Consider the following 228276-nt stretch of genomic DNA (forward strand, 5'->3'; position numbering starts at 1 on the left):
CTGGTGGTGGCGGTGGGCCGCCCGGGCATCGTGCCGGGCGAGTGGGTGAAGCCGGGCGCGGTGGTGATCGACGTCGGCATCAACCGGTTGGACGACGGCCGCCTGGTGGGCGACGTCGGGTTTGAGGCGGCCGCCCAGCGGGCGAGCTGGATCACCCCGGTGCCGGGCGGCGTGGGCCCGATGACTGTGGCCACGCTGATGCAGAACACCCTGGAAGCGGCGGAAGCGCTGAGCTGACCATTTTGGGTGGGTGCCGACCGTTGACCCGCTCCTGGTAGGTGCCAACCTTGGTTGGCACACATTCATCGGGGCCATCGGCCCATCTGGGGTGCCGGTGCCGGACGGATCGTGCCAACCAAGGTTGGCACCTACCAAAGGCGGTTCCGTGGGGGTTCCCAAGCGGCGCGTGGCCCCGGTCCGTCGCGCTGAACCGATCGCCGCCGGCGCGACACTGCGTCGCATCTACCCCCTGCCACGCGACGCGAAAACAGGGTAAAATGTCGCGCTTCCCCACATCTCGGGTATGCCGATGCTGCGCATCCAGGCTGAAGCACTCACTTACGACGACGTCTCGCTCGTCCCCGCCCACTCGACCATCCTGCCCAAGGACGTCAACCTCGAAACGCGGTTGACCCGAGACCTGAAGCTGAAGCTTCCGATCCTGTCCGCCGCGATGGACACCGTCACCGAAGCCCGCCTGGCCATCGCCATGGCCCAGCTCGGCGGCATGGGCATCATCCACAAGAATCTCAGCCTGGAACAGCAGGCCGCGGAAGTGGCCAAGGTCAAGAAGTTCGAGGCAGGTGTCATCCGCGACCCGATCACCGTCGGCCCGGAAACCACCATCCGCGACGTGCTGGCCCTGACCCAGGCGCACAACATCTCCGGCGTGCCGGTGGTGGGCAGCGACGGCCAGCTGGCCGGCATCGTGACCCACCGCGACATGCGCTTCGAGACCGAGCTGGACGATCCGGTCCGCCACATCATGACCAAGAAGGATCGCCTGATCACGGTCAAGGAAGGCGCCGCGTCTGACGAAGTGCTGCAGCTGCTGCACCGCAACCGCATCGAAAAGGTGCTGGTGGTCAATGACTCGTTCGAACTGCGTGGCCTGATCACCGTCAAGGACATCCAGAAGAACACCGACTTCCCGAACGCTGCCAAGGATCTGTCGACCCGCCTGCTGGTCGGCGCTGCCGTCGGCGTGGGTGGCGATACCGATCGCCGCGTGGAAGCGCTGGTCGCCGCCGGCGTGGACGTGATCGTGGTCGATACCGCGCACGGCCACTCGCAGGGCGTGCTGGACCGCGTCAGCTGGGTCAAGAAGAACTTCCCGAACGTGCAGGTCATCGGTGGCAACATCTGCACCGGCGAAGCCGCACTGGCGCTGCTGGACAGCGGCGCGGACGCAGTGAAGGTCGGCATCGGCCCGGGCTCGATCTGCACCACCCGCGTCGTCGCCGGCGTCGGCGTGCCGCAGGTCACCGCCATTGATCTGGTGGCCGAAGCGCTGCAGGACCGCATCCCGCTGATCGCCGACGGTGGCATCCGCTACTCGGGCGACATCGGCAAGGCGCTGGCCGCCGGTGCCTCGACCATCATGGTCGGCGGCCTGCTGGCCGGTACCGAGGAATCGCCGGGCGAGACCGAGCTGTACCAGGGCCGTTCGTACAAGAGCTACCGCGGCATGGGTTCGCTGGCTGCCATGGAGAAGGGGTCGAAGGACCGCTACTTCCAGGACGCCGCCACCGCCGACAAGCTGGTGCCGGAAGGCATCGAAGGCCGCGTGCCTTACCGCGGCCCGGTGGGCGGCATCATCCACCAGCTGATGGGCGGCCTGCGCGCCACCATGGGCTACGTGGGCTGCGCCACCATCGAAGACATGCGCAGCAAGCCCAAGTTCGTGAAGATCAGCGGCGCCGGCCAGCGTGAGAGCCACGTCCACGACGTGACCATCACCAAAGAGCCGCCGAACTACCGCGCCTGATGCGCTTGCGAACTGCTCTTGCGATTACGGGCAGCCTGCTGATGGCAGGCTGTTCGTTGTCCGAACCGCCGCCGCGCTCCGGGTCTCCGGGCGCGGCGGTTTCGCAATTGCAGGACGTACAGGCGTGCCAGAACGCGTTCTCGCTGCCGAAGGGCTGGCAGGTGCAGGCCGCTGGCGAACAGCGTTGGCTGCTGAAGGGCACCGGCGAGCGCCCGCTGCAGGTCACGCTGCAGTGCATTACCGAGCTGTGGGCTGGCCCGGAAGATCCGGTGACCGATTCGGTGCTGGGGCCGTTGGAGCCGAAGCGGATGAGCGCCGCGATGGCCGATTGGGGTACTGCGAAAGCATCTGGCTACCCGATGCGCGCCTTTCAACGGCGCATCGTACCCGGCACCGAAGTGCAGGAAATCGCCGAGCTGCCGCGCGCTGACCGCGCCAACCCCAACGCACCGCATGGCCTGCTGATGCTGCGCTGGGACGAGGAAGACCCCTCACATATTCAACAACGCGAGGCGTTCATCGCCACGCTGACGCAGAGCCTTGAAGCGCCGGGCGCTGCGAAAAACACCACTGGAACGGCACCATGACCAACATCCATAACGACAAGATCCTCATCCTCGATTTCGGCGCGCAGTACACGCAGCTGATCGCCCGCCGCATCCGCGAGCTGGGCGTCTACTGCGAAATCTGGGCATGGGACCACAACCCGGCCGAGATCGCCGCGTTTGGCGCCAAGGGCATCATCCTGTCCGGTGGCCCGGAATCGACCACGCTGCCGGGCGCCCCGGCCGCGCCGCAGGAAGTGTTCGACAGCGGCCTGCCGATCTTCGGCATCTGCTACGGCATGCAGACCCTGGCCGCGCAGCTGGGCGGTGCCACCGAAGCCGCTGACCAGCGCGAATTCGGCCACGCCGAAGTGAACGTGATCAACCCGGATGCACTGTTCAAGGGCCTGAGCGACCACGGCGGCGAGCCGAAGTTGAATGTCTGGATGAGCCACGGCGACCATGTCTCCGTTGCACCGCCGGGCTTCACCATCACCGCCACCACCGACCGCATTCCGGTGGCCGCCATGGCCAACGAAGAAAAGCGCTGGTACGGCGTGCAGTTCCACCCGGAAGTGACCCACACCCTGCAGGGCCAGGCGCTGCTGCGCCGCTTCGTGGTGGACGTGTGCGGCTGCCAGACCCTGTGGACCGCCGCCAACATCATCGACGACCAGATCGCCCGTGTGCGCGAACAGGTGGGCGATGACGAAGTGATCCTGGGCCTGTCCGGCGGTGTCGATTCGTCCGTGGTGGCTGCGCTGCTGCACAAGGCCATCGGCGAGAAGCTGACCTGCGTCTTCGTGGATACCGGCCTGCTGCGCTGGCAGGAAGGCGACCAGGTGATGGCGATGTTTGCCGAGCACATGGGCGTAAAGGTGGTGCGCGTGAATGCCGCCGACCGTTACTTCGCCGCGCTGGAAGGCGTGAGCGACCCGGAAGCCAAGCGCAAGATCATCGGCAACCTGTTCGTTGAGATCTTCGACGAAGAGTCGAACAAGCTGAAGAACGCCAAGTGGCTGGCGCAGGGCACCATCTACCCGGACGTGATCGAGTCGGCCGGCAGCAAGACCGGCAAGGCGCACGTGATCAAGAGCCACCACAACGTGGGCGGCCTGCCGGAGCACATGAAGCTGGGCCTGGTGGAGCCGCTGCGCGAGCTGTTCAAGGACGAAGTGCGCCGCCTGGGCGTTGAGCTGGGCTTGCCGCGCACCATGGTCTACCGCCATCCGTTCCCGGGCCCGGGCCTGGGCGTGCGTATCCTGGGCGAAGTGAAGCGCGAATACGCCGAACTGCTGGCCAAGGCCGATGCCATCTTCATTGATGAGCTGCGTAAGGCCGACCTGTACGACAAGACCAGCCAGGCGTTTGCCGTGTTCCTGCCGGTGAAGTCGGTGGGCGTGGTGGGTGATGCGCGCGCTTATGAGTGGGTGATTGCGCTGCGGGCCGTGGAGACGATTGACTTCATGACGGCGCATTGGGCGCATCTGCCGTATGAGTTCCTGGGAACGGTTAGCAACCGGATCATCAATGAGTTGCGGGGGGTTTCAAGGGTTGTCTATGACATCTCTGGGAAGCCGCCGGCGACTATTGAGTGGGAATAACTGCTGTGCCATAAATAGCCGGAGCCCACTCCGGCTATTTTTCCTCATTCAATGGCTTTGTCCGTCTTGGGCTTGAAGCCGATCGCGAATTAAATGGCTCTCAAGAAATCAGAACTCTATTCCTCGCTTTGGCAAAGCTGCGACGCGCTGCGCGGCGGCATGGATGCCAGCCAGTACAAGGATTATGTACTGGTGCTGCTGTTCATCAAATACGTCAGCGACAAGTACGCTGGCAAGCCCTATCAGCCACTCACCATTCCGCGCGGCGCCAGCTTCGCCGACATGGTGGCGCTGAAGGGGAAGAGCGACATCGGCGACCAGATCAACAAGAAGATCATCGCGCCACTAGTCGACAAGAACCCTCAGCTTTCGCTCTCCGACTTCCCCGACTTCAATGACGCGGCCAAGCTTGGTACCGGCAAGGAGATGGTGGAGCGGCTTACCGACCTGGTGGCGATCTTCGAGAACAAGGCGCTCGATTTCTCGAAGAACCGTGCCGAGGGCGATGACATCCTGGGCGACGCCTACGAATACCTAATGCAGCACTTCGCCACCGAAAGTGGCAAAAGCAAGGGCCAGTTCTATACGCCAGCCGAAGTGAGCCGCGTAATTGCCGCGACGCTGGGTATCGCCACCGCGCCGACCACGCATCAGACCACGGTATACGATCCAACCTGCGGCTCGGGCTCGCTGTTGCTGAAGGTGGCTGACGCGGCGCCGACCAAGGTGGCGTTGTACGGTCAGGAAAAGGACGCCGCCACCAGCGGCTTGGCGCGGATGAATATGATACTGCATGACCAGCCCACGGCTGAGATCACGCAGGGCAACACGCTGGCTGATCCGAAGTTTCGGGATGGCAAGAAGGGTAATGAAAGCCTCAAGGTCTTCGACTACGTTGTGGCCAATCCGCCTTTCTCCGACAAACGCTGGAGTACTGGCATCGACCCGCTGCACGATCCGTGGGAGCGCTTCAAAGGCTTCGGCGTGCCGCCGGCCAAACAGGGCGATTACGCCTACCTGCTGCACATCGTGCGCTCGCTCAAGAGCACCGGACGCGCGGCCTGCATCCTGCCGCACGGCGTGCTGTTCCGCGGCAATGCCGAAGCCGATATACGCCGCGCGCTGATCCGCAAGGGCTACATCGAGGCCATTATCGGCCTGCCGGCCAACCTGTTCTACGGCACGGGCATTCCAGCCTGCATCATCGTCATCGACAAATCGCGCGCGGCCGAGCGTGTGGCCGACGGCACCGGCATCTTCATGATCGATGCCAGTCAGGCCTTCATGAAGGACGGCCCCAAGAATCGCCTGCGCGAGCGCGACATTCATCACATCGTCGACACCTTCCGGCGTCGGCAGGACGTGCGGCGCTATGCCCGGCAGGCGAGCCTGCATGACATCGAGAAGAACGAGTACAACCTCAACCTGCCGCGCTACATCGACAGCCAGCTGCCCGAAGATCGGCAGGACATCGAAGGCCACCTGCGGGGCAGCATCCCCGAAGCTGACGTCAAGGCGGCCGACAGCCTGGTCAGTCGCTACTGGGCCGTGTGCCCGGAGCTCGAGCGTGCGCTGTTCCGATCCAACCGCACCGGTTACGTCGATCTGGCTGTCGACAAGGCGACGATCAAGTCCACCATCCACGACCATCCCGAGTTTGTCGGCTTCATTGCACGCATGAACGCGCATTTCGCCGCGTGGCGCGACGCGCAGGCCCAGGCGCTGAAGGCGCTGCGCCCCAACACGCCTGAAGCCAAGCCCCAGCGCGTGATCGCCGAACTCTCCGAAGTCCTGCTCGCCCACTACCTCGGCCAGCCACTGATCGACGCCTACGCCGTTTACCAGCATCTGATGGATTACTGGACGCAGACCATGCAGGACGATTGCTACGCAATAGCCGCCGACGGCTGGAAGGCACAGACCTACCGCGTGATCGAGACCGATAAGAAAGGCAAGCGGAAGGACAAGGGCTGGGCCTGCGACCTGGTGCCTAAGCCGCTGGTCGTCGCGCGCTACTTCGCCAAGGAGCAGGCCTCGCTACAGGCGCTGCAGGGCGAGCTGGAAGGCGTGAGCGCAAGGCTCGCCGAGTTGGAGGAGGAGCACAGCGGCGACGACGCAGCCTTCGTCGGTTTCGACAAGATCAACGTCGCGGCGGTGAAGGACCGACTTCGCGAGATCGAAGGCGAGGTAAAGGCCGAGATCAAGGCGGCCAAGAGGGGCAAGTCAGACAGGTCACGCAAGGCGCTGGCGGCTACCGGTAGCGATGCGGAAGAGCCTGTCGCCGAAGAACTGCGTGTTCTGCTGGATTGGTTGAAGCTCGCGGCCGAAGAATCGGCGCTGAAGAAGAGCGTGAAGGAGGCCGACGCGGCGTTGGATGCAGCGGCCTATGCGAAGTACACGGAACTCACTGAGGCCGAAGTGCAGGTGCTGGTGGTGGACGACAAATGGCTGGCCGCGCTGGAAGTGGCGGTACATGGCGAGATGGATCGGCTGAGCCAGCAACTGACGGCGCGGGTGAAGGAGCTGGCGGAGCGCTACGAGGCACCGCTACCGCAGTTGAGCAAGCGCGTGGCAGAACTTGAGACGCGGGTGAGCCGGCATTTGGAGAGAATGGGGTTCTCATGGCGATGAAGGAAGCCACTGCCCGATATCGCCTTTTGAGTAACGGCGAGAAATGGCAGCACACTGAAATCGGCCCGTTGCCTATCGACTGGCAAGTGCGACGCCTTAACGAGCTGGCGAGCATTAGAACCGGTATTGCGAAGAACGGCGGCGCGGCAATCGACAACCCTGTTCTCGTACACTACCTGCGCGTCGCGAACGTACAGGATGGCTACCTGGACCTGTCGGAGATGAGCCAGCTCAAGGTCCGCGCCGAAGACGTCAAGCGATATGCCGTTCTGCCTGGCGATATGCTGATGAACGAAGGTGGGGACCTCGACAAACTCGGGCGTGGGACTTTGTGGAACGGGGCGTTCGAACCGTGCGTTCATCAGAATCACGTCTTCGTCGTTCGTTGCGGATCCCGGCTTCTTCCTGAGTTGTTGAGCGCATGGACCGGCTCGGTGCAGGCGCGTCGCTTCTTTATGCTGGCGGGACGGCAAACAACAAACCTTGCTTCGATCAATAAGACGTCGCTAGGACAATTTCCTATTCCGTTGCCGCCTACAAAGGGTGAACAGCAAGCCATCGCCGAAGCGCTCTCCGATGCGGATGCCCTAATCAAATCGCTGTCGCTGTTGCTGGCCAAGAAGCGCCAGATCAAACAAGGCGCCATGCAGGAACTGCTCACCGGCAAGAAGCGGCTGCCGGGGTTCGACGCGGAGTGGGTCACACGGCGCCTTGATCAGCTTGCCGACATCAGGAGTGGAGGCACCCCGAGCACTGCACAGGATCAATTTTGGAACGGCGATGTCTTGTGGTGTACGCCGACGGACATTACGGCACTGGATGGGCACAAGTACCTCAGCGACACCGCCCGCAAGTTGACACTGTTTGGTATGCGCGCAAGCGCGGCAGAGTTCATTCCCGCCAATTCGATCGTCATGACATCGCGCGCGACGATCGGTGAGTGCGCTATCAATGTGGAGCCTGTGACGACAAATCAGGGCGTCAAGAGTTTCGTTCCCTTCGAGGGTGTCGACATAGACTTTCTGTACTACCTCCTGTTGGTACAACGCTCTGCTTTCATCAATCTGTGCAGTGGCAGCACGTTTCTCGAGATAGGAAAGACACAGCTTTCGTCGTACGAAGTGGTGGTCCCTGCAGAAAAGGGCGAGCAAACAGCCATCGCACAGGTACTTTCAGAAATGGACGAAGAAATCGTCGCATTGCAACGCAGGCTGACGAAGGTGAGAGATCTCAAGCAAGGCATGCTGCAGGCGCTACTCACGGGCAGTATTCGCTTGGTGCAGCCTGCGTCCAATGTCATCCCTCTACCCACCGAATTCGCGGCGGCTAAATTGCCCGCCACTCAGCCCAACCACAACTGGCAAATCAACGAAGCCGTCGTCATCGGCGTGCTCGCTCAGCGATTCGGCAGCGAGAAGATGCCGTTGGGCCGCATGCGTCGCGTGAAGCTCACGTACCTGCTGCACCGCCATGCCGAAGGCCGGGCCGAGGGCTGCCTGAACAAGGCCGCCGGCCCATACAATCCGGACACCAAGTACAAGGGTCCGGAGCAGGTCGCGCTGAAGAACGGCTACGTGCGGGCGCTGCGCAATGAGAAATACGAAGGTCTCGTCGCCGGCAAGGAGATCGAGCAGGCGCAGCGCTACTTCGAGCAGTGGTACGGCGAGGCCGCGCTGGCGTGGCTGGAGCGCTTCCACTATCGCAAGACTGAGGAACTGGAACTGCTGGCGACCGTGGACATGGCGATGGTGGATCTGGCCGCCAGTGGAGAGCTGGCCGACGTGGTCAGCGTCAAACGCATCATCGCCGCGCATGCGGAATGCTTGCCCAAGCTGTCGCGCGAGTTGTTTTCGGACGAGCGCATCGCCGCCACCATCGCCGAGTGCCAGACACTGTTCGGCGTCTGACCACCCCATATCCCTAGGAGCTGCCTCATGTCCCCGATCGGACAACCAGAACGCGCCACGCAAGATCGCGTAGTCGCACTCTTCCGCGACGAATTGGGCTGGCGCTACGCGGGTGACTGGTCGGACCGCGAGGGTAACGCCAACATTGAAGAGAGCGAGCTCACGGCTTGGCTATCAAAGCGAGGCTCTACGCCTGCGCAGATCAGCGCCGCATTACTGCGCCTGCGCAGCGAGGCAGGTAACCACCATCGCGCGCTCTATGGGAACAACAAGGCCGTGTACGGCATGCTGCGCTATGGTGTGCAGGTATTGACCGCCGCAGGGGCCAAGACGCAAACCGTCGAGCTGATCGACTGGCGGCATCCGGAGGCCAACGACTTCGCCATTGCGGAGGAGGTGACGCTCAAGGGCGACCGCACGCGGCGGCCTGATCTGGTGCTGTACGTCAACGGCATCGCCATCGGCGTGATCGAGCTGAAGAATAGCCGGGTATCGGTGGGTGATGGCATCCGTCAGTGCCTGTCAAACCAGCTTCCGATGTTCCACGAGGCGTTCTTCAGCACGGTACAGTTTGTCTTCGCGGGCAACGATTCCGAGGGATTGCGCTACGGAACGGTTGGAACGCCCGAGAAGATGTTTCTGAAGTGGAAGGAAGATGAAGCCGACGACAGCCGCTTCAAGCTCGACAAGTACTTGCTGAAAATCTGCGACAAGGCTCGGCTTATCGAGCTGATGCGCGACTTCGTGCTATTCGACGGAGGAGTGAAGAAGTTGCCCCGCGTGCACCAGTATTTTGGCATACAGGCGGCGCAGGCGCATGTACAGCAGCGCAAGGGGGGCGTCCTGTGGCATACGCAGGGTAGCGGCAAGAGCATCGTGATGGTATTGCTGGCTCGTTGGATCCTCGAGAGCCGGCCGCAGGCGCGAGTGGTGATCGTGACTGACCGCGACGAGCTGGACAAGCAGATCCAGCGCGTGTTCATCGATGCTGGCGAGAAGCTGCACCGCAGCCGCAGCGGGCGCGATCTGATGACACAACTGGCGCAACCAGCGCCTAGGCTGCTGTGCTCTTTGGTGCACAAGTTTGGTGTGGAGGCGCGTGGCCGCGACAACAAGGAGTTTGAGGCCTTCCTGGAGGAGCTCCAGACGCAGTCGCCAACGGCGGTGGGTGAGCTGTTCGTCTTCGTTGACGAATGCCACCGCACGCAAAGCGGTCGGCTGCATTGGTTGATGAAGGCATTGCTGCCCCAGGCGGTGTTCATCGGCTTCACCGGCACGCCACTGCTAAAGGCTGACAAGCAGTCCAGCCTGGAGGTGTTCGGGGGCTACATCCACACCTACAAGTTTGGAGAGGCGGTGGAAGATGAGGTGGTACTGGACCTTGTGTACGAGGCTCGTGATATCGACCAGCGGTTGGGCTCGTCGGCGAAGATCGATGCCTGGTTTGAGGCCAAGACGCGCGGCCTAAATGCTTGGCAGAAGCAGGAGCTGAAAGCCAAGTGGGGCACCATGCAGCAAGTGCTGAGCTCTCGTTCGCGCATGGAGCGCGTAGTTGCTGACATCGTGTTCGATTTCAGCGTGAAGCCGCGGCTATCGACCGAGCGGGGTAACGCAATCCTGGTCGCCTCTAGCATCTTTGATGCCTGCAAGTACTTCGCGCTGCTGCAGAAGACGCCGTTCAAGGGACGGTGCGCCGTCGTTACCTCGTACAGCCCGCAGGCCAAAGATGTGACGACCGAGGAGGTCGGCGCCAATACAGAGAGCGACAAGCAGTTCATTTTCAATACCTACACCGAGCTGCTCAATAGCGTGCAAGCCAAGCCGGGGATGAGCCCTACCGAGACCTACGAGGAGTGGGCCAAGGCTCTGTTTGCTACCGAGCCTGCGAACATGAAACTGTTGGTGGTGGTGGACAAGCTCCTGACCGGTTTCGACGCGCCGCCGTGCACCTACTTGTATATCGACAAGTCGATGCAAGACCATGGCCTTTTCCAGGCGATATGCCGCACTAACCGCTTGGACGGCGATGACAAGGACTTCGGTTACATTGTCGACTACAAGGATTTGTTCAAGAAGGTGGAGAAGGCAATTGCCGTCTACACCTCGGAGCTGGACCACAGCGCGGGCGACACTGACCCAGAAGTGCTGATGCAGAACCGCTTGGAGATCGGCCGCAAGCGCCTGGATGATGCGGTGGAAGCGTTGGCGTTGCTGTGCGAGCCAGTAGCGGAGCCGCGTGGTGAACTGGAGCACATCCGCTACTTCTGCGGAAATACCGAGATCGCCAGCGATCTGACTGCCCATGAACCGCAGCGTGTGATGCTCTACAAGGGCGTTGTCGCACTGTTGCGCGCGTGGGCAAACGTGGCCGACGAATTGGGTGCCGCTGGCTATTCCGCGGCAGACGATGTGCGCCTGCGAGGGCTGCTCGACCGCTATGTGAAACTGCGCGAGATCGTGCGTAAGGCAAGCGGCGAGATGCTGGACTTGAAGCCTTACGAGGCGGATATGCGGCACCTGATAGACACCTACATCGAGGCCGAGGAGCCGCGTGAAATCTCACCGTTTGAGGGTGTCGGCCTGCTTGAGCTGATAGTGAAGACTGGCATCGCCGATGCTATCTCTGCGAAGCTCGGCGAGTTCAAAGGCAACCGCGATGCGATCGCCGAGACGATCGAGAACAACGTGCGCAGTAGAATCGTCAAGGAGCACCTGAACGATCCTGCCTTCTACGAGCGCATGTCGGCATTACTGGACGGCATTATCAAGCTACGCAAGGAGAAGGCGGAAGAGTACGAGCAGTACTTGCTACACATTGCGCAGTTGGTGAGGCAGGTCGATGCAGGTCGTGCGGAAGGTGCGCCGATCGAATTAACCACGCCGGGACGTCGCGCGCTCTACCATAACCTGCAGCCTTGGCTTGCGGAGCGACCGGGAGGCCACGTTACTGAGTCGATGCTGCTCTATGGTGACGGAGATGTTCGGAATGCGGCACTTGAATTGGCGCTGCGCATCGATCAAACGGTAAAGGAGATAAGGCCGGACAGCTGGCGAGGCAATCCGGCAAAAGAGAACACCATCAAGGCAGCGCTGTTTGCATTGCTGCAGAGTGCAGAGCAGGTAGAGCGTGTCTTTTTGATTCTCAAGGCCCAAGGCGAGTACTGATGCCGACTCGCATCGCGCTTGGTGGCATCGAGGCGGAAGTGGTTTTCAAAGACATCCGCAACGTCCACCTGACTGTGCTTCCGCCAAATGGGCGCGTGCGCATTTCCGCTCCGGCGCATATGGCTCTCGACACGGTTCGTGTGTTCGCTTTGTCCAAACTAGCTTGGATCAAAAGCCAGCGCGAAAGTATGGGTGAGCAGGAGCGTGAGCCGTCACGTGAATACTTGGAGCGTGAGAGTCATTACGTTTGGGGGCGGCGCTATCTGCTGAAACTTGTGGAGACCGACGGCGCGCAAATGGTGTCGCTCCGACATCGCACTCTGGTGTTAGCAATAAAGAGCGGTGCCGACCAGGCGGCTAGGAGGGCGGTGCTTTCGCGTTGGTATCGAGATCAGTTGCGCGAGCGTGCCAGTTCATTGGTTGCGGACTGGAGTCGTAGGCTCGGTTTGGATGCTCCGCGGCTTTACGTCCAGCACATGAAGACCAAATGGGGAAGCTGCTCGCCGATTCGGCGCTCGATCCGTCTCAACACTGAGTTGGCCAAGAAGCCTCCGGGTTGCTTGGAGTACATAGTCGTGCATGAGCTGGTTCATCTAATTGAGCCCACGCACAACGAGCGCTTCAAAATACTGATGCGGACAATCCTGCCTGATTGGGAGGATCGTCGGCGTGCATTGAACGCGTTGCCGGTCAGGCACGAGAACTGGGACTATTGATCCGCTGAGTTGGTTTGATGATAGATGTGATGATGGCGTGCGACGGAGTAGCTTTGAATAGGTTGGCGTTAGTCAAGAAGTAATAGGGTTATTCGGTATTTTGGCTTGCATATCTAGCGGAAGGGGTGGAAGGGATGACGCTTTCAATGGCATGGATTAGGAGCGCGGGAGCGCAGCAGGAATTAGTTTTTTGTTCTGATAGCCGTCTGAGATGGGCTGGTGCTTGGGACGCCTGCCAGAAGATATTTCCACTTTCCCGCGGCGACTGCGCCATTTCATTTGCAGGTGATACAAAATTTGCATACCCGTTTATTCATGCGGCAATAAATGCAATTGAACTGCATCGCGGCTCTTCACGTCGGCAGATTGATCTTTTTGAGGCAAAGTCTGTACTTCTCAATGCCATCAACGCGATGTTGTCAGAGCTGCGAGAATTTTGTGCTGGCCAGGATAGGTTTGAGGAGCCTGATCTGCGCTTGATTTTTGGTGGTTTGAATCGCCCAGGGTTCCGTAGACACCTCGCAGCCATAAACTATGGCTTAGGCGGAGGTGGTTATGAGCACGAAGCGGTACACCGATGAGTTCAAGATCGAGGCGGTCCGACAGATCGTTGAGTACGGCCGTCCGGTAGCGGAGGTTGCCGAGCGACTGGGCGTGTCGATCCATAGTCTTTACGGCTGGAAGCGGCAACAAGGCAAAGGCGATGTTGGCCGGCGTGTCGAGCAGGACCAGAACGCGGAAGTGCGCCGCCTCAAGGCTGAGCTACGCAGGGTCACTGAAGAGCGAGACATCCTAAAAAAAGCCGCCGCGTACTTTGCAAAGGGGTAAGAGCAAAGTACGCCTTCATGAAGCAACACGCAGATGAGTTCGGCCTCGCGGCGATGTGTCGGATGCTTGGCGTCCATCGCAGTGGCTACTACGCCTGGCTAAAAGAGCCGGCAAGCGCTCGCGACAAGGACGATCAGCGGTTGCTCGGCCTAATCAAGCACAGCTGGCTGGAAAGCGGCTCTGTGTATGGCCACCGCAAAGTGACCACAGATCTGCGCGAGCTTGGCGAGACGTGTAGTCGTCATCGCGTGGCACGCTTGATGAAGAGCGAGGGGCTGCGGGCAATGGTCGGCTACGGTCGGCGACCACGCCCATTGAGCGGCCCTGTTGGATCAGTCGCCAAGAACGTTCTGGCTCGCGGCTTCAAAGTCAGTGAGCCAAATCGCGCGTGGGTCACGGACATCACCTACATCCGCACGTACGACGGCTTCCTGTACTTGGCGGTAGTGCTTGATCTGTTTTCGCGTCAGGTCGTTGGATGGGCAACCCGACCAACTCAACATACGGACCTGGTTTTGCAGGCGCTATTGGCTGCAGTGTGGCGGCGCAAGCCAAGCCCCGGGCTTCTGCTTCACTCCGACCAGGGAACCCAGTTCACCAGCGAAGACTGGCAGAGCTTCCTGCGCGAGCACGACATCGTGTGCAGCATGAGTCGACGAGGAAACTGCCATGACAACGCAGCGATGGAGAGCTTCTTCCAGCTACTGAAGCGGGAGCGTATTAAGCGGAGGATCTACAGCAATCACGACGAGGCACGGGCCGACGTCTTCCAGTACATCGAGATGTTCTACAACCCAAAACGGCGGCACAGTTCCAACGACGGGCTGTCCCCGGTAGAGTTCGAGAAGCAGTACGCACTAAACGGCTGACGACTGTCTAGAAAACCCTGGGCGATTCAGTTACTCGTGGAAGAAGAAGCGATTCGCGCTATGGAAATTTCACTTCAACAATGGTGAGAGGGAATTTAGGAGCGCGGAAATATCTGGCTGGGATGGCCTGGGTAAGAATAGGACAATTGTCGTGCTCGGGGACCCGAACGCATCGCCATCCACTATGAGGCGCGCGGCACGGACAAATGAAAGTGCTGTGGAACCCCATGAGGACATTGAAGCGATTGCAAAGCGTTCGCTAGTCGATATTCTGGATTCCCGAGGCTTAAGAGATGCATCTGGATTGAATTTGGAGCCGCTTGAAGTTCTAAGAAACCTCATACGCTCTAATTCTTCGCCGTACATCGGTGGAGCGCCACAGGTTGTTAAAGTTTATCAGCACATGAATGTTCAGCCATTCGGGATTAAGTGGCCAGATGCGTCCGGGCGTGTCGCTGTGCTTGGCAGGATATTGCCAGTCGGTGAGAAACTCCATGTTCCTGTGCTGGATCCGGAAACACTTAAGACGCAGCGCCAGGATGGAGTGTTGTTCGCAGAGCCGCAATCTGAGGAATGCAATATTGCAGAAGGTTGAGGGATCAGTCCAGTAGGGGCGTCACTTCCGTGTGATCACTGTGCTTCTCGATGTCCCCTCGTGATCGGAAGCGAATAACACGCAGGATTTCAGGTCTGTTCGATTTACATCGGCAGGCGCGCCGATCATCACTCCGGCCTAACCTCCCGACAGGCCCACTCAACCAGTCCCCGGCAAGCCAGAAACAACCCATCAACTACCCCCTCATCCAAATGCCGCTCCGGGTCCGCCGCTACCCTGCAGCGGTCTGCCGCGTGCAGCAGCTCCAGAACCGTCAGCGCTCCCACCATCGCGCGCTCACTCCTGGCCAGACTCACGCGACGGCCGGGTGACACATCGGTTTCTGGCCAAGGGTGCCCATCAGCTCCCTCGCAGCCGCGCATGCGCTTGAGGATGCCGAGCAGGGAGTTCAGGTCGGGCAGGGGAGTGTCGTCGTTGATGGGCTCAACAACGGTGTACGAGGAGAAGGTGTCGGATTCGTTCATGGCGTCGGCTTCCGTGGCTGTGCTTAACAGCGCCACCGTGTAGAAGGGTGGCGGACGATGCGTGGCTGCAAACCGGACGATAGTTGTCAGTACCCGGCGGGTCCGAAGACCCCCACGCACCGCCCGCCAGAAAGGCCGACGGATTACCCGCCGGCACCGGTTGAGGACGGTGCCGACGGGTAAGCGTAAACAACTAACAGTTCGGGTTTGCAGGCCCGGCCACCCGTTGTCGGTGGCACGTCATGGTGTTTATGCCGTAGCTCTGAATGCCAATAGAAATTCGCGAAGGAATCGTGGAATCCGAGAGCGAAGAACTATTGTTGCACGCACCACGCGTGCAGCACGCGACACCGCCGGACGCATTCGCGCAGCTGCTCTGCTGATGGCGAGTCAAAGTGGCGCAATCGCCCATGCCACAAGCGAATAGCGCGACAGCCTTCTTTGCAACAGTTCTTAGTCCGCCTCGCCAAGCAGCGGCACGCGATCAGCCGCACATCCCGAAAAGCGGTTCAAACCCGACACCGCCAACGAGCCTCCCAACTTCAACCAACGCGATCCTCAGCCGCATTCCCCACCAACAACTCAATCATCGCCCGCGCCGCCGCCGACTGCCGCCGATGCGGTGCATAGATCACCGAGAACGGCCTTGACCGCCCTCGCAGCTGCGGCAGCACTTCCACCAGCTGCCCGCGCTGCAGTCGCTCGCGCACGATGAACTCATAGCTCTGGCAGATGCCAATACCCTGTTCGGCCAGCGACACCACGCCCAGCACATCGTCGGAGGTCTCGATGGACGAACGCGGCAGCCAGTCCACGTCGCGCCCGTCGTCGCGGAAGATCCACGGCGCCAGCCGCCCGGTGCGCGGCATCACGAACGGAAGGCACAGGTGCTGCTGCAGATCGTCCAGCGTCTGCGGCGTCCCCCGGCGTCGCAGGTACTCCGGCAAAGCCACCAGCACCAAAGGCGCATCTTCCAACTTGCGCCCCACCAGCCCGCTGTCCGGCAGCTGGCCCAGCCGGATGGCCAGGTCGAAGCCTTCGGCCACCAGGTCCACGTTGCGGTTGGTGATGTTCAGTTCCACCTGCACCTGCGGGTACTGCAGCGCAAAGCGCGCCAGCACGGGCGGCAGCCGGTAGTGGCCATAGGTGGTGGGCACGCTCAGGCGCACGCGGCCGGCCAGCGCTCCGTCCTGGGCCAGTACGTCGCGCTCGGCGTCGTCCAGCAGGCCGAAGGCGGTGCGCACCTGGTCCAGATAGAGCCGCCCGGCGTCGGTCAGGCCCACGCGGCGGGTGGTCCGCTGCAGCAGCTGGCGGCCCAGCCGCGCTTCCAGGCGGGTGACCGCGCGGCTCAGCACCGAGGGCGTGGTGGACAGCGCCACCGCGCCGGCCGTGAACGAGCCGTGCTCGACCACCGCCAAGAACACTTCCACATCGCCCAGGTAGTCGAACTTGCGGCTCATTTGGCTCTCCGGGGAACAGATGTTTTGCGATGGGGCCAATTTATCGCCGCTGGGGCGATGAATAAAGTGGCGGCCATTCCCCGATAGGAGCTACCCCATGAACCTGATGACCCGGCTGGCCGCAGCGCTGGCCCTGACCCTGGCCGCCACCGGCGCGCATGCCGCCAACGTGCTGGTGGTGCTGTCCGACGAAAACCACCTGGACCTGAAGGACGGCAAGGTGCTGTCCACCGGCTTCTATCTCAACGAGCTGATGCAGCCGGTCAAGCTGCTGCTGGACGCGGGCCACGAGGTGACCTTCGCCACGCCGCAGGGGCGGGCGCCGACGGTGGATGCGTCCTCGGTGACGCCGGCGTACTTCGGCAACGACGCCGCGCAGCTGACGCTGCACAAGGACCTGCTGGAGAAGCTGGCGCTGACCTCGCCAACGGCCTCGCCGGTGGTCAGCCTGTCGCGCATCGAGCAGCAGGGGTATGCGCGTTTCGATGCGGTCTACATTCCCGGTGGCCACGCGCCAATGCAGGACCTGCTGAAGAGCCCGGCGCTGGGCCGGTTGCTGGCCGACTTCCACCAGCGCAACAAGACCACCGCGCTGGTCTGCCACGGGTCGATCGCGCTGCTGTCCACGCTGCCGGATGCGGCGGGTTTCGTGGCGAAGCTGGACGCGGGTGCGATGCCGGCCACGCCGAAGTGGATTTACAGCGGCTACCGGATGACGGTGATCAGCAACCAGGAAGAAGCGCAGGCCAAGCCGCTGCTGGGCGGCGGTGAGATGAAGTTCTACCCGCAGACCGCGCTGCAGCGGGCGGGTGCGACGTTCAGCAGCAATGCCACGCCGTGGACCGGGCATGTGGTGGTGGACCGCGAGCTGATTACCGGGCAGAACCCGGCTTCTGCGCTGGGGGTGGGGCAGCGGTTGGTGGAGCGGTTGAAGTAGGGCGGTTTCTGCATCGCATGCGGTGCCGTGGCACCATGATGGGCTGGCCTCGCCCTTCCGGGCGGGGCCGTTTTCCCAGGGAAGCCCTCGAACACGACATGCGAACGTCTTTTTTCATTCTCTCCGCCCTGTGCCTTGGCTTGCTGTCCGGCTGTGCCAGTGGCCCGGAGGAGCACGCCTCAAGCCGCGAGATCACCAGTGCGTTCGTGGCCGACGACGGCCAGCTGTACCTGTTGCCGCACTATGACGAGCCGATGCGCTTCAATGCCGCGCCGTTCCGCGAGTACCGCGCGCTGATGGACAGCCCGCTGCGCGAGGCGGTGGCCTGCGCGCAGATGTACTTCCATGAAGACTGGCGCGACCCGGCGAACAAGGCCAAGGTGCACGGCAGCTATGCGCTGCTGCTGCGGCCGGAGCAGGTGACGGCGCAACAGGCCGCGCAGTTCAAGCTGGAGCGGATTGAGGTCGCCCCGCGTGAGGCCAAGGCCGTGGAGGAGCGGGCGCGCTACTACCTGCCGATGGACCGGACCCGTTACGCGCTGGCGTTTGATCGCGCCTGCAATCTTTCAAGGAAGGGCGGCAGCTATTACAGCGCGCTGTTCGAGGGCGACGGCGAACGGGTGCAGTTGCCGGATGCTGCGGCACTGGCTGAGAAGGGGAAGCTGGCACAGCCGATCAATGCGCGTGCGCAGCGGATCCTGCCGGAGAGGGAGGACAAGCCGGGTGCGGGTTCGGCGGCGGGCAAGGTGCTCGGCGCGGCGCTGATCCCTGTGGCGGTTCCGGTGTTTGTGTTGAGCCTGCCGTTCCTGGGGCCGGATCATTGGAAGTGAAAAGGCGTTGAAGCCAGAGCATCCACGCGTGGCGTGGATCTTATCTCTTGCCGATCTGGCACCTTGGGTGCCGAGAGCCCGGCGTGGGCGACCGTGTGGATCCAGGTCTTGCGACCGAGAAGTAGCTTGGGTCCCCACGCCGGATTCTCCCTGAACCGCCCGAACAGTTGGTTGAGTTGGCGCTCGAACTGATAAGACTGGGCAAGCGGGGAGAGCTCTCGACCCTGTCAGCCTAGCGGAGTTCTGTCATGTTTGGGATCGGGATCGATGTGAGCAAAGCCACGCTGGATGTGGCCGTCCATGGAGAGCAGTTTCGCCAATTCAGCAACGACAAGCGCGGCTTTGTGCGCTTGATTCGGTGGCTGAAGACGTGGCCGATCAAGCAGGTCGTTCTTGAGGCAAGCGGGGGCTACGAGCGTGCTGCTCTGGATGTATTGCACGCCGCCGGCCTGCCGATGGTGCGAATCAATCCGGCGCGTGCACGGCGATTTGCCCAAGGCACGGGCCGTGCCGCCAAGACCGATCGGCTCGATGCGACAGTGCTGGCGCAGATGGCCCATTTGTTACCGCTGACCCGCTACGTACCGCCTGCCCCTTGGCAGCAGCGTCTGGCTGAATTTGCGCAATGCCGCAGGCATCTGGTGCAGATGCGGGTCAGTGAGATGCAGCGCTTGCGGCGATTGGTCGATCCGGATCTGATTGCGATGAAGCAACGCCATATAGCCCAGCTATCTGACGACCTGAAGCAACTGGATAAAGCTATTGCCGAGCAGCTTGAGGGACAGCCTGGCTGGAAGAATATCGGCGCGCTCAAAGGCGTCGGCCCCATCCTGATCAGCACACTGGCCTGCGAGCTGCCCGAACTGGGCAGCTTGGGAAGCAAAGCCATAGCATCGCTGGTGGGGTTGGCCCCGATGAACCGCGAAAGTGGCACCTGGCAGGGCCAACGGCGGATCAGTGGTGGGCGCGCAGTGGTACGCGAAGCCCTTTACATGGCGGCCCTGACGGCCATCCGGTACGAGCCAAGACTGCGCGCGTTTTACGCTGGCCTGAAGGCCAAGGGCAAAGCGAGCAAGGTGGCGCTCGTGGCGGTCATGCGCAAAATGCTGGTGATCCTCAACGCCCGTAAGCGGGACGCCGAGGTGGCCCTCGGCTGCCCCTGACAAGACAGTTGCTACCCGGGCCTCGTCAGTGCCTGAACATTTATCCTGGAGATCTGTGTGCCAAGCACGCTAGAAACTGTTCTGAAGACCGTAGGCTTCATTGTCCTCGCGGCACTTCCCTTGGTGATCCTTTGGTTCATCCTTCGGCGAATGTCAGCGACCGCACGTTCTGCATTGGGATCAGGGCTGCGTTTGAATCCCCCTCGCCGGATTTCCGGTAAGTCCATGACCCTGGTGATGGTGGATGGAAAAGAGGATCGGGAGCACTACTTCTTTGATGCGGCGTCCTTTTACCTGCGACGTGGGCCGGTGCCTACGGCGGTTCCGCTCTCGCAGATCACCTCAGTCACACGAACGTCCGACAAGATCTACGGGCGCTATTTCTGGCGGGTGTGCTTCAGCAAAGCATCGGGCAGAAAGTGCGTGACGTTCACCAACAACCTGACGCTGTTCAATCGCGATTTCCTGCTCTTCCTGGAGGCGGTGCGGAAGGCCAATCCACTGGCGACTGTGGATCAGGCGGGTCTGTTCTTCTGATTGCGCGGGGACATCAGCGGCGCTGATTGGCAAATGGAGGGGCCAGGGGGCGGGTTGCCTTGGACACGGTGCTGGGCGATTCAGTTGTGCGGGCGTTGAGGGAGTGAATCCACGCATGGCGTGGATCTACTGGCACCTCTGCCTGCCGCCAGCCACACAGCTTGCCCGCCAGTGCTCCCAAGTCTTGCCATCGATGCCGGCCTTCAGCGCAATGCCCTGCAGCTCGGCCCAGTTCCTCGGCGACGGCGCGGCCAGCAGCCCGCGCATGAAGGCCTGCATCTTCGCTTCGCCCACCTGTTTCTCCAGCGAGAGCAACAGCAAGGGGGCATAGACGTAGCGATACATCTCGCCCAGATCGGAGTTGCCGTCGATGGCATCGAATGCTGGCAGCTGCTTGTCCTGCGTGTCGATGGCCGATTGCAGTCGCGCAATATAGCGATCGGCCGCGGCATCGCCACTGATCTCGCGCAGCGCCTTGATCGACAGGAACTCGGCGCTGGACTCCAGCAGCACCCAGAAATACGGCCCCTGCGGATGGTTCAGTGTGCCGAAATAGTAATGGCCCATTTCGTGTGCGATGTACTGCACGCGCCGTTCGGCCTTTTCTCCACCGGCCAGCAGCGAGTCGGCCACGTTGCCGATGCTGCCGCTCATGGCGATGGTCGGCCAGGTGGCAAAGCCCCACTCGCTGCCTTCGCGGTCGCGCTCGATCTGGTTGAGCGTGACCATGCGCAGGAAGGTGGGGCGGTCGGCCAGCGGCACTCCCATGTAGCGTGCATGCACGTTGGCCACCTGCTGCACCGTGCTGGACAATGCATCAACCTTGGCCGTGGGCAGGGTCTCGTTGAGGATCGTGACCTGTGCGGTGCGGGTGATCGGGCCGCCGCCGCCGAACAGGAGGATCGGCCGCGCGGTGTCGCTGTGGAATCGGCCCTGCGCGCCTTCGATGGCCGGGCTGCCGTTGAGATACAGGAAGCGGCAGCCGCTGCAATTTACCCGCAGGTCGTAGCGGCTCTCGCTGCTGCGCAGGCGGGCCTTGGGGTCGAATGCCTGCGGCAACCATGCGGACTGTTCGCTGAAGCGGGCGCTGTCGCCGTTGAAGGCCATCATGCCCTTGAAGTCGCCCATGGCATCGTGCTTCGGGTAGAGCGGGAACGCGCCCACGTACTGCACACAGAGCGTGGCGGCGGGCTCGGCCAGGGAGTAAACGCGCGCTTCGCCATCGACGCCCGGGCCGTACCAGCCATCGAACCCGATCGATCTACCCTCACCATCGGTGACCCGCGCGACGTTCAGGCCGGCGTTGAGCACGAACGCGCCCCTTGATTCGGCTGGGAGGTTGGACATGCAGACCTCGCCCTCGACACGGCCGCTGGCAATATCCAGCCGCACGCTGCCGGTGGTGAGCGGTGTGGCCGGTTGTGCGGCCGGTGCGGCCACGCTGGTAGTGGGAGCGAGCAGCGCGATCAGGGCGGCAGGCAGTAGGGCGTTGCAGGGGGTCATCGGGCCATCCTTGGGTGGATGGCGTTGACTATAGGGCCAACATCGATGGACGCAGAGAGTCTTCTGGTCACTCGGTCTTGTGGGGCTGGCGCAATGCCCTGGCCTGGTGCAGGCATACTGTCAGCCGGGCGAACGGATGCCCGCAAACAGGAAGGAAGCCTGTGCCATGACGAACATGCCAACCCAACTCACGACCGACTTCGATGCGGTGCTCGACCATGGTGACATTGCCGAGGCGCGACGGCTGTTGGCCCCGCAGCTTGCACGCGGCTGTGCCGAAGCGTTGTTCCTCTCTTCTTCGATGCCTGTGGGGGAGGACCACGCACATGCCGAGGCGGACAGCTTCGCGACCCTCAAGCAGGCCGCAGAGAAGGGCTATATCCCGGCAATCCATGCGGTAGGGCTGTGCCTGCTGACCGGTGACCGCGTCGAGCAGGACGTCATGCGGGCGGCCGCGCATTTTGAGCGGGCATCGGAGGCCGGCCATCCGTCGGCCATGTACGAGTTTGGCCTGGCGCTGTTCCATGGCAAGGGTGTCCCCAGCGACGTGCCACGTGCGGTGTACCTGATCCGCGCTTCGGCGCAGGCTGGGAATGAGTACGCCAGGGAGTTCCTGCTGGCGTACTCGTTGGACGTGGGCACATAGGAGGAGGGTGCGGAGGCCGATAACGCTACACTGGCGTCCTACCCCCGATGGAAGCTCACCCATGTTCAGTGGCAAGGTTGCGGTGGTCACCGGCTCCACCAGCGGTATCGGTCTTGGCATTGCCACCGCGCTGGCCCGGCAAGGCGCCGATATCGTGCTGAACGGCTTCGGCGATGCGGCGGAAATCGAACGCATCCGTTCCAAACTGGAAGCCGAGTTCGGCGTGCGCGTGGCGCATGACGGCGCCGATCTTTCCCGTGGCGAGGCAGTGCGCGGCATGATCGACCACGCCGTCGCGACGATGGGCCGCATCGACATCCTGGTAAACAACGCGGGCATCCAGCACACCGCGTCGATCGAGGAATTCCCGGCCGAAAAGTGGGATGCGATTCTGGCGCTGAATCTCTCGGCGGTGTTCCATGCAACGGCGGCGGCCTTGCCCCACATGAAGCAGCAGGGCGCCGGCCGCATCATCAACATTGCGTCGGTGCACGGGTTGGTGGGCTCGGTGAACAAGTCGGCCTACGTGGCGGCCAAGCATGGCGTGGTGGGCTTCACCAAGGTGACCGCGCTGGAGAATGCGGGCACGGGCATCACCGCCAATGCGATCTGCCCGGGCTGGGTGCGGACGGCGCTGGTCGAGCAGCAGATCACCGCGTTGGCCGAGCGCGAAGGCACGGATCAGGAGACCGCCGCGCGTGAGCTGCTGGCTGAGAAGCAGCCGTCGTTGCAGTTTGTGACGCCCGAGCAGCTGGGCGGGATGGTGGTGTTCCTGGCCTCGGACGCGGCGGCGCAGATCACCGGAACGGCGCTGCCGGTGGATGGGGGCTGGACGGCGCGCTAGCTGGCTGGCTGCGCCTTGCGCTGCAGCATCGGCAGTGCCACCAGTGTGGCGAGCAGGGTGAACAGCACCAGCGACGAACCTACGGTGCCGAAGCCCAAGCCACCCTTTTCCAGTGGCTTGGTGAGCAGGTCGCCGAAGGTGGCGCCGAACGGGCGGGTGAGCACGAAGGCGATCCAGAACAGGATGACCCGGTTGATGCCCTTGATGCGGCTGGCCAGCGCAGTGAGCGCGATGAGGCTGCCGATCAGCAGTGCGCCGCCGGTGAAGCCCAGCCCGGAATCGTCGGCGAGGAAATCACCCAGCGCGGTGCCGAGCGTGTTGGAGAACAGCACGGCGGTCCAGTAGAAGCCTTCGGCGCGGCGCGATGCGATGTTGTTGACCGAGATCGACTTTTCCGATACCCGCCAAGCCAGCAGCACCAGCGCCAGGCAGCCGGCCAGCAGACTGGCGCCGGTGGCGTAGCCCAGGCCGAGCGTGCGGTCGATCAGGTCGGACAGGGTGGTGCCGGCGGTGCTGGTCGCCAGCACCACCGACCAGAACAGCACCGGATGGAAGCGCCGCGCGGACAGTTGCAGGCCCAGCAGGCCGGCGAAGATCGCCAGCAGGATGGCCGAGCTGGCCACGTAGCCCAGGTTGAGCGTCATCGACAGCAGATCGCCCGCAGTCTCGCCGAGGGTGGTGGCGGCGATCTTCATCACCCAGAAACCGAGGGTGACCGCCGCCACTTTGCTGTGCAGGGAATCTGCGTCTGAAGCGCGCATCGAACGTCGCCTGGGGAGCCCGCGGGTGATGCTGTGGCGGGCGGCGTCGGAGTGCAGTCGGAACCAGGTTTGGCGAGGGTGAGCGTGGGGGCGGCGTTCAGCCGGCGCTGGCGGGGGCCGAAAGGCGCGCCAGCAGGGCGCCCCAGTCGGCCACGAAGCAGCCGTCGCGGCCGCGGTTGCATTCGGTGATCCACGCGTCCAGCGATTCGCTTTGTGCGCGGTGGGCGCTGACGGCGCCCAGGACGGCGAAGCGCAGGCGGTAGTTCACCAGCATCTGCAGCCATTGCCCGGCCATGCCGGAGCGCAGCTCGAAGAAGTCCGCCGGAAGGCGCTGCACAGGCACGGCGATCCACTCGGCCTGGTGCCCAAGGGCATCGCCGACCAGGTCGCGTAGGGCGCTGGCATCGAGCATCGGGCCCTGCGGGTCGACGCGCAGGATGCGGGTGGTGCCGATGTGTTCCAAGTGTGGGTGCATGACGCTCTGAAGTCCGTATCGTCCTTCCAGTATGGCCGTGGAAGGGGAGCGACGGCGAGCGGTTGCAGCATGAATCTGGCGAACGAACGCGCTAGGCTGCGCCGGGCGCCCGCACGAGGCGGGTTCACGATACCGGGGAAGGGCATGGCAGGGTGGAGGAGTCGTTCGTTGTTGAGCGCGGTGCTGGTGTGTTCGGGGCTGCCGATTGCAGCCGCCGAGCTGTGCACGGTCAGTGCCTACGGTGACGGGCAAGGCAACATCGTGGTGCTGGGCGCACCCGCTGCGGCGCCGGCCACAGGCCAGCGCTATCTGATGCTGGACGGGCGACGTGGCGCCACCGGTGATGCCAACGCGCCGGTGAGCTGCAGCGACGATGTGGTCAGCTTCAGGTCGCCTGCGGGAGCGACGCAGCGCTGGCAGCGACTGCCGACCCGCGATACCGAGACGACGTTCAGCAGTGCCGGAACAAAACTGGTCGGGCAGCTGATCGAACCAGCCGGTCCGGCCGACCCCAAACGGCCGTTGGTGGTGCTGGTGCACGGCTCGGAACGCACGATGGCAGTGGCGGCGATCTACCAGCGCATGCTGGTGGCGCAGGGTATTTCGGTGTTCGCCTACCAGAAGCGTGGCACCGGCGATTCGGAAGGCGAGTACACGCAGAACTTCGAGCTGCTTGCCGACGACGCAGCGGCTGCGCTTGCCAAGGCGCGCGAACCGGCGAGAGGCCGGTTCGGCCGCGCCGGCTACTTCGGTGGCAGCCAGGGCGGGTGGATCGCACCGCTTGCGGCGACGCGCTCGCAGGCGGATTTCGTGGCGATCGGTTTCGGGCTGGTGGTGTCGCCGATCGAGGAGGACCGCGAGCAGCTGTTCGACGAGGCACGCCGCATGCAGCTGGATGCAACGGCGATGAAGCAGGTCGGCCAGCTTTCAGACGCGACCGCGCAGTTGATGCGCACGCATTTCAATGAAGGGTTCGAGGCGCTGGCGAAGGTGCGTACGCAGATCGGTGCCGCACCGTGGGCAAAGAACATCAGCGGCGAATACAGCGGCGACATGCTGCGCATGAGTGATGCCGACCTGCGCCGGATCGGCCGAGCGCGCTTCGACAACCTGGAACTGATCTGGGACTACGACGCCGAGGCCGCGCTGCGCCGCCTGAAGGTGCCGTTGCTGTGGGTGCTGGCCGAGCAGGACCGGGCCGCGCCGATTGCAGCCACCCGCAGCATCCTGGGGCGCCTGCGCGTATCGGGGCAACCGATCGACACCTACCTGTTCCCGGATACCGACCACGGCATGGTCGAGTTCCGCACCGATGCCGAGGGCAACCGGGTGTCGACACGGATCACCGACGGCTACCTGCGCCTGCTGGCCGATTGGATCAAGCAGGATGTGCATGGCAGTTATGGACGTTCGCGCAGATTGAGCGATTGACCGGATGGGGAGCGCTGGCGGCGGATGGCGCTCCGCCGCCGATTGCGGCACGACTCAGTTCGGCTTCGCAAACACATCCAGCCCCTTGCCCGTCTCCAGCAGCGACTTCAGGCTGGACAGCACGATCGGCCAGCCCTGGCGGATGCCGGTATCCATGCCGCTGCCGGGTTCCAGTTCCTCATGGGTAACCGTCAGCCGCACCATGTCCTGGTAGGGCACGATGTCGAAGGTGACGCGGCTGTAGGCAGCGGGATTGTCGGCCTGCGAGGCGGCTGCCCAGGTGATGACCAGGCGCGAGGGCGGGGTGCTTTCCACCACTTCGCCGACCAGCTCGACCGAGCGCGTTTCATTTGCACGCACGTGCTGCCAGCGCGAGCCCGGTCTCCAGTCCGAGACGTTCTCGTGGCCCCAGTAGCGACTGGCGATCTCGGGGCGGGTGATGGCCTCGAACACCTTCTGTGGCGTGGACGCGATGTAGATCACGTGGATGAAGCGGGTTGACTCTGCGGACATCGTCATTCTCCTTCCAGCTCTCGTTTCAGGTCATGCAGCAGGCTCAGGCGCTGCTGCTCGAACTTGCGTACCCAGCGTTCGTAGACTTCATGCAGGGGCACCGGGTTGATGAAGTGCAGCTTCTCGCGGCCACGGCGCACGGTGCTGATCAGGTTGGCGTCTTCCAGCAGGCCCAGGTGCTGGGTGACCGATTGCCGGGCCATGTCCAGGTGTTCGCACAGCTGGCCCAGCGTCTGCCCGTTGTCCTTGCAGAGCAGATCCAGCAGCGTCCGGCGCGTGGGATCGGCCAGTGCCTTGAACACCTTGTCTGCGTCGCGCAGGTGGTCTACCGCCATGGGGAGGTCTTCAATTCCAGTTGTCGATCCTGACGTCGTGTGGGTTGGGCTGGCCCTTGCCGGTTTCCAGCAGTGCCTTCAGGCTCATCAGGAACACCGCCCACTTGGTGCTGCAGTGGGAGGTGAACTCGACACGCTCCTTCCAGCCTTCGTGCGTGAACAGCACGATGCAGTAGTCGCCTTCCTGCTTCAGCGCGAAGCGCGCGTGGGTGCCGATCCATTCGGCGGGGCCGGCGAGGAACCGCCACAGCACGAGCTCGCCTGGAACAAGCTGCTCAAGCTTCATCTCCATGGCGCCGATTTCCTGGCCGTTGTTGGTGAAACGGACCTTGACCGTGCCGCCGGCTTCGCGGTCGCCGTGCGCGTCTTCGGCCCACCAGGCGGCCACGCCTTCGGGGGTGGCCAGCGCCTGGTACACCTGGCTTGCGGGGGCCTTGATGCCGACCCTGTGTGCGATATCCACCATTGCAGGTTCCTCGCGATGGGCCGGCAGGCGCCGCCCTCGAGTGGACTATATGCAGGTAAATGCCTGCATGTCAAACCCCGCCACGAACGCCCGGGCGTGGTAGTGCCGGCCGCTGGCCGGCATCCCGGTGGCGTTGGGTGACTGCAGTTGCCGGCCAGCGGCCGGCACTACCGGGGGCGATGCTTCAGTTCTCGCCGTCCTGAAGGGCGGCATGCAGTTTGTCGGTGATCCGCTGCAGTGCGGCACGATCATCCGCGGAGAGATGGTCGAGAAAATACCGGCGGACACCGGCGGCGTGTACCGGCCGTGCCGCGCGCAGCTGCGCGTGCCCTTCTGTGGTCATGCGGATCACTACGACGTTTTCGCTGTCGGTATCGCGTTCGATCAGGCCACGGCCCGCCATGCGGGTCAGCTGGTGCGAGAGGCGCGTCTTGTCCCATTCCAGGTAGTCCAGCAGTTCGCGCTGGCGGCGGCAGCGATCCTTGGACTGGTTCAGCTCCATCAGCACGATGAAGTCGGCCCTTGAGAGCCCGGTGCTGCGGGTGATGTCCTGGACGATGCGGCCGGAGGTGATTTCTGCCATGCGCCGGAAGCCGCGCCAGGTGGCCCGTTCGTCGGGTGTGATGCTGGGGGAGGTCATGGCCGAACGTTGCCGGGCAATGGTTGACATGTCAACCCTTGCGGCATACGGTTGACGTATCAACTAACCAGGATCGCGCCATGCAGCACCCTCCCCGCATCGCCGTCATCGGCGCAGGCCCCGCTGGCCTCACCGCTGCGCTCATCCTGCATCGGGGCGGTCACCGCGTGAGCGTGTACGAGGGCGAAGCATCCGGGCAGCAGCGCACACAAGGCGGCACGCTGGATCTGCACGACGATTCCGGGCAGGTGGCGCTGCAGCGCGCGGGCCTGCTGGAGGCCTTCCGTGCGGTCGCACGGCATGAGGGGCAGGAGGCGCGGATGGGCGATCCGTGGTCCGGGGAGATCACCACCGGCGGGTTCGGGCCGGAAGGGAGCAAGGACAAGCCGGAGATCGACCGCGGCGACCTGCGCCAGCTGCTGCTGGACGCGCTGCCGGCGGACACGGTGCAGTGGGGCCACAGCCTGGCCGCGCTGGTATCTGCACAGGCGAACGGCCACGGCCTGCGATTCGCCAACGGCGTGCAGCGCGAGGCGGACATCGTGATCGGTGCCGATGGTGCGTGGTCGAAAGTGCGCGCGGCCTTGAGTACGTGCCAGCCGCTGCCCACCGGCATTACCTTCTTCGAAGGTTGGATTGCACAGCCTGCTGCGGACATCGCAGCGATGGTCGGGCAGGGCAGCCTGTTCTGCTTTGGCGGCGAGGAGGCCCTGTTCGTGCAACGCAACAGCCGCGATCGGCTCTGCGTGTATGCGGCGCTGAAGCGCTCTTCCGAATGGCTTGATGCACAGATCGCGCAGCACGGCATACGGACGCTGGTGACAGGCTGCTATACCAGGTGGGCCACGAACCTTCGGCGCCTGCTGGAGGCCTGCACGGACTTCGTGCGGCGGCCGATCTACAGCCTGCCAGCGGATTTTTGCTGGGCCCCGCGCGATGGCGTGACCTTGATCGGCGATGCGGCGCATCTGATGCCGCCGGTGGGCGTGGGCGTGAACCTGGCGATGCTGGACGCGTCGGATGTGGCGATGGCGTTGTGCGCGCGGCCGGATGCGATCAGCGCGATGCGCGACGCCGAAGTGCTGGTGCGTGAACGCGCCCGCGCCCTGATGCCGGATGCGATCGAGGGGTTCCAGCGCTGGTTCACTACCGGAGGGGATGCTCCACGCGGTTGATGAAGCGTCGAGTCTGTACGCACCTGCGACACTGGGAACAGCAGCAGATTCCTGGCGGCGCGCTGGAAGTCACATGGACTTCCGACTGCTTTGGTCCGGTACAGGTGGCCACGCTGGGGTACGCGCTAGACTGGTTGAACCGGCCGATGCTCCCCCTGTTTTCCAGGGTTGGGGAGCGTGGTATGACAGGAGCGGAACGCATGACTGAAACCGGAAAGGACGCCTTGAACATCCGCCGCGCCAGCGCGGCCGATGCCCCCGCAGTGTTGGGGCTCTTTGACGAGGTGATCGAGTGGTTCGTGTCGATCGGCAATGTGCAGCAATGGGGCAGCGAACCGTGGTCGATGATGCCGCGCCGGATTGCCCAGGTCACCGAGGCGTGTGCACTGCCAGGCGCATGGGTGGCGCAGAACGAGCAGGGCGACGTGCGGGCGTTCCTTGCACTGGGCGAGTCGATGCCCTATGTGCCGGCGCCCACCGGGCCGGAGCTGTATGTGCGGGTTCTGGTGGCCTCGCGTGATGTGCGCGTGCGTGGCATCGGCCGCCGCCTGATGGCGTTTGCCGACGAGCAGGCGCGCGCTGCCGGTGTCGACCATCTGCGTGTGGACTGCTACGCCGGAGGCAGCGGCGACCTGGTGCGCTTCTATGAATCCTGCGGGTATACGCGCATCGCGCCGTTCAACGTGGACGGCTGGCCAGGCATGCTGCTGGGAAGGACGCTCTGACACGGCTGCGTCATTCCGTCGCAGCCTGCGTGCAGGAAACGATACACCGGTTCGGCGCTAGAGTAGGGTCATGACCTGCATCGGATGGCTGTGTCATTCCGCTGCCGGTTCCTGATGACCCCCTCCAGGAAGGTGCAACGCATGTATTACAGCAGTGGCAACTACGAAGCTTTCGCGCGCCCGCGCAAGCCGGCCGGTGTGGATGGCAAGCGCGCCTGGTTTGTGGGCTCGGGCCTGGCCTCGCTGGCCGGCGCCGCGTTCCTGGTGCGCGACGGCCGCATGGCCGGTGAACGCATCACCATCCTTGAACAGCAGCAGATTCCTGGCGGCGCGCTGGATGGCCTGAAGGTGCCGGAGAAGGGCTTCGTGATCCGCGGCGGCCGCGAGATGGAAGACCACTTCGAGTGCCTGTGGGATCTGTTCCGCTCAATTCCGTCGCTGGAGACTGAAGATGCCAGCGTGCTGGACGAGTTCTACTGGTTGAACAAGGACGACCCGAACTATTCGCTGCAGCGTGCCACCATCAATCGCGGCGAAGATGCGCACACCGATGGCCTGTTCACGCTGACCGAGCAGGCCCAGAAGGACATCATCGCGCTGTTCCTGGCCACCCGGAAGGAGATGGAGAACAAGCGCATCGACGAGGTGCTGGGCCGCGACTTCCTGGACAGCAACTTCTGGCTGTACTGGCGCACCATGTTCGCGTTCGAGGAGTGGCACTCAGCGCTGGAGATGAAGCTGTACCTGCATCGCTTCATCCACCACATTGGCGGCCTGCCGGATTTCTCGGCGTTGAAGTTCACCAAGTACAACCAGTACGAATCGCTGGTGTTGCCGCTGGTGAAGTGGTTGCAGGAGCAGGGTGTGGTGTTCCAGTACGGCACCGAGGTGACCGACGTCGACTTCGATCTGCAGCCGGGCCGCAAGCAGGCCACGCGTATCCACTGGATGCGTGATGGTGTAGCCGATGGCGTGGATCTGGGCGCGGATGATCTTGTTTTCATGACGATCGGTTCGCTGACCGAGAACTCGGATAATGGCGATCACCACACCGCGGCGCGTTTGAACGAAGGACCGGCGCCGGCCTGGGACCTGTGGCGCCGCATCGCCGCGAAGGACGAGGCCTTTGGCCGCCCGGACGTGTTCGGCGCGCATATCCCGCAGACCAAGTGGGAATCGGCGACAGTGACGACGCTGGATGCGCGCATTCCGGCCTACATCCAGAAGATCGCCAAGCGCGACCCGTTCAGTGGCAAGGTAGTGACCGGCGGCATCGTCAGCGTGCGCGACTCGCGCTGGCTGATGAGCTGGACGGTGAACCGCCAGCCGCATTTCAAGAACCAGCCCAGGGACCAGATCGTGGTCTGGGTGTACTCGCTGTTTGTGGATACGCCGGGCGACTACGTGAAAAAGCCGATGCAGGAGTGCACCGGCGAGGAGATCACCCGCGAGTGGCTGTACCACCTGGGCGTGCCGGTGGAAGAGATTGATGCGCTGGCCGCGACCGGTGCGAAGACGGTGCCGGTGATGATGCCGTACATCACGGCGTTCTTCATGCCACGCCAGGCCGGTGACCGCCCGGACGTGGTGCCGGACGGTGCGGTGAACTTCGCCTTCATCGGCCAGTTTGCCGAATCGAAGCAGCGCGACTGCATCTTCACCACCGAGTATTCGGTGCGCACGCCGATGGAAGCGGTGTACACCCTGCTGGGGATCGAGCGCGGCGTGCCGGAGGTGTTCAATTCCACGTATGACGTGCGCTCGCTGCTGGCCGCCACCGGTCGCCTGCGCGATGGCAAGGAACTGGATGTTCCCGGGCCTGCGTTCCTGCGCCATCTGCTGATGAACAAGCTGGACAAGACCCAGATCGGTGGCCTGCTACGCGAGTTCAAGCTGGTGCAGGAAGACTGAGCAGGCAGGGGGAGGCCGCCGGTGAGGGCATCGGCGGCCTCAAGATCTCACGCTACGCCGTCGGTCGAACGGCTCAGCTGTTCCCACGCGTCGATGCTACCGGCCATCGATGCCAGCTTTGCCCTCACCAGCTGCAGTGCATCACTGCCCAGCAGCAAGTGGCGGGGAGGAGCGTCGCTGTCGATGACCTGCAGCATGGCCTGCGCAGCCTTCACTGGATCACCGGGCTGGTGGCCACTCTTCGCCTCACGCGCGCTGCGGATGGGATCGAACAATGCGTCGTAGTCGTCAATGCTGCGCGGTGCCCGCACCATCGAGCGGCCTGCCCAGTCGGTGCGGAAGGAACCCGGCGCGACGGCCGTGACGTGGATACCAAACGGCGCGACTTCCTTGCCAAGCACTTCACTGATGCCCTCCAGCGCGAACTTGCTGCCGCAGTACCACGCGATGCCCGGCATCGTGATGAAACCGCCCATGGAGGTGATGTTGAGGATATGGCCGCGGCGCCGGGCGCGCATGTGCGGCAGCACGGCCTTGATCAGCGCGGCCGGAGCGAACACGTTCACCTCGAATTGCTGCCGCAGCTCGGCGAGCGTGGATTCTTCGAGGATGCCTTCGTGGCCGTAGCCAGCGTTGTTGACCAGCACGTCGATGCTTCCGATGTTGGTTTCGATATCGGCGACGAGCGCATTGATGGCGGCGGTATCGGTTACGTCCAGCAGGCGACCGAATGCGCGGCCGGGAGCGAGCGCTTCGAGTACCTGGCGGTCGGTTTCGTTGCGCACGGTGCCGACCACGCGGTGGCCGGCCAGCAGGGCCTGCTGGGCAAGGGCGCGGCCGAATCCACTGCTGACACCGGTGATGAGGAGAAAGCGGGAAGGGGGCATGAGGGGGCGTTCGTGGTGGGCAGGGCTTGCACGTTAGTTCTTGAACGACCGGGGTCACAGGCCTAGGATTCGGCCATTCTTGCCTATTCCTCTGGAGTGCCTGTGCCTGTGGTCGATTCCCTGCAACGGCAGGTGCAGGCGCGCATGGTCGGCCTGCTGAAGACGCTGGCGGTGGAGGAGGGCTATACGCTCACGCGCCTGCCGGGGGTGCGGTTGCTGCGATCGGACCGGCCACTGGCGCGCACGCCGGTGTTGTACGACCCCGGCATCGTGATCGTCTGCCAGGGGGTGAAGCGTGGCTATCTGGGCGGGCAGGTCTACCAGTACGACGCCCAGCACTACCTGGCAGTGTCGGTGCCGGTGCCGTTCACGATGGAAACCGATGCGTCGGCCCAGGCGCCGCTGCTGGCGATCTACTTGCATCTGGATCTGCAGCTGGCGGCGGATCTGCTGATCGAACTGGGTGAACAGGAGGGCACCCCGGCGACACCGGCGCAGGGCATGATGTCCAGCCCGATGCAGGCGCCGATGCAGGCCACGGTGCTGCGCCTGCTGGAGGCACTGGCTGAACCGTTGGAGGCTGCCGTGCTCGGCCCTGCGTTGGTGCGTGAGGTGTACTTCCGCGTGCTGACGGGTGCACAGGGCGGCGCAATGCGCGAGGCGCTGGCCATGCGCGGGCGCTTCGGCAGCATCGGCAGAGTGCTGCGGACGATCCATGCCGGATATGCCACCGCCCTGGACGTGGGGCAACTGGCCACCGAAGCGGGCATGAGTGTGGCGACCTTCCACGACCACTTCCGCGCGATTACCGGCACGTCGCCGATGCAGTACGTGAAGTCGACCCGCCTGCACCAGGCACGGTTGCTGATGCTGCGGCAGGGGATGACTGCCGAAGCGGCATCGCTGGCGGTGGGGTATGCCAGCCCGTCGCAGTTCAACCGTGAGTTCAAGCGCCTGTTCGCGTTGCCGCCGGCGGCCGAGGTCGCGCGGATGCGGCGCAGTTTCGCGCTGCCACCTCCGCCAGCCGATGCGGTGTACGTGTCTTCGCATTGAGGGGCAATCGAAGGTCACGTTGCCAGCAAGCCGGCCAGCGGCCGGCTCTGCCGGGAATGATGCCTGGCGGGTGCAGCAGAGAGGGGTTGACAGGCCGTCTACCTACTAGTAGGTTTATTGCCATGAAAGAGTCGCTCTCGCCCAAGGCACAGGAAATCCTGGCGCATGCCCGTGCGCTGCTGGAAGCCGGTGGCTACAACGGCTTCAGCTACGCCGACGTGTCGGCGCGGGTGAACATCAGCAAGGCCAGCATCCATCACCACTTCCCCAGCAAGGCGGATCTGGTGCGCACGGTGGTCGAGCTGTACCGGGCCGAAGCGCGCGAAGGCCTGGCGCTGCTGGACCGGCAGTTGGCCGACCCGCTGCAGGAGCTCAACGCCTATGTGGAGTACTGGTCCAGCTGCATTGCAGGGGGTACGTCCTCGTTCTGCATCTGCGCGATGCTGGCCGCCGAAGCGCCGATGATTCCGGCAGAGATCGCTGAGGAAGTGCGCGGCCATTTCGAGGACCTGAGCGGCTGGCTGGCAGTGACGCTGGAGAAGGGCGTTTCGATGGGCCAACTGCAGTTGCAGGGCTCGGCGGCCGATGAGGCCAAGGCGTTCATGTCATCGGTGCACGGCGCGATGCTGGCCGCGCGCGGTTTCGGTGATGCGGCGACCTTCGCGGCACTGGCGCGGTTGGCGATTGCGCGGGTGAGCGCGGCGTCCTGAGAGATGTGTGGTGGGCCTGCGGCGACGCGGGCCTTCTTTTTGAGTCCAATGCCTACCTACTAGTAGGTTCCTTCTGTCCCTGGAGATGTCCCATGTCCCACCCTCTGTCCACACTTGGCGTGATCCATACCGCTGTCAGCCTGATCCCGGTGTTGAGTGGCCTGTATGCCTTCATTCGCCACCGCGCAATCGATCCCGCCACGCGCGCGGGCAAGCTGTACCTGGTGGGGCTGGTGCTGTCGGTGGCCACCTCGTTCACCGTGTCCAGCACGGGCGGGATCAACCCCGGCCACGCATTCGGGGTGATCGTGCTGCTGGTGGCATTCGGCGGCGTGCTGGCCGCGCGGCTGCGCTGGCTGGGGCGCGCCGCGCGTTACCTGTCGACCTTCGCACTGTCGTTCAGCTTCCTGCTCTCGTTGGTGCCCGGCGTCAACGAAACGCTGACCCGCTTGCCGGCGGCGCATCCGATTGCTGCGGCACCGATGGCCCCGGTGGTGCTGCACACGCTGCTGGCCTGCCTGGTGGTGTTCATGATCGGCTTTGCCGCGCAGTGCTGGAGGCTGCGAAACCGTGCCTTTGCAGGACGATCCTGAGACGCCGCCGGTCACCCCGGCGCGGCAAGTGCGCCCAGCAGTGCCGCCGGTTCGATCAGTGCAGCCGAGCGCGCCGGATCGAGTTGAATGTGCCGGCTGCAGCAGAACGATTGGCCCGCTGCAGGCTCGGGGGTGTTCGCGCTCGCGTCCGGCGTCTCGATCTCCAGCACTTCGTCCACGGCCAGCGCCAGGGTTGCGGTGCCGGCGTTGATCAGCAGCATGGCCGGGCTGCCACCCTCGAATGCCGGTTGGCCGCTCATGCGGCGCAGGTCGACGACGGGTAACGGTTGCCCACGGACCTCCAGGGTCGGCCTGCCGTTGCGGTCTGCAGGGCCGAATGCCTCCGGACCGCGGATTTCGACCGCCGCCTGGATGTCGATGGCGAACAGGACGGTGCCTGCACGCATGACGACGATCTCGAACAGGTCGGCAGGCGATGCGCGTGTTTCCGTTACAGGGTGGGCGGGTACGGGCATGCGATGGGCGTGGCGAAGACGATGGGAAAGGAGATCTGGATGATGACGCCTGGACGCAACGCGCGGCCACGTCGGCGTGCGCGTGCAAGGCGATGGTTCAGTGTCTATCAGGCGGCTGCGCGTGGCGCGCCGACGCTGCCGACGCGTGGAAAATGCGGACGCAGCAGGCCGACGAGCTGGTCCATGCCCGGAATGGAGTGGCCGAACTCGTCCCAGCGCGCATTCACCAGGCCGGACACCACGATCTGCCCGGTCTCGATGTGGGTCATTGCCCAGTACGGAACGGCACGCGCGCTGATGGCCATGTCCAGTACCGGCACGACGGCAGCATGCGAGCGGCTGTCATGGATGCGGCGCTTGACCGCTTCCAGGGCGTCGGGCGGGCCTTCGATGTACTGGAAAAACCGCTGCCCGTCGACGATCAGCGCACCGGTAACGTCCACCCGGCGATTGAACGTGGCAGATTGCGAGACGATCTGGTGGAGGGCTTGATTGGACAGCCCAGCCGACATGCGGCTGGAGTAAGCAAATGCATGGAGCATGGAAGGGGCTTCTTGTGACGCACGTCACTATACGCACGCAAGCCCGGACCGTCGTGAGGCTTTGCTCACGCCACGCCTGGCTCCGCGCACTGGATCAACAGCCCACCAACCGGTCGGCACCGAGACCGCCGCGATGCTGGCTGCGGTACTCGGTAGGGCTCGCGTCAACCTGACCGCGGAAGTGCCGACGGAACGATTCCTGCGAACCAAAGCCGGCCTGTTCTGCAATCCACTGCAGCGGCCGGTCGGCGGTTTCCAGCAGCTCGCGCGCGAAAGCCACGCGTTCGCGGATCAGCCAGTCGATCGGCGACAGGCCGGTGGCCTCCAGGAACTGCCGCTGCAGCGTGCGTTGGCTGAGCGCGGCCTGCTCGGCGAGGCTGCCCAGTGAGTGGGGCTCGCGCAGGTTGCGGCGCATCCATTCCATCAGCTTTGCCAAGCGGGTGGGCTCGCCGTGGGGAATGGCGCGGCTGACGCGCTGGCTGCGCCCGGCATCACGCCACGGTGCCAGGACCAGCCGTTCGGCCACCAGGTTGGCCACGCGCGCGCCGTAATCCTTGCGCACCATGTGCAGCATCATGTCCATGCCGGTGGCCGAGCCGGCCGAAGTGATGATGCTGCCGGTATCCACGTACAGCGCATCCTCGCGCACATCGATGCGTGGGAACTCGCGTGCCAGCGCTTCGGTGAGGCGCCAGTGGGTGGTGGCCTGGCGGCCATCGAGCAGCCCGGCCCAGGCCAGCACGAAGGCACCGGAGCAGATCGAGGCGATGCGCGCGCCACGTGCGTGGGCACGGATCAGTGCATCGAGCAGTGCCTGCGGTGGGCGCTCGCTGGGTTCGCGCCAACCGGGGATGACGATGATGTCGGCGTCATCAACCGCGCTGAGATCGTAGGGAAGCTGCACCTGCGCATTGCCGAGCATGCGCAGCGCACCGGGTTCGCCCGCGCACAGCTGGGTGCGGTACCAGGCCACGCCGAGTTCCGGCCGCACCGGCGCGAACAGGCCGACCGCGCAGCCGAATTCGAACAGCCCCTGGCCGTGGCAGGCGACGATGGCAACGAGCGGCGCGGTGGGATCGGCGGGTGGGCTGGGCATGGCCTGATGCTACGGGTGGCGGTGCGTGGCGTTGCGTGATGCGCGGGCATGAGGTGATGCCGGGCGGGCATATGGGAACCGGGGTCGGATCCCTTCCGCAGGAAGGGCTCTGACCCCGTGGTGGGGAGGCGTGCGTGGGGGCAGAGCCCTTTCCTATGGAAAGGGATCCGACTCCGTGGGGGACCCCGTGCGTGTGCGCCGCCTAACGTCATTACCAGCGGTCATGTGGGTGGCCGGATGTTACGGCTGGGTGACGCGATCGCGCCTGTCGCACCAGGTGAACAGGCCCTTGAATGGAAGCGTGTTTCCGGCCCACCCACGAGCCCCCATGCCTGCCGCCCACGCCCCTGTCCTGAGCACTCTCGCTGTTCTGATCACAGCCATCCTTGCCACCTCGCCCAGCCATGCGGCTGAAGCAGACGCAGATCCTGCTGCCACCGCCGCGACGGCCAACGTGGCCGCGTCCACGCTGGATGCGGTGGTGGTGACCGGTTCGCGTACCAGCACGCGCACGGTGAAGAACAGTTCCACGCCCATCGATGTGATCTCTGCAGAGGACCTCGCCGCGACCGGGCAGGGCAACCTGCTGGAAGCGCTGCAGCGCAGCCTGCCGTCGCTGAGCCAGATCGGCGGCTACCAGAGCGACCAGGAGAGCCTGATCCGTGGCTACCAGCTGCGCAACCTGTCACCGGGCTACACGCTGGTGCTGGTGAACGGCAAGCGCCGCAATGCCAGCGCTTACGTGAGTGGCGCAAACGGTGGTGGCTTTCCGGGCCACGCCTGGGCCGACCTGGCGTTGATTCCGGTCTCGGCCATCGACCACGTGGAGGTGCTGCGCGATGGTGCGTCGGCCATCTATGGCTCGGACGCGATCACCGGCGTGGTCAACGTGATCCTGAAATCGCAGGCGCACGGTGGCGATGTGTCGGTGGAGAGCGGGCAGAGCATCGATGGCGATGGTTCGCGTACCAGCGTGCGCGCCAATGTCGGGCTGCCGTGGGGCCAGGATGGCTTCGTCAACCTGTCCGGCGAGAACACGCGGCAGCACCACGCGATCCGCACCCGTCGCTACATCGATGGCTACCTGAGCTATCCGGCAGTAGATGCCAACGGCAACCGGGTCGCACTGCGCCCGAACAATCGCTTGCCGACGGGTGCATCGCCGAACCCGGCCGAGGCCAACCGCGATGCCGAGGCCAACACCATCCTCAGTTCGCCGTCGTACGCGTTGAAGGCTTTCGCAGTGAATGCAGGCCATGGCCTGGGCGAGAGCGCGCAGTTCTACGCCAACGCCACGGCCAGTGACCGCACCGCGCAGGCGATCCAGAACTTCCGCCTGCCGGCGACCATCTTCACCACCTACAAGGCACCCGGCGTGCTGAGCGTGTTTCCCGATGGCTTCCTGCCGGTGCTGGAGACCAAGGAAAAGCAGTACACCGGCACTGCGGGCGTGAAGGGGCAGATCGCGGGCTGGGATTACGACGCCAGCCTGACCGGCAACCGCAGCACGGTGCGCACCTATACCCGCAATTCGGTGAACTACTCGCTGCCGTATCCCGGTTCGCCCACTGACTTCTATGACGGCAAGCTGGACTACCAGCAGGGGATCGCCAACCTCGACCTGCGCCGTGGCTTCGAGGTGGCGGCCTTTGCGTCGCCACTGGAAGTGAGCGCAGGCGCCGAGTACCAGCACGAACAGTACGAACGCGGGGCCGGGCAGTGGGAGTCGTACACCGGCTTCGGTGCAGCCGCGTTCGTGGGCTACTCCACCGCCGATGCGGTGAAGGCGACGCGCAACAGCAAGGCGGTCTATGTGGGCGCGGCCAGCAACATCACCTCGCGCTGGTATCTGGATGCAGCGGCGCGCTGGGAAGATCATTCCGACTTCGGCAGTGTCTCCACTGGCCGCCTGACCACGCGCTTCGACTTCACCGACGCGTTGGGTGTACGCGCGACGGTCAGCAACGGCTTCCATGCGCCCAGCCTGGGCGCACAGTTCTACCAGGCCACGGGCAGCTGCCCGTGCGGGACCACGCTGGTGGCGCAGGTGTCTTCACCGGCGGCGGTTGCGCTGGGTGCTGCGCCGCTGAAGCCCGAGAAAGCCACCAACTACAGCCTGGGCGTGACCTGGGACCCGAGCCCCGCATTCCATCTGGCCGTGGATGCGTACCAGATCGACATCCGTGGCCAGCTGGGCCAGTCCAGCCAGATCGGCTACAACGCGCAGGATCCGGCGCGCATCACCGACAACAGCGGTACGGTGCTGAGCGCGGCGCAGAAGAACACCATCGATGCGCTGCTGGGTTCCGCCGGCATCAGCATCCTGCCGGGTGATGCGTTCTACGCCAGCTACTTCACCAATGTGGGCAATACCCGCACGCGCGGTGTCGAGCTGACCCTGGAAGCCAACCAGGACACTGCGTGGGGCAAGCTGCGCTGGAGCTACGCGGCCAACGTCGGCCGTACCACCATCCAGAAGGTGAGCGACATTCCGGCGGCGCTGCAGGGGCTGCCGAACATCAACCTGCTGACCAAGAGCAGCGAATACGCGCTGCGCTTCCGCACGCCCAGCTACACCCAGGTAGCCGGGCTGGGCTGGCAGAACGGGCGCTGGCGTTCGAACCTGGATTTCACCTACTACGGACCGATCAAGCGCCTGAACAACGGCGTGGAGTACAAGCAGCCGCCGGTGCTGGTGACCAACCTGTCCGGCGGCGTGGAGCTGGGGGCGGGCTGGAGCGCGGCGCTGGGGATCAACAATGTGTTCGACAAGCGCACGCGCAAGGTGCCGGAGTACGCGCGCAGTGCTACCGATGTGGCCAGCATCGAGACGACCTGGGACAACGGCGACGTGTTGGGCAACGTCGGGGCGTATTGGTATGGGCGGATCAGTTACCGGTTCTGATCTGGGGCAGCCGAGCATGGCTCGGCTCTACAAAGGCGGGAAGCAGCCGAGCATGGCTCGGCTCTACAAAAGACGAAGGGCGGCCGGAGGTAGTTCGGCATTATCGAGGAGCAGTTCATGTCTTCTGCATTGAAGGTGGTTGCATTGGTGGGGTCGCCGACCAGTTCGGCGGCATCGCGCACGTTGCTGCTGGTGCGGCATATGCTGGCGTCGCTGCAGCAACGCGTGCATGCCAGCGTGGAGCTGGTGGAGCTGGCGCCGATCGCGCGCTCGCTGGGCCAGTCGTTATCGCGCGATGAGGCGGGGCCGGAGGTGGAACAGGCGCTGCAGAGCATCGAGGCCGCAGAGCTGCTGGTGGTGGCCGCGCCGGTCTATCGCGGCTCGTATCCCGGGTTGTTCAAGCACCTGGTCGACTTCGTCGGGCTGGAGGCGCTGGTGGATACGCCGGTGCTGCTGGCGGCGACCGGTGGCAGCGAGCGCCATGCGCTGGTGATCGACCACCAGTTGCGGCCGTTGTTCAGTTTCCTGCAGGCGCACACGCTGCCGATCGGGGTGTATGCCACGCCTGCCGACTTCGACGGCGAGCACATCAACAGTGCTGCCTTGCAGGCACGCATCGCGCTGGCAGCCGAGCGTGCGGCCGGCCACCTGGCGACGCAGGCGCTGACGGTAGCGGCGCCGCTGCGACGCATCGCCTGACGCCATAACCGGCGGCGCTTTGCTTATGGCCACGCCGCATCTGCATGGCCGGATCTGACCGCCGATTGTCGCCAGGCGTCGCTGCCGCAGCCGCCGGCATCTCTAGCATCGATATCGAAGCGGCATCGCATTGCCGGCCCAGATGAGGACCCCCCCAGTGACGCTCGACGCAGCAAGCAAACCCATCCTGTTCCTGCTCGATCGCGAGTTCGAGGACGGCCAGATTCCCGGCCAGCGCTTCTTCTGCCGGCACAGCCTGTTGCTGGAAGGTGCACTGTCGAGCATCGACGGCCTTGATGCGCAGCTGGACGTACGTCGCATCGGCTTCGCGCGGCCGCGCCGCGAGGTGATCGCCGAGATCGGCGAGCAGGACCAGTCGTTGCCCAAGCTGGTGCTGCCGCAGGGCGTACGCAGCGACCTGGCCAGTGGCGCGCACCAGGACCGGCAGTACATCTCCGGTGCCGAACCGATCCTGGCCGCACTGAACGGATTGCTCGGCATTCCCGTGGCCCACCCCTGAGCGAGGACGCGACCGTGAGCTATCAGATCAGCGTGCTGGACAAGAGCCCGGTAGCCGAGGGCGCTTCGCCGGAGCAGGCGCTGCGCAACAGCCTGCAGCTGGCGCAGCGCGCCGAACAGCTGGGCTATCACCGCTACTGGTTTGCCGAGCACCATGCCGCACCGACGTTGGCCAGCCCTGCACCGGAAGTGCTGGCGGCCTGGGTGCTGGCGCAGACCCGGCGCATCCGCATCGGCAGTGGCGGGGTGATGCTGCGCCACTACGCGCCGTACAAGGTGGCGGAGAACTTCAACCTGCTGGCGGCGCTGGCGCCGGGGCGCGTCGATCTGGGCGTGGGCAAGGCCCCCGGCGGCCTGCCGGCCTCGACTGCCGCGCTGGCAGCCGGGCGTCCGCCGTTCGCCGACTTCGACCAGCAACTGCGCGACCTGGAGGGTTATCTGGCCGGCGCCGAAAGCGAGGCGCTGGCGCGGCCGGTTCCGCAGCAGGCGCCGGAGCGTTTCCTGCTCGGCGCAAGTCCACAGAGCGCAAAGCAGGCGGCCGAACTGGGCTGGCGCTTCGTCTACGCCGCGCACTTCGATGGTGACCCGAAGCACATCGAGGCCGCGTTCGACGCCTATCGCAGCGTCGCCTCGCAGCCACCGCTGCTGGCCACGGTGGCCTTCGCCGCACCGACTGCTGAAGCCGCAGCGCGTCACATCGGTGCGCTGCGGGTCTACAAGCTGCACCTCGGTCCCGGGCAGGCGGTGAACCTGCCCAGCCCGGAGGCGGCTGTCGAGTACGCGCGCCAGGTGGGCGTACTCGACAGCCGCATCGAGGAAACACGCCCCAGCGTGCTGTCCGGCGATGCGCAGCACGTGCGCGGCGAACTGGATGCGCTGCACCGGCGTTTCGGCGTGGACGAGTTCATCCTCGATGCGCCGGTGGCCGACCTCGACGCACGCCTGACATCCCTTGAACTGCTGTCGCCCGCGCCGCGCGCGGCGGTGGCCTGACCTGCAGGAGCGTTTCCCATGAGCACGACCCCGCGCCACATTCCGTTCGGCATCATGCTGCAGGGCCCCGGCAGCCACATGCATGCCTGGAAGCACCCGTCCAACCCGGCCGATGCCAGCGTCAACCTGCAGTTCTACATCGACATCGCGCGCACCGCCGAAGACAACGGCATCGCCTTCGGCTTCGTGGCCGACGGGTTGTATATCAACGAGAAGTCGATCCCGCATTTCCTCAACCGTTTCGAGCCGATCTCGCTGCTGTCGGCGCTGGCCACGGCCACGAAGAAGATCGGCCTGGCCGGCACGCTGTCGACGTCCTACAGCGATCCGTTCACCGTCGCCCGTCAATTCGCCTCGCTGGATCTGCTCAGCGGCGGCCGCGCCGGCTGGAACGTGGTGACGTCGCCGTTGGAGGGCTCGGGTCGCAATTATGGCCGCCCACATCCCGAGCATGCACTGCGCTACCAGATCGCCGACGAGTACCTGGAGGTGGTGCAGGGGCTGTGGGATTCCTGGGATGACGATGCCTTCGTGCGCGAGCGCGACAGCGGTACGTTCTTCGCGCCGGAAAAGTTCCGCCGCCTCGACCACAAGGGCCGCTTCTTCCAGGTGGAAGGCCCGCTCAACATCCAGCGTTCGCCACAGGGCCAGCCGGTGATCTTCCAGGCCGGTTCGTCCGACGATGGCATCGCGCTGGCCGGCAAGTACGCCGATGCGGTGTTCACCCATTCGCCGTCGCTGGAAGAAACCCGCGCGTTCACCCAGAAGGTGAAGAACTCGGCGATCGCGCATGGCCGCAGCGGCAACGACGTGAAGATCTTCCCGGGCATCGGCCCCATCGTCGGCCGTACTGTCGAAGAGGCCGAAGCCAAGTACCAGGCGATCGCCGCACTGGCCACGCTGGAGGATGCACTGGCCTACCTGGGACGCTTCTTCGACCACCACGATTTCAGCCAGTACGATCCGGATGCTCCCTTCCCGGACCTGGGTGAGATCGGCAGCAACTCGTTCCGTTCCACCACCGACCGCATCAAGCAGGATGCGCGGGAGAAGGGGCTGAGCCTGCGCCAGGTGGCATTGGAAGCCGTGAGCCCACGACCGAACTTCATCGGTACGCCGGAGCGCGTGGCCGATGAGCTGATCCGCTGGTTCGATGCCGGTGCCAGCGACGGCTTCATCCTCGGTTTTGCGGCACAGCGCGAAGGCCTGGACGATTTCGTGACCCAAGTGCTGCCGATCCTGCAGGCGCGCGGCTACCACCAGCGCGAGCTGGAGGGGCAGACCCTGCGCGAACATCTGGGCCTGCCGTACAAGGCCAGCCGTCATTCGACCGATGCCGAGCCGGCGCGGAAGGCGGGGTAGGGCAATGAGCGGAGAAACTGCGGCAGCACCGGGCCATGCCCGGCGGGATTCCCAAACGACGGGCGTATTGCCCGAGATCGCGGCACGCGCCGAGGCCACCATCGCGATCCGCCATGACCTGCACCGCCACCCGGAGCTGGCCTTCGAGGAGCACCGCACCAGCGCCCGTGTGGCCGAGTTGCTGCAGCAGTGGGGCTATGAGGTGACCACCGGTCTTGGCGGCACCGGCGTGGTCGGCACATTGCAGCGTGGGCAGGGCGGCCGTCGGCTGGGGCTGCGTGCGGACATCGATGCCTTGCCGATCCACGAAGACTCGGGGCTGGCCTACGCCAGCCAGACCGACGGCCTGATGCATGCCTGCGGCCATGATGGTCACACCGCCATCCTGTTGTCCGCCGCGCATTACCTGGCCCATCACGGCACTATCGACGGCACCTTGCAGCTGGTGTTCCAGCCAGCCGAGGAAACCGGCTCGGGTGCATCGAAGATGATCGCCGACGGCCTGTTCGAGCGCTTCCCGGTGGATGCGATCTATGGGCTGCACAACTGGCCCGGCGTACCGGTCGGCCACTTCGGCTTCGTCGACGGCCCGGCGATGGCGTCGGTCGACTGGGCGCGGCTGAAGGTGATCGGCAAGGGCGGCCACGGTGCCGAGCCGCAGGGCAGCGTGGATCCGATCCTGGTCGCCGCGCACATCATCACTGCATTGCAGAGTGTGGTGTCGCGCAATGTCGACCCGCGGCAGATGGGCGTGGTCACCGTCGGTTCGATCCACGGTGGGCAGGCCGCCAATGTGATTCCGGACGTGGTCGAGCTGAAGCTGACCGTGCGCGCCTACCTGCCCGAGGTGCGCGACACGCTGCGCCGCCGGGTGACCGGGATTGCCGAGCAGACCGCTGCCGCTTTCGGGGCACGCGCCGAAATCGAGTTCCCGCGTGGCTTCCCCAGCGTGATCAACCACCCGCAGCAGACCGCCTACATCCGCGACGTGGCCATACAGGGCTTCGGCCACGAACAGGTGGTGCCGGAGTTCGCGCCGCGCACCGCCAGCGAGGACTTCGCTTTCCTGTTGCAGGCACGGCCCGGGAGTTTCGTGTTCGTCGGCAACGGCGACAGCGCACCGTTGCACAGCCCGCGCTATGTGTTCAACGACGCCGCCATTGCACCCGCTGCCAGCCTGTGGGCTCGGCTGGCCGAAGACTATCTGGTGAAGGACGTGGCATGAGCAGCAACGAACGCTTCCTCTATACGTCGGTGGATGATCCGCTGGCGCGGCCGCTGTTCGATGGCCTGGAGCAGGAGTACGACAGCCGTTACGCCGACGTGCGCCGACGCATCGGCGGCAGCGCCCGCGAGGAGCTGCAACGCTATCCGGCGCAGGCCTTCGCGGCGCCGGTAGGCGCGTTCGTGCTGCTGCTGCGCGATGGTGTGGCGATCTCTGGCGGCGCCTTCATGCCGCACCGCGATCCGGACACCGCCGAATTCAAACGCATCTGGACGCTGCCCGGGCTGCGCCGGCAGGGCATCGCGCGTCGCGTGCTTCAGGAACTGGAAGACCAGGCGGCGCGGCAAGGGTACCGGCGGGTGTTCCTGACCACCGGCTTCCGCCAGCCTGAAGCCGTCGGCCTGTACCTCAGCCACGGCTACACCGCGCTGTTCGACCTGCAGGCCGACCCGGAAACCATCGCGCATCTGCCGTTCGAGAAGCACCTGAGCGTATCGGCGCCGGTCGTTGTGCCATCACAGGCCATGCTGCACGGAGCCCACGCATGAGCACGCCTTCGACTGCGCTGGATGGCATTGCCGCACCCCCCGCGCCAGCACCGGCGCTGAAGATCGTGCCGGCCCGGCATCCGCTGCAGGTCTTCGGCACGGTGCTGGCACTGGCGCTGATCCTGATCGGGCTGCAATCCGTGCTGGGCAATCCGCGCTGGGGCTGGGGCACGTTCGCCGAGTGGTTCTTCGCGCGCCCGGTGCTGGAAGGCCTGGGTCGCACGCTGCTGCTGACCGCACTCGGTACTGGTCTCGGTTTCGCGCTGGGCACCATGCTGGCGTTGGCCCGGGTGTCCGGCTCGCCGCTGCTCTCGGCGGTGTCGTGGGGCTATGTATGGCTGTTCCGTTCGATCCCGCTGCTGGTGCTGTTGCTGCTGCTGAACAACCTGGGCTACCTGTACAGCACCATCGAACTGGGCGTGCCGTTCACCGGCATCAGCCTGTTCTCGTACCCGACCACGCAGCTGATCGGCGTGTTCACCGCCGCAGTGCTGGGCCTCACCTTGAATCAGGCCGCGTTCTCGGCCGAAGTGATCCGCGGTGGCATCCTCTCGGTCGACCATGGCCAGTACGAGGCGGCAGCGGCACTTGGCCTGCCGCGTGGCCGCCAGGTGCGCCGCATCATCCTGCCGCAGGCGATGCGTTCGATCCTGCCGGCCGCGTTCAACGATGTGATCGGCCTGGCCAAGAGCACCTCGGTGGTCTACGTGCTGGCGCTGCCGGAGCTGTTCTACACCGTGCAGGTGATCTACCGCCGCAATCTGGAAGTGGTGCCGCTGCTGATGGTGGCCACGGTCTGGTACCTGGTGATACTTACCGTGCTGTCGCTGTTGCAGCGGCGCGTGGAGCAACGCTTCGCGCGCGGCCAGCTGCAGCGCGAGCGCTCGGTGTCGCGGGTGTCATCGCCCCCGCGTGTGCAGAGCGAAGCCGCACCGCGCGTAGCAAGCCGCCCGCGTATCGCCCCCCCAGGTTGAAGCGGGCGAGGGCGCGGCGGTGTCGCTGCATGGCGTAGGCAAGGTGTTTGGCGACCAGCCGGTGCTGGAAGACGTGAACCTGGACCTGCGCGCCGGCAGCGTGACCGTGCTGATCGGCCCTTCGGGCGCCGGCAAGTCCACGCTGCTGCGGCTGATCAACCACCTGGAACGCGCCGACGGCGGTTACGTGACTGTCGGCGGCCAGCTGATCGGCTACCGCCGCGAGGGCGACACCCTGTACGAGCTGCCCGAGCGCGAGATCCGACGCCGCCGTGCGGAAGTGGGCATGGTGTTCCAGGGCTTCAACCTGTTCCCGCACCTGACCGCGCTGGAGAACATCATCGAGGCACCGATCGCGGTGCGTGGCGTGCCGCGCGCGCAGGCTGAGCAGCAGGCGCGCACGCTGCTGGAACGGGTCGGCCTGGCCGACAAGGCCGATGCCTTCCCACGCCAGCTGTCCGGTGGCCAGCAGCAGCGCATCGCAATTGCCCGCGCGCTGGCCCTGCAGCCGAAGGTGCTGCTGTTCGACGAACCGACGTCGGCGCTGGACCCGGAACTGGTGGCCGAGGTGCTGAGCGTGATCGAGGAGCTGGCCCGCTCCGGCACCACGCTGGTGATCGTCACCCATGAGCTGAGCTTCGCCCGCCGCGTGGCCGACCACGTGGTGATGATGGACCAGGGCCGGGTGATCGAGCAGGGCACGCCCGAGGTGCTGTTCGAACGCCCGCGCCAGCAGCGCACCGCCGATTTCCTGGCCAAGACCCTGTAACCGAGAAAGGAACACCATGAGCCCTGCAGCACCGCGTCGTCCCTCACGCAGCACCCTGTTGATCGTGGGCGTGCTGGTCATCGGCATCACCGGTATCGTCTATTCGCGCGTGCGGCAGGCACCGGATGCCGGCACCGTGGCCGCGACCAGCCTGGCCGGTGCGAACACGGCGGTGTTGAAAGGCACGTTCGATCCAGAGGCGCAGTCATTGATCCCCAAGGGGTATCGCTTCGTCACGCCCGGGTCCTTCACCGTGGCCACCCATCCAGGGCAGCTGCCGCTGGCCGACTACGGGGCCGACAGCAAGGACGTTGTGGGCATCGAGCCCGACATCGCGCGCCTGATCGCCGATGCGCTGGGCCTGAAGCTGGTGATCGTGCCGGTGGCCTGGGCCGACTGGCCGCTGGGTCTGGAATCAGGCAAGTACGATGCGGTGCTGTCGAACGTGACGGTTACCGAAGAGCGCAAGAAGAAGTTCGATTTCTCCAGCTACCGTTTCGACCTGCTGGGCATCTACACGCGCACTGATGGGCCGATCCAGAAGATCGAGAAGCCGGCCGATGTGGCCGGGCTGAAGGTGGTGGTGGGTGCCAGCACCAACCAGGACCAGATCCTGCGGCAGTGGGACCAGCAGAACATCGCGGCGGGATTGAAACCGGTGGAGTACCAGTACTTCGATGACGCCGTGGTCGGGCGGCTGGCGGTGATCACCGGCCGTGCCGATGTGTCGTTCGAGCCCAACGCCACCGGCGCCTATTCCGCACGCGACGGTAAGGTGCGGCGCGTCGGCCTGTTCCCCGGTGGCTGGCCGAACGCTGCGGCGATCTCGGTGACCACGCGCAAGGGCAGCGGCCTGGCTGATGCAGTGACGCAGGCGCTGAACACCCAGATCGCCAGTGGCACCTACGCGCAGGCGCTGAAACGGTGGAACGTGGCCGAGGAAGCCGTGCCGCAGTCGCAGACCAACCCGCCGGGATTGCCGACGTTGCAATGACACCGGGCGTGGCCCGGCGCGACCTCCGCTTTTGTAGAGCCGAGCCATGCTCGGCTGCTTTACCAACGCGCCTCCAGCGTTCTGAACGGTTTCGCCAGGCGCACGCCCTCGGCGTCGAAGTCGGAAACGCTGCGTCCGTCCACACGCACCGTCTTCGGCATCGTGCGCGCCGGCCACCAGACCTTCACCGCCGTTCCGCCGCGCAGCCCTTTGCCAAGCCCCACCCTCAGCACTCCGTCGCGCTGCCGCGCCTGCATCTGCAACGTGCCATACGCCGTCGGCAGGCGTTCCACCGCCAATCCATTCCCCGCCACCCACGAGGGCGGTGTGCCCGGCAGCAGCGAGAGCGCATCATCGTCTTCGCGCATCAGCATGCCGAACAGGGTGCGGCCGTATTCGGCGCCGATCCAGGTATGCGGCATGTCGCCGAGGTAGCGCGGGAAGCGCAGCCGTGAATGCACTACTTCGGCCAGTACCTGCCATTCAAGCGGGCGCCGGTCATGAAGCAGGCCCTGCAGCAGCTCGTCAGCCACGTCTGGCTGGCCCAGGTGCACATAGCTCAGCACGTTGCGGATCTCGTACGGCGTGTAGGCATACAGCGCACCGGGCTGGCTGCGCTTGCGCACGTCTTCCAGGTAGCGGGCGAAGGTGGTCCGCAACGCATCTGCCGGCAACACGCTCTGCGCGCCGGTCGGGTCCAGGGCGATCGACACGCCCGTGGGGTCACCATCGCCAAGATCGGCCGATGACGGAATGAAGTCGATGCCCTTCCACGCCATCGTTGCGCGGATCGAGGCACGCAATGCGTCGTACAGCGCTTTGTACTGCTCGCGCGCCCAACGGGCGGTTTCGTGGTCGCCCAGCGCCTCGGCCAGCCACGCGCCGTCGTGCCACCCCTTCAGGCCCCAGTAGTCATCCCAATAGCTGTGGGTGGGTGATGGATAGCCCTCATGGCTGATCGATGGTGCAAGGATGCCCGCAAAGCGTTCCGGGGCAGGCTGGTCAGCCTTGTAACCGGGCACCAGCGTGCGCTCGCGCAGTTCCTGCAGGAAGTGCAGCGCGGCCTTCACCTTCGGCAGGTAGTCACGCACCGACTCGGGTCCGCCATCCAGCCGTGCAACGTCGGCGACCAGCGCCACGTACTGGCCCTGGCTGTCGTACTCGATGTCCGAACCGAAGCCGGTGTTGACGCTGCCATCGTCATTGAGGATCGGCGAGACCAGGCCGTTGGCATGTACGCCGTGTTCGCTGTACCAGGCCAGGTAGTCGCGCGCGACCTTGGCCTCGCCCATGCGCAGCAGCACGGCCGAGGTGGCCATGCCGTCGCGGATGAAGGAGCGGTTGTAGTTGCGCGGGCCGGGCTGCATCGCCGGGCCGGTCTGGTTGATCAGCATGTAGGCGGCCTGCGCGCGCAGCATGTCCACCAGTGATGGGTCGGGCAGGCGCAGGCCGACCTGGCCCAGCCGTGCCTGCCAGTCCGCGGACGCCTGCGTGGCCAGTGAATCGAACGCCGCATTGGCATCGCGAAGCGTGGCCAGATACAGCGCAGGCGCTTCGGGCAGCACGCCATTGGCATCCGCGGCGGCGGTGCCCAACGGGAACGCGACCACGATGGCATCGCTGGTTCCCGGCGCCAACGAGACGCGGTAGTCCAACGCAGCCGAGGCAAGACCCTGGTCATCATGCGCCTGTTGCGCGGAAGGCAGTTGGCCGGCAGCGATGTCCGCGGTGATTTCCGTGGCGCCATCCCTGCCGAACGGCGCCGCGCCGGACGCAGCCACTGGCGTGAGCGACTGCAGCAGCGTGCGGCCATTGATGCGCACGGATTGCCTGTCGATGGCCACATCGCGGATCGGCGACAGCCCGCCGTTCTGCCATGGCGGGTTCATCTGCATCGGGCGCACGACCAAGCTGAGCGTGCCGTCGATCCGGGTTTTTCCGGTGTTGTGCAGGCGATGACGCAGGAACGTTACCGGCTGGCCGTTGCGCTCGATGGCGAATACCTCGCTGCGCAACTCCAGCCCGGGCTGCGGTGACCACGTAGCGGAGGGCATCGGCTTCCAGCCATCCCGCAGCGCGTGCTGTATCGGCTGTCCTGCCGCGCCAGCGGCGCGGCCGTCAGCACTTCGCCAGATCGGCTGCACCAGTGGCGCGCCCTTGAAGGCTTCCAGATTGCCGTATTCGTCGAAGATCGACTTCTGCCGGCCCGCATGCACGCCCACTGCGGTCCAATAGGTCTGCTGCATCTGCAACGACGCCGGGAACAACGCGCGCTGCGCGCCGCTGGCAGCGATCTGGTAGCGCTTCATCGGCGTCATCACGGCTTTCGGGCCGAGCAGGCGCAGGCGCGCGATCTGCGGTGCAGCGCCGTCCACGCTCAGGCGGAATGTACGTAAGGGTTGTGCTGCAGTGGCGGCCAGCCAGCTTTGTCGATGATTGGCCGCTTGTGCATCGTGTGCGAGGTCCTGCCAACGGCCCTGTGCATCCTGCACCTGCAGTCGCGCGGCGCCGCGCGCGCCATCGGCCCAGTCGACGACCAGGCCAGCCGTTGATTGGGCCCGCGGCAGCGTGATCTCGAACGTATGGGATCCATTTGCCCCGGCCGGCATCGCGACGGTGCCGCCGCCTTGCCAGAGCGCCGCTGCCTGCGTTGCATCGATACCGCTGATGCGTGCGCTGAGCGTGCTGTCCAGTGGCTCCATCTCGAAGATCGACACGCCCCAATCGGAGGTGCGCTGCGGGCTGGCCAGCCGCAGGTAGCGTGCCTGCCGCGGCGCGAAGTACAGCGTTTCCACGTCGCCCAGCGAATCGGCCATCGTGTACGCGGCCTGCCACTGCGTGCCGTCCAGCGAGGTCTGCAGTGAATAGCCTTCCGGGTTGGAGACATCCCAGGTAAGGCGCGCACCGGCCAGCAGGGTGGGCGCGCCCAGATCGATCTGGAACCAGTGGCCCGGACTGAAGGCGCCGCCGGTGACGGTCTTCGGGTCGCCGTCGATCAGGTGGCCGATCGCCATCGCCGGTACCTGCTGCGAGGAACTGCTGGCCTGCCATTGGTTGCGCGGGGGGAGGGTCTGTGCCTGTGCGTTGGAGGCCAGGGCGGCCAACAGCAGGGCGGCGGCAGATCGCCATGGGATAGCTGAGCGGGAGACCTTGGAGCGTTCGGCGCGCAACGTCATTACAGACAGCCTCGCAGGTTCGACCGGAGTCGGGCGAGCGCTACGCTAGCAAGGGATGTAATCGGTTACATGACGCACTGCAGCGCCGCAGGCCGCTTCCGTGGTTGACGCAGCCGAGCATGGCTCGGCTCTACATGGCTTCCGGCAGGTCAAACGGCATCCCCCGCTAAAGCTCCACCGTCTCCCACCATCGCGTACCCGCCTGCGGCGCCTGCATGTCCAGTGCTTCGCCCATCATCGGCGTGGCCACCGGCACGTTCTTTGCGGCCGCCAATGCCGTGATGCGCTCGAACGGCTGCTGCCATGCGTGCAGGGCCAGGTCGAAGGTGCCGTTGTGGATCGGCAGCAGCCACTTTCCGCGCAGGTCCAGGTGCGCCTGCAGGGTCTGTTCCGGCTGCATGTGCACGAACGCCCAGCGCGGATCGTAGGCGCCGGTCTCGATCATGGTCAGGTCGAACGGTCCGTACTTCTCGCCGATGGCCTTGAAGCCATCGAAGTAGCCGGTGTCGCCGCTGAAGAAGATGCGGAAGTCGCCGTCCTGGATCACCCATGACGCCCACAGGCTGCGGTCGCTGTCACCCAGCCCGCGGCCGGAGAAGTGCTGGCCCGGGGTCGCGGTCAAGCGCAGGCCACTGGCTTCAGTCGACTGCCACCAGTCCAGCTGTTCCACCTTGCTGGCGTCCACACCCCATGCAATCAGCTGGTCGCCGACGCCGAGCGGTGCGATGAAGCGCGCGGTCTTGCCGGCCAGCTGCATTACCGCGGCATGGTCGAGATGGTCATAGTGGTTGTGCGAGAGGATCACGCCGGCGATGGGCGGCAGTTCGTCGATGCTGATCGGCGGTGCGTGGAAGCGCGCCGGCCCCATCCACTGCACTGGTGAGGCGCGCTCGGAGAACACCGGGTCGGTCAGCCAGTACTGGCCACGCAGCTTCAGCAGGATCGTGGAGTGCCCAAGCCGGAACAGGCTGCGATCCGGCGCAGCATCCAGGGAGGCGCGATCCAGCGGCTGCACCGGAATCGGGTGGGCGGGCACGGTCCCCTTGGGCTTGTTGAACAGGAACGTCCACCAGATCTCCGCCCCGTCGCGCAGGCCCATCGCCGGACGGGGCAGGGCATTGCGGAACTTGCCGTCGCGGTACTGCGGCGAATCGGGGAAGTCGGGGAGGGACCAGGACTTGCAGAAGGTGTAGGCGGTCACGGCGAGGATTCCAAGCAGGAGGACAAGGAGCAGGCGCTTCATGGGTGACGTCCGCTGGGTACACTGCACAGTGTAGTTTCGCATTTTTCAAAAGTACACTACTGGGTGTAAAATGGTGGCGTCCGTTCAGCTATCCGGTCTCCGCCATGCCCCGTGCCCCACAACGCCTGACCGACCGCAAACGCGAGGACATCGTGCGCGCGGCGGTGGAGGAGTTCCGTGCATCGGGCTACGAGGCGACCAGCATGGACCGCATCGCCGAGGTGGCCGGGGTCTCCAAGCGCACCGTCTACAACCACTTCCCGAGCAAGGAAGCGCTGTTTTCGATGATCCTGGAGGAGCTGTGGGAACGCAGCGTGGCCAGCGACGCACTGCCGTATCGCGCGGACCAGCCGTTGCAGGCGCAGCTGCTGCAGTTGCTGGGCCAGAAGCTGGAACTGCTCAGCGATGCCAACTTCATCGACCTGGCACGGGTGGCGCTGGCCGAGGTCATCCACTCACCGGAGCGGGCGCAGGCCATCGTCTGCCGCATGGGCGAGAAGGAAAGTGGCGAGAGTGCGTGGATCCGCGCAGCGATCGCCGATGGCCGGTTGCGAGAGGTTGATCCGGAATTCGCCGGCCACCAGCTGCATGGGCTGGTGAAGAGCTTTGCGTTCTGGCCGCAGGTGACGATGGGGCAGGCACCGTTGAGCGCACAGGAGCGTGCACGCGTGGCCGAATCGGCGGTGGCCATGTTCCTGGGTTTCTACGCGGTCTAGCTGGCGGCGAAGCGGCGGAACTCGTCGGCCGGCAGCGCCGCCGAGTACAGATAGCCCTGGCCGACATCCACGCCCAGCGCGCGCAGGTGCTGTTCCTGCGCCAGGGTTTCGGTCCCCTCGGCCACCACGATCGCGCCGCAGCGGTGCGCGACTTCGACGATGAAGCGAACGATCGACTGCGACTTGGCGTCGGACAGCGTGGCGATCAACGCCTGCTCGATCTTGACCTCGGCGATGGCCAGCTGCGAAAGCAGGATCAGGGTCGAATAGCCCGCGCCGAAATCATCCAGCGACAGGGTGACTCCGGCGGCCATCAGCTGTGCGATGTTGGCATCGACCACATCGCGCTCGACGATTTCGGTCCACTCGACGATTTCCAGGCGCAGCATCGCGCCGGGGATGTCGCGCAGCTGCAGCAGTTCCTGCAGGCGCAGGCCGAAGTCGGGCAGGCGCAGGGATTCGGCTGACACATTGACTGCGATGGTCAGCGCCGCGCCGTCCTGCCGGCAGTGCTGCAGGAAGTGCACCGCCGACTGCAGCGTGGCCCATTCCAGGTCTGCCAGCCGGCCCTGCCGGCGCAGCAGCGAGATCACCCGCATCGGTGCAATCGGCCGGCCTTCGCCATCGCGCATGCGCAGCAGCGCTTCGGCGCCCACCAGCTGGCGGTCCTGCAGGCGATGCTTGGGCTGGTAGCACAGCGGTGCGTCGCCCTGCTGCAGCCAGCGTTCGAGGGCGACTTCGATCAGGGCGTCGATCTCGCCGTCGCGCTGGATCGGGTCGTCGAAGAACACGACGCCGGATTCGATCGCGCTCAGTGCCACGGTGATCGCGCGGAACGGAAGATGTCCTTCGTCGGCATCAACGGGGGGCTTCAATTCAACCACCGCACAGCGGAACAGTGGCCGGAAGCCAGGCCAATCGCGGCCGACCCGATCGGCCAGGTTGCTGGCCAGCTCGGTGATCTGCGGTTGTATGCGCAGTTCGGACAAGGTCATGCCGCGCACCAGGATCGCCAGCGCGGCATCACCGAACTGGTAGACCTCCACGTCGTCCACTGCCAGCGATGGCAGCAACCGGTGGACGTCGGCCGGTGTATCGCGCTGCCACAGGCCGTTGTCCTGCAATGGCCCGTAGCGCAGGCGCAGATCGCGCAGGTTGCCCATCTCGGCCACGATCAGGCAGGCCTTGCCGATGCCGTCGTTGTCGCGCCAGTACCGCTGCAGGCGTTCACCGAGCGCACGCATGTTGGGCAGGCCGCTGATCGGATCGATGCGCAGCCACGCCTGTTCGCGCTGGCGCTGCGCATCGATCTGGGCATCGTTGTAGACCAGTGCGAACACTGCGCCGAGTACGAGCAGCGAGACCGGCAGTGCCAGCACACGCTGGATCGCCAGTTCGGCCACCGGTAATTGATCGGCCCCAATGATCGCCACACCCAGCGCCAGGCCCAGGGCGGTCATCCCGATACGCACGGACCACGCCTGCAGGATCATGCGTGGTGAGAGTTCGTTGAGCATGCGCGGGTGCAGGCGCCTGCGCAGCCAGACGCCGGCCACCATCTGCAACACGGCCTCGAGGCTGGCAGGCAGGAAGAACTGGGTGCCGACGAACTGGTAGCGGGCGAGCAGGGCGGCGGCCAGGCAGGCCAAGCCGCCGCGCCAGCCACCGAGCAGGCCACTGACCAGCAGGATGTCGAAGCCGAGGTGCAGCTTGACCACACCCTGGGTGTAACGGGCCACGAACCAGGAATTGAACAGGTAGATCAGGCCCAGCGCTATGCCGACATACAGGCGCCGTCCTTCAATGGCGTGCCCGGCGCGACGGGTGGCGATCAGCAGCACGCCGATCATGCCGATCACCGCCGTGGCCTGCAGCAGGTACAGCGGCAGGCTGGGCAGGGCGCTGTCCAGGACCTGGGCCGAGACCCGTGAAAGCGCATCCATAGCAGGTTCCCGCCTGTGACCGACGGCCAGTGACGAGCAGGGTAAACCACAGGCGCCTGTGCGGCCACCAAGGGGCAGGCCAAGGTCCCTGCGGTCAGTAGCGCGGGTCGGCGATGGCGGGCAGCACCAGTTCGCGCACGAAGGAGGACGGTGACAGCTGCAGCAGGGCGCGTACGATCGCCACGACATCATGGACCGGCACCAGTGCGCCGTCGCCGCGCGCTGCGGCGTCCGCTACCGGCACTGACAGTGCATCGTCGGTGTTGAGGTAGCCCAGCTGCAGACTGGTTACCGCCAGGCGCCGATCCCGGAAGCCTTCGCGCAGCGCATCGGCGATGCCGTTGAGCGCGAACTTGGATGCGCCGAACGCCACTTCCGGGCGGCCGCTGCGCGGCAGCGCCGAGGTCGAGCCGGTCAGCACCAGCTGTGGACGTGCTGCGCCCAGTACCCTCGGCAGCAGGCGCCGCAGCAGCACCAGGGTGGCGGTGATGTTGACGTCGACCAGCTGGGCAAGCGCGGCATCGCTTTCGTCGAGGAAGGCGTACCCGTCGCTGAAGGCCGTCTCTTCCCAGATGCCCAGGTTGTGGATGAGCACATCCAGATCGGCCGGCGCCTGCGCTGCGATGTGATTGGCAGCAAGGGTGGGCTGGGACAGATCCGCTTCGATCCACTGCAGGGTGACGCCCTCGGGGCATTCGAGGTCGTGCGGGCGGCTGCGCGAAACGCCGATGACGGTGTCGCCCGCACTGCACAGGCCTTCGACGAACGCTCGACCGAGGCCCCTGCTGGCGCCGATGACCATCAATTTCATGTGGCTTCCTTGTTGTGCTGCGGCGGCCTCAGTCGGCCGCCAGAATGGTGTCCCAATCGGCGAACGCGCGCAGGCCGCTGCGTCCGGCGGTGATGATCGAGGCGGTGTTGTCGAGCTGGCAACGGTATTGCGGCTGCAGCCCGGACGCCCGCGCGGACACGGCCATGGCGTGTACCAGCTGTCGCGCGTGACCGCGACCGCGGGCCTCGGGCAGGGTCAGTACGCCCATATCGGCGAAGGCTGGATCCAGGCTCCAGGGGTACATGCTTCCCGCAGCGACCAGGCGCTCGCCGTCGAAGGCACCGAACACCTGCCAGTGATCCAGCTCGACCCATGCGGCATCGAGATCGTCCTCGCTGGCGGTGGCCTGGAACGCGTTGAACGCTGCCGCGTCGGTCGCGCCGAGGCGGCGGATATGTGGTGGGGCAGGGTGTTCGGCGAGGGCGGCGAGTGTTGCGGTGGGGAAGTAGAAGACACGATCCGCGCCGTGCGTATGCTGGCCGAGCTGCTGCAAGCGCTGTTGCAGCTGCGCCAGTGTCCAGTGCGGTTGCGCACGCAGTTGCAGGCGAGCGGCCAGGGCAGGACGCAACAGCGCTCGGGCGGGGCCCGCGACCGGCTGTAACAGCATGCCGTCCTCACCCTCATCGACATCATCGCTGCACGCCAGGTGCAGCTGCGGCCCCTGCTGCAACGTGCGCTGGCCGGCGAACACGCGCTGCCAGGCAGCATCGATCAACGGGGAAATCGCATCATCCATGACAAACGGTTCGCTCAGTGTCGGGGCAGTTCAACCTGCAGGCCTGCGGCCTTCCATTCGGGATAGCCGGCGGCCAGTCGCTGCGCGCTGAGGCCGGCTTCGCGCAGCATCATCACTGCATCGTTGGACAGCACGCAGTAGGGCCCGCGGCAGTACGCGACAATGTGGACGGCGCGCGGCAGTTCGTCCATCCGCGCGTGCAGTTCCGTAGCGGGAATGTTCAGCGCGCCGGGCAGGTGGCCCAGATCGAATTCCTCGCGCGGCCGCACGTCCAGCAGTACCACGCTGTCGCGTTGCTCCAGCAGCTGCTCGACGGTCAGCCCTTCCAGTGCATCGCGGCGCAGCAGGCTGTCGGTGAGGACGCCCTGCATTTCGCTGCGCTGGTGGTCGGCATAGTCGCGCAGCGCGGCCAGCAGGTTGGCTAGTGGGCCGTCAGCGCTGCGGTAGAGGATGCGCTTGCCGTCACGGCGGGTCTGCACCAGGCCGGCACGACGCAGCTGCTGCAGGTGCTGGGACGTATTGGCCACCGACAGGCCGCTCAGTTCGGCCAGGCGCTCGACCGCACGCTCGCCCTGGGCGATGTGCTCCAGCAGGGCCAGGCGGTGCGGGTGGCCCAGGGTGCGGGCGATCTCGGCCAGCGCTTCCAGCGCGGACGGTGGCAGCTCGGTTGCAGCGTTCATGCCGGGCACGCTAGCATCGCTCTATCATTCAAGCAAATAATTGAAGGTAAGCGGAATGAGTGGCTGGGCGACGACATTGGTGATCGATGCGGTAGTGATCGGCGTCGGCGCGACCGCGCTGATGGATCTGTGGGCGTTGCTGCAGCGCAGGCTGCTCGGCATTCCGTCGCTGGATTTTGCGATGGTCGGCCGCTGGCTCGGCCACCTGCGGCCTGGGCGCTTCCGCCATGAGGGCATTGGTCGTTCGCTGCCGGTGGCCGGCGAACGCGCGCTGGGCTGGACCGCGCATTACGTGATCGGTGTGGTCTTCGCCGCGGTGTTGCTGGCCGTGGTCGGGAACGGTTGGGTGCAGGCACCGACCCTGCGGCCGGCGCTGGCCTTCGGCGTTCTCAGCGTTGCCGCGCCGTTCTTCATCCTGCAGCCGGGCATGGGCGCCGGCATTGCCGCTTCGAAGACCCCGGCGCCTGGCAAGGCGCGGCTGCGCAGCCTGGTGGCACACAGCGTGTTCGGCGCAGGCATGTACCTTTCCGCGCTGCTGTTGGCCGGGGTCCGTGCAGGATGAGCGAGAATCCGTGGGGTCACCGGCAACAGGAACATCCCCGCATGGAAGTACCCGATCCTTTCACTGATGGCATGCCGCTGCCGTGGGCGTGGCGGGAAACATTGGCCGATGCGCGCATCGAGCGACAGTCGATCGGCGTATCGCGCGCAGACGTCGCCCGTGTGCATCGCCCGGGACAGGCTGATGCCTTCCTGAAATCGGAAGTGATCGATGCCTTCAGTGAGCTGGGCGATGAGATCGCGCGCCTGCGCTGGCTGCAGGCGCAGGGCCAGCCGGCACCAACGGTAACTGCCACCGCCGAAGAAGCGGGCCGGCGCTGGTTGCTGATGAGCGCGCTGCCCGGCCGCGACCTGGCCTCGTCGCCTGAGCTTCCGCCCCAGCGCCTGGTGGAACTGCTGGCCGATGCGCTGCGGGGCCTGCATGCCATACCGGTGGCGGCCTGTCCGTTCGACCAGCGGCTGGCCTCGCGCCTGCAGGCCGCGCAGGCACGGGTCGAGGCGGGCCTGGTCGACGCCGATGACTTCGATGACGAGCGCCTGGGGCAGAGCGCACAGCAGGTGTTCGCCGAACTGCGCGCTACCCGGCCCGATCACGAGGATCTGGTGGTCAGCCACGGCGACGCCTGCCTGCCGAACCTTTTGGCAGCCGAAGGCCGTTTCAGCGGCTTCATCGACTGTGGCCGGCTGGGTGTGGCCGATCGCTACCAGGATCTGGCGCTCGCCGCGCGCAGCCTGGTCCACAACTTCGGCGACACGCGCTGGGTCGCGCCGCTGTTCCGGCGCTATGGCGTTGTGCCCGACGAACGGCGGCTGGCGTTCTACCGTCTTCTCGACGAGTTCTTCTGAAACCGCACAGGGCAGCGTAGGGCAGGGCTGAACGGTGCCCTGCCAGCGGATGCGTGCGCCCTTAAAAATGGACGAACGTTCGTTCACTATATGTGGCATGAACCGAACCGACCGCAACGAGCAACGCATCGCGCAGATCCTGCAGGCCGCCCTGCAGTGTTTCCTCGTGAAGGGCTTCCACCAGACCAGCATGCGTGACATCGCGCAGGCGGCCGGCGTCAGCCTCGGCAATCTCTACAACCACTTCCCGGGCAAGGAGGCGATCATCCTTGCGGTGGCCGTGGCCGAAGGCGAGGAACTGGCACCGTTGCTGCAGCGACTGGCCGCGTCCGATGGCGAGCGCGCACGGGTGCTGGTTTTCCTTCAGGACTTCCACGCACTGTGCCGGCAACCGGAGTGGGCAACGCTCGCCGTCGAAGTGCTGGCCGAGAGCGCACGCAATCCGGCCGTGGCCGAGGCATTTGCGGCCAATCGCAGGCAATTGCAGGCGACGCTGGCCGAAGCCCTGCAGCAGGTGGCACGGCGCGAACGTCGGCGCCCCGTGCTGGCCCCGGCACTGCAGGCACAGGTGCTGCTGGATGCCATCGAAAGCGATGCCCTGCGCCGAGGGCTGGGCGAAGCCGGGGGCACCGATCAGGCATCGCTGGATCTCGGCCTGCTTGCGCTGCTGCTGGGCGCACGCGCATGAGCGCCGTCGACCGGCGACTGCACGGCGTTGATCTGGCGCGTTACCTGGCCTTGGCCGGCATGGTGCTGGTCAACTTCCGCCTGGCGATGGCCGTGCCGGCAGAGGGCGCCGGATGGTTGGCAGGCGTCTTCCACTTTCTGGAAGGCAAGGCTTCGGCGACGTTCGTTACGCTGGCCGGGTTGGGCCTGGTACTGGGCACGCATCGGCAGGGTTGGTGGCCGGCCAGTGTGCAGACCTGGCGGCGCGCACTGTTCCTGCTGGTGCTGGGCCTGCTCAACCTGACCCTGTTCCCGGCCGATATCCTGCATTACTACGCGGTGTATTTCGCGCTGGCCGTGCTGTGGCTGCGGGCCTCGCCGCGGGTGTTGCTGGCCAGCATCGTGGGGATCGCGGCCTGTTCGTTCTGGGCGTTGCTGCACTGGGACTACAGCCAGGGATGGAACTGGCAGACGCTGGAATACGCCGGTCTGTGGCAATGGCCGGGCGCGGCCCGCAACCTGCTGTTCAACGGGTTCCATCCGCTGCTGCCGTGGCTGTGCTTCTTCCTGCTGGGCATGCTGCTGGCGCGGCTGCAACTGTCGCAACCGCGGGTCCAGCGCGCGCTGCTGGTGCTGGGCCTGATGCTGATCGTGGCTGGACATGGCGTGCAGCAGCTTGCGCAGGGAACGCCCTGGCAGGCGTGGCTGGGAACGCAGCCGATGCCACCGGGACCGGCCTACGTACTCACAGGCGCGGGCGCGGCCTGCAGTGTCATTGCAGCCTGCCTGTGGCTGACGCGTGTACGACCGGGTGACTGGCTGGAACCGTTCACCGCGGCCGGGCGCATGACCCTGACCCTGTACGTCGGCCATATCCTGCTGGGCATGGGCACGCTGGAAGGCCTGGGCCTGCTTGATGGCAGCGCGTCGCTCGCGTCGGTGCTGCTGTGGGCATTATTGTTCCTGATGCTGGCCACGGGCGCAGCGTGGCTGTGGTCCTGGCGGTTCGCGCGGGGCCCATTGGAAGCGGTGATGCGACGCGTCGCCGGCTAGCACTTTGGTCGCGCAGGCACGATGTTGTGACGGACATGTCTGTGTCGCGGCCCGCGCATCTGCGATAGTGGCGGCAGGTAATACTCTCCGCTTGCATCCATGTCATTCGCTTCGGCGCAGCATCTCGGCGAAGTCCTTCAGCAGTCCTATGGCATCACCGCCAATGCCGTGGTGCCACGCCCGGTTGGCGCCGATGCCAACGCCAGTGTGTATCGCATCGATGCACGGCGCGGGCAATGGTGGTTGAAGTGCCGCAGTTACCAGGTTGCCCCTGCCGTCTGGGACACCCTGCATTGGCTGCGCGGCACGCTGGGCATCGAGGAAATCGTCGCGCCCTGGCCGGCCCTGACCGGTGGAGCGTCAGTGCAGCGCTGGGGCCTGCAGTTCACCCTGTTCCCGTATGTGGAAGGCCAGTCCGGCTTCGAGGCGGCGTTGAGCCGCACGCAGTGGCAACGATTGGGCGAGGTGCTGCGGCGCCTGCACGAGGCGTGCCCGCCACCGGCGCTGCAGGAGGCGCTGCCGAGCCTGCGGATGGAAACCGCGGCGCTTGATACGGTCGGGCAATGGCTGGCCGGCGAGGGCCTGGCGGCCGCCAGGGATGGGCTGGGCCGCGCCTTCGTATCCGTCTGGGACCAGCAGCATGCGCGCATCGCGGCGCTGCATGCGCAGGCACTGCAGCTGCACGCGGCGTTGCAGGATGTCCCGGTGCGGCTGCACCTGTGCCACACCGACCTGCATGCCGGCAATCTGCTGATGGGCAATGACGGCAGCCTGCACCTGATCGATTGGGATGGCCTGTCGCTGGCCCCGCGCGAGCGCGACCTGATGTTCATCGGTGGCGCGGTCGGTGGGCGCTGGGGGCGCGAGAACCCGTTGGGATTCGAGGAAGGCTATGGCAGTGACCGCGGCGATCCACGCTGGACCGCCTGGTACCGGCACTGGCGCATCCTGCAGGACCTGATCGAGTTCCAGCAGGTCCTGCTGGGCAGTGATGGAGAGGACCGTTCGCCGCAGCTGCGCCGGCAGTCGCTGCATTTCCTCAGCGAACAGTTCGCACCGGGCAATGTATTCGACGCGGCAGAGCGGGTGTATCGCGCGCTGTAGATCCACGCCATGCGTGGATGGCATTTCCACGATGAACCCTCACGCTGCGCGATGAGTCGAGCATGGCTCGGCTCTACAGGGGGCCGCGGTGTCTGCGCGGGGTGTGGATCTACTCTGCGGGCTTGGCCGCTGCAGAGGCCGCCGCGCTTGCAGCGCGGCGTGACAGCACGGCTTCGCGGTGGGCGATGTAGGCGTTGGCGGCGAGGATGATGCCGGCACCGATGATCGTCCAGCGGTCCACCGTTTCGTTGAACAGCAGCCAGCCGAACAGCGTTACCAGTGGCAGCTGCAGGAAGCTGATCGGGGTCAGGGCGGAGACTTCGCCCAGCCGTAGCGCGCGGGTCCACAACAGCTGGCCGACGGTGCCGAGCACGCCGGTGGCCAGCAGCCACAGCCAGGCCGACCCGGTTGGCCAGGCCCAGACGAACAGCGCCGGCACCAGCGACAGCGGCACCCAGAACACGTAGGTATAGAGCACCACGGTATCGGCACTGTCGACGCGGGTCAGCTGCTTGATCTGGATCGCCACCAGCGAGCTGAGTACCGCCGCACCCACCGCGACCAGGCTGCCGGCGGTGAAGCCGGCGGTGCCGGGACGCACGATCACCAGCACGCCGATGAAGCCGACCACGACCGCGGCCCAGCGGCGCACGCGCACGGTTTCACCCAGCCACAGCACGGCGGCAATGGTGACGAACAGCGGCGTGGAATAGGAGAGCGAAACCGCCTGCGCCAACGGCAGGTGACCCAGCGCCCAGAATGCGCACAGCATCGAGCCCAGGCCGATTGCACTGCGCACGAAATAGCGTGGCAGCTGCTGCGTCTTCAAGGGCGCACGGCCGGGCCGCAGCAGCATCGGCAGCAGCGCAAGCAGGCCGAAGGCGTTGCGGAAGAACGCCACTTCCTGGGTGGGCACGTAGCGCGTGGCATAGCGGATCGCCACCGCCATCAGGCCGAACGCCATCGTGCTGCCGAGCATCAGCAGCGCCGCCCGCATCGGGGTGGCGCTGGGGGAAAGGGTGGGGCTGTTCACCACTGTGCGCCGAGCAGGCGGGGCTCCGGTTCGATCGGCACGCCGAACTTCTCCAGCACCGAGGCCGAGATGCGGCGCGCCAGCGCCAGCAGTTCAGCGCCGCTGGCATTGCCGTGGTTGACCAGCACCAGCGCGTGGCTGGGAGCCACGCCGGCATCGCCGTCGCGGAAGCCCTTCCAGCCGCAGGATTCGATCATCCAGGCCGCCGAGACCTTGCGCTTGTCGTCCTGCTCGGCCGGGAACACCGGCAGGTCGGGGAAGTGCTGCAGCAGCACGTCGACCTGCTCCAGCGGCAGCACCGGGTTCTTGAAGAAGCTGCCGGCATTGCCGAGTACCTCCGGGTCGGGCAGCTTGCGGCGGCGGATCGCGATCACCGCATTGGCCACGTCCACCGCGCCCGGCAGCACCACGCCCTGCGCCTGCAGCTCTTCGCGGATGCCGGCGTAGTCCATGCGCAGATCGTGCAGCAGTGGCAGTTTCAGTTCGATGGCAGTGATCAGGTAGCGATCGGGCTGTTGCTTGAACACGCTGTCGCGGTAGGCGAAACCACACTGTTCGTTATCCAGGCGCACCCAGGCCTGTTCCTGGCAGTCCCAGGCTTCGACCGCCTGGATGAACTCGCCGACCTGCGCGCCATAGGCGCCGATGTTCTGGATCGGTGCGGCACCGGCGGTGCCGGGAATCAGCGCCAGGTTTTCCAGGCCCGACAGGCCTTCCTGCAGCGACCACATCACCAGGCCATGCCAGGGCACGCCGGCGCCGGCGCGGATCACGGCATGGTCGGCGCGGTGTTCAAGGAAACTGATGTCGCGGTTGCCGAACACCAGCACGGTACCGGGCAGATCCTCGGCGATCAGCACGTTGCTGCCGGCACCCAGCACCAGCAGTGGGCCGTTGGCCACCTCGGGCAGTGCCAGCACCTCCGGCAGCAGCGCGGCATCGTGCAGTTCCAGCAGCTGTGCGGCGCTGGCCTGCACGTGGAAGGTGTTCAGTGCCCGCAGCGGCGCATTGCGGGTGAGTGTCCAGCGCAGCGGCGCGTTGCCGTCGATGGTGTCCATGGGCGCGCTCACAGTGGGGCCACCGCGCCGCGGCTGGGCGCTTCGCGGCGGCGACGGATCGCCTCCACGCATTCGGAAACCAGCGCCGGTCCACGGAAGATCAGGCCGCTGTAGCACTGCACCAGCGCGGCACCGGCCGCCATCTTGGCCACGGCATCGGCACCGGACAGGATGCCGCCGACGCCGACCAAGGGCACCGACTCGGGCAGGCGCGAGCGCAGGCGGCGCAGCACCAGCGTGGACTGCTCCAGCACCGGCGCACCGGACAGGCCACCGGCCTCGTTGGCCAGCGGATCGCCGGCCACCTTGCTGTGGTCGATGGTGGTGTTGGTGGCGATCACGCCGTCCACCTGCAGCTCGCCCAGCACGCGGGCGGCGGCATCGATGTCGCGCTCGCTGAGGTCCGGTGCCACCTTCACCAGCATCGGCACGCGGCGGCCGTGGCGAGCCGCGAGCTCTTCCTGGCGGTCACGCAGTTGGCTGACCAGCTGGCGCAGCGCGGTTTCTTCCTGCAGCTCACGCAGGCCGGCGGTGTTGGGCGAGGAAATGTTGACAGTGATGTAGTCGGCCAGCGCGTACACCTTGTCCAGGCAGGCGATGTAATCGTCCACGGCCTGTTCGTTGGGGGTGTCCTTGTTCTTGCCGATGTTGATGCCGAGCAGGCCGCGGCGGTTGCGCGCGCGCTCGACGTTGCGCACCAGTGCGTCCACGCCTGCATTGTTGAAGCCCATGCGGTTGATGATCGCGTTGTGTTCCGGCAGGCGGAACAGGCGCGGCTGCGGATTGCCGGCCTGCGGGCGCGGGGTGATCGTGCCGATTTCGACGAAGCCGAAGCCGAGCGCGAACAATGCATCGATGTGCTCCCCGTTCTTGTCCAGGCCGGCGGCCAGGCCGACCGGGTTGGGGAACGTCAGCCCGAACACCGTGCTGGGCATCGGCGCGATGCGTGCGGCCAGCAGCGGCGTGGTGCCGGTGCGATAGGCCAGGTCCAGTGCGGACAGGCCGAGGCCGTGGGCGCGCTCGGCGTCGAGCGAGAACAGGAAGGGGCGGGCAAGCGAATACATGCGTCGGTTCAGTCCAGCGTGCCGAGGAAGGCTCGGGTTCGATATTCAAAAGCGACCTGGCCGTCGACCGCGTGGGTGGCGAACAGGTGCTGCAGAGCGTCGATCATCGGTGCGTGGCGCGGATGACCGGGTTGAGGGGCGTAGGAGGAGGACAGCAGGCGCCCGCGCAGGGCGTCGAAGTCCAGGTGCTGCACGTTCGGCAGCTCCACCCTGCCGCGCAGGCCAGCGCCGAACCAGGCCTGCATGGTCGCGTCGTCCTGGTAGCGCTCGGCCACGGCGGTGTAGTCGGTGCCGTAGTCCAGCAGCAGCTGTTCGTAGCCGATCAGGAACGGACTGGCATCGAGCAGGCGAGAATTCCAGTAGATGAGGGCCTGGCCGCCGGGGCGCAGGATGCGCTGCCACTCGGCGCGTACCGCCACGGTGTCGAACCAATGGAAGGCCTGCGCGACGCTGACCAGATCGATGCTGGCATCGTCCAGCGCGGTGGCCTCGGCGCGGCCGTCCACCGCACGGAACTGCGGGTACTGCGGTGCCAGCCATTCTTCGGCCGCGCCCCGCATGGCCGCATTGGGCTCAACCGCGACAACAGGATGGCCGCTGGCCAGGAACAGGCGGCTGGAAATGCCGGTACCGGCGCCGATGTCAGCCACACGCGCCTGCTGGCTGACACCCATCGGGCCATGCAGCCACTCCAGCAGCGCGGGTGGGTAGTCGGGCCGGTAGCGGACGTAGTCGGCGACGCGGCTGCTGAAGCGTTCGGTGCTGTCGGAGGCGGTCATGGCGTCAGTTCGACACCGCCGCCAGCCACGCCAGGCCGCCGAAGAACAGGATGAAGACCACGATGGCGGCAAGTGCCGCGCCGACCATGACCCAGCCCAGCACCAGGCCGGTGACGGCCAGGCCATCGCCTTCCAGTTCGCGCGGGCGGCGGCGGATTTCGGCGCGGGCCATGTGGCCGGTGATGATGGCGACGATGCTGGCCACGAAGGGCAGGACGGTCCAGCTGGCGATGCCCATGACCAGGCTGACCACGGCCAGGGCGCTTGTCTGTCGGGGTGCCACGCTCATCGGGGTCCTCCTTGGCAGTGTGCACATGATAGTGCCTCTGCCCCGGCAATCCCATGCCCGGCGGATGCGATGGCAGGCGTCGCCCCTGGCCGACGAATGGGATTTCGGCCCTGGTAGGCGTCGACCTTGGTCGACGAAAGGCATGCCAACCAGGCTTGGCGGCTACCGAAGTGCCGGTATCAGCCCAGCAACACCTGGCCGCCATCCACATTGAGCACGCTACCGGTGACCCAGCGCGCCAGCGGCGAGCACAGGAACAGGGCGGCGTCGGCGATCTCGCGCGGGTGGCCGAAGCGGCCGAACGGAATCTTCGCCAGGGTGCCGTGGTACAGCGCAGGGTCCTCGACGCGGCGACGGTCCCAGAGGCCGTCATCGAACTCGATCGAGCCCGGGGCGATGGCATTGACCCGGATCCGGTCCTTGGCCAGCGCCAGCGCCTGTGACGTGGTGTAGTGCGAAAGCGCCGCTTTGGCCGCAGCATACGGCGCGCCACCGGGGCGCGGCTGCTGCGCGGCAATCGACGACAGATTCAGGATGCAGGCGTCGCTGGAGGCACGCAGCCATGGCAGTGCCAGGCGCGAGGCACGCACGGCCGCCATCAGGTCGATCTGCAGGCTGGCGGCCCAGCCGTCCTCGTCGTCGGCCATGCCGTAGCCGGTGGCATTGTTGACCAGTACATCGATACCGCCGAGGGCATCGGCGGCGGCCTGCAGCCAGGCCTGGATCTGGCCGGGATCGGCCAGATCGGTGGAAAACGCGTGCAGTTCGAAGCCCTGCGCCCGTGCATCGGCACGCAGGGCATCCAGGCCGGCCTGGCCGCGGGCGCAGACCGAGACCTGTGCGCCGGCGCCGGCAAACGCCAGCGCCATTTCACGGCCAATGCCCTTGCTGCCGCCGGCGATGAGCACGCGGCGGCCGCTGAAATCGAGGGTCGGAGCCCCTGCGGGGATCCGACCCCTCGCTGGGGCCAGGTCCCCGGAGGGGCTCTGGCCCACGGACGTGTCCGCGTCGTTTGCCATCACAGGTCGAACTTGATGCCCTGGGCCAGCGGCAGCGAATCCGAATAGTTGATGGTGTTGGTCTGGCGGCGCATGTAGACCTTCCACGCATCCGAACCGGACTCGCGGCCACCGCCGGTGTCCTTCTCGCCACCGAAGGCGCCGCCGATCTCCGCACCGGACGTGCCGATGTTGATGTTGGCGATGCCGCAGTCGCTGCCGGCGGCCGACAGGAACTTCTCGGCAGTCTTCAGGTTCTGGGTGAAGATCGAGGACGACAGGCCCTGCGGCACGCCGTTCTGCATGTCGATGGCTTCATCGAGGGTGTCGTACGGCATCACGTACAGGATCGGCGCGAAGGTCTCGTGCTGGACCACGGCGTCGCTGTTCTTCAGGCCGGAGACGATGGCCGGCAACACGAAGTTGCCCGGGCGGTCGATGCGGCTGCCACCGGTTTCGATGGTGCCGCCGGCCGCCTTGGCCTGGGCGATCGCATCGAGGAACTGCTGCACGGCGCCTTCGCTGTTCAGCGGGCCCATCAGGTTGGCCGCATCGGTCGGGTCGCCGATCTTGCCTTCCACCTGCTTGTAGGCCTTGACCAGGGTGGCCAGCACGTCGGCGTAGATCGAGCGGTGCACGATCAGGCGGCGGGTGGTGGTGCAGCGCTGGCCGGCGGTGCCGACGGCGCCGAACACGATGCCCGGCACGGCCAGCTTCAGGTCGGCGGTTTCGTCCAGGATGATGGCGTTGTTGCCGCCGAGTTCCAGCAGGCAGCGGCCGAGGCGGCGCGCGACCTTCTCGTTGACGGTGCGACCGACCTGGGTCGAGCCGGTGAAGCTGATCAGCGGCACGCGTCGGTCATCGACCATCTTTTCCGACAGCGCGTTGCCGGCATCGTTGATCAGGAAGAAGATGTCCGGGAAGCCGGCTTCGCGCAGCGCGTCGTTGCAGATCTTCAGCGAGGCGATGGCGGTCAGCGGCGTCTTGTTGGACGGCTTCCAGATGCACACGTCGCCACAGATGGCGGCCAGGAACGAGTTCCAGCTCCACACCGCGACCGGGAAGTTGAAGGCCGAGATGATGCCGACCAGGCCCAGCGGGTGGTACTGCTCGTACATGCGGTGGCCGGGGCGCTCGGAATGCATGGTGTAGCCGTACAGCATGCGGCTCTGGCCCACGGCGAAATCGGCGATGTCGATCATCTCCTGCACTTCGCCGTCGCCTTCCGGCTTGCTCTTGCCCATTTCCAGCGCAACCAGCGAACCCAGGGCGTCCTTGTGCCTGCGCAGTGCTTCACCGCACAGGCGCACGGCTTCACCGCGGCGCGGGGCCGGCGTGGTACGCCAGACCTTGAAGGCTTCCTGGGCGCGGGCCACGACGGTCTCGTACTCGGCCTCGGTGGTCGCGCGGACCTGCGCGATCGGCTCGCCGGTGGTCGGGTTGACCGGGGTGATCAGCTCACCGCTGGTCGCGCTCGACCACTCCCCGTTGCCCAGGTACGTGCCAGCGTTGATCGCGTCCAGGCCAAGGGACTTGAGCAGCTCGGAAGACATGCAGACTCCTGTATTTCGTTACGTTGTTTGGCGCCATCGCGGGCAGGTGGGGGACGCGATGAACTGAATCGCCGATGGTAGCAGAGCGCCCCGGCCAGCCATGGTGCAACGCGCCAGCCAGGCCCGGCCGAACATGAATGCTTGGAGGGCAGGGCACGTTGCCTGTAAACTTCCCGGCTGCATGGCCCCGTAGCTCAGCTGGATAGAGCGTCCCCCTCCTAAGGGGAAGGTCGCCCGTTCGAATCGGGCCGGGGTCACCAGAATCAATGGAACAGGGCGAGCGGCGTCGTCGGGCTTGAATGGGTCTACTTCGGACGGACCGGGATGATGGGTTTCACCGTGACAACCCCGCTGCCACCTCCTCCGCAACTTCCATAGCAGCCTCCGCCAGGGTTAAATCCGCCGGTTCCACCAGCACCTCCGCCGCTGCCACCGCCGGCACCTCCACCGCCACGGCTGGGCGGCTGCTGAGTTCCCGGCAGGGGCTGGACGCAAGGGCTTCCAGTGAGGCAAGTAACAGCGGCTTCTTCGACGGACCCGTCACCCCAGGTCACCTTGATCCTGCTGCCGACAGGCAAAGACGCAATGCCATGCGTGATTCGGTACATGCCCGCCAAACCGACAAGGCCGGCGCGTCGCAGCTCCACCATTTCGTAGGCGGACAAATTCTGCGCAACTGCAACCTGGTTATACGGATACGAACTGGCGTTGATCGATACTGTTGCAGCAACGGCGGCAAAGGCCGTGAAAACCAGCCCGGCGATACTCCACTTCGTTCTTCCGGAGATTCGATTCACTGCGGCGTCCTTTTCAAGATGGCTTCTTCCCAACTGCTCTGTTTACTTCTCCTATTGCTCTATCAAGCGACTCTTGCTGTCCAGCAGGAACCACCCTGCTCCTGATGGCGTCTTCAAAATTCTCTGATCCGCACACGCCCGAATTGACACATAGTGAATCCATGCGGAATGAGCCGGCTCCGCAATCTGCCCCCATTCGGCAGGCGACGATGCCCCAGGCATAGTTGGCGTATGGGCCCGTAGCGCTTGCATTGAAGGCACCGAGATCGGTTCCCTCTGGCGCGAGCGCTAGGAGATCTCCCAGTGCAAAAATTGCCTCCGGGTCTGCAGAATTGACCGCATCGCGTGCCAGTAGCTGATAGTCATCAGGTTTGAGGCTGGTCCACTTGCTGGAGGCCATGTAAATCCTGGCGTAAGGATCGCCGTGGTTTGCCGCGCGTTCAAACCACTTTGTATAGTGCTCTTCGAGTATCACGTCGCCGCCGTCAACGACCGAGCAGGTCGCTGCGAAGCGCTTCTTGATGTCATCGTATGCGCCTTGCGTTTTCCCGCTGAGGCGCGCGTATGCGTCCAACGTCGCATACATGTTCGAATGGGAAATGCTGAAAACGGAGCAATGCTGGTAAATCTGCCCCAGTTTGCGCTGTGCTACTACGTCCCCGGCTTCTGCACGTGAACGAAGTTCAAGAAATCCGGCTGCTGCATCCTGTGTGTTGGAACTCAACTCAGGACCTGTGAGGGATGAGGCGGTATCGCTAGAGTTGGCCTGATCCTTGGAGTTTGGCGGATTGGTTTGAGAATCAGGTTTGCGCTGTTGTGTGTCCGCTTTGGTTGGGACATACCAAAAACTGACTCCCGCCAAGACGATCAGTATCAATGCAGAGAAGCTCAGGACTTTGACTCGTGGAGACATGGCGTTCCTTCATGACCGATCGGCGCGGTACGCGTGCAGGGATTGTCATGGTGCCCAATCAGGGGCTGGGCTCCGACCGCCGCGCACTTTGGCAGGTCCCATGCCTACAAAACGGGATGGGGCGACGCTCCCCCCATCAGGCCATAGGTCTAGTTCAGTATTTGTTTATGTACTGGACGCTGAGTGGAAGCCTGGACACGCCTAATCCTGGTTCAGGCCGAGCCCCACCTTCGCTGGGGTGGATCTTTGACGATAGAGGGCACTTGTTCGAATCGGGCCGGGGGCGCTATTGCATGCACCGCGCGTGATGCCCCTTCGCGCAGGCTACAGAGCAACTCCAGGCCTCGCAGCACCTCCGCCACGTGCGCCTGCTCTTCGCCTCGCAACCCAAGCAGCGGCCGCGGCAGGCAGTCGTAACTGCACAGGCCCATCAGTGCCGCCGCGCATGCCATGACGCGGACGCCGCCGAAGCGGTTGTACAGCGCCCAGAGCGGCGCCGCCGGATCCCGAGGGCAGAAGGAAAAGAGGGGTCGTCAGGTGTGGCGGCGGTGGACGATCGGCATTGCTTATTGCCCTGGTACAAAATTCAAGCGCTGCCGTGCAACGTGATCCGGCCGCCGGGATCGCGCACCATGGCGGCCATCCTTCCTTGCGCGCACGCCATGAGTGAGTACCTTCGCCCCGTGCAGCCTCCGCACTTCGCCGCCATCGGCGCGTGGCTGGATTCGGCCAGCGCAACCCGGCGCTGGGCCGGTCCCGGCGTGGCGTATCCGCTCGTGCCGGACGCATTCGCGCACGCACTGCAACTGGAGCAGCGCCCGGGTTGGGTGCTGCTGGATGCGCATGGCCACTGCCTTGGTTTCGGCCAGTACTGGCCAACGACCTCCGGCACGCTGCACCTGGGCCGCATCATCGTTTCGCCGCGGGCACGCGGGCGTGGACTGGGACGTGTACTGATGCAGGCGCTGATGGCGCAGGCGTTGCAGTCGCCCGGGGCGGAGCGGCTGACCTTGCGTGTCTATCGTGACAACGTCGCGGCGGCGACCCTGTACCGCGACCTGGGCTTTCAGCCGATGGAAGACGCTTCGACGCCGGAACTGCTGTTCATGCAGCACCGTGCCGGCTGAGTGGTGATCACGCGCGCAGCACGGAAGCCTGTTGCGCCTGCCATTGCTCGCGGGTGATGCGGCTGATGTGTTCGGTGCGGTAGTCGCCGAGGAAGCTGTTGAACTTGTTCACTTCGGTATGGTGATGCTGGAAACCGCATTTGCTCTGTACGCTCAGGGACTGCAGGTTGTCGGTGAAGTAGCCGCACCACAGTGCGTCCAGGCGCAGGCCGAGGAAGGCGTGCCGCATCACTTCGCGCACTGCTTCGGGCACCAGGCCGCGCCCCCAGTACGGTACGCCGATCCAGTAGGCGATCTCGCCTTCGCGTTCGCCGATCTCGAAGTTGCTGTCGGCACCGATCAGGATGCCGACGCAGCCGATGGCGCGGCCATCTTCGCGGCTCTGCAGGGCATAGACCTCCGGCCGGTTGAACACGGTGCGGATGATCTCGGTACTTTCCTCGACGCTGGTGTGGGCTGGCCATCCGGCGATGGGCCCGACGCGCAGGTCGCGGGCGTATTCGTACAGGTCGGCGGCGTCGGTGTCGCGCCAGGGGCGCAGGATCAAGCGTTCGGTATGCAGCGGCATGGCCGTTCCAGGGGCAGGGAGAGAGCGCACAGGCTAGGCCGCGTCGGGCGGAGGGCACAGGGCGGGACCTTGATGGTTTCGGTACTTTTCACAACTCCCCGGCGTTGCCCGGTATGCTGTGCCGCGGAATGCAGCCGGATCGGCCAATGGACCGCATACCCCAGCTTCTGGATCAGGACGAATCGATGCGCCTGGAGGTCAGTACGCTGGCCGAGGGGCAGGGGGTTCCGCTGTCGTTCGGGCACGCGTATCTGGCGGTACTGGTGTGCGTGTCCGGGCGTGCGCGCTTCGCACTGAACTTCCGTGAGGTGGCGGTGCAGCGGCACGACGTGCTGGTGCTGGCCGAGGACACGCTGGCGCTGCTGCGGAAGCGATCGCGTGGCTTCCTGGCGGTGGTCTGCCTGATGCCGAAGGCGCTGGCGTCGGAGGTGGCCTACGTACTGCCCAACGCGCTGTTCAAGTTCCTGCATGAGCATCCCCATTGCGTGCCGTCGCCGCTGGAGGTGCCGCTCCTGCAGGGCTGGCTGCAGCAGCTGATGGACGCGCAACATACTGGGGGCCGCTATCGGCACGTGATGCTGCGCAATCTACTGCAGACCTTTTTCCTGAAATTCGCCACGCTGTTGCCGGCACAGAAGGGGGCCGCAGCGTCGGTCAGCCGGCGCGAGCGCCTGGCCTGGAATTTCTGGGAACTGGTCGGCCAGCGCAGTACCCGCCAGCGCGACGTGCAGTCTTATGCCGATGCGTTGTGCATCACGCCGTTCTATCTTTCACAGCTGACCCGCGAGTGCTTCGATGAAACACCCAAGGCGTTGATCGACCGCCAGGTGGTGCTGGAGATCAAGGCGCTGCTGAGCTACAGCGAGCTGCCGATCGGGCGCATCGCCGAGCGATTGTGCTTCGAGGATGCGTCCTACCTGTGCCGCTACTTCCGGCGGCACACCGGGCAGTCGCTGACCGGCTACCGCCGTGCGGGGCAGGGCGGCGCTAGTGGGATGCGAACAGCGGTGCCGGCACTTCGGGCAGCAGATCCTCGGTAACCCCGCCGAGCACGCGTTCGACCACGCAGTCGCGGCGGTAGGGCCCCGGCACCCGCAGATCGGCTTCGCCAGGCCTGGCGAAAGGTCAATCCTGCTTCAACAGCTCGACCAGCTGGCGCAGGCGATAGGGCTTGGGCAGGAACTCCACCTGCTCCGGCAGCGGCGGCAGCTGCGAGCGCGCATAGCCGGAGGACAGGATCATGCGTGCCTGCGGCTGTTCGCGGGCGACGTGCTCGCTCAGTTCGATGCCGGACATGCCGTTGGGCATGCTGACATCGCTGAACACCACGTCAAAACGCGCCTCGCCCTTGAGCAGCTCCGCCGCCTCGTGGCCATCGGCGGTGGTGGCGACCTCGATGCCGAAATCGCGCAGGGCCAGGCCGATCATCTCGCGCAGATCGTTCTGGTCCTCCACCATCAGTACGCGGATCGGTTCATCGGTCATGGGGTGCTTCCTCTGATGCGGGTAACAGCAGGCTTACCGTCGTGCCGACACCGGGCGTGGTGGACACATCGACGAAGCCGCCGCTCTGGGTAGTGAATCCGAACACCTGGCTCAGGCCCAGGCCGCTGCCCTTGCCGATGTCCTTGGTGGTGAAGAAGGGCTCGCTGGCGCGCTCGGCGATGTCAGCCGCCATGCCATGGCCTTCGTCACAGACGCTGAGGGTGACATAGCCGCGTTGCAGCGTAGTGTCCGCATCCGGGTCGAGCCGATGTTCCAGCGCGGTGCCGATCAGGATGCGCCCTCCATCGATGGTGGCCTCCACGGCATTTGCCACCAGGTTGGCCAGGGCAGCCTGCAGCTGCATCGCGTCGGTGCACACCTGCGGCAGGCCCGGCGTGAGGCAGGCGTCCAGCGTCACCGTGGGTGGGCAGGCGCGCTGCAGGCCCGGCAGCCATTGCTGTACCAGCGTGTTGATGTCCAGCGGTTCGCGGATCAGGGTCTGGCCCGTGCTGAAGGCCAGCAGCTGGCGGGTCAGCAGGGCGCCGCGGTCGGTGGCCGCCTGCGCAGCGTCCAGCAGCTCAGCGGCGCGTGCATCGTCACCGCGGACGCGTAGCGACAGCAGGTCCAGTGCGTTGCCGATGGTGGTCAGCAGGTTGTTGAACTCGTGCGACAGGCCGCGGCTGAGCCGGCCGACCGTCTCGAACTGCTGGGTGTTGCGCAGCGCACGCTGGGCATCGCGCAGCAGTCGCTGTGCCTGCCATTGCTCGGTGATGTCACGGGTGATCTTGACGAAGCCAAGCAGTTCGCCCGCTTCGACGACCGGCTCGATGACCACGCTGGCGCGGAACGAGGAGCCATCGCGGCGTACCCGCCAGCCCTCGCTGGCAACATGGCCCTGCTGCGCCGCGAGGCGGAGCAGGCGCTGCGGTTCGCCGGCCTCGCGCTCGGTGGCCAGGTAGAAACGACCGAAGTGCGTACCCACCACTTCATCGGCTGAATAGCCCTTGATGCGCTCGGCGCCCGGGTTCCAGCTGCAGACGATGCCTTCAGGATCAAGCAGGTACAGCGCATGGTCGCGCACGCTGTCGATCAGCAATCGCAGTTGTCGGGAAGGGTCCGTCAGCACGGACGTCGTAGAGGCGGCTGCGTCCACGTGTAGATAAGTGTTACCCCTGTGAGGGACGTGAAGCTAGGCATTCAAGTGTGAAGGATGCGTGCACACCTGACACGTGCCATTTGTCCTGTGCGGCTGAATGCGACACGGAGTACCATCTTCCACCCTTCGCCTTCTGGAACCGACCTGCATGCGTCCTGGTGCGACTACGCGTGACCGCTGGATCTGGATGACCTCTGCCGTATTGCTGGCGGCGACCATCGCGCTGGAACTGGTGGTACCGCTGGGATACGCGGTCTGGCTGGCCTATTTCCTGGCCGTGGGCGTCACGGTGTTCCAGCGCAGTGCGCGCGCGCCGTTCGTGGTCGCGATGATCGCCTGTATCCTGCTGGTGATCGGCTTCAACGTGGCGCCCGCCAGCAACAACTCGTCGTTCTCGTTCGTCAACCGCACCATCGGTGGCTGCGCCTTCCTGATGATCGCGCTGATCGTCTCGCGCGCCATCCAGGCCCGCCGCCAGGCCATGCGCGCGCTCTGGCTGCAGGAGGCCGAGAACGCGGTGGCGTCGAGCCTGCGCGGTGACCTGGGGCCGGAGCAGATCGCCGAGGCGGCTGCGACGAGCCTGGCCGGGCAGCTGGACGCGGAGGTCGGTGCGGTCTATCGGCTGGAAGGCGGACGGCTGCAGCTGACCGGTGGCATGGCGCTGCCTTCGGGCGCGCCGGCCTCGCTGGCCCTGCACGAAGGGCTGGCCGGGCAGGTCGCTCGTGATGAACGGATCCGCCACCTGCATGGCGACGATGCCGCCGTGCTTGAACTGCAGACCAGTCTGGGCCGGCTGCCGGTGCGCGAGCGCATCCTGGCGCCGCTCAGCAGCGATGGTGCCGTGGTCGGCATCATCGAACTGGGCCGCGCCCGGGTCGGTGAACAGCGTGATCTGGATCGCGAGCTGCTGGAGCGCTGTGCCGAGACCATCGGCCTGGCGCTGCGCGCATCGCTGTTGCGTGCGCAACTGGTGGTGCTGCTGGAAGAGTCGCAGCGCCAGGGCGAGGAGCTGCAGGCCCAGCAGGAAGAGCTGCGCGTGGCCAACGAGGAGCTGGAAGAGCAGAGCCGCAGCCTGCTGCAGTCGCAGAGCCACCTGGAAGAACAGCAGGCCGAGCTGGAACAGAGCAACGTGCAGCTGGAAGAGCGCACCCACGAGCTGGAGGCGCAGAAGCAGGCGCTGCTGGTCGCGCAGAGCCAGCTGGTGCGCAACAGCAACGAACTGGCCGCGACATCGCGCTACAAGTCCGAGTTCCTGGCCAACATGTCGCACGAACTGCGCACGCCGCTGAACAGCTCGCTGATCCTGGCCAAGCTGCTGGCCGACAACAAGGACGGCACGCTCACCGAAGAACAGGTGAAGTACGCCCGTGCGATCCTCTCGTCCAACAACGATCTGTTGGCACTGATCAACGACATCCTCGACCTGTCGCGCATCGAGGCCGGCCATGTCGAACTGTCCGATGAAGTGGTGGTGGTCGACAGCGCGCTGCAGCGCCTGCGCGAGACCTTCGAGCCGATCGCGCGGCAGAAGGGCCTGGCCCTGCAGATCGAAGCCGATGCGCTGGCACCGAGCCAGCTGGTGGTCGACAGCCAGCGGCTGCAGCAGATCCTGAAGAACCTGCTGGCCAACGCGGTGAAGTTCACCGAGCACGGAAAGGTCAGCCTGCACGTGCGTGCGGCCGGCAATGGCCGCATCCGGTTCGAGGTCTGCGACACCGGCATCGGCATCGCCCGCGAGCAGCTGGACGTCATCTTTGAAGCCTTCCGCCAGGCCGACGGCAGCACCCGCCGTCGCTACGGCGGTACCGGCCTGGGCCTGTCGATCTCGCGCGATCTGGCCGAGCGCATGGGCGGCCAGATCCAGGTCGACAGCGAGCCCGGGCGCGGCAGCTGCTTCATCCTGGAGCTGCCATTGCAGGGCGCCCCCGCGGCGAGCGCAGCCGAGGCTGCCGAGGCCCCCGTGGCAGTGCCGGCGCCGGCACGGACACCGGCCGTGCTGCCGCCCGCGCCGGTGCGCGCTGCCACTGCGTCGGCGCCGGCCACTGCGTCGGCCGGCGTGGCCGACGACCGCGGCCGCCGCCAGCGCGCCGGGCGCCTGATCCTGGCGGTCGAGGACGATGCCACGTTCGCCGAGGCACTGGTGGCCCTGGCCCATGAACTGGACTTCGACTGCGTGGTGGCGGGTACGGCGGAAGAAGCGCTGACGCTCGCCAGTGAGCTGCGTCCGAACGGCATCCTGCTTGATATCGGCCTGCCGGACGTGTCGGGCCTGAGCGTGCTGGAGCGCCTGAAGCGCAACCCCGAAACCCGGCACATCCCGGTGCATGTGGTCTCGGCAACGGACCGCAGCCAGGTGGCGCGCGAGCTGGGCGCGATCGGCTTCGCGATCAAGCCGACCACGCGCGAGCGGCTGGTGACGGCCATCGAGCAGCTGGAACAGACCAGCCAGCGCGACGTGCGGCGCCTGCTGATCGTCGAGGACGACAGCGAGCTGCGCAGCAACCTGGAACTGCTGCTGGGCCGCGACCAGCTGCAGATCGTCGCGGTGGGCACCCTGGCCGATGCACTGGAACAGCTCAGCACGGTCACGTTCGACTGCATGGTGATGGACCTGTCGCTGCCCGACGGCAGCGGCTACGACCTGCTTGAACACATGGCCGGCAACGATGAGGTCGGTTTCCCGCCGGTGATCGTCTACACCGGCCGCGCGCTCAGCCGCGAGGAAGAGCAGCGCCTGCGCCGCTATTCCAAGAGCATCATCATCAAGGGTGCGCGTTCGCCGGAACGCCTGCTGGATGAAGTGACCCTGTTCCTGCACAGCGTCGAGGCCAGCCTGCCGACCGACCAGCAGCGCCTGCTGCGCGAAGCGCGCCGTCGCGACACCGTGCTCGATGGCCGTACCGTGCTGCTGGCCGAAGACGATGTCCGCAACATCTTCGCGCTGTCCAGCGTGCTCGAACCGCTCGGCGTCACGCTGGAGATCGCGCGCAATGGCCAGGAAGCGGTGGATCGCCTGGCCGAGCGCGAGGTCGATCTGGTGCTGATGGACATCATGATGCCGGAGAAGGATGGGCTGGCCGCGATGCGCGAGATCCGCGCGCAGCGCCACCTGCAGGACCTGCCGATCATCGCGCTGACCGCCAAGGCCATGCCGGACGACCGTGAGCGATGCCTGCAGGCCGGTGCCAACGATTACATCGCCAAGCCCATCGATGTCGACAAGCTGGTCTCGCTGTGCCGTGTCTGGTGCTCGCGGCAATGAACGAGCAGGCGCTGTTCGACCTGGAACTGAAGGTGCTGCTGGAAGCGCTGTACCAGCGCTACCACTACGACTTCCGCAGCTACGCGGTATCGTCGCTGCGGCGGCGCATCCGCCAGGCCATGCAGCGCTACGAGTGCGAGCGGCTGGCCGACCTGCAGCACCGCCTGCTGCACGAGCCGGACCTGTTCGCGCAGGCGATGCAGTTCTTCACAGTGCAGGTGTCGGAGATGTTCCGTGACCCGGCCTATTTCCGTGAGCTGCGCGAGCAGGTGGTGCCGGTGCTGCGCACCTATCCCTCGGTGAAGCTGTGGGTGGCTGGCTGCAGTACGGGCGAGGAAGTGTGGTCACTGGCGATCCTGCTGCACGAGGAAGACCTGCTCGAGCGCAGCATCGTTTACGCCACCGACATCAATCCGGCAGCGCTGGTCACCGCCGAAGCCGGCGCCTATGGCATCGACCGCATGGCCCAGTTCAGCCGCAACTACCTGGCGGCCGGCGGCACCGCTTCGCTCTCCGACTACTACGCCACGGCCTACGATGGCGCGGTGTTCAATCGCCAGCTGCGCCGCAACGTGGTGTTCGCCGACCACAGCCTGGCCACCGACACCGTGTTCTCCGAAGTGCACCTGGTGTCGTGCCGCAACGTGCTGATCTATTTCAACCGCGACCTGCAGGATCGCGCGGTGGGCCTGTTCCGTGATGCGCTGGTGCATCGCGGCTTCCTTGGCCTGGGCAGCAAGGAGTCGCTGCAGTTCGGGCGCCACCAGGGTGTGTTCGAGGTCTGCTCGCGCGAGCATCGCCTGTACCGGAAAGTCGCCTGATGAGCCTGCCGATACGACCGGCCGTGCTGGTGATCGGGGCCTCTGCGGGTGGGGTCGCAGCGCTGCAGACGGTGCTTGGCGCGCTGCCTGCGGCACTGCCGGCGCCGGTGCTGGCAGTGCTGCACCTGCCACGCGATCGCAGCAGCCGCATCGCCGAAGTGCTGGCGCCGTACTGCGCGCTGCCGGTGCGCGAGGCCGAAGACAAGCAGCCGCTGCAGCCTGGTACGGTGACCTTTGCGCCACCGGACTATCACCTGCTGGTGGAAGACGCCGGTTCGCTGGCGCTGTCGGTGGACGCCCCGGTGCTGTTTTCTCGCCCGGCCATCGATCCGCTGTTCGAGTCGGCGGCAGCGGTGTTCGGCGCGCAGGTGCTGGCCTTGCTGCTGACCAGTGCCAGCAGTGATGGCAGCGAAGGCGTGGCCGCCGTGCGCGCCGCTGGTGGCCGCGCCTGGCTGCAATGTCCCGAGGAGGCCGAGGCATCGATGATGCCGGCCTCCGCCCTGCAGCACGCTGGCGCCGATGCCGTGCTGCCCCTTGAACTGATGTGCCGTCGCCTGAAGGAGTTGTTTGCATGAACCTGTTGCCACCGGACCCTGCGCAGTCGCAGACCCCGGTCAACCTGCTGATCGTCGATGACGTGCCGCAGAACCTGGTAGCCATGCAGGCGCTGCTGCAGCGCGAGGGCGTGAACCTGCTGCTTGCGGGCTCGGGTGCGCAGGCGCTGGAGCTGCTGCTGGAGCACGAGGTGGCGCTGGCATTGCTGGATGTGCACATGCCGGAGATCGATGGTTTCACCCTGGCCGAGCTGATGCGCGGTTCGCACCGCAGCCGCGATGTGCCGATCATCTTCCTGACCGCCTCGCCGGATGACCCGGTGCGTGCCTTCAAGGGCTACGAAACCGGTGCGGTCGATTTCCTGCACAAGCCGGTCGCACCGCAGGTGATCCTGAGCAAGGTCAACGTCTTCATCGAGCTCTACCAGCAGCGCCAGCTGCTGAAGGCGCGCAACGAGGCGCTGGAACGTTCGCTCAAGCTCAACGAGACGATGGCGGCCGTGCTCACCCATGACCTGCGCACGCCGCTGTCGGCGATCCTGCTGTGTGCCGACAAGCTGGCGCTGGAGCTTCCAGAGGACAATGCCGGTGCGCAGCAGACCCTGAAGCACCTGGAAGCCAGCACCCTGCGCATGGCGCGGATGGTCGAGCAGCTGCTGGACTTTTCGCGGATCCGCAGCGGCGGCCTGCGCCTGCAGGCAAGTGCCTGCGATCTTGCGGAAGTGACGCGTGCCGTGGTGGCCGAAGCGGGCAGCGCCCACGGCCACGCACGGGTGCATCTCGACATGCAGGGCGATACCCGCCTGCAGGGTGATCTGGATCGGCTTGGCCAGGTCGCCGCGAACCTGGTCGGCAACGCGCTTACCCATGGCAGCGAGGCGAGGGTGGAGGTGGACGGCCGCGATCCGCGCAGCGTGCTGCTGCGGGTAAGCAACGCCGGGCGGATCGACGACGCGCTGCTGCCGCGATTGTTCGAGCCGTTCAAGGCCAGTTTCCACCCCAGCAATGGCCTGGGGCTGGGCCTGTACATCGTTGATCAGTTCGTCCGCGCGCACGGCGGCCACATCGGCGCGCGCAACGAGGCGGGGCAGGTGGTGTTCGAGGCGACGCTGCCACGGCGCTCTGAAAGCCCGGCAACGGCGGCCAGCTGAATCCTTCAGCAAGCGACGCGTGGATCTGAGACGGGCTCGTCCGCAACTGCTACCGTGGCGGCAGATATTGCCAAGGAAGCACCATGCCACTGCGTGCGATCGCCTATGTCAGCCGGGCGCTGCCGGATCTCTCCGCTCGACGGCTGCAGGCGCTGGTCGACGATGCGGCCCGCTTCAACAAGATGGCCGGCGTGACCGGCGTGCTGCTGCACGACGGCGGGCGTTTCCTGCAGTACATCGAAGGGCCGCCGGATGGCATCGGTTCGGTCTACGAACGCATCCTGCAGGCCGGCAGCCATATCGACATCATTGAACTGGCGCGCGGCCGCCTGGGCCAGCGCCAGTTTCCGTACTGGTCGATGCGCGCGCTGCCGGTGGAGGAGGCGCTGTTGCGCCAGCTGTCATCCAGTGACTGGTCGGGCTTTACCCGTACGCTGCAGGGTGATCGCTCCGCGCCGACGCCGGTGGACCTGCTCGACAACGTTGTGCAGCCAGCACTGCACGCCGGCTGAGCGTCAGCCCGAGGTGCCGCCGCCGCAATAGGCGGCATGCAGCGCCTGCAGCACGCCCAATGCGGGCCCTTCCTGCATGCGGTAGTGGATGGCCTGTGCTTCGCGCCGGGTCGCCACGATGTCCATATCGCGCAGCACAGCCAGGTGCTGCGACAGCGCGGACGCACTCAATCCGGTCAGCGCCTGCAGCTCCGGTACCGGCGCTTCGCCTTCGACCAGGCGGCACAGCACGCGCAAGCGGGCAGGATGGGCCAGGCGCTTGAGCAGGGCAGCGGCCTGCGCGGCGTGCTTGGCCATCGCGGCACTGTCGAGCGGGGTGCTGGGCATGGTTGACCTTTTTGTTTAGACGTGTCTAATTTAGATAAATCTAAATAAAAGGGCAATCCCATGAAGGGCGTGAATGAGGGCAGGGCATGAACCTGCCGTGGACTGCGGTGGCCGGCGGTGGGTTGATCGGCGCCGCCGCAGTGCTGTTGCTCGCCACCCTCGGGCGTGTGGCCGGTATCAGCGGGATCGCCGCAGGCAGTCTGCGCGCAGCGGAAGGCGAGCGCGGATGGCGCTGGGCCTTCCTGTCTGGCCTGCTCGCGGCGGCCGGGCTGGTGCTGTGGTGGCAGTCGCTGCCCGACGCGTCGCCGCGGGTTCAGTTGCGCGATGCCTTGCCTGCCTGGCAGTTGATCGGCGCCGGCCTGCTGGTGGGCTTCGGCACCCGCTTGGGCAGTGGCTGTACCAGCGGTCACGGCGTCTGTGGCATGGCTCGCGGCTCGAAGCGCTCGCTGCTGGCGGTGCTGGTGTTCATGGCCTGCGCGATGCTGACGACGTTCCTCATCCGCCACGGCGGAGGCCCGGCATGAGCCGCGCGACAGGGGCCGCGGCAGCGGCGGGTGCGCTGTTCGGTGCGGGGCTGGCGCTTTCGGGGATGACCGACGCGCGCCGTGTGCTCGGCTTCCTCGACATTGCGGGTGATTTCGATCCCACCCTGGTGTGGGTGCTGGGCTCGGCGCTGCTGGTCAGTGCGGTCGGCCAGCGCTGGGTGCTGCGCCGCGCGCAGCCGTGGTTCGCGTTGCGCTTCCAGCTGCCCAGTGCGCGTGATGTCGATGCGCGCCTGCTGCTGGGCGCCGCACTGTTCGGTATCGGCTGGGGATGGGCTGGCTATTGCCCGGGACCGGCCATCGCCGGGCTGGCAGTCGCATCGCGTGAAGGGCTGTGGTTCGTGCCTGCGATGCTTGCAGGTTTCTGGCTGCACGATCGGGTCGTACGCTGAGGCTTCACCCCTGTGTCACCCTGCGTGCGGTCAGATCCGGGGTTCACGGGGAAAGGAGCACAACGACATGGTACGGATGAAGTGGACGGGCAGGGCAATGCTGGCGGTCGCACTGGCCGCTGCGGTGGCACCGGCGCTGGCCTGCACGCGCGCGGTGTACCTGGGTGACAACGGTGATGTGATCACCGCACGCTCGATGGACTGGAAGGTCGACGTGGCCACCAATCTCTACGTGCTACCGCGCGGCATCGCGCGCACCGGCCAGGCCGGACCGAAGTCGCTGGCCTGGACAGCGCGCTATGGTTCGGTGGTGGCCACCGGCTACGACGTGTCGACCACCGATGGCATGAACGAGAAGGGCCTGGTGGCCAACCTGCTGTGGCTGGTCGAATCGGAGTATCCGCAGCAGCGCGGCAACAAGCCGGGACTGGCGATTTCGCTGTGGGCGCAGTATGTGCTGGACAATTTCGCGACCGTGGACGAGGCGGTGGCGGCGCTGAAGCGTGAGCCGTACTCGATCGTCACCGACAAGGTGCCGGGCGAGGACCGCCAGGCAACGCTGCATCTGTCGCTGTCCGACGCGAGCGGCGACAGTGCCATCGTCGAGTACATCGGGGGGCGCCAGGTGATCCACCATGACCGGCGCTACCAGGTGATGACCAACTCGCCGATCTTCGAGCAGCAGCTGGCACTCAACAGCTACTGGCAGCAGATCGGTGGCACGGTGATGCTGCCAGGTACCAACCGCTCGTCCGACCGCTTCGCGCGTGCGTCGTTCTACATCAATGCCATTCCCAAGGCCGAGGACCCGGTGGAAGCGCTGGCCAGCGTGTTCAGCGTGATCCGCAATGCGTCGGTGCCGTATGGCATCACCACGCCGGGCGAGCCGAACATCTCATCGACGCGCTGGCGCACGGTGGCCGACCACAAGCGGCGGTTATACTTCTTCGAATCGGCGCTGACCCCCAACACCTTCTGGATCGATCTGAACAAGGTCGATTTCGGCGGCCAGGTGCTCAAGCTCGACCTTGGCAAGGACCAGCGCAACACGTTCGCCGGCGATGCATTGGGTCACTTCGTACCCAGTGCACCGTTCGCCTTCCTCGGCGTGGACGGCTAGCGCGAGGCCTGGTCCGGCGCGTCCTTCGGATAGACCGCCAGCACGCTGCAGCCCGGGCGGGCGAAGCGCGGCGTGCTGGCGCGCATGTCGCCGGGGATTCCGGACGGCGTCTCCACGATGCGATCGCCCGGATTGCCACAGATCAGGCCGTTCTGGAAACCGGACTGGAATTCCACCGAGGTCGCCCCGGCCAGGATCGAGCAGCTGCCGGCCAGTTCGACGCGGTAGTAGCGATTGCCGCCATTGCGGCGCGGATTGGTCTCCACCACCACGCCTTGCGGATCCTCGTTCCAGCTGCGCACATGGCGGGTGGCGAAGCAGAACGCTGGCGAGGCCTGGAAGGTATGGCGCGGGCTGCTGCCGCCACGGCTGGGCTTGCCTGTGGCGGTCACGTTCACCGGCGGCAGGGTGGCCGCGTACAGGCGGCTGCTCTGGCGAGCGGTGCTGGCGAATTCCCGGTTGTCGATCGGGGTGACACTGCCGACGCCGCAGCGGCGGCCATCCACCATCACCTGTTCACTGGGGCGGCCGCAGGCCCAGCCCGAAGGCGCCTCCAGCCGCAGTGCGCTGGCTTCGTTGACACCCGGGCAGGCTGCGCTGAAGTCGATGCGGAAGGACTGGCCCCTGCCATCACGGACCGCGATGGCGGTCGGTGTCTCCTGCTCGACCTGGCGTACGTCACGTGCGTCCAGGCAGTGCGGTGCAGGTGCGATGCGCTCGGCGGCCGATGGCGCGGATGGCGCCTGGGCCAGGGCGGCCAGGGGTAAGGCGCTGGCCAGTGCCAGCGGAAGCAATCGGATCATGCTGTTCATCCTGCCATCCCTGCGTCTGTAACTGGCTGGAACATAGCATGGCCGGTGCCGGGGCCGCGTTGCAGGGAAATGCCAGCACGCGCACACTCGTCATATGGGCGCGATCTTCCACCTGCGGCACTACGGCCAGGCCACCGGCCTGGACCGTCATGACTACGCGCAGTGGGTGCTGCCGCTGCAGGGCGAACTGCAGTTCGAGATGCAAGGCCGCGGTGGTCGCCTGGACCTGCTGCAGGGGGCCTTCGTCGCGGCTGGCGAAGCACACGACCAGATGGCCGATGGCCCGAATGCTTTCGTGATCGTCGACTGCCCCCCGGGTGTGCTCGATGACGGTACCCAGGAACACCTGTGCCGCCAGCGCTGGCTGCATCTGCCACTGGCGCTGCGACAGCGCCTGGCGCAGGTGTGTGAGGGCCAGGCACTGCCGGCCCTGTTGCCGCAGCTGCTCCAGGTGTTCGCACCGGCGGGCAGTGGTGCGCGCCTGCAGGGCCTGTGCGCGGCGGTGCAGGTTGATCCGGGCCAGGCGTGGCCGGTAGCACGCATGGCCGCCTTCGTCGGTGTCAGCGAAAGCCGGTTGCATGCGCTGTTCCAGCGGGAGTTCGGGCTGAGCCCGCAGGCCTGGCTCAGTGCAAGCCGGTTGCGTTGGGCCAAGCACCAACTGCGTACCAGTGCGGCGCCGATCAGCGATATCGCGCTGGCGGCAGGCTATTCCGAGCAGAGTGCACTGACCCGTGCGCTGCGTCGTGAGTGCGGACAGACGCCGGCCGCCTGGCGCAGGGGCGCCATATGACCTGTAGAGCCGAGCCCACGCTCGGCTGCCCTTATCTGCACAGCGGCCAATCGCAGCCGAGCATTGGCTCGGCTCTACAGAGATGACACGGCAATAGCCTCGGTCAAGAGCGCCCGCTGGCCAGCGCTTACACTGCGCGGCCCGTTCTCTTCCCCCGAAGAACCCGAATGCGCAACAACCCGATGGCCCTGGGCATCGCCAATGGCGTTGCCGCTGGCGCGCTGTGGGGCGTGGTCTTTCTCGCCCCCGCCGTGCTGCAGTCGTTCAATGCCCTGCAACTGTCCGCCGGTCGCTACCTGGTCTATGGCCTGATTGCCATCGCTCTGCTGCTGCCGCGCTGGAAGCGGCTGGCACCGCGGCTGGGCCGCGCCGAATGGTTCGGGCTGCTGTGGCTGAGCCTGGCTGGCAACCTAGTGTACTTCCTGCTGCTGGCCACGGCGGTGCAGTGGGCCGGTGGCGCGGCGGCGTCATTGATTGTCGGCCTGATTCCGGTGGTGGTCACTGTGGTTGGCGTGCGCGAGCAGGGCGCGGTGCCGTTGAAGCAGCTGCTGCCGGCGCTGGGCCTGTGCGTGCTCGGCGTGGCGCTGGTGGGCTGGGAAGCATTGATGTCCGAACACCTCGCAACACCGTGGCGGCAGCGCCTGATCGGCCTGCTCTGTGCGTTCGGCGCGCTGTTCTCGTGGGCGCTGTACTCGATCGGCAACAGTCGTTGGCTGGCACGCCGGCCGGACCTGTCCAGCCACGACTGGTCGTTGCTGACCGGCGTCACCACTGGCGGCCTGGCCCTGCTGCTGGTGCCGATGGCCTTCATCGGCCACAGCGGTACCCACACCGCGGCGCAGTGGAGTGGCTTCTGGGCGATCAGCGCCGGCGTGGCAGTGGTGGCCTCGATCCTCGGCAACGCGTTCTGGAACCGTGCCAGCCGCCTGCTGCCATTGACCCTGACCGGGCAGATGATCGTGTTCGAGACGCTGTTCGCGCTGGCGTATGCCTTCGCCTGGCAGCAGCGCTGGCCCTCGCTGCTGGAGGCGCTGGCGATCGTGTTCCTGGTGGCCGGCGTGATGCTGTGCGCGCATGCCCATCGCTCGCCACGGGCGATCGCCGAACATGCAGGCTGAATGTGGGCGTCAAGCGTGCTGATGCCGGCTTGGTCTCAGATGCAACCAAATGCCGGCACGTTGGCCGATGATCGCCGCAATGATTTTTTGCATCGCAGCACTTGACAGCGGACCGGCGCACAGTGTTTTCTGTGCGTCATGGTCCTTGATGCCGCCCACGCCAGCCTGATCGCCCCCGCCATTGCGGGCCGTCCGACTGCGCCGGTCGCCACCACCACCATTACCACCACCACCGTCACCACTGCCCTGGTGCGGCCCGTCGTCTTCGTGTAACTCCCGAAAACCACGGCCCCGCACCATCCAGGTGGCGGGGAAACTCGACACCTGCATGCGACGGGGCCTCCTACCGAGGTCTGCATGTCTTCCCACGCCCCCGCCCATCCCGTTGCCCCGGCCGATCTGGCTGCACCGTCCACTGTCGTGCACAAGTTCGGCGGCACCTCGGTGGCCGATGCCGAACGCTATCGCCATGTTGCCGGCCTGCTGCTGGCCCGTCCTGAGTCGCTGCAGGTCACTGTCGTCTCGGCGATGAAGGGGGTCACCGACGCGCTGATCGATCTGGCGCAGCTGGCGGCAAAGGGTGACCAGGGTTGGCGCGAGGCCTGGCATGCCCTGCGCGCGCGCCACCGTGGCGCCGCCGTGGCGCTGCTGGGCGAGCAGGTCGGCGAGACGGTCGAATGGATCGACGCCCGCTTCGATCAGCTGGCCGAAGTGCTGGCGGCGCTGGCAGTGATCGGCGAGCTGCCGCGCGAGGTGCTGGACCGCGTGCAGGGCCTGGGCGAAGTGTTCTCCGCGCAGTTGCTTGGCACCCACCTGCGTGCCTTGGGCGAAGACTGTGCGGTGCTCGATGCGCGCGATGTGCTGGTGGTCGGGCATGGCGAGCTGGGCGTCGATGTCGACTGGGAAGCCAGCGCCGACCGCCTCGCGCAATGGCGCCTTCAACATCCTCAGCCGCGCCTGGTCGCCACCGGTTTCGTCGCGCGTGACCGTGATGACCGCATCACCACCCTGGGCCGCAACGGCAGTGACTACTCCGGCGCGATCTTCGCCGCGCTGTTCAATGCCGATGAACTGCACATCTGGACCGACGTCGACGGCGTGCTGTCAGCCGACCCGCGCCTGGTACCCGAAGCCGTGCAGCTCGAATCGCTCAGCTACGACGAGGCCTGCGAACTGGCTTACTTCGGCGCCAAAGTGGTGCACCCGCAGACGATGTCGCCGGCGATCCGCCTGGGCCTGCCGATCTTCATCCGCAATACGTTCCAACCGGCGCATCCGGGTACGCGCATCAGTGCCGAGCGCTCGCCGCGTGGGCCGGTAAAGGGCCTGACCCTGAGCCCGGGCCTGGCCCTGTTGAACCTGGAAGGCACCGGCCTGATCGGCGTGCCAGGCACTGCAGAGCGCGTATTCGCTGCCCTGCGCCAGGCGCAGGTGTCGGTGGTGATGATCTCGCAGGGTTCGTCGGAACATTCGATCTGCTGCGTGGTGCGCGCCGCCGAAGCTGCACGTGGCCGCGAGGCGCTGCTGCATGCGTTTGCGCATGAGCTGTCGGTGGGCCAGGTGCAGCGCGTGCAGGTCAGCGAGGGCGTCAGCGTTCTGGCGGCAGTGGGCGACGGCATGGCCGGTCAACCCGGCGTGGCGGCACGCCTGTTCGAGGCGCTGGGCCGCGCACAGGTGAACATCCTGGCAATCGCGCAGGGCTCGTCCGAGCGCAACATTTCGGTGGCGGTGGACAGTGCCGATGCCACCCGCGCCCTGCGCGCCGCGCATGCCGGCTTCTGGCTGTCGCCGCAGACCTTCGCGGTGGGCGTGATCGGGCCTGGCAACGTCGGTGCCGCGCTGCTGGACCAGCTGCTGGCCGCGCGCCCGCAGTTGCTGGCCAAGGCCAATGTCGATCTGCGCCTGCGCGCACTGGCCTCGCGTTCGCGCATGCGGCTGGAAGCGGATGGGCTGCATGCCGACTGGCGCGAAGCCCTTCAGCAGGCGGGTGAGCCCAGCGATCTGGATCGCTTCACCGAACACCTGCTGGCCGCGCACCTGCCGCATGCGGTGGTGATCGACTGCAGTGGCAGTGCCGAGGTGGCCGAGCGCTATGAGGGCTGGCTGGCAGCCGGCGTCCACGTGGTCACCCCGAACAAACAGGCCGGCGCCGGGCCGCTGCCGCGCTACCAGCGCATCCGCGCCGCGGCGGCGGCCAGTGGTGCGCGTTTCCGCTACGAGGCCACGGTGGGCGCGGGCCTGCCGGTGATCACCACGTTGCGTGACCTGGTCGATACCGGTGACGAGGTGCTGGCCATCGAAGGCATCTTCTCCGGCACGCTGGCCTGGCTGTTCAACCGCTTCGATGGCAGCCAGCCATTCTCGCAGCTGGTCGCGCAGGCGCGGTCGATGGGCTACACCGAGCCGGACCCGCGTGACGATCTTTCGGGCGTGGACGTGGCGCGCAAGCTGGTGATCCTGGCCCGCGAAGCCGGCCACGCGCTCAGTCTTGAGCAGGTGGAAGTGGAAAGCCTGGTGCCGGCGCTGCTGCGCGAGGGCAGCGTGGATGACTTCATGGCGCGGCTGGGCGAGTCCGACGCCAGCCTGCTGCAACGCCTGCAGGATGCGCGGGCGCGTGGTGCGGTGCTGCGCTATGTGGCACGGCTGGGTGCCGACGGCGCCTCGGTGGGGCTGCAGGAACTGCCGGCCGATCATGCCTTCGCCAACCTGCGGCTGACCGACAACGTGGTGCAGTTCCGCACCCGTCGCTACTGCGACAACCCGTTGGTGGTGCAGGGGCCGGGTGCGGGTCCGGAGGTGACGGCAGCGGGTGTGTTCGCGGACCTGCTGCGGGTCGCCGCCGGTGAAGGAGCGCGGCTGTGATCGCACGTGCGTTCGCGCCTGCCTCGGTGGCCAACGTGGCAGTGGGCTTCGACATTCTCGGCCATGCCATTGCCGGTATCGGCGATACCGTGAGCGTGCGCCGCATCGACGAGCCGGTGGTGCGGATCGATGCGATCCGTGGCAGTGCCGTCGCGCTGCCACTGGACGCCGCCGGCAACACCGCCGGGGCTGCGCTGATGTCGCTGCGCGAAGGCCTGGGCCTGGATTTCGGTTTCGCGGTCGAGATCGACAAGGGCATCCCGTTCGGTTCCGGCATGGGCGGTTCGGCAGCGTCGAGTGTCGCGGCGCTGGTCGCCGCCAATGCGCTGCTGCAGGCCCCGTTGCCGCGCGAAGCGCTGTACCCCTACGCGCTGGACGGTGAGGCGGTGGCCAGTGGTGGCCGTCACGGTGACAACGTCGGCCCGCTGCTGCTGGGTGGCCTGGCGCTGTGCACGGCCGATCGCCTGTTGCCGGTCCCGGTGCCTGCCAGCTGGCACAGCCTGCTGGTGCATCCGCACGCGGTGCTGGAAACGCGCCGTGCCCGCCAGGCCCTGCAGGGCAGCTATGCGCTGGGCGAGTTCGTGGCCCAGAGCGCGAACCTCGCGCTGGTGCTCAGTGGTTGTCATCGCAGTGATGCGACGCTGGTACGCGCGGGACTGCGCGACGTGCTGGTCGAACCGCGACGGGCCGGATTGATTGCCGGCTTCGAGGCCGCCCGTGATGCAGCGCTGTCGGCCCATGCAATGGGTGCGGGCATCTCCGGTGCCGGACCCAGTGTGTTCGCCTGGTTCGAGGATGCCGACCAGGCCCGCGCCGCCGTGGCGCCGGTGCAGGCAGCGTTCGCTGCGGCCGGCTTCGACAGTGACGCCTGGGTATCGCCGCTGGATGCGCCGGGAGCCCGGCTGTGCTGAATCCTTCCCCTTCTCTGGAAACCGATCCCATGCAATTTGTTTCGACCCGCGGGCAGTCTCCCGCCGTTGGCCTCAGCGCGGCGATCGCCGCCGGATTGGCGCCCGATGGCGGGCTGTATGTTCCCGCGCATCTGCCGGCCGCGCGCGAGCTGCAGGCCGGGGCGACCCTGGCCGATACCGCCGCCGATCTGCTGGCACCGTTCTTTGCGGGCGATGCACTTGAGACTGCGCTTCCGGCGATCTGCCGCGAAGCGTTCGACTTCCCGGTGCCGCTGCGTGCACTCGGCGAGGGTGACCACGTGCTGGAGCTGTTCCATGGGCCGACGGCGGCATTCAAGGATATCGGCGCGCGCTTCCTGGCCGGTACGCTGTCGCGCCTGCAGGGCGGCGAGGATCGCGATCTGACGATCGTCGTCGCCACGTCCGGCGATACGGGTGCCGCCGTTGCGGCGGCCTTCCATCGCCAGCCGGGCGTGCGCGTGGTGGTGCTGTATCCGGAGGGTCGCGTGTCTCCGCGCCAGGCGCATCAGCTCGGTTGTTTCGGCGACAACATCCAGGCCCTGCGCGTGACGGGCGCATTCGACGATTGCCAGGCGATGGTCAAGCAGGCGCTGGCCGACCGCGAACTGCAGGCGCAGGTGCCGGTGAGCTCGGCTAACAGCATCAGCCTGGGCCGACTGCTGCCGCAGATGAGCTACTACGCGCATGCAGCGTTGACCCACTACGCCGCGCATCGTCGCCGGCTCAACCTGGTGGTGCCGACCGGCAATCTGGGCAACGCGATGGCAGCCGTGCTGGCGCGCGCGCTGGGCGTGCCGATCGGCCAGGTCGTGCTGGCCACCAATGCCAATGCCGTGCTGCCGGCGTACTTCAATGGTGGCGACTACCAGCCGCAGGCCAGTGTGGCGACGGTGGCCAATGCAATGGACGTGGGTGCGCCGAGCAACTTCGAGCGACTGCGCTGGCTCTACCACGGCGACGACGCAGAGCTGCGTGCAGCTTTCCGCGCGTTCGCGGTGGATGACGTGACCATCCGCGCGACGATTGCCGCAGCGCATGCCAGCCGCGGCGAGCTGTTCTGCCCGCACACGGCGACGGCGGTGAAGGTGCTGCAGGATCTGCGCGCGCGCGGTGCCAAGGGCGACTGGGCGGCGGTGGCTACGGCGCATCCAGCCAAGTTCGAGGCTGTGGTCGAGCCGCTGATCGGCGAAACGGTGGCGGTGCCACCTGCGCTGGATGCCTTGCTGCAGCGACCGGCGCACGCCGAACCATTGGCGGCAGATTACGCGGCCTTGCGCGAGGTGTTGCTGCGTTGATCGCAGATGGAGGCGGTTGCCGGCCAGCGGCCGGCACTACCCGTGTTGCATCCTTCCGGTAGTGCCGGCCGCTGGCCGGCAACCCAACCAACCGCGATGCGGTCAGATCAACCCTTCACCGGCCAGCGTGCGCAGCCCATCCTCGTCGAGGATCTCCACCACGTTCAGGTGGGGCAGGGCGATCAGCCCCTGCTGGCGCAGCTTGGTGAAGGTGCGGCTGACCGTTTCCATGGTCAGGCCCAGATGGTCGGCGATATCGCCGCGGCCCATCGGCAGCGACACGCGCAGGCCGTCGCCCCCCAGCTTGGCCTCGCGCGCGGCCAGGCGCAGCAGGAAATCGGCCAGCTTCTCGGCCGGCTGCAGGCGTGCCAGCGCCAGCGCAGCATCCTGTGCGGCATCCAGTTCCTGGCAGGCGCGCTGCAGCAGCTTGCGCTCCAGGTGCGGGAAGCGGCTGCGCAGGGCCTTCATCTGTGGCAGCGCGACACGGCACACGCGGCTGTCGGCGATGGCCTCGATGTCGTAGCGATGGTGGTCGCTGCCGCTCAGGCCCAGGTAGTCGCCGGGCAGCACGAAACCGTTGATCTGGCGCCGGCCGTCGGCCAGGGTGCGCACCAGGCGCAGTGCGCCGGCGGTCAATGTATAGACATGGTCGCGCTCTTCGCCGGTGCGTGCCAGCGTGCTGCCCATGCTGACCTGCTGCGAGACGGTGACCTGTTCCAGCGCCTGCACTTCGTCTGGCGACAGCGCCGAGCACACCGCAAGGTGCCGAACCGAGCAGTGCAGGCAGTCCAGCGTGGTGCAGGACGGCGAGGCGGGATCGTTGGTGGCGGGCGGAGCGCCGGAAGGCCGTGACATGTTGCGGGGGGCGTATCGCGGGCGGGGAGGGCCTTATGATACTTCAAGCGGCCGTTCGACCCTGCCGGAGGCGGGGGCGCTAGAATGTTGCCCCCTCCCACGTCCCGTTCCAGCAGGAGTTCCGCCCGTGATCAAGCCCCGTACCCCGCCCGGCACCCTTGAGCTGCTGCCGCGCGAGCAGATTGCGTTCCAGCGCATGCTGGACGTCATCCGCCGCAACTACGAGCGCTTCGGGTTCCTGCCGGTGGAGACGCCGGTGTTCGAGCTGTCCGACGTGCTGCTGACCAAGTCCGGTGGTGAGACCGAGCGCCAGGTGTATTTCGTGCAGTCCACCGGCGCGCTGGCCAACGCTGCCGAGTCGGGCGACCGTTCGCTGCCGGAAATGGCGCTGCGCTTCGACCTGACCGTGCCGCTGGCACGCTACGTGGCCGAGCACGAACACGAACTGACCTTCCCGTTCCGCCGTTACCAGATGCAGCGCGTGTACCGCGGCGAGCGTGCCCAGCGCGGTCGTTTCCGCGAGTTCTACCAGTGCGACATCGACGTGATCGGCAAGGACAGCCTGAGCGTGCGGTACGACGCTGAAGTGCTGGCGGTCATCCATGCGGTGTTCTCGGAACTGCGCATCGGTGACTTCAGCATCCAGCTGAACAACCGCAAGCTGATGCGCGGCTTCTTCGAGAGCCTGGGCGTGGCTGAAGGCGAGCGCCAGCTGGCGGTGCTGCGCGAAGTGGACAAGCTGGACAAGCGTGGCGCCGATTACGTCCGCGAGACGCTGGTGGGCGAGGGCTTCAACATCCCGGCAGAACAGGTCGAGAAGATCCTGGCCTTCGTCGCTGTGCGTTCGCAGGGCCATGCCGATGCGCTGGCGCAGCTGGCCACGCTGGAAGCCGACGCCGGTTCTTCGGAGATCCTGCGTACCGGCGTCGCCGAACTGCGCGAAGTGCTGCAGCTGGTGCAGGCGCTGGGCGTGCCGGAAACCGCATACTGCCTGAACTTCTCCATTGCGCGCGGCCTGGACTATTACACCGGCACCGTCTACGAGACCACGCTGACCGACCACCCGCAGATCGGCTCGATCTGTTCGGGCGGCCGTTACGAAGACCTGGCCAGCCACTACAGCAAGTCGAAGCTGCCGGGCGTGGGTATCTCCATCGGCCTGTCGCGCCTGTTCTGGCAGCTGCGCGAGGCGGGCCTGATCGACGGCATCGAAGCCAGCAGCGTGCAGGCGCTGGTGGCGCTGATGGACGAGCAGGGCATGCCGCAGTCGCTGGACATCGCGCGCCGCCTGCGCGCCGGTGGCATCAATACCGAAGTGCAGATGGAGCCGAAGAAGATCGGCAAGCAGTTCCAGTACGCGGCCAAGGCCGGCATCCGCTTCGTGGTGCTGGCCGGTGAAGACGAGCTCGCGCGCGGCGTGGTGGCGGTGAAGGACCTGCTGCGTGAACAGCAGTTCGAAGTGTCGCGCGACGAGCTGGCCAGCACCCTGCTGGTGGAGCTGGAACAGTCCAGGGCGATGATGTGAAGCCGGCCGTCGCAGGGGTACTCACCGTGCTCCTGTTGGCGGGCTGCCAGAGTGACCTAGTGCTGCGCAGTGATCGGCTGGGCCCGGCGCAGTACCGGCTGCAGGTTGATCGCTGTCACGTGATCGACCGCGCGCAGCTTGAGGGCGACCTGCGGGCCCTGGCCTCGCGGACGTGCCCGGCGGGTGCAGGGGCGTTGCAGAACATCCAGTCCCTGCCGAGCCGGCAGGGCAGCCTGTTCGGGGAGTGCCTGCGGCGCGGGACGCTGCAGGCGGAGGTGCGTTGCCTGCCCTGAGTCGAGCCAGGTTGTTGATTTGAAAGCAGAACGCCCGCCCTTTGGTGGGCGTTCTGCATTTCCGGCATCCGGTCCAGGGGTCAGATCCGTTTTCCTTTGGAAAACGGATCTGACCCCATGAGGCTCCGATTTGACGCACTGCGCAAGAATGCGCTAATGTACTAACGCGCTATTACATTGATGCATGGACCCGACTCCGTGAAAGCCCGCCCCGAGATTGCCGCCAAAGACCCGAAGGCCGACCTGGAAGCCCTGGCCCGGGCCTTTGCCGCGCTGCGCGAGCCGGAGCAGGTCGAGGCATTCCTGCGCGACCTGTGCACCCCGGCCGAGCTGGAGGCCATGGCCGACCGCTGGAAGGTGGTGCCGCTGCTGCAGCAGGGCGTGCCGTACCGCGAGATCCACGAGCGCACCGGCGTCAGCGTGACCACCACCGGACGGGTGGCACGCACGCTCGAGCATGGCCATCGAGGCTATGCCGCCGCCATCGACCGCCTTGCTTCGCGCTGATCCGCGCCCCGTTCCGAACTTCGAGACCTCCCCCATGAGTGCAACCCAGGCAGCGCCGGCACGAGACCGGCTGCGTATCGCCATCCAGAAGAGTGGCCGGCTGGCCGAGCCCGCCCGCAACCTGCTCAGCGCCTGTGGCCTGAGCTGGCGCGAAAGCCGCGACAAGCTGTTCTGCTACGGCGAATCGCTGCCGGTGGACCTGTTGCTGGTGCGCGACGACGACATCCCCGGCCTGATCGCCGATGGCGTCTGCGACCTTGGCATCGTCGGTCGCAATGAACTGGACGAGCAGGCCGCGGCACGCCGCCAGATCGGCCTGCCGGACGCCTACCAGGCGCTGCGCGGGCTGGGCTTCGGCCAGTGCCGGCTGATGCTGGCGGTGCCCGAGGAATGGCAGTGGCAGGGTCCGGCGCAGCTGGCCGGCACCCGCATCGCCACCAGCTACCCGGCCATCCTCAAGCAGTGGCTGGCGGAGCAGGGCGTGGACGCGCAGGTGGTCGAGCTGTCCGGGTCGGTGGAAATCGCCCCGCGCCTGGGTACCGCCGACCTGATCTGCGATCTGGTCTCCAGCGGCGCCACGCTGCGTGCCAACCAGTTGACCCCGGTACACAACCTGCTCGACAGCGAGGCGGTGCTGGCTGGTGCGATGCGCGTGCCGGATGACGCACGTGCATCGCTGCGCGCGATGCTGCTGCGCCGCCTCGACGGCGTGGTGCAGCGCCAGGACCGCAAGCTGCTGATGTTCCGTGCCAGCGAAGATCGCGTCGACGCGCTGGCGCAGCTGCTGGCCGATGCCGAGCCGCTGGTGCGGCTGCCGGCCGATGGTGGCGCGCTGCGCCTGCAGACCATGTGCCCCGGCCCGCTGAGCTGGCAGCGCATGGAAGAACTCGAGCGCGCGGGCGCGCAGGGCCTGATGGTACTGAGCGTGGAGCGATCGCTGGCATGAACCGTCTGATCTGGTCCCGACTTGATGAGGCCGCGCGCAGCGCGGCATTGACCCGCCCGGTGCAGGCAGTGGCGCAGCAGACCCGCGATGCCGTAGCGGCCCTGATCGCGCAGGTGCGTGCACAGGGCGACGATGCGCTGCGTGCGATTACGGCGCGTTTCGATGGCGTCGAGCTGGCCTCGTTTGAAGTTTCCGAAGCCGAATTCGCCGCTGCCGAAGCCGCCGTGCCCGCCGAACTGCGACAGGCGATGGTGGACGCCGCCGAACGCATTGCGCGCTTCCACGCCGCTGGCATGGGCAAAGGCTATGCAGTTGAAACCGCGCCGGGCGTGGTCTGCGAACGCATGCTGCGCCCGATCGGCCGGGTGGGCCTGTACGTACCGGCTGGCAGCGCGCCGTTGCCGTCCACCGCGTTGATGCTGGGCGTTCCGGCGCAGCTGGCCGGTTGCCCGCAGGTGGTGCTGTGCACCCCGCCGCGCGCCGACGGCAGTGCCGATCCGGCAGTGCTGGTAGCCGCCCGCCTGACCGGCGTGCAGCGCGTGTTCAAGCTGGGCGGCGCGCAGGCGATCGCGGCGATGGCCTATGGCACGGCCAGCATTCCGGCCTGCGACAAGCTGTTCGGGCCGGGCAACAGCTTCGTTACCGAAGCCAAGCAGCAGGTCGCACAGGACGGCGCCGCCGCCATCGACATGCCTGCCGGTCCTTCGGAGGTGCTGGTGATTGCCGATGCTGGCGCCAATCCGGCGTTCGTCGCCGCCGACCTGCTGTCGCAGGCCGAGCACGGTCCGGATTCGCAGGTGCTGCTGCTGACCGACGACGCCGTGATGCTGGCGGCGGTCGAAGCCGAGGTTGAGCGCCAGGTGGCCCTGCTGCCGCGCCAGCAGATCGCGCGGCAGGCACTGTCGGCATCGCGGCTGGTGCAGGTTGATTCGTTGGACGAGGCGTTCGCGATCAGCAACCGCTATGCACCAGAACACCTGATCCTGGCCCTGCGTGATCCGCGCGCATGGCTGGACAAGGTGCAGGCGGCCGGCTCGGTGTTCCTGGGCGATTACACCCCCGAAGCACTGGGTGACTACTGCAGCGGCACCAACCACGTATTGCCCACCGCCGGTGCCGCGCGTGCCTACAGCGGCGTGAGCGTTGCCAGCTTCCAGAACCTGATCAGCGTGCAGAGCGCCAGCGCCGCCGGCCTGGCCGCGATCGGCGGCTGCGCGCGCATCATCGCCCGTGCCGAAGGCCTGGATGCGCACGAGCGTGCCGTTGCGTTGCGCATGGAGGTGGCGGCATGAGCGCGGCGATCGATGAGGTGCTGGCACTGGTGCGCCCGGACCTGCAGGCCTTCGCCGGCTACAGCTCGGCACGCAGCGCGGCGGTGCAGGGCGAGGTCTGGTTGAATGCCAATGAGTCGGCCTGGGCCAATGCGGCCGATACCGCAGGCAGCAGCCGGCGCTATCCGGAGCCGCAGCCGCTCGCGCTGCGCGAGGGACTGGCGGCGCTGTACGGCGTGACGCCACAGCAGCTGCTGATCGGTCGCGGCAGCGACGAAGCCATTGATCTGCTGGTGCGCGCGCTGTGCGTGCCGGGTCGCGATGGCGTGCTGGTCACGCCGCCGGTGTTTGGCATGTACGCCGTCTGCGTACGCCTGCAGGGTGCCGCCTTGATTGAAGTGCCGCTGGTGGACAGCGAGGATGGACTGCGCACCGATCTGGATGCGGTGATCGACGCGGCCAAGGCGCAGGGTGCCAAGCTGGTGTTCCTGTGTGCGCCGTCGAACCCGGCCGGCAGTGACATCGCCCTGGATGAGGTCGAGCGCGTGGCGGTTGCGCTGCGCGGGCAGGCGCTGGTCGTGGTGGACGAGGCCTATGTCGAGTATGCACAACGGCCGTCGGCGACCACGTTGCTGGCCGCGCACGCCAATCTGGCGGTGCTGCGCACGCTGTCGAAGGCGCACGCGCTCGCGGCCGCCCGCGTTGGCACGCTGATCGCTGCCCCGGAGCTGATTGCCCTGCTGCGTCGCTGCCAGGCGCCGTACCCGGTGCCGACGCCGTGCGCGGAACTGGCCGTGCAGGCACTGCAGCCGGCCGCGCTGGCGCGCACCGCCGAGCGCGTGACCACGGTGATCGCCGAGCGCGAGCGCCTGCGTGCAGCCCTCGCCGGCCTGCCCGGCGTGTGCCGGGTGTATGCCTCGGCCGGCAACTACCTGCTGGTCCGTTTCGCCGATCCCCAGTCCGCGTTCGATACGCTGCTGGCTGCGGGCGTGGTGGTGCGCGACCAGCGCGCTGCGCCGCAGCTGGGTGATGCGCTGCGCATCAGCATCGGCAGCCCCGAAGAGAATGACCGCGTGCTTGCGGCCCTGTCGGCGCGGAGGGCCGCAGCATGACCCCGATCCTGTTCATTGACCGCGACGGTACCCTCATCGAGGAGCCGTCCGACTTCCAGATCGACGCCTACGAAAAGCTGCGCTTCGTGCCGCAGGTGATCCCGGCGCTGCTGAAGCTGCGTGATGCCGGCTACCAGTTCGTGATCGTCACCAACCAGGACGGCCTCGGCAGCGACAGCTACCCGCGCGCCAGCTTCGATGGCCCCAACGACCTGATGCTGCAGATCTTCGAGAGCCAGGGCATCACCTTCCGTGACGTGCTGATCGATTCCAGCTGGCCGCAGGACAATGCGCCGACCCGCAAGCCGGGCATCGGCCTGATGACCGCCTACCTGCAGGACCGCAGCATCGACTGGGCACGCTCGGGCATGGTCGGTGACCGGATCACCGACCTGCAGTTTGCCGCCAACCTCAACATCCGTGGTTTCCAGCTGCGCACCGCGCAGTTTGGTGGGGAGTGGGACTGGCCGGGCATCGCCCATGCGCTGGCCGACGCGCCGCGCACCGCCGTTGTCCAGCGCAACACCAAAGAAACGAAGATCCGCGTTGAGCTGGACCTGGACCGCGCGGGCGATGCACGCATTGCCACCGGCCTGCCGTTCTTCGACCACATGCTGGAGCAGATCGGCAAGCACGGCGGCTTCGCGCTGGACATCCAGGCCGAGGGTGACCTGCACATCGACGAGCACCACACCATCGAGGACACCGGGCTGGCCCTGGGCCAGGCCCTGCGCGAGGCGTTGGGCGACAAGCGCGGCATTGGCCGTTACGGCTTCACCCTGCCCATGGACGAGACCCTGGCCAGCGCTGCGCTGGACTTCAGCGGCCGTCCCTATTTCGTGTTCGAGGGCGAGTTCAAGCGCGAGCGCGTGGGCGATATGCCGACCGAGCTGGTGCCGCACTTCTTCCGTTCGCTGTGCGATGCCAGCGGTTTGAACCTCAACCTGCAGGTGCGCGGCGACAATGATCACCACAAGGTGGAGGCCTGCTTCAAGGCGCTGGCGCGTGCGCTGCGTCCGGCGCTGGCCCGGCAGGGCACGGCACTGCCGAGTACCAAGGGGGCGCTGTGAGCGATGTTGCGCTGATCGATGCCGGTGGCGCCAACCTGGGCTCGGTGCGCTACGCACTGGAGCGCCTGGGCGCGACGGTGCGGCTGGTGCGCGATGCGGACGGCCTGGTTGGTGCGCGGCGGGTGATCCTGCCCGGCGTCGGCGCCGCCGGTCCCGGCATGCAGCGCCTGCACGCTCAGGGCCTGGTGGAACCGCTGCAGCGACTGGAGGTGCCGTTGATGGGCATCTGCCTGGGCATGCAGCTGCTGTTCGAACGCTCCGAGGAAGCGGGCGTAGAGACACTGGGACTGATTCCGGGCGTGGTACGCAAGCTGGTGCCGGCCTGTGGCATCCGCGTGCCGCACATGGGCTGGAACCGCCTGCTGCCGCTGCGCGAATCGCTGTTGCTGCAGGGCGTGCCGGAACGCGCCAGCGCCTACTTCGTGCACAGCTATGCGGCGCCGCTCAATACCCACACCGTCGCTGCCTGCGACCACGGTGGCCTGTTCACCGCCGTGGTGGAGCAGGGGCGCTACTACGGCGCACAGTTCCATCCCGAGCGCTCCGGCGAGACCGGCTCGCTGATGCTGCGCAACTTCCTCGAGGGCACTGCTGCATGAGTTTCATCGTCTACCCCGCGCTGGATATCCGCGACGGCCGCGTGGTGCGGCTGCGCCAGGGCGACTACGCGCAGGAAACCTCCTATGGGGATGACCCTCTGCCGCGCGCGCAGGCCTTCGCCGCGCAGGGCGCGCAGTGGATGCATCTGGTCGACCTGGATGCCGCACGGGCCGGTGGCTACACGCTGGCGCCGCTGTTGGCATCCATTCGTGCGCAGACCCCGCTGCAGGTGCAGACCGGCGGTGGCGTGCGCGGCCGCGATGATGTGGCGCGCATCCTCGACGCTGGCGCCGGCCGCGTGGTGGTGGGTTCGCTGGCGGTGCGTCGTCCCGATGAAGTGGTCGGCTGGCTGGAGGAATTCGGCGCCGATCGCATCACGATTGCGCTGGACGCGCGCCAGGACGCACAGGGGCAGTGGCAGCTGCCGGTGCACGGATGGACCGAGAACGCCGGGGTGACCCTGGATGACCTGGCCCGGCGCTACGCGCGCGCCGGCATGCGCCATCTGCTGTGCACCGACATCGCCCGCGACGGCATGCTGGCCGGGCCCAACATCAGCCTCTACCAGCACCTGTCGGCGCTGTTGCCGGGTGTGGCGGTGCAGGCGTCCGGTGGCATCCGTGACGTGGCCGATGTGGCCGAGGCGCGTGCCGCCGGCTGCGGAGGTGCCATCCTCGGCAAGGCACTGCTGGAGCAGCGCATGGACCTGAGCGAGGCGTTGGCATGTTGAGCCGCCGCATCATTCCGTGCCTGGACGTGCGCGATGGCCGCGTGGTCAAGGGCGTGCGCTTCCGCGATCACGTCGACATGGGCGACATCGCCGAGTTGGCACAGCGCTATCGCGACCAGGGCGCGGACGAGCTGGTGTTCTATGACATCGGCGCCAGCCCCGAGGCACGGTCGGTTGACGTCGCCTGGATCGAGCGCATCGCGCGCCTGATCGACATTCCGTTCTGTGTGGCCGGTGGCATCGACAGCGTGGAAACCGCGCGCCGCGTGCTGTTCGCCGGTGCCGACAAGGTGTCGATCAATTCGCCGGCGCTGGGCCGGCCGGAGCTGATCACCGAGCTGGCGGACGAGTTCGGCGTGCAGTGCGTTGTGGTGGGGGTCGATTCGGTGCGCGAGGCCGACGGACAATGGCGGGTGCGTCGTTTCAGCGGCGATCCGGACAAGACCCAGGCGGTGCCGCTGCGCACGCTCGACTGGATCGTCGAAGCGCAACGGCGTGGAGCCGGTGAGATCGTGCTGAACTGCATGGACAGCGACGGTGTGCGCCGTGGCTACGATGTCGTGCAGCTGCAGCAGGCGCGGGCGCTGTGCCAGGTGCCGCTGATTGCCTCCGGTGGTGCCGGAGCGATGGAGCACTTCGCCGACGCCTTCGACCAGGCCGACGTCGACGGTGCGTTGGCGGCCAGTGTGTTCCACAGCGGCGCCATCGCCATTCCAGAATTGAAGCGCTACCTGCGCGGACAGCAGATCGAGGTGCGGGATGTCTATTGAAGTGAGGCCATCGCTGGATGCGCTGCAGGCGCTGGACTGGGGCAAGGGCGACGGCCTGCTGCCGGCCGTGGTGCAGGATGCCGATACCCTGCAGGTGCTGATGCTGGGCTATGTCAGCGCCGAATCGCTGGCGGCTACGCTGGCCATCGGCCACATGACCTTTTTCAGCCGCAGCAAGCAGCGGTTGTGGACCAAGGGCGAGCAGTCCGGCAACGTGCTGGTGGTGCAGTCGATCCGTGTCGACTGCGACGCCGATACGCTGCTGGTGATGGCGCGCCCGGCCGGGCCGACCTGCCACACCGGTGCCGAGAGCTGTTTCGACCAGGCGCCGAAGGATTTCCTGGGTGGGCTGGGCCAGCTGGTGGCCATGCGTGACGCGCAGCGCCCTCCCGGCAGCTACACCACCAGCCTGTTTGAAGGCGGCATCCGCCGCATCGCGCAGAAGGTGGGTGAGGAGGGCGTGGAGACCGCATTGGCCGCCGTGGCGCAGGATGATGAGGCATTGCTGGGCGAGGCGTCGGACCTGCTGTACCACCTGCTGGTGCTGCTGCGCGCGCGCGGGCTGTCGCTGGATGATGCGCGCGCGGTGCTGGAAAAACGCCATCGTTGAGGAAGGCGTACGGACCAACGGTCCGCACCCACCTCTGCAATGCAGCCGAGCATGGCTCGGCTCTACAATAGGTGGTCTTCTTCTTTCCCGGACCGCCCATGAAACTGCCTGCCGCCTGGCTGTGCTGCCTGTTGCTGACCTCGCCGGCCTGGGCCGCGGACACCGTGGTCAGCGGCAAGGTCTATCTGGAGCGTGACGGCAAGCCCGGCCGCGGTGCGACCGATCCGGGCCTGGCCGGGGTGCAGGTTTCCAACGGCGAGACCATCGTCAAGACTGCCGCTGACGGCAGCTACAGCCTGCCGGTGCGCGACGGCCAGACCGTATTCGTGATCAAGCCCGATGCCTACGCCTTCCCGAAGGCGGCGGACGGCCTGCCTTCGTTCTGGCGCCACTACCGCCCGAACGGCTCGCCGGCGCTGAAGTACGGCGGCATCGCCGCGACCAGCGACGTCACCCGCAACTGGGACTTCGCCCTGCAGTCGGATCGGCATAACAGCCGTCGTGGTTTCCAGATGCTGGTATTCACCGATTCGCAGACCGCCAGCCTGAAGGACATCGGCTACTACCAGCAGTCGATCGTGGCGCCACTGGTCGGCCAGACCAGGGCACGCATGGGCACCACCCTGGGCGACATCGTCAACGACGACCTGACCCTGTACCCGGCGATCAACAAGGTCACCACCGAACTCGGCGTGCCGTGGTTCCACGTGCCGGGCAACCATGACCTCGACTTCGATGCGGCCAGCGACGAACACTCACTGGACAGCTGGCGCAACATCTACGGCCCGGACACCTACGCGGTGGAAGAGGGCGGCGCCAGTTTCGTGTTCCTGGACGACGTGGTGTACGACCCCAAGGCCAGGCCGAAGTACGTCGGCGGCCTGCGCGAAGACCAGTTCGCCTTCCTCGCCAGCTACCTGAAGGGCCTGCACAAGGACCGCCTGCTGGTGCTGGGCATGCACATCCCGCTGTTCGACGCGGCGCCGGGGCGCGAGACCTTCCGCCATGCTGACCGCCAGCGCCTGTTCGACCTGCTGAAGGACTTCCGCAACGTACTGGTGCTCAGCGGCCACAGCCACACCCAGCAGCACGTCTACCACGGCAAGGCCGAGGGCTGGAACGGCGACAAGCCGCTGCACGAATACAACGTCGGTGCCAACTGCGGTGCGTTCTGGTCGGGCGTGAAGAATGCCGCTGGCGTGCCGGACAGCACCATGAGCGACGGCACGCCGAAGGGCTATGCATTGCTCGACGTGGCCGGCAACGGCAGCTATCGCCTGCAGTACCGCGTGGCCGGCAGGCCGGCCAGCGAGCAGATCGGCCTGCACGCGCCGAAGGTGCTGCGCCAGGGGGCCTACCCGGCGTGGGGTGTCTACGCCAACGTCTACATGGGCGAGGATCGGAGCGTGGTCGAGTACCGTGTCGATGGCGGCGCCTGGCAGCCGATGAAGCAGGTCAGCCAGCCCGACCCGCGCCTGATGGTGGAGAACGTGGCCGATGATCTGGCCAGCAGCCTGCGCGGCTACGACCGTTCGCCCGAGGCCACTGCGTCGCCGCACCTGTGGCGCGGCGCGCTGCCGACCGATCTTGCAGTGGGCAGCCATAAGGTCGAAGTACGCTCCACCCAGCCTGATGGCGCAGTGTTCACCGCCACCACCAGCTACAGCCTGCAGACTGCCCAGCCCTGACCCCCACGCACCAGCGCTCCAGCGAAAGGATCCCGCATGGATATCCGCTTCATGGCCGGCACCACGCCGGTGACCCTCAGCCGCCACTGGTTCACCGGCGCGATGCTGCTGCAGAGCGCCACCGAGAAGGTCTGGGTGCAGCACCCGCTGCATCCGGGCACCCACTTCTCGTTCTCGCTGGTACAGTCGTGGCTGCGCCACATCGCCGGCCACGAAGTGCTGGTCGAGCGCACCCGGCCGCTGTTGTTCGCCGGCTTCCGCCCGCAGCGCCTGCGCGTGCTGGTGGATGGGGTGCAGGTGGCCGAAGAGGAAGGCATGTAGGTTCACCTGAACCACCGGCGCGCTAGGCAAAGCCGTCCCGATGCCTGAGAATCGGGGCGATTCAATCGATCCAAGCAGGCCAGCGTGACCATCGCAGCAGCGTCAACGGTTTCCTCCGACTCCGCCCGCGGCGGTCTTCCGCGCCGTCTGGTCGTCGCCGATGTCGGCGGCACCTTTGCCCGGCTCGCGCTGGCAGAAACCCGACCCGGCCAGACGCCGCTGCTGGGCAGCCACCGTACCTATGCCTGTGCCGAGCATTCCAGCCTGGCCGCGATCCTGGCCGATTTCACCGCCGGCCTCGGCCAACCGGTGCAGACCGCGGTGGTCGCCATCGCTGGCCTGCTGGATGGCGATGTGCTGATCAACTCGAACCTGCCGTGGACGGTCTCGCTGTCGGCCACCCGCGCGCAGTCCGGGCTGCACGAACTGCAGCTGATCAATGATTTCGAAGCGGTGGCGCTGGCCATCCCCTACCTGCAGCCGGAAACCCTGGTGCCACTGAACGGCGACGCCGATCCGGCGCAGGCCTTCCCGGCGCTGGTACTGGGCGCGGGTACCGGGCTGGGCGCCGCGCTGCGTTTCGCTGATGGCGAGCGTCCGGTGCTGGCCAGCGAGATCGGTCATGCCGCGCTGGGCGCCGGCAACGCGCTGGAACTGCAGGTGCTGGGCCGTCTGCTGCAGCGTTGGCCGCACGTGGACAACGAGCGCGTGCTGTCCGGCAGCGGCCTGATGAACCTGTATCCGTGCCTGTGCGAACTGCGCGGCGTCACCCCGGTGTGGACCAGTACGGAGGCGCTGATCGGCGCCGCGCGTGGCGGTGAGGATGCACTGGCGGTGGAAACGTTGCAGGTCTTCTGTGCGTGGCTGGGCAGCCTGGCCGGCGACGCGGCGATCGCCGTCGGCGCGCGCTCGGTGTACCTGGCCGGTGGCATTTCCGCGCATGTGCAGGATTTCCTGGCCGATGGCCGCTTCCGTGAGCGCTTCCTCAACAAGGGCGTGCTGACCGAGGTGCTGCGCCAGGTGCCGGTGTGGCGCGTGGAGCATGGCCAGCTGGGCGTGCTCGGCGCAGCGGTCTGGCACGCCGCACGGCAGCCCACGCACGACTGATCGGCAGGGTTGGCATCGGGCCGGCCGTGCATTGCAGACTGGGAGGGGAAAATGGTGGATCGCAGGCAGTTCCTGCAGGCCGGTGCACTGGCCGCAGGCATGGCGGCATTGCCGGGCGTGCAGGCGCGCACGCAGGGTGGGGCCCGGGTGGTCTCCACCTGGGACTTCGGCGTACCGGCCAACCAGGCCGCGTGGAAGGTGCTGGCGCAGGGTGGCAGCGCGCTGGATGCGGTGGAGGCGGGCGCACGCTGGGCCGAGAGCGAGCTGTGCAACCCTACCGTTGGCCATTGCGGCAATCCGGATCGCGACGGCGTGCTGAGCCTGGATGCGAGCATCATGGACGGCGATGGCCGTTGTGGTGCAGTGGCCGCGCTGGTGGACATCCTGCATCCGGTGTCGGTGGCCCGCAAAGTGATGGAGAACAGCCCGCATGTGCTGCTGGTCGGCGAGGGCGCGCAGCAGTTCGCGGTGCAGCAGGGGTTCGAGCGCAAGCATCTGCTGACGCCGCAGGCCGAAGCGGCCTGGCGCGAGTGGCTGAAGACCGAGAAGTACCAGCCGCAGATCAATGCCGAGCGCCGTGGCATTCCCGGCAACAGCGACAACCACGACACCATCGGCATGCTGGCACTGGATGCCAAGGGCCAGCTGGCCGGTGCCTGCACCACCAGCGGCATGGCGTGGAAACTGCACGGTCGCGTTGGCGACAGTCCGATCATCGGCGCCGGCCTGTACGTCGACAACGACGTCGGCGCGGCCACTGCTTCGGGGGTGGGTGAAGAGATGATCCGCAACGCGGCTTCGTTTCTGGTGGTCGAGCTGATGCGCCAGGGGCGTTCACCGGCGCAGGCCTGCCGTGAAGCCATCGACCGCGTGGTGCGCAAGCGCCCGGAAGCGAGCAGAACGTTGCAGGTGTGCTTCCTGGCCATGAACAAGCAGGGCGAGGTCGGTGCCTACGCGCTGCATCGTGGCTTCGTCTATGCGGTGTGCGATGCGCAGCGCCAGGATGACCTGCGTGACTCGCCGTCGATCTACACGAGCACCCAGGCGTGAGTACGCGGCTGACCCTGGAGATCGCCAGCAACTCGCTGGCCTCGGCGCTGGCCGCGCAGGCCGGCGGCGCCGACCGCATCGAACTGTTCGACAACCTGGCCGAGGGCGGCACCACGCCGTCGTTCGCCAGCATCGCGATGGCCCGCGAGCGCCTGTCGATTCCGCTGTTCGTGCTGGTGCGGCCACGCCCGGGCGACTTCCACTACGACGCGCTGGAAACCGAACTGATGCTGCGTGACATCGCGCAGTGCCGCGCGCTGGGTTGCGATGGCGTGGTGATCGGCGCGCTGGACGTGCAGGGCGGCATCGACCTGGCGCTGTGCCGGGAACTGGTGCAGGCCGCCGGGCCGTTGCAGGTGACCTTCCATCGCGCCTTCGACGCCGCCCGCGATCTGCCGGCGGCGCTGGAGCAGGTGATCAGGCTGGGCTGCCAGCGCGTGCTGACCTCGGGCGGGCAGGCCAGCGCCGAGGCCGGTGCCGATGTGCTGGCGGGCCTGGTCACCCAGGCGGCGGGGCGCATCACGGTGATGGCTGGCGCCGGATTGGCCCCGGGCAACATCGCAACCGTCGCGCGGCAGACCGGCTGTACCGAACTGCACGCCTCCGCAAAAGGCCTGCGCCGCTCGGCGATGCAGTTCCAGAACCCGGCGCTGCGCGGTCTGGACCCGGACTGGAGCCAGACCGCCGCCGCTACCGTGGCCGCGCTGCGGCAGGCGCTGGACTGATCGAATCCGTCGGGCATGGCCCGGGGTCAGATCCCTTCTGCGAAGGGATCTGACCCCTGTCGCAACCCCGGCCGCAGGCACGCGACGGACAAAACCGTTCCGCGCGCGATTGTCGTGATCATGTCACTACTTCGTGCGCCGTTCTGTCAGCGATGCGTCGCAACTCTTTGATTGTTCTGGACACCGGCAGCCGATAGCGGCAATCCGCCGGCTGTTGCTGCGTTGCCGCATGCCGGGCGTGGTTCAGCTGTGCTTTAGTTTCGATCGATCCACAGGGGAGGTGCCATATCGGTCGTGAACCGATCCAAGCGCCTGGATCCGTCGTAGTGCCGCGCCACCGTCCGCCCGTGCGTCCACATCTTCGAAGAGCAACCACCCATGGCTCAGATCGTCCACAAGCGTCGCCACCTGCTGTCCCAGGCCCTGATCCTGGCCCTGTTGCCGCTGGCGGCCAGCGCGCAGGAAGCTGCCAGTTCGTCCACCAAGGATCTGGACGCGGTCACCGTCACCGGCTCGCGCATCAAGCGCGCCAGCGTCGAGGGCCCGGCGCCGGTCAACGTGATCACCGCCGCGCAGATCCAGAAGGAAGGCTTTGTCAGCGTGTACGACGCGCTGAAGACCCTCACCGAGGCCACAGGCACCGTTGAAGCCGCATCGCAATGGGGCTCGCATACGCCCAATGCCAGCGGCCTGAACCTGCGCGGGATGGGCCCGAACCGCTCGCTGCTGCTGGTCAATGGCCGTCGTGTAGCGGATTACCCGCTGCCCTACGGTGGCGAAACCAACTTCTCCAACTACGGCAACATTCCGGCCGCGGCGGTGGAGCGCATTGAAGTGCTGACCGGTGGCGCCTCGGCCATCTACGGTTCGGATGCGATCGCCGGCGTGGTCAACGTCATCCTCAAAACCAATTACGACGGCGACGAAGTGCGCGTGCGCGGCGGCACTTCCAGCGAAGGCGGACGTGATACCTGGGATCTGTCCTGGGCCGGTGGCAAGACCGGCGACAACTGGAGCGTGACCTACGCGCTGCAGTACACCAAGCGCGACCCGCTGTTCGGGCGTGATCGCCCGCAGATGGACGATGCCGACGATGCGCCGTACCCGTCCTGGAACATGGAACAACGCAAGGTCGGCTTCCGTCCCACCGCCGGTCTGGCGCTGATCGATCCGACCACGGGCCAGCGCCTGGCGCCGCCCACCGGCACCTGCGAAAAATTCGACGGCGAGTATTACACCGCCGATCGATTGGTCTACAACTACGCCGCCAACCGCATCACCAACACCGGCCGCCTGTGCGGCATGAGCGCCGACTACGCCAACTGGCTGCTTACCGGCGGCGCCGAGAACGTGTCCGGAAACCTGTACGCCACCTTCGATTTCAGCAATGACCTGCAGGCCTGGACCAACCTGGCGGTGTATCGCTCCGAAGCGATCTGGGGCACCAATCCGCCCGGCGTGTCGCTGATCGACGATGACAACGGCTATTACTGGGATGCCAACCGCAACCGGCCGATCCTGGGCGTGCGCCAGTTCACCCCGAACGAAGTCGGGGGCCTGGATACGCTGCGCAACACCAACCGCGAACTGTCCTGGGACTGGAGCGCGGGCCTGCGCGGGCGTCTGGCCGACCGTTTTGACTGGAGTGCCACGGTGGGGCGTTCCTATTACCGCGTGGAAGAACGGCAGAACGTGGTCGACAAGCAGAAGTCGTATGACTACTTCCTTGGCCCGCGCCTGGGCACCACCGCCGATGGCGAGGCGATCTATGCGTTGAACGAATCGCGCTGGTGGAACCCGCTGACGCCGGACCAGTACTGGCAGATGGGGACCGTGGCGAAGAACCGCGCGGCGTCATGGGTCAACCAGGCGTCGGCGGATATCACCGGCGAGCTGTTCCAGGGCTGGGCCGGCCCGATTTCGTTTGCGGCGGTGGCTGAAGTCGCGCAGCAGGGCTATCACCTCAGTCCGGACCCGCGCGCTGGCATCGACTTCGACCTGCAGAATGTCGATCGCGGCGGCGGCGAGCGTACCCGCTACTCGGCCGGCGTCGAGTTCAAGATCCCGCTGCTGGACAGCGTGACCGCCACTGCGGCCGCGCGCTACGACCGCTATGGCAACTACAAGGCCGACGACAGCAGCGAAGCGCTGGACATCGGCAGCCAGAAGGAAACCACCTGGAACGTCGGCCTGGAATGGCGCCCGGTCGAATCGCTGCTGGTGCGTGGCTCGTACGCCACCAGCTTCCATGCGCCGGACATGCATTACCTGCTGGGCCAGCCGAGCAGTTCGGAAGTGCAGACCTATGACCGCCTGCGCTGCATCCAGAGCGGCGCGTACCTGGTCAACAACTGTGGCGTGGGCAACACCGACGTCTGGTACACGTTCGACGTGAACCGGCGTGGGACGCCGCTGCTGCGCTCGGAGACCGGTGATTCGTGGACGGTCGGCTTCGTCTGGGACGTGCTGCCGAACCTGTCGGTCAGTGCCGACTACTGGGCGATCAAGCTGGAAGACATGATCGTCGACGTCGGCGCCGATGAGGTGCTGGCCAGCGAGGCCGGCTGCCTGACCGGCAAGAACATGGACGGTACGCCATGGGCCAACCCGGCCGGTGGCGAGTACTGCGCCGGCATCCTGGCCCGCGTGAACCGTGACAGCAACGGTCGCCTGGTATCGATCGAGCGCGGCCCGTTCAACCTGGCCAGCCGCGAGGTGCGCGGCATCGACCTGACCGCGCGCTATCGCCTGGAAACCGCGCAGTGGGGCAGCTTCCAGCTGGGCGTGAACTACACCAACCAGATCTCGACCAAGGAGCAACGCTACGCCGCCGACCCGAATCCGGAACGCCGCGATCGCGACCTGCGCAGCAAGCTGCGCGCGAGCCTGGCCTGGCAGCGCGGCAACTGGAACGCCAATGTCTATGCCGACCGCATCGGTTCGGTGCCGGGCGTGCGCTACCACTGGGGTACCGACCGCCTGGACAACCCTGGTGGCTGCCTGCCGTTCGCCGATGGCTACGTGCCCAGTGACAGCCCGTCGCTGAACTGCCTGGAGCCGGCACGGCTGCCGGATGGTTCGGTGAACCCGAACCCCAACGCCGGGCAGCAGACGGCGCGCTACTACGGTCGAGTGGGGCCGTTCATCACCTGGAACTTCAACGTGGGCTACCAGCTGACCGAACACGCGAAGGTAAACGTGTACGTCAACAACGCCTTCAACGCCGCCAGCTGGAACCACAAGGACCCGTACAAGCTGGATTACGACTTCGCTCCGACCCGCCTGCTGGGCGCGGTCGGCCGCGAGTTCGCGTTGGAGTATGTGTTCACCTTCTGAGGTGACCTGCCTCCGCCGGTAGGTCCACGCCATGCGTGGATATGGACACCCGGGTGCCCATTCAGGAACTGCGGACAGGCTGGATTTGACCTTCCCACGATGGCAAGGTTTAGCCTGTCCGCATCCAGAAGGAGCCCCGGGAATCCGATCATGAGCACGCCCCGCGCCACTGCAGCCCCCGCAAGCCCTGCCACCATCAGCCTGCCCATCGAGGGCATGACCTGTGCCAGCTGTGTCGGCCGGGTCGAGGCGGCGCTGTCCAGGGTCGAAGGCGTGGGCAGTGTTTCGGTCAATCTGGCCACCGAGCGCGCGGATATCCGCCCGTCCGGTCCGGTCGATCGGGCCGCGTTGATCCAGGCGGTGGAGCGGGTGGGCTACGACGTGCCCGCTGCCACCACCGAGCTGTCGGTCGAGGGCATGACCTGTGCGTCCTGCGTGGGCCGAGTCGAACGTGCGCTGTTGGCCGTGCCCGGCGTCAGCCAGGCCAGCGTGAACCTGGCCACGGAGCGCGCCACGGTGCGTGGCGTGGCGGAAGTTGCAGCGCTGGTCGCCGCGATCGACAAGGCCGGCTATGACGCACGCGTGATTGAAGCCGGCGTGCAGTCCGATGACGAGGCCGCGGAAAAAAAGGATGCCGAGCGCGCCGAGCTGAAGCGCGACCTGATCGTGGCTACCGCGCTGGCACTGCCGGTGTTCGTGCTGGAGATGGGCTCGCACCTGATTCCCGGCATGCACGAATGGGTGATGTCCACCCTCGGCATGCAGGCCAGCTGGTACCTGCAGTTCGTGCTGACCGCGCTGGTGCTCGCCATCCCGGGCCGCCGCTTCTACCACAAGGGCATCCCCGCGCTGCTGCGGCTGGCGCCGGACATGAATTCGCTGGTGGCGGTGAGCACTGCCGCAGCGTTTGGCTACTCGGTGGTGGCCACGTTCCTGCCGACGCTGTTGCCGGCGGGCACGGTGAACGTCTACTACGAAGCAGCGGCGGTGATCGTTGCGCTGATCCTGCTCGGCCGCTTCCTTGAGGCCCGGGCCAAGGGCCGCACCTCCGAGGCGATCAAGCGACTGGTCAATCTGCAGGCGAAGGTTGCCCACGTGGTCCGTGACGGCCGGACGGTGGATGTCCCGGTCAATGAAGTGCTGAGCGGCGACGTGGTGGAAGTGCGCCCGGGCGAGCGCGTGCCGGTCGACGGCGAGGTGGTCGAGGGCCGCAGCTACATCGACGAGTCGATGATCAGCGGCGAGCCGATCCCGGTCGAGAAGCAGCCGGGCAGCAGCGTGGTGGGCGGTACGGTCAACCAGAAGGGCGCACTGACGGTACGTGCCACGGCGGTGGGGGCGCAGACCATGCTGGCGCAGATCATCCGCATGGTCGAACAGGCGCAGGGCTCGAAACTGCCGATCCAGGCGGTGGTCGACAAGGTCACCCTGTGGTTCGTGCCGGCGGTGATGCTTGCTGCATTGGCGACCTTCGCCGTCTGGTTGATCTTCGGGCCTTCGCCGGCGCTGAGCTTTGCGCTGGTCAATGCGGTGGCGGTGCTGATCATTGCCTGCCCATGCGCGATGGGCCTGGCCACGCCGACCTCGATCATGGTCGGTACCGGTCGCGGCGCGGAGATGGGTGTGCTGTTCCGCAAGGGCGAGGCGCTCCAGTTGTTGAAGGACGCGCAGGTGGTGGCGGTGGACAAGACCGGCACGCTGACCGAAGGGCGCCCGCGCCTGACCGATCTGGAGATTGCTGCCGGCTTCGATCGCAACGCGGTGCTGGCGGCAGTTGCCGCGGTGGAGTCGCGCTCGGAGCATCCCATCGCCCGCGCGATTGTTGATGCGGCGACCGGGCAGGGCATCGCGTTGCCGGCCATGGTCGACTTCGAATCGGTCACCGGCATGGGCGTGCGCGCCGGTGTCGAGGGTGCACGCGTGGAGGTCGGTGCCGATCGCTTCATGCGCGATCTGGGCGTGGACATCACTGCATTCGCAGCATTGGCGGCGGAACTTGGCACGCAGGGCAAATCGCCGATGTACGCGGCCATCGATGGACGCCTGGCCGCGATCATCGCGGTGTCCGATCCGATCAAGCCGAGCACGCCGGCGGCGATCGCCGCACTGCATCAGCTGGGCCTGAAGGTGGCGATGATCACCGGTGACAATGCCGGCACCGCGCAGGCGATCGCACGCCAGCTCGGCATCGATGAAGTCGTGGCCGAGGTGCTGCCGGAAGGCAAGGTCGAAGCGGTGCGCCGGCTGAAGGCCACGCATGGCCACGTTGCCTTCGTCGGCGATGGCATCAACGATGCGCCGGCGCTGGCCGAGGCCGATGTCGGCCTGGCCATTGGTACCGGCACCGATATCGCGGTGGAGTCGGCCGATGTGGTGCTGATGTCGGGCAACCTGCAGGGCGTGCCGAATGCCATCGCGCTGTCGAAGGCAACGCTGGGCAACATCCGGCAGAACCTGTTCTGGGCCTTCGCCTACAACACCGCGTTGATTCCGGTAGCGGCCGGCGTGCTGTACCCGGCCTGGAGCGTGCTGCTGTCGCCGGTATTCGCTGCCGGTGCGATGGCGCTGTCCAGCGTGTTCGTGCTGGGCAACGCGCTGCGCCTGCGCCGCTTCCAGCCGCCGATGGCGGAAGCCCCCGCCGCGACCCATTGAAGGAGAACCGCATGAACATCGGTGAAGCCGCCAAGGCCTCCAGCGTGTCGGCGAAAATGATCCGCTACTACGAACAGATCGGCCTGATTCCTGCGGCTGATCGCACCGAGTCGGGCTACCGGGCGTACTCGCAGGCGGACATCCACCGCCTGCGCTTCATCCGCCGCGCGCGCGATCTCGGCTTCCAGGTGGCCGAGATCGGCGACCTGCTGGGCCTGTGGAACGACACCTCGCGGCACAGCGCCGACGTCAAGCACCTGGCCGAACAGCACATTGCCGACCTGGAACAGCGCATCGAGCACATGCGGCAGATGGCCGACACGCTGAAATCGTTGATCAGTTGTTGTGCGGGCGACGAGCGCCCGGAATGCCCGATCCTGGAGCGGTTGGGCGAAGACCATGATGCCCCGGTGCCGGTCGTCGCCGCCAAGACCGGCGCGGTGCGGCGACGCGCACAGAAGTATTGAATCGATATCGCGTGCACTGAAAAGCCCGCCCTGTGACAGTGCACGGGGCGGCCTTGGTTCTGGATGCAGTGCAGGGAATCAGGCAGTGCGAGGCGGGAAGCCGGCATCGTTCACCGCGGCGAACACCTGTTCCTGCGACGCGGTGGTCTGCACCTTGACCAGCCCGGTCGGCGGATCGGCCACCACGCTGGCGTTCGGATCGATCTGCTGGATCGCACGGGTCACGCTGCGCGCACAGCCGCCGCAGGTCATGCCGTCGACATGGAATTCCATCTGTAGTTCCTTCGCTGCTCTTGGGATGGGACCAGTGTGCACCTTCCAACGATGGCAGGGTCAAGCGTCGGGCTGAACGACGAACAAGGCGCGGACAAAAAAAACGGCAGCCACCTGTACCAGCGCGGCTGCCGTGGAGGAACGTCCCCGCCAGGTCAGGGCATGGGTTGCACCGGGGCGCGCCCGGGCAACCCGGTGTTGCCTTAGAACTTCCAGGTAGCGCCGAAGTACAGCTGGCGGCCTGCATAGGTATTGGAGATCAGGCGTGCCTTGGTGTCGCTTCCCAGGTGCACGCGCTGCTCCGACTTGGTGGCATTGATCACCGATGCGGTCAGGGTCCAGTCCGGGGTCAGGTTGTAGGCCACGTTCAGGTCCAGCTGGTCATACGGCTCGGTGTAGACGGTGAGGCCATTGTTGAGCCCACCGACCACCTGGCCGCGACGGTTGAACGAGGCGCGCGCGAGGAACTTCTCGTTCTCGTAGAAGACCGTCACGTTGGCCTGGTTCTTGGCGCTGCCGACCAGCGGCGAGGAGCCGATTTCCTGCCCGTCCAGAACAATGGAAGCCAGGTTGGTGTCGTTGTAGGTGTAGTTGGCCTGCACGCCGAAGCCGAAATCGAAGGTGTACTGGCCATACAGCTCGACGCCCTGCGACACACCATCACGGCCATTGGCCTGGGTCTCGTAGCGCTGCACATTCACCGCTTCACCGTTGATGACCATGGGCGTGTCGCGCACCACCGGCAGGGTGAAGTTGTCCACGTTCTTGCGGAACAGGCTGACGCCGGCGACCGCGCCCGGCTGGAAGTACCACTCCAGGCCCAGGTCGAACTGGGTGGCCTTGAACGGCTCCAGCTGCTTGTTGCTGCCCTGGCCGACCCAGCCTGCGGTCGATGCGCCACCGGCAACGCGGCGATCATTGACGTACTCCTCGCTGTAGTAGCTCAGTGCGCCCGGTGCTGCGATGTCGGTGTAGCCAGGGCGGGCGATCACCTTCGATGCGGCACCACGCAGCACCAGCGTGTCGGTGATGTCCCATGCAATGTTGAAACTCGGCAGCACGTCGGTGTAGGTGCGGTCCACGCCGATCAGGCTGTAGGTCTTGCTCTGCGCCAGGTCATGCGGCAGGCGCACGAAGCCGCTCTCGCAGCTGTAGGTCGGGTAGGCCGCAGCGGCGGGGTCGGTGCACGCCATCGGCGCGCCGGACGCGTTGTCCAGGAAGTAGTCGTTGAACTTCTCGATCGAGTCGGAAGACTGCGCGAACTGCTTGGTGCGCACCACACGCACGCCGACATTGCCGCGCAGGCGCTCGGTGCGGAAGTTGGCCTGGAAGTAGCCGGAGTAGATCTTCTCGTTGACGTTGTAGACGAAGTCTTCCTCGGTACGGTTGTGCGAACCACCGTAGGTCTTGTTCAGATAGTCGATGTACGCCGGGTAGTTGATGCCCGGGAACACGTTGGCATTGAAGCCACCGGCAATGTTGCTGATCGGGTTCGACAGGAAGAAGCCGGGCTGCGCATCGCCGGCAGTCGGATCGCAGCCACTCTGGTAGCGGCTGTTGTCATAGTCGGCCGGGTCACGGCCCGGGCATACCCAGTAGGTGTTGCCGGTGTTGCGGTGGACCTTGCCATCACGGTATTTGGCACCGAACTGGATCGAATCCAGCCAGCCGGACTCGAACAGCTTGGTCACGTCGGCCTGGAAGTAGTTCTGCTTGACCTCGGTGCGCTTCCACGACGAATCGGTCGAGCCGGTGTCGACTTCGGCGATGCCGTTCATCAATTGCTGCTGCAGGTCGGGCGAGAAGGTGGCAGACGGCGTGCCGGTCAGGTCCCATGCGCTGTACTGGTTACCGGACAGGTAGTCGTTGCCGACCTTGCGGCGCGGCTTGGCCGACATGCGGAAGTTCATCGACGGACCACCTTCGGACCAGGTGCGGCCACCGGTGAACGAGGCCTTCCACAGCGGGCTGATGTCCCAGTCGATGGTCAGGTCGGCGGTCTGCGACAGCGCCTTTTCCTTGCTGTAGCCACCGGTCAGCTGCGGTGTCGGAATCGTGCAGTCGTCCGGGCCCCAGCCGCCGGGCTTGAGGCCGGCGGCCTTGGCCTGGTCTTCGCTGCAGTAGTAGGTCTTTCCAGCCAGCTTTTCGAATTGGGCACCCGTGACGGTGTTGCCGCTGGCATCGAAGTCCAGGCCATTGAGAAGGCGGCCTCCGGCCCAGTTGCCGTCCTGGTTGTAGCGCGCCATGCTCCATTCCGGAATCTTCAGCATGTTCTGGGTGTAGTCACCCTGCAGCTCGAAGCGGAAGTAGTTGGCGGTCATCGTGACGTTGTCGACCGGCTTGAACTGGAAGGTCAGCTGGCCGCCCTTGCGCTCGCGCTTTTCTTCCTTCACCGCGAAGTTCACCGAGGTCGGCATGAAGAAGTCGCTGTAGTTGCCGCCGGTCTGGTTGTTGAAACCGGACTTGCCCCACCAGTAGTGGATGCCATCCTGCTGCTGCACGTTGCCATAGGCGTCGCGTGCCTTGCCGGCGCCGTACCACTGGTAGTCCTCGGTGCTGGCCTCCATGGTGCGGGTGGTGCGCTTCTGCTGGGTGACGCCGACCAGCACGCCGAAACGCTCATCCTTGCTGTGCCACGAATACAGGGCCGAGGCCTGCGGGTCGATATCGTGGTGGGTATCGGAGGAGGTGCCCTCAAGCGTGACGAAGCCCGAGTTGGACTCCATGTCCAGCGGACGGCGCGTGTGCAGGATGACCGTGCCGCCGATGCCGCCTTCGTCGATGCGGGCTTCCGGCGACTTGAACAGCTCGGCGCTGGACAGCATGTTCGACGGCAGCAGGGTGTAGTTGAACGAACGGGTGGCTTCGTCGTTGGTTTCCGACGTGGCCACGTAGTTGCCATTCAACTGGGTCAGGGTCAGGTCCGGCGCAAGGCCGCGCACGCTGACACTCTTGCCTTCACCACCGCTGCGGGTGATGACCACGCCGGGCACGCGCTGCAGTGCGTCGGCCACGTTCTTGTCGGGGAACTTGCCGACGTCTTCGGCGGTGATCACTTCGACCACGGCGTTGGCATCGCGCTTCTGCTCAAGGCTCTTTTCAATGGCATAGCGGTAGCCGGTGACCTGGACGCTGTCCAGAGTCGTGGCGTCCTGCGAGCCGGTGGTCGTGGCCTGCTGCGCGGCGGCGCCTGCCGGAATGACGGCGGCAGCCAGGGCCAGCGCGATGGCCAGCGACAATGCGTCCTGGCCGTGCGTACGTGTTGAATGCTTCATTCCCATCTCTCCCTCTCTCCTGGATTGATCCGGTGACGTGGCACGGACAACTTGAATCGATCTAATTTGAAGTGAATTTGTCGCTGTCGCCATGCAGTGGCAGTAGCACCGCACGCGTGGCCTGGTGTACGTCCTGTTGCTGCTCCCCCAACTCCCGGCCATCGCAGCGTCGTCTTGGATCGATCTAAGCGATGGGCGGGCGATTTTTAGCATGGGTCGTCCTTGGGCGCATGCTGCTCCGCAATATGGTACTGGCGTGGCGTAGGGATGACGGTTTGCTGAAATCAGTGAAATCGTTTTCGTGCGCAGGGGAGGGTGGGTCGGCAGGGCTGCGCCCTGCACCCGCGGTGTGCCGGCCGCTGGCCGGCAACAACCCAAAGCCAAAGCCAAAGCGGCTCTGGTTTTCTGCTGGTTTGGCGGGGCGGTGTGGGCTGGCAGGACACGCCGTAAACCCGTCCTTGGGGGCTCGATGGCGCCATCCATGGCGCCAACGGTCCTGCCAGCCCACACCGCCCCACCTTTGACAGTTTCCCGGTGACGGTTGGACTGATCCTGGAACGACATGGGGTCCTGGGGCCAGATCCGTTTTCCTTTGGAAAACGGATCTGACCCCAATCGATTTCGTTATCTGACAGAGATTCATCCACGCATGGCGTGGATCTACAGATCGCGGGACTCTGTCGAAGGCGGGGTGGGTCCGGTTGCGGGGGCGTGAGCCGCATGGATGCGGCGACCGAGCTTACATGGACGTACTTGCAGCGTCCCCCGCAACCGGACCCACCCCGCCATCCCACGCACAGCCGGCTTTTGCTGTTGCTGTTGCTCCAGTTCGAAGCAGGTGCAGGGCGCAGCCCTGCCGAATACCCCTCATGCTGCGCCGCAGAATGCATTCGGCTGAACCTGCATGCTCTACTTGAATCGATCTAAATCCACGGTCACGTGGGTCGGGCGTCATTCCAGGGGGAGTCTTCTGCCGGTCCAGGCAGAGCTCAGCGGAACGGTGCCGGAAGGCCCGGGCCGTCTGTCTCTGCGTCATCGACTACAGGAACCCGACATGCGTCCAGTGCCGTCCGCTCCCGCCGTCCCATCATCCTCGCGCCCGCTGGTGCGCCTGGCCTGCCTGCTTGCGCTGTCGGCGGCGCCGATGCTGCTGCAGGCCGCGCCGGCAGCGCTGGAGCGCGAGGTCAACACCTTCATCGGCAGCAAGGACGACGGCAACACGTTCCCGGGTGCGTCGGCACCGTTCGGCCTGATCCAGGTCAGCCCGATCGGCAGCCACTATTCGGGTTGGCGCTATGACGACGAGAAGATCCGTGGCTTCGGCCACTCCTTCATCTCCGGTGCCGGCTGCTGGGAACAGGGCGGCCAGGTGTCGGTGCTGCCGGTCACGGGCTCGATCGGTCCGGGCGGCGATTTCGATACCGGCAACGCCAGGCAGTTCGACCACAAGGCCTACGCCGCGTCCTACACCCACGATGGCGAGGTCGGCCAGGCCGGCTACTACAAGGTGCGGCTGACCAGCTACGGCGGCATCGATGCCGAGGCGACCGCGCGTACCCGTGCTGCGGCCGAGCGCTACACCTTCAGCCAGCGCAGTGGCGATGGCCACGTGCTGGTCAATGTCGGCCAGGCCAACGAGCGCCATTCGGTGATCGGCAGCGTGGTCGATGTGGTCGGCGACCGCGTGGTCGAGGGCAAGCTGGTCACCAAGAGTTTCTGCGGCGGCCATCAGTACACCACCTGGTTCCGCATCGAGTTCGACCGTCCGTTCAAGGCGCATGGCACCTGGGGTGAGGGCGGCGGCCTGCCGGGCGCGCGCCACAGCATGGAAGGCGAGCAGAAGCCGAACGGTGCCTGGCTCAGCTTCGACCTGGCCAAGGGCCAGTCGGTGACGGCGGTCAGCGCGATCTCGCACGTGGATGCCGAAGGCGCGCGCACCAACCTGCGTGCCGAGGGCATGCAGGGTGGGTCGCTGCTCGGTTTCGACCGCATGCGCGCGCTGTCGCAGCTGGCCTGGCGTGAGCAGCTGGGCCGTGTACGCGTGCAGGGCGGCACCGCCGATGACCGCACCGTGTTCTACAGCGCGGTCTACCACGCGCTGCTGCAGCCGATGACCGGCAACGATGCCGATGGCCGCTACCGCGGCTATGACGATGGCATCCACCGTGCCGATGGCTGGACCTATTACGAGTACTTCTCGCTGTGGGATACCTACCGCGCGCAGAACCAGTGGCTGGCACTGACCCGCCCGGACGTGGCGCGCGACATCGGCCGCACCCTGCTGGCGATCGATGAGCAGGGCGGTTGGCTGCCGCGCTGGGGCTATGCCAACTTCGAAACCAACATCATGACCGGCGATCCGGTCACCCCGTTCATGGTCGACCTGTGGCGCTTCGGTGCACTCAAGGGCCGTGAATCGCAGGCGTGGGATGCGCTGCGCCGCAATGCCTTCGGCACGCCGCCGCTGAACTCGCGCATGGCCGGCCGCTCCGGCAACCCGACTTACCTGGACAAGGGCTACGTGGCCTATGACCGCGCGTTCCCGTCCAAGGGCATGGACGTCGATCCGCACCACGGTGGTTCGGCCACGCTGGAGTACGCGCTGGCCGACTGCGCGCTCTCGCAGATGGCCGACGGCCTGGGCCATGCCCAGGATGCGGCGACGCTGCGCGAGCGCGGCCGCAACTGGCGCAAGGTGTGGGACCCGCTGGTGCGCGACGCCGAGACCGGCTTCACCGGGTTCCCGCGCCCGCGTACCGAGGACGGCCAGTGGTACACCCCGTCCGACGGCCATTACAGCCCGCGTTCGCACCACGGTTTCCACGAGGGCACGGCGTGGCAGTACCAGTGGCTGGCGCAGCAGGACGTGCCGGGCCTGGTCGAAGCGATGGACGGCCGCGAGCAGGCGGGCCGCCGCCTCGATGCGTTCTTCGCGATGGACGCGCTGCAGGCCGATCCGCTCAATGCCGCCCGCAAGGCGTGGGTGGTCGGGCCGTACAGCTACTACAACCAGTTCCGCTACAACCCGAACAACGAGCCGGACCTGCACTCGCCGTGGCTGTACACGCTGATCGGCCAGCCGTGGAAGACCGCGGCCGTGGTGCGTGCGGCGCAGCAGCTGTTCACCAATGCCCCCAACGGTGTGACCGGCAACGATGACCTCGGCACGATGTCGGCCTGGTACCTGTTCAGTGCCATCGGCGTGTACCCGGCGGTGCCGGGCAGCGGCCAGTTCCTGCTGCACACCCCGCGCTTCAGCAAGGTGGAAGTGGACATGGGCAATGGCCGCACCCTGCGCATCGACGCGCCGGGCGCCGATGGCCGCCGCCTGCAGTATGTGCAGGGCGTGCAGGTCGATGGCCAGGCGCATGCACCGGTGTGGCTGGACTGGAACCGCCTGCAGCAGGGCCCGCGCGTGCGCTTTGCGCTGGATGCGAAGGTGCCGGAGCAGGGCTGGGGCACGGCGGTGAAGGACCTGCCGGTATCCTGGTGCGCGGCACCGGGCAGCCAGCTGCGTTGAGCCGGACTGTGCCGTTCGCGGTGACCCAGCGAACGGCACGGCACGACACGGCCCTGATCCATTAGGCTTGAGCTTCCAGCGGAGTCCGGGAAGACGATGAACGACAACGGCAGCAGTCCCAGCAAGCGCGCCGGCAAGGCGGTGACGGTGACCGACATCGCGCGTGCGATCGGCGTGTCACGGGCAACCGTGTCGCTGGTGCTGCGCGGCAGCCCGCTGGTCAATGTCGATACCCGCGCCAAGGTCGAGGCCGAGCTGCGCCGCCAGCGCTATGTCTACAACCGCGCGGCGGCCAACCTGCGCCGGCGCACCTCGTCGAGCATCGCGCTGGTGATCAACGACCTGTCCAACCCGTTCTTCGCCGAATTCGCGTCAGGCGTGGACGAGGCGCTGGGCGGGCGCGGTTACGTGACGTTGCTGGGCAGCACCGGGGAATCGCCAGAGCGCCAGCAGGCCGTGCTGTCCACGCTGATGGAGCACACCCCGGCCGGCCTGATCCTGTCGCCGGCCGAGGGCAGCGACACCGCGCAGTTGCGGCAGGCGCTGGGCGCCAATGCCAACGTGCTGCTGTTCAACCGCGAACTGGCCGGGGCTGACTGGGACTTCCTGACCCTGGACAACCAGCACGGCGCCTATCTGGCCACGCGCCACCTGATCGAGCGCGGCCATCGCCAGATCGCCTTCTTCGGCGGCCACGCCGCATCCAGTTCCTGCCACCAGCGCCGCGCCGGTTTCCAGCAGGCGCTGGCCGAGGCCGGGCTGTCGCTGCCGCCGGGTTGGATGATCGAGTCGGCGCCGAACCGCCTGGAAGCAGCAGCGCGCACCGATGAACTGTTTGCCGATGGCCATCGTCCGAGTGCGGCGGTCTGCTACAACGACACCGTCGCGCTGGGCCTGATGCTGGGCTTGAACTCGCGTGGCATCCGTCCCGGTGGCGACTTTGCCGTTACTGGTTTCGACGACATTTCCGAGGCTGCGGTGGCGGTGCCACCGTTGACCACGCTCACTGCCGACCCGCGCGAGCGTGGCCGGCAAGCGGCCGCGCTGCTGCTGCAACGGCTGGACGAACCGGATGCGCCGCCACGGCGCACGGTCGCGCCGGTGCAGCTGCGCATCCGCGAAAGCAGTGCTGCGCGACCGAACTGATTCCTTTCATACACCCCTTCCACGCAACAACGACCTTCCGCGCATCGAGGCGCGTACCGCATGCCGATCTCCGCAACGCCCCGTCCATCGGGTTCCTCGGGCAACGCACCCGCCGTCACCAACGGCAAGGCGTTGGCTGTCGTCACCACGATCTTCTTCATGTGGGGCTTCCTGACCTGCCTCAATGACATCCTGATCCCGCACCTGAAGGCGGTGTTCGAACTGAACTACGCCAAGGCGATGCTGGTGCAGTTCACCTTCTTCGGCACCTATTTCCTGATGTCGCTGCCGGCGGGGCGGCTGGTGGCGGCGCTGGGCTACAAGAAAGGCATCGTCGCCGGCCTGGTGATCGCCGGCATCGGCGCGCTGGGCTTCTGGCCGGCGGCCGAACTGCGCGTCTATGGCGCCTTCCTCGGCGCACTGTTCGTGCTGGCCACCGGCATTACCGTGCTGCAGGTGGCCGCCAACCCCTATGTCGCGCTGCTGGGCCCGGAGCAGACCAGCTCCAGCCGCCTGACCCTGGCGCAGGCGCTGAACTCGCTGGGCACGGCCATCGCCCCGATCTTCGGCGGCATGCTGATCCTGTCCAACACGGTCAAGAGCGCTGACGACATCGCGGCGCTGCCGGCCGCCGAGCAGCTGGCCTACCGTGCCGCCGAGGCGCAGGCTGTGCAGGGTCCGTACGTGGGCCTGGCGGTGGCGCTGGTGCTGCTGGCGCTGTTCGTATTCCTGTTCCGCCTGCCGGCGCTGAGCGACGCCACCGAGCAGGCCGACCAGGGCCACCACCACAGCTACCTGGATGCGCTGCGCAAGCGCCACCTGCTGCTGGGCGTGCTGGGCATCTTCTTCTACGTCGGCGCCGAAGTGTCGATTGGCAGCTTCCTGGTCAACTACCTGTCGATGCCGAACATCGGTGGCTTCAGCGAGCAGCAGGCCACGCATTACGTGTCTGCCTACTGGACGATGGCGATGATCGGCCGCTTCGCCGGTTCGGCGCTGCTGGCGCGCTTCTCGCCCAGCCGTCTGCTGGCGATCTTCGCGCTGGTCAACGTGGCGCTGCTGGTCACCACCATGCTGAGCTCCGGCAACGTCGCGCTGTACTCGGTGGTGGCCATCGGCCTGTTCAACTCGATCATGTTCCCGACCATCTTCGCGCTGAGCATCGAGCGCCTCGGCCCGCTGACCAACAAGGGGTCCAGCCTGCTGATCATGGCCATCGTCGGCGGTGCCGTGGTGCCATACCTGCAGGGCGTGCTGGCCGACCACATCGGTGTGCAGGCCAGCTTCATCCTGCCGCTGCTGTGCTACGGCTACATCATTTTCTACGGACTGGTCGGCGCGCGTACGCCGGCCTCCGCAACGCAGGGAGGCTGAGTCCGGAATGGGTGCCATCGTTTGCTTCGGCGAAATTTTGATCGATCTACTAGCACAGCCGCCGGCCTCGGCCGACACCCCGCGTGCGTTCCTGCAGTACGCCGGTGGGGCGCCGGCCAACGTCGCGGTGGCGGCTGCGCGGCTGGGTGCGAAGACCCAGTTCGTCGGCATGCTGGGCCGTGACATGTTCGGCGACTTCCTGGCCGACAGCCTGGTCGAGCACGGCGTGGGTACCGATTACATCGTGCGCACCGACGCGGCCAAGACGGCACTGGCCTTCGTGGCCCTGGATGCCAATGGCGAGCGCAGCTTCAGTTTCTACCGCCCGCCGGCGGCTGACCTGCTGTTCCGTGACAGCGACTTCCAGGCGGCGTGCCTCGACAGCGCGCAATGCTTCCACGTCTGTTCCAACAGCCTGACCGAGCCGGCCATCGCCGAGGCGACCTTTGCCGGCATGGACCGTGCCCGCGCTGCTGGTGCGGTGGTCAGCCTGGACCTCAACCTGCGTCCTGCCCTGTGGCCGGCGAACGAGGACCCGGCGCCGCGCCTGTGGCAGGCGCTGGAACGCGCCGACCTGGTCAAGCTGTCGCGCGAGGAGCTGGACTACCTGGCCGCGCCGCTTGGCGCCGATGGCGAGGCGGCGGTGCTGCGGCGCCTGCTGGCCGCGCGGGCGCGCTGGGTGATCGTCACCGATGGTGCAGCCACGCTGCACTGGTACACCCGCGACAACCACGGCACGGTCACCAGCTTCCGCGTGGCCACGGTCGACACCACGGCGGCCGGTGATGCCTTCGTCGGCGGCGTGCTGGTCGGCCTGCTGGAGCGCGGCGGGGCCGGTGCCGGTTTTACCGCCTTCTGCCAGGACCCGGAGGCGATCACCGCCACGCTGCGCTTCGGCGCTGCGGTCGGCGCGCTGGCTGTTACCCGCAAGGGCGCGTTCGCCGCGATGCCCTCGCTCGATGAAGTGCAGCAGCTGCTGCAGGCACAGGACATTACTGCATGAGCACCTCGCCCGATTTCCGTTCGCCCGCGTTCCTGCGCGCGCACATCGCCGATACCATGGCGTTCTACCACCCGCGCTGCATCGATCCCAATGGTGGCTTTTTCCACTACTTCCGTGATGACGGCAGCATCTACGATGCCAGCCATCGCCACCTGGTGAGCAGCACCCGTTTCGTCTTCAACTACGCGATGGCCTACCGCGAGTTCGGCAATGCCGAGTACCGCGACGCGGTCGAGCACGGCGTGCGCTACCTGCGCGAGGTGCACCGCAACCCCGCCACCGGCGGCTACGCCTGGACCCTGCGTGATGGCAAGGTCGAGGACGACATGAACCACTGCTACGGCGTGGCCTTCGTGCTGCTGGCCTACAGCTGCGCGCTGAAGGCAGGTATCGAGCAGGCGCGCGCGTGGATGGACGAGACCTGGCAGCTGCTGGAAGCGCGCTTCTGGGAGCCGCAGCACGGGCTCTACAAGGATGAAGCGGACGGCCAGTGGAACTTCACCGGCTACCGTGGACAGAACGCCAACATGCACATGTGCGAGGCGATGCTGGCCGCGTTCGAGGCGAGTGGCGAGCAGCGCTATGTGGAGCGCGCGCTGCAGCTGGCCGACAACATGACCCGCCGCCAGGCGGCCAAGGCCGGCGGGCTGGTCTGGGAACACTACGATGAGAACTGGGAGATCGACTGGGACTACAACCTGGACGACCCCAAGCACCTGTTCCGCCCGTGGGGCTTCCAACCGGGGCACCAGACCGAGTGGGCCAAGCTGCTGCTGATCCTCGATCGCCACGTGCAGGCCGACTGGCTGGTGCCGACCGCGCAGCACCTGTTCGACGTGGCCGTGGCGCGCAGCTGGGACGAAGCGCGAGGTGGCCTGTACTACGGCTTCGCACCGGAATCGCGCCGGCAGCCGGGCATGGATGGCGCGCCGATCGGTGGCGACAGCTTCGTCTGCGACGACGACAAGTACTTCTGGGTGCAGGCCGAAACGCTGGCTACTGCCGCACTGATGGCCAAGCGCACCGGCGATGACCGCTACTGGCAGTGGTACGAACGCATCTGGGCGTATTCGTGGGAACACTTCGTCGACCATCAGTTCGGCGCCTGGTTCCGCATCCTCGATGCCGACAACCGCAAGTACAGCGACGAGAAGAGCCCGGCCGGCAAGGTGGATTACCACACCATGGGCGCGTGCTACGAAGTGTTGAACGTGGTGCGTTGAGGCGCGTGTCGCCATACGCATGATGAATCGGAATCAGTAGCGCCGGGCCACGCCCGGCGGAAAAACAGGAGCTCCGCGTGCATCGTCTTTCCCTCGTTGTCCGTCTGCTCCTGCTGCTGGTCGCAACGTCGGCCTTCCCGGCAATTGCAGCGCCTCTGCAGGCACAGTGGGAGTTCCGCATGCTGCCCGGCGACGCGCAGGGCGCCGCCCACCCAGGCCTGCAGCAATGGCGTGCGGCAACGGTGCCGGGCAGCGTGCACACCGACCTGCTGGCGCATGCGCTGATCCGCGACCCGTACGTGGGTGCGCCCGAAGCGGAGCTGCAATGGATCGGCCTGGCGGCCTGGGAGTACCGCGCGCGCTTCGACGTGGACGCGGCGATGCTGGCCAAGCCCCATGCCGAACTGCGCTTCGACGGGCTGGACACTTATGCCGAAGTAAGCCTCAACGGCAAGCCGCTGCTGCGCGCGGACAACGCGCACCGGACCTGGCGCGCGCGCGTTGAAGGGCATCTGCGCGCCAGGGGCAATGAACTGCAGATCGTGTTCCGCTCACCGATCCGCACGCTGCTTCCGGGCGTACAGGCGATGCCACACAGGATCGCTGGCAACTACCCGTCGCCGTATGGCGATGAGCCGAAGGACGCGATGGTCGGAAACTTCGCGCGCAAGCCGGCCTACCACTTCGGTTGGGACCGGGGCCCGCGTTATGTCACCGCCGGGGTCTGGCGCGGGGTCGACCTGCAGGCCTGGGATACGCACCGCCTGACCAGTCTTGCCGTGCGCACCGATGCATTGAGCGCGGAGCAGGCGAAGCTGGCGGTGCTGCTGCAGGTGGAGCAGGGCAGCGCCACCGGTTCTGCGGTCGTCAATGTGGAAGTCCTCGATCCGCAGGGTCGCAGCGTGGCCCAGCAGCAGCGCACCGTACTGCTGAAGCCCGGGCAGAACAGTGTTGAACTACCGATTGAACTGGCGGAACCGAAGCGGTGGTGGCCGGTCGGCCATGGTGCGCAGGATCGCTATACCGTGCAGGCGCGCCTGGATGGCGGTGCCGACGCAACGCTGGTGCGCGAGCAGCGCATCGGCCTGCGCACGGTCGAACTGCGCCGCGAAGAGGACGGCAAGGGCGGGCAGGGCTTCGCCTTCGTCATCAACGGCGTGCCGATCTTCGCCAAGGGCGCCAACGTCATTCCGTTCGATGCCTTCCCCGCCCGCGTCGACGCAGCACGCCTGCGCCAGGTGCTGACCGCCGCGCGCGACGCCAACATGAACATGCTGCGCAACTGGGGCGGTGGCTACTACGAGGACGACGCGTTCTTCGACATCGCCGATGAGCTGGGCCTGCTGGTCTGGCAGGACTTCATGTTCGGCGGCGGCATGCAGCCGGGCTACGATCCGGCCTTCCGTGCCAGCGTGGTGGCCGAGGCGCGCGACAACGTGCGCAGGCTGCGCCATCACCCCAGCATCGTGCTGTGGTGTGGCAACAACGAGGAAGAAACCGCCTGGAAGGACTGGGGTCACGGCCGCGACCTGAAGGCGGCCGACCCGGCATTTGCGGCGAAGGTCTGGCAGGGCTATGTCGACCTGTTCGGCAACGACCTGCGCCAGGTGGTGGGCGAGGAAGGACTGGGCGTACCGTACTGGTCCAGTTCGCCCAGCAACGATCTGGACGAGAAGGCCAACGATTCCACCCGCGGCGACAAGCACTACTGGCAGGTCTGGGGCAATCCGGCGCTGCCGGTGCAGGCCTACCTGCGTGAGACGCCGCGCTTCATGTCCGAGTACGGGCTGCAGGCGTGGCCGTCGGTGGCGACGGTGGACCAGATCGCCACCCGCGCCGAACAGCGCATCGACAGCCCGGTGATCCGCGCGCACCAGAAATTCATGGCCGGCGAGGGCAACAGCCGCCTGCTGCACTACATCGAACAGGGCTATGGCACGCCGAAGGACTTCGAGGACTTCGTCTACCTCAGCCAGGTCATGCAGGCCGATGGCATTGCACTGGCGGCGCTGCATCATCGCGCCTCCCGGCCATACACGATGGGTTCGCTGTACTGGCAGCTCAACGATGTCTGGCCAGGCGCCTCGTGGTCCAGCGTGGATTACTTCGGCCGCTGGAAGGCGCTGCACTTCGCCGCGCGGCGCTTCTTCGCGCCGGTCACGGTAGCCGCGCTGCGCGATGAGGGCAGCACGCGGGTACGCCTGATCAATGACGGTGCGGCGCTGGATGCACGTTGGCGGCTGCGGGTGATGGACGTGGAAGGGAAGGTGCTGCGCCGTCGCGAGGATGCGGTGACGCTGGCGGCGTCGGGCGTCACCTCGATCGGTGATTTTCGCGATGCCGAGTTGCTGGCCGGTGCCGATCCGAAGCGCACGGTGGCGGTGTTTGAGCTGCTGCAGAACGGGGCGGTGAGCGCACGGCAGGTGGTCGGATTCGTCGAAGCCAAGGACCAGGTATTGCCGCGGCAGAAGCTCAAGGCCACCTTGTCCATCGAAGGCGACCACTATCGACTGCGGCTGGAAAGCGCGGCGTACGTGCGCGCGGCGTGGATCGACTTCGGCGCGCTGGACGTGCAGGTCGAAGAAAACCTGCTGGATCTGCTGCCGGGCGAAACCCGCGATAGCGCGGTGCGCGGCCCGGTGGATCTGGTTACCCTGCGCGAGGCGCTGAGGGTGAAGACCCTCAACGACCGTTGAGCAAAAAAGGGGACGGAGGGGATTAAGTCGTTTGTGGCACACATGGGCCACAAACGACTTAATCCCCTCCGTCCCCTTTTTCCTGCTTACAGCTGGATCTGCTGGAAGTTCTCGACCCGCTCGTGGCCGTTGGCGGACTGGCCGGTACGCGGCATCGGGTAGTCATCCAGGCGGTCGATCAGCCGGGTCTGCAGGCCGGCTTCGCGGGCAGCATCCAGTTCTTCGACCACATCGGACAGGAACAGGATCTCGCCGGCCGGCACGCCAATGGCCTGCACGATGCGGCGGTAGCTGTCGGCCTCACGCTTGCCACCCATCTCGGTATCGAACCAGCCCGACACCAGCGGGCTGAGGTCACCGGCATCGCTGAAGCCGAAGAACAGCTTCTGTGCCGGCACCGAGCCGGAGGAGTACACGTACAGCGGCAGGCCGGAGGCATGCCAGCCCTTCAGCACCGGTGCCACTTCCGGGTAGAAGTGCGCGGTGTAGTCGCCGCGACGGTAGCCCTCATCCCAGATCAGGCCCTGCAGCGCCTTCAGTGCGGTGTGCTTGCGGTCCTGGTCAATCCAGCCCTGCAGCGTCTCGGCCACCAGGCTGTCCTGGCAGGCGCCGCCGATCTCGGTAGCCACCGCGTCCAGCCAGCGGCGGACCTCCGGCTGCTGGCCATGTTCGGCGACGAACGCGGGCAAGGCCTTGCGGGCATAGGGGAACAGCACGTTCTTGACGAACGAGATGCTGCTGGTGGTGCCTTCGATGTCGGTCAGGATGACGCGGGGCTGCATGGATCAGGACGCCTGGGTAGGTACGTAACGGGGGAACTTCTGCGCGATGTCGGTGCCGGTGAAATGACCCACCCAGCCGTCCGGTTCGGTGAAGAAGCGGATCGCCACGAAGCTCGGTTCATCGCCCATGTCGAACCAGTGGGTGGTGCCATCGGGCACGGCGATCAGGTCGTCCTTCACGCACTCGATCTCATAGACCTTGTCACCCACGTGCAGGGTGAACAGGCCCGAGCCTGCGACGAAGAAGCGCACCTCGTCTTCCTTGTGGAAGTGCTCGTCGAGGAACTTCTTGCGCAGCTCGGCGCGGTTCGGGTTGTCCGGGGCGATCGAGGCCACGTCCACGCTCTTGAAGCCGCGCTCGGCGACCAGGCGGTCGATGTCCGCACGGTAGGCGGCGAACACTTCCTCCTGGCTGGCGCCCGGCGCGACTGGCGCGGTGGCCTGCCAGCGCTCGAAGGTGACGCCGATCTTCTGCAGCTCGGCAGCGATGACCGCGCCGTCTTGGGTGTCCAGCAGCGGCGATTCGGGGCGGGTGTCGTCGTAGATGCGCAGTCGGCTCATGGCGGCAGCTTGAACGTCTCGGGGGGAAGACAGGGTAGCAGGGTGGGGGCGAGGCGCAGATTCCGGATCGGCATCTGCACCTGCGCGCAGGCTCAGCCGCGCAGCTTGCGCAGCTCGAGCTCGCAGTGGAACAGGAATTCGAAGGCTTCCAGGTGGCGGCGCGCCTCGGCCACGTCACGGCCCCAGGCATACAGGCCGTGGCCGTCGATCAGGTAACCCCACAGGTTCTGCCGGTCGAGCAGGTCGTCGACCTGCGCCGAGAGCACGTTCATGTCCTGGGTGTTGGCGAACACCGGTACGTCGATGGCCATTTCATGGGTGCTGTTGCCGGCGAAGGCCTTCAGCAGCTCGTAGCCTTCCAGGCGGATATGACCCTGCGGCGCGTACAGGCGCGAAGCGATGGTCTGCACCGGCGAATGCGTATGCAGCACACAGCCGATTTCCGGGAAGCGGCGGTACAGCTGGGTGTGCAGCAGGGTCTCGGCGGACGGGCGCAGCGGGCGACCGACGGCCAGGCCGTCGAAGTCCACCACCATGATGTCGTCCTCGATCAGCCGGCCCTTGTCCTTGCCGGACACGGTGATCGCGGCGTGGCGGTCATCCAGGCGGTGGGAGAAATTGCTGCTGGTGGCCGGGGTCCAGCCGGCGTGCGCCAGTTCGCGGACGTTGTCGATCAGCAGCTGGGCCAGTTCGCTCAGGCGCGCGGTGTCGTACGGGAAGGTGGGGGCGTTCATGCCGGCGATTTTACTGGATTCGGCCAACGGCTGAGCCCCTCGTGGCGGGTCGTGTAGAGCGGTTCATGGGCGGGCGGGGCGGGTGGGCCGTGCAGGGGACGCTGCAAGTACGTCCCTGTAAGCTCGATGGCGCCATACATGGCGCCAACGCCCCTGCACGGCCCACCCACCCGCCTCGGACAGGTTCCGGCGTGCGGCCAGCCACGGAGTGAAGAAGGAAAAGCGAAAAGCGGGTCGCGGCGCCGGGCTTGCTCGGAGCCGAGCATGGCTCGGCTCTACAGGGGATTCATCGACCGGAGAGAATTCATCTCTCAGACGCAATTCATCCACGCATGGCGTGGATCTACCGGACGTGCCAGGAGACTGTCGGAGGCGGGGAGGGGGGAGGTTGCGGGGGCGTGAGCCGCATGGATGCGGCGACCGAGCTTACAGGGATGTACTTGCAGCGTCCCCCGCAATCTCCCCCCTTCCCGCCAAACCCTCAGCCCAGCTCTTGCCGTCGCTCCGGCTTCAAAGGCGGGTGCAGGGCCGCAGGCCCTGCAATACAAAAACCCCTTACTGACCCCGCAGGCGGCTGTGCCGGAACCCGTAGCAGAAATAGATCACGAAACCGACGACCGTCCACACCCCCATCAGCATCCAGTTGTGCATCGTCATCGCCGACAGCAGCGCCAGGCAGCTCAGCACGCCCAGGCCGCAGATCAGCCACGCCATCGGCATGCGGAACGGGCGCGGCAGGTCCGGCTGGGTGCGGCGCAGGATCAGCACGCCGGCACAGACTGCGGCGAACGCGATCAGCGTGCCCATCGAGGTCAGCTCGCCGAGGATGTCCAGCGGGAACAGCGCCGCCAGCAGCGCGACGCCGATGCCGGTGATCACGGTGTTGATGTGCGGGGTGCGGTACTTCGGGTGGATCCTGGTGAACACCGGTGGCAGCAGGCCGTCGCGGCCCATGATCATGAAGATGCGCGGCTGGCCGATGATCATCACCAGCACCACCGAAGACAGGCCGACCAGCGCACCGACCTCGACCACCCAGCGCAGCCAGCCCAGCTGTGGGTGCGCGGCCACGGCAGTCACCACCGGCTCGTCGGTGCCCAGCAGCTGGAACGGCACCAGGCCAGTCATCACTGCGGCCATTGCGATATACAACACGGTGCAGATCACCAGCGACAGCATCATGCCGATCGGCATGTCACGCTGCGGGTTCTTCGATTCCTGCGCCGCCACCGATACCGCCTCGAAACCGATGTAGGCGAAGAACACCATCGCCGCGCCACGCAGCACGCCTTCCATGCCGTACTTGCCCGGGCCTTCATTGGCCGGAATGAACGGGGTCCAGTTGCTGGTGTCCACGTATTTCCAGCCGACCACGATGACCAGCACGATCAGGCCGGTCTTGAGCACGACCATCGCCATGTTCATCGCCGAGGACTTGCTGATGCCGACGTAGCACAGCCAGGTCAGCAGCAGCACCAGTGCGGCGGCGGGCAGGTTGGCGATCGCGCCGGTGGGGCGCAGTTGCGCGTCCAGTGGCGCGCTGACCAGTGCCGCCGGTAGATGGATGTCGAACTGGCTGAGCAGGCTGAGGAAATAACCGGTCCAGCTGACCGCCACCGCCGAGGCGGAGACGCCGTACTCGAGCACCAGCATCCAGCCGATGAACCAGGCCGAGAGCTCGCCGAAGGTGGCGTAGGTGTAGGTGTAGGCGCTGCCGGAGACCGGCACCATCGAGGCGAATTCGGCATAGGCCAGCGCGCAGAAGGCGCAGCAGATGGCGGCCAGCACGAAGGACAGCATGATCGCCGGGCCGGCGTGGTTGGCGGCGGCCTGGCCGGTGATGACGAAGATGCCGCCGCCGATCACCGCGCCGATGCCCAGGGCGGTCAGCCCCCAGGGGCCAAGGTGGCGACGCAGGCTCAGGCCGTTGGCGTCTTCATGGGCGGCATGCGGATGCTTGGTGGCCCACAGTTGCTTGAACATGTGTGGTGGTCTTGTCGAAGCGCGCCATGGGCGGCGCGCGGGAAAACGGACGGGCCGGCGCGAGGCCGGCCCGAAGGCGGATCAGGGCGACTTGGCGAGCTTGCTGTTGCGGATGCCGTAGCCCAGGTAAATCAGCAGGCCGAGCAGCGTCCAGCCAACGAACAGGTGCCAATGCACCACGAACGCCTGCCAGAACAGGAACAGGCAGGTGGCCGCGCCGAGCGGGCAGATGATCCAGACCATCGGCACGCGGAACGGGCGGTGCAGGTCCGGCTTGGAATAGCGCAGCACCAGCACGCCGATGCAGACCGTGGCAAAGGCCAGCAGGGTGCCCATCGAGACCAGCTCGCCCAGCACGTTCAGCGGCACCAGGCCGGCCAGCGCGGCGGCGATCACGCCGACCACGATGGTGGCCACGTACGGGGTGCGGAATCGGGCATGGACCTTGCCGAAGAACTTCGGCAGCAGGCCGTCGCGGGAGATGGTGTAGGCGATGCGGGTCTGGCCCATCATCATCACCAGCACCACCGAGGACAGGCCGGCGATGGCGCCGACTTCCACGAACGTCTTCAGCCAGGACAGGGTCGGGTAGGGCTCCAGCGCGGTCGCCACCGGCTTGTCGGTGCCCAGCAGGTGGTACGGCATCATGCCGGTCAGCACCGCACAGACGATGATGTAGACGATCGTGCACACGGCCAGCGAGCCGAGCAGGCCGATCGGCATGTTGCGTTGCGGGTCCTTGGTTTCACCGGCAGCGGTGGAGACCGCATCGAAGCCGATGTACGCGAAGAACACGATGGTGGCGGCGCGGAAGATGCCGCTCCAGCCGAACTCACCCGGCACGCCGGTGTTTTCCGGAATGAACGGGTGCCAGTTGGCCGGGTCGATGTGGGCCGCGCCGATGCCGATGAACAGGCAGATGACAGTGACCTTGATCGCCACGATGATCGCGTTGACGAACGCCGACTGGGTCACGCCCACGTACAGCAGGCCGGACACCGCCGCCACGATCAGCACCGCCGGCAGGTTGAACAGCTTGCCGGAGGAGACGAACTCGCTGCCGGTCCAGGCGATGGGCGCGGCGCTGAGCATGTCCGGGAAGGGCATGTGCAGCGTGGTGGTGATGAAGCTGATCAGGTAGGCCGACCAGCCCACCGCGACCGAGGCTGAGGCGAACAGGTACTCCAGCACCAGACACCAGCCGATGAACCAGGCCATGCCTTCGCCGAGGGTGGCGTAGGAATAGGAGTAGGCACTGCCGGAGACCGGCATCATCGCCGCGAACTCGGCATAGCACAGGCCTGCCAGCGCACAGGCGAAACCGGCCAGCACGAACGACAGCATGACCGCCGGGCCCGCGTGGTTGGCTGCGGCCTGGCCGGTCAGCACGAAGATGCCTGCGCCGATCACCGCACCCACGCCCAGCAGGATGAGGTGTTTAGCCGTGAGGGTCCGTTTCAACGTGGCTTCGCCGTCCAGGCTGCCTTCGATGGGTTCGCCGGCATCGACGTGCCCGGCCGGCTCGACCGGCTTGACCCTCAACAGAGCTTTCAGCATGCAGTACTTCCTAGTGATCGGATGGGGTGGGCGGCCGATACGTTGCCGGCTGCCTTGAATGGTGAAGGCCGTGCGAACGGCCCGCTGTACCTTAGCCAAAGCTGAAGCCAACGCACAAGCGCAATCGCAACAATGAACGGCGATAATGAGCAGTATTTTTCCGAACCGCCCCCATTCATGAGCCAGACCGCCGAAACCCTTGCCGCGCTTGACGATCGCCTGCGCGGCCTGCTCCGGGACTACGCGCGCCGCGAACCCGCCCACGACGCCCTGGCTGCCGAATTCGGCACATTGCTGGATGATCCGGAAGATCCGTTCCGCCGCGAGCGCCTGGCCGGCCACTTCACCGCCAGCTGCTGGCTGGTCAGCGCCGATGGCCAGCGCCTGCTGCTCACCCACCACCGCAAGCTGCAGCGCTGGCTGCAGCTGGGCGGCCACGCCGACGGCGACCGTGACCTGGCCCGGGTGGCGCTGAAGGAAGCCGAGGAGGAGTCGGGCCTGAGCGGCCTGGTACTGGAAGACCCGGCCATCTTCGATCTGGACAAGCACTGGATTCCGGAGCGCAAGGACGTGCCGGGGCACTGGCATTACGACGTGCGTTTCGTGATACGGGCGCTGGGGGGCGAGGCCTTCGTGCTCAGCGAGGAATCGCTCGACCTGGCCTGGCGGCCGGTGACCGAGGTCGCGTCCGATCCGGAATCGGATGAATCCATGCAGCGCATGGCACACCGCTGGCTGGCGCGTTGAAAAAAGGGGACGGAGGGGATTAAGTCGTTAATGCATAAACGACTTAATCCCCTCCGTCCCCTTTTTACCTAGTACAGGATGCGCGTCCGCAGCGTGCCCGGAATCGCGGCCAGTTCGTCGCGGACGGCGGCGGCCTGCGCCTCGCTGGCGGTGATGTCAATCACCACGTAGCCCACCTTCGGGTCGGTGCGCAGGAACTGGCCGTCGATGTTGACGTTGTGGCGCGAGAAGATCTCGTTGACCCTGGACAGCACGCCCGGCACGTTCTGGTGGATGTGCAGCAGGCGCAGGCTGTCTTCGTGTTCGGGCAGGGTCACTTCCGGGAAATTGACCGCCGACAGGGTGCTGCCGTTGTCGCTGTAGCGCACCAGCTTGGCCGCCACCTCCACGCCGATGTTGTCCTGCGCTTCCAGCGTGCTGCCGCCCACGTGCGGGGTCAGGATCACGTTGTCGTGGCGGGTCAGCGGCGATTCGAAGATATCGCCATTGCCCTTCGGTTCGACCGGGAACACGTCCAGCGCGGCACCGCCGACGTGGCCGCTGGCCAGCGCAGCGTCCAGCGCATCGATGTCGACCACGGTGCCGCGCGCGGCGTTGATCAGGTGCGCGCCCTTGCGCATCTTCGCCAGCTCGGTGCTGCCGATCATCCACTGCGTGGCCGGGGTCTCCGGCACGTGCAGGGTGACGATGTCGGCGCGGGCCAGCAGGTCGTCCAGGCTCGCCGCGGCACGCGCATTGCCCAGCGCCAGCTTGGTTTCCACGTCGTGGAAGATCACCTGCATGCCCAGCGATTCGGCCAGCACGCCGACCTGGGTGCCGATGTGGCCATAGCCGATGATGCCCAGGGTCTTGCCACGCACCTCATGGCTGCCGCTGGCCGATTTCGACCAGCCGCCGCGATGGCACTCGGCGTTCTTCTGCGGAATGCCACGGGTCAGCATGATCGCCTCGGCGATCACCAGCTCGGCCACGCTGCGGGTGTTGGAGTAGGGCGCATTGAACACCGGGATGCCGGCCAGCTCGGCCGCGTCCAGGTCGACCTGGTTGGTGCCGATGCAGAAGCAGCCCACCGCGATCAGGCGCTTGGCCTCGGCCAGCACCTCGGCGCTGAGCTGGGTGCGCGAACGGATGCCGACAATGTGCGCCTCGGCGATGCGCGCCTTCAGTTCGTCCTCGGGCAGTGCCTTGGTGTGCGCCTCGATCTGGCTGTAGCCGGCGGCGCTGAACACCTCCACGGCGGTCTGGCTGACCCCCTCCAGCAACAGCACGCGGATATCCTGCTTGGGGAACGAGGTCTTCTTCGGCGACATGGGGCAACACGGCCAGTGGGACAGGGGCTGACCACTATGCCAGATCGGAACGCCCATGGTGCAGTGCGCAATTGGTTGCATCCGTAGCTATCTTTACGGCTGCGGGGCTGGACGCTGGCGCGTGCCGCTGGCACGCTTGCCCGTTCTTCACGCACCGCGCTGGACCGTCATGACCGATTCCCGCATTGCCTCGCTGCAGCAGGCCTGTCCCGGCCTGAAGCTGAAGACCAACCCGGCCGACCTGGAGCATTACGGGCGTGACTGGACCCGGCGCTGGACGCCGGCGCCGCTGGCGATCGCACTGCCGGCCACGGTCGAGGAAGTGCAGGCGGTGATGCGCTGGAGTGCGGGCGAGGGCGTGGCCGTGGTGCCGTCCGGCGGACGTACCGGCCTTTCCGGTGGCGCGGTGGCCGCCAACGGCGAGCTGGTGCTCAGCCTGGAACGGATGAACAAGGCACTGGCCTACGACGCGGTCGATCGCACCCTGGTGGTGCAGGCCGGCATGCCGCTGGAGGCCGTGCACAACGCCGCGCTGGACCACGGCCTGATCTACCCGGTGGACTTCGCTGCGCGCGGGTCGTGCACGATCGGCGGCAACATCGCCACCAATGCCGGCGGCATCCGCGTGATCCGCTATGGCAATACCCGCGAGTGGATCGCCGGGCTGAAGGTGGTTACCGGCAGCGGCGAACTGCTGGAACTCAACAAGGGCCTGATCAAGAACTCCAGCGGCTATGACTTCCGCCAGCTGCTGATCGGTTCGGAAGGCACGTTGGGCGTGATCGTCGAGGCGACAGTGAAACTCACCGATCCGCCGCCGGCCAGCAACGTGATGCTGCTGGCAGTACCCAGCTTCGAGGTGCTGATGCAGGTGTTCGCCGCGTTCCGCGCGCGCCTGCAGCTGCAGGCCTTCGAATTCTTCACCGACCGGGCGCTGGAGCACGTGCTGGCGCATGGCGCGCAGGCACCGTTCGACGAGGTGCATCCGTACTACGTCGTCACCGAGTTCGCGGCCAACGACGAGGCACAGGAAGCCGCGGCGATGGCGGCCTTCGAGGACTGCATGGGCAACGGCTGGGTCAGCGACGGTGTGATCAGTGCCAGCGATGCCCAGGCCGCCCAGCTGTGGCGCCTGCGCGAAGGCATCACCGAATCGCTGGCGCGCTACAAGCCCTACAAGAATGACGTCTCGGTGCGGATCTCGGCGATGCCGGCGTTCCTGGCCGAGACCCAGGCACTGATCGGGCAGGCCTACCCGCACTTCGACGTGGTCTGGTTCGGCCATATCGGCGATGGCAACCTGCACATCAACGTGCTCAAGCCGGACGACACCAGCGACGCCGACTTCGTGGCGCAGTGCGAGCACGTGACGAAGCTGCTGGCGCAGGTGCTGGCCCGCTTCGATGGCAGCATCTCGGCCGAGCACGGCATCGGACTGGTCAAGAAGGGCTACCTGGACAGCACCCGCGGCCCCGCCGAGATCGCGCTCATGAAGGCGGTCAAACGCGCGTTCGATCCCCAAGCGCGGCTGAATCCCGGCAAGCTGTTCGACGCCTGAGCCGGGCAAATCCTTCACGTACCCGTTACGCTCCACGCACCTTCACAACCGGCTTCGAACCGATGACCCGTCCGCTTCTGCTGCTCGCCCTGCTGTCCCTGCCGATGGCCGGCTTCGCTTCCAGCTTCGCTGGCACCTCGGCCGGTTCGGCGACCGGTGCCTCCTCCGGTTCCTCGGGCAGCAGCTCGGGCGACGACAAGGTGGTGCGGGCCGCGCGCGACGATGCCGCTGCGTTCGTCGCCAGCGACGGCCAGATCCGTGGCGCCCGCCTGCAGGCCGCGCTGGTCCACCTGCGTGAGCAGAGCGCTGCCGCACAGCAACAGAGCGACCTGGAACTGGCCCGCGCGCTGCTGGCGCGTTGATGCGGGCTGCATGACCTCGGCGTCATCGCTTTCTGCAGAGCCGAGCCATGCCCGGCTGGATGCCCGGCGCACCCGGATCGCAACAGCAGCCGAGCATGGCTCGGCTCTACGGAAGCACAGCGGGCGGTGCGGGTGGATGGCCGCATTGGCATGGCTGCTCAGCCCTTCCGCCCATGCGGCTGATCGGCTGCAGCTCGATCCCTCCGGTCTCGATCCGGCGCAGCAGCAGCTCGCCAGCCAGACCCTGGCCGACGTGCAGTCCCTGCTGCCGGAAGGCCTGCTGCGCGCTTTGCCGGCTCAGGTGCAGGTGCGCTGGAGTGATGACCTTCCCGCCGAGGTGCACGGGCGCGCTTTCGCCGGCCGCATCACATTGCGCCGCACCCTGCTGGATGACGGCATGCCCGGCAACCGCCGTGCGCGCCGCAGTGCGCTGGTGCATGAACTGACCCACGTCGCCGACCGTGGCGGTGCGAACTGGTCGCAGAGCGTGCGATGGCGTGACCTTGCGGGCTGGCAGCGCAGGCCCTGGCACCTCGGCCGGGGCGACAACGATTTCCGTGATCGCAGCCCGGATGTCTATGAACTGACGAACCCGGCCGAGTACCTGGCCGTGAATGCCGAGCATTTCGTGCTCGACGGCGAGTTCGCCTGCCGGCGGCCCGCGTTGGCGCAGTGGTACCAGGCGCATTTCGGAACACCACCGTCGCTGCCACGGCCGCGGTGCGCCACGACGCTGCCCCTGCTGCAGGCCGAATCGGAGGAGGGCGCTGCATCGCTGCTGCAGCTCGACCCGGCGCGCGTCTACGCGGTGGACTACCTGTTCGCCGAAGGCAGTGCGCAGCCGATGAGTCGCTGGGGCCACAGCATGCTGCGGCTGGTGGTCTGCAAGCCGGGCCGCGTACCTGGGCCGGACTGCCGCCTGGACCTGGAGTACCACCGCGTGCTGTCGTTCCGCGCGTTCGTGGGCGACGTGCAGATATCCAACTGGCGTGGCCTGACCGGCGGCTATCCGTCGCGGCTGTTCGTGCTGCCCCTGCAGCAGGTGGTGGACGAGTACACCAAGGTCGAGCTGCGCGGGCTGCAGTCGCTGCCGCTGCAGCTGGGCCGCAGCGAAATCGCCAGCCTGCTCGAGCGCACCGCGCAGGTGCACTGGAGCTATGACGGGCGCTATTACTTCGTCAGCAACAACTGCGCGGTGGAAACCGCCAAGCTGCTGCAGGCCGGGGTGCCGCGCCTTGGCGAGGCGGGCCTGGCCCAACTGAGCCCGCGCGGCCTGAAGCGGCGACTGGTGCGGCTGGACGTGCTCGACGAGAGGGTACTGGCGGACCGCACTGCAGCGCAGGCGCAGGGCTACTACTTCGCCTCGGCGCGCGACCATTACCAGCAGTTGTTCGCAGTGGCCGCGGCCCAGCTGGCCTTGCCCGCTCGTGATGTGCGCGGCTGGTTGAAGCTGCCTGCACAGCAACGCGCACCGTGGCTGCTGCAGGGTGACCTGCGTGCCAGCGCCGGCCTGTTGCTGCTGGAACAGGCCGCGCAGCGGCGCGCCGAGCTGCGCGCACGCGATGTGCTCAAGCGGCAGCTGCTGGCCGCACCGGACAGCGCTGAAACGCGCAGCCTGCGCGGGTTGCTGGAGCAGAGCGGGCAGTGGCTGCGCCCGGGGACGCTGCTGCAGGATGACGGCTATGGATTGCCGCTGGGCGACGAGCAGGCGCTGCTGTCCGCGGCCGTGGCCACTGCCAGTGCGCAGGCGGTCCCGGCGTGGCAGGCATTGCGTGGCCAGCTGCGCCAGCAGCTGCCGATCCGCCAGCGCGAGGAAATGGATGCGATCGACGCCAATCTGGCCGCACTCGGTGCACACCTGCGTACGCAGGCAGCCCGCCCGGCTACTGGCGCGGCAGTTCGATGACGAAGCGGCTGCCGCCGGCGCTGCCCGGGATGCAGTAGACGCGGCCACCGTGCGCGTCGGCGATGGCCTTGACCACCGCCAGGCCGAGCCCGCTGCCGCCGCCCTGTCGCGAACGCGAACCGTCGCCACGCATGAACGGGGTGAAGATATCCGCGTGCAGTTCCGGGTCGATGCCCGGACCCTCGTCTTCGATCGCCACCTGCACGTGGCCGGGCGTGTCATGCACTGCAATCCGCACCTTGCCCGGGCTGGCATAGCGCCGCGCGTTCTCCAGCAGCGCCAGCAATGCCTGGCGCAGGCGGGTCGGGTCGCAGTGCGCGTTGTGTTCCTCGCGGCTGGTTTCCAGCTCCAGCACGAAGCCGGCGGCGCGGAACTGTGGATCGACCAGGGTCATCACCGAATGCACCTCGGCCACCACGTCGGTGCGCGCGCGACGCACGTCCAGCCGCGCGTTGTCGGACAGGCTCAGCACGCGCAGGTCCTCGATCAGCCGTGACAGCCCTTCGACCTGGGCCAGCAGGCTGCGGAACTGCGACTCGTCTGGCTGGAACACACCCTCTGCCAGCCCCTGCAGGCGGCCACGCAGGATCGTCACCGGCGTGCGCAGCTCATGGGCGATGGCCGCGTGCCACATCGCGCGCTCGCTCTCCATGTGCTGCAGGCGGCGCGCCATCGCATTGAAGTCCTCGACCAGGGTCGCCACTTCGCCCGGCGAATTTTCCTCGACGCTGGCGCGTGCACCCAGGTCGCCGCCCGCGAGCGCACGCACGCTGTCCACCAGCGAATTCAGCGGCGACAGGATGCGGTGGGCGAGGCGGAACGAGGCGGCGATGGCCAGCGCCAGCCCGGTCAGGATCACGCCCACCATCCATGCCAGTTCCGGGCCGGTCGGCAGCCAGCTTTCCGGCTCCTCGGCACTGCCGGGGAAGAACTCGACCAGCACCGCGTACAGCAGCCACGATGACAGGATCATCATCACGATGACGCCGATCACCATCAGCGACATCGAAACGATGATGTGGCGGCTCAGCCCGGAGCGGCGCAGGGAGGGCATCAGCGATCGGCCATCAGCCGGTAGCCGACGCCACGCACGCTGGCTGGGACGTTGACCATGCCCACTTCATCCAGCTTGCGGCGCAGCTTGCTGACATGGCTGTCGACGGTGCGCTCCAGTGCTTCGCTTTCCGGCAGGCATTCGTGCATCAGCTCGCTGCGGCTGAAGATGCGCGTCGGCGCCAGCGCCATGCAGTGCAGCAGCTTGAACTCGGTGAGGGTGAGCAGCACTTCGTGGCTGTAGCCTTCGCCCTCCACGTGCACCGCGTGGGTGGCCGAGTCGATCAGCAGCGGGCCGACGCGCAACGCGGTGGGTGCGTCCACGCGCGCGGCGCGCAGCGTGCGCCGCAGTACGGCGCGCACGCGCGCGGCCACCTCGGCCGGGTTGAAGGGCTTGACCACGTAGTCATCAGCGCCCATCCGCAGCGCGGTCAGCTTGTCCAGGTCCTGGTCCAGTGCGGTCAGCATGATTACCGGCGTCTCGCCGCGCTGGCGCAGCTGGGTCAGCACGCTCCAGCCGTCCAGGCGCGGCAGCTGCACATCGAGCAGGACCAGGTCGGGCCGGGCGCTGCGGTGCAGGTCCAGTGCGCTGTGGCCATCGGCGGCGCGCAGCGTGCGCAGTCCTTCGCGTTCCAGGTAGGCGCAGAGAATGTCAGCGATCTCGGCCTCATCCTCGACGATCAGGACGAGGGCGGCGAGGGCAGGGGAGGCATGCATGCAGGGGCGGGGCCGTAAGGTGCTTGCCTCCATCGTATCTCCACAGTTCCTCCATCGAAACCCCATCATCGCCACGCAGACTGCGCGCTTCAGAACCTATCCGCCGCCTGCGCGGCATTGTGCACAGCAATGAGAACCTTCAGGACTCCGGTCGCGTTGATCGCGGCCCTCGCCTTGGCCATGACGGCCTGCTCCACTCCCGAAGCCACCCCCGAGGCGGCGCCGCGCGTCAGCGTGATCAGCGTCGGCCCGCAGGTGGTGCAACGTGACGACGAACTGCCAGGCCGCGTCGCGGCGGTGCGCACCGCGCAGATCCGCGCACAGGTGGGCGGCATCGTGCAGCGGCGCCTGTTCGACCAGGGGGCGGAAGTCAGTGCCGGCCAGGCCTTGTTCCAGATTGACCCGGCAGCGTTCCGGGCCGACGTCGATTCGGCGCTGGCCGCACTGCAGCGCAGTGAGGCGGCGTTGGGCCGCAGTCGCGTGCAGTCGCAGCGCCTGCACGCCCTGGCTGCCGCGCAGGCGGTCAGCCAGCAGCATCGGGACGACGCCAGCGCCGAGTACGAGCAGGCACGCGCGGCAGTGAATGAAGCGCGCGCGATCCTGTCCCGTCGCCAGCTCGACCTGCGCTATGCCACGGTCAGCGCACCGATTGCTGGTCGTATCGATCAGGCATTGGTGACCGAAGGTGCGCTGGTCGGCGTGGCCGATGCCGAGCCGATGGCCGTGGTACAGCAGATCGACCAGGTCTACGTGGATGTGCGCCAGCCGGCGGCGCAGCTGGAGTCGCTGCAGCGCAGTGCGGCCGGCGGCGACAAGCTGCCGGTGACCATCATCGGTGCCGCCGGCAAGCCGCTGCCCGAGCGTGGCCAGCTGCTGTTCTCCGGTATCAATGTCGATGCACGGACGGGTGATGTGATCCTGCGCATCCTGGTGGACAACCCGCGGCGGCAGCTGCTGCCCGGCATGTATGTGCGCGCGAGGGTGCCGCGGGGTGCCCCGGCCAGCGCGTTGACCGTGCCACAGCAGGCCGTGCTGCGCAGCGCCGGTGGCCAGGCCTATGCCTGGGTGATAGGCGCCGACGGTAGGGCGGTGATCCGCACGCTGGAGGTGGACGGCAGCGTCGATCGCCAGTGGCTGGTGCGCGCGGGCCTGAAGGCCGGCGAGAAAGTGGTGGTCGAGGGCCAGGAGCGCCTGCAGGAAGGCGTGGTGGTCGATGCGCGCGACTGGCAGAAGCCGGTCGCCAGCGCCGGTGCGGTGCAGGCCGGCAGCAAGGGCTGAGCCTTTCCCGGGACAGCCCCTCCAGGAAAATCCAACATGGCACGTTTCTTCATTGATCGCCCGGTGTTCGCCTGGGTGCTGGCGATCTTCATCATCCTGGCCGGCGCGCTGGCGATTCCGCGCCTGGCCGTGGAGCGCTATCCGGCGGTCGCGCCGCCCAGCGTCAGCATCTATGCCAGCTACCCGGGTGCGAGCCCGCAGACGTTGAACGATGCGGTGGTCGGCCTGATCGAGCGCGAGCTGTCCAGCGTCAAGCATCTGCTGTACTTCGAATCGTCGGTGGACACCTCCGGCGAAGCCTCGATCACCGCCACCTTCAAGCCCGGCACCAATCCGGAACTGGCGCAGGTGGACGTGCAGAACCGGATCAAGGCGATCGAGCCGCGCCTGCCGCGCAGCGTGCGGCAGAACGGCCTGTTCGTGGAGGCCGCCGAATCCGGCTTCCTGATGCTGGTCGGCCTGCGTTCGCCGGATGCCAGCGTCAGCGAGGCCGCGCTGGGCGATTTCATGGCGCGCAACATCATCGAAGAGCTGCGCCGCATCGATGGCGTCGGTCGCGTGCAGTTGTTCGGTGCCGAGCAGGCGATGCGCGTGTGGCTGGACCCGACCCGGTTGACCGGCTACGGCCTGACCATGGGCGATGTGGCCACTGCCATCGAGCAGCAGAACCTGGAGATCTCGCCGGGGCGCATCGGTGATTCGCCGGGTGTTCCGGGCCAGCGCATCACCGTGCCGCTCAGCGCCGACGGCCAGTTGTCCACGCCGGAACAGTTCGCGGCGATCGTACTGCGCGCCGGGGCCGACGGTTCACGGGTGGTGCTGGGTGATGTCGCCCGCGTCGAACTGGGCGCGCAGAGCTATGCCTGGGGCACCCGCGAGGACGGCCATCCGGCCACCGCCGCCGGGGTGCAGCTGCGGCCGGGCGCGAATGCGGTGCGCACGGCGTCGGCGGTCCGTGAGCGCATGGCCGAGCTGGCGCCGCTGTTGCCGCGCGGCGTGGAGGCGAGCATCCCGTTCGACACCGCGCCGTTCGTCAAGATCTCGATCCAGAAGGTGGTGCAGACGCTGCTGGAGGCGATGCTGCTGGTGTTCGCGGTGATGTACCTGTTCCTGCAGAACTGGCGCTACACGCTGATTCCGGCGCTGGTTGCACCGATCGCGCTGCTCGGTACCTTCGCGGTGATGCTGGCACTGGGCTTCTCGATCAACGTGCTGACCATGTTCGGCATGGTGCTGGCGATCGGCATCATCGTCGACGACGCGATCGTGGTGGTCGAGGGCGTGGAGCGGATCATGGCCGAGGAGGGCCTGCCGCCGCGCGAGGCGACCATCAAGGCGATGCGCGAGCTGACCGGCGCGGTGATCGGCATCACCCTGGTGCTGACCGCGGTGTTCATTCCGATGGCCTTGGCCAGCGGCTCGGTGGGCGCGATCTACCGCCAGTTCACCGTGGCGATGGCGGTGTCGATCCTGTTCTCGGCGCTGCTGGCACTGAGCCTGACACCGGCGCTGTGCGCGACCCTGCTGCGCCCGAACACCCACGGCCATCATGGTCGTGGCGGGCTGTTCGGCGCCTTCAATCGTGGCTTCGAGGCGTTGACCGGGCGCTACCAGCGTGGCGTGGCCTCCGTGCTGCAGCGAAGCGGCCGGGTGATGGGCGTGTTCGCCGCGCTGGTGGCGGCGCTGCTGCTGGGCCTGCACTGGCTGCCGGGCGCGTTCCTGCCGGAAGAGGACCAGGGCTATTTCATGACCTCGATCCAGCTGCCGGCCGAAGCCACCGCCGAACGCACGCTGGCGGTGGTGGAAGCCTACGAACGGCACGTGGCCTCCCGCCCGGGCATCGGCTCCAACCAGTCGATCCTCGGTTACAGCTTCTCCGGTTCCGGCCCGAGCGCGGCGCTGACCTACACCATGCTGAAGGACTGGGGCGAGCGTGCTGGCGCCACCGCGGCCGGCGAGGTGGAGGCCGCGCAGCAGGCGATGGCCACGGTTGCCGAGGGCGAGGTGATGAGCGTGATGCCGCCGGCGATCGACAGCCTGGGCCGTTCCTCCGGGTTCTCGCTGGCCCTGCAGGCGCGTACCGGGCAGAGCCAGGCCGAGCTGCGCGCGGCCCTGCAGCAGCTGCTGAAGCTGGCCGACGCCAGTCCGCTGCTGTCGGAGGTGCATGCCGATGGCCTGCCGGCAGGTACCAGCGTGCGGCTGGACATTGATCGCGCCAAGGCCGAGGCGATGGGCGTGGGCTTCGAGCACATCAGCAGCACGCTGTCAGCGGCGATGGGCTCGCAGTACGTCAATGATTTCCCCAACAAGGGCCGGTTGCAGCAGGTGATCCTGCAGGCCGACGCGCCGCATCGCATGGAACTGGAGGACGTGCTGAAACTGTACGTGCGCAACAGCGAGGGCGGCATGGTGGCGTTGTCGGAACTGGTGACCCCGAACTGGACCGAGGCGCCGCTGCAGCTGCAGCGCTACCTCGGCTTCCCGGCGTTGAATCTGTCCGGCGCACCGGCCTCCGGCGTGTCGACCGGCCAGGCCATGGCGGAGATGGAGCGGTTGGCCGGGAAGCTGCCGTCCGGTTTTGCCCTGCAGTGGACCAGCCAGTCGCTGCAGGAGCGTGAGTCGGGGGCGCAGGCGCCGTGGCTGCTGCTGTTGTCGATGCTGGTGGTGTTCCTGGTACTGGCGGCGCTGTACGAGAGCTGGTCGATTCCGCTGGCGGTGATGCTGGTGGTGCCGTTGGGCCTGCTCGGCGCGGTCGCCGCCGTATTGTTGCGCGGCATGCCCAACGACGTGTTCTTCAAGGTCGGCATGATCACTGTGATCGGGCTGTCGGCGAAGAACGCGATCCTCATTGTCGAGTTCGCGCGGCAGCTGCAGCAGCAGGGGCGTGGCCTGGTCGAGGCGGTACTGGAGGCGGCCCGTCTGCGCCTGCGCCCGATCGTGATGACCTCGCTGGCGTTCGCGCTGGGCGTGGTGCCGCTGACGCTGGCGCAGGGTGCGTCGAAGGAAACCCAGCAGGCGATCGGAACCGGTGTGTTCGGCGGCATGGTCAGTGCGACCGTGCTGGCGGTGTTCTTCGTGCCGGTCTTCTATGTAGTGGTGCAGGGCGCGCGGCAGTGGATCGCGCAGCGCCTGCGCAGGCGCCGGCCGATGCCGGGAGGAACCGTGGATGGAACGGAACATCGTTGAAGATCTGCATGAGCAGCAGTTGATGGCGCTAGAGCAGCGCCTGTGCGCTGCGCTGCTGGAAAATGACCACGATGCGTTGAACGCGCTGGTATCGCCGGCCTTGTTCATGATGGAAGGCCACGGCGGCCGCATGCTCGATCTGCCATGGCTGGGCGATTGGCTGGCCGGCAGCCTGCAGGTGCGAAGCCTGCAGCTGCACGCGGTGGAGACGCTGCTGTGTGGCCGCCTGGCGTTGCTGTCCAGCGACGTGCGGTTGTCCGTGTCGCGGCAGGGCCGGGAGCGTGAAGTGAAGCTGCGCCTGCTGCGGGTCTGGACCTGCAGTTCCGCCGGCAGCGGTGCGCAGCTGTTGTCGATGGCGGTACTGGCCGCGTGAGTACGGTCAGGCCGCTTTCAGGCCGCGCTCACCGGCAGGTGGTAGGGTCGAAGGTCTCTGTAGTGTCGACAAGGAGTCGAGCCATGCGTGTAGTTCCCAGTCTGTTGGCAGCCTCGCTCGGGTTGGTGCTGGCCGCGTGCCAGCCGGCCCAGGCACCCGCTGCGGGCGGCAATGACGCCCCGCCTGCCACGCCGCAGCCGAGCGCCAACACGGAAGGTGGCAGCGAGACCGCCTACCAGTGTGGTGATCTGAGTGTGGGCGCGACATTCAATGGCGAGGATGCTGCCACGCTGGTGATCGGCGAGCGTAGCTTCGCCATGACCTCCGAGCGCGCGGCATCCGGCGCCAAGTACAGCGATGGCCTTGGCAACAGCTTCTGGACCAGGGGCAGCAATGATGGCCTGCTGAGCCTGAAGGGCGAACCGGATCGCGAGTGCCATGCGGTGGAAGCTACCGAAGGCGATGGCAGCGCCGGCAATGCCGCGTTCCGTGCCACCGGCAATGAACCTGGATGGCTTGCAGTCGTCGATGGCGATATGCCGGGCCTGCAGGTGGAAGTTGACTATGGCGAGCGCCGCTTCGACGTGGCCAAACCCACCCAGGGCGCTGATGGATGGAGCGGCAAGGCGTCCGACGGCACCGACGTCAAGCTCAGCTTCCAGCGCACCACCTGCCAGGATGACATGAGCGGCGAGACATTCGAGGCCAAGGCGATGCTGACTGTCGGTACCCGCCAGTACCATGGCTGCGGCAACTTCGGTGCGAAACAGCCGTAAGTTACCTGTAGAGCCGAGCCCACGCGCGGCTGCAGTAGCTGTCCAGCCCACAGCAGCCGAGCGTGGGCTCGGCTCTACACAACCGCTGCCACCGATGATCCGTCCGCTGCCTGCGGCGAGCACGCCGCAAGCAGGGACAGGCAGCCGATCAGCGCAAGGCGCTTAGTCGGCGCGGCCGGCGAATTCGCCGGTGGCGGTGTTCACCAGCACGCGTTCGCCGTTGACGATGTATTCCGGCACCATGATCTCGATGCCGGTGTTGAGTTTGGCCGGCTTCGGGCGCTTGGTGGCAGTGCCGCCCTTCAGTTCCGGCGGGGTCTCGATCACTTCCAGCACCACCGAGGCCGGCAGCTGGATCGCCACCGGCTGCTCGTCGATCACCTGCACGTAGATGCCGGTCAGGCCGTCGGTGATGTAGCCGGCGTCGTCGCCGATCACGTCCGCGTCCAGGGTGTAGGGCGTGTAGTCCTCGTCATCGAGGAACACGAAGGCATCGCCATCCTTGTACGAATAGGTGGACTGGCGGCGCAGCAGTTCGACCTCGACCAGGTTGTCGTCGGCATCGAAGCTGGCGTCGAGCTTGTTGCCGCCCGGCACGCTGTACATGATGAAGCGGAAGCGGACGTTGCCGCCGCGACCCTGCGGCGAGCTGCGCTCGATGTCGCGGATCTGGTACACGCCGTTGTTGTACTCGACGACGTTGCCCTTCTTGATGTCGTTGGCTTTCATGGTGATCTAGGTCGTTGGGGGAGGGCGCCGTCCCGGCGCCCGGGGGGAATCACTTCGGAGCGAGGCGGGTAGCGCCGTCCAGGCGGATGGTCTCGCCGTTGAGGTAGGTGTTGCCGAGGATGAAGCCGACCAGGCTGGCGAAGTCTTCCGGCTTGCCCAGGCGCGACGGGAACGGGATCGAGGCGGCCAGCGACTGCTGCACGGCTTCGGGCATGCCATCGACCATCGGCGTCCAGAACACGCCAGGAGCAATCGTATTGACGCGGATGCCGAAGCGCGACAGTTCGCGCGCCATCGGCAGCGTCATCGACACCACGCCGCCCTTGCTGGCGGCATACGCGGCCTGGCCGATCTGTCCTTCATAGGCAGCGATGCTGGCGGTGTTGATGATCACGCCGCGCTCGCCGTCTTCGCCGGCGTCGTTGTGCTGCATGCGGTTGGCCGCGGCCTTGGCGACGTTGAAGCTGCCGACCAGGTTGACCATCACCGTGCCCTGGAAGCCGGCCAGCGGCATCGGGCCTTCCTTGCCGAGCACGCGACCGGCGCCGAGGATGCCGGCGCAGTTCATCGCCACGTTCAGGCCGCCGAGGAAATCGTGGGCCTGGTCGATGGCTGCAGCCACGGCCGCCTCATCGCTGACATTGACATTGAAATAGCGGGCCTTGTCGGCACCCAGCCCGGCAACGGCAGCTGCACCCTTGTCGTCGTTGAGGTCGAACAGAGCCACCTTGCCGCCCTGGGCGACGAGGTGCTGGGCCACGGCCAGGCCGAGGCCGGAGACGCCGCCAGTGATCACGGCACGTACGGAAGACAGCTGCATTGCACGGTCCTGCAGGTTCGAGAACCGCCGATTCTAACGGAAGCGGCGACCGCCGCCGTTGTGCACTGCGCCGCCCCGGCAGGAGCGGCGCAGCGGGGTGCTCAGCCGGTCGCTGCCAGCGCCTGCCCGGTGCGGCTGGCGGTGGCGCGGCCGAGCAGGCCAGCCAGCCAGCGGCCGGTCTCTGCCAGTGCCGGCAGGTCCACGCCGCTGTCCAGGCCCAGGCCCTGCAGCAGGTAGACCACGTCCTCGCTGGCGACGTTGCCGCTGGCCCCCTTCGCGTACGGGCAGCCACCGGCCCCCGAGACTGCGCTGTCGACCACGCGCACGCCTGCTTCCAGGCAGGTGGCGATGTTGGCGATGGCCTGGCCGTAGGTGTCGTGGAAGTGCACGGCCAAGGCGTCCATCGGGATCTCGGCAGCGACCGCCTGCAGCATCGCCCGTGCCTTGCGTGGGGTGCCGACGCCGATGGTGTCGCCCAGCGAGATTTCGTAACAGCCCATCTGGTGCAGCGCGCGCGCCACCCGCACCACGTCGGCCAGCGGCACCTCGCCCTGGTAGGGGCAGCCGAGCACGGTGGAGACGTAGCCGCGCACGCGCACGCCATCGGCGGCGGCGCGGCGCAGTATCGGCTCGAACCGGGCCAGCGATTCGTCGATGCCGGCATTGGTGTTGGTGCGGTTGAAGGCCTCGGACGCAGCGGTGAACACCGCCACTTCCTCCACGCCCACCGCGCGGGCGCGGTCGTAGCCCTGTTCGTTCGGCACCAGCACCGGGTAGTGGATGCCCGGCCGGCGCTGGATGCCGGCGTAGACCTCGGCGGCATCGGCCAGCTGCGGAATCCACTTCGGGCTGACGAAACTGGTCGCCTCGATGCTGCGCAGGCCGGTGGCCGACAGGCGGTTGATCAGTTCGATCTTGTCGGCGGTGGACACCGACTGCTTTTCGTTCTGCAGGCCGTCACGCGGGCCGACCTCGACGATGCGGACGTAGTCGCTCATGCAGCCACCTCGCCGACGGGGCGATGGCAGACCGCTTCGATGTTGTTGCCGTCCGGGTCGAGCACGAAGGCGGCGTAGTAATCCGGGTGGTACCACGGGCGCAGGCCCGGCGCGCCGTTGTCGCGGCCACCGGCGGCGAGGGCGGCGGCGTGGAAGGCGTCCACCTGCGCGCGGCTGGCGCAGGCGAAGGCCACGTGCACGCCGTGGCTGGCGGTGCCGCCATTGCCGAGCCAGAAGAACGGCTTGCCGTCGCTGCCGAAGCCGATGTGGTCGTGGTCGCCGGTCTGTTCGGCGCTCACTTCCATCACCACGCCGATCTGCAGCGGCGCCAGCGCCTGCAGGAAGAAGGTCTTGCTGCGCGCCAGGTCGGCGCTGGTCAAACCAAGATGATCGAGCATGTTCAGGCTTCCGTGACCCAATGGGGGGCGCGCTTGTCGAGGAAGGCACCCAGGCCTTCCTGGCCCTCGGCGGACACCCGCAGGCGCGCGATCAGGGCGGCATTATCCCGATCCAGCGCATCGCGGTCATCGCTGTCGCGGACCTGCCGGACCAGCTGCTTGGCGGTGGACGAGGCGATCGGGCCGGCCTTGTCGAGCAGGGCCAGCTGGCGCTCCAGCGCTTCGTCCAGGCGCTCGGGCTCGACCAGCTGGTGGACCAGGCCGATGCGCAGTGCGGTATCGGCGTCGAAGTGCTCGCCGGTGGCGAACCAGCGCCGCGCCTGGCGCGGGCCGATGGCCTCGATCACGTAAGGCGAGATCACCGCCGGCAGCAAGCCAAGGCGGCTTTCGGTCAGGCCGAAGCGGGCCGAGGTGCTGGCGATGGCAATGTCGCAGCAGGCAACCAGGCCGACGCCGCCACCGAAGGCCGCGCCGTGGACCCGGGCCAGGGTCGGCTTGGGCAGCTCGTCCAGGGTGCGCATCAGCCGTGCCAGTGCCAGCGAGTCCTCGCGGTTGTCGGCCTCGCTGGCCGCCGCCATGCCGCGCATCCACTGCATGTCGGCACCGGCCGAGAAGGAGGCGCCGTGGCCGGCGACCACCACGGCCCGGACCGAATCATCGCGGCCGGCGGCTTCCAGCGCGGCGGTCAGCCGGGCGATCAGGCTGGCGTCAAAGGCGTTGTGCAGCTCCGGCCGGTTCAGCCAGAAGGTGAGGACGGCGCCACGGCGCTCGATCTGCAAAGCATCGTTCATGGGATTCCAGGGTCACTCCATACCTGTATGGATCATAGCGGGCCATTGGTCATGGGCCATGACGCGACGCGGGAATGTTAGAATCGAGAACCATTTACATCCAGCAGAGAACACGCTAGATGACGCTGTCCGAACTGCCGCTGCACACCTCGGCCGTGGTCGAGTCCGTGCAGGACCTGCATGCCAACGATGCCATTGCCCGGCGCCTGCGCGAGCTGGGTTTCGTGAACGGCGAGGAAGTGCGCCTGGTGGCCAAGGGCCCGGTGGGCGGCGAGCCGCTGCTGGTGCAGGTCGGGTTCACCCGGTTCGCGCTGCGGATCAGTGAAGCCAAGCGGGTCGTGGTCGACGCCGCCAGCCAGGAACGACGTGCATGACCGCAATCGCCGCCACTGCCCCCCTGCGCATCGCGCTGGTCGGTAACCCCAACAGCGGCAAGACCGCGCTGTTCAACCAGCTGACCGGCAGCCGGCAGAAGGTCGCCAACTACACCGGCGTCACCGTCGAGCGCAAGGAGGGCCGCCTGCGCGCGCCGTCCGGCCGTGAATTCGCCGTGCTTGACCTGCCGGGCGCCTACAGCCTGCATCCGGCCAGCCTGGACGAGGCGATCACCCGTGACCTGTGCCGGGGCTTCTACCCGGGCGAGGCCGCGCCGGACGTGCTGCTGTGCGTGATCGACGCCACCAACCTGCGCCTGCACCTGCGCTTCGCGCTGGAACTGCGCGAGCTGGGCAAGCCGATGGTGGTGGCCCTGAACATGGTCGACGCGGCCCAGCGCCGCGGCATCCAGGTGGATGTGGCCGCGCTGGAACGCGAGCTGGGCGTGCCGGTGGTGGAGACCGTGGCGGTGCGCAAGCAGGGCGCCAAGGCCCTGGTCGAGCGCCTGGACGCCATGGTGCCGCACCTGGATGCGCCGGTGCCGGGCCCGGAAGGTGGCATCGATTACCACGCCAAGGTGCGCGGGATCCTGTCGGTCGCCGTGCGCATGCCGGCACGGACCGCGAAGATCGACGACGCGCTGGACCGCTGGCTGCTGCACCCGGTGTTCGGCCTGGTCAGCCTGGCGGTGGTGATGTTCCTGATCTTCCAGGCGGTGTACGCCTGGGCGACGCCGCTGATGGACGGCATCGAGGCTGGCTTCGCCTGGCTCGGCACCTTTGTTGGCAGCGTGCTGCCGGAAGGCCCGCTGGCCAGCCTGCTGACCGACGGCATCATCGCAGGCGTCGGCGGCGTGGTGGTGTTCCTGCCGCAGATCCTGATCCTGTTCTTCTTCATCCTGGTGCTGGAGGAGTCCGGCTACCTGCCGCGTGCGGCGTTCCTGCTCGACCGCATGATGGCGGCCGCCGGCCTGTCCGGCCGCTCGTTCATCCCGCTGCTGTCCAGCTTCGCCTGCGCGGTGCCGGGCATCATGTCCACGCGCAGCATCCAGGACCCGCGTGACCGCCTGGCCACGATCCTGGTGGCGCCGCTGATGACCTGCTCGGCGCGCCTGCCGGTGTACGCGCTGCTGATCGGTGCGTTCATTCCGCAGAAGACGGTGTGGGGCGTGTTCAACCAGCAGGGCCTGGTGCTGTTCGGCTTGTATGCGGCGGGCATTCTCAGCGCGCTGGCGATGTCGTGGATCATGAAGAAGTGGCGTCGCGACAAGAGCGAGCACCCGCTGATGCTGGAGCTGCCGTCGTACCGCCTGCCGCATGTGCGCGACCTGGCGGTGGGGCTGTACGAGCGCGGCATGATCTTCCTCAAGCGCGTCGGCGGCATCATCCTGGCGCTGACCATCCTGCTGTGGGTGCTGCTGTCGTTCCCGGCGGCACCGGCCGACGCCACGATGCCAGCCATCGACTACAGCTACGCCGGCCAGATCGGCCATGCGATGGCGGTGTTCTTCGCGCCGCTGGGCTTCAACTGGCAGATCTGCATCGCGCTGATCCCGGGCCTGGCCGCGCGCGAGGTGGCGGTGTCGTCGCTGGCCACCGTGTATGCGCTGTCGGCCGCCGATGACGATGCCGCCAGCCAGGCGCTGACCCCGCTGATCAGCGATGGCTGGTCGCTGGCGACCGCGCTGTCGCTGCTGGTCTGGTACATCTACGCCCCGATGTGCATCTCGACGCTGGCCACCATCAAGCGCGAGACCAATTCGTGGAAGCAGATGGGCTTTGCCGCGTTCTACCTGTTCGCAGCGGCTTATGTGGCCGCACTGATCACCTACCAGGTGACCAGGGCGCTGGGAGGCGGCTGATGGATACCGGCCTGCTGATCCAGTACCTGATCATCGCGGTGGCTGTGCTGGTCAGTGCCTGGGTGGTGCTGAAGAAGCAGTTCCCGGGCACCGTGCGCACGCTGCGCGGTGCGTTGGCGTTGGCCCTGTTGAAGCCGGGCCGCGCCGCCTGGCTGCAGGCGCTGGGGCGGAAGATCGCGCCGCCGGCAACGGGCGGTGGTGGTGCCTGTGGCGGTTGCGACAGCTGCGGGCCGACCAAGAAGTAGCGTCGAGCCATGCTCGACGGCGGCCGGCCGGTGGGTGCGAACCTTCAGCCGGTGGTGCGGGCCTTCGCCCTGTGGGTGCGAACCTTCGCCCTGTGGGTGCGAACCTTGGTTCGCACGCTCTCGGGGTTCAGACTTCTCTGCGGATGATTGCCCGGAAGCTCCCGTCCCGGTTCAATCGCCGCACCGATTCCCTGTTCCCATGGGCTGCCGCGAAACCCGCCACGTCGGCCAGGGCATCGAGCAGCAGGGCCTTCAACGCGTCGCGGTTACCGGCCTCCAGCAGGTCATCAAGATCCTGCTGGATGAAGGTCCGGCGCAGGCCCGGCGTTTCTTCGATGCGCCAGTCGACATGGGGCGTGGGGATGCTGGAGCGGTACCGGAAAGCCGTTTCAAGATCGTCAGGCGCGAGGGGATACGCGAGCAGCTCCGGAAAGTAGAGTCCAGCATTCACATAGAAGCCCCGGCTTTCGCTGGCGCGCTGGTGATTCACGACAAGCAGCGCGGCGTCCAGCAAGCGGTAGCGGGTCGTCGACGTCCCGGCAAAGCCGGTCTTCCTGGCGCACTTGCTGAAGACAGTCGAGGATTTCATGGGCTTTGCCTGGGCCGTAACAAGGGCCCACAGCCTTGAGGCGCAGTGCCTGACGGTCAATTGGCAAACGCGACACCCGCAACGAGCGCCCCAGGTGGGTGCGAACCTTGGTTCGCACGCTCCTCTAGCTAGTTGGCCCGTGAGCCCAGCTCCGCTGCCAACGCCAGCCACCGGTTGCGTTGCTCCGGCGAGCTGCTGCGTACCGCACCGAGTCGGCTGACCCGCACCGGGCGGATGCCGCAGAATTCCAGAATAGTGGCGCGGATCTGGGTGATGCCCGGGTCGCGGTAGATCCAGCGGTAATACCAGGGCGGCGTATCCAGCGTGGTGATCACCCGTGCGCTGCGACCGGCCAGCAGCCGGTCCCACCAGACTGAATCGCGCTGGTAGCGGAAGGCGTACCCCGGCAGCAGCACGCGATCGAAGAAGCCCTTCAGCAGCGCCGGCATCGCGCCCCACCAGGTGGGATAGACCAGCACCAGATGGTCGCAGGCCTCGATCGCATCCGCAGTGTCCTGCAGGTCGGCTTCCAGCGGCTGGATCTGGCGGTAGCCATGGCGCAGCACCGGATCGAACTCGAGTTCGCCCAGTGCGATCAGGCGCACCCGATGGCCAGCATTCTCGGCGGCGGTGGCGTAGCGCTGGGCGAGGGCACCGCACAGGCTGTCGCGGTCGGGATGGCCGAGCAGGATCAGGATGGAACGGGACACGGCAACCTCGGGCAATGGAAAGTGCGCGAGGTTGGGCTATGCCCTTGGGGCAGAGTCAACGACCAGCGGCGCAGCCGCTGGGTTCCAGGATGCAGTCACCGCTGCCGGAGTGCAGCCACTGCCGCAGTTCGTCGCTGACCTGCTGCAGGTCGAGCTCGACCTGCGCCAGCCGTGCCCGCTCGCTGGCGATGCGGCTGCGTTGTTGCTCGAGCAGGGCCAGCACCGCGGGCCAGTCGAGCCGTCCGTCGCGGCCCTGCAGGCGGGAGATCGCGGCCAGGGTGATGCCCAGCGCCAACGCCTGGCGGATCAGCTGCACCCAGGCCACATCCTGTTCGCTGTAGTCGCGATAGCGGTTCAGCCGCGGCACCGGCGGCAGTAGTCCGCGCGCCTCGTACAGGCGGATGGCCTTGGCGCTGGCGCCGGTCAGGCGGCTGACCTCGGAAATGCGCATTGGCTCAGTCCCGCACCAGCCCGCCATCGACCACCAGGTTCTGCCCGGTCACCGCGCGCGACCAGGGGCTGGCGAAGAACAGCGCGGCATCGGCGAATTCTGCTGGCGTGGTAACGCTGCGCAGTGGCGTGTTGGCGGCGATGTAGTCGAACACTGCCTCCGGCGTGGCAGCGCTGGCATCGGTGGTGCGCAGCAGGCCGCCGGACAGCATGTTCACGGTGATGCCATGTGGGCCGAGGTCGCCGGCCAGCGTGCGCGTGAGGGACAGTAGCGCGGCCTTGGCGGCGGTGTAGTCGTGGTAGGGCACGACCGGGTTCTGGAACAGGTTGGTGCAGATGTTGATGATGCGGCCGTAGCGGCGGGCCTGCATGCCGGGCAGGGCGGCCTGCACGGTGTTCAGCGCGCCGCGCACGCTGCCCTCGAACTGCGCCTGGAACGCCGACCAGCCGATATCGGCGGCGCCGTCGCGGGCATCACCATTGAACGAGAACGCGGCGAGCGCGTTGTTGACCACGGTGGTGACGCCCTGGCCGAAGTGGGCCAGGGCGTGCTGCAGCATTGCATCGACCTGGCTGCGGTCGGTGACGTCGGCCGGCAGCGCGATCGCCTGTCCGCCCAGCTCGGCGGCCAGCGCCCGTGCGGGGCCTTCGCTGCGGTGGTAGTTGACGATGACGCGCGCACCCTGCGCCGCGAATGCGCGGGCGATGTGCTGGCCAAGGCCGCGGCCGGCGCCGGTGATCAGCATCAGCTGTTCGCTGATCTGCATGAAGGGGCTGCCATCCATTGCATGAAAGGGCATGCAGCGTAGCAGTGATGGCGCTTGCCGGAGCAGGCGTGCTGCCGCTAGCCTGCAGGCATGAACCAGACTCCCCTGCGATTGCTCATTCACGGCGCCTCCGGGCGCATGGGCCAGGCCCTGCTGCGGCTGGCCGCCGAACATCCCGAAACCCTGCAGATCGTGGCCGCAGTGACCGGCCGTGCGCCGGCACAGCGCGTGGTCGACGGCGTGCCGTTCTTCGGCGCCAGTGAGCTGCCCGGCGCGCCGGTGTTCGATGTGGCGATCGACTTCAGCCTGCCGGAGGGCTTCGACCCGATGCTGGCGCTGTGCGTGGAGCGGGGTGCCGGGCTGGTGTCGGGCACCACCGGTATCTCCAGCACGCAGCGCCAGGCGCTGGAGGCCGCGGCGGCGAAGATCCCGCTGGTATGGGCCTCGAACTTCAGCCTGGGCGTGGCGGTACTGGACGAGCTGGTGGAGCGCGCGGCGCAGGCGCTGGCCGGCTGGGACTGCGACATCGTCGAATCGCACCACACCCAGAAGAAGGATGCGCCATCGGGCACCGCGCTGACCCTGGGCGCGGCCGCGCAACGGGGCGGGGCGGAGCCGCACTACGCCAGCCTGCGTGCCGGTGACATCGTGGGCGAGCACCTGGTGCAGTTCACCGGTCTGGGCGAGCGCATCGAGCTGGTGCATCGGGCCACCAACCGCGACATCTTCGCCCGCGGCGCCCTGTTCGCCGCCCGCCAGCTGCAGGGGCGGGCGCCGGGCAGCTACCGGGTAAGGGATCTGCTGCAGTAGGGCGGGCTGATTCCTGGGGTCGGATCCCTTTCCTGCGGAAAGGGCTCTGACCCCATCCGAGGGCGCCTGGGGTCAGAGCCTTTCCCATTCGGGAAATGGATCCGACCCCGCCTCCGGCCCGCATACGCCATCGGATTGAAATGAATGCGCAATCGCCTGTTCATGAAGCGCGATAACCGCTGGCGCGAGCGCCCCGGCAGCGCTACAATTCGCACTCGCCGAATCACGAAAGCCGGACCGGTCCCAGACCGTACGTCCGCGCTTTTTTGCAACCGGATTTCCGTGAAGCGCAGGCGTGACTTCGGCAGCCCCCTCGGTAGCCAAAGTGAGATTCCCGTGACCCAAGCCGCAATCCTCGTCCTCGAAGACGGCACCGTATTCGAGGGCGAATCCGTAGGCGCGCCCGGCCTGTCCGTCGGTGAGGTGGTGTTCAACACCGCCATGACCGGCTACCAGGAAGTGCTGACCGACCCGTCCTACGCCCGGCAGATGGTCACGCTGACCTATCCGCATATCGGTAACACCGGCATGACCGACCAGGACAACGAAGCGTCCAAGGTGTGGTCGGCCGGCCTGATCGTGCGCGACGTTCCGCGCCGCCCCAGCAACTGGCGCAGCCAGGTGTCGCTGCAGGACTGGCTGATCCAGCGTGGCGTGGTCGCCATCGCCGGCATCGACACCCGCAAGCTGACCCGCATCCTGCGCGAGAAGGGCGCGCAGAACGGTGCGCTGATGGCCGGCGACATCGACGTGGAAAAGGCACTGGAAGCCGCCCGCAAGTTCCCGGGGCTGAAGGGCATGGATCTGGCCAAGGTCGTCACTACCGAGAAGGCCTACACCTGGACCGAGGGCCAGCTGGACCTGGATGCCAACGCTTTCGTCAGCGTGCCGGCCCGGTTCAAGGTCGTGGCCTACGACTTCGGCGTGAAGACCAACATCCTGCGCATGCTGGCCGAGCGTGGCTGCGAAGTGACCGTGGTACCGGCGCAGACCCCGGCCGCCGAAGTGCTGGCCCTGAAGCCGGACGGCGTGTTCCTGTCCAACGGCCCGGGTGACCCGGAGCCGTGTGACTACGCCATCGAAGCGATCAAGACCTTCATCGATGTGAAGATCCCGACCTTCGGCATCTGCCTGGGCCACCAGCTGCTGGGCCTGGCCTCGGGCGCGCAGACCATGAAGATGGGCCATGGCCACCACGGTGCCAATCACCCGGTGCAGGACCTGGACAGCGGCCGGGTGATGATCACCTCGCAGAACCACGGCTTCGCGATCGATGAAGCGACCCTGCCGCCGACCCTGCGCGTGACCCACCGTTCGCTGTTCGACGGCACCAACCAGGGTGTCGCCCGCACCGACGTGCCGGCGTTCTCGTTCCAGGGCCACCCGGAAGCGTCGCCGGGCCCGACCGATGTCGGTCCGCTGTTCGACCGCTTCGTGGTGCTGATGGAGCAGGCCAAGGCGTGATCAGTACGCCGCCGGCCCCCCGGTGGCGTCGCGATGGACCGTAAACCCCGCATCGCTGCTGCCCCCGGCGCGGCGCTGCGGATCAAGATTCCTGATCGACAGCGTGCGATCACTCCCCCTTGTCACGCTGTACTGACTTAGAGAAGAAAATGCCCAAGCGCACTGACCTCAAGACCATCCTCATCATCGGTGCTGGCCCGATCGTCATCGGCCAGGCCTGCGAGTTCGACTACTCCGGCGCCCAGGCCTGCAAGGCCCTGCGTGACGATGGTTACCGCGTGGTGCTGGTCAACAGCAACCCGGCCACGATCATGACCGACCCGGAGATGGCCGACGCCGTCTACATCGAGCCGATCAACTGGCAGACGGTCGAGAAGATCATCGCCAAGGAAAAGCCCGATGCGCTGCTGCCGACCATGGGTGGCCAGACCGCGCTGAACTGCGCGCTGGACCTGGCCGACAACGGCGTGCTGGAGAAGTACAACGTCGAACTGATCGGCGCCAAGCGCGAAGCGATCCGCATGGCCGAAGACCGCGAGCTGTTCCGCGTGGCCATGGGTGAGATCGGCCTGGAATGCCCGACCGCCGCCGTCGCCCACACCCTGGACGAAGCGCTGGAGATCCAGACCCGCGTCGGCTACCCGACCATCATCCGCCCCAGCTTCACCCTGGGCGGCAGCGGTGGCGGCATCGCCTACAACCGCGAAGAGCTGGTCGAGATCGTCAGCCGCGGCCTGGAACTGTCGCCGACCACCGAGGTGCTGGTGGAAGAGTCGGTGCTGGGCTGGAAGGAGTTCGAGATGGAAGTGGTCCGCGACACTGCGGACAACTGCATCATCGTCTGCTCGATCGAAAACCTGGACCCGATGGGCGTGCACACCGGTGACTCGATCACCGTGGCGCCGGCGCAGACCCTGACGGACAAGGAGTACCAGCGCCTGCGCGATGCCTCCATCGCCGTGCTGCGCAAGATCGGCGTCGATACCGGTGGCTCGAACGTGCAGTTCGGCATCAACCCGAAGACCGGCCGCGTGGTCGTCATCGAGATGAACCCGCGCGTGTCGCGTTCCTCGGCGCTGGCCTCCAAGGCCACCGGCTTCCCGATCGCCAAGGTCGCCGCCAAGCTGGCCGTGGGTTACACCCTGGACGAACTGAAGAACGAAATCACCGGTGGCCTGACCCCGGCCTCGTTCGAGCCGTCCATCGATTACGTCGTCACCAAGATCCCGCGCTTCGCCTTCGAGAAGTTCCCGGCCGCCGACGCCCGCCTGACCACCCAGATGAAGTCGGTGGGCGAGGTGATGGCGATGGGCCGTACCTTCCAGGAGTCGGTGCAGAAGGCCCTGCGTGGCCTGGAAACCGGCAAGGTCGGCTTCGACCCGACCGGCCTGGACCTGGCCAACGAAGACGACCTGCAGACCCTGCGTCGCGAGTTGAAGGCGCCGGGCCCGGAGCGCCTGTTCTTCGTCGCCGACGCGTTCCGCGCCGGCATGAGCGTGGAAGAGATCTACGCACTGTCGTTCATCGACCACTGGTTCCTGGACCAGATCGAGGAAATCATCGCTGCAGAAGGCGAAGTCGCGGCCGGTGGCATCGACGCGCTGGATGCCGCACGCCTGCGCAAGCTGAAGCGTGCTGGCTTCTCCGATGCGCGCCTGGCGCAGCTGACCGGCACCAATGAAGCCGCCATCCGCGCGCTGCGTCGTGCGCACAAGGTGCGCCCGGTCTACAAGCGCGTGGACTCCTGCGCCGGTGAATTCTCCACCGGTACCGCCTACCTGTACTCGACCTACGAGGACGAGTGCGAGGCTGCACCGAGCAACCGCGACAAGATCATGATCCTGGGTGGTGGCCCGAACCGCATCGGCCAGGGCATCGAGTTCGACTACTGCTGCGTGCACGCGGCACTGGCGCTGCGCGAGGATGGCTATGAAACCATCATGGTCAACTGCAACCCGGAAACCGTGTCGACCGACTACGATACCTCCGACCGCCTGTACTTCGAACCGCTGACCCTGGAAGACGTGCTGGAAATCGTCGAACTGGAACAGCCGAAGGGCGTGATCGTGCAGTACGGCGGCCAGACCCCGCTGAAGCTGGCGCGCGCGCTGGAAGCCAATGGCGTGCCGGTGATCGGCACCAGCCCGGACTCGATCGACCTGGCCGAAGACCGCGAGCGCTTCCAGCAGCTGGTCGACAAGCTGGGCCTGAAGCAGCCGCCGAACCGCATCGCCCGCAACGACCAGGAAGCCCTGCTGCTGGCCCGCGAGATCGGCTACCCGCTGGTGGTGCGCCCGAGCTACGTGCTGGGCGGCCGTGCGATGGAAATCGTCTACGGCGAAGCCGACCTGGCCCGCTACGTGCGCGACGCGGTGAAGGTGTCCAACGATTCGCCGGTGCTGCTGGACCGCTTCCTCGACAACGCCGTGGAGTGCGACGTCGACATCATTGCCGATGCCCAGGGCAACGTCCTGATCGGTGGCGTGATGGAGCACATCGAAGAAGCCGGCGTGCACTCGGGCGATTCCTCGTGCTCGCTGCCGCCGTACTCGCTGTCGGCTGAAACCCAGGCCGAGCTGCGCCGCCAGGTGGTGGAGCTGGCCAAGGCCCTGAACGTGGTCGGCCTGATGAACACCCAGTTCGCGATCCAGACCAGCGACGAGGGTGCCGACACCATCTACCTGCTGGAAGTGAACCCGCGTGCCTCGCGCACCGTGCCGTTCGTGTCCAAGGCCACCGGCATGCCGCTGGCCAAGATCGCCGCCCGCTGCATGGCCGGCAAGACGCTGGCGGAGCAGGGCGCGACCAAGGAAATCGTGCCGGACTACTACTCGGTGAAGGAAGCGATCTTCCCGTTCGCCAAGTTCCAGGGCGTCGACCCGATCCTCGGGCCGGAGATGCGCTCCACCGGTGAGGTGATGGGCGTGGGCCGCACCTTCAACGCCGCCTTCGCGCGGGCGCAGGAAGCCGGCGGCATCAAGGCGCCGCCGGTTGGCAAGGCCTTCGTCTCGGTGCGTGATCCGGACAAGAAGCGCGTGCTGCCGGTGGCCAAGGCGCTGCTGGCGCGCGGCTACAGCCTGGTCGCCACCCGTGGCACCGCCGCCTGGCTGCAGCAGCACGGCATGGACTGCGAGATCATCAACAAGGTGGTCGAAGGCCGTCCGCACATCGTCGACTCGATCAAGAACGGCGAGATCGTCTACATCGTCAACACGACCGAAGGTCGTTCGGCGATCAACGACTCGTTCTCGATCCGTCGCGAGGCGCTGCAGCATCGCGTCACCTACTCGACCACCATTGCCGGCGCCAAGGCGCTGGTGGATTCACTGGAATTCCGCGGCACCGGTCCCGTCTGGTCGCTGCAGGAGCTGCACAAGGAGTTGAATGCATGAGAGCCCCCATCACCATGAAGGGCGCGCAGAAGCTGCGCGACGAACTGGATCACCTGAAGTCGGTCAAGCGCCCGAAGGTGATCGCCGCCATCGCCGAAGCGCGTGAGCATGGCGACCTGAAGGAGAACGCCGAGTACCACGCCGCGCGCGAGGAACAGGGCTTCATCGAAGGCCGCATCAAGCAGCTGGAAGGCGAGCTGTCGCACGCCGAGATCATCGACGTGAGCAAGCTCAACGCCGGCTCCAAGGTGGTGTTCGGCGCCAGCGTGACGCTGGCCGACGTGGAAACCGACGAAGAGAAGAAGTACCAGATCGTCGGTGACCTGGAAGCGGACATCAAGCTGGGCCTGATCGCGATTTCCTCGCCGGTGGCGCGCGCGATGATCGGCAAGCTGGAAGGCGATTCGATCGTGATCGACGCCCCGGCCGGCCAGCGCGAGTACGAGATCGTCAGCGTCAGCTACGTGGACTGACACGGTGGCAACGGCGACCCTGCTGTTGCCGGCCCGCAGCCGCTTTGCCGCGGCTGCGTTGCCGGACGATGTGGCACGTGCGCTCGGCCGTGCCACGACCGTGCAGGTCGCGCCGGGCGAACGCGCGCAGCTGACGCGCCATTTCGCGGTCGCCGCGCCGCACTGGCCGGTGGCCGCGTTGACCCGCCAGCGCGACGTCGGCGATGCGGCCGGCGCCAGCTGGCTGCGTGCCGATCCGGCCTGCATGGTGCCGGACATGCATGGCGCGCGGATGATGGCCTACGGCGAAACGCTGCGGCCGACGCTGGCCGACAGCCTGGCCCTGCTGCCGGTGCTGCAGCCCTTGTTTGCCGATGCCGGGTTCGTGCTTGACGCACCGGACCCGTCGCGCTGGTACCTGCGGCTTCCAATCGACCTGGTGCTGCCGGACTTCAATAGTCCGGACGAGGTGCTGGGCGATGACCTGTTCTCGCATCTGCCGGAGGGCGAGGGCGGCCGTCGCTGGCGGGCGCTGATGACCGAAGCGCAGGTACTGCTGCACAACCATTCCTGGAACCAGCAGCGCGCCGCTCAGGGACAACAGCCGATCAATTCGCTGTGGTTCTGGGGCGGTGGCGTGATGCCGGTGTCGGTCAGCACGCCGCACGCACAGGTGCGCAGCCGCGATGCCCTGCTGCAGGGCCTGGCCCTGGCGGCTGGCGTAGCCGTCGATGGCGAACAGGCGGTGGATGCACTGGTCGACCTGCGCCAGCTGCGTTCGCTGCAGCAGCTCGGCAATGATGCAATCCGGCCGCTGCTGGCCGCGCTGAAGCGTGGCGAGCTGCAGCGGCTGGTGCTGGATTTCGAGGACGGCCTGCAGTTCCAGCTGGACCGCGGCCAGCGCTGGCAGTTCTGGAAGAAGCCGCGGCAGCTTCACGATTGATCGGGGTCGACCGATCGGGGTCGGATCCGTTTTCCATCGGAAAACGGCTCTGACCCCCAGGGTTTGTCGGGGTTGCCGACCAGCGGCCGGCACTACCGCAGGTAGCGGCGCCTCAACGGACCTCGCTGACCACCGTCGGCAGTGTCCAGTGCCCGCCGAGCATATTGCGACACTGGCCCGTCGTGAAATCGCTGCTCTTCACGAAGCGCTCCCCGTCCCACACCCAGTCATTGGCGGAGATGCAATCGCCGACACCGCGGCCTCGGGAGCGGCCTCGCAGCGTAGCGTCATCGCGGTCAAAATCTTCGGCCAGGTTGGTGACAAAGGTCGCCTGGTACGGCGATTTGTCTCGCACCACCCAGTAGGCGTTGCTCATGTTGTAGGCACCCACGAAGCAACTGGTGCTTGCCAGTACATGCTGGGCGTCCAGTCGCTGGATCTCGATCTCATCTGTCCCGCCATCGCTCAGGCGGCCGCACTCATCCGGCTTCGGCAGGCTGGCGATCAGCGCCTTGCGCAGGCCCGGTGCCTTGGCCAGCGCCGCGTCCGAGGCGCGCGGTGCCATCAGCGTGCCGCGCACGATCACTGGTACCGGCAACGCCGCAGGCACGCTCGCTTCGGGCTTGTCGCCACGCCGCCCCAGCGCACCGGGCGTGCCCAGCCGGCCCTGGGCCTCGTCCATCTTCAGCAGTACGGCCGCTGCGCCGCTGTCGGAGATCGGCCACGCCTTGCCCTTGCCGTCGATGATCTCGATGCGTGCCTGGCGCGGCAGTGCGGCGACCAGTGCATCGGTCTGTGCCTGCTGCAACAACACGTTGTCCCCGTCGCCGGTGTCGTGCACCGGGCCCAGGTCCTTGCCGTTCAGGCGCAGGCGCAGCGCCCCGGTCGGCGTCGGGCTTTCGCCATCCTCGCCATTGCGCAGCCGCGCGAGCACCTTCGTAGCCGGGCCGCCCGCGCGTTCCAGCATCAGGCTGAGCAGATTGCCGGGTTCTTCCGGGCTGTAGCCGGCGGCGCGGCAGGTGCGGGTGTTGTCACAGGCCAGCGACCAGTCGTTGTGCTGGAACTGCACGCCGGCCTTCGGTTCGGGCGTGGCGGCGTGGGCGGCCGGGGCCAGTGCGAGGCCCAGCAGCGCGGGAAGCAGCGTGCGATGCATGCGTTGAAGTCCATTTCCGGGCCGACAAGCATGGAAGATATGCTGGCAGATTCCAAATGCTCGCGATCAGGGGGGAGCCTCCTGCGGGCAGAGAGATCCGACCCCGCGCTATCATGGGGATGTCTTCCGCAACCCGGCGATGCCGATGTCCCTTGCCGCCGATGCTGTGCAGCCATTCCCTGATACGCCGACGATCCGCCGCCGCGATGCGGTCGCGCCCGGCAGCTGGCCGGAGGGCACGCTGCCGCTGCTGGCGCGTCTCTATGCCAACCGAGGCGCCGGTACACCGGAGTTGGCGCAGCCGAAACTGGGCCATCTGCACGCCCCCGAGCTGCTGACCGGCATCGATGATGCGGTGGGTCTGCTGATCGAGGCCATCGCCAATGACAGGCGCATCCTGGTGGTCGGCGATTTCGATTGCGATGGCGCCACCGCCTGTGCGGTCGGCGTGCGTGGCCTGCGCATGCTCGGCGCGCAGCATGTCTTCCACGCGGTGCCGAACCGAATGGTGCACGGCTACGGCCTGTCACCCTCACTGGTGGAGGAGCTGGCCGAGCTGCAGCCGGACCTGCTGGTCACGGTCGACCACGGCATCGCCTGCCATGCGGGCGTGATCGCGGCCAAGGCGCGGGGCTGGCAGGTGCTGGTCACCGACCATCACCTACCCGGGCCGCAGCTGCCGCCGGCCGATGTCATCGTCGATCCCAATCTCGACGGTGATGCCTTCCCCAGCAAGTCGCTGGCCGGCGTCGGCGTGATCTTCTACGTGCTGATGGCGCTGCGCCGGCACATGCGCGAGGCCGGCGTCTTCGCCGATGGCAAGGGGCCGGACCTGACCACGCTGCTGGACCTGGTGGCGGTCGGCACCGTCGCCGACCTGGTGGCGCTGGATCCGAACAACCGGGCACTGGTCAGCGCGGGCCTGCGGCGTCTGCGCGCGGGGCATGGCTGTGTCGGCCTGCGTGCGCTGATCGAAGCCAGCGGCCGTGATGCCGCGCGGCTCACAGCCACCGACATCGGCTTCGCGCTCGGCCCGCGCCTGAATGCCGCGGGCCGGCTGGAAGACATGGCGCTGGGCATCGCGCTGCTGCTGACCGAAGACCCGCGCCAGGCGCGCGAGATCGCGCAGACGCTGGAGCAGATCAATTCGGAACGGCGCGCCGTGCAGCAGTCGATGACCGATGACGCCGAGCAGGCGTTGACCCGGGTAGTGCTGGACATGGCCGGTCAGCGACCGGTGGCGGCCTGCCTGTTCGATGCCGACTGGCATCCGGGCGTGGTCGGCCTGGTCGCGTCGAAGATGAAGGATCGCCTGCATCGCCCGGTGATCGCCTTTGCCCCGGCCGAACCGGGCGCCGACACCCTGCGTGGCTCGGCGCGCTCGATTCCCGGCCTGCACATCCGTGACGCCCTGGCGCTGGTCGACGCGCGCCATCCGGGCCTGATCGAACGCTTCGGCGGCCACGCCATGGCGGCCGGGCTCAGCCTGCGGCGTGACCACGTCGATGACTTCAAGGCCGCCTTCGTCGCCGTGGTGCTGGAAATGCTCGACCCGGCGGCACTGCAGCAGCAGGTCCTCAGTGATGGCGAACTGGCGGCGGACGAGCTGGACCATCGCCACGCCGATGCGTTGCGCCTGGCCGGGCCGTGGGGCCAGGGTTTCCCCGAGCCACTGTTCGACGGCCACTTCGAAGTGGCCAACTGGCGCGTGCTGAAGGAGCGTCACCTGAAGCTGGAACTGCGCCTGCCCGGCGTACCCGGTACGATCAACGCCATCCATTTCGGCGGCTGGCACGGCAACGCGCCCGGTCGCCATGTGCATCTCGCCTATCGCCTCGCCTGCGACGACTATCGCGGCGGCAGCGCCATCCAGCTGATCGTGGAGCACTGCCTGCCCGCATGAAAAAAGGGGACGGAGGGGATTAAGTCGCTTGTGCCTTGTTTGCCACTTGCGACTTAATCCCCTCCGTCCCCTTTTTGGGGGCGCCAACCCCATTACGGTTGCTGGTGCGTTCAAAGGTTCACGATCCCACTGGAGTCCGGTCATGGTCTTCGCCCGTTGCTGCACCGTATTGCTGCTGGCCGTTGCGGCCTGGCCCGTTGGCGCACAGTCGCCGACGATCTCCCGGCCGCAGGCCGCCACGCCGCTGCTGATCGCGCCGGCGGCTGAGCAGTCGGTTCAATTACGACACGCCCGCATCGAAGGCGAAGTCCAGGCCGGCATCGCCCAGACCCGGATCACACTGGAATTCCACAACCCGAACCGGCGCGTGCTGGAGGGCGAGCTGCAGTTCCCGCTGGCCGACGGTCAGCAGGTCAGCGGCTTCGCGCTGGATATCAACGGCGAGATGCGTGACGCGGTGCCGGTGCCCAAGGATCGCGGCCGCCAGGTGTTCGAGGAGATCGCCCGTCGCGGGGTCGACCCGGGCCTGCTGGAACAGACCGCTGGCAACCAGTTCCGGTTGCGCATCTACCCGCTGCCGGCCGGCGGTAGCCGGCGCGTGGAGCTGGTGATTCGCGAGCCGTTGGCCTTCGCCGGCCAAGGCTGGCAGTGGACGCTGCCGCTGCAGTTCGCCGCCGGCGCGGCCTCGGTTGAACTGAAACTGCAGACACCCGGCGCGACCACTGCAGGTACGGCACCCTTCCGCATCAGCGCGGGCCAACTGCTGTGGCAGGGCAAGGGCGCGCAGTTGCCGCAGCAGCTGCAGTGGAACCTGCCGGCAGCACGTCAGGCGCAGGTGCAGGTGGCGCCCTGGCAGGACGGCCATTACCTGTTGGCGCAGCTGCCGGTGGTGGCCAGCAGCACGCCGCGCACGTTGCCCAGCGAGATCGGGCTGCTGTGGGACGGTTCCGGCTCGGCGGGCCAGCGCGATCGCACACGTGAGTTCGCCCTGCTGGATCGCTATTTCGCTGCGCTGGGTGACGGCAGCGTGGCGTTGACCGTACTGCGGGATCGCGCCGAGCCGGTGCGTCGATTCCGCATCCGCGCCGGCAACTGGAGCGAGCTGCGCGCAGCCCTGCAGGCCGTGCGCCCGGACGGTGCCAGCGCGCTGGCGCAGTGGCAGCCGCAATCGAGCGTGAAGGAATACCTGCTGTTCAGCGATGGCCTGCTGACCTATGGGCCGGAACAGCTGCCGGCGATGGCGCCGGATCAACGCCTGTTTGCGGTCAGCAGCGCCGGCGCGCGCACCGATGCCGTGCGACTGCGTGGCTGGAGCGAAGCGCATGGTGGTCGCTTCGTAGCGCTGGGGAAGGATGTCGAATTGGCCGCCCGTGAGCTGCTGTCGTCGCCGCTGGATGTGCAGGTCGATGCAGGGCGCGGCGTGCAGGACGTGGTGATCGATCGTCGCAGTGAAGCCCAGGGCTGGTTGTGGCTGCATGCACGACTGGCGGCCGACGGCGTGCCGATGCGGGTGCGCGTGGGTGGCGGCGAATGGCAGGCACTGCCGGCCACGCAGAAAAGCGATGACGGCGAACTGCTGGCCGGCCTGTGGGCGCAGGCGCGCCTGCAGCAGCTGGCCGCCGACCGCCGCGGCAACCGCGAGGCCATGCAGCGCCTGTCGCAGCAGTTTGGCCTGGTCGGGCCGGATACCTCGCTGATCGTGCTGGAGACACTGGAGGACTACCTGCGCTATGCGATCCGCCCTTCGGGCACGCTGCGCGCCGAGTACGACGCCAGGTTCGCAGTGCAGGTAAGAGATCGCGCCGCTGCTGATCGCCAGCGCCTGGATGAGGTGGCGGCACGCTGGAAGGAGCGCCAGCAGTGGTGGAACCGCAGCTGGCCGAAGGGAATGCCGCCGCAGGCAAAGGGCGGGGCACTGGAAGTGGCCTCCGCGGACTACGCGATGGAATCAGCGCCGGTGGCGATGCTCGCCGCGCCGGCCCCGGCGGCACCACCCGCCCCGGCACCGATGGCCGCCGCCGAGCAGCGCATGGAAGCCAGCAGCGCGCGTGCGCGTCGCTCAGCGCCTGCATCGAACAAGGCCCTGGATTCAATCACGGTCACTGGTGGCCGTGTCGCTGCGCCCGCTGCTGCCAACGACGGCCAACTCGGCATCCAGCTGGCGGCCTGGCAGCCGGACTCGGCCATCGCCCGGCGCCTGCGCGAGGGCCCGCCGTCGCAACTCTACGACCGCTATCTGGCCGAGCGCGATGCCCACGCCGACAGCAGCGCGTTCTTCCTCGATGTGGCCGACCTGCTGCTGGAGCAGGGCCAGCGCGAACTGGCACTGCGGGTACTGTCGAACCTGGCCGAGATGGATCTGGACAACCGGCATCTGCTGCGCGTGCTCGGCTACCGGCTGATGCAGGCTGATGCCCCGGCACTGGCGGTGCCGGTGTTCGAGCAGGTGCTGGCGATGGGCCAGGAAGAACCGCAGAGCTTCCGCGACCTGGGCCTGGCGCTGGCAGCGGCCGGCAAGCCGCAGCAGGCGCTGGCGCCGCTGTACCAGGTGGTGGTGCGGCCGTGGGACAGCCGCTTCGATGGCATCGCCCTGATCGCATTGGATGAGCTGACCAACCTGGTGGCGCGCAGCACGCCACGGCTGGATACCTCGGCCATCGACCCGCGCCTGCTGCAGGCAATGCCGCTGGACCTGCGCGTGGTGCTGTCGTGGGATGCCGACAACAGCGACATGGACCTGTGGGTGACCGACCCGAACGGCGAGCGTGCCTACTACGGCAACCGCCAGACCTACCAGGGCGGGCGGATGTCGCAGGACTTCACCGGCGGCTATGGCCCCGAGCAGTTCTCGCTGCGCAACGCCAAGCCGGGCAAGTACAAGGTCGAGGCGAACTATTTCGGCAGTCGCCAGCAGCTGGTGACCGGTGCGACGACGCTGATGCTGCGCCTGACCACCCATTGGGGCACGGCCAAGCAGAAGGACCAGATGGTGACAATGCGGCTGAAGGATCGCGCCGAAACCGTGCTGGTGGGCGAGTTCGAGGTGCGTTGATCGCTCGGGCACCCGTGTAGAGTCGAGCTGGCTCGACTGCCTCAATGTAGAGCCGAGCCTGCGCTCGGCTCATGGCAGAAGCAGCCGAGCGCAGGCTCGGCTCTACACTACTGCGGTGCGCGCCATTGGCGCCGCCGGCGGATTCGCACGCAGGCCGAACAGGGGCCGCAGCCAACGCACGCGACGGATCAGCAACTCATGGATCAGCAGGCAGCCGCCGACAGTACCGGCCAGCAGCAGGGCCGGTTCCATCCACGGGCCCAACTGAAGTGGCTTGAGCCAGAACAGCAGCACGATGATCAGGCTCTGGTGCAGCATGTACCAGGGATAGATCGCCTCGGTGCAGTACGGCAGCCAGCGGAACGGGCGATCGAGGAAGACCTTTCCCCAGCCGAGGATGGCCAGCAGCGCGGTCCATACGTAAAGCGACTGGCTGGCCCGGCCCTGCAGGTCCCAGAACGGTTCGGGCCATTGCCGCAGCGGGGAGTCGGCGGGCAATACCTGGCCGAGGATGCGCAACCCCAGATACCAGCCGACGGCAGCCAGCGCCAGCCATAGCGTGGTGCGGCGCAGGGCGACCACGCGCTCCCAGAACACCGGTTCACGACCCAGCAGGTAGCCGGCCAGGAACACCGTGGCGTACTTCGCGTGCTGGTACCAGTCGCCGAGCAGGGCATTGGTGGACGGGTAGATCGGCTCCAGCCAGATCACCCAGGCCAGCAGCAGGGCGGACGGAAGGCCGATCAGCAGCATCGGCGATGCTGCGCAGAGCGCCATCGCGCGGCGAACCACCGCCGTTCCCAGCAATGGCATCAACAGGGCCAAGGCCAGCGTGTAGTTCCACAGATAGGCCAGGTACCACAGGTGGTTCCAGGTGATGCCGTACTGCCAGCCGGCGAAGCTGCCTTCCGGCCACGGCCGCACCTGCCAGTAGCGCAGCAGGAAGTGGCCGAAGCCGGGTGCCACGTGGCCGTTTGCCACGCCTTCGCAATAGGGCTGGATCGGCACGATCACGAACATGCCGAACAGCAGCGGCAGCAGCAGCCGCCAGGTGCGCAGGCCGGCGAAGCGCAGCAACCTGCCTTCCGGCCGCATCAGCGCGATGGCGATACCCGAGATCAGGAACAGCAGCGACATCCGCCAGCGGTTGACGAACAGCATCGGCCACTGCAGCCATTCGGCGGTATGCACGCTCTTGAGGTGAAAGCCCCAGTCGTCCACGTAGGCCATGGCGGTGTGGTAGAGGATCAGCAGGGCGAAGGCGAACACGCGCAGGGCGTCGATGTCGTAGCGTCGGGTCATGGTGGTGGTGTGCCGGAGAGTCGAGCCAAGGTGACGCCGCCCGGTCCGTGCGGCGACTGGCAAGGGGCCGCTGGAACCGACGCAGTGACCAATGGCGGGGGTGGTGGGATCAATGGAGCCGCTACCCTTTGTCCCTTGAGGCAGGCTGGAGCACCGCAACGACATGGATGCAGCAATGACTCAGGGCCGACCATCGCGCTGGCGTACTTCAACCCGCCTGCTGGTATGGGCGGCGATCCTGTCGGCCTCGGCAGTGACCAATGCGCTGGTGGAAGTGATGGACGCCAATCGCCGCGGCGCCGATCTCGGGCTGTGGGAGCCGATGATCTGGGAGTTCAGCAGCCTCGGCCTGGTCCTGTTGACCCTGCCGCTGCTGTGGTGGGGCTGCGAGCGCTGGCCGCTGCATGCCGATACCTGGAAGCGGCGATTGCCGCTGTATCTGCTGGCCAGCGTCGGCTGGTCGCTGCTGCACGTGGTGGGGATGGTGCTGCTGCGGCACCTGGCCTACGGGTCGCTGGGCCATCGCTACCAGGATGATGCCGGCTGGCTGGAGCGTTTTGCCTACGAATACCTGAAGGATGTACGCACGTTTGCGATGTTCGTGGCACTGGAGCACTTTGCCAGCTGGTTCGGCCGGCGCAGGCAGGGCGAGGCGAGCCTGCTGGCCGAGCCGGACGTCGGCCCACCGGTGGAGCCGGTCGAGCGCCCCCAGCACTTCCTGGTGCGCAAGCTGGGCAAGGAGTTCCTGGTCGCCACGGCGGACGTGGAGTATGCCCAGGCCGCGGGGAACTATGTGAACCTGCGGGTACGCGGCCACGACTATCCGCTGCGGATCACCATGGCGGTGCTGGAGCAGCGGCTCGACCCGGGCGAGTTCCTGCGCCCGCACCGCAGCTGGCTGATCCATCGGGGCCAGCTGCGCTCGATCGAGCCGCTGGACGGTGGCGAGGCCCTGCTGCACATGGCCGACGGGGCGAAAGTGCCGTGCAGCCGGCGCCAGCTGCCGCTGCTGCGGCAGGCGCTGGGGGCAGGGTGAGGCCCTCATTCCGGGCACCCGCAGCCTGCGGTATCATTACCAGTCATCTTTTGAATGCATAACCGCCGACATGATCGAACTGAATCCTGTCCGCCAGCGCATCACCGATCTGACCGATCGCGTGCTGTCGCTTCGGGGGTATCTTTGACTACGACGCCAAGAAAGAGCGTCTTGAAGAAGTAACGCGGGAGCTGGAAAGCCCCGACGTCTGGAACAACGCCGAGTACGCCCAGAACCTGGGCCGCGAACGTTCCAGCCTGGAAAAGACCGTGGGCGGCATCGCCTCGGTGCTCGATGGCCTGAACGACGCCACCGAGCTGCTGGAGCTGGCCGAGTCCGAGCAGGACGAGGACACCGCCCTGGCCGTGGTCGCCGACCTGGACAAGCACCAGGCCCACGTGGAGAAGCTGGAGTTCCAGCGCATGTTCTCCGGCGAGATGGACAATGCGGCGGCGTTCGTCGACATCCAGGCCGGTGCCGGCGGCACCGAAGCCCAGGACTGGGCCGAGATCCTGCTGCGCATGTACCTGCGCTGGTGCGAGTCGCGCGGCTGGAAGACCGAACTGATGGAAGTGTCCGGTGGCGACGTTGCCGGCATCAAGTCGGCCACGCTGCGCGTGGAAGGCGACTATGCCTATGGCTGGCTGAAGACCGAGACCGGCGTGCACCGCCTGGTGCGCAAGTCGCCGTTCGACTCGGACAACCGCCGCCACACCAGCTTCACCTCGGTGTTCGTGTCGCCGGAAATCGACGACAACATCGACATCACCATCAACCCGGCCGACCTGCGTACCGACGTGTACCGTTCGTCCGGTGCCGGTGGCCAGCACGTGAACAAGACCGAGTCGGCGGTGCGTATCACCCACATCCCGACCAACATCGTCGTGGCCTGCCAGACCGGCCGCAGCCAGCACCAGAACCGCGACAACGCGATGAAGATGCTGGCCGCCAAGCTGTATGAACTGGAGATCCAGAAGCGCAACGCCGAGAAGGACGCGGTGGAAGCCACCAAGTCCGACATCGGCTGGGGCAGCCAGATCCGCAACTACGTGCTCGACCAGAGCCGCATCAAGGACCTGCGCACCGGCATCGAACGGTCGGACACGCAGAAGGTGCTGGACGGCGACCTGGACGAGTTCGTCGAGGCCAGCCTGAAGGCCGGCCTGGCCGTGGGCTCCAAGCGCGTCGATGCCTGATCGGCGCGCCTGCGCGGATATCGTCACCCTCGTGCGCAACGCCGAGGGTGGCTGATCACGCTTCCGATGTGGGGCCGAGCCCATGCTCGGCTGCTGTTGGCGCAGTAGCAGATGCGTCGAGCATGGCTCGGCGCTACAACGGGTACGGCGGTAGCGATGATGCGCAGCGAAAGTGAACGCAAGGAACTCGGCGGCTTTCTCAAGGCCTGCCGTGCCCGTGTCGATCCTGCCACGCTCGGCCTGCCGGCCGGGCGCCGGCGTACCCCGGGCCTGAAGCGCGAGGAAGTCGCGCTGGCGATCGGGGTGAGCGTCAGCTGGTACACCTGGATCGAGCAGGGCCGTGAAGTGCGCGCCTCGCCCGAGGTGCTGGAGCGCCTGGCGAAGGTGCTGCGCATGAGCGACGACGAACGCGCCTACGCGTTCGCGCTGTCCGGCTACGGCGTGCCGCTGGAATCACCGGACGAGAGCGTGACTGACGGCTTGCGCCAGCTGGTGGAGGCGATGCAGCCGATCCCGGCCTATGTGCGCAACACCCGCTTCGACATCCTGGCCTGGAACCCGGCCATCGCCGATCTGTTCGTGGACTACAGCCAACTGGCGCCGCATGAGCGCAACACGCTGCGGCTGATGTTCCTGTACCCGCCGTACCGCACGCTGATCCTCAACTGGGAAGAAATGACCCGCGGCCTGCTGGCAGGCTTCCGTGCGGCGATGGCGCAGGCGCCGGACAAGGCGCCGTTCCTGGCGCTGGTGGAGGACATCGCGGCGCATAGCGAGGAGTTCCGCCAGTGGTGGCCGGAGCACGACGTGCGTCGGTTCGATGAAGGGGCGAAGAAGCTGAACCATCCCACGCGCGGGTTGCTGGACCTGCAGTACGTGGCGCTGGTGCCGGAGAGCCGGCACGACCTTTCCCTGGTCACTTACCTGCCGCGTAGGTAGGTTGGTCGGCAGGGCTTGCAGCCCTGCACCTGCTCAATGCAACGGCCAAAGCCAGAGCCAGAGCTAGAGCTGGATTCCGTGGGTTGGCGGGGCGGTGTCGGAGTGCGGGGACGCCGTAAACCCGTCCCTGGGGGCTTGGCAGCCGCATCCATGCGGCTGACTGATCTGGCCCCCTGAAAACGGACGCCATGAAGCCGTTTCAGGCGGCAGTCCGGAGCTGCCGGGCGTAGTTGTTAGGCGAGTGGTAGCCCAGCGCCGAGTGTAGCCGGGCTGGATTGTAGAAGCCGTGGATGTAAGCAGCGATGGACTGGCTGGCTTGTTCTCTACTGGCGTAAGGCTCGGCAGCCTCTTCTGTCTTGAGCGTCGCAAAGAAGCTCTCGGCCACCGCGTTGTCCCAGCAATTGCCAGGCCGGCTCATGCTTTGGACCACGCCATGGGACTGCAGCAGCTGGCGAAACTCGTTTCCCCAGTACTGCCCACCACGATCTGAATGGAAGATCAGGCCGGGTCGTTGTGGATGCAGAGCCCAAGCATTGGCAAATGCTTTCACCACCAGCTCTTCAGTCAGACGCGTGGAAACGCTGTAGCCCAGCACCTGCCGGGTCTGGACGCTGATGACCACGGCCAGATGCAGCCATCCCTGGCGGGTAGGGACATACGTGATATCCCCGACCCACGCCGTCGGTCCGGTTCCGGGGGCAAATTGCCGATCCAGCAGGTTGGGGGCGAGCTGAGATGAGCCGCCAGAGGACTTGGGTCGGAATCGGCCTTTGGCCTTGCCCTGGATTCGCTCCTCGGCCATTAACCGTGCCACGCGCTTGTGGCCGACTGGATGATTCCTGGCTCGTAAGGCCCTGACCAGCCGACGTCGCCCATAACTGCGCCTGCTGGTCACATGAATGGCCCGAAGCTCGGTACGGAGGGCCAAATCGACATCGCACGTTTGGGCACACTGCCGGTGCAGGTAGTCATGGAATCCAGAGACAGAAACCCCAAGAACCCGACACAACAACCTGGTCGGGTACTGAGTCCTTTGACTGGCGACGAAGGCGTACCTCACTTGGACTCTCTGGCAAAGAACGCCGCCGCTTTTTTTAGGATTTCCCGCTCCATCTTCAGATTGGCGTTCTCGGCCCGAAGGCGGCTGATCTCGCTTTCCAGGTCGGTGGCTGGCCTGCGAGCCTCAGAGGTCAACGACCGGCCAGCACGGACCGCGTCAAGCCAATTTGCCAGCGTCTTGACCGACATCTCCAACTGACGGGCCGCTGCGGCCGGCCCGAGCGACTCGGCCAGCTCCACGGCTTGGTGCTTGAACTCATCGGTATAGCTACGACGGGTGATACGGGACATAAGGGACCTCCAAGTGCGATCAAAGTATCGCTTCTTGGCGTCCGCTGACGGGGGGCCAGATCAGACACCCCGCACTCCGACACCGCCCCACCTTTGAAAGGTTCACGCGGCTGTTGGTAGGTGTCGACCTTGGTCGACACATCTGTCAGATATCGAAAGAAATTCCGGGGTCAGATCCGTTTTCCTATGGAAAACGGATCTGACCCCAAGAGCATTTCCGACAGATCGCGGAAAACCGTCGAAGGCGGGGTGGGTCCGGTTGCGGGAGTGTCCGCGGCATGGATGCCGCGGCCAAGCCCCCAAGGACGGGTTTACGGCGTCTCCGGCAACCGGACCCACCTCGCCATCCCACGGATAGCCCGCTGTTGCTGCTGCTTCGGCTGTTGCCGTTGCCTCTGCGGGTGCAGGGCGCAGCCCTGCAAGAGCCCCCATTCAGACAGGTAAGTGCAGGTCACAGGATAAGCAGACGCCTTGTTGCCTCCGCCAATCGGGTCCACATTCCTGTGCAGGAGACGGGCCGCCGCCCGTCGTCGAGACACCCGGAGACCTGCATGTCCGCTGCCCCCACCACCGCCATTTCCCGCGATCCGGCTACCGGCCAGCAGATCGCCAGCCATCCCTTCGCCACCGATGCCGAACTGGATGCGATCCTCGAGCGTGGCCAGGCCGGCTTCGCCGCCTGGAGCGCCAGCAGCCTCGAACAGCGGGCCACAGTGCTGCGTGCGATGGCCGCCGTACTGCGCCGTGACCGTGAAAAGCTGGCTGCGCTGGCTACCGCCGAGATGGGCAAGGTGCAGGCCGAAGCACTGGCCGAGATCGAGAAGTGTGCCGTGCTGTGCGACTGGTACGCCGACCATGGTGCGCAGTTCCTGCGCGACGAGCCGACCCAGGTGCCCGACGACAAGGCTTACGTGTCCTACCTGCCGCTGGGCGTGGTGCTGGGCATCATGCCGTGGAATTTCCCGTACTGGCAGGTGATGCGCGCGGCGGTACCGATCCTGATGGGCGGCAACGGCTTCCTGCTGAAGCCGGCCGAGAACATCGTCGGCACCGCGCAGCTGCTCGATGCCGCCTGGCGTGATGCCGGGCTGCCGGAAGGCACCTTCATCGCCGCCAACATCAGCCGCGAGGGTACCAGCCGTGCGATCGCCGATGACCGCATCGCCGCCGTCACCCTGACCGGCAGCGTGGCCGCAGGCCGCAGCATCGCTGCCCAGGCCGGGCAGGCGCTGAAGAAGGTGGTGCTGGAACTGGGCGGCTCGGATCCGTTCATCGTGCTGGCTGACGCTGACCTGGATGCGGCCGTCGATGCGGCGGTGACCTCGCGCTTCCAGAACACCGGGCAGGTCTGCATTGCCGGCAAGCGCATCATCGTTGAAGACGCGGTGTACGACCGCTTCGTGGCGCAGTTCTGCCAGAAGGTGCAGGCGCTGACCATCGGTGATGGCCGTGAAGCGGGCAATCGCATTGGTCCGATGGCACGCCAGGACCTGCTGGAACAGTTGGACGCGCAGGTGCGCGCCTCGGTGGACGCAGGCGCGAAGCTGCTCGTCGGCGGCCATCAGCTCGATCGCCCGGGCGCGTTCTACGCGCCCACCGTACTGGCGGACGTGGAGCCGGGCATGCAGGCCTTTGACACGGAAACGTTCGGGCCGGTGGCCTCGATCAGCCGCGCCCGCGATGCCGACCACGCGGTGGAACTGGCCAACCAGAGCGAGTTCGGCCTCAGCGGCAACCTGTGGACCGGTGACCGCGCGCGGGCCATGCAGCTGGCGCGCCGGCTGCAGACCGGCGGTGTGTTCGTCAACGGCTTCTCCGCTTCCGACCCTCGCGTGCCGATCGGCGGTGTGAAGAAGAGCGGCTTCGGCCGCGAGCTCTCGCACTTCGGCATCCGTGAATTCGTCAACGCGCAGACAGTGTGGTTCGACAAGCATTGACGCGCGGCTCTCATCCTTCCTGCAACGATCCACCATCAGTCCAGCACAAAGGACGGCATCCGATGTCCAAGGGTTCAGATCTGCTCGTCGCCGCACTTGAGAACGAAGGCGTCGAGCGCATTTTCGGCATTCCCGGCGAAGAAAACCTCGACGTGGTCGAGTCGCTCCGCCATTCCAGCATCGAACTGGTCATCACCCGCCACGAACAGGCGGCGGTGTTCATGGCGGCCACTTACGGCCGCCTGACCGGCAAGCCGGGCGTATGCCTGGCCACGCTCGGCCCGGGCGCGCTCAACTTCACCACCGGCGCCGCCTATGCGCTGCTGGGTGCGTGGCCGGTGATCATGATCACCGGCCAGAAGGGCATCGTCGCCAGCAAGCAGGCGCGCTTCCAGATCGTCGACATCGTCGGCACGATGAAGCCGCTGACCAAACAGGCGCGGCAGATCGTCTCGGCACGCACCATTCCGACCATCGTCCGCGAGGCGTTCCGTGTCGCCCAGGAAGAGCGCCCGGGCCCGGTGTTGCTGGAGCTGCCCGAAGACATTGCTGCCGATGAGGTCGAGGGCGTGGCGCTGATTCCGCCGCACGCGGTGGACCGTCCCATTGCCAGCCCGGAGGCGCTGGATCGGGCAGCAGAGCTCATCCGCAATGCAAAGCGGCCGCTGCTGATGATCGCTTCGGCGGCCTCGCGGCCGCAGTCCAGCGACGCGCTGTCCGCGTTCGTGCTGCGCGCCGGCATCCCGTTCTTCACCACGCAGATGGGCAAGGGCGCGGTGGCCGGTGGTTCAGGCCTGTACATGGGCACCGCGGCGCTGACCGAGCGCGATTACGTGCACATGGCGATCGACCAGGCCGACGTGATCGTGACCATCGGCCACGAGGTCACCGAGAAGCCGCCATTCGTGATGCGCCCGGGTGGGCCGACGGTGATCCATATCGGGTACTCGCAGGCGGCGGTGGAACAGGTGTATTTCCCGCAGGTGGAGGTGATCGGCGATATCGGTCGTTCGCTGACCCAGCTGGCCGACCGCATCGAGGGCGCGGTGCCGAATGCCGCTGCGCTGCTGCCGCTGCGCGCGACCATCCTCGAGCACCTGGCCGACCGGGCCGAAGAGGCCGGGTTCACCCCGCAGCGGCTGGTGCACGACGTGCGCCAGGTGATGCCGCCGGATGGCATCGTGGCGCTGGACAACGGCATGTACAAGATCTGGTTCGCGCGCAACTACCGCACCCAGGTGGCCAACACGCTGCTGCTGGACAACGCGCTGGCGACGATGGGCGCGGGCCTGCCGTCGGCGATCATGGCCTCGATCCTGTATCCGCAGCGGCGGGTGCTGGCGGTGTGCGGCGACGGCGGCTTCATGATGAACAGCCAGGAGCTGGAGACGGCCCGCCGGCTGGGCCTGAACCTGGTGGTGCTGATCCTCAACGACGGTGCCTACGGCATGATCCGCTGGAAGCAGGCCGTGGACGGATTCACCGACTACGGCATGACCTTCAGCAACCCCGATTTCGTGAAGTACGCCGAGGCCTATGGCTGCAAGGGCCACGAGGTGACGGCCATCGAGCAGTTCATCCCGACCCTGGAAGCGGCCTTCAACGAGGGCGGGGTGCACCTGGTGTCGGTGCCGGTGGACTATTCGGAGAACCAGCGGGTGCTGGTGGATGAGTTGCGCCAGGCGTTCCCCGGCAACAGGTAGCGGCGGAGCAGGGCCGGCCGATCCGCCCGGTAGGTGTCGACCTTGGTCGACACGCACGGCGCCAACCAAGGTTGGCGGCTACCGGGGCGGGCCCGGCCCAGGGCTGGGGCTGGGCGGTTTTGGTATGCTGGGCAACCGGCTGTGCCGGGCGCTGCATCCCCCCTCACTACACGATTCCCGCAGATCCATGAGCGAAGCTACCGATACCCCCCCCGTCGACGAAAACAAGTTGATCGCCGAGCGCCGTGAGAAACTCAAAGCGCTGCGTGGGCAGGGCATCGCGTACCCGAACGACTTCCGTCGCGAGGACTTCGCCGGCCGCCTGCAGGAAGAATTCGCAGATGCCGAAACCTGGACCGCCGAGGCCCTGGAAGGCAACGGCCGCCAGGTGAAGATGGCGGGCCGCCTGATGGCCAAGCGCATCATGGGCAAGGCCAGCTTCGCGCAGATCCAGGACGAGTCCGGCCGCATCCAGCTGTTCCTGCAGGGCGCGGTGCTGGGCGATGCCTATACCGCCTTCAAGGGCTGGGACGTGGGCGACATCATCGCCGTCGAAGGCGGCCTGACCCGTACCAAGACCGGCGAGCTGTCGGTCAAGGCCGAATCGATCCGCCTGCTGACCAAGTCGCTGCGCCCGCTGCCGGACAAGTGGCATGGCCTGGCCGACGTCGAGCAGCGTTACCGCCAGCGTTACGTCGACCTGATCGTGACCCCGGAGTCGCGCGCGGTGTTCATCAAGCGCTCGAAGATCATCCGCGCCATGCGCGCGTGGCTGGACAACCGCGACTTCCTGGAAGTCGAGACGCCGATGATGCATTACATCCCCGGCGGCGCGGCGGCCAAGCCGTTCACCACCCACCACAATGCGCTGGACCTGGACCTGTACCTGCGCGTGGCGCCGGAGCTGTACCTCAAGCGCCTGACCGTGGGTGGCCTTGAGCGCGTGTACGAGATCAACCGCAACTTCCGCAATGAAGGCGTCAGCACCCGCCACAACCCGGAATTCACCATGATGGAGCTGTACGAGGCCTATGCCACGTACAACGAGATCATGGACCTGACCGAAGGCGTGATCCGTGACGTGGCCAAGGCCGTCAACGGTGGCACCGAGGTCGAATGGGACGGCGCGAAGATCGACCTGGGCCCGGCATTCCGCCGCTGGCGCATGGACGAGGCGGTGCGCCACCACAATCCGGAAATCTCTGCGGCGGACTGCACCGACCGCGACGCGCTGCTGCGCCATTGCGAGCGCCTGAAGATCCGCGTCAAGCCGTCCTACGGCTGGGGCAAGCTGCTGCTGGAGATCTTCGAGGCCACCGTCGAGCACACCCTGATCCAGCCGACCTTCATCACCGACCATCCGGTGGAGGTCTCGCCACTGGCGCGTGCCAACGACAATGACCCGGGCTACACCGACCGCTTCGAGCTGTTCGTGAACGGCAAGGAGCTGGCCAACGGCTTCTCCGAGCTGAACGATCCGGAAGACCAGGCCCAGCGCTTCCAGGCCCAGGTGGCGGCGAAGGAAGGTGGCGATGACGAGGCCATGCACTACGACGCCGACTACATCCGTGCGCTGGAGTACGGCATGGCACCGACCGGCGGCCTCGGCATCGGCGTGGATCGCCTGGTGATGCTGCTGACCGGCAGCAGCTCGATCCGCGATGTACTGCTGTTCCCGTACATGCGTCCGGAGCAGTAAGTCGTCTTTTTGACTCCCGATTGTGCGCGCCGTCCCGAAACGAGACGGCGCGATTGACGCGTCCCGCACTCGGCGTATCGTAATTGCACTACCTTGACGCCTGTTATGGCTTGATCGGCGCCAGGGGGAGGGCACGGTGTGGGGAGTCCGCTTCACATTGTGATGACGATCATGAATCGGGACGCATGACACGGGAGTCAGGCCGATGCAGGGTGCGAGCGTTCGCAGCGGCAGAGTATCCTCGCCTGCTGATGATCCAGCGTGGTCGAGAAACCAGGCAGAGTACGCGTTGAACATCGTCATCGTTGACGACCAGACTTCGGCCCGGACGATGCTGCGTCACGTCATCGAAGACATCGCGCCGGAACTGAGCGTGTATGACTTCGGAGACCCGCTGACCGCATTGGCCTGGTGCGAAGCCCATCCGGTCGACCTGCTGCTGCTCGATTACCGCATGCCGGAGATGGATGGGCTGGAATTCGCCCGTCGTTTCCGTCGCCTGCCCAAGCACCGTGACATTCCGGTGATCCTGATCACCGTGGTCGGTGACGAGCCGATCCGGCAGGCGGCACTGGAAGCAGGCGTCATCGACTTCCTGGTCAAGCCGATCCGCCCGCGCGAGCTGCGTGCGCGCTGCTACAACCTGCTGCAGCTGCGCCAGCAGACCGAGAACGTGAAGCAGCGGGCGCTGTCGCTGGAGCAGCGCCTGCTGGCCAGCATGCATGAGGTCGAAGAGCGCGAGCGCGAGACGCTGTCGCGGCTGGCACGCGCGATCGAGTTCCGTGATGCCGGCACCAGCGCCTACCTGGAGCGCATGGCGCGCGTGGCCGGACTGATCGCCGAACAGCTCGGGCTGCCCGAAGAGGAGGTGCGCCTGATCGAAATGGCTGCGCCGCTGCATGACATGGGCAAGATCGCCATTCCCGATGCGGTGCTGCTCAAGCAGGGCAAGCTCAACGAGGAAGAGCTGGCGATCATGCGCCGGCACCCGCGGATTGGCCATGAACTGCTGAGCGGCAGCCAGAATCGCTTCATCCAGGTTGGCGCGTTGATCGCACTGCGTCATCATGAGCGCTACGACGGCAGTGGCTATCCCGATGGGCTGGTCGGCGACGCGATTCCGCTGGAAGCGCGCATCGTGGCCGTCGCCGATGTCTTCGACGCCCTGATTTCGCCCCGTCCGTACAAGGAAGCATGGACCATGGAAGCCACCCTGGCTTATCTCTACGCCCAGCGTGGCCGCCTGTTCGATCCCCGATGCGTGGACGCGCTGCTGCGCGGCCGCGAACAGCTCGACCAGATCTGCGCCGAGCATTCGATGGCGTCCGCGCGCCCGGGGCTGGGCGCGTGAAACGCCTGTTGTCGCAGCTGCGGCTGCGCCTGTCCCAGCGCCAGGACAGCGAGCACGGCCAGCAGATCGTCCGCATCGTGCTGATCAGCCTGATCCTGGCCTACGTACTGTTGCCGGCACCGCGCCACGATCTGCCGCATACCCAGTACGTCGGTGTGCTGGCGATTGTGCTGACCGGCCTGAGCCTGTCACTGTTGCTGTTCGGCTGGCTGCTGTGGCGGCCGGCGCGTTCCGATCCCCGCCGCGTGCTGGGCATGTTGGCTGACTACGGCCTCATTGCTGCCGGCATGGTGCAGATGGGTGAGCCGCTGGCCTGGGTCTACATCGTGGTGATGTGGGTGACGGTCGGCAATGGCATGCGCTTTGGCAACCACTATCTGTACGTGGCGGTGGCCATGGCGATGGTGAGCTTCGGTTGCACCGTGATGCTGACGCCTTACTGGCAACAGAATTTCCGCCTGGCCATCGGCCTCTGGCTGGGCCTGGCAGCGGTGCCGCTGTACTTCTCGACATTGCTGCGGCAGTTGACCGAAGCGATGGCCGAAGCGCGCCGCGCCAGCGAGGCCAAGAGCCGGTTCCTGGCCAACATGAGCCATGAGTTCCGCACGCCGTTGAACGGTCTCAACGGCATGACCGAAGTGCTGGCCACCACGCGCCTGGATGACGAGCAGCGCGAGTGCCTCAACACCATCCAGGCGTCGTCGCGCAGCCTGCTGGCACTGGTGGAGGAAGTGCTGGACATCTCGGCCATCGAGGCCGGCAAGCTGCGCGTGGTGGCCGAGGACTTCGCCGTGGCCGACGTGATCCAGGTGATCGGTCTGATCCTGTTGCCACAGGCCAAGGCCAAACGGCTGGATTACCGGGTGAAGGTGGCCGATGGTGTGCCGCCACGCGTGCGCGGCGATGTCGGGCACCTGCGGCAGATCCTGCTGAACCTGGCCGGCAACGCGGTCAAGTTCACCGACCATGGCCGGGTCGAGATACGTGTCGGCGTGGTGCAGGCCGACGCCAGCGGGGCGGTGCGGTTGCGCTTCGACATCCTCGACACCGGCATCGGCGTGCCACCTGCCATGCGTGCACGGCTGTTCGACGCGTTCGAGCAGGCCGATGTCAGCATGGCGCGCCGCCACGAGGGGACGGGGCTGGGCACGACCATCGCCAAGGGCCTGGTCGAGGCGATGGACGGTGACATCGGCTATCTGGAAAACCCGCCGCGCGGCAGCCACTTCTGGGTCGAGCTGCCGTTCGCGCCGCCGCAGCCGCAGGTGCCGGGCGCGGTGCCGAGCCTGAGCGGCGACGAAGACGCGGGCCCGGGCGGCAACGTGATCGCTTTTGCCGATCCGTTCCTGCGCCATCGCGCCCGCGTGCGCAGCATGCAGATCCTGGTGGCCGACGACCACGAGGCCAACCGCATGGTCCTGCAGCGCCTGCTGCAGAAGGCCGGCCATCGCGTGCTGTGCGTGGACGGCGGTGAGGCGGTGCTGGATGCGCTGGCCGACAGCGAGTTCGACGCGGTCATCGTCGATCTGCACATGCCGGGCATGAGCGGGCTGGACATGCTCAAGGAACTGCGGGTGATGCAGGCCGGCGGCGGTCCGCGCACGCCGGTACTGGTACTCAGTGCGGATGTAACGCCCGAGGCGATCCAGCGCTGTACCCAGGCCGGCGCACATGCCTTCCTGGCCAAGCCCGTCGTTGCGGTGCGCCTGCTCGATACGCTGGCCGAGATCGCCAGCAATGCCCAGCTGAAGACCATGGCCGCACCGGTGGTGCGACCGGCGGCGCCGCTGCAGGATGGCGTGCTCGACAGCAGCGTGCTGGACGAACTGGCTTCGCTGGGCATGGGCGAGGGCTTCGAACGTGAGTTCATCCGCCAGTGCCTGGAGGACGTGGCGAGCTGCATGGGCAAGGCCGAGCAGGCCGGCGAGGCCACGCAGTGGGATGTGTTCCGCGAACAATCCCACGCGATCAAGGGCGTGGCCAGCAATCTCGGCCTGATGCGCGCGTCCAACCGTGCCGGCGAGCTGATGCGGATGGCCGACTGGCAGCTAAAGACCGAATGGCGTCAGCGCCTGGGCATCCTGCAGGAGGCGATCAAGGAAGGTCGGCGCGCGCTGGACGCGCGGGCCGAACGCCGCATGCGCGGCGCCGCCGATGATGGTGAAGCGCGCTGAGGCGTGGCGTGAACCCAAAAAAAGCCCGGTGGCCAGCCGGGCTTGAACCCATCCTGGGGGAGGGAAGGAATCAGGCCGCGTCGAGACTGGCGCGACGGGTCTGGGCCTTGATCAGGCGATCCATGGTGCGCAGCGAGCGGTCGCCGAGTGCAAGGGCGGAATCGACCCATACCTTGGTGATCTCCAGCAGTTCGTCGTAGCTGACCGGCTGGGCGATGGCGCGTGCGGCATTCATCGCCAGATAGGACTGCGGCGTGCGCTGCTGCTGGCGGATCAGTTCCTCGACCGCCGCCCGGCCTTCGCCCTTCTTCACCAGCACGTCGACCACGCCCATGGCATGCATCTCCTCGGCACTGTAGACCCGGCCGTCGAGGATGATCTTCTCGGCCAGATGGGGGGACACGCGCCGGCACAGGAAGGAGTACGCACCCATGCCCGGGAACAGGCCGAACAGCACCTCCGGCAGGCCCAGTCCGCTGCCTTCCTCGGCGACGATGGTGTGGCAGGCCAGGGCCATTTCCAGGCCGCCGCCGAGGGCGTCACCCTGGATCAGCGCGATCGAACGGACATCGCCGCCGAACCCGGTATGCAGGTGGTGCACGCCCTCCACGCAGCGCTGGGCGTAGTTCAGCAGGAGGTCGCGGTTGCCTTCGCGGATCAGGCGGGTGAACAGGTCCAGGTCGCCGCCCAGGTTGTAGGCGACGGCATCGGAGGCCAGCACGAAATGCCGCAATGTCCCGTCATGGCGTTCGGCAGGGCTGCGGGTGATGGCCGCCATGTAGCTCCACATTTCGTCGAGCATGTCCTTGCGGCAGCAGGGGCGGATCCCGGTGGCGGCATCGGCGTGCATGAACAGCCAGTGGGCAGCGCCGTCGGCGCTGTCTTCGGTACGGATGGTGGCGAACGGTGAGCCGCTTGAAGGCAGCTTTTCGATGGTACTCATGGAAGGGTCCTCGGCATGCGGCCCGCAGTGTCAGGTGGGTGGCCGGCGGGCCGAACGGTCCACACACGCGGCGATGCTACACCGCCTCAGCGGCGTCGCATGCGAAAGGGCCCGGGACGTTTCCGCCCCGGGCCCTGCACTGTCCAGATTGCCGCAAACCCTTACTGGGCGGGCGTATCGCGGAGTTCGCGACGGAGGATCTTGCCGACGTTGGTCTTCGGCAGCTCCTTTCGGAATTCAACGATTTTGGGGTGCTTGTAGCCGGTCAGGTTGGCCCGGGCATGCTCCTTGACCATTTCGGCGGTCAGGTTCGGGTCCTTCTTCACGATGACCACCTTCACCACCTCGCCGGACTTGTCGTCCGGGACGCCGACCGCGGCCACTTCCAGCACGCCCGGCATCATCGCGATCACGTCCTCGACTTCGTTCGGGTACACGTTGAAGCCGGACACCAGGATCATGTCCTTCTTGCGGTCGACGATGTAGAAGAAGCCGTGTTCGTCCATCTTGGCCATGTCGCCGGTATGCAGCCAGCCGTCCGCGTCGATGGCCTTGGCCGTTTCCTCCGGGCGCTGCCAGTAGCCCTTCATCACCTGCGGGCCCTTGATGCAGAGCTCGCCGACCTCGCCCAGCGGCAGGATGGCACTGTTGTCATCCTTGATGCAGGCATCGGTGGAGGGGATCGGCAGGCCGATCGAGCCGTTGTACTCGGTCAGGGTGAGCGGGTTGATGCAGGCTGCCGGCGAGGTCTCGGTCAGGCCATAGGCCTCGACCAGGGTCACGCCGGTGACCTTCTTCCAGCGCTCGGCCACGGCGCGCTGCACGGCCATGCCGCCGCCCAGGGTGACCTTCAGCGAGGAGAAGTCGACCGTGTCGAAACCGGGGGTGTTGAGCAGGCCGTTGAACAGCGTGTTGACGCCGGTGATGGCGGTGAAACGCACCGACTTGAGCTCCTTGACGAAGCCCTTCATGTCGCGCGGGTTGGTGATCAGGTGATTGCAGCCACCGAACTTCATGAAGACCAGCCCGTTCGCGGTCAGCGCGAAGATGTGGTACAGCGGCAGGGCGGTGATGATCCACTCCTTGCCCATCTCGATGCCGGACGCACTGATCCAGGCCGAGGCCTGCTGCATGTTGGCGATCAGGTTGCGGTTGGTCAGCATCGCGCCCTTGGCCACGCCGGTGGTGCCGCCGGTGTACTGCAGGAACGCGATGTCGTCGTGGTCGATCTCGACCTTGGGCAGGCTGTGGCGGCTGCCGAGCTTGAGCGCCTGGCGGAAGCGCACCGCGCCCTTGAGATGGTAGTTGGGCACCATCTTCTTGATGTACTTCAGCACGAAGTTGACGATCACGCCCTTGGCGCCGAGCAGGTCGCCCAGGCCGGTGGTGACCACATGCTTGACCGGCGTATCGGCGATGACCTGCTCGACGGTGTCGCCGAAGTTGTCGACCACCACCAGCGCGGTCACGCCGGCATCGACCAGCTGGTGCTTGAGCTCGCGGGCGGTGTACAGCGGGTTGACGTTGACCACGGTCAGGCCGGCGCGCAGCACGCCGAAGGTGGCCACCGGGTACTGCAGGCAGTTGGGCATCATCAGGGCGACGCGGTCACCCTTCTTGAGCTTGAGCTCACCGAGCAGGTAGGCCGCGAACTGTTCGACCAGCGCGTCGGTCTCGCCGTAGGTGAGGACCTTGCCGAAGCTGGAGTAGGCGGGACGGTCGCGGAATTTCGCGACGGAAGCGTCGAAGACCGAAGCTACCGAATGGAACTCGTTGACGTCGATCTCGGCGGGAACGCCTTTCGGATAGCTCTGCAGCCAGGGACGATCCAGACTCATATTCCCCCTCCAGGAATCGTGATGTATTAGGTCCGGCCCTGAGCGTATCGACAACGGCCGGTCATTGCAGCATACCCCGCCGTAGGGAAAACGCGAAGAGGCCCCGAAGAGCCTCCTTGCTGGGTAGTGCCGGCCGCTGGCCGGCATCTGCGCTGGACGGACCATACGATGGATGCCGGCCAGCGGCCGGCACTACCGTGGCCCCAAACGGGCCGGCTGCGTCAACCCTGCTTGCGAACGGGTGCGCCGTTGGCCTTGTAGTACGGCGCGGTGCTACGGGCGAGCGGGGTGCGGCCGCGGATCACGTCGGCCAGCTTCTCGGCCATCATGATGGTCGGCGCGTTGAGGTTGCCGGTCACCACCTGCGGCATGATCGAGGCATCGACGATGCGCAGGCCTTCCAGCCCGTGCACGCGGCCCTGGCCATCGACCACCGCCATCGGATCGTCGGCATGGCCCATCTTGTTCGAGCACGACGGGTGATAGGCAGTCTCGGCGTGCTCGCGCACGAACGCATCGATCTGCGCGTCGGTCTGCAGCGCGCTTCCCGGCGAGATCTCGCGGCCGCTGTACGGGGCCAGCGCCGGCTGCGCGAAGATCTCGCGGGTGATGCGGATCGCCGCACGGAACTCGCGCCAGTCCTGGTCGTGCGACATGTAGTTGAACAGGATGCTCGGATGTTCGCGCGGGTCCTTCGAGCGCACGTGGATGCGGCCGCGGCTGGGTGAGCGCATCGAACCGACGTGCATCTGGAAGCTGTGCGCCTTGATCGGGTTGGAGCCGTTGTAATTGATCGCCACCGGCAGGAAGTGGTACTGCAGGTTCGGCCAGTCGAATTCGGCGTCGCTGCGGATGAAGCCACCGGCCTCGAACTGGTTGCTGGCGCCGATGCCGGTGCCCAGGAACAGCCACTCGGCACCGATCGCCGGCTGGTTGTACAGCTTCAGTGCCGGCGCCAGCGACACCGGCTTCTTGCACTCGTACTGCAGGTACATCTCAAGGTGGTCCTGCAGGTTGGCGCCGACGCCCGGCAGGTGGTGCACCAGGTCGATGTCCAGGCTGCGCAGCAGGTCGGCCGGGCCGACGCCCGAGCGCTGCAGTATCTGCGGCGAGGCGATGGCGCCGCCGCACAGCAGCACTTCGCGGCGGGCGGTGGCGCGCTGCGGCCGGTCGCTGTGCAGCCACTGCACGCCCACGGCGCGCTTGCCCGAGAACAGGATGCGGTCGGTCAGCGCGTGGGTGACGATGGTCAGGTTCGGGCGCGGCTTGGCCAGGTCCAGGTAGCCGCGGGCGGTGCTGGAACGACGGCCCTTCGGGGTCACCGTGCGGTCCATCGGGCCGAAACCTTCCTGCTGGTAGCCGTTGAGGTCGTCGGTGCGCGGGTAGCCGGCCTGCACGCCGGCTTCGACCATCGCAGCGAACAGCTCGTTGTTGCCGGCCTTGGGCGTGGTAACGCGCAGCGGGCCGTCGCCACCGTGGTAGTCATTGGGGCCGATATCACGGGTTTCGGCCTTGCGGAAGTAGGGCAGGCAGTCCAGGTAGGTCCAGTCTTCCAGGCCCGGCATGCTGGCCCAGTTGTCATAGTCCATCGCGTTGCCGCGGATGTAGCACATGCCGTTGATCAGCGACGAGCCACCCAGGCCCTTGCCGCGGCCGCAGTCCATGCGGCGGTTGTTCATGAAGGGCTCGGGATCGGTCTTGTACGCCCAGTTGTAGCGCTTGCCCTGCAGCGGGAAGGCCAGTGCCGCCGGCATCTGGGTACGGAAGTCGAGCCGGTAGTCCGGGCCACCGGCTTCCAGCAGCAGCACGCTGACATCGGCATCTTCGGTGAGGCGGGTAGCCAGCACGTTGCCGGCCGAACCGGCGCCGATGATGATGTAGTCGTACTCGTTGTGGGTGCTCATGGGTGTCTCCTGCAGGCCGGGGCGCGCTGCATGCAGGCGTCCCGGCGGGATGTCGGATCGGCGCGGTGGCCGGACGATGGGGCGTGCTGGCGGCGCGCCGGTCAGAACACGCTGGCGTAGTCGCCCAGCTCGACCTGCACCGACTTGATGCGGGTGTAGTGGCCGAGGGTCGAGATGCCGTTCTCGCGGCCGACGCCGGATTCCTTGTAGCCACCGACGGGCATTTCGGCCGGCGATTCGCCCCAGGTGTTGATCCAGCAGATGCCGGCTTCCAGGCGGTGGATGATGCGGTGGGCGCGGCTGACATCCTTGCTGACCACGCCGGCGGCGAGGCCGAAGGTGGTGTCGTTGGCACGACGCACCACTTCGTCTTCGTCGTCGTAGGCGAGGATGCTCATCACCGGCCCGAAGATCTCTTCCCGGACAATCGTCATGTCATCGCGGCAGTCGGAGAACACGGTCGGCAGCACGTACGCGCCATTGGCCAGCGCGCCTTCGGTGGCACGGCCGCCGCCGGTCAGCAGGCGGGCGCCTTCGGCCTTGCCGCTTTCGATGTAGCGCAGCACGTTTTCCATGTGCGGGAAGCTGGTCAGCGGGCCGAAGTTGGTCTCTGCGGCCATCGGGTCGCCGATGCGGATGCGCTTGACGCGCTCGACAACGGCGGCCTCGAACGCGGCCAGCATGCTGCGCGGCACGAACACGCGGGTGCCGTTGGTACAGACCTGGCCGGAGCTGAAGAAGTTGGCCATCACCGCGATGTCGGCGGCGCGGTCCAGATCGGCGTCATCGCAGATCACCAGCGGCGACTTGCCGCCCAGCTCCATGGTCACTTCCTTCAGCGACGAGGACGCCGCGCTGGCCATGACCTTCTTGCCGGTGGCGACGCCGCCGGTGAAGGAAATCTTCTCGATCACCGGGTGCTCGGTCAGCCACTGCCCGATCTCGCGGCCCGGGCCCTGCACGACGTTGAACACGCCGGCCGGCACGCCGGCTTCGGTGTAGATCTCGGCCAGCCGGATCGCGGTCAACGGGGTCACTTCGGACGGCTTGAACACCATCGCATTGCCGGCGGCGAGGGCCGGGGCCGACTTCCACATGGCGATCTGGATCGGGTAGTTCCAGGCGCCGATGCCGGCCACCACGCCCAGCGGTTCGCGGCGGGTGTAGAAGAAGCTCGATTCGCGCAGCGGCAGCTGGATGCCTTCGATGGCGGTGGCCAGGCCAGCGTAGTACTCGACCACGTCGGCGCCGGTGACGATGTCCACGGTGGTGGTCTCGGCCAGCGCCTTGCCGGTGTCCAGGGTTTCCAGGTGGGCCAGTTCGTCGTTGCGCTCGCGCAGGAGCTCGACGGCGCGGCGCAGGATGCGCGAGCGCTCCATGGCCGTCATCGCGGCCCACACCTTCTGGCCTTCGGCCGCGCTCTGCACGGCGCGCTCGACGTCGGCCTGGCTGGCAACCTGCACTTCGGCGATCACCTCACCGGTGGCCGGGTTGACGGTCTTGAAGGTCTTGCCGCTGGTGGCATCGACGCGCTGGCCGTGGATGTAGAGCTGTTGGACGGGCAGGGTGGTCATGGGGCGTACTCCTTGGAAGGGGGCGGGTGCTGAAGCGCTTATAGCGCGGCAGCCTGCAACTGGAAGTCGATGTAGCCGTAGGCGATGCGCCGCGACTTGTCGGCGTTGAACTGGCCGCCGACCAGGCTGCCACGCAGCCACAGGCCGTCGATCATCGCGGCCAGGCCACGGGCGGCCAGGCGGGCCTGCGGGTGGGGCAGCAGGCGGTTGAACTGGTGGCACAGGTTGGAGAACAGACGCTGGTCGTTGGCGCGCTGCAGCCGGGCCAGTTCCGGCTGGTGCATGCTGGCGGCCCAGAACGTGAGCCAGACGCGCATGGCGGTACCGTTGATCTGGCTGTCATCGAAGTTGCCATCGACGATGGCACGCAACTGCTCGCGGGGGTCATCGCTGGCCTCGGCGCGGTAGCGGGCGACGGCGTCCTTCAGCTCGCGCAGGATCTGCCGCATTGCAGCATTGAGCAGGCCGTCCTTGTCGCCGAAGTAGTGGGCGACGATGCCGCTGGACAGCCCTGCCTTCTTCGCGATGGTGGCGACGGTCGCGTCGGCCATGCCGATCTCGTCGATGGTCTGGAAAGTGGCCCGGATCAGCTGTTCGCGCCGTACCGGTTCCACGCCTTTCTTCGGCATTGTCTCTCCACGGATTGCGACCCGAAGGATCGGCTGCCCGCCATTATGCTTTTTATTGATTGAACGTTCAATCAATAAACCCTAGGATGCGCTCGCGCCCCACGCCATGGGCCCGGTTTACCGGTCCGGCCCCGCCCATGTGCTCCCCCGGACTGATGAGACGATCCCATGTCTTCCCTGGCTCATCCCAAGTGTTCGCCCCTGCGCTTGAACCGTTTTGTCTTTCTCAGCTCCTCGGTGTCGATCGGCATCCTCGGGCTGCTCACCGTTCTCTATCCCGAAGGCAGCGAGCACTGGCTGCAATGGGCGCAGGCCGAGGTGTCGGCCGCGTTCGGCTGGTGGTACATGCTGCTGATCGTGCTGTGCCTGGGCTTCGTGCTGTGGCTGGCGTTCTCGCCGTATGGCCGCATCCGCCTGGGCCACAACGAGGAGTCACCGGCCTTCGGCTACGTTGCCTGGGTCTCGATGCTGTTCTCGGCCGGCATCGGCATCGCGCTGCTGTACTACGGCGCCTACGAGCCGCTGGACCATTTCCTGCATCCGCCCGGGCAACCCGGCGGGACCGTGGCCGCCGGCCGCGAAGCGATGGTGCTGACCTTCCTGCACTGGGGCCTGCACGGCTGGGCGCTGTACGCGCTGGTCGGCGTGGCGCTGGGCTACTTCGCGTACCGCCGCGACCTGCCGCTGGCGCTGCGCTCGGCGCTGTACCCGATCTTCGGTGAGCGCATCCACGGTCCCATCGGCGACATGGTCGATGGTTTCGGCATCCTGGCCACGCTGATCTCGATGGTGACCAATCTCGGCATCGGCGCGCTGGTGGTGCAGTCCGGCCTGGTCTACCTGTTCCACATCCCGGATACGCCGCAGGTGCTGGTGGCCATCGTGCTGGTGATGATGGTGGTGGCCACCATCGGCGTGGTCGCCGGTGTGGAAAAGGGCATTGCCTGGCTGTCCAACCTCAACGTGCGCCTGCTGTGTGGCCTGCTGCTGTTCGTGCTGGTCACCGGCCCGACCCTGCACCTGTTCGACGGTCTGATCCAGAACACCGGCGATTACCTTGGCGCGTTCGTGCGCAAGAGCTTCGACATGTACCTCAACGACCCGAAGGGCCGTGAGTGGATGGGGTCGTGGACGCTGTTCTACTGGGCCTGGTGGATCGCCTGGGCGCCGTTCGTCGGCCTTTTCGTGGCGCGCATCTCGCGTGGCCGCACCATCCGCGAAGTGATCATGGGCGTGCTGCTGATCCCGCTCGGCTTCACCCTGGCCTGGCTGTCGATCTTCGGCAACACCGCCATCGACCTGGTGCTCAACCACGGCCAGGCGATCCTGGGTGAGGTGGCCCAGCACGATGCGGCGATGACGCTGTTCAAGCTGCTGGAATACCTGCCCGGCGCGCCGTACGTGGCCGGTGCCGCGGTGGTGATCGGCTTCGTGCTGTTCCTGACCCCGGTCGACTCGGGCACGCTGATGATCGCCAACCTGTGCACCCGTCGCGTTGACGATGGTGTGGAAGACGGCCATGACGCGCCGATCTGGCTGCGCGTGTTCTGGGCGGCCGGCATTACCGTGGCCAGCGTCGGCCTGCTGCTGGCGGGCAATTTCAGTGCGATGCAGACGGCGGTGGTGCTGTGTGGCCTGCCGTTCTCGTTCACCCTGGCGTTCTACATGTGGGGCCTGCTGAAGGCGCTGCGCACCGACCCGGACGCACCCCGCCGCTGAGCGCCTCTGTAGAGCCGAGCGCAGGCTCGGCTGCTGTTGGCGCAGAAGCAGCCGAGCGCAGGCTCGGCTCTACAGGGGGGCATCGCAGACGGAAAGGGCCGGACCCGCAAGGATCCGGCCCTTTTCCGTTACTTGGCTGCCAGCTGGCGCAGCACGTACTGCAGCAGGCCGCCATGACGGAAGTACTCGACTTCCTTCGGGGTCAGCAGCATCACCGAGACCTCGAAGGTCTTCTTCGTGCCATCGGCCTTGGTCGCGGTGACCGTGGCGCGCTTGCTGGCACCGTCCTGCAGGCCGGTGATGTCGATCACTTCCGAGCCGTCCAGGCCCAGGCTCTGCGCGTTCTCGCCGTTGCGGAACTGCAGCGGCAGCACGCCCATGCCGACCAGGTTGGAGCGGTGGATGCGCTCGAAGCTTTCGGCGATGACCGCCTTCACCCCCAGCAGCAGGGTGCCCTTGGCCGCCCAGTCGCGCGACGAACCGGTGCCGTATTCCTTGCCGGCCAGCACCACCAGCGGCACCTTGTCGGCCTTGTACTTCATGGCCGCATCGTAGATCGCCAGCTTCTCCGGCTGGCCACCACCGGCGGGGTAGTACAGGGTGTTGCCGCCTTCCTCGCCACCGAACATCAGGTTCTTGATGCGGATGTTGGCGAAGGTGCCGCGGACCATCACGTCATCGTTGCCGCGGCGGCTGCCGTAGCTGTTGAAGTCGGCCGGCTGCACGCCGCGTTCCTGCAGGAAGCGGCCCGCCGGCGAGTCCTTCTTGATGTTGCCGGCCGGGGAGATGTGGTCGGTGGTGATCGAATCGCCGAACAGGCCCATCACGCGTGCGCCGTGCACGTCGTCGATGCTGCCGGTCTGCATGGTCATGCCATCGAAGTACGGCGGGTTCTTGATGTAGGTGGAGGCACCGCTCCACGCGTACAGGTTGCCGTCCGGCGAGGCGATGGTGTTCCAGCGGGTGTCGCCCTTGAACACGTCGGCGTAGTTCTGCTTGAACATCTCCGGGCCGATGGTGGCGGCGATGACATCGCCGATTTCCTTGTTGCTCGGCCAGATGTCGCGCAGGAACACCGGCTGGCCATCGCTGCCGGTGCCCAGCGGCTGGGTGGTCAGGTCGATGTCGGTGGTGCCGGCGATGGCATAGGCCACCACCAGCGGCGGGCTGGCCAGGTAGTTCATCTTCACTTCGGGGTGCACGCGACCCTCGAAGTTGCGGTTGCCCGACAGCACCGAGGTGACCACCAGGTCGCCGGTGGCGATGCCGGCGCTGACTTCGGTCGGCAGCGGGCCGGAGTTGCCGATGCAGGTGGTGCAGCCGTAGCCGACCACGTAGAAGCCGATCTTCTCCAGCTCCTTCAGCACGCCGGCCTTTTCCAGGTAGTCCGTGACCACGCGCGAGCCCGGCCCGAGCGAGGTCTTCACCCACGGCTGGCGGTTCAGGCCCTTGGCGGCCGCATTGCGGGCCAGCAGGCCGGCACCGATCATCACCGCCGGGTTGGAGGTGTTGGTGCAGGAGGTGATGGCGGCGATGACCACCGCGCCATCCTTCAGCCGCACCTTGCGGCCTTCGATCTCGATGTCGGCGAAGCCCTTGGCCAGCTGCTCGTTGCCGACCGCCGCGCCGCCGCCCTCATTGACGAACGAGGAAACATCATCACTGCGCTTGTCGCGGTTGCTGGTCATGCCAACCAGTGCTTCGCGGTAGTTCTTCTGCACGTCCTCCAGCAGCACGCGGTCCTGCGGACGCTTCGGGCCGGCCAGCGACGGCTTCACCGTGCCCATGTCCAGTTCCAGCGTGGTGCTGTACTGGGCATGCGGGCTGCCCGGTTCGTGCCACAGGCCCTGTGCCTTGGCATAGGCTTCGACCAGGTCGATCTGCTCTTCGCTGCGGCCGGACAGGCGCAGGTAGTTCAGCGATTCGGCGTCGATCGGGAAGATGCCGCAGGTGGCGCCGTACTCCGGGGCCATGTTGCCGATGGTGGCACGGTCGGCCAGCGGCAGGTGCTGCAGGCCGTCACCGTAGAACTCGACGAACTTGCCGACGACGCCCAGCTTGCGCAGCATCTGGGTGACGGTCAGCACCAGGTCCGTAGCGGTGGCACCCTCGGGCAGCTTGCCGGTCAGCTTGAAGCCGACCACCTGCGGGATCAGCATCGACGACGGTTGGCCGAGCATGGCGGCCTCGGCTTCGATGCCGCCCACGCCCCAGCCAAGCACGCCGATGCCGTTGATCATGGTGGTGTGGCTGTCGGTACCGAACACGGTATCGGGGTAGGCGACCGCCTTGCCGTCCTTGTCGGCCGTCATCACTACGCGGGCCAGGTTCTCCAGGTTCACCTGGTGGACGATGCCGGTGTTCGGCGGCACCACCTTGAAGTTGTCGAAGGCCTTCTGGCCCCAGCGCAGGAAGCCGTAGCGTTCCTGGTTGCGCTGGAATTCGATCTTGCCGTTGAGGTCCAGCGCGTCCGGCTTGCCGAACACATCGACCTGCACCGAGTGGTCGATGACCAGTTCGGAGGGGATCTGCGGGTTGATCTGCTCCGGCGAGCCGCCCAGCTTGACGACCGCGTCGCGCATCGCGGCCAGGTCGACCACGCAGGGCACGCCGGTGAAGTCCTGCAGGACCACGCGCGCCGGCATGAAGGCGATCTCGGTGTCCGGCTCGGCCGCCGGGTTCCAGCGGGCCACGGCTTTGATGTGGTCCTTGCCGACGGTGATACCGCCGTCCTCGTGCCGGAGCAGGTTCTCCAGCAGGATCTTCATCGAGTAGGGCAGGTGGGAGATATCGAAGCGCTGGCCCAGCGTGGGCAGGCTGAAGTAGTCGTAGGTCTTGCCGCCGACGTTCAGCTGGCTGCGGGTGGAGAACGAATCGCTCATGCGGGGTAACTCCTTCTTGCGGATGGCTTGCAGTGGCCCGCGCATGGGCGGGCCTGCTTGCGGTCGCCGCGGGCCTGACGGCCCCGGTCGTCCCAGTATGAACCTCAGACTGAATGGATTCATCCGGGCCGGGTCCCGGCCTGCGGCATCGGTTCCAGACTACAGGGGAAGGTGTATGGCGTATGTCACGTTTGTGGCCGATCCTTTGCGAGGCAAGGGCTGGCGGGGCGCCGGTCCTGTTCAGGGTGGAAGTATGCCCGGGGAAGTATGTATAATTTGTGCATACTCTGGAGGGCCTACCGATGGAAGCCACTGTTGCAGAACGCGGACAGATCACCCTGCCCAAGGCGGTGCGTGATGCCCTCGGCCTGACCAAGGGCACGCTGCTGAAGGTCGAGCTGGACGGCAGCCGCATCATCCTGCGCAAGAGTGTTGACGATGCGATTTCACGGGCGCGCGGCAAGTTTGCGCTGGACGGCTTCGAATCGTCCGACGCAGCGGTACGCGCGGTGCGTGACGAGGAATAAGCCGTGATGATCGCCGTCGATTCACCGGTGCTGGTCGAGCTGCTCAGCAATGGTCCGCAGGCCGATGCCGTGGAAGCCATCCTCCGGCAGAGCCTGGTCGGTGGCCGCGTGGTGGTCTGTGGCGCGACCCTGGCCGAGGTCTGCGCATCGCTGCGCGGCGGCGCCGAGGTGCTCGAAGCGCTGGAAGAAATGGGCGTGCACTTCAACCCGATGGAAGCCAAGTCGGCGCTGCGCGCCGGCGAGATGCACCGCCGTCATCGCCAGCGCGGCGGCAGCCGCCGCAGCCTGGACGAATTCATGGTCGGCGCCCACGCACTGCTGCAGTGTGACGGCCTGATCACCTGGAACGACACGTTTTACCGCGACTACTTCAAGGGCCTGAAGCTGATCGTGCCGCACGCCTGAGCCCACTTTGTTATTTCAACCTACGCATTACCCGGGAGTTGTCATGTTGGAAGCCTACCGCCACCACGTCGCCGAGCGCGCTGCGCTTGGCATCCCGCCGCTGCCGCTGAGCGCGCAGCAGACGGCCGATGTCATCGAACTGCTGAAGAACCCGCCGCAGGGCGAGGCCGAGTTCCTGCTCGACCTGCTGACCCATCGCGTGCCGGCCGGTGTCGATGACGCGGCCAAGGTCAAGGCCTCGTACCTGGCGGCGATCGCCCTGGGCAGCGAGCAGAACCCGCTGATCAGCCGCGAGCGCGCCACCGAACTGCTGGGCACCATGCTCGGCGGTTACAACGTGGCCCCGCTGGTGCAGTTGCTGGACGACGCCAGCGTCGGCACCATCGCCGCCAACGGCCTGAAGAAGACCCTGCTGGTGTTCGATGCGTTCCATGACGTGCAGGAAAAGGCCAAGGCCGGCAACGCCAACGCCCAGGCCGTGCTGCAGAGCTGGGCCGATGCCGAGTGGTTCACCAGCAATCCGGAAGTGCCGCAGAGCCTGACCGTCACCGTGTTCAAGGTGCCGGGCGAGACCAACACCGACGACCTGTCGCCGGCACCGGACGCGACCACCCGCCCGGACATTCCGATGCACGCCCTGGCGATGCTGAAGAACAAGCGCGACGACGCGCCGTTCACCCCGGAAGAAGACGGCAAGCGCGGCCCGATCCAGCAGATCCTTGACCTGAAGGACAAGGGCCATCTGGTCGCCTACGTCGGCGACGTGGTCGGCACCGGTTCCTCGCGCAAGTCGGCCACCAACAGCGTGCTGTGGTGGACCGGCGACGACATTCCGTTCATCCCGAACAAGCGCGCCGGTGGCGTCTGCCTGGGTTCGAAGATCGCCCCGATCTTCTACAACACCATGGAAGATGCCGGCGCGCTGCCGATCGAGCTGGACGTGTCGAAGATGGAACACGGCGATGTGGTCGAGCTGCGTCCGTATGAAGGCAAGGCGCTGAAGAACGGTGAAGTGATCGCCGAGTTCCAGGTCAAGTCCGACGTGCTGTTCGACGAAGTGCGTGCCGGTGGCCGCATTCCGCTGATCATCGGCCGTGGCCTGACCGGCAAGGCGCGCGAAGCGCTGGGCCTGGCCCCGACCGATCTGTTCCGCCTGCCGGTGCAGCCGGTCGACACCGGCAAGGGCTTCTCGCTGGCGCAGAAGATGGTCGGCCGCGCCTGTGGCCTGCCGGAAGGCCAGGGCATGCGCCCGGGCACCTACTGCGAACCGAAGATGACCTCGGTGGGCTCGCAGGACACCACCGGCCCGATGACCCGCGACGAGCTGAAGGACCTGGCGTGCCTGGGCTTCTCGGCCGACCTGGTGATGCAGTCGTTCTGCCATACCGCCGCGTACCCGAAGCCGGTGGACGTGAAGACCCACCACACCCTGCCGGAGTTCATCTCCACCCGTGGCGGCGTTTCGCTGCGCCCGGGCGACGGCGTGATCCACAGCTGGCTCAACCGCATGCTGCTGCCGGACACCGTCGGCACCGGTGGTGACTCGCACACCCGTTTCCCGGTGGGTATTTCGTTCCCGGCCGGTTCGGGCCTGGTCGCCTTCGCCGCGGCCACCGGCGTGATGCCGCTGGACATGCCGGAGTCGGTGCTGGTGCGCTTCAAGGGCAAGATGCAGCCGGGCGTGACCCTGCGTGACCTGGTCAACGCGATCCCGCTGTACGCGATCAAGTCGGGCCTGCTGACCGTGGCCAAGGCTGGCAAGAAGAACATCTTCTCCGGTCGCATCCTGGAAATCGAAGGCCTGCCGGAGCTGAAGGTCGAGCAGGCGTTCGAACTGTCCGATGCCTCGGCCGAGCGTTCGGCGGCCGGTTGCTCGGTGCGCCTGAACAAGGAACCGATCATCGAGTACCTGACCAGCAACATCACGCTGCTGAAGTGGATGATTGCCGAGGGTTACCAGGACCCGCGTTCGCTGCAGCGTCGCATCGAGAAGATGGAAGCGTGGCTGGCCAACCCGCAGCTGCTGGAGCCGGATGCCGACGCCGAGTACGCCGCCGTCATCGAGATCGACCTGGCCGACATCCACGAGCCGATCGTGGCCTGCCCGAACGACCCGGACGACGTGAAGACCCTGTCCGAAGTGGCCGGTGCCAAGATCGACGAAGTGTTCATCGGTTCGTGCATGACCAACATCGGTCACTTCCGCGCCGCTGCAAAGCTGCTGGAAGGCAAGCGTGACCTGCCGACCCGCCTGTGGGTGGCCCCGCCGACCAAGATGGATGCTTCGGAGCTGACCAAGGAAGGCGTGTACGGCACCTTCGGCGCTACCGGCGCGCGCATGGAAATGCCGGGCTGCTCTCTGTGCATGGGCAACCAGGCGCAGATCCGCGAAGGCTCCACCGCGATGTCGACCTCGACCCGCAACTTCCCGAACCGCCTGGGCCGCAACACCAACGTGTACCTGGGTTCGGCGGAACTGGCGGCGATCTGCTCGCGCCTGGGCCGCATCCCGACCAAGGAGGAGTACATGGCGGACATCGGCGTGATCAACGCCAATGGCGCGGAGATCTACCGCTACATGAACTTCGACCAGATCGAGGAATACCAGGACGTGGCCAAGACGGTCGCTGCCTGATGCGGTAACTGAAAACCCCCGGCTCGCGCCGGGGGTTTTTTTGTGAGCGGACGACGCATGGTAGTGCCGGCCGCTGGCCGGCAACCCGTTGAAACGAAGAACCTCCGGTGAAAGCCGGGTTTCTATTGTGCCCGGCCAGGCGGCCTAGCCCATGCGCATCGCGGTTCGGGTCTGCTCCTGGACGTGGTCTTGCTGACCGACCTGCTGTGCCTGCGCAATCTGTTCGGCCTTGGCGATCGACTGCTCCACCGGCGTATTGATTGCCTCGCTGATCGGAACCGACGCCCGCAGGTGTGCCGGATTGCCCGGTGCTCCCTGCACAACGAACAGGCGAGGGCCCGAGCCATCGCTGGGTGGACTGCCCAGGACCACATGATCAACGCGTTCGAGGCCGCTGCTCTTGGCCGTCGCAAGCAGGCTGGCCGTCATGCGCTCACTGGTTTCATCGAAGCTGCGCCCGTGCCTGGCATCCACGGCGGATACACCATCGCGGATCTGCTGGTAGAGCACATGGTCTGGATGGCCTTCCTTCCTGGGATCCAAGCCTGCCTTGTCCAAGGTTGACTCAATGCTCTCCTGCAATGGACTCCCGGGAGAGAAGCCGGGATTGCCGAGAGAGGGCGAGCCCTTGTCGGTTGCATCCTGGATCAGCTGCTCCCCCGGCCTGAGCGCATTCCGGGCCCGCTGCTCCGCTTCAGCCTCGCGGCGGGCATATGCACCGGCTTCCTCGGTACCGCGCAGGTAATTGATCCCGTCGCGCAGCAGGCCAGGTCCGCCGCCGACAAGCATGGTCGCGCCTGCGCGCAACTGATGAACATCACTGCGGTAGTCGGCAATCCTGCGCAGGTCTTCGGGATCTGTGATCCGGGCCTGGGGATTGTCCAGTACAGACGGCACCGGGCCCTTGTCGGTCACGCGATCAAGGAAATGAACCAATCGATGGGAGTCGCCCAACTGGACCGCCACTGCGGCGGACATGACATGGCCGCTTTTCATCCCAGGTGTTCCAAGCGAGGCGATGCGCTGGCCGTGCTGGGCGTTGCGCAGGACCTCCAGTTCCGTGGGCAGCGCATACATCTCGACCTTGCCGTAATGAGGACCGCCCGCGCTGACCAGGTCGCCTGCCATCACATGGTTGGTGAAGGGCGCCGCGTTGGCCGGCTGGCCCTCAGGAAGGCGATACGCCAGCCCGGCAGCACCGTAAGGATTGAATGCGTCGCCGGGGAGGTTGTAGTGGTGTGCAGTGATCTGCGCGAGCGCGCCGCCCAGCGAGTGGCCGGTGACGTACACCGGACCATACCCATTCTCTTTAGCCAGATCGATCGCCTGCTTGGTGAGTGCGAGGGCATCGCCGAGTTGTGCGTTGACTCTTGACGCCTTGGTAGCCGGAGGCGGAGTTTAGGCTGGCCAGTACACGATATTCCGTCCCGGCAATGGTAACAATGGCCTTGGGCGCAGGGAGCGGATCCTTGTAGACATGATCTGAGAGGGCTGCATTTGCTCCAGGATTCATTGGGCTGTTCCTTCAGTCCGTGCGGAGATTTCGATTGGGAAGTAATCCTTTCGCTTATCTTGAGGCATCTTCTCGTACCAAGTCGAAGGCTCGGTAGGCGTCCACTCTGGCGATCCCCCTGAAGTCATGGGGCGTAAGGCGCGATGTACGTAGGTAGTAGCGAGTTTCTCGGTTTCAAGCTTTGTGAATGAAGTCCATGCGGTTGCTTGGATAGGGCGATCATCGATGATGAAGGCGAATGAAGCTTCCACGAGCACGGGTGTCCAAGTGCACGGGCCGCGACCGTAATAGTCGGCAACTTCCATGCCATCGTTGAATACAACACTGCTGAATTCAGTGGCACTGAGGCGCTGTGCCTGAAGCTCAACCTTGTGCTGGTTCGGCTCGTACTGCACCCCCTCCCAATTGTTGACCGGAGGGAGACAGAGTGGGTCTATCTCATACGTGACAAAGACCGAAGGAACGGGGACATCCACGGGTGCATCGTGGACCCGAATCACAATCGGCAGCGCATCCTTTGGCGCCGGATTCTCGCGATGGACCGGGTATGAGCGTTCCTTGTTGCAGCCCGGAACGGCCAGTGTGATCGAGGCGATCAACGCAACGTGAGCAAGGGTCGGGAGAACTTTCAGCATGAGCGGTCCATGTCGCTGCAGGATTTTCCTTGATCCCTGGAACATGCGGTCTCATCACGAACGACGGCGCCGCATCCGGGCAAGTGCGACAGGTTGCGCAGTGGGTATTGCCCGCTATCCGGACCTCCCTCCCTGCGTACCCGAGCAGCGCGGCCTTGCGGGGTAACGTTCATCGGCGTTCCATTGCTGTGCGATACCTGACTATATGACCCGCTCCAGCCGCGCTCCAAGTCGGTGTCCTGCGGGCCTCCCGTTTGGCGCGCATGGCTTGCGGCAGGATCAAACCTCGATCAGCGTCGTTGAAACATCAATGGTCGAAAGTGCTGGCGGCGGATCGGCAATGGAGCCTGACGTCTCTTGGAGGTGTCCAGCAGGGTGCAGAGCCGAGCGTGGGCTCGGCTCTACAGGGGCCTGTCAGCCGCGGGCGAGGGCGAGCAGCCGCTCGGCGATCCGCTCCAGTGGCACCTGTTCCTCGGCCGCGCCCAGCTTGAACGCGGCACCCGGCATGCCCCAGACCACGCTGGTGGCCTCGTCCTGCACCAACGTCGGCGCGCCGGCCTGGCGCATTTCCAGCAGGCCGCGTGCACCGTCATCGCCCATGCCGGTGAGGATGGCGCCGATGGCGTTGCCACCGGCGTTCTGCGCGACCGAACGGAACAGCACGTCCACTGCCGGCTTGTGGCGGTTCACTGCCGGGCCATCGTCGACGCGGCAGCGCCAGCGCGCACCGTCGCGGATGATCCGCAGGTGCTTGCCGCCCGGCGGCAGGTAGGCGTGGCCGGGCAGCACCGCTTCGCCGTCGCTGGCCTCACGTACCGCCATCGCCGAGTGGCGGTCCAGGCGTTCGGCGAAGGCACTGCTGAAGCTGGCGGGCAGGTGCTGGGTCATCACCACGGCGGGCGCGTCGGCAGGCATGCCTTCCAGCACCACGCGCAGCGCTTCGGTGCCGCCCGCCGAGGAACCGATCGCGATCAGCCGGTCGGTGGTGCGGAACTGCGGCGCGGCCGGGCGTATCGCGGACGCGGCGTCCAGCATGAGCTTCGGCGCGGCAGCGCGCACCAGCGGACGTACCCGCGAGCGCGCCGCCATCTTGACCTTGGCGATGATCTCGTCGGCGTAGCCCTGCAGGCCGCGGGCCACGTCCAACTTCGGCTTGGATACGAAATCCACGGCGCCCAGCGCCAGTGCCTGCAGGGTGGTGTCGGCGCCGCGCTCGGTCAGCGAGGAGATCATCACCACCGGCAACGGGTGCAGGCGCATCAGGTTTTCCAGGAACGCCAGCCCGTCCATGCGCGGCATTTCCACGTCCAGGGTGATCACGTCCGGGGCCAGTCGCTTGATCTTTTCACGGGCCAGCAGCGGGTCGGCGGCGGTGCCGACCACGTCGATGGCGGGATCGCTGGACAGGATCTCGGTGAGCATCTGGCGCACGACGGCAGAGTCGTCGACGATCAGCACCCGGCAGGGGGCGTTGCCGGTAAAGGTCATTCGAACAGCTCCACGCCACCGGTGACCGGCGCCTTGGACAGGCGCGCACGCACCGCCGATTCGGTGGCGGCCACTTCGGCCTCATGCGCATGCGGCAGGCGCTGCACCACCACGCGGCCGGTGTCGGCGAAGAACCAGATCTTGCGCGGATGGATGCCGCACAGGTCCTCGGCGATGATCGGGATGTGCTCGGCCTGCAGGTACTGGCGCACGAACTCGGCGTTGCGGGTGCCCACTGGATTGCTGGTGAAGCCCTTGAGCACGTTGGCGCCGCCGAACACCTTGGCTTCGATGCGCTTGCGGTGGGCGCCCCGCTTGAGCATGTCGTTGATCAGCAGTTCCATCGCATAGCTGCCGTAGCGTGCGGGTGCGCCGTCACCGGCGTTGCCCTCCGGCAGCAGGAAGTGGTTCATGCCGCCGATCTTCAGCACCGGGTCGCGCAGGCACGCCGCCACGCAGGAGCCCAGCGTGGTGGTCAGCGCAGTGGTGTCATCGACCACCAGGTACTGGGTCGGCAGCAGCTTGGCGGCGATGGTCTGGAAGCGCGCATCCTGGTAGCGCATCACATCGTCGGTACGCAGCGAGGCATTCATGCGCCGGCCTTTGCCGCACGGCGGTACAGGGTGCGGCCGCAGGGCTGGATCAGGTCGGCGGCGTGCAGGTAGTTCTCCGAATGGCCGGTGTAGAGCAGGCCGTCATCGGCCAGGTGCTGGACCAGGCGACCGAGGATGGCGCGCTGGGTCGGCTTGTCGAAGTAGATCATCACGTTGCGGCAGAACAGCGCGTCGAACGGGCCGCCGACGTCGTAGCGCGGGGCGAGCAGGTTCAATGGGCGGAACTCGATCAGTTCGCGCAGCGCCGGCAGCACGCGGCACTGGCCCTCGTTGGGGCCGCTGCCGCGCTGGAAGTAGCGGCGGCGCAGGTCCGGATCGAGGCTGGCGACGCGATCGATGTTGTAGACGCCGCGGCCGGCGGTGGCCAGCACCTGGGTATCGACGTCGGTGGCAATGATGCGTACCGGCGGCTTCAACGTGCCGAAGGCCTCGCAGGCGGTGATCGCCATCGAGTAGGGCTCTTCGCCGGTGGACGCCGCGCACGACCACAGCAGCAGTGGGGCGCGGCTGGAGCGCTGTTGGAGTTCCTCGAGCAGCTTGTCGAAGTGATGCGGTTCGCGGAAGAACGAGGTCAGGTTGGTGGTCAGCGCGTTGGTGAACGCCTGCCATTCGTCACCATCTTCCTGCTCCAGATGGTCCAGGTACTGCTGGAAGCTGCGCATGCCCAGCGTGCGCAGGCGGCGCGACAGGCGGCCATAGACCATGTCGCGCTTTGCCGGCGCGAGGGCGATGCCCACGCGCTGGTAGATCAGGTCGCAGACGCGGCGGAAATCGCGGTCGGCGAACTCGAATTCGCGCGGGCCGGTGACGATGGGGGTAGGACTTTGCACGGGGGACGTGTCCATCGGCAGAGGCGGCGGCCGCAGCCGCCGCGGGTGGGTCTCAGAATTCCTGCCAGTCGCTGTCGCTGGCGGCGAAGGTGCTGGCGTTGCTGCTGCGGCGGACCGGAGCGGGCGTGCTGGTCGGCTGCGGGCGTGCCACGGTGGTGATACGGGCCGGCTCCGCGCGCGCGGCCACGGCCTTCACTGCGGCGGACACCTGGTTGTCGAGGCGGAAGATCGCCACGGCGTCAGCCAGCTGGCCGGCCTGGTCCTCCATCGCGCGTGCCGCAGCAGTGGCTTCTTCCACCAACGCAGCATTCTGCTGGGTGGTTTCGTCCATCTGCACCACGGTCTGGTTGACCTGCTCGATGCCCGCCGACTGTTCCTGCGAGGCCGCAGAGATCTCGGCCATGATGTCAGTCACGCGCTGCACCGAGGCGACGATCTCGCCCATGGTCGCGCCGGCCTTGTGCACCAGCGCCGAGCCGTCGTTGACCTTGCCGACCGAGTCGTCGATCAGGCCCTTGATCTCCTTGGCGGCGGCGGCCGAGCGCTGGGCAAGGGTGCGCACTTCGCTGGCGACCACGGCGAAGCCGCGACCCTGTTCACCGGCACGGGCGGCTTCCACTGCGGCATTCAGTGCCAGGATGTTGGTCTGGAAGGCAATGCCGTCGATGACCGAGATGATCTCGGCGATCTTCTTCGACGAGGCTTCGATGGCCGACATGGTGGTGACCACCTGGCCGACCACGTCACCGCCCTGCGAGGCGACACCGTGCGCGCCGATGGCGAGCTGGTTGGCCTGGCGTGCGTGCTCGGCGTTCTGGCGCACGGTGGAGGTCAGTTCCTCCATGGAGGCAGCGGTTTCTTCCAGGTTGGCGGCCTGCTGCTCGGTGCGGCGCGACAGGTCGCTGTTGCCGGAGGCGATCTCGCCGGCGGCCAGGGTGATGCTGGAGGCGCTGGCCTGGATCTGGCCGACGATCTGGGTCAGCTGTGCAACGGTGGTGTTGGCATCGTCGCGCATGCGTGCGAACACGCCCTGGTAGTCGCCGTGCATGCGTGCGGTCAGGTCACCTTCGGCGATGGCCGACAGCAGCTGCGAGAGCTTGCCGAGGTTGTCATCGCTGACTGCCATCATCGCGTTGAGGTTTTCCAGCATCAGGCGGAAATCGTGATCGAAGCGCTGCGCATCGCCACGGCGGCTGAAGTCGCCGGCCGCAGCGGCGCTGGCCAGCTGCTTGATCTCGGCGTTGATGCGGCCGAGGTTGGCCTTGACCGTGTCGACGGTGGTGGTCATCGCGGCCTTCTCGCCCGGGTAGCGCGCGATGTCGCGGCTGAGATCGCCGACGGCATACTGCTGCACGACATCCAGCACGTCGTGCAGGGTCTGCACGTGGCCGCCGACCAGGGCGTTGGTTTCCTGCACCATCAACCCGTACTCGCCGGGGAAGGCGCTGGCGTCGATGCGGTAGCTCAGTTCGCCACCGTCGTGGCGGCGCGCCATTTCGCGCTGGCCCGAGATGACCGCATGCAGCTGCTGCTGCATGCCGGCCATGGCGTCCAGCAGGCGGCCGGTTTCGTCATGCGGCTGCGGGCCGATGTGGCTGTCCAGCTTGCCGCCGGCGATGCCTTCGGCCACGGCGGTGGCCTGCTTCAGCGGTACGGCGATGCGGTTGCCGATGATCCAGCTCAGGGCCAGCACGATCAGTACCAGCACGCCACCGGAGACGGCCATGATGGCAGTGAACACCAGCGCCTGCTTCTGCACGTCGTCCATGTAGACGCCGCTGCTGACCACCCAGTTCCAGGGCGCGAACAGGCCGGCATAGGCGACCTTCTCGACGTCGCCCTTGCTGCCTGGCTTGGCCCAGCGGTAGTTGACGAAGCCGCCGCCGGCGCGGGCCGCTTCGACCTGGTCGTAGTAGATCCGCACGCCGTCGTCGGTGCGGAAGTCCTTCATGTCCTTGCCGACCAGGTCCTTGCGGAACGGGTGCATCAGCAGGCGGTAGCCGGTGTCGTAGATGTTGAAGTAGTAGGTATCGTTCTCGGCGCGCATGACCTCCAGCGCCTGCAGCGCGGCGCTCTTGGCGGCCTCTTCGCTGAGCTCGCCGGTACCGGCCAGGCGGTGGTAGTGCTGCAGGATGCCGTAGCTCAGTTCGACCTGGGTCTTCAGCGCGGTCTTGCGGGTCTCGGTCAGGTCCAGGTATTGCATGCGGGCGGCGATCACCGACAGCGCGATCACGCCGAGCGCGATGAGCAGCGTCAGCAGGTTGAGCTTGCGCCGGACGGAAAGATTGCGGAAGTAGTGTTGCCAGCGATGCAGGAGATTCATCGAGCAGGACCAGGTCGAAGCGGGCGGGCGGCGCCGTGCCGGTCAGCGGCGGGATACGCCGTGACAACCCCGTTATCGGCCGCGCGGGCGGGGGATTGAGGTGCGGTGTCCGAACGTATTCAGGTTTCCTTGCAGCGGCGGCTGCGGCGCTGCCTGCGGCAGGCTTTTGAAGCAACGGCAACGGCAACGGCAACGGCAGGTCATGGCGATGGGTCAGCTACGGGTTGGCCGGGTCGGAGTGGGCAGGCAGGACACGCCGTGAACCCATCCATGGGGGCTCGATGGCGCCATCCATGGCGCCAACGGTCCTGCCTGCCCACCCCGACCCGGCCCGCCAGGGCTCCACTTCGGCGGACGGCAAGAGCATTGGGTTTCCAGGTGGAAAGAGGGGTCAGATCCGTTTTCCTGCGGAAAACGGATCTGACCCCGGAAGTGACCTGGCTTTTGTCTTTTGCTCTTCTTTCTTCAATCCGGGGTGGACGCGCACGGGAAGTGTCCGTGGCCGGGAGGGTGGGTTGCGCAGGGGCGTGAGCCGCATGGGGTCGAGGCATGCCTCGGGCGGGTTGGGCAGGATGCCCAACCCCGGTCTTGCCGTGTGCGCAGGACAGTGCACACGTGCAAGCGGCGACCGAGCTTACAGAGACGTACTTGCAGCGTCCCCTGCGCAACCCATCCTCCCGGCCAAACGAAGGAAGTCCGCCGCTCTCAGCGACCACCCCGAGGGGCTTCGCCGTTGGCTGGATAATCGGATACCCCCTAAACAAGAACGCCCCAGCACAGGGCCAGGGCGTTCTCGTAACTCAGGTCAGGCAGGCATCAGAACTCCTGCCAGTCCCCGTCGGCCAGTTCGGTGGCCATCGGGCGACCACCCGCCGTGCGGCGGGCCGGCGGGGCAGCCGGGGCCGGGGCGGCCGGTGCAGCGGCGCGCGGTGCCGGGGCGGTGACGCGCGGGGCGGCGACGACCTCGGCTTCGTCCACCACGAAGATCGACACGGCCTCGCTGAGGTGGCCGGCCTGTTCTTCCATCGCACGTGCGGCGGCGGTGGCTTCTTCCACCAGCGCGGCGTTCTGCTGCGTGGTTTCGTCCATCTGCACCACGGTCTGGTTGACCTGCTCGATGCCGGCGCTCTGTTCCTGCGAGGCGGCGGAGATCTCGGCCATGATGTCGGTCACGCGCTGCACCGAGGCGACGATCTCGCCCATGGTCGCGCCGGCCTTGTGCACCAGCGCCGAGCCGTCGTTGACCTTGCCGACCGAGTCGTCGATCAGGCCCTTGATCTCCTTGGCGGCCGCGGCCGAGCGCTGGGCGAGGGTGCGCACTTCGCTGGCGACCACGGCGAAGCCGCGGCCCTGTTCGCCGGCACGGGCGGCTTCCACTGCGGCGTTCAGCGCCAGGATGTTGGTCTGGAAGGCAATGCCGTCGATCACCGAGATGATCTCGGCGATCTTCTTCGACGAGGCTTCGATGGCCGACATGGTGGTGACCACCTGGCCGACCACGTCACCGCCCTGCGAGGCGACGCCGTGCGCGCCGATGGCGAGCTGGTTGGCCTGGCGTGCGTGCTCGGCGTTCTGGCGCACGGTGGAGGTCAGTTCCTCCATCGAGGCGGCGGTTTCTTCCAGGTTGGCGGCCTGCTGTTCGGTGCGGCGCGACAGGTCGCTGTTGCCGGAGGCGATTTCACCGGCAGCGGAGCTGATCGCGCGGCTGGACTGCTTGATGCGGGTGACGATCTCGCTCAGCTGCGCGGCGGTGGCGTTGGCGTCGTCGCGCATGCGGGCGAACACGCCCTGGTAATCGCCGTGCATGCGCACGGTCAGGTCGCCCTGCGACAGCGCGGCCAGCAGGCCGGAGATCTGCTCGATGCTGCCGGCATTGGCGTCCAGCAGGCCGTTGATCTGCTGGGCCAGCTGCAGGAAGAAGCCTTCCTTGTCGCTGGCATCGATGCGGCCGGACAGGTCGCCAGCGGCGGCCTGGGCGATCACGCGGGCCACTTCGGCTTCGACCTGCGCTTCCTGGGTACGGTCGCGCCATTCCACCACGTAGCCGACGGTGTCGCCGCCTTCATTGCGGATGGTCGAGACCACCTGGGCGAACTGGGCATCGCCGTACTGCATCGGGCGACGGGCGACGCCGTGTGCCTTCAGGTTGCCCAGCAGGGTCTGGTCCATCTCGCCGCGGTGTTCGAGCACGGTGACCGGCTTGCCGATCAGCGAAGCCTGCGCATCGAAGTCCGGCAGGTCGCGGCGCAGTTCGTCCTGGTACTGGCTCAGGGTCTGCTGCAGGGCGCGGTTGCTGTAGACGATGGTGTTGCTGGTGTCGGTCAGGTAGACGCCGGTCGAGCTGTAGTCCAGCGCGGTACGGATGCGCAGGTTCTCGCGGGCGATGGCCTGGTCGGTCTCGATGCGCTCGCGCAGGTCGCGCTGCATGCGCTGCATGGCCTGCATCAGTTCGCCCACTTCATCCTGGCGGCTGACGTCGATGTGGCCATCGAGCTTGCCGCCGGCCACGTCGTTGGCCACCGAGACGGCGCCACGCACGCTGCCGACCAGGGCGCGGGCAAACAGCCACACCAGCACCAGGCCGAGCGCGGCGCCGCCCAGCAGGGCGATCACGGTCAGCACGGCCGAGGCGGAGTAGGTGGATGCGGCCTCATCGCGCGAGGCGCGGGCGAGGCGGTTGTCTTCGGCGATCAGCGCCTCCAGCGCGGAGGCGGCCTTGCGGTGCTTGGTGCGGGTTTCGCCGACGAAGGTATCGATGGCGTCGTCCGGCAGGTCCAGTTCCAGCATCTCGGTGACGCTGTCATAGGATGCCAAGGCGTCCTTCCATTCCTTGGCGAAGGCGTCGAACAGCTTCTTCTGCTGCGGGTTGTCGACCAGCTTCGGATACTCCTTGATCGACTTGTCCATGCTGGCGCGCAGGTCGACGCCCTGCTTGCGCGCATCGGACTTGACGTCATCGCTGGCGCGGATCAGCTGCTGGTAGGCGGCATTGCGGTACTCGCCCAGCATGCCGCGCATCTCGCCGGCCATGCGGATGCTCTCCATGCGTGAACCGGCCAGCTCGGTGGTCACGTTGTTCAGCGAATGCAGGCCGCGATAGGCGACGATGCCCTGCAGCAGCATCACCAGCAGGAGGACGCCGAAGGTCAGCAGCAGTTTCGGCATCAGTTTCAGGTTGTTGATCCACGGCATGGGCGTTGCGAGCTCCTAAGGCAGACGCGCCCGGGCATCGGGCCCGGTTGCAGCAGAAACCACGCCAGGACCAGGCCCGGCGTGGTCCGACGAACGGCGGATTACTTGATGTTGGCCAGCTTCAGCCCGGCCGGCGAGCTGACTTCGATTTCCGCACGCGAGGCGTCGCGCTGGATCTTGCCGATCACGCACACGGTCTTGCCTTCCAGGGTTTCCAGCGGGAAGGAGAACTTGCCGCGGTTCTCGCCGGCGATACGCGCCGAGAAGGTGTGGCGCGGGAAGGCGCCGCCCATGTACAGGAAGGTCGGCTGGCCTTCGGAGCCTTCTGCGTAACGGGCCTTTTCGACCTTGCCACAGACCATGCCGTCCTTGCCGACCGAACGCGGCGCCATTTCCGGCGGGATCATGTCGGCCGACTGGGCGAAAGCGGAGGCGGCGGTGGTGGCCAGGACAGCGGCCGAGACGAACGCAAACAGGGACTTCATCGAGGGTATCTCCGGGGATGGTAACGATCGGGCCGGTCCTGCGCGCTCCTGCGCGACCGGCTTCTGTCCCCCTATCGGCACCGCCGAAGGGAACTGAAGGGTTTTGTGACTGGAACGTGAAGCAGTTCCGGTTGCTCAGGCAGCGACGTCTTCGGCGAGGTTGGCCTGGCCCATGTCGGCGCTGTCGAGCAGGGTCTCGATGTCCAGCAGGATCAGCATGCGATCGTCGTGGGTACCGATGCCGGAGATGAAGCGGGTGTCGACGGCGGCGCCGAATTCCGGGGTCGGGCGGATCTGCTCGGCCGACAGCGGGATCACGTCGGAGACGCTGTCGACGACGATGCCGACCACGCGGTCTTCCACGTTCAGCACGATCATCACGGTGAAGGCATCGTAGCGGGCGTTGTCCAGGCGCAGCTTCAGGCGCAGGTCGATGACCGGGACGATGGTGCCGCGCAGGTTGATCACGCCCTTGATGTAGTCCGGGGCGTCCGGCACGCGGGTGACGGCGTCGTAGCCGCGGATTTCCTGCACCTTGAGGATGTCCACGCCATAGTGCTCGTCACCAAGGGTGAAGCTGAGGAATTCGCCACCGGCGCTGGCGGCGGAGCTGGTCTTGTCGTTCATCGAGGGGTCCTGGTTCTGCCGGAAGTCCCGGTGTCAGGCTCGATATCGGCCCCGCCGGGGGGGACTTTAGGTGCCGGGCAGTGCCGTGGATGGGGTCAGATCCCTTTTCAGGGAAAAGGGATCTGACCCCGGCACGCGTTCCAGGGTTGCCGGCCGGCGGCCGGCACTCCCGGTCGGACGGCCTCAGAGCTCGCCGTTGCGGCGGGCCTTGCGCTGGCGGTCGATGCGGAAGATGTAGCGCTGGATGGCGCTGTCGGCGCCGCGTGGCAGGCATTCAAAGCGCATCCCCACGCGCTTGACCTCGATGCCATTGGGCTGACGCTGCGGCAGCAGGTTGCAGACCACCAGTTCGATATCCAGGTCGGGGCCGTCCGGCAGCGACAGCCGCGCCGGATAGCGCTTCTGCAGACCAAACACCGCGCAGTCATTGGGCACCACCACGGCCAGGCCGCCACCGCTGATGTCCACTACGCGCATCGACAGGGCTTCGGCGCGCGCTTCGCCAGGCGGCAGCAGCAGGTGGGGCGAGTCGGTGACCGGCGTCTCCAGCCGGTACAGCTCGCGGCGCTGCAGGTGCACCAGTTCGTCAGGCAGCGGCGCACGGAAGGCCACATGGCCGTCGTTGTCCACGCGCTGCAGTTCGTGCAGCCGGAACCGTACCAGCACGCGTTCGAGCTGGGCGAAGCACAGCAGGTGATCGGCCTGCTCGGCGGCGCGGTTGGAGGCTTCCTGCGGGCTGCCATCGAGCAGCAGGAAGTCCTCGTCTTCGTCGAGGTCGAGCAGGGCGGTCGGGAAGGAACGGTCGCGGCCGTCGATATGGGCGTTGATCAGCGATCGCTGGTCGATCAGCGAGCGCAGCAGCTGGCGCAGCTGGCGCGGGTTGCGGACCAGGAATCGTTCGTCCGCGGCATCAGCCGCGTGGACATCATGCACTGCAGTGTCGTTGCCGTCGGACATGGAATCTACGGTCAGGGGCGGGCGCCAGCACGCATCGGCGCGAGGCTCGATGGGGATATCGGCTCCTGCACCGGATTATGAAGTGGGATTTGCATCACTTTCCACGTGTAAGGGGTCAGATCCCTTTCCCGCAGGAAAGGGATCTGACCCCGTGCTTCTGTCAGAATTCCTGCCAGTCGCCGTCCGTGGCCAGCGCCGGCTGGGCCGTTGCCGTGCGCAGCGCACGTGCCGGGGCCGGCTTTGCCGCAGGCGCGGCGGCTGCGAGCTGTCGCGGTACCGGTGCGGCCAGCGGGCGTGCCGGGATGGCCGTCGTGCCCTGCGATGCCAGCCGGAAGCGGGCCACGGCTTCACCCAGCTGCACGGCCTGGTCTTCCATCGCGCGTGCCGCAGCAGTGGCTTCTTCCACCAGCGCAGCATTCTGCTGGGTGGTTTCGTCCATCTGCACCACGGTCTGGTTGACCTGCTCGATGCCCGCCGACTGTTCCTGCGAGGCCGCAGAGATCTCGGCCATGATGTCGGTCACGCGCTGCACCGAGGCGACGATCTCGCCCATGGTGCTGCCGGCCTGGTGGACCAGGCTGGAACCTTCGGCAACCTTGCCGACCGAGTCGTCGATCAGGCCCTTGATCTCCTTGGCGGCGGCGGCCGAGCGCTGGGCAAGGGTGCGCACTTCGCTGGCGACCACGGCGAAGCCGCGGCCCTGTTCGCCGGCACGGGCGGCTTCCACTGCGGCATTCAGCGCCAGGATGTTGGTCTGGAAGGCAATGCCGTCGATGACCGAGATGATCTCGGCGATCTTCTTCGACGAGGCTTCGATGGCCGACATGGTGGTGACCACCTGGCCGACCACGTCACCGCCCTGCGAGGCGACACCGTGCGCACCGATGGCGAGCTGGTTGGCCTGGCGGGCGTGCTCGGCGTTCTGGCGCACGGTGGAGGTCAGTTCCTCCATCGAGGCGGCGGTTTCTTCCAGGTTGGCGGCCTGCTGCTCGGTGCGGCGCGACAGGTCGCTGTTGCCGGAGGCGATCTCGCCGGCGGCCAGGGTGATGCTGGAGGCGCTGGCCTGGATCTGGCCGACGATCTGGGTCAGCTGTGCAACGGTGGTGTTGGCATCATCCCGCATGCGCGCGAACACGCCATTGAACTGGCCTTCCATGCGCGCGGTCAGGTCGCCGGCGGCGATCGACTGCAGCAGCTGCGAGAGCTGGCCGAGGTTGCCGTCGGCCACCTGCATCATGGTGTTGAGATGCTCGATCATCAGCTTGAAGTCATGCTGGAAACGCTGTGCGTCGCCGCGCTGGCTGAAGTCACCGGCAGCGGCCGCCGCGGCCAGCTGCTGGATCTGCGAATTGATCGCCAGCAGGCTGGCCTTGGCCGCGTCCATCGATTCGTGCAGGATCGCGCGGCTGCCGGGCAGGCGGCGTGCATCCGGGGTGAGATTGCCGATGGCGTACTGGTTGAGCACGTCAATGGCATCGCGGATCGCATCCAGGTGCTCGAAGATCACCGTATTGATGCCGCCGGCCAGCTGGCCATAGACACCCGGGAAATCTTCCGGAATGCGATGGCTGATGTCCGGTCCCGCGTGCATCTGTGCCATCAGCTGGGTCTGCTCGCTGAAGCGGCGGAGCATTGCGGTCATCTCGGTCGTGGCGGCCAGCATCCTGCCGGCTTCGTCCTTGCTGGTGGCCTGGGTGCTGACGCTGAGGTCGCCGCGGGCAACCGCCTGGATGGCATGCACGGCCTTGCCCAGCGGGCCGGTCACTGCACGCGAGATGACGATGGCCAGCGCGGCGGCCACCAGCGACAGCAGCACGATGCAGCCGATGATGGCGATCATGCTGGTGCGATGGGTGGCGTTGGCGTCGGCGATCTTGCCGTCCATCTGCCCGGCGATGTGGGTGCCCAGTGCCTTCATCGCAGCGAACAGGTCGCGGCGCGCCGGGCGTGACTGCTCATCGGAGATCTGCTGGGCCTGCGCGCCATCACCGGCGGCCACGGCGTCGCGCATCGCCTTGTTGGCGGCGAAGTAGCGATCCAGCTGGGTGCTGGCGGCGCGATAAAGTTCGCGCTCCTTGTCCAGCGCCGGCAGCGCCGCGTACGCCGCCAGTTCGTCATGTACGGCCTTGGCGGTGTCGTCCATGCGCTTGTTGTAGTCGGCGACCTTCTCCGGCTGGTCGAGCATGCTCAGCTGGGCCAGTTCGTAGGTGCGGAACTCACCGAGCTGCGAGCGCGCCTCGCCCAGGTGCTGGACCGAGGGGATGTCGTTGCCGGCCATCTCGCGCAGCTGCGCGTTGGCTTCGCTCAGTCGCAGCAGGGCGAACGCGCCGAGGACCAGGGTCATCAGGGTGGTAAGGGTGAACCCCACGGCCAGCTTGCGGGCGATGGGCAGATCTTGGAACCACTTCATGCAGGGTGCTCCAGGTGGGCAGAGTGCCGGCGTCTGTGCGCCGGTTTGGGGGTGGTTGCAGAGCGAACGGTGGTGCCCGGTGGGGTTCGGTGACGGCCGTCAAAGCGAAATAGCGGCGCAGTCCGGATGGACTTTATGGACGCAGATCACATTCGGTTGCGTAGGGATGACAGCGCGAAAGCGTTGCAGCGGCGTGCTTTCGCTTGGATGAAGTAGTTGCGCCCGCAACCATCATGGCGACGGAGTTCACAGAAGGGATGGGGTCGGATCCCTTTCCTGCGCAAAGGGATCCGACCCCCTTGGCAGAGCGCGCAAACAAAAACCGCCGCCCCGAAGGGCGGCGGTCCAGTACACGCATGCAGTGTGGATCAGGCGGCCTGCGGCATCCGCAGTGAACGCACCAGCCCGCCGATGTCGACGATCAATGCGACGCGGCCGTCGCCGAGAATGGTCGCACCGGACACCCCGCCGATGCGGCGGTAGTTGTTCTCGATGTTCTTCACCACCACCTGCTGCTGGCCGACCAGTTCGTCCACTTCCAGGGCGATCTTCTGGCCATCGCCTTCGACCACCACCACCAGCGATTCGCTGCCGGGTGCACGGTTGCCGTAGCCGTAGTACTCGCTCAGCGACAGGATCGGCAGGTATTCACCGCGCACGCGCAGCACGCGGCCTTCGCCGGCCATGCTGCGGATGTCCTCGGCTTGCGGCTGCAACGCCTCAAGCACATAGGCCAACGGCAGGATCAGGGTCTCACCGGCTACCGCCACGGTCATGCCATCGAGGATGGCCAGGGTGAGCGGCAGGCGGATCAGCGTGCGGGTGCCAGCGCCGAGGCTGCTTTCAATCTGCACCTCGCCCCCCAACGCCTGGATGTTGCGGCGGACCACGTCCATGCCGACGCCACGACCGGACAGGTCAGTGACCGCATCGGCCGTGGAAAAGCCGGGCTGGAAGATCAGGTCCCAGACCTGCGAATCGGTCGGGTTGTCCGGCACCGCCAGGCCGCGCTCGGTGGCCTTGGCCAGGATCTTGGCGCGGTCCAGGCCGCGACCGTCGTCGCTGACTTCGATGACAATGTGGCCGCCCTGGTGCGAGGCCGCCAGGGTGATCGTGCCGGTTTCGTCCTTGCCTGCACCGCGGCGCACGTCGGGCATTTCCAGGCCGTGGTCGATCGAGTTGCGCACCAGGTGCACCAGCGGATCGGCGATCTTCTCGATCAGGCCCTTGTCCAGCTCGGTACCTTCGCCGACGGTGCGCAGCCGCACCTGCTTGCCGAGGCGGCTGGACAGGTCGCGGACCAGGCGCGGGAAGCGACGGAACACCGCATCGACCGGCAGCATGCGCACGCCGATCACCGCTTCCTGCAGGTCGCGGGTGTTGCGTTCAAGCTGGTCCAGGCCAGCGAACAGGCTCTCGGCGTGGACCGGGTCCAGCGCATGCGAGACCTGCTTGAGCATGGCCTGGGTGATGACCAGTTCGCCGACCAGGTTGATCAGCGCGTCGACCTTGTCGACGCTGACGCGGATGGAGGTTTCCGCTTCCTGGCTGGCGCCACCGCTGGCGGCAGGCGCGGCGGGTGCCGACGGCGACGCTGCCGCCGGAGCGGGAGCAGCCGCGGCCGGCGCCTGGGTGGCCAGGCTCGGCGGTGCGGCCGGACGGATGTCCAGCTCGCAGTCGTCCAGTACCCACGCGAAGGTGTCTTCGATCTTGCTGCGCGGCACCTTGCCGACCAGACCCAGGTCCCACGCCAGGTGGGCTTCGAGCGGATCGAGCTGCGCGAAGCCCGGCAGGCGGTCCATGCGCGCGGCGACCTGCAGCGAACCGAGGTGTTCCAGTTCGCGGATGATGCGCAGCGGGTCGTTGCCGCTCATGAACAGCGACGGCGCCGGGGTGAAGCCGATCTGCCAGGCTTCCGGCGTATCGTCCACCTTGGCTGCGGCGGCCGCCGGGGCGCTCGCTGCGGCCTGGCCGGACAGAACCGCCTCCAGGCGTGCCTTCACCGCAGCGACGGCAGCCGGATCGGCAGCCTGGCCATGTTCGGCTTCGCGCAGCAGGGCGCGCAGCACGTCCACCGAAGACAGCATGGCGTCGACGGCGTGGCCTTCCAGTGCCCGCTTGCCGGCGCGCAGCTCATCGAGCAGCGTTTCCAGCACGTGGGTCAGGCCGGCGATCGCGTCGAAGCCGAAGGTGCCGGCGCCGCCCTTGATCGAATGGGCAGCGCGGAACACCGAATTGATGATCTCCGCGTCCTGCTGCCCCGATTCCAGGGCCAGCAGGCCAGCCTCCATCGCGTCGAGGCCTTCGCGGCTCTCCTCGAAGAAGGTGGCGTGGAAGCGTTGCAGGTCCATGCTCATGGCAGTGGTGGTCCGGAAGCGAAGAGGGGGAGCGGTGCCGGGCGATCAGCCCAGCACTTTCTGCACGGTGGCGACCAGCTGTTCGGGATTGAACGGCTTGACCAGCCAACCCGTAGCGCCAGCGGCCTTGCCTTCGGACTTCTTGTCGGCGGCAGATTCGGTGGTCAGCATCAGCAGCGGGGTGAACTTGTAGTCCGGCAGCTGGCGCAGTTCGCGGATCAGCGCGATGCCATCCATGTTCGGCATGTTGACGTCGGTAACCACCGCATTGAAGCGCTGGCCCTTGGCGCGACCGAGCGCGACCGCGCCGTCTTCAGCTTCTTCGACGGCAAAACCGGCCGAGGTGAGGGCGAAGGACACCATCTGGCGCATCGACGCCGAATCGTCCACCACCAAGATACGTGCGCTCATGCAGCGTTCTCCACAGATTTCAGGTTGTCATGGGTTACGTCCAGGCCGAGGGCCTGGGTGACGCCCAGCAGGCGCGCGGCGTCACGGAAGGTTGCAGTGCAACCGTGGAAGCCGGTGCCCAGGCCTGCCTTGCGGCGGGCCTGCACGAACGCACACAGCACCTGCACGGCGGCCGTGTGGATGCGGGCGACCTGGCTGGCATCCAGGGTCAGCTCGCCTGCCTGCTCCACCAGGGGGGCAAGGCGGTTCTTGAGCTCGGTAGTGCTCTCGATGCCGAGATCCCCACCCAGTTCGACAGTGCTCATCGTTGCTCCGGACAAACGGTTCCGTGATCCATAACGGCATCCCGGTGGGGTTCTTTAGAAGAATCGACGCGGTGCGTCGATGCGGTCGCTGTTGAAAAGGGGACGGAGGGGATTAAGTCGCAAGCGACCTGGCTCTGCCGCAGCCCCTCGGCAACGTCGACCGCGCAGTGGGGATGTAAGGTGTTGATCCAACGGATCAACCCCTTGCGTCCCCGACAGGCACCGCTTCGGCGCCAAGCGCCGAGCCACTTGCGACTTAATCCCCTCCCTCCCCTTTTTGGGGGTCAGCTCAACAGCCGTGTGGCGTCGAGCAGGATCATCGGGCGCTGGCTGACGCGGGCCACGCCGCGGAACAGGTCGTTGGAAATCTGGCAGATGCGTGCGGTATCGGGAGGTTCGATCTGCGAATCGGTGAGGTTGGCGACATCTTCCACTGCCGACACGCGCAGGCCGATGGTCTCGCCGTCTTCTTCCAGCACCACGATGCGGGTCTGGGCGTCGTCCTCGGCGGCAGCCGCGCCCAGGTGCAGGCCCAGGTCCATCACCGGGACCACCTGGCCGCGCAGGTTCATGATGCCCAGCATGGCGGCAGCGGTGCCGCGCAACGGCAGCAGCGGCACCGGCAGCACGACCTCCTGGACCTTCAGCAGTTCCAGCGCATAGGCCTGGGTGCCACAGCGCAGGCGCAGCCAGCGCGAGGTGCGTTCACCGGCACGACGGTTCTGCGGATGCGGGCTGCGGGCCGGTTGGTGGGCCTGCGCCTGCAGCTCCTGCCAGGTGCCGGGGCGGTTGCCTGCGGGTGCATCGACGGCGACGCGCGGCGGCGGCGTGCCGGCGCGTGCGGCCGGGGCCGGTGCAGGGCGTGTCGCCGGGGGGGGCACCGGCGCTGCGACCGCGGCGGGCGGCGGCGCAGGCACGTCTTCGCCACCAGCGGCCGCCTCGAAGGCGGCCTGCAGGCCGGGGCTGTCGGTGTGGGCGAGACGATGGCTGTCCGCCGGGTCGGTCTCGTAGATCACTTCGTCCGGCAGATCGTCCCAGGTGGGTTCCGGGCCGGTGTTCGCAGCGGCCGCAGCGGGTGCCGGCGCGGTTTCGTGGATGACCTCGTCGGGCAGGTCATCCCAGGTCGGCTCGCGTTCGGTGGACCCGGCGCTGGCCGGCGCGGCGGCGGCCTCGAAGGCGGCCTCCAGTGCAGCCTCATCCTCGGCCGGGGCCGCGACGACGGCATCCGTTTCGTTGACCACTTCAGCGGGCAGGTCGTCCCACGTGGGTTCGCGTTCGGCATCGATCACGCTGACGGGCGCGGACGCGGCATCGAAAGCGGCTTCCAGTGCGGCATTGTGCACGGCAGGGGCAGCGGCAACGCTCTCGGTTTCGGTTTCGTAGATCACCTCGGCCGGCAGGTCATCCCAGGTGGGTTCGCGTTCGGCGGCGGCTTCGGTGGCCGTGGCCGGGGCGGTGCTGATCGGCGCGGGGTGGGGAGCGGCGGCCGGGGCGATCGCCTCGCCCAGCAGTTCGTCCAGGTAGTCGTCGAGGATGCCAGTGCTGTTCATGCGGCCTGCTCCAGGGCGCGGGCATCCTCGCCGAGGATCCAGTTCAAGGCGCGCCGGTAGGCAGCCAGGCCACGCCCCGGGTAATCTTCGCCGACGCTCGGCAGGGTCAGCCCGGCGGCGTTGCTGATGCGGGTGTCGATCGGAATCGCGTCTTCCCAGACGCGGCTGCCATGGCGGTCCTGCATGGTGCGCAGCGATTCGTTGCCGGCGCGGGTGCGGCGGTCGAACAGGGTTGGCAGGATCGAGATCGGCAGCGGCCGGCGGCGCGAACGCTCGACCATCTCGCCGGTGCGGACCATGCCATCCAGGCCGTGCAGCGCCAGCGGCTCGGCCTGGGTCGGAATGATCAGGCGATCGGCGGCAGCCAGTGCGTTGATCATCAGCAGGCCGAGCGTCGGTGCGCAGTCCAGCAGGATGTAGTCGTGCTGGCCCTGGTGGCGCGCCAGCGCGTTCTGCAGGGCCAGGCCGAGGCCGGGTTGGTTGGCGCTACGGCGTTCAAGCGTGGCCAGCGCGGACTGCGCGCAGACGTAGTCCAGGCCCTGGATGTTGCTGGCATGGCACAGGCCGGACAGGTCCGCCGGCGGTGCGCCGAACAGCTCCAGCACGCCGGCCGGCGGCGGGTCCACCGGCACGCCGAAGGCGCGGCTGAGCGAAGCATGCGGATCGAGGTCGATCAGCAGCACGCGATGGCCGAGCGCGGCCAGGCCGCGGCCGAGGGCGAGGGTGGTGGTGGTCTTGCCGACTCCGCCCTTCTGGTTGGCGACTGCCCAGATGCGCATCGGATTACTCCTTCATTGCCGGGGGAACGGCGGCGCCGACGCGGCTGCCAGCCGGCACCGGTGGCAACGCCACCGGTGCGATGGGGGAGGTGGGGGCGCTGGCCGGCGTTGCGGCGGCCTGTTCGGTGACGGTGCTGCCGGTGGCGCCGGTGGCTGCGTTCAGGCGCTGGCCGAGCGGGTCCACCGAATGCGAGGTGTCGGCCAGGATGATGACCATCACCCGGCGGTTGCGGTTGCGGCCCTGTGCGCTGTCGTTCTCTTCGCGCGGGCGGAACTGGCCATAGCCGACCATCGCCAGCCGCGACGGCTGCACACCCTGGTCGGCGAACAGATGCACCACGCTGGCGGCGCGTCCGGCCGACAGCTCCCAGTTCGACGGGAAGGTGGCGGTGGCGATCGGCACGTTGTCGGTGTGGCCTTCCACGCGCACGCTGTTGGGCACGTCGCGCAGCACCTCGGCCAGGCTGGCCAGGGTCTGCCGCGCATGTACGTCCAGTGCGGCCGAGCCGGTGGGGAACAGGATGTCGCTGTTGATCTCGACCTCGATCCACAGTTCCGTGCGGCGCACGCTGATCATGCCGCGGTCGATCAGCGGCGCCAGGGCGGCGGTGAGCCGGTCGGCAATCGTGTTGAGCTGGCGCTCGGCACGGGCGATCTGCTCCTGGTTGTGCACCGACACCGGCATGCGCATCTGCGAGGCCATCGACGGCAGCAGCGTCGGGTCGTGCGAGGGCGCCGGCGCGGACGGTCCGATCTTGGTGCCGGACTTGATCACCGACGGGCTGTCCCAGCCGCCACCCTGCACCTGCTTGTTGCCCACCTGCACCGGATTGATCGTGCGCGGCGCGCCACCGAAGGCATCGGTGAGCGCGTCGGCCATGATCCGGTACTTGCCCTCGTTCACCGACGAGATCGCGTACATGACCACGAAGAAGGCGAGCAGCAGCGTCATCAGGTCGGCATAGGGGATCGCCCATGCTTCGTGGTTGGCGTGCTCTTCGTGGTGCTTGCGGCGGGCCATGTCAGTGCAGGAAGCCGGAGAGGTTGGTTTCGATGTTGCGCGGGTTCTCGCCCTGGGCGATCGAGATCAGGCCTTCGATGACCATTTCGCGGTCGCGCGTGTTGTGCGAGATCACGCTCTTGAGCTTGGCGGCGATCGGCAGGAACAGCAGGTTGGCCGAGGCGATGCCGTAGATCGTGGCGGTGAACGCCGCAGCGATGCCGTGGCCGAGCTTGCTCGGGTCGGCCAGGTTCTTCATCACCGCGATCAGGCCCAGCACGGCGCCGATGATGCCGAGCGTCGGTGCGTAGATGCCCATCGCTTCGAACACCTTGGCGCCGGCCTGGTCCTGGTGTTCCTGGCTGCCCAGTTCGATTTCCAGCATGTGCCGCATCGATTCGGGCTCGACACCGTCCACCAGCAGCTGCAGGCCCTTGCGCAGGAACGGGTCCTGCTGCGCTTCCACCTGCGATTCCAGGCCGAGCAGGCCCTGGCGGCGGGCGATGTTGCTCCACTCGACGATCTGCTGGATCAGTTCGCGACGATCGCTGTGCGGCGGGCGCACGACCCAGCGCACGATCTTGAACGCATGCTTGAACACCGCCGGCGAGGTGTGCAGCAGGATCGCGGCAACGGTGCCGACGATGACGATCACGAACGCCGCAGGCGACCACAACGACGCCAGGCCGGCGCCCTTGAGGATGCTGCCACCGACCAGCGAGGCCAGGGCGAGAAAGAGTCCAATGAGGCTGAGTCTATCCATGGATCCGGTATCGGCTTGTATGAATGGGACTTGAGACACCGGTACGGGCTACTGGTGCGACTTCACGGTTTTACGGGTGCAGCAAGCGGGTCAGTCGTGCGGGCTGCGCAGGCCATCCACATCCAGGATCAGCGCCATGCGACCATCGCCGATCAAGGTTGCACCGGCGTAACCGCGCAGGCCGCGCAGGGCCTTCGGCAGTGGTTTGATGACCACTTCCTCGCGCCCACGGACCTGGTCCACGACCAGGCCGAAGCGCGCTTCGCCGGCCTGCAGCACCACGATGGTCAGCAGGGTCGATGCGGCCGGCGTCACATCCAGCCACTGCCGCAGATCGACCAGTGGCAGCGTGTGCGAACGGCGGTCGAGCACGGCACGGCCATCGAACCAGCCCAGCGAGGTGGGCGGCGCGTGCAGTACCTCCATCACGCGCGCCAGCGGCAGCGCATAGACGTCCTCGCCGGCCTGCACCAGCAGGGTCGGCAGGATCGCCAGGGTCAGCGGCACGCGGATCAGGAAGCGGCTGCCGCGGCCCAGCTCCGACTGGATCTGGATCTGCCCGCTGAGTTCGCGGATGCGCGACTGCACCACGTCCATGCCGACGCCGCGCCCGGAAATATCCGTGACCTGCTGCTTGGTCGAGAAGCCGGGCAGGAACACCAGGTGCAGGCACTCCTCGCTGCTCAGGCGGGCGGCGGCTTCCGGATCGATCAGGCCCTTCTCGCGTGCCTTCGCGCGCAGCTTTTCCGGATCGATGCCGGCGCCATCGTCCTGCACCTCGATGCTGACGTAGTCACCTTCCTGCTGCGCCGACAACCGCACATGGCCCATCCGCGGCTTGCCCTGCGCTTCGCGCAGGTCGGGCATTTCCACGCCATGGTCGATGGCGTTGCGGACCAGGTGCACCAGCGGGTCGGCCAGCGCTTCGACCAGGTTGCGGTCGAGCTCGGTCTCGGCGCCGATCAGCTCCAGGTCCACTTCCTTCTTCAGCGAGCGGGCGACGTCGCGGGCGACCTTGGGGAAGCGCGAGAATACCTTGCCCACCGGCTGCATGCGGGTGCGCATCACCGCCGACTGCAGGCGCGCGGTGGCGATGTCCAGGGTGGACACGGCGCGGTCCAGCTCCTCGTCGCGCAGGCGCGCACGCAGGGTCTTGAGCCGGTTGCGCGACAGCACCAGTTCGCCGATCAGGTTGACGATCGCATCCAGGCGCTTGGTGTCCACGCGCACGGTGTGTTCGGCTTCGGCCAGCGGCTTGGCGGCCGGCTTGGCCACCGGTGCCGGTGCGGCGGCCGGGCGCGGGGCGGCGATCGGTGCCGGCGCCACCGCAGCCGCGGGCCTGGCGCCGGGTGCGGCGCCACCGTGCAGCTGGTCGAGCAGGGCTTCGAACTCATCTTCGCTGATCAGGCCGTCGTCGGCCTTCTTTGCCGGCGCCACCGCAGTCGGTGCGTTGCCACCGTGCAGCTGGTCGAGCAGCGCCTCGAACTCGTCGTCGGTGATCAGGTCGCCGGCACCGGCCGCCGGTGCGGCGGCAGCGGCGGCAGGCGCTGCTGCACCTCCATGCACGTCGAACTGGGCGATCAGGTCCGGCGGTGCATAGCCCGGCTCGGTGCCGGAAGACACGGCATCGAGCATCGACTGCAGGTAGTCCAGCGATTGCTGGGCGGCGTCGAAGTGATGGGCCTGCAGCACGGCCTGGCCGGCACGTGCAGCGCCCAGCGCCTCTTCAGCGGCGTGGCACAGCTCGACCATGGCGGTGACACCGAGGAAACCCGCGCCGCCCTTGAGCGTGTGGTAGCCCCGGAACACCGCGTTGAGCTGTTCGGTGTCCTGCGGTGCCTGCTCCAGCGACACCAGCTGTTCGCCGAGGCGATCCAGGATTTCCTGTGCCTCGATGATGAAATCGGCAGTGATGTCGTCGGATACCGCGCTCATGCTTACAGCCCCAGATCCGACAACAGGTCGTCGGCGTCGTTCTGCGAGACCGCGTGGCGGTCCAGTCCCTTCAGTGCCGGCCCGGCCAGTTCCGGGTCGGTGCGATGCTGTTCCGGCGGCAGGCCGAGCGCGCCGAAGCCTTCATGCACGCGGCGGACGATGCCGACCACGCGACGGATGATCTGCCCGGTCAGGTCCTGGTAGCTCTGGGTCAGGGCGATCTCGGTCAGGTTGTGGCGGATGCGCTCCAGCTGCGCGTCCTGGCCTGGCTGCAGGCCTTCGGCGCGCAGCTGCTCGGTCAGGCTGCGGCATTCCTCGGCCAGGTCCAGGGTGCGGTGGGTGGCCTGTTCGGTCATCGCCACCACGTGGTCCAGGCGTGCGCACGCATCGTCCAGTTCGCCGGCCTCGCTGGGCACGGTCGGCAGTTCGCCCAGGGCCTGCCCCAGCTCGCGGGCCAGCCGCGAGAGGCCGCTCATCATCGGCTGCGTGCGCAGCGCGACCAGTCCGTCGATGCGTTGCCGCCAGGCGGCTTCGTCACCGGACTCCAGGGCATCCAGGGCTTCCTGCAGGCGCAGGGCGAGGGCGTTCTTGTCGACCGTGGTATCCATCAGGCGCTGGCCGCCAGGCGTTCGAAGATCTTGCCCAGCTTCTCTTCCAGCGTCTGCGCGGTGAACGGCTTGATGATGTAGCCGTTCACGCCGTTCTGGGCCGCTTCGATGATCTGCTCGCGCTTGGCTTCGGCGGTGACCATCAGCACGGGCAGGGTCTTCAGCTTGGCGTCGGCACGGATCGCCTTGAGCAGTTCGATGCCGGTCATCACCGGCATGTTCCAGTCGGTGACGACGAAATCGAAGGGCTGGCTCTGCAGCAGCGACAGCGCGGCATGCCCGTCCTCGGCTTCGGCGGTGTTGGTGAAGCCCAGATCGCCCAGCAGGTTCTTGACGATTCGACGCATGGTCGAGAAGTCGTCGACGATGAGGATGCGCATGTTCTTGTTCAAAGCAGAGTTCCTTTGTTGTTCATTCCGGGCGGCCGGGGGCAGTCGCCTCGGGGATGTTCATTCTTCCAGGCCGGCGTCGACGGCCTCGAAAATCTTCAGGCGGCCGCGCAGGCGCAGCACGGCCTGGCCATGGATCTGGCAGACCCGCGACTCGCTCACGCCGAGCACCGCGCCGATCTCCTTCAGGTTCAGCTCCTGCTCGTAGTACAGCGAGAGCACCAGCTGTTCGCGCTCGGGCAGGTGGCCGATGGCCTTGCCCAGCTCACGGCCGAACTCGCCGCGCTCCAGCACCTGTTGTGGAGTCGGGCCGCCCTGGGCGACGGTATCCAGTTCGCCCTGGTCTTCGATGCGCGACTCCAGGCTCAGCACCTGGCCACGTGCGGCGTCTTCCATCAGGCGCAGGTATTCCGGCAGCGGCATCTCCATCGCGGCGGCCACTTCGGTGGCGCTGGCGGCACGGCCCGTGCTCTGTTCCAGGCGGCGGATGGTGGCGGCGGCGTCGCGTGCACGGCGGTGCACCGAGCGCGGCACCCAGTCGCCACGGCGGATCTCGTCGATCATCGAGCCGCGGATGCGGATCGAGGCATAGGTCTCGAACGAGGCGCCCTGGTCGGCGTCGTAGCTGCGCGAGGCTTCGATCAGGCCCATCATGCCGGCCTGGATCAGATCATCGACTTCGACGCTGGCCGGCAGGCGCGCGGCCAGGTGGTGGGCGATGCGTCGCACCAGGTCCGAATGCTGGGCGATGACCTCGTTGGCCGCCGAGCGCTGGACTTCCCTGTACTGGTGGGCTGCGCCTTTCATGCGGCCACCCCACGCTGCTTGAGGATGCGTTCGAGGAAGAACTCGACGCCACCGCGCGGTTCGGTCGGTGCCTGCCAGCGCGCGGTGCGGCGTGCGATCTCGGTGATCGCCAGCGCCGACGGGCTGGACGGATAGGCCTTCACCACCGGCTGCTGGCGCTGCACCGACAGGCGCAGCCAGTCATCCTGCGGCACGCAGCCCAGGTAGTTCAGCGAGACATCGGCGAGGAACTTCTCGCAGACGCGGGTCAGCTTCTCGTACAGCACGCGGCCCTCGTTCGGGTCGCGCACCATGTTGGCCACCACCTGGACGCGGTCCACGCCGCGCTCGCGCGACAGCACCTTGATCAGTGCGTAGGCGTCGGTGATCGAGGCCGGTTCGTCACAGACCACCACCACGGTGTCCTGCGCGGCCTGGCAGAAGGTCAGCACGCCGTCGGTGATGCCGGCGGCGGTATCGACCACCATGATGTCCAGCTCGCGTTCCAGTTCGGAGAACACGTTGACCAGGCCGACATGCTCGGCCGGGGCCAGCTCGGCCATGTGCCGGCGGCCGGAAGCGGCCGGGACCACCAGCACGCCGTTCGGGCCTTCGACGATGACGTCGTCCAGCGAGCAGCGGCCGGCCACCAGGTCGGCCAGCGTAAAGGTGGGGTTCAAGCCCAGGATCACGTCGATGTTGGCCAGGCCCAGGTCGGCGTCCAGCAGCAGCGTGCGCTTGCCCATGCCGGCCAGCGCCACCGCCAGGTTGGCGGACACATTCGTCTTGCCCACGCCGCCCTTGCCGCCGGTCACCGCGATGGTGCGCACAGGGCCGAGCGGCTCGCTGCGGGTGGCCGACAGCGGGAAGGTCTTGGTCAGCTTGGCGTACTCACGCGACGGCATGGTTCAACTCCGGGTTGCAGGGCATATCGGCCGCTCGGCGCAAATCTTCAAGGCGAAGTACAAGATTGGCTGCACTGGCCCGGTGCAGGTCCTCCGGGACGTCCTGGCCATCGGTCACCCAGGTGATCGGCAGGGCGTGGTCCACGGCCACCGACAGGGCGTTGCCGAAGCGGCCGGTCTCGTCCAGCTTGCTCAGCACCAGGCCCTGCAGGTTGGCCGCACCGAAGCGGCGCACCACCTCGTCCATGTCGCCGAAGCTGGTGTTGGCCGGCAGCACCAGCAGGGTGCGCACCTGGCGCGCGGCGCGCAGCCACTGCAGCTGGGCGGCCAGGGCACGGTCGCGCGGGCCCAGGCCGGCGGTATCGATCAGCACCAGCTTGTAGTCCTTCAGGCGTTCCAGCAGCTGGTCCAGGTCGGTGCCGCTGTTGGCCTCGTGCACGGCGATGCCGAGCTGGCGGCCGTAGCCATACAGCTGTTCACGGGCGCCGATGCGGGTGGTGTCGGTGGTGACCAGGGCGACGTCACGCGGGGCGTGCTTCTCGGCGAAGCGCGAGGCCAGCTTGGCGATGGTGGTGGTCTTGCCGGCGCCGGTCGGGCCGACCAGCGCGATCACGCCGCCTTCTTCCAGCGGGTCGACCGGGGCGATCGGCAGCTTGCGCGAGATCAGCCCCAGCATCAGGCCGCGGCCACGATGGGCTTCGGTTTCCAGCGGGATCTGCATGGCCACGTCGCGGGCCAGCCCGGCGTCGAAACCGTACTCGTCCATCAGGTCCAGCGCGGTGGCGCGCACCGGGCTGCCACGCAGGCGCTCATCGGTGAAGCGGTTCATCTCGCGCTCGATCACCTGGCGCATGCCGGCCACTTCCTGGCGCAGCTGGCGGATCTCGGCGTCGTCCTGGGCAACCACGGTCAGCGTCGGTGCCGGGGCCAGCATGGGGGCCGGGCTGGCCTCGATAGCGGCTTCGACCGCTGCCGGTTCGCTGGCGGCGATCCCGGGCTGCGCGTCGATCACGGCAGCGGTCGGCAGCGGCGGCGGCAGCACGGCCGGGGCCACGCTTTCGTGATGCGCCTCGTGCGGCGGGTCGATCTGGAAGCGCGCGCGGTTGGCCGGCACGGTGGCGGCCGGTGCAACGATGGCCTCGGCGAACGGGGCGAAGATCTGGTCCGGCGGTGCCGGTTCGTTGACGGCGGCGCGGGCCAGGGTGGCGGCGAAGCCGGTGCTGCCCCGGGTCGGCACGATCTCGTCGGCGCTGTCCAGGGTGCGGCCGGTGGCACCGACGGCGGCGCGGGCGAGGGCGGCCACTGCCGAGGTGGTGGCCGCGACCGGTTCCGGCGCCGGGGTGCTGCTGCGGCGGCGGGTGACGGCGGCGATCACCGCGTCGGCGGCGGTGCGCGGCTTGGGTGCCGGCGGCGGTGCGACGTCACGGCGCGAGGCTTCCAGTGCACGCTGCACGGCGCTCTCGTCGTAGTTGGCGGCGGCGACGATCTCGATGCCTTCCTCGATCCGGCGGTTGGACAGGATCACGGCGTCAGGACCATGTTCCTTGCGCACCAGGTTCATGGCCGAGCGCATGTCGGCGGCGACGAATCGTTTGATTTTCATGCTGTGGTCACGGGGCGAAGACGGCGGGGTGGCGGTCGGAGAACTCGGGTGGTCGGTGGTCTGCACGGTGCGGGTTCCCCTTGGTATCTGTCTGTTGCGTTGGTTCGAAAGTGGTGTCTGTTTTCTGGCGCATCGCAGGGCGGCGTCAGCTGATCGTTCCGACCAGCTTCAGGCGCTTGTCCTCCGGCACCTCGCTGTAGGCCAGGACCGACAGCGACGGAACGCTGTGGCGGACCAGGCGGGCCAGCGCGGCGCGCACCGGGCCAGGTACCAGCACGACCGCGGGCTCGTTGCGGGCTTCCTGCTTGCTGACACATTCGGCCAGGCTCTGGTGCAGTCGCTCAGCGAGTCCGGGTTCCAGCGCGGCGCCGTTGCCCTGCGTGGACTCCTGCAAGACACGTTCCAATTGCGGGTTGAGGGTGAATACCGGCAGCTCCGCCGACATTCCGGCGATCTCCTGCACGATGAAGCGGCCCAGTGCGGTGCGAACAGCGGCGGTCAGCACGGCCGGGTCCTGGCTGCTGGGCGCATGTTCGACCAGTGCCTCCGCGATCTTGCGCAGCTGGCGGATCGGAATGCGCTCGACCAGCAGGTTCTGCAGCACGCGCACCACCGCCGACAGCGGCAACGCCTTCGGCGTCAGATCTTCGACGAGCTTGGGCGCGCTCTTGGCCAGGTTGGCCAGCAGGTGCTGCACTTCTTCGTGGCCGAGCAGTTCCGGCGCGTGCTCACGGATCAGGTGCGACAGATGGGTGGCGACCACGGTGGCCGGATCGACCACGGTGTAGCCCAGCGTTTCGGCCTGGGCGCGCTGGTGCGGCTGGATCCAGGTGGCGTCCAGGCCGAATGCGGGGTCCTTGCCGGCGATGCCTTCCAGCGCGCCGAGCGCGCTGCCCGGGTCCAGCGCCAGCTCGCGGTCGGGGTGGATCTCGGCGGTGGCCACCGGCACGCCGTGCACCAGCACGCGGTAGCCGTTGGCCGGCAGTTCCAGGTTGTCGCGGATGTGCACCGACGGGATCAGGAAGCCGACATCCTGGGTCAGCTTGCGGCGCACGCCCTTGATGCGCGCCATCAGTTCGCCGCCCTGGTTGCTGTCCACCAGCGGGATCAGCCGGTAGCCGACCTCCAGGCCCAGCGGATCGACCGGGCGCAGTTCGTCCCAGCTCAGTTCGGCAGTCGGTGCCGGTGCGGCCGGGCGGCCGAGTGCGTTGAGTGCGGCGGCATCGGTGCCACCGCCTGCCGCATCGGCAGCCGGCGCCTTGCCCTTGCGGTACAGCTTCCAGGCGATGAAGCCGAGGATCGCGGCCAGCGTCAGGAAAGCGACGTTGGGCATGCCCGGCACCAGGCCGACCACGCCGATGATGCCGGCGGTGATCGCCAGCGCACGGTACTGGCCGAACACCTGGCCGGTCATGGCCTGGGCCATGTCCTGCGAGCGCGAGGCGCGGGTAACCAGCATGGCCACGGCGCTGGAGACCAGCAGGGCCGGCAGCTGCGCTACCAGGCCGTCACCGATCGACAGCAGGGTGTAGGTGGCGGCGGCTTCGCCGAACGGCATGCCATGCTGCAGCACGCCCACGGCCAGGCCGCCGAGCATGTTGATGAACAGGATCAGGATGCCGGCAATGGCATCGCCGCGGATGAACTTGCTGGCGCCGTCCATCGCACCGTAGAAGTCGGCTTCCTCACGCACTTCCTCGCGGCGCAGCTTGGCTTCTTCACGCGTCAGCAAACCGGCGTTGAGGTCGGCGTCGATCGCCATCTGCTTGCCGGGCATCGCGTCCAGGATGAAGCGCGCGGTCACTTCCGAAACGCGGCCGGCACCCTTGGTAATGACCACGAAATTGATGATGGTCAGGATCGCGAACACCACGATGCCGACCGCATAGTTGCCGCCGATCACGAATTCACCGAAGGCGGCGATGACCTTGCCCGCGGCATCATGGCCGTTCTGGCCGTTCAGCAGGATCACGCGGGTGGAGGCCACGTTCAGCGCCAGCCGCAGCATGGTGGTGATCAGCAGCACGATCGGGAAGATGGTGAAGTCCAGCGGGCGCTTCACGTAGACCACCGCCAGCAGCACCATCAGCGAGATGGCGATGTTGAAGGTGAACAGCGCATCGAGCACCGGCGCGGCCAGCGGCACCACGACCATGGCCAGCAGGGCCAGCACGATCAGCGGCGCGCCAAGGCCCTGGCGGATCATTTCCAGGGCGCGGCGGGTGTTGAAACCGGCGGAGGGC

The 228276-nt window shown here is 66.7% G+C and carries 196 protein-coding genes, 1 tRNA gene and 1 pseudogene (1 of these 198 cut by a window edge); 110 read left to right on the forward strand and 88 right to left on the reverse strand.

The genetic code is table 11. The features are described 5' to 3' along the window. The 11 genes from folD to ACT6SE_RS08690 all read left to right on the forward strand — a co-directional run. Window positions 1-237, forward strand: the end of a protein-coding gene (gene folD, locus ACT6SE_RS08640; RefSeq protein WP_005416247.1) for a bifunctional methylenetetrahydrofolate dehydrogenase/methenyltetrahydrofolate cyclohydrolase FolD. Its footprint begins 642 nt before the window's first position; the window shows 237 of its 879 coding nt (coding positions 643-879); the start codon falls outside the window, past its left edge; it ends in the stop codon at window positions 235-237. A gap of 292 nt (window positions 238-529) precedes the next feature. After that, window positions 530-1987 (forward strand): IMP dehydrogenase, encoded by a 1458-nt coding sequence (guaB, locus tag ACT6SE_RS08645; RefSeq protein ID WP_005416248.1) that lies wholly within the window; start codon window positions 530-532, stop codon window positions 1985-1987. 107 nt (window positions 1988-2094) lie between these two features. After that, the gene (locus ACT6SE_RS08650; RefSeq protein ID WP_046430202.1) at window positions 2095-2574 is read left to right on the forward strand and encodes a hypothetical protein; all 480 of its coding nucleotides are present in this window, start codon (window positions 2095-2097) and stop codon (window positions 2572-2574) included. Then, entirely contained in the window at window positions 2571-4136 is a 1566-nt protein-coding gene (gene guaA / locus ACT6SE_RS08655; RefSeq protein ID WP_005413109.1) for a glutamine-hydrolyzing GMP synthase, read from the forward strand. Before ACT6SE_RS08650 ends, guaA begins: the two co-directional genes overlap by 4 nt. 93 nt (window positions 4137-4229) lie before the next feature. Then, on the forward strand, window positions 4230-6767 hold the full coding sequence (locus tag ACT6SE_RS08660; RefSeq protein WP_046430204.1) for a type I restriction-modification system subunit M: 2538 nt from the start codon (window positions 4230-4232) through the stop codon (window positions 6765-6767). Next, window positions 6758-8674 carry a restriction endonuclease subunit S gene (locus ACT6SE_RS08665; protein WP_049420554.1) on the forward strand — a complete coding sequence of 639 codons (1917 nt, stop codon included), beginning with the start codon at window positions 6758-6760 and terminating at the stop codon, window positions 8672-8674. Before ACT6SE_RS08660 ends, ACT6SE_RS08665 begins: the two co-directional genes overlap by 10 nt. A 27-nt stretch (window positions 8675-8701) precedes the next feature. Next, window positions 8702-11839 (forward strand): type I restriction endonuclease subunit R, encoded by a 3138-nt coding sequence (locus ACT6SE_RS08670; protein WP_046430205.1) that lies wholly within the window; start codon window positions 8702-8704, stop codon window positions 11837-11839. Further along, entirely contained in the window at window positions 11839-12555 is a 717-nt protein-coding gene (locus ACT6SE_RS08675; protein ID WP_046430206.1) for a M48 family metallopeptidase, read from the forward strand. Before ACT6SE_RS08670 ends, ACT6SE_RS08675 begins: the two co-directional genes overlap by 1 nt. Before the next feature lie 134 nt (window positions 12556-12689). After that, entirely contained in the window at window positions 12690-13136 is a 447-nt protein-coding gene (locus tag ACT6SE_RS08680; RefSeq protein WP_444811136.1) for a hypothetical protein, read from the forward strand. Beyond that, window positions 13111-14252, forward strand: a protein-coding gene (locus tag ACT6SE_RS08685) for an IS3-like element ISStma9 family transposase (protein ID WP_087944428.1) whose coding sequence is annotated in 2 segments (ribosomal slippage) — window positions 13111-13348 and window positions 13348-14252 — 1143 coding nt in all. Because the reading frame shifts where the segments join, the coding sequence is not laid out codon by codon here. The genes ACT6SE_RS08680 and ACT6SE_RS08685 overlap by 26 nt, the downstream gene beginning before the upstream one ends. Before the next feature lie 217 nt (window positions 14253-14469). Then, window positions 14470-14847 (forward strand): hypothetical protein, encoded by a 378-nt coding sequence (locus tag ACT6SE_RS08690; RefSeq protein WP_444811137.1) that lies wholly within the window; start codon window positions 14470-14472, stop codon window positions 14845-14847. A 128-nt stretch (window positions 14848-14975) separates the two neighbouring features. Here ACT6SE_RS08690 and ACT6SE_RS08695 read toward each other — a convergent pair whose 3' ends face one another. Further along, window positions 14976-15332: a hypothetical protein gene (locus ACT6SE_RS08695; RefSeq protein WP_046430208.1), complete on the reverse strand. Its 357-nt coding sequence runs from the start codon at window positions 15330-15332 to the stop codon at window positions 14976-14978. A gap of 542 nt (window positions 15333-15874) precedes the next feature. Then, window positions 15875-16792, reverse strand: a complete 918-nt coding sequence (locus ACT6SE_RS08700) for a LysR family transcriptional regulator (protein ID WP_046430211.1) — start codon at window positions 16790-16792, stop codon at window positions 15875-15877. 97 nt (window positions 16793-16889) lie between these two features. Here ACT6SE_RS08700 and ACT6SE_RS08705 point away from each other — a divergent pair, with 97 nt between their 5' ends. The 4 genes from ACT6SE_RS08705 (at window position 16890) to ACT6SE_RS08720 (ending at window position 20259) form a co-directional block, all read left to right on the forward strand. After that, window positions 16890-17729, forward strand: coding sequence for a type 1 glutamine amidotransferase domain-containing protein (locus ACT6SE_RS08705; RefSeq protein WP_046430212.1), 840 nt, complete (start codon window positions 16890-16892; stop codon window positions 17727-17729). 98 nt (window positions 17730-17827) lie between these two features. Then, window positions 17828-18559 (forward strand): hypothetical protein, encoded by a 732-nt coding sequence (locus tag ACT6SE_RS08710; RefSeq protein WP_046430214.1) that lies wholly within the window; start codon window positions 17828-17830, stop codon window positions 18557-18559. A 248-nt stretch (window positions 18560-18807) separates the two neighbouring features. After that, a complete protein-coding gene (locus ACT6SE_RS08715) occupies window positions 18808-19722 on the forward strand; it encodes an IS110-like element ISStma6 family transposase (protein ID WP_014645756.1) in 915 nt (304 codons plus the stop codon). Window positions 19723-19947: 225 nt separating this feature from the next. Beyond that, window positions 19948-20259 carry a hypothetical protein gene (locus ACT6SE_RS08720; RefSeq protein WP_046430225.1) on the forward strand — a complete coding sequence of 104 codons (312 nt, stop codon included), beginning with the start codon at window positions 19948-19950 and terminating at the stop codon, window positions 20257-20259. Window positions 20260-20385: 126 nt separating this feature from the next. On the opposite strand, the gene ACT6SE_RS08725 is transcribed toward ACT6SE_RS08720, so the two are convergent. Next, window positions 20386-21762: a hypothetical protein gene (locus ACT6SE_RS08725; protein WP_046430227.1), complete on the reverse strand. Its 1377-nt coding sequence runs from the start codon at window positions 21760-21762 to the stop codon at window positions 20386-20388. Window positions 21763-21928: 166 nt separating this feature from the next. Here ACT6SE_RS08725 and ACT6SE_RS08730 point away from each other — a divergent pair, with 166 nt between their 5' ends. Next, complete coding sequence (locus ACT6SE_RS08730) at window positions 21929-22408, forward strand: tetratricopeptide repeat protein (protein WP_444811138.1); 480 nt, start codon at window positions 21929-21931, stop codon at window positions 22406-22408. Window positions 22409-22469: 61 nt separating this feature from the next. Next, the gene (locus tag ACT6SE_RS08735; RefSeq protein WP_046430232.1) at window positions 22470-23252 is read left to right on the forward strand and encodes a 3-hydroxybutyrate dehydrogenase; all 783 of its coding nucleotides are present in this window, start codon (window positions 22470-22472) and stop codon (window positions 23250-23252) included. Here the strand turns inward: ACT6SE_RS08735 and ACT6SE_RS08740 are convergent. Then, a complete protein-coding gene (locus ACT6SE_RS08740) occupies window positions 23249-24013 on the reverse strand; it encodes a COG4705 family protein (RefSeq protein ID WP_046430234.1) in 765 nt (254 codons plus the stop codon). The two genes, ACT6SE_RS08735 and ACT6SE_RS08740, sit on opposite strands and share 4 nt — an antisense overlap. A 97-nt stretch (window positions 24014-24110) precedes the next feature. Continuing rightward, window positions 24111-24488, reverse strand: coding sequence for a DUF4180 domain-containing protein (locus ACT6SE_RS08745; protein WP_046430235.1), 378 nt, complete (start codon window positions 24486-24488; stop codon window positions 24111-24113). A 144-nt stretch (window positions 24489-24632) separates the two neighbouring features. Here ACT6SE_RS08745 and ACT6SE_RS08750 point away from each other — a divergent pair, with 144 nt between their 5' ends. Next, on the forward strand, window positions 24633-25919 hold the full coding sequence (locus tag ACT6SE_RS08750) for an alpha/beta hydrolase family protein (protein WP_444811139.1): 1287 nt from the start codon (window positions 24633-24635) through the stop codon (window positions 25917-25919). 54 nt (window positions 25920-25973) lie between these two features. Here ACT6SE_RS08750 and ACT6SE_RS08755 read toward each other — a convergent pair whose 3' ends face one another. The 4 genes from ACT6SE_RS08755 to ACT6SE_RS08770 form a co-directional block, all read right to left on the reverse strand. Then, window positions 25974-26432 carry an SRPBCC family protein gene (locus tag ACT6SE_RS08755; RefSeq protein ID WP_046430239.1) on the reverse strand — a complete coding sequence of 153 codons (459 nt, stop codon included), beginning with the start codon at window positions 26430-26432 and terminating at the stop codon, window positions 25974-25976. A 2-nt stretch (window positions 26433-26434) separates the two neighbouring features. Continuing rightward, a complete protein-coding gene (locus tag ACT6SE_RS08760; RefSeq protein WP_014646883.1) occupies window positions 26435-26767 on the reverse strand; it encodes an ArsR/SmtB family transcription factor in 333 nt (110 codons plus the stop codon). A gap of 10 nt (window positions 26768-26777) precedes the next feature. Then, entirely contained in the window at window positions 26778-27233 is a 456-nt protein-coding gene (locus ACT6SE_RS08765) for an SRPBCC family protein (RefSeq protein ID WP_046430242.1), read from the reverse strand. A gap of 184 nt (window positions 27234-27417) precedes the next feature. After that, a complete protein-coding gene (locus tag ACT6SE_RS08770; protein WP_046430244.1) occupies window positions 27418-27873 on the reverse strand; it encodes a MarR family winged helix-turn-helix transcriptional regulator in 456 nt (151 codons plus the stop codon). Window positions 27874-27911: 38 nt separating this feature from the next. Between ACT6SE_RS08770 and ACT6SE_RS08775 the strand changes: the two genes are divergently transcribed. The 3 genes from ACT6SE_RS08775 to ACT6SE_RS08785 all read left to right on the forward strand — a co-directional run bounded on the left by ACT6SE_RS08775 (window position 27912) and on the right by ACT6SE_RS08785 (window position 31684). After that, window positions 27912-29048 (forward strand): FAD-dependent oxidoreductase, encoded by a 1137-nt coding sequence (locus ACT6SE_RS08775; RefSeq protein ID WP_440570739.1) that lies wholly within the window; start codon window positions 27912-27914, stop codon window positions 29046-29048. Between the two features lie 200 nt (window positions 29049-29248). Next, the gene (locus tag ACT6SE_RS08780) at window positions 29249-29773 is read left to right on the forward strand and encodes a GNAT family N-acetyltransferase (protein ID WP_046430248.1); all 525 of its coding nucleotides are present in this window, start codon (window positions 29249-29251) and stop codon (window positions 29771-29773) included. A 141-nt stretch (window positions 29774-29914) separates the two neighbouring features. Beyond that, window positions 29915-31684, forward strand: coding sequence for an oleate hydratase (locus ACT6SE_RS08785; protein WP_046430250.1), 1770 nt, complete (start codon window positions 29915-29917; stop codon window positions 31682-31684). Between the two features lie 47 nt (window positions 31685-31731). Here the strand turns inward: ACT6SE_RS08785 and ACT6SE_RS08790 are convergent, their stop codons facing one another. After that, complete coding sequence (locus tag ACT6SE_RS08790; RefSeq protein WP_046430252.1) at window positions 31732-32571, reverse strand: oxidoreductase; 840 nt, start codon at window positions 32569-32571, stop codon at window positions 31732-31734. 108 nt (window positions 32572-32679) lie between these two features. Here ACT6SE_RS08790 and ACT6SE_RS08795 point away from each other — a divergent pair, with 108 nt between their 5' ends. From ACT6SE_RS08795 to ACT6SE_RS08805, 3 genes are all read left to right on the forward strand, one after another. Continuing rightward, window positions 32680-33624: an AraC family transcriptional regulator gene (locus tag ACT6SE_RS08795; RefSeq protein WP_080342739.1), complete on the forward strand. Its 945-nt coding sequence runs from the start codon at window positions 32680-32682 to the stop codon at window positions 33622-33624. A gap of 122 nt (window positions 33625-33746) precedes the next feature. Continuing rightward, window positions 33747-34334, forward strand: a complete 588-nt coding sequence (locus ACT6SE_RS08800; protein WP_046430255.1) for a TetR/AcrR family transcriptional regulator — start codon at window positions 33747-33749, stop codon at window positions 34332-34334. A 92-nt stretch (window positions 34335-34426) separates the two neighbouring features. Further along, window positions 34427-34927: a hypothetical protein gene (locus ACT6SE_RS08805; RefSeq protein ID WP_046430257.1), complete on the forward strand. Its 501-nt coding sequence runs from the start codon at window positions 34427-34429 to the stop codon at window positions 34925-34927. A gap of 11 nt (window positions 34928-34938) precedes the next feature. Here the strand turns inward: ACT6SE_RS08805 and ACT6SE_RS08810 are convergent, their stop codons facing one another. The 3 genes from ACT6SE_RS08810 to ftrA all read right to left on the reverse strand — a co-directional run bounded on the left by ACT6SE_RS08810 (window position 34939) and on the right by ftrA (window position 37041). Then, the gene (locus ACT6SE_RS08810) at window positions 34939-35334 is read right to left on the reverse strand and encodes a chemotaxis protein CheW (protein ID WP_444811140.1); all 396 of its coding nucleotides are present in this window, start codon (window positions 35332-35334) and stop codon (window positions 34939-34941) included. Between the two features lie 176 nt (window positions 35335-35510). Next, window positions 35511-35945 carry a BLUF domain-containing protein gene (locus ACT6SE_RS08815; protein ID WP_046430266.1) on the reverse strand — a complete coding sequence of 145 codons (435 nt, stop codon included), beginning with the start codon at window positions 35943-35945 and terminating at the stop codon, window positions 35511-35513. A 94-nt stretch (window positions 35946-36039) separates the two neighbouring features. Next, window positions 36040-37041, reverse strand: a complete 1002-nt coding sequence (gene ftrA / locus ACT6SE_RS08820) for a transcriptional regulator FtrA (RefSeq protein WP_046430268.1) — start codon at window positions 37039-37041, stop codon at window positions 36040-36042. A gap of 328 nt (window positions 37042-37369) precedes the next feature. Here ftrA and ACT6SE_RS08825 point away from each other — a divergent pair, with 328 nt between their 5' ends. From ACT6SE_RS08825 to ACT6SE_RS08865, 9 genes and pseudogenes are all read left to right on the forward strand, one after another. Beyond that, window positions 37370-39946, forward strand: a complete 2577-nt coding sequence (locus ACT6SE_RS08825) for a TonB-dependent receptor plug domain-containing protein (protein WP_046430272.1) — start codon at window positions 37370-37372, stop codon at window positions 39944-39946. A gap of 117 nt (window positions 39947-40063) precedes the next feature. Further along, window positions 40064-40645: an FMN reductase gene (gene msuE, locus ACT6SE_RS08830; RefSeq protein ID WP_046430274.1), complete on the forward strand. Its 582-nt coding sequence runs from the start codon at window positions 40064-40066 to the stop codon at window positions 40643-40645. A gap of 157 nt (window positions 40646-40802) precedes the next feature. After that, entirely contained in the window at window positions 40803-41165 is a 363-nt protein-coding gene (locus ACT6SE_RS08835; protein ID WP_032960011.1) for a DUF3088 family protein, read from the forward strand. Between the two features lie 14 nt (window positions 41166-41179). After that, complete coding sequence (locus ACT6SE_RS08840; protein WP_046430277.1) at window positions 41180-42157, forward strand: MsnO8 family LLM class oxidoreductase; 978 nt, start codon at window positions 41180-41182, stop codon at window positions 42155-42157. Between the two features lie 18 nt (window positions 42158-42175). Beyond that, entirely contained in the window at window positions 42176-43519 is a 1344-nt protein-coding gene (locus ACT6SE_RS08845; RefSeq protein WP_046430278.1) for an LLM class flavin-dependent oxidoreductase, read from the forward strand. 4 nt (window positions 43520-43523) lie between these two features. Next, entirely contained in the window at window positions 43524-44744 is a 1221-nt protein-coding gene (locus tag ACT6SE_RS08850; RefSeq protein WP_046430280.1) for a M20 aminoacylase family protein, read from the forward strand. After that, window positions 44741-45292, forward strand: a complete 552-nt coding sequence (locus ACT6SE_RS08855) for a GNAT family N-acetyltransferase (protein ID WP_046430282.1) — start codon at window positions 44741-44743, stop codon at window positions 45290-45292. The genes ACT6SE_RS08850 and ACT6SE_RS08855 overlap by 4 nt, the downstream gene beginning before the upstream one ends. Next, window positions 45289-47035 (forward strand): annotated as a pseudogene (locus ACT6SE_RS08860) (amino acid ABC transporter permease/ATP-binding protein). The gene ACT6SE_RS08855 and the pseudogene ACT6SE_RS08860 overlap by 4 nt, the downstream one beginning before the upstream one ends. Before the next feature lie 16 nt (window positions 47036-47051). After that, on the forward strand, window positions 47052-48029 hold the full coding sequence (locus ACT6SE_RS08865; protein ID WP_046430286.1) for an ABC transporter substrate-binding protein: 978 nt from the start codon (window positions 47052-47054) through the stop codon (window positions 48027-48029). A 59-nt stretch (window positions 48030-48088) separates the two neighbouring features. Here the strand turns inward: ACT6SE_RS08865 and ACT6SE_RS08870 are convergent, their stop codons facing one another. Beyond that, window positions 48089-51205, reverse strand: coding sequence for a discoidin domain-containing protein (locus ACT6SE_RS08870; RefSeq protein ID WP_088375557.1), 3117 nt, complete (start codon window positions 51203-51205; stop codon window positions 48089-48091). 166 nt (window positions 51206-51371) lie between these two features. Further along, window positions 51372-52448 carry an MBL fold metallo-hydrolase gene (locus ACT6SE_RS08875; protein WP_032960001.1) on the reverse strand — a complete coding sequence of 359 codons (1077 nt, stop codon included), beginning with the start codon at window positions 52446-52448 and terminating at the stop codon, window positions 51372-51374. Window positions 52449-52552: 104 nt separating this feature from the next. Here ACT6SE_RS08875 and ACT6SE_RS08880 point away from each other — a divergent pair, with 104 nt between their 5' ends. Beyond that, window positions 52553-53164, forward strand: coding sequence for a TetR/AcrR family transcriptional regulator (locus tag ACT6SE_RS08880; protein WP_046430289.1), 612 nt, complete (start codon window positions 52553-52555; stop codon window positions 53162-53164). Here the strand turns inward: ACT6SE_RS08880 and ACT6SE_RS08885 are convergent. The 4 genes from ACT6SE_RS08885 to ACT6SE_RS08900 all read right to left on the reverse strand — a co-directional run bounded on the left by ACT6SE_RS08885 (window position 53161) and on the right by ACT6SE_RS08900 (window position 57355). After that, window positions 53161-55107 carry an EAL domain-containing protein gene (locus tag ACT6SE_RS08885; protein WP_046430290.1) on the reverse strand — a complete coding sequence of 649 codons (1947 nt, stop codon included), beginning with the start codon at window positions 55105-55107 and terminating at the stop codon, window positions 53161-53163. The two genes, ACT6SE_RS08880 and ACT6SE_RS08885, sit on opposite strands and share 4 nt — an antisense overlap. A gap of 94 nt (window positions 55108-55201) precedes the next feature. Further along, window positions 55202-55918, reverse strand: a complete 717-nt coding sequence (locus ACT6SE_RS08890; protein ID WP_444811141.1) for an SDR family NAD(P)-dependent oxidoreductase — start codon at window positions 55916-55918, stop codon at window positions 55202-55204. 28 nt (window positions 55919-55946) lie between these two features. Beyond that, complete coding sequence (locus ACT6SE_RS08895) at window positions 55947-56675, reverse strand: GNAT family N-acetyltransferase (protein WP_046430294.1); 729 nt, start codon at window positions 56673-56675, stop codon at window positions 55947-55949. Between the two features lie 14 nt (window positions 56676-56689). Continuing rightward, entirely contained in the window at window positions 56690-57355 is a 666-nt protein-coding gene (locus ACT6SE_RS08900; RefSeq protein ID WP_046430297.1) for an ArsR/SmtB family transcription factor, read from the reverse strand. Between the two features lie 55 nt (window positions 57356-57410). Between ACT6SE_RS08900 and ACT6SE_RS08905 the strand changes: the two genes are divergently transcribed. The 5 genes from ACT6SE_RS08905 (at window position 57411) to ACT6SE_RS08925 (ending at window position 61585) form a co-directional block, all read left to right on the forward strand. Further along, entirely contained in the window at window positions 57411-57917 is a 507-nt protein-coding gene (locus tag ACT6SE_RS08905) for a DUF2938 domain-containing protein (RefSeq protein WP_046430299.1), read from the forward strand. Window positions 57918-57958: 41 nt separating this feature from the next. After that, complete coding sequence (locus ACT6SE_RS08910) at window positions 57959-58762, forward strand: APH(3')-II family aminoglycoside O-phosphotransferase (RefSeq protein ID WP_046430302.1); 804 nt, start codon at window positions 57959-57961, stop codon at window positions 58760-58762. 97 nt (window positions 58763-58859) lie between these two features. Then, a complete protein-coding gene (locus ACT6SE_RS08915; protein ID WP_046430303.1) occupies window positions 58860-59450 on the forward strand; it encodes a TetR/AcrR family transcriptional regulator in 591 nt (196 codons plus the stop codon). Then, window positions 59447-60481, forward strand: coding sequence for a DUF418 domain-containing protein (locus ACT6SE_RS08920; RefSeq protein ID WP_046430305.1), 1035 nt, complete (start codon window positions 59447-59449; stop codon window positions 60479-60481). The genes ACT6SE_RS08915 and ACT6SE_RS08920 overlap by 4 nt, the downstream gene beginning before the upstream one ends. 99 nt (window positions 60482-60580) lie before the next feature. Then, window positions 60581-61585: an aminoglycoside phosphotransferase family protein gene (locus tag ACT6SE_RS08925; protein WP_046430308.1), complete on the forward strand. Its 1005-nt coding sequence runs from the start codon at window positions 60581-60583 to the stop codon at window positions 61583-61585. A 109-nt stretch (window positions 61586-61694) separates the two neighbouring features. On the opposite strand, the gene ACT6SE_RS08930 is transcribed toward ACT6SE_RS08925, so the two are convergent. The 7 genes from ACT6SE_RS08930 to amaB form a co-directional block, all read right to left on the reverse strand. Next, complete coding sequence (locus ACT6SE_RS08930; protein ID WP_049406338.1) at window positions 61695-62582, reverse strand: DMT family transporter; 888 nt, start codon at window positions 62580-62582, stop codon at window positions 61695-61697. Window positions 62583-62614: 32 nt separating this feature from the next. Beyond that, window positions 62615-63676, reverse strand: coding sequence for a UDP-N-acetylmuramate dehydrogenase (gene murB / locus ACT6SE_RS08935; protein ID WP_046430314.1), 1062 nt, complete (start codon window positions 63674-63676; stop codon window positions 62615-62617). 8 nt (window positions 63677-63684) lie between these two features. Continuing rightward, the gene (locus tag ACT6SE_RS08940) at window positions 63685-64740 is read right to left on the reverse strand and encodes a quinone-dependent dihydroorotate dehydrogenase (RefSeq protein WP_032962331.1); all 1056 of its coding nucleotides are present in this window, start codon (window positions 64738-64740) and stop codon (window positions 63685-63687) included. A gap of 8 nt (window positions 64741-64748) precedes the next feature. Then, complete coding sequence (locus tag ACT6SE_RS08945; protein WP_046430316.1) at window positions 64749-65519, reverse strand: class I SAM-dependent methyltransferase; 771 nt, start codon at window positions 65517-65519, stop codon at window positions 64749-64751. Between the two features lie 4 nt (window positions 65520-65523). After that, window positions 65524-65808, reverse strand: coding sequence for a DUF4190 domain-containing protein (locus ACT6SE_RS08950; RefSeq protein WP_046430319.1), 285 nt, complete (start codon window positions 65806-65808; stop codon window positions 65524-65526). A gap of 179 nt (window positions 65809-65987) precedes the next feature. Next, on the reverse strand, window positions 65988-66827 hold the full coding sequence (locus ACT6SE_RS08955; protein WP_046430321.1) for an SDR family NAD(P)-dependent oxidoreductase: 840 nt from the start codon (window positions 66825-66827) through the stop codon (window positions 65988-65990). Beyond that, window positions 66827-68359, reverse strand: a complete 1533-nt coding sequence (gene amaB, locus ACT6SE_RS08960; RefSeq protein ID WP_046430323.1) for an L-piperidine-6-carboxylate dehydrogenase — start codon at window positions 68357-68359, stop codon at window positions 66827-66829. Before amaB ends, ACT6SE_RS08955 begins: the two co-directional genes overlap by 1 nt. Window positions 68360-68542: 183 nt before the next feature. Here amaB and ACT6SE_RS08965 point away from each other — a divergent pair. After that, window positions 68543-68619: transfer RNA gene (locus ACT6SE_RS08965), tRNA-Arg, on the forward strand. A 550-nt stretch (window positions 68620-69169) separates the two neighbouring features. Here the strand turns inward: ACT6SE_RS08965 and ACT6SE_RS08970 are convergent. Then, the gene (locus tag ACT6SE_RS08970) at window positions 69170-70069 is read right to left on the reverse strand and encodes a hypothetical protein (protein ID WP_152665618.1); all 900 of its coding nucleotides are present in this window, start codon (window positions 70067-70069) and stop codon (window positions 69170-69172) included. A gap of 662 nt (window positions 70070-70731) precedes the next feature. Between ACT6SE_RS08970 and ACT6SE_RS08975 the strand changes: the two genes are divergently transcribed. Next, the gene (locus ACT6SE_RS08975; protein WP_046430328.1) at window positions 70732-71196 is read left to right on the forward strand and encodes a GNAT family N-acetyltransferase; all 465 of its coding nucleotides are present in this window, start codon (window positions 70732-70734) and stop codon (window positions 71194-71196) included. A gap of 7 nt (window positions 71197-71203) precedes the next feature. On the opposite strand, the gene ACT6SE_RS08980 is transcribed toward ACT6SE_RS08975, so the two are convergent. After that, window positions 71204-71764, reverse strand: coding sequence for a GNAT family N-acetyltransferase (locus tag ACT6SE_RS08980; protein ID WP_046430330.1), 561 nt, complete (start codon window positions 71762-71764; stop codon window positions 71204-71206). Between the two features lie 146 nt (window positions 71765-71910). Between ACT6SE_RS08980 and ACT6SE_RS08985 the strand changes: the two genes are divergently transcribed. Beyond that, on the forward strand, window positions 71911-72804 hold the full coding sequence (locus tag ACT6SE_RS08985) for a helix-turn-helix domain-containing protein (RefSeq protein WP_046430332.1): 894 nt from the start codon (window positions 71911-71913) through the stop codon (window positions 72802-72804). A gap of 85 nt (window positions 72805-72889) precedes the next feature. Here ACT6SE_RS08985 and ACT6SE_RS08990 read toward each other — a convergent pair whose 3' ends face one another. Both ACT6SE_RS08990 and ACT6SE_RS08995 read right to left on the reverse strand, forming a co-directional pair. Then, window positions 72890-73249, reverse strand: a complete 360-nt coding sequence (locus ACT6SE_RS08990) for a response regulator (RefSeq protein WP_014646927.1) — start codon at window positions 73247-73249, stop codon at window positions 72890-72892. Further along, entirely contained in the window at window positions 73239-74402 is a 1164-nt protein-coding gene (locus tag ACT6SE_RS08995) for a two-component system sensor histidine kinase NtrB (protein WP_414616831.1), read from the reverse strand. Before ACT6SE_RS08995 ends, ACT6SE_RS08990 begins: the two co-directional genes overlap by 11 nt. A 151-nt stretch (window positions 74403-74553) precedes the next feature. Between ACT6SE_RS08995 and ACT6SE_RS09000 the strand changes: the two genes are divergently transcribed. The 5 genes from ACT6SE_RS09000 (at window position 74554) to ACT6SE_RS09020 (ending at window position 80705) form a co-directional block, all read left to right on the forward strand. After that, on the forward strand, window positions 74554-77667 hold the full coding sequence (locus tag ACT6SE_RS09000; RefSeq protein WP_046430337.1) for a response regulator: 3114 nt from the start codon (window positions 74554-74556) through the stop codon (window positions 77665-77667). Further along, window positions 77664-78488, forward strand: a complete 825-nt coding sequence (locus ACT6SE_RS09005) for a CheR family methyltransferase (RefSeq protein ID WP_046430339.1) — start codon at window positions 77664-77666, stop codon at window positions 78486-78488. Before ACT6SE_RS09000 ends, ACT6SE_RS09005 begins: the two co-directional genes overlap by 4 nt. Then, on the forward strand, window positions 78488-79063 hold the full coding sequence (locus ACT6SE_RS09010; protein ID WP_444811142.1) for a chemotaxis protein CheB: 576 nt from the start codon (window positions 78488-78490) through the stop codon (window positions 79061-79063). Before ACT6SE_RS09005 ends, ACT6SE_RS09010 begins: the two co-directional genes overlap by 1 nt. Further along, window positions 79060-80193 (forward strand): hybrid sensor histidine kinase/response regulator, encoded by a 1134-nt coding sequence (locus ACT6SE_RS09015; protein WP_032957670.1) that lies wholly within the window; start codon window positions 79060-79062, stop codon window positions 80191-80193. The genes ACT6SE_RS09010 and ACT6SE_RS09015 overlap by 4 nt, the downstream gene beginning before the upstream one ends. Window positions 80194-80276: 83 nt before the next feature. Next, a complete protein-coding gene (locus tag ACT6SE_RS09020) occupies window positions 80277-80705 on the forward strand; it encodes a BLUF domain-containing protein (protein WP_014646933.1) in 429 nt (142 codons plus the stop codon). A 3-nt stretch (window positions 80706-80708) separates the two neighbouring features. On the opposite strand, the gene ACT6SE_RS09025 is transcribed toward ACT6SE_RS09020, so the two are convergent. Further along, window positions 80709-81032, reverse strand: a complete 324-nt coding sequence (locus ACT6SE_RS09025; protein ID WP_032957672.1) for an ArsR/SmtB family transcription factor — start codon at window positions 81030-81032, stop codon at window positions 80709-80711. Between the two features lie 86 nt (window positions 81033-81118). On the opposite strand from ACT6SE_RS09025, the gene ACT6SE_RS09030 reads away from it, so the two are divergent. From ACT6SE_RS09030 to ACT6SE_RS09040, 3 genes are all read left to right on the forward strand, one after another. Next, window positions 81119-81556 (forward strand): YeeE/YedE family protein, encoded by a 438-nt coding sequence (locus tag ACT6SE_RS09030; protein WP_014646935.1) that lies wholly within the window; start codon window positions 81119-81121, stop codon window positions 81554-81556. Continuing rightward, complete coding sequence (locus ACT6SE_RS09035) at window positions 81553-81966, forward strand: DUF6691 family protein (protein ID WP_046430343.1); 414 nt, start codon at window positions 81553-81555, stop codon at window positions 81964-81966. Before ACT6SE_RS09030 ends, ACT6SE_RS09035 begins: the two co-directional genes overlap by 4 nt. Window positions 81967-82033: 67 nt before the next feature. Continuing rightward, window positions 82034-83086 (forward strand): linear amide C-N hydrolase, encoded by a 1053-nt coding sequence (locus ACT6SE_RS09040; RefSeq protein WP_014646937.1) that lies wholly within the window; start codon window positions 82034-82036, stop codon window positions 83084-83086. Here ACT6SE_RS09040 and ACT6SE_RS09045 read toward each other — a convergent pair. Next, window positions 83083-83889, reverse strand: coding sequence for a DUF6491 family protein (locus tag ACT6SE_RS09045; RefSeq protein ID WP_046430345.1), 807 nt, complete (start codon window positions 83887-83889; stop codon window positions 83083-83085). The genes ACT6SE_RS09040 and ACT6SE_RS09045 overlap by 4 nt on opposite strands. 103 nt (window positions 83890-83992) lie before the next feature. Between ACT6SE_RS09045 and ACT6SE_RS09050 the strand changes: the two genes are divergently transcribed. Beyond that, a complete protein-coding gene (locus tag ACT6SE_RS09050; RefSeq protein ID WP_014646939.1) occupies window positions 83993-84688 on the forward strand; it encodes a helix-turn-helix transcriptional regulator in 696 nt (231 codons plus the stop codon). Between the two features lie 167 nt (window positions 84689-84855). Continuing rightward, window positions 84856-85806, forward strand: coding sequence for a DMT family transporter (locus tag ACT6SE_RS09055; RefSeq protein WP_032957678.1), 951 nt, complete (start codon window positions 84856-84858; stop codon window positions 85804-85806). 9 nt (window positions 85807-85815) lie between these two features. Here the strand turns inward: ACT6SE_RS09055 and ACT6SE_RS09060 are convergent, their stop codons facing one another. Next, window positions 85816-86136, reverse strand: coding sequence for a hypothetical protein (locus ACT6SE_RS09060; RefSeq protein WP_164072103.1), 321 nt, complete (start codon window positions 86134-86136; stop codon window positions 85816-85818). A gap of 27 nt (window positions 86137-86163) precedes the next feature. Here ACT6SE_RS09060 and thrA point away from each other — a divergent pair, with 27 nt between their 5' ends. The 3 genes from thrA to thrC are packed head-to-tail and all read left to right on the forward strand — an operon-like array spanning window position 86164 to window position 90895. Next, entirely contained in the window at window positions 86164-88668 is a 2505-nt protein-coding gene (gene thrA, locus ACT6SE_RS09065; RefSeq protein WP_046430347.1) for a bifunctional aspartate kinase/homoserine dehydrogenase I, read from the forward strand. Continuing rightward, window positions 88665-89579, forward strand: a complete 915-nt coding sequence (locus tag ACT6SE_RS09070) for a homoserine kinase (protein ID WP_014646943.1) — start codon at window positions 88665-88667, stop codon at window positions 89577-89579. Before thrA ends, ACT6SE_RS09070 begins: the two co-directional genes overlap by 4 nt. 29 nt (window positions 89580-89608) lie before the next feature. Beyond that, window positions 89609-90895 (forward strand): threonine synthase, encoded by a 1287-nt coding sequence (thrC, locus tag ACT6SE_RS09075; RefSeq protein WP_046430348.1) that lies wholly within the window; start codon window positions 89609-89611, stop codon window positions 90893-90895. A 102-nt stretch (window positions 90896-90997) separates the two neighbouring features. Here the strand turns inward: thrC and ACT6SE_RS09080 are convergent, their stop codons facing one another. Further along, the gene (locus ACT6SE_RS09080; protein ID WP_010482595.1) at window positions 90998-91750 is read right to left on the reverse strand and encodes a Crp/Fnr family transcriptional regulator; all 753 of its coding nucleotides are present in this window, start codon (window positions 91748-91750) and stop codon (window positions 90998-91000) included. 127 nt (window positions 91751-91877) lie between these two features. On the opposite strand from ACT6SE_RS09080, the gene hisS reads away from it, so the two are divergent. The 19 genes from hisS (at window position 91878) to cueR (ending at window position 112530) form a co-directional block, all read left to right on the forward strand. After that, the gene (gene hisS, locus ACT6SE_RS09085; protein WP_049420211.1) at window positions 91878-93275 is read left to right on the forward strand and encodes a histidine--tRNA ligase; all 1398 of its coding nucleotides are present in this window, start codon (window positions 91878-91880) and stop codon (window positions 93273-93275) included. 26 nt (window positions 93276-93301) lie between these two features. Next, complete coding sequence (locus ACT6SE_RS09090) at window positions 93302-93568, forward strand: hypothetical protein (protein ID WP_235319604.1); 267 nt, start codon at window positions 93302-93304, stop codon at window positions 93566-93568. A gap of 198 nt (window positions 93569-93766) precedes the next feature. Beyond that, window positions 93767-94075 carry a YerC/YecD family TrpR-related protein gene (locus tag ACT6SE_RS09095; protein WP_005416326.1) on the forward strand — a complete coding sequence of 103 codons (309 nt, stop codon included), beginning with the start codon at window positions 93767-93769 and terminating at the stop codon, window positions 94073-94075. Between the two features lie 34 nt (window positions 94076-94109). Next, window positions 94110-95021: an ATP phosphoribosyltransferase gene (hisG, locus tag ACT6SE_RS09100; RefSeq protein ID WP_032957997.1), complete on the forward strand. Its 912-nt coding sequence runs from the start codon at window positions 94110-94112 to the stop codon at window positions 95019-95021. Then, on the forward strand, window positions 95018-96313 hold the full coding sequence (hisD, locus tag ACT6SE_RS09105; protein ID WP_046430361.1) for a histidinol dehydrogenase: 1296 nt from the start codon (window positions 95018-95020) through the stop codon (window positions 96311-96313). The genes hisG and hisD overlap by 4 nt, the downstream gene beginning before the upstream one ends. After that, window positions 96310-97404, forward strand: a complete 1095-nt coding sequence (gene hisC, locus ACT6SE_RS09110; protein WP_046430363.1) for a histidinol-phosphate transaminase — start codon at window positions 96310-96312, stop codon at window positions 97402-97404. The genes hisD and hisC overlap by 4 nt, the downstream gene beginning before the upstream one ends. Further along, entirely contained in the window at window positions 97401-98474 is a 1074-nt protein-coding gene (hisB, locus tag ACT6SE_RS09115; protein WP_014646950.1) for a bifunctional histidinol-phosphatase/imidazoleglycerol-phosphate dehydratase HisB, read from the forward strand. The genes hisC and hisB overlap by 4 nt, the downstream gene beginning before the upstream one ends. Beyond that, window positions 98471-99073: an imidazole glycerol phosphate synthase subunit HisH gene (gene hisH, locus ACT6SE_RS09120; RefSeq protein ID WP_032957991.1), complete on the forward strand. Its 603-nt coding sequence runs from the start codon at window positions 98471-98473 to the stop codon at window positions 99071-99073. Before hisB ends, hisH begins: the two co-directional genes overlap by 4 nt. Further along, window positions 99070-99804 (forward strand): 1-(5-phosphoribosyl)-5-[(5-phosphoribosylamino)methylideneamino]imidazole-4-carboxamide isomerase, encoded by a 735-nt coding sequence (hisA, locus tag ACT6SE_RS09125; RefSeq protein ID WP_014646952.1) that lies wholly within the window; start codon window positions 99070-99072, stop codon window positions 99802-99804. The genes hisH and hisA overlap by 4 nt, the downstream gene beginning before the upstream one ends. Continuing rightward, window positions 99798-100574: an imidazole glycerol phosphate synthase subunit HisF gene (gene hisF, locus ACT6SE_RS09130; protein WP_014646953.1), complete on the forward strand. Its 777-nt coding sequence runs from the start codon at window positions 99798-99800 to the stop codon at window positions 100572-100574. The genes hisA and hisF overlap by 7 nt, the downstream gene beginning before the upstream one ends. Continuing rightward, the gene (gene hisIE / locus ACT6SE_RS09135; RefSeq protein ID WP_014646954.1) at window positions 100564-101184 is read left to right on the forward strand and encodes a bifunctional phosphoribosyl-AMP cyclohydrolase/phosphoribosyl-ATP diphosphatase HisIE; all 621 of its coding nucleotides are present in this window, start codon (window positions 100564-100566) and stop codon (window positions 101182-101184) included. Before hisF ends, hisIE begins: the two co-directional genes overlap by 11 nt. A gap of 98 nt (window positions 101185-101282) precedes the next feature. Next, a complete protein-coding gene (locus ACT6SE_RS09140) occupies window positions 101283-102872 on the forward strand; it encodes a calcineurin-like phosphoesterase C-terminal domain-containing protein (RefSeq protein WP_046430367.1) in 1590 nt (529 codons plus the stop codon). A 36-nt stretch (window positions 102873-102908) separates the two neighbouring features. Beyond that, entirely contained in the window at window positions 102909-103193 is a 285-nt protein-coding gene (locus ACT6SE_RS09145) for a hypothetical protein (protein ID WP_046430369.1), read from the forward strand. Between the two features lie 84 nt (window positions 103194-103277). Further along, the gene (locus ACT6SE_RS09150; RefSeq protein WP_046430372.1) at window positions 103278-104300 is read left to right on the forward strand and encodes a glucokinase; all 1023 of its coding nucleotides are present in this window, start codon (window positions 103278-103280) and stop codon (window positions 104298-104300) included. A 51-nt stretch (window positions 104301-104351) separates the two neighbouring features. Then, window positions 104352-105350 carry a N(4)-(beta-N-acetylglucosaminyl)-L-asparaginase gene (locus tag ACT6SE_RS09155; RefSeq protein ID WP_041863371.1) on the forward strand — a complete coding sequence of 333 codons (999 nt, stop codon included), beginning with the start codon at window positions 104352-104354 and terminating at the stop codon, window positions 105348-105350. Then, window positions 105347-106075, forward strand: a complete 729-nt coding sequence (locus ACT6SE_RS09160) for a copper homeostasis protein CutC (RefSeq protein ID WP_046430373.1) — start codon at window positions 105347-105349, stop codon at window positions 106073-106075. The genes ACT6SE_RS09155 and ACT6SE_RS09160 overlap by 4 nt, the downstream gene beginning before the upstream one ends. 378 nt (window positions 106076-106453) lie before the next feature. Continuing rightward, a complete protein-coding gene (locus ACT6SE_RS09165) occupies window positions 106454-109411 on the forward strand; it encodes a TonB-dependent receptor plug domain-containing protein (RefSeq protein ID WP_046430375.1) in 2958 nt (985 codons plus the stop codon). Between the two features lie 150 nt (window positions 109412-109561). Then, entirely contained in the window at window positions 109562-112063 is a 2502-nt protein-coding gene (locus tag ACT6SE_RS09170) for a heavy metal translocating P-type ATPase (RefSeq protein WP_046430377.1), read from the forward strand. An 11-nt stretch (window positions 112064-112074) separates the two neighbouring features. Next, window positions 112075-112530, forward strand: a complete 456-nt coding sequence (gene cueR / locus ACT6SE_RS09175; protein ID WP_046430378.1) for a Cu(I)-responsive transcriptional regulator — start codon at window positions 112075-112077, stop codon at window positions 112528-112530. A gap of 78 nt (window positions 112531-112608) precedes the next feature. Here the strand turns inward: cueR and ACT6SE_RS09180 are convergent, their stop codons facing one another. Next, window positions 112609-112803 (reverse strand): heavy-metal-associated domain-containing protein, encoded by a 195-nt coding sequence (locus tag ACT6SE_RS09180; RefSeq protein ID WP_008267227.1) that lies wholly within the window; start codon window positions 112801-112803, stop codon window positions 112609-112611. Window positions 112804-113006: 203 nt separating this feature from the next. Next, the gene (locus tag ACT6SE_RS09185) at window positions 113007-116084 is read right to left on the reverse strand and encodes a TonB-dependent receptor (protein ID WP_049420207.1); all 3078 of its coding nucleotides are present in this window, start codon (window positions 116082-116084) and stop codon (window positions 113007-113009) included. Between the two features lie 1048 nt (window positions 116085-117132). Here ACT6SE_RS09185 and ACT6SE_RS09190 point away from each other — a divergent pair. The 6 genes from ACT6SE_RS09190 to ACT6SE_RS09215 all read left to right on the forward strand — a co-directional run bounded on the left by ACT6SE_RS09190 (window position 117133) and on the right by ACT6SE_RS09215 (window position 127040). Next, window positions 117133-119598 (forward strand): GH92 family glycosyl hydrolase, encoded by a 2466-nt coding sequence (locus ACT6SE_RS09190; protein ID WP_046430383.1) that lies wholly within the window; start codon window positions 117133-117135, stop codon window positions 119596-119598. Window positions 119599-119694: 96 nt separating this feature from the next. Next, window positions 119695-120744 (forward strand): LacI family DNA-binding transcriptional regulator, encoded by a 1050-nt coding sequence (locus ACT6SE_RS09195; protein WP_014646964.1) that lies wholly within the window; start codon window positions 119695-119697, stop codon window positions 120742-120744. 60 nt (window positions 120745-120804) lie between these two features. Then, window positions 120805-122118 carry an L-fucose:H+ symporter permease gene (gene fucP / locus ACT6SE_RS09200; RefSeq protein ID WP_032957977.1) on the forward strand — a complete coding sequence of 438 codons (1314 nt, stop codon included), beginning with the start codon at window positions 120805-120807 and terminating at the stop codon, window positions 122116-122118. Between the two features lie 7 nt (window positions 122119-122125). Next, window positions 122126-123121: a carbohydrate kinase family protein gene (locus tag ACT6SE_RS09205; protein ID WP_046430385.1), complete on the forward strand. Its 996-nt coding sequence runs from the start codon at window positions 122126-122128 to the stop codon at window positions 123119-123121. Next, complete coding sequence (locus ACT6SE_RS09210; protein ID WP_014646967.1) at window positions 123118-124344, forward strand: AGE family epimerase/isomerase; 1227 nt, start codon at window positions 123118-123120, stop codon at window positions 124342-124344. The genes ACT6SE_RS09205 and ACT6SE_RS09210 overlap by 4 nt, the downstream gene beginning before the upstream one ends. A gap of 77 nt (window positions 124345-124421) precedes the next feature. Then, on the forward strand, window positions 124422-127040 hold the full coding sequence (locus ACT6SE_RS09215) for a beta-mannosidase (RefSeq protein ID WP_444811143.1): 2619 nt from the start codon (window positions 124422-124424) through the stop codon (window positions 127038-127040). An 86-nt stretch (window positions 127041-127126) separates the two neighbouring features. Here the strand turns inward: ACT6SE_RS09215 and mtnC are convergent, their stop codons facing one another. The 5 genes from mtnC to ACT6SE_RS09240 all read right to left on the reverse strand — a co-directional run bounded on the left by mtnC (window position 127127) and on the right by ACT6SE_RS09240 (window position 132657). Continuing rightward, complete coding sequence (gene mtnC / locus ACT6SE_RS09220) at window positions 127127-127822, reverse strand: acireductone synthase (RefSeq protein WP_014646969.1); 696 nt, start codon at window positions 127820-127822, stop codon at window positions 127127-127129. A 3-nt stretch (window positions 127823-127825) separates the two neighbouring features. After that, a complete protein-coding gene (locus ACT6SE_RS09225) occupies window positions 127826-128383 on the reverse strand; it encodes a 1,2-dihydroxy-3-keto-5-methylthiopentene dioxygenase (protein ID WP_005409451.1) in 558 nt (185 codons plus the stop codon). A gap of 92 nt (window positions 128384-128475) precedes the next feature. Then, window positions 128476-129117: a methylthioribulose 1-phosphate dehydratase gene (locus tag ACT6SE_RS09230; protein WP_444811144.1), complete on the reverse strand. Its 642-nt coding sequence runs from the start codon at window positions 129115-129117 to the stop codon at window positions 128476-128478. A gap of 555 nt (window positions 129118-129672) precedes the next feature. After that, on the reverse strand, window positions 129673-131100 hold the full coding sequence (locus ACT6SE_RS09235; RefSeq protein WP_444811145.1) for an amino acid permease: 1428 nt from the start codon (window positions 131098-131100) through the stop codon (window positions 129673-129675). Between the two features lie 81 nt (window positions 131101-131181). Beyond that, the gene (locus ACT6SE_RS09240) at window positions 131182-132657 is read right to left on the reverse strand and encodes an amino acid permease (RefSeq protein WP_014646972.1); all 1476 of its coding nucleotides are present in this window, start codon (window positions 132655-132657) and stop codon (window positions 131182-131184) included. Window positions 132658-132789: 132 nt separating this feature from the next. On the opposite strand from ACT6SE_RS09240, the gene ACT6SE_RS09245 reads away from it, so the two are divergent. Further along, window positions 132790-133404 (forward strand): NUDIX hydrolase, encoded by a 615-nt coding sequence (locus tag ACT6SE_RS09245; protein ID WP_032957967.1) that lies wholly within the window; start codon window positions 132790-132792, stop codon window positions 133402-133404. Between the two features lie 68 nt (window positions 133405-133472). Here the strand turns inward: ACT6SE_RS09245 and serA are convergent, their stop codons facing one another. Beyond that, window positions 133473-134714, reverse strand: a complete 1242-nt coding sequence (serA, locus tag ACT6SE_RS09250) for a phosphoglycerate dehydrogenase (RefSeq protein ID WP_005416356.1) — start codon at window positions 134712-134714, stop codon at window positions 133473-133475. A gap of 169 nt (window positions 134715-134883) precedes the next feature. On the opposite strand from serA, the gene ACT6SE_RS09255 reads away from it, so the two are divergent. The 3 genes from ACT6SE_RS09255 to ACT6SE_RS09265 all read left to right on the forward strand — a co-directional run bounded on the left by ACT6SE_RS09255 (window position 134884) and on the right by ACT6SE_RS09265 (window position 138540). Next, the gene (locus ACT6SE_RS09255) at window positions 134884-136272 is read left to right on the forward strand and encodes an FAD-binding oxidoreductase (protein WP_046429977.1); all 1389 of its coding nucleotides are present in this window, start codon (window positions 134884-134886) and stop codon (window positions 136270-136272) included. 62 nt (window positions 136273-136334) lie between these two features. After that, window positions 136335-136634: a DUF2388 domain-containing protein gene (locus ACT6SE_RS09260; protein WP_046429976.1), complete on the forward strand. Its 300-nt coding sequence runs from the start codon at window positions 136335-136337 to the stop codon at window positions 136632-136634. Window positions 136635-136770: 136 nt separating this feature from the next. Continuing rightward, a complete protein-coding gene (locus ACT6SE_RS09265; protein ID WP_046429973.1) occupies window positions 136771-138540 on the forward strand; it encodes a DUF7844 domain-containing protein in 1770 nt (589 codons plus the stop codon). Here ACT6SE_RS09265 and ACT6SE_RS09270 read toward each other — a convergent pair. Both ACT6SE_RS09270 and ACT6SE_RS09275 read right to left on the reverse strand, forming a co-directional pair. After that, window positions 138518-139594 carry an ATP-binding protein gene (locus tag ACT6SE_RS09270; RefSeq protein ID WP_014646977.1) on the reverse strand — a complete coding sequence of 359 codons (1077 nt, stop codon included), beginning with the start codon at window positions 139592-139594 and terminating at the stop codon, window positions 138518-138520. The genes ACT6SE_RS09265 and ACT6SE_RS09270 overlap by 23 nt on opposite strands. Continuing rightward, the gene (locus ACT6SE_RS09275; RefSeq protein WP_014646978.1) at window positions 139594-140310 is read right to left on the reverse strand and encodes a response regulator; all 717 of its coding nucleotides are present in this window, start codon (window positions 140308-140310) and stop codon (window positions 139594-139596) included. Before ACT6SE_RS09275 ends, ACT6SE_RS09270 begins: the two co-directional genes overlap by 1 nt. Before the next feature lie 129 nt (window positions 140311-140439). Between ACT6SE_RS09275 and ACT6SE_RS09280 the strand changes: the two genes are divergently transcribed. From ACT6SE_RS09280 to ACT6SE_RS09295, 4 genes are all read left to right on the forward strand, one after another. Next, on the forward strand, window positions 140440-141588 hold the full coding sequence (locus ACT6SE_RS09280) for an efflux RND transporter periplasmic adaptor subunit (protein ID WP_032959482.1): 1149 nt from the start codon (window positions 140440-140442) through the stop codon (window positions 141586-141588). 36 nt (window positions 141589-141624) lie between these two features. Next, the gene (locus ACT6SE_RS09285) at window positions 141625-144774 is read left to right on the forward strand and encodes a multidrug efflux RND transporter permease subunit (RefSeq protein WP_046429969.1); all 3150 of its coding nucleotides are present in this window, start codon (window positions 141625-141627) and stop codon (window positions 144772-144774) included. Continuing rightward, window positions 144755-145147: a nuclear transport factor 2 family protein gene (locus tag ACT6SE_RS09290; protein WP_046429967.1), complete on the forward strand. Its 393-nt coding sequence runs from the start codon at window positions 144755-144757 to the stop codon at window positions 145145-145147. The genes ACT6SE_RS09285 and ACT6SE_RS09290 overlap by 20 nt, the downstream gene beginning before the upstream one ends. 83 nt (window positions 145148-145230) lie before the next feature. After that, entirely contained in the window at window positions 145231-145923 is a 693-nt protein-coding gene (locus ACT6SE_RS09295; RefSeq protein WP_046429965.1) for a COG3650 family protein, read from the forward strand. 162 nt (window positions 145924-146085) lie between these two features. On the opposite strand, the gene yeiP is transcribed toward ACT6SE_RS09295, so the two are convergent. From yeiP to ACT6SE_RS09320, 5 genes are all read right to left on the reverse strand, one after another. Then, complete coding sequence (gene yeiP, locus ACT6SE_RS09300; RefSeq protein WP_005409468.1) at window positions 146086-146652, reverse strand: elongation factor P-like protein YeiP; 567 nt, start codon at window positions 146650-146652, stop codon at window positions 146086-146088. Between the two features lie 49 nt (window positions 146653-146701). After that, a complete protein-coding gene (locus tag ACT6SE_RS09305; RefSeq protein ID WP_014646983.1) occupies window positions 146702-147472 on the reverse strand; it encodes an SDR family oxidoreductase in 771 nt (256 codons plus the stop codon). A gap of 101 nt (window positions 147473-147573) precedes the next feature. Beyond that, window positions 147574-148470: a hydroxymethylglutaryl-CoA lyase gene (locus ACT6SE_RS09310; protein WP_046429964.1), complete on the reverse strand. Its 897-nt coding sequence runs from the start codon at window positions 148468-148470 to the stop codon at window positions 147574-147576. Then, the gene (locus ACT6SE_RS09315; RefSeq protein ID WP_032959476.1) at window positions 148467-148868 is read right to left on the reverse strand and encodes a VOC family protein; all 402 of its coding nucleotides are present in this window, start codon (window positions 148866-148868) and stop codon (window positions 148467-148469) included. Before ACT6SE_RS09315 ends, ACT6SE_RS09310 begins: the two co-directional genes overlap by 4 nt. Before the next feature lie 2 nt (window positions 148869-148870). Further along, window positions 148871-149659, reverse strand: a complete 789-nt coding sequence (locus ACT6SE_RS09320; RefSeq protein WP_046429963.1) for an enoyl-CoA hydratase/isomerase family protein — start codon at window positions 149657-149659, stop codon at window positions 148871-148873. Window positions 149660-149778: 119 nt separating this feature from the next. Between ACT6SE_RS09320 and ACT6SE_RS09325 the strand changes: the two genes are divergently transcribed. Genes ACT6SE_RS09325 through ACT6SE_RS09335 form a run of 3 tightly spaced genes read left to right on the forward strand, consistent with a single transcriptional unit; the run spans window position 149779 to window position 152140 of the window. Continuing rightward, entirely contained in the window at window positions 149779-150033 is a 255-nt protein-coding gene (locus ACT6SE_RS09325; RefSeq protein ID WP_005416370.1) for a FeoA family protein, read from the forward strand. Further along, window positions 150030-151895: a ferrous iron transporter B gene (gene feoB, locus ACT6SE_RS09330; RefSeq protein ID WP_032959475.1), complete on the forward strand. Its 1866-nt coding sequence runs from the start codon at window positions 150030-150032 to the stop codon at window positions 151893-151895. The genes ACT6SE_RS09325 and feoB overlap by 4 nt, the downstream gene beginning before the upstream one ends. Continuing rightward, window positions 151895-152140 (forward strand): DUF6587 family protein, encoded by a 246-nt coding sequence (locus ACT6SE_RS09335; RefSeq protein ID WP_032959473.1) that lies wholly within the window; start codon window positions 151895-151897, stop codon window positions 152138-152140. The genes feoB and ACT6SE_RS09335 overlap by 1 nt, the downstream gene beginning before the upstream one ends. A gap of 127 nt (window positions 152141-152267) precedes the next feature. On the opposite strand, the gene ACT6SE_RS09340 is transcribed toward ACT6SE_RS09335, so the two are convergent. The 4 genes from ACT6SE_RS09340 to ACT6SE_RS09355 all read right to left on the reverse strand — a co-directional run bounded on the left by ACT6SE_RS09340 (window position 152268) and on the right by ACT6SE_RS09355 (window position 154656). Continuing rightward, entirely contained in the window at window positions 152268-152729 is a 462-nt protein-coding gene (locus ACT6SE_RS09340; protein WP_046429962.1) for a DUF4304 domain-containing protein, read from the reverse strand. A 128-nt stretch (window positions 152730-152857) separates the two neighbouring features. Next, a complete protein-coding gene (locus tag ACT6SE_RS09345; protein ID WP_046429961.1) occupies window positions 152858-153439 on the reverse strand; it encodes an NAD(P)H-dependent oxidoreductase in 582 nt (193 codons plus the stop codon). A 55-nt stretch (window positions 153440-153494) separates the two neighbouring features. Continuing rightward, a complete protein-coding gene (locus ACT6SE_RS09350) occupies window positions 153495-153890 on the reverse strand; it encodes a MerR family transcriptional regulator (protein ID WP_046429960.1) in 396 nt (131 codons plus the stop codon). Window positions 153891-153894: 4 nt separating this feature from the next. Then, window positions 153895-154656, reverse strand: a complete 762-nt coding sequence (locus ACT6SE_RS09355; protein WP_440570743.1) for a 3-oxoacyl-ACP reductase — start codon at window positions 154654-154656, stop codon at window positions 153895-153897. 90 nt (window positions 154657-154746) lie between these two features. Here ACT6SE_RS09355 and dapB point away from each other — a divergent pair, with 90 nt between their 5' ends. The 5 genes from dapB (at window position 154747) to ACT6SE_RS09380 (ending at window position 161717) form a co-directional block, all read left to right on the forward strand. Beyond that, window positions 154747-155466: a 4-hydroxy-tetrahydrodipicolinate reductase gene (gene dapB / locus ACT6SE_RS09360; RefSeq protein ID WP_080052982.1), complete on the forward strand. Its 720-nt coding sequence runs from the start codon at window positions 154747-154749 to the stop codon at window positions 155464-155466. 336 nt (window positions 155467-155802) lie between these two features. Then, entirely contained in the window at window positions 155803-156930 is a 1128-nt protein-coding gene (gene carA / locus ACT6SE_RS09365) for a glutamine-hydrolyzing carbamoyl-phosphate synthase small subunit (RefSeq protein WP_046429958.1), read from the forward strand. Window positions 156931-157079: 149 nt separating this feature from the next. Then, a complete protein-coding gene (carB, locus tag ACT6SE_RS09370; protein ID WP_444811146.1) occupies window positions 157080-160322 on the forward strand; it encodes a carbamoyl-phosphate synthase large subunit in 3243 nt (1080 codons plus the stop codon). An 8-nt stretch (window positions 160323-160330) separates the two neighbouring features. Further along, entirely contained in the window at window positions 160331-160795 is a 465-nt protein-coding gene (gene greA, locus ACT6SE_RS09375) for a transcription elongation factor GreA (protein ID WP_026347191.1), read from the forward strand. Between the two features lie 4 nt (window positions 160796-160799). Continuing rightward, complete coding sequence (locus ACT6SE_RS09380; protein ID WP_014646995.1) at window positions 160800-161717, forward strand: Regulatory protein, RpfE type; 918 nt, start codon at window positions 160800-160802, stop codon at window positions 161715-161717. Window positions 161718-161829: 112 nt separating this feature from the next. On the opposite strand, the gene ACT6SE_RS09385 is transcribed toward ACT6SE_RS09380, so the two are convergent. Beyond that, window positions 161830-162870 (reverse strand): DUF1176 domain-containing protein, encoded by a 1041-nt coding sequence (locus ACT6SE_RS09385; RefSeq protein ID WP_046429956.1) that lies wholly within the window; start codon window positions 162868-162870, stop codon window positions 161830-161832. Between the two features lie 145 nt (window positions 162871-163015). On the opposite strand from ACT6SE_RS09385, the gene recJ reads away from it, so the two are divergent. Both recJ and ACT6SE_RS09395 read left to right on the forward strand, forming a co-directional pair. Next, window positions 163016-164773: a single-stranded-DNA-specific exonuclease RecJ gene (gene recJ / locus ACT6SE_RS09390; RefSeq protein ID WP_444811147.1), complete on the forward strand. Its 1758-nt coding sequence runs from the start codon at window positions 163016-163018 to the stop codon at window positions 164771-164773. A gap of 142 nt (window positions 164774-164915) precedes the next feature. Then, a complete protein-coding gene (locus ACT6SE_RS09395; protein WP_046429955.1) occupies window positions 164916-167825 on the forward strand; it encodes a VIT domain-containing protein in 2910 nt (969 codons plus the stop codon). 102 nt (window positions 167826-167927) lie between these two features. Here ACT6SE_RS09395 and ACT6SE_RS09400 read toward each other — a convergent pair whose 3' ends face one another. Beyond that, window positions 167928-169127, reverse strand: coding sequence for an acyltransferase family protein (locus ACT6SE_RS09400; protein ID WP_046429954.1), 1200 nt, complete (start codon window positions 169125-169127; stop codon window positions 167928-167930). A gap of 175 nt (window positions 169128-169302) precedes the next feature. Here ACT6SE_RS09400 and ACT6SE_RS09405 point away from each other — a divergent pair, with 175 nt between their 5' ends. The 3 genes from ACT6SE_RS09405 to ACT6SE_RS09415 all read left to right on the forward strand — a co-directional run bounded on the left by ACT6SE_RS09405 (window position 169303) and on the right by ACT6SE_RS09415 (window position 172298). Further along, window positions 169303-170163, forward strand: a complete 861-nt coding sequence (locus ACT6SE_RS09405; RefSeq protein ID WP_046429953.1) for a LytTR family DNA-binding domain-containing protein — start codon at window positions 169303-169305, stop codon at window positions 170161-170163. 70 nt (window positions 170164-170233) lie between these two features. Continuing rightward, window positions 170234-171359, forward strand: a protein-coding gene (gene prfB / locus ACT6SE_RS09410; protein ID WP_014037064.1) for a peptide chain release factor 2 whose coding sequence is annotated in 2 segments (ribosomal slippage) — window positions 170234-170308 and window positions 170310-171359 — 1125 coding nt in all. Because the reading frame shifts where the segments join, the coding sequence is not laid out codon by codon here. A gap of 156 nt (window positions 171360-171515) precedes the next feature. Beyond that, the gene (locus ACT6SE_RS09415) at window positions 171516-172298 is read left to right on the forward strand and encodes a helix-turn-helix transcriptional regulator (protein WP_046429952.1); all 783 of its coding nucleotides are present in this window, start codon (window positions 171516-171518) and stop codon (window positions 172296-172298) included. A gap of 199 nt (window positions 172299-172497) precedes the next feature. On the opposite strand, the gene ACT6SE_RS09420 is transcribed toward ACT6SE_RS09415, so the two are convergent. After that, the gene (locus tag ACT6SE_RS09420) at window positions 172498-173358 is read right to left on the reverse strand and encodes an IS3 family transposase (RefSeq protein WP_046429951.1); all 861 of its coding nucleotides are present in this window, start codon (window positions 173356-173358) and stop codon (window positions 172498-172500) included. Next, window positions 173355-173648: a transposase gene (locus ACT6SE_RS09425; protein ID WP_006388655.1), complete on the reverse strand. Its 294-nt coding sequence runs from the start codon at window positions 173646-173648 to the stop codon at window positions 173355-173357. The genes ACT6SE_RS09420 and ACT6SE_RS09425 overlap by 4 nt, the downstream gene beginning before the upstream one ends. A 551-nt stretch (window positions 173649-174199) precedes the next feature. Here ACT6SE_RS09425 and ACT6SE_RS09430 point away from each other — a divergent pair. The 5 genes from ACT6SE_RS09430 to ACT6SE_RS09450 all read left to right on the forward strand — a co-directional run bounded on the left by ACT6SE_RS09430 (window position 174200) and on the right by ACT6SE_RS09450 (window position 182512). Next, window positions 174200-175585, forward strand: coding sequence for an NAD-dependent succinate-semialdehyde dehydrogenase (locus ACT6SE_RS09430; RefSeq protein ID WP_014647003.1), 1386 nt, complete (start codon window positions 174200-174202; stop codon window positions 175583-175585). 62 nt (window positions 175586-175647) lie between these two features. After that, a complete protein-coding gene (locus ACT6SE_RS09435; protein ID WP_014647004.1) occupies window positions 175648-177288 on the forward strand; it encodes an acetolactate synthase large subunit in 1641 nt (546 codons plus the stop codon). A gap of 187 nt (window positions 177289-177475) precedes the next feature. Then, window positions 177476-178987 carry a lysine--tRNA ligase gene (gene lysS / locus ACT6SE_RS09440; RefSeq protein WP_012480078.1) on the forward strand — a complete coding sequence of 504 codons (1512 nt, stop codon included), beginning with the start codon at window positions 177476-177478 and terminating at the stop codon, window positions 178985-178987. 205 nt (window positions 178988-179192) lie between these two features. Then, window positions 179193-180338, forward strand: coding sequence for a response regulator (locus ACT6SE_RS09445; protein WP_032959453.1), 1146 nt, complete (start codon window positions 179193-179195; stop codon window positions 180336-180338). Further along, window positions 180335-182512, forward strand: a complete 2178-nt coding sequence (locus ACT6SE_RS09450; protein WP_444811148.1) for a response regulator — start codon at window positions 180335-180337, stop codon at window positions 182510-182512. Before ACT6SE_RS09445 ends, ACT6SE_RS09450 begins: the two co-directional genes overlap by 4 nt. Window positions 182513-182582: 70 nt before the next feature. Here ACT6SE_RS09450 and ACT6SE_RS09455 read toward each other — a convergent pair whose 3' ends face one another. From ACT6SE_RS09455 to betI, 5 genes are all read right to left on the reverse strand, one after another. Beyond that, complete coding sequence (locus ACT6SE_RS09455; RefSeq protein WP_046430398.1) at window positions 182583-183455, reverse strand: crotonase/enoyl-CoA hydratase family protein; 873 nt, start codon at window positions 183453-183455, stop codon at window positions 182583-182585. A 161-nt stretch (window positions 183456-183616) separates the two neighbouring features. After that, window positions 183617-185293, reverse strand: coding sequence for a long-chain fatty acid--CoA ligase (locus tag ACT6SE_RS09460; protein WP_014647008.1), 1677 nt, complete (start codon window positions 185291-185293; stop codon window positions 183617-183619). A gap of 221 nt (window positions 185294-185514) precedes the next feature. Further along, window positions 185515-187197: a choline dehydrogenase gene (gene betA, locus ACT6SE_RS09465; RefSeq protein ID WP_046430400.1), complete on the reverse strand. Its 1683-nt coding sequence runs from the start codon at window positions 187195-187197 to the stop codon at window positions 185515-185517. Window positions 187198-187298: 101 nt separating this feature from the next. Next, window positions 187299-188771: a betaine-aldehyde dehydrogenase gene (gene betB, locus ACT6SE_RS09470; protein ID WP_014647010.1), complete on the reverse strand. Its 1473-nt coding sequence runs from the start codon at window positions 188769-188771 to the stop codon at window positions 187299-187301. A gap of 38 nt (window positions 188772-188809) precedes the next feature. Beyond that, complete coding sequence (gene betI, locus ACT6SE_RS09475) at window positions 188810-189400, reverse strand: transcriptional regulator BetI (protein WP_014647011.1); 591 nt, start codon at window positions 189398-189400, stop codon at window positions 188810-188812. 168 nt (window positions 189401-189568) lie between these two features. Here betI and ACT6SE_RS09480 point away from each other — a divergent pair, with 168 nt between their 5' ends. Then, a complete protein-coding gene (locus tag ACT6SE_RS09480) occupies window positions 189569-191119 on the forward strand; it encodes a BCCT family transporter (protein WP_046430403.1) in 1551 nt (516 codons plus the stop codon). A 128-nt stretch (window positions 191120-191247) separates the two neighbouring features. Here the strand turns inward: ACT6SE_RS09480 and acnA are convergent, their stop codons facing one another. Then, window positions 191248-194001: an aconitate hydratase AcnA gene (acnA, locus tag ACT6SE_RS09485; protein ID WP_046430405.1), complete on the reverse strand. Its 2754-nt coding sequence runs from the start codon at window positions 193999-194001 to the stop codon at window positions 191248-191250. Between the two features lie 302 nt (window positions 194002-194303). Between acnA and ACT6SE_RS09490 the strand changes: the two genes are divergently transcribed. From ACT6SE_RS09490 to acnB, 3 genes are read left to right on the forward strand one after another with little or no spacing between them, the layout of a single operon-like run. Next, window positions 194304-194528: an AbrB/MazE/SpoVT family DNA-binding domain-containing protein gene (locus ACT6SE_RS09490; protein ID WP_005409505.1), complete on the forward strand. Its 225-nt coding sequence runs from the start codon at window positions 194304-194306 to the stop codon at window positions 194526-194528. Window positions 194529-194534: 6 nt separating this feature from the next. Next, a complete protein-coding gene (locus ACT6SE_RS09495) occupies window positions 194535-194933 on the forward strand; it encodes a type II toxin-antitoxin system VapC family toxin (RefSeq protein WP_005416402.1) in 399 nt (132 codons plus the stop codon). A gap of 43 nt (window positions 194934-194976) precedes the next feature. Next, a complete protein-coding gene (gene acnB, locus ACT6SE_RS09500) occupies window positions 194977-197568 on the forward strand; it encodes a bifunctional aconitate hydratase 2/2-methylisocitrate dehydratase (RefSeq protein WP_014647014.1) in 2592 nt (863 codons plus the stop codon). Window positions 197569-197712: 144 nt separating this feature from the next. Here acnB and ACT6SE_RS09505 read toward each other — a convergent pair whose 3' ends face one another. The 25 genes from ACT6SE_RS09505 to flhA form a co-directional block, all read right to left on the reverse strand. Continuing rightward, complete coding sequence (locus ACT6SE_RS09505) at window positions 197713-198858, reverse strand: XVIPCD domain-containing protein (protein WP_235319605.1); 1146 nt, start codon at window positions 198856-198858, stop codon at window positions 197713-197715. A 219-nt stretch (window positions 198859-199077) separates the two neighbouring features. Beyond that, window positions 199078-199716, reverse strand: a complete 639-nt coding sequence (locus tag ACT6SE_RS09510; protein WP_080342741.1) for a hypothetical protein — start codon at window positions 199714-199716, stop codon at window positions 199078-199080. A gap of 414 nt (window positions 199717-200130) precedes the next feature. After that, entirely contained in the window at window positions 200131-201204 is a 1074-nt protein-coding gene (locus ACT6SE_RS09515; protein ID WP_046430408.1) for a protein-glutamate methylesterase/protein-glutamine glutaminase, read from the reverse strand. Further along, window positions 201201-201797, reverse strand: a complete 597-nt coding sequence (cheD, locus tag ACT6SE_RS09520; protein WP_014037083.1) for a chemoreceptor glutamine deamidase CheD — start codon at window positions 201795-201797, stop codon at window positions 201201-201203. Before cheD ends, ACT6SE_RS09515 begins: the two co-directional genes overlap by 4 nt. Then, a complete protein-coding gene (locus tag ACT6SE_RS09525; RefSeq protein ID WP_046430410.1) occupies window positions 201794-202663 on the reverse strand; it encodes a CheR family methyltransferase in 870 nt (289 codons plus the stop codon). The genes cheD and ACT6SE_RS09525 overlap by 4 nt, the downstream gene beginning before the upstream one ends. Window positions 202664-202700: 37 nt before the next feature. Next, entirely contained in the window at window positions 202701-204971 is a 2271-nt protein-coding gene (locus ACT6SE_RS09530; protein WP_153643675.1) for a methyl-accepting chemotaxis protein, read from the reverse strand. Window positions 204972-205787: 816 nt separating this feature from the next. Then, window positions 205788-208163 carry a methyl-accepting chemotaxis protein gene (locus tag ACT6SE_RS09535; RefSeq protein ID WP_153643676.1) on the reverse strand — a complete coding sequence of 792 codons (2376 nt, stop codon included), beginning with the start codon at window positions 208161-208163 and terminating at the stop codon, window positions 205788-205790. A 101-nt stretch (window positions 208164-208264) separates the two neighbouring features. Beyond that, window positions 208265-208648, reverse strand: a complete 384-nt coding sequence (locus tag ACT6SE_RS09540; RefSeq protein WP_014647020.1) for a hypothetical protein — start codon at window positions 208646-208648, stop codon at window positions 208265-208267. A 135-nt stretch (window positions 208649-208783) separates the two neighbouring features. Continuing rightward, the gene (locus ACT6SE_RS09545; RefSeq protein WP_014647021.1) at window positions 208784-209275 is read right to left on the reverse strand and encodes a chemotaxis protein CheW; all 492 of its coding nucleotides are present in this window, start codon (window positions 209273-209275) and stop codon (window positions 208784-208786) included. Window positions 209276-209458: 183 nt separating this feature from the next. Next, entirely contained in the window at window positions 209459-210232 is a 774-nt protein-coding gene (locus ACT6SE_RS09550) for a flagellar brake protein (RefSeq protein ID WP_046430424.1), read from the reverse strand. Between the two features lie 160 nt (window positions 210233-210392). Further along, entirely contained in the window at window positions 210393-212642 is a 2250-nt protein-coding gene (locus ACT6SE_RS09555) for a methyl-accepting chemotaxis protein (RefSeq protein WP_069118583.1), read from the reverse strand. Between the two features lie 368 nt (window positions 212643-213010). Beyond that, window positions 213011-214999 carry a chemotaxis protein CheA gene (locus ACT6SE_RS09560; RefSeq protein WP_014647024.1) on the reverse strand — a complete coding sequence of 663 codons (1989 nt, stop codon included), beginning with the start codon at window positions 214997-214999 and terminating at the stop codon, window positions 213011-213013. A 45-nt stretch (window positions 215000-215044) separates the two neighbouring features. Further along, on the reverse strand, window positions 215045-215410 hold the full coding sequence (locus tag ACT6SE_RS09565; RefSeq protein WP_005409521.1) for a response regulator: 366 nt from the start codon (window positions 215408-215410) through the stop codon (window positions 215045-215047). After that, window positions 215407-215715: an STAS domain-containing protein gene (locus ACT6SE_RS09570; RefSeq protein ID WP_046430431.1), complete on the reverse strand. Its 309-nt coding sequence runs from the start codon at window positions 215713-215715 to the stop codon at window positions 215407-215409. The genes ACT6SE_RS09565 and ACT6SE_RS09570 overlap by 4 nt, the downstream gene beginning before the upstream one ends. A 284-nt stretch (window positions 215716-215999) precedes the next feature. Beyond that, entirely contained in the window at window positions 216000-217265 is a 1266-nt protein-coding gene (locus ACT6SE_RS09575) for a chemotaxis protein CheW (RefSeq protein WP_046430434.1), read from the reverse strand. Beyond that, on the reverse strand, window positions 217262-218044 hold the full coding sequence (locus ACT6SE_RS09580; protein WP_014647028.1) for a ParA family protein: 783 nt from the start codon (window positions 218042-218044) through the stop codon (window positions 217262-217264). Before ACT6SE_RS09580 ends, ACT6SE_RS09575 begins: the two co-directional genes overlap by 4 nt. 4 nt (window positions 218045-218048) lie before the next feature. After that, on the reverse strand, window positions 218049-219065 hold the full coding sequence (gene motD / locus ACT6SE_RS09585; RefSeq protein ID WP_046430436.1) for a flagellar motor protein MotD: 1017 nt from the start codon (window positions 219063-219065) through the stop codon (window positions 218049-218051). A gap of 1 nt (window position 219066) precedes the next feature. After that, entirely contained in the window at window positions 219067-219807 is a 741-nt protein-coding gene (locus tag ACT6SE_RS09590) for a flagellar motor protein (RefSeq protein WP_005409527.1), read from the reverse strand. 90 nt (window positions 219808-219897) lie between these two features. Next, on the reverse strand, window positions 219898-221742 hold the full coding sequence (locus ACT6SE_RS09595) for a chemotaxis protein CheA (RefSeq protein WP_032959429.1): 1845 nt from the start codon (window positions 221740-221742) through the stop codon (window positions 219898-219900). Window positions 221743-221744: 2 nt separating this feature from the next. Next, entirely contained in the window at window positions 221745-222350 is a 606-nt protein-coding gene (locus tag ACT6SE_RS09600; protein WP_006442968.1) for a protein phosphatase CheZ, read from the reverse strand. Beyond that, window positions 222350-222742 carry a chemotaxis response regulator CheY gene (gene cheY / locus ACT6SE_RS09605; RefSeq protein ID WP_005413247.1) on the reverse strand — a complete coding sequence of 131 codons (393 nt, stop codon included), beginning with the start codon at window positions 222740-222742 and terminating at the stop codon, window positions 222350-222352. The genes ACT6SE_RS09600 and cheY overlap by 1 nt, the downstream gene beginning before the upstream one ends. Before the next feature lie 57 nt (window positions 222743-222799). Then, window positions 222800-223546 carry an RNA polymerase sigma factor FliA gene (locus tag ACT6SE_RS09610; RefSeq protein ID WP_014647032.1) on the reverse strand — a complete coding sequence of 249 codons (747 nt, stop codon included), beginning with the start codon at window positions 223544-223546 and terminating at the stop codon, window positions 222800-222802. Next, window positions 223543-224430 (reverse strand): MinD/ParA family ATP-binding protein, encoded by an 888-nt coding sequence (locus ACT6SE_RS09615; protein WP_032959426.1) that lies wholly within the window; start codon window positions 224428-224430, stop codon window positions 223543-223545. Before ACT6SE_RS09615 ends, ACT6SE_RS09610 begins: the two co-directional genes overlap by 4 nt. Further along, window positions 224417-226033 (reverse strand): flagellar biosynthesis protein FlhF, encoded by a 1617-nt coding sequence (gene flhF / locus ACT6SE_RS09620; protein WP_046430441.1) that lies wholly within the window; start codon window positions 226031-226033, stop codon window positions 224417-224419. Before flhF ends, ACT6SE_RS09615 begins: the two co-directional genes overlap by 14 nt. A 145-nt stretch (window positions 226034-226178) precedes the next feature. After that, a complete protein-coding gene (flhA, locus tag ACT6SE_RS09625; protein ID WP_153643679.1) occupies window positions 226179-228239 on the reverse strand; it encodes a flagellar biosynthesis protein FlhA in 2061 nt (686 codons plus the stop codon). Between the last annotated feature and the right edge of the window lie 37 nt (window positions 228240-228276).

It is taken from the genome of Stenotrophomonas sp. LC732 (assembly GCF_052446685.1).
GTDB lineage: Bacteria > Pseudomonadota > Gammaproteobacteria > Xanthomonadales > Xanthomonadaceae > Stenotrophomonas > Stenotrophomonas muris.

What these genes read in the sequence shown, in the direction of transcription:
- guaB (WP_005416248.1), top strand. Translation starts at nt 530, where the DNA reads ATGCTGCGCATCCAGGCTGAAGCACTCACTTACGACGACGTCTCGCTC.
- guaA (WP_005413109.1), top strand. Translation starts at nt 2,571, where the DNA reads ATGACCAACATCCATAACGACAAGATCCTCATCCTCGATTTCGGCGCG.
- ACT6SE_RS08660 (WP_046430204.1), top strand. Translation starts at nt 4,230, where the DNA reads ATGGCTCTCAAGAAATCAGAACTCTATTCCTCGCTTTGGCAAAGCTGC.
- ACT6SE_RS08665 (WP_049420554.1), top strand. Translation starts at nt 6,758, where the DNA reads ATGGCGATGAAGGAAGCCACTGCCCGATATCGCCTTTTGAGTAACGGC.
- ACT6SE_RS08670 (WP_046430205.1), top strand. Translation starts at nt 8,702, where the DNA reads ATGTCCCCGATCGGACAACCAGAACGCGCCACGCAAGATCGCGTAGTC.
- ACT6SE_RS08675 (WP_046430206.1), top strand. Translation starts at nt 11,839, where the DNA reads ATGCCGACTCGCATCGCGCTTGGTGGCATCGAGGCGGAAGTGGTTTTC.
- ACT6SE_RS08680 (WP_444811136.1), top strand. Translation starts at nt 12,690, where the DNA reads ATGACGCTTTCAATGGCATGGATTAGGAGCGCGGGAGCGCAGCAGGAA.
- ACT6SE_RS08695 (WP_046430208.1), bottom strand. Translation starts at nt 15,332, where the DNA reads ATGAACGAATCCGACACCTTCTCCTCGTACACCGTTGTTGAGCCCATC.
- ACT6SE_RS08700 (WP_046430211.1), bottom strand. Translation starts at nt 16,792, where the DNA reads ATGAGCCGCAAGTTCGACTACCTGGGCGATGTGGAAGTGTTCTTGGCG.
- ACT6SE_RS08705 (WP_046430212.1), top strand. Translation starts at nt 16,890, where the DNA reads ATGAACCTGATGACCCGGCTGGCCGCAGCGCTGGCCCTGACCCTGGCC.
- ACT6SE_RS08710 (WP_046430214.1), top strand. Translation starts at nt 17,828, where the DNA reads ATGCGAACGTCTTTTTTCATTCTCTCCGCCCTGTGCCTTGGCTTGCTG.
- ACT6SE_RS08715 (WP_014645756.1), top strand. Translation starts at nt 18,808, where the DNA reads ATGTTTGGGATCGGGATCGATGTGAGCAAAGCCACGCTGGATGTGGCC.
- ACT6SE_RS08720 (WP_046430225.1), top strand. Translation starts at nt 19,948, where the DNA reads ATGACCCTGGTGATGGTGGATGGAAAAGAGGATCGGGAGCACTACTTC.
- ACT6SE_RS08725 (WP_046430227.1), bottom strand. Translation starts at nt 21,762, where the DNA reads ATGACCCCCTGCAACGCCCTACTGCCTGCCGCCCTGATCGCGCTGCTC.
- ACT6SE_RS08730 (WP_444811138.1), top strand. Translation starts at nt 21,929, where the DNA reads ATGACGAACATGCCAACCCAACTCACGACCGACTTCGATGCGGTGCTC.
- ACT6SE_RS08735 (WP_046430232.1), top strand. Translation starts at nt 22,470, where the DNA reads ATGTTCAGTGGCAAGGTTGCGGTGGTCACCGGCTCCACCAGCGGTATC.
- ACT6SE_RS08740 (WP_046430234.1), bottom strand. Translation starts at nt 24,013, where the DNA reads ATGCGCGCTTCAGACGCAGATTCCCTGCACAGCAAAGTGGCGGCGGTC.
- ACT6SE_RS08745 (WP_046430235.1), bottom strand. Translation starts at nt 24,488, where the DNA reads ATGCACCCACACTTGGAACACATCGGCACCACCCGCATCCTGCGCGTC.
- ACT6SE_RS08750 (WP_444811139.1), top strand. Translation starts at nt 24,633, where the DNA reads ATGGCAGGGTGGAGGAGTCGTTCGTTGTTGAGCGCGGTGCTGGTGTGT.
- ACT6SE_RS08755 (WP_046430239.1), bottom strand. Translation starts at nt 26,432, where the DNA reads ATGTCCGCAGAGTCAACCCGCTTCATCCACGTGATCTACATCGCGTCC.
- ACT6SE_RS08760 (WP_014646883.1), bottom strand. Translation starts at nt 26,767, where the DNA reads ATGGCGGTAGACCACCTGCGCGACGCAGACAAGGTGTTCAAGGCACTG.
- ACT6SE_RS08765 (WP_046430242.1), bottom strand. Translation starts at nt 27,233, where the DNA reads ATGGTGGATATCGCACACAGGGTCGGCATCAAGGCCCCCGCAAGCCAG.
- ACT6SE_RS08770 (WP_046430244.1), bottom strand. Translation starts at nt 27,873, where the DNA reads ATGACCTCCCCCAGCATCACACCCGACGAACGGGCCACCTGGCGCGGC.
- ACT6SE_RS08780 (WP_046430248.1), top strand. Translation starts at nt 29,249, where the DNA reads ATGACTGAAACCGGAAAGGACGCCTTGAACATCCGCCGCGCCAGCGCG.
- ACT6SE_RS08785 (WP_046430250.1), top strand. Translation starts at nt 29,915, where the DNA reads ATGTATTACAGCAGTGGCAACTACGAAGCTTTCGCGCGCCCGCGCAAG.
- ACT6SE_RS08790 (WP_046430252.1), bottom strand. Translation starts at nt 32,571, where the DNA reads ATGCCCCCTTCCCGCTTTCTCCTCATCACCGGTGTCAGCAGTGGATTC.
- ACT6SE_RS08800 (WP_046430255.1), top strand. Translation starts at nt 33,747, where the DNA reads ATGAAAGAGTCGCTCTCGCCCAAGGCACAGGAAATCCTGGCGCATGCC.
- ACT6SE_RS08805 (WP_046430257.1), top strand. Translation starts at nt 34,427, where the DNA reads ATGTCCCACCCTCTGTCCACACTTGGCGTGATCCATACCGCTGTCAGC.
- ACT6SE_RS08810 (WP_444811140.1), bottom strand. Translation starts at nt 35,334, where the DNA reads ATGCGTGCAGGCACCGTCCTGTTCGCCATCGACATCCAGGCGGCGGTC.
- ACT6SE_RS08815 (WP_046430266.1), bottom strand. Translation starts at nt 35,945, where the DNA reads ATGCTCCATGCATTTGCTTACTCCAGCCGCATGTCGGCTGGGCTGTCC.
- ftrA (WP_046430268.1), bottom strand. Translation starts at nt 37,041, where the DNA reads ATGCCCAGCCCACCCGCCGATCCCACCGCGCCGCTCGTTGCCATCGTC.
- ACT6SE_RS08825 (WP_046430272.1), top strand. Translation starts at nt 37,370, where the DNA reads ATGCCTGCCGCCCACGCCCCTGTCCTGAGCACTCTCGCTGTTCTGATC.
- msuE (WP_046430274.1), top strand. Translation starts at nt 40,064, where the DNA reads ATGTCTTCTGCATTGAAGGTGGTTGCATTGGTGGGGTCGCCGACCAGT.
- ACT6SE_RS08845 (WP_046430278.1), top strand. Translation starts at nt 42,176, where the DNA reads ATGAGCACGACCCCGCGCCACATTCCGTTCGGCATCATGCTGCAGGGC.
- ACT6SE_RS08850 (WP_046430280.1), top strand. Translation starts at nt 43,524, where the DNA reads ATGAGCGGAGAAACTGCGGCAGCACCGGGCCATGCCCGGCGGGATTCC.
- ACT6SE_RS08855 (WP_046430282.1), top strand. Translation starts at nt 44,741, where the DNA reads ATGAGCAGCAACGAACGCTTCCTCTATACGTCGGTGGATGATCCGCTG.
- ACT6SE_RS08865 (WP_046430286.1), top strand. Translation starts at nt 47,052, where the DNA reads ATGAGCCCTGCAGCACCGCGTCGTCCCTCACGCAGCACCCTGTTGATC.
- ACT6SE_RS08870 (WP_088375557.1), bottom strand. Translation starts at nt 51,205, where the DNA reads ATGACGTTGCGCGCCGAACGCTCCAAGGTCTCCCGCTCAGCTATCCCA.
- ACT6SE_RS08875 (WP_032960001.1), bottom strand. Translation starts at nt 52,448, where the DNA reads ATGAAGCGCCTGCTCCTTGTCCTCCTGCTTGGAATCCTCGCCGTGACC.
- ACT6SE_RS08880 (WP_046430289.1), top strand. Translation starts at nt 52,553, where the DNA reads ATGCCCCGTGCCCCACAACGCCTGACCGACCGCAAACGCGAGGACATC.
- ACT6SE_RS08885 (WP_046430290.1), bottom strand. Translation starts at nt 55,107, where the DNA reads ATGGATGCGCTTTCACGGGTCTCGGCCCAGGTCCTGGACAGCGCCCTG.
- ACT6SE_RS08890 (WP_444811141.1), bottom strand. Translation starts at nt 55,918, where the DNA reads ATGAAATTGATGGTCATCGGCGCCAGCAGGGGCCTCGGTCGAGCGTTC.
- ACT6SE_RS08895 (WP_046430294.1), bottom strand. Translation starts at nt 56,675, where the DNA reads ATGGATGATGCGATTTCCCCGTTGATCGATGCTGCCTGGCAGCGCGTG.
- ACT6SE_RS08900 (WP_046430297.1), bottom strand. Translation starts at nt 57,355, where the DNA reads ATGAACGCTGCAACCGAGCTGCCACCGTCCGCGCTGGAAGCGCTGGCC.
- ACT6SE_RS08905 (WP_046430299.1), top strand. Translation starts at nt 57,411, where the DNA reads ATGAGTGGCTGGGCGACGACATTGGTGATCGATGCGGTAGTGATCGGC.
- ACT6SE_RS08910 (WP_046430302.1), top strand. Translation starts at nt 57,959, where the DNA reads ATGGAAGTACCCGATCCTTTCACTGATGGCATGCCGCTGCCGTGGGCG.
- ACT6SE_RS08915 (WP_046430303.1), top strand. Translation starts at nt 58,860, where the DNA reads ATGAACCGAACCGACCGCAACGAGCAACGCATCGCGCAGATCCTGCAG.
- ACT6SE_RS08920 (WP_046430305.1), top strand. Translation starts at nt 59,447, where the DNA reads ATGAGCGCCGTCGACCGGCGACTGCACGGCGTTGATCTGGCGCGTTAC.
- ACT6SE_RS08925 (WP_046430308.1), top strand. Translation starts at nt 60,581, where the DNA reads ATGTCATTCGCTTCGGCGCAGCATCTCGGCGAAGTCCTTCAGCAGTCC.
- ACT6SE_RS08930 (WP_049406338.1), bottom strand. Translation starts at nt 62,582, where the DNA reads ATGCGGGCGGCGCTGCTGATGCTCGGCAGCACGATGGCGTTCGGCCTG.
- murB (WP_046430314.1), bottom strand. Translation starts at nt 63,676, where the DNA reads ATGGACACCATCGACGGCAACGCGCCGCTGCGCTGGACACTCACCCGC.
- ACT6SE_RS08940 (WP_032962331.1), bottom strand. Translation starts at nt 64,740, where the DNA reads ATGTATTCGCTTGCCCGCCCCTTCCTGTTCTCGCTCGACGCCGAGCGC.
- ACT6SE_RS08945 (WP_046430316.1), bottom strand. Translation starts at nt 65,519, where the DNA reads ATGACCGCCTCCGACAGCACCGAACGCTTCAGCAGCCGCGTCGCCGAC.
- ACT6SE_RS08950 (WP_046430319.1), bottom strand. Translation starts at nt 65,808, where the DNA reads ATGAGCGTGGCACCCCGACAGACAAGCGCCCTGGCCGTGGTCAGCCTG.
- ACT6SE_RS08955 (WP_046430321.1), bottom strand. Translation starts at nt 66,827, where the DNA reads ATGGCAAACGACGCGGACACGTCCGTGGGCCAGAGCCCCTCCGGGGAC.
- amaB (WP_046430323.1), bottom strand. Translation starts at nt 68,359, where the DNA reads ATGTCTTCCGAGCTGCTCAAGTCCCTTGGCCTGGACGCGATCAACGCT.
- ACT6SE_RS08970 (WP_152665618.1), bottom strand. Translation starts at nt 70,069, where the DNA reads ATGTCTCCACGAGTCAAAGTCCTGAGCTTCTCTGCATTGATACTGATC.
- ACT6SE_RS08975 (WP_046430328.1), top strand. Translation starts at nt 70,732, where the DNA reads ATGAGTGAGTACCTTCGCCCCGTGCAGCCTCCGCACTTCGCCGCCATC.
- ACT6SE_RS08980 (WP_046430330.1), bottom strand. Translation starts at nt 71,764, where the DNA reads ATGCCGCTGCATACCGAACGCTTGATCCTGCGCCCCTGGCGCGACACC.
- ACT6SE_RS08985 (WP_046430332.1), top strand. Translation starts at nt 71,911, where the DNA reads ATGGACCGCATACCCCAGCTTCTGGATCAGGACGAATCGATGCGCCTG.
- ACT6SE_RS08990 (WP_014646927.1), bottom strand. Translation starts at nt 73,249, where the DNA reads ATGACCGATGAACCGATCCGCGTACTGATGGTGGAGGACCAGAACGAT.
- ACT6SE_RS09000 (WP_046430337.1), top strand. Translation starts at nt 74,554, where the DNA reads ATGCGTCCTGGTGCGACTACGCGTGACCGCTGGATCTGGATGACCTCT.
- ACT6SE_RS09005 (WP_046430339.1), top strand. Translation starts at nt 77,664, where the DNA reads ATGAACGAGCAGGCGCTGTTCGACCTGGAACTGAAGGTGCTGCTGGAA.
- ACT6SE_RS09010 (WP_444811142.1), top strand. Translation starts at nt 78,488, where the DNA reads ATGAGCCTGCCGATACGACCGGCCGTGCTGGTGATCGGGGCCTCTGCG.
- ACT6SE_RS09015 (WP_032957670.1), top strand. Translation starts at nt 79,060, where the DNA reads ATGAACCTGTTGCCACCGGACCCTGCGCAGTCGCAGACCCCGGTCAAC.
- ACT6SE_RS09020 (WP_014646933.1), top strand. Translation starts at nt 80,277, where the DNA reads ATGCCACTGCGTGCGATCGCCTATGTCAGCCGGGCGCTGCCGGATCTC.
- ACT6SE_RS09025 (WP_032957672.1), bottom strand. Translation starts at nt 81,032, where the DNA reads ATGCCCAGCACCCCGCTCGACAGTGCCGCGATGGCCAAGCACGCCGCG.
- ACT6SE_RS09030 (WP_014646935.1), top strand. Translation starts at nt 81,119, where the DNA reads ATGAACCTGCCGTGGACTGCGGTGGCCGGCGGTGGGTTGATCGGCGCC.
- ACT6SE_RS09035 (WP_046430343.1), top strand. Translation starts at nt 81,553, where the DNA reads ATGAGCCGCGCGACAGGGGCCGCGGCAGCGGCGGGTGCGCTGTTCGGT.
- ACT6SE_RS09040 (WP_014646937.1), top strand. Translation starts at nt 82,034, where the DNA reads ATGGTACGGATGAAGTGGACGGGCAGGGCAATGCTGGCGGTCGCACTG.
- ACT6SE_RS09045 (WP_046430345.1), bottom strand. Translation starts at nt 83,889, where the DNA reads ATGATCCGATTGCTTCCGCTGGCACTGGCCAGCGCCTTACCCCTGGCC.
- ACT6SE_RS09050 (WP_014646939.1), top strand. Translation starts at nt 83,993, where the DNA reads ATGGGCGCGATCTTCCACCTGCGGCACTACGGCCAGGCCACCGGCCTG.
- ACT6SE_RS09055 (WP_032957678.1), top strand. Translation starts at nt 84,856, where the DNA reads ATGCGCAACAACCCGATGGCCCTGGGCATCGCCAATGGCGTTGCCGCT.
- ACT6SE_RS09060 (WP_164072103.1), bottom strand. Translation starts at nt 86,136, where the DNA reads ATGCAGGTGTCGAGTTTCCCCGCCACCTGGATGGTGCGGGGCCGTGGT.
- thrA (WP_046430347.1), top strand. Translation starts at nt 86,164, where the DNA reads ATGTCTTCCCACGCCCCCGCCCATCCCGTTGCCCCGGCCGATCTGGCT.
- thrC (WP_046430348.1), top strand. Translation starts at nt 89,609, where the DNA reads ATGCAATTTGTTTCGACCCGCGGGCAGTCTCCCGCCGTTGGCCTCAGC.
- ACT6SE_RS09080 (WP_010482595.1), bottom strand. Translation starts at nt 91,750, where the DNA reads ATGTCACGGCCTTCCGGCGCTCCGCCCGCCACCAACGATCCCGCCTCG.
- hisG (WP_032957997.1), top strand. Translation starts at nt 94,110, where the DNA reads ATGAGTGCAACCCAGGCAGCGCCGGCACGAGACCGGCTGCGTATCGCC.
- hisD (WP_046430361.1), top strand. Translation starts at nt 95,018, where the DNA reads ATGAACCGTCTGATCTGGTCCCGACTTGATGAGGCCGCGCGCAGCGCG.
- hisC (WP_046430363.1), top strand. Translation starts at nt 96,310, where the DNA reads ATGAGCGCGGCGATCGATGAGGTGCTGGCACTGGTGCGCCCGGACCTG.
- hisB (WP_014646950.1), top strand. Translation starts at nt 97,401, where the DNA reads ATGACCCCGATCCTGTTCATTGACCGCGACGGTACCCTCATCGAGGAG.
- hisA (WP_014646952.1), top strand. Translation starts at nt 99,070, where the DNA reads ATGAGTTTCATCGTCTACCCCGCGCTGGATATCCGCGACGGCCGCGTG.
- hisF (WP_014646953.1), top strand. Translation starts at nt 99,798, where the DNA reads ATGTTGAGCCGCCGCATCATTCCGTGCCTGGACGTGCGCGATGGCCGC.
- hisIE (WP_014646954.1), top strand. Translation starts at nt 100,564, where the DNA reads ATGTCTATTGAAGTGAGGCCATCGCTGGATGCGCTGCAGGCGCTGGAC.
- ACT6SE_RS09140 (WP_046430367.1), top strand. Translation starts at nt 101,283, where the DNA reads ATGAAACTGCCTGCCGCCTGGCTGTGCTGCCTGTTGCTGACCTCGCCG.
- ACT6SE_RS09145 (WP_046430369.1), top strand. Translation starts at nt 102,909, where the DNA reads ATGGATATCCGCTTCATGGCCGGCACCACGCCGGTGACCCTCAGCCGC.
- ACT6SE_RS09155 (WP_041863371.1), top strand. Translation starts at nt 104,352, where the DNA reads ATGGTGGATCGCAGGCAGTTCCTGCAGGCCGGTGCACTGGCCGCAGGC.
- ACT6SE_RS09165 (WP_046430375.1), top strand. Translation starts at nt 106,454, where the DNA reads ATGGCTCAGATCGTCCACAAGCGTCGCCACCTGCTGTCCCAGGCCCTG.
- ACT6SE_RS09170 (WP_046430377.1), top strand. Translation starts at nt 109,562, where the DNA reads ATGAGCACGCCCCGCGCCACTGCAGCCCCCGCAAGCCCTGCCACCATC.
- cueR (WP_046430378.1), top strand. Translation starts at nt 112,075, where the DNA reads ATGAACATCGGTGAAGCCGCCAAGGCCTCCAGCGTGTCGGCGAAAATG.
- ACT6SE_RS09180 (WP_008267227.1), bottom strand. Translation starts at nt 112,803, where the DNA reads ATGGAATTCCATGTCGACGGCATGACCTGCGGCGGCTGTGCGCGCAGC.
- ACT6SE_RS09185 (WP_049420207.1), bottom strand. Translation starts at nt 116,084, where the DNA reads ATGGGAATGAAGCATTCAACACGTACGCACGGCCAGGACGCATTGTCG.
- ACT6SE_RS09190 (WP_046430383.1), top strand. Translation starts at nt 117,133, where the DNA reads ATGCGTCCAGTGCCGTCCGCTCCCGCCGTCCCATCATCCTCGCGCCCG.
- ACT6SE_RS09195 (WP_014646964.1), top strand. Translation starts at nt 119,695, where the DNA reads ATGAACGACAACGGCAGCAGTCCCAGCAAGCGCGCCGGCAAGGCGGTG.
- fucP (WP_032957977.1), top strand. Translation starts at nt 120,805, where the DNA reads ATGCCGATCTCCGCAACGCCCCGTCCATCGGGTTCCTCGGGCAACGCA.
- ACT6SE_RS09205 (WP_046430385.1), top strand. Translation starts at nt 122,126, where the DNA reads ATGGGTGCCATCGTTTGCTTCGGCGAAATTTTGATCGATCTACTAGCA.
- ACT6SE_RS09210 (WP_014646967.1), top strand. Translation starts at nt 123,118, where the DNA reads ATGAGCACCTCGCCCGATTTCCGTTCGCCCGCGTTCCTGCGCGCGCAC.
- mtnC (WP_014646969.1), bottom strand. Translation starts at nt 127,822, where the DNA reads ATGCAGCCCCGCGTCATCCTGACCGACATCGAAGGCACCACCAGCAGC.
- ACT6SE_RS09225 (WP_005409451.1), bottom strand. Translation starts at nt 128,383, where the DNA reads ATGAGCCGACTGCGCATCTACGACGACACCCGCCCCGAATCGCCGCTG.
- ACT6SE_RS09230 (WP_444811144.1), bottom strand. Translation starts at nt 129,117, where the DNA reads ATGAACGCCCCCACCTTCCCGTACGACACCGCGCGCCTGAGCGAACTG.
- ACT6SE_RS09235 (WP_444811145.1), bottom strand. Translation starts at nt 131,100, where the DNA reads ATGTTCAAGCAACTGTGGGCCACCAAGCATCCGCATGCCGCCCATGAA.
- ACT6SE_RS09240 (WP_014646972.1), bottom strand. Translation starts at nt 132,657, where the DNA reads ATGCTGAAAGCTCTGTTGAGGGTCAAGCCGGTCGAGCCGGCCGGGCAC.
- ACT6SE_RS09245 (WP_032957967.1), top strand. Translation starts at nt 132,790, where the DNA reads ATGAACGGCGATAATGAGCAGTATTTTTCCGAACCGCCCCCATTCATG.
- serA (WP_005416356.1), bottom strand. Translation starts at nt 134,714, where the DNA reads ATGTCGCCGAAGAAGACCTCGTTCCCCAAGCAGGATATCCGCGTGCTG.
- ACT6SE_RS09255 (WP_046429977.1), top strand. Translation starts at nt 134,884, where the DNA reads ATGACCGATTCCCGCATTGCCTCGCTGCAGCAGGCCTGTCCCGGCCTG.
- ACT6SE_RS09260 (WP_046429976.1), top strand. Translation starts at nt 136,335, where the DNA reads ATGACCCGTCCGCTTCTGCTGCTCGCCCTGCTGTCCCTGCCGATGGCC.
- ACT6SE_RS09265 (WP_046429973.1), top strand. Translation starts at nt 136,771, where the DNA reads ATGGCCGCATTGGCATGGCTGCTCAGCCCTTCCGCCCATGCGGCTGAT.
- ACT6SE_RS09270 (WP_014646977.1), bottom strand. Translation starts at nt 139,594, where the DNA reads ATGCCCTCCCTGCGCCGCTCCGGGCTGAGCCGCCACATCATCGTTTCG.
- ACT6SE_RS09275 (WP_014646978.1), bottom strand. Translation starts at nt 140,310, where the DNA reads ATGCATGCCTCCCCTGCCCTCGCCGCCCTCGTCCTGATCGTCGAGGAT.
- ACT6SE_RS09280 (WP_032959482.1), top strand. Translation starts at nt 140,440, where the DNA reads ATGAGAACCTTCAGGACTCCGGTCGCGTTGATCGCGGCCCTCGCCTTG.
- ACT6SE_RS09285 (WP_046429969.1), top strand. Translation starts at nt 141,625, where the DNA reads ATGGCACGTTTCTTCATTGATCGCCCGGTGTTCGCCTGGGTGCTGGCG.
- ACT6SE_RS09290 (WP_046429967.1), top strand. Translation starts at nt 144,755, where the DNA reads ATGGAACGGAACATCGTTGAAGATCTGCATGAGCAGCAGTTGATGGCG.
- ACT6SE_RS09295 (WP_046429965.1), top strand. Translation starts at nt 145,231, where the DNA reads ATGCGTGTAGTTCCCAGTCTGTTGGCAGCCTCGCTCGGGTTGGTGCTG.
- yeiP (WP_005409468.1), bottom strand. Translation starts at nt 146,652, where the DNA reads ATGAAAGCCAACGACATCAAGAAGGGCAACGTCGTCGAGTACAACAAC.
- ACT6SE_RS09305 (WP_014646983.1), bottom strand. Translation starts at nt 147,472, where the DNA reads ATGCAGCTGTCTTCCGTACGTGCCGTGATCACTGGCGGCGTCTCCGGC.
- ACT6SE_RS09310 (WP_046429964.1), bottom strand. Translation starts at nt 148,470, where the DNA reads ATGAGCGACTACGTCCGCATCGTCGAGGTCGGCCCGCGTGACGGCCTG.
- ACT6SE_RS09315 (WP_032959476.1), bottom strand. Translation starts at nt 148,868, where the DNA reads ATGCTCGATCATCTTGGTTTGACCAGCGCCGACCTGGCGCGCAGCAAG.
- ACT6SE_RS09320 (WP_046429963.1), bottom strand. Translation starts at nt 149,659, where the DNA reads ATGAACGATGCTTTGCAGATCGAGCGCCGTGGCGCCGTCCTCACCTTC.
- ACT6SE_RS09325 (WP_005416370.1), top strand. Translation starts at nt 149,779, where the DNA reads ATGACGCTGTCCGAACTGCCGCTGCACACCTCGGCCGTGGTCGAGTCC.
- feoB (WP_032959475.1), top strand. Translation starts at nt 150,030, where the DNA reads ATGACCGCAATCGCCGCCACTGCCCCCCTGCGCATCGCGCTGGTCGGT.
- ACT6SE_RS09335 (WP_032959473.1), top strand. Translation starts at nt 151,895, where the DNA reads ATGGATACCGGCCTGCTGATCCAGTACCTGATCATCGCGGTGGCTGTG.
- ACT6SE_RS09340 (WP_046429962.1), bottom strand. Translation starts at nt 152,729, where the DNA reads ATGAAATCCTCGACTGTCTTCAGCAAGTGCGCCAGGAAGACCGGCTTT.
- ACT6SE_RS09350 (WP_046429960.1), bottom strand. Translation starts at nt 153,890, where the DNA reads ATGCGCATTTCCGAGGTCAGCCGCCTGACCGGCGCCAGCGCCAAGGCC.
- ACT6SE_RS09355 (WP_440570743.1), bottom strand. Translation starts at nt 154,656, where the DNA reads ATGCAGATCAGCGAACAGCTGATGCTGATCACCGGCGCCGGCCGCGGC.
- dapB (WP_080052982.1), top strand. Translation starts at nt 154,747, where the DNA reads ATGAACCAGACTCCCCTGCGATTGCTCATTCACGGCGCCTCCGGGCGC.
- carB (WP_444811146.1), top strand. Translation starts at nt 157,080, where the DNA reads ATGCCCAAGCGCACTGACCTCAAGACCATCCTCATCATCGGTGCTGGC.
- ACT6SE_RS09385 (WP_046429956.1), bottom strand. Translation starts at nt 162,870, where the DNA reads ATGCATCGCACGCTGCTTCCCGCGCTGCTGGGCCTCGCACTGGCCCCG.
- recJ (WP_444811147.1), top strand. Translation starts at nt 163,016, where the DNA reads ATGTCCCTTGCCGCCGATGCTGTGCAGCCATTCCCTGATACGCCGACG.
- ACT6SE_RS09395 (WP_046429955.1), top strand. Translation starts at nt 164,916, where the DNA reads ATGGTCTTCGCCCGTTGCTGCACCGTATTGCTGCTGGCCGTTGCGGCC.
- ACT6SE_RS09400 (WP_046429954.1), bottom strand. Translation starts at nt 169,127, where the DNA reads ATGACCCGACGCTACGACATCGACGCCCTGCGCGTGTTCGCCTTCGCC.
- ACT6SE_RS09405 (WP_046429953.1), top strand. Translation starts at nt 169,303, where the DNA reads ATGACTCAGGGCCGACCATCGCGCTGGCGTACTTCAACCCGCCTGCTG.
- ACT6SE_RS09415 (WP_046429952.1), top strand. Translation starts at nt 171,516, where the DNA reads ATGATGCGCAGCGAAAGTGAACGCAAGGAACTCGGCGGCTTTCTCAAG.
- ACT6SE_RS09425 (WP_006388655.1), bottom strand. Translation starts at nt 173,648, where the DNA reads ATGTCCCGTATCACCCGTCGTAGCTATACCGATGAGTTCAAGCACCAA.
- ACT6SE_RS09430 (WP_014647003.1), top strand. Translation starts at nt 174,200, where the DNA reads ATGTCCGCTGCCCCCACCACCGCCATTTCCCGCGATCCGGCTACCGGC.
- ACT6SE_RS09435 (WP_014647004.1), top strand. Translation starts at nt 175,648, where the DNA reads ATGTCCAAGGGTTCAGATCTGCTCGTCGCCGCACTTGAGAACGAAGGC.
- lysS (WP_012480078.1), top strand. Translation starts at nt 177,476, where the DNA reads ATGAGCGAAGCTACCGATACCCCCCCCGTCGACGAAAACAAGTTGATC.
- ACT6SE_RS09445 (WP_032959453.1), top strand. Translation starts at nt 179,193, where the DNA reads ATGCAGGGTGCGAGCGTTCGCAGCGGCAGAGTATCCTCGCCTGCTGAT.
- ACT6SE_RS09455 (WP_046430398.1), bottom strand. Translation starts at nt 183,455, where the DNA reads ATGAGTACCATCGAAAAGCTGCCTTCAAGCGGCTCACCGTTCGCCACC.
- ACT6SE_RS09460 (WP_014647008.1), bottom strand. Translation starts at nt 185,293, where the DNA reads ATGAGTCTGGATCGTCCCTGGCTGCAGAGCTATCCGAAAGGCGTTCCC.
- betA (WP_046430400.1), bottom strand. Translation starts at nt 187,197, where the DNA reads ATGAGCACCCACAACGAGTACGACTACATCATCATCGGCGCCGGTTCG.
- betB (WP_014647010.1), bottom strand. Translation starts at nt 188,771, where the DNA reads ATGACCACCCTGCCCGTCCAACAGCTCTACATCCACGGCCAGCGCGTC.
- betI (WP_014647011.1), bottom strand. Translation starts at nt 189,400, where the DNA reads ATGCCGAAGAAAGGCGTGGAACCGGTACGGCGCGAACAGCTGATCCGG.
- ACT6SE_RS09480 (WP_046430403.1), top strand. Translation starts at nt 189,569, where the DNA reads ATGTCTTCCCTGGCTCATCCCAAGTGTTCGCCCCTGCGCTTGAACCGT.
- acnA (WP_046430405.1), bottom strand. Translation starts at nt 194,001, where the DNA reads ATGAGCGATTCGTTCTCCACCCGCAGCCAGCTGAACGTCGGCGGCAAG.
- ACT6SE_RS09490 (WP_005409505.1), top strand. Translation starts at nt 194,304, where the DNA reads ATGGAAGCCACTGTTGCAGAACGCGGACAGATCACCCTGCCCAAGGCG.
- ACT6SE_RS09495 (WP_005416402.1), top strand. Translation starts at nt 194,535, where the DNA reads ATGATCGCCGTCGATTCACCGGTGCTGGTCGAGCTGCTCAGCAATGGT.
- acnB (WP_014647014.1), top strand. Translation starts at nt 194,977, where the DNA reads ATGTTGGAAGCCTACCGCCACCACGTCGCCGAGCGCGCTGCGCTTGGC.
- ACT6SE_RS09510 (WP_080342741.1), bottom strand. Translation starts at nt 199,716, where the DNA reads ATGCTGAAAGTTCTCCCGACCCTTGCTCACGTTGCGTTGATCGCCTCG.
- ACT6SE_RS09515 (WP_046430408.1), bottom strand. Translation starts at nt 201,204, where the DNA reads ATGACCTTTACCGGCAACGCCCCCTGCCGGGTGCTGATCGTCGACGAC.
- cheD (WP_014037083.1), bottom strand. Translation starts at nt 201,797, where the DNA reads ATGAATGCCTCGCTGCGTACCGACGATGTGATGCGCTACCAGGATGCG.
- ACT6SE_RS09525 (WP_046430410.1), bottom strand. Translation starts at nt 202,663, where the DNA reads ATGGACACGTCCCCCGTGCAAAGTCCTACCCCCATCGTCACCGGCCCG.
- ACT6SE_RS09530 (WP_153643675.1), bottom strand. Translation starts at nt 204,971, where the DNA reads ATGAATCTCCTGCATCGCTGGCAACACTACTTCCGCAATCTTTCCGTC.
- ACT6SE_RS09535 (WP_153643676.1), bottom strand. Translation starts at nt 208,163, where the DNA reads ATGCCGTGGATCAACAACCTGAAACTGATGCCGAAACTGCTGCTGACC.
- ACT6SE_RS09540 (WP_014647020.1), bottom strand. Translation starts at nt 208,648, where the DNA reads ATGAAGTCCCTGTTTGCGTTCGTCTCGGCCGCTGTCCTGGCCACCACC.
- ACT6SE_RS09545 (WP_014647021.1), bottom strand. Translation starts at nt 209,275, where the DNA reads ATGAACGACAAGACCAGCTCCGCCGCCAGCGCCGGTGGCGAATTCCTC.
- ACT6SE_RS09550 (WP_046430424.1), bottom strand. Translation starts at nt 210,232, where the DNA reads ATGTCCGACGGCAACGACACTGCAGTGCATGATGTCCACGCGGCTGAT.
- ACT6SE_RS09555 (WP_069118583.1), bottom strand. Translation starts at nt 212,642, where the DNA reads ATGAAGTGGTTCCAAGATCTGCCCATCGCCCGCAAGCTGGCCGTGGGG.
- ACT6SE_RS09560 (WP_014647024.1), bottom strand. Translation starts at nt 214,999, where the DNA reads ATGAGCATGGACCTGCAACGCTTCCACGCCACCTTCTTCGAGGAGAGC.
- ACT6SE_RS09565 (WP_005409521.1), bottom strand. Translation starts at nt 215,410, where the DNA reads ATGAGCGCACGTATCTTGGTGGTGGACGATTCGGCGTCGATGCGCCAG.
- ACT6SE_RS09570 (WP_046430431.1), bottom strand. Translation starts at nt 215,715, where the DNA reads ATGAGCACTGTCGAACTGGGTGGGGATCTCGGCATCGAGAGCACTACC.
- ACT6SE_RS09575 (WP_046430434.1), bottom strand. Translation starts at nt 217,265, where the DNA reads ATGAACAGCACTGGCATCCTCGACGACTACCTGGACGAACTGCTGGGC.
- ACT6SE_RS09580 (WP_014647028.1), bottom strand. Translation starts at nt 218,044, where the DNA reads ATGCGCATCTGGGCAGTCGCCAACCAGAAGGGCGGAGTCGGCAAGACC.
- motD (WP_046430436.1), bottom strand. Translation starts at nt 219,065, where the DNA reads ATGGCCCGCCGCAAGCACCACGAAGAGCACGCCAACCACGAAGCATGG.
- ACT6SE_RS09590 (WP_005409527.1), bottom strand. Translation starts at nt 219,807, where the DNA reads ATGGATAGACTCAGCCTCATTGGACTCTTTCTCGCCCTGGCCTCGCTG.
- ACT6SE_RS09595 (WP_032959429.1), bottom strand. Translation starts at nt 221,742, where the DNA reads ATGAGCGCGGTATCCGACGACATCACTGCCGATTTCATCATCGAGGCA.
- ACT6SE_RS09600 (WP_006442968.1), bottom strand. Translation starts at nt 222,350, where the DNA reads ATGGATACCACGGTCGACAAGAACGCCCTCGCCCTGCGCCTGCAGGAA.
- ACT6SE_RS09610 (WP_014647032.1), bottom strand. Translation starts at nt 223,546, where the DNA reads ATGAAAGGCGCAGCCCACCAGTACAGGGAAGTCCAGCGCTCGGCGGCC.
- ACT6SE_RS09615 (WP_032959426.1), bottom strand. Translation starts at nt 224,430, where the DNA reads ATGCCGTCGCGTGAGTACGCCAAGCTGACCAAGACCTTCCCGCTGTCG.
- flhF (WP_046430441.1), bottom strand. Translation starts at nt 226,033, where the DNA reads ATGAAAATCAAACGATTCGTCGCCGCCGACATGCGCTCGGCCATGAAC.
- flhA (WP_153643679.1), bottom strand. Translation starts at nt 228,239, where the DNA reads ATGATCCGCCAGGGCCTTGGCGCGCCGCTGATCGTGCTGGCCCTGCTG.